This window comes from Mycetocola sp. Y791 (assembly GCF_059445325.1).
Genome location: NZ_JCAIUC010000002.1, coordinates 226539 through 453921, shown reverse-complemented (window position 1 = coordinate 453921; position 227383 = coordinate 226539). Strand labels below are relative to the sequence as shown.

The window sequence follows — 227383 nt, the reverse complement described above, 5'->3', positions numbered from 1 at the left end:
GGGCAAATTCATCTACGGAACCCCGTCGATCTCCGTCGAGTTCGACGATCGGGTGCTCGCGCACCTCAAGGTCGTCATTCTGTCGAAGGTGCGACGCGGTGAGAGCTTCACGTTCTCCTGGGACTACACAGTTGCCTCGGGCAGCGGACACAGCTCGATCTGGATCCACCCCACCATCCCGCTCCAGTTCGACTTCGTGGGGAGCCGGGAGCCTCAGCTCAATCGGGCCTGGGTGGAAGAACTCGTCAGGCTGGCTAACTCTCCGGCGGGCCTGCGGGTAGTCCCGGAGCCCGACGCACCCGCGACGGCAAAGCGGTAACCCGAGGCGCGCCCCAGGTCGACTCCGACGTGGCGGTTCGGCCGGTCAGAGCAGGTCGGCGATGTCCCAGGTGGAGTGATCCTCGAACGTCGCCCCGTGATCCGTGTCTGAATCGTCGTCAGGAACGTCGAGCGTGGCGAGCGTGACCGCGACGCCCGGGCTGATCAGGACGCTCACGCCAGCGTCTCCCACCATCGTCAGATCGACGAAGCGGCCGCCGGAGACCACCGCGCGTTCGACCTCGGCCTTCACCGCAGCCGCGTCGGTTCCCTGCGCAAGCACGTAGGAGTTCCCCTCGACCGTGAGGATCGTGCGGCGCATCGGAACCCCTTCCGGTTCGGGCATCGGCAGACGGCCCACGCTACCGCTGAAACCCCGAAACAGTAAGACGTTCCCCGTCATACAGACGAGTCGTACAGGCGCGCCGCCGGTCGCACCCGCGAGCGGGCCTTGCTCGGACGAAAACGGTCGCTCACGCCCAGCGGGCGTCGTGCGCGGACATAAACGGCTGCTGGTCTCGAGAAAGTCCAGCTCTTTGTGTCCGAGCAATGACCGAATAGCCATTTTAGGCCGAGCAGCGGATGCCGTCACGCGGCACCGTCGGGAAATTCGGCAGCAGCAGACCGCTCAGCGGGGAGCGTCGAGCGAGACGAGGTACTCGGCGTTCCCTCGAAGCGCGGCCTGGTACCTGTCGAGTTCCTCAGCGTGGACGTGCTCCGCAAGCAGGGTGAAGAGACTCCCGAGCGCCGTGTTCGCTTTCCCGGCCGCGTGCAGGGTCAGCGCCTCGAACGCGCCGAGCGAGACCGAGTCGGGGAACTCGCGGCGAGCGCGCGCAAAGAGTTCGATTGACTCGTCGAGTCGCCCGAGGTTCCTCAGCGTGCTGCCCTGCTGCAGGTAACACCGCCTGCGCACGTCGCCCTCGAGCCCCTCGGCCATCGCCCGCTCATAGAAACCCAGTGCCGTCGCTTCATCACCCGCGGTGTCGTACGCGCCGCCGACCTCATAGAGAACTCGTGGATCGTGCGGATGCTGTTCGTAGATCGGGAGCAACGCCGCAATCGTCGGCCCCATGTTGTCGCGATCGCGGGCGGCAAAAATACGCTCGAGTTCTGCTTCTGTCTTGCTATCCACGGTGCCGACTCCTCCACAACGACGTGCGCCGAAGATCGAAGCGCGCTCCTACGCTAGCGCTCCGGTACCCAGGGGCGGGCTACTCAGGCTCGGCCGGTGACGTGGAATCGCACCAGCACCGCTTCAGTGGCATCCGACACCGTGAACTCCGGGTCGCGCATCCACTCTCGGAATTCAGCGCCGTGCCAGAACTTCTCGTGGCCGGCACGCCAGTCGGCGACGGTCTCGAAGCCCTCGCCCTCGTCGATGGCGTGGGCGAGGTCGACCTCGCCCAGTGGCACGACGCGGACACCGGTGACCTCGGTGACGCAGACGGGATTCTCGGAGGAGTCGACGACAACGCGACGCTCGCCGATCACGGGCAGCTGCTCCTCCGACAGGTCGTAGTCGGCGACCAGCGACGTCGTGCTGGTCTTGCGTCCGTCGAGGATCGCGCCGACGAGAGCGTCCCGGAGCGGCCCGGGGAATGCGTACTCGTCGATGGGCAGAGTCGACAGGTCCTCACGAGAGATCATGCTGAAAGCCTATTACGGCCCTGCAACCGCATTGAGAACCATGACGAGAACACGGCGGCAGATGCTGCGTGCGGCTGATGCGGGCGGATGACTCGGGCACGGTGGCGACACCGTGACGGCACGCCCTACTGTCGGGCAGCCGCCAGCTCGTTGGCCGTCAGCGACCGATCCGCGAAAACGAGCCGCACCGCCAACGGGTCGGGGTTTCCCGCATCAGGTCCCCTGTCGACGAGTCGCAAGCCGAGTTTCTCAGCCACCGCTGACGAAGCGGCGTTCTCTTCGAGCAGATAGGCGATCACGGGGCGGTTGCCCTTGAGGCATGCGGCTCGCTCGAGCGCCCGGCGTCCAAGTTCGGTCGCCAGCCCTCGGCCCTGCGCCGCCGGGGCGAACCGATAACCCAGATTCCAGGCGACACCACCGAGCGAGGACGGGCCACCATATCCGACGATCGCGTCAGACCCATGTTCGCGGGCGATCCAGGTCCCGATGCCGTCGGCATCCCAGCCCCGCAGCCACCGCTCGAGGGTGGCCTTCGTCTGGGTGATGGCTGTGTTGCGAAGCGATGGGTAGTGCGCCCACACGCGCGGATCACTAAGAATCGCGTAGAGCCCAGGTGCGTCATCCGTCAGCGGGCGGCACAGACGGAGGCGATCCGTTGAGTCCTCGGGGATGCTGTGCATGGCCACGGGGTTACGCTAGCGCGTCGACGGTACCGTGCGACACCGCCCCACGCGACATTGCGCCTCGGGCGGCCGTTAGAGTCGCAGGATGCTTCCCGCTCCCACCGCCCGCTTGCGGTTCCGCCCCATGACCGACGCCGATCTCGACGCCATGGCCGCGCTGCTCGGTGACCCCGCCGTGATGCGCTTTTACCCGGCACCGAAGTCACGCTCCGAGGCCGCCGCCTGGATCGACTGGAACCAGCGGAACTACGCCGATCACGGTTACGGGCTCTGGATCATCGAGACCATCGACGGTGAGTTTGTGGGCGATTGCGGACTGACCTGGCAGGACGTGAACGGAGTGCCGAAACTCGAGGTCGGCTACCACGTGCGCTCCGCCCTTCACGGGCAGGGACTCGCGACTGAAGCCGCAGCGGCGTGCCGCGATTTCGCTCGCGAACACACCGACGCCGAGGAGCTGGTGGCGATCGTACACCCCGACAATTACGCGTCGAGTCATGTGGCCGAGAAAATCGGGATGCACCGGGTCGCTGACGACCACGGTGGGAACCTCGCGGTCCGCCACGTCCTCAGCATGCGCCTCTGACACAACCGAAGAGGGCCGACTCAGAACAGGTCGGCGATGTCCCAGTGAAGACTGTCGTCGAAAGGCTCGGCGAGCTCGCCGGTGTCGCGTTCGTCTTCCGCGACCTCACGGGTCGTGAAGTGAATAGCAACGCCAGGGCTGACCAGTACGCTGACCGCGACGTTGCCCACAACAGTGAGGTCGATGAACCTTCCCCCCGCGCGCACCGCTTCTTCAGCCGCCGCTTTGAGCGCCCCCAACTGCGCTCCCTGCGCGAGCACGTGCGAATGACCATCGATTGTGAGCGTTGTGCGTTGCATCAGCGTCCCTTCGGGTTTGGGCCTTTGCGATCCGCTCACCCTACCTCCGGAAACCCGAGATCGGTTAGGAAATTGACATGGCCGTAACGTAACGAAGGGTTTGCTAAACGACCGCCGGCGTCACGGTCGTGCGGATGCGGTACAGGCTCGTCGAGGCCGTGATGTAGAGCTCGGAGCCGTCCGGTCCACCAAAACACAGGTTCGATGCGACCTCGGGTACGGCGATATTCAACTCCAGTTCACCGTCCGACGAGAACACTTGAACGGCATCCGACGACGAAGTCCACACCCGACCACCGGCATCCACGCGGAATCCGTCAGGGGTCCCCGACGGATTCACGAAGACGCGCCCCTCTCCCGTCGCCACGTCATACACACGGATGTGCCGCACCGATTCTCCTCCGGTGTCGGCCACGTAAAGCCGCTTCTCGTCGGGCGAGAATGCGAGGCCATTCGGGTGCACCATGTCGGTGATCACCGGCGTCGCGACGCCCGTGGCGGGATCGAAGCGGAACACGAAGCATCCGCCGTACTCCTCGACACCCGGGTGCCCTTCGCGCCCGCTCTCCTGAATCCCGTAGGGCGGATCGGTGAACCAGATCGTTCCATCGGATGCCACCACAACGTCGTTCGGGGAGTTGAAGCGTCCACCTGCCCAGCGATCGACGAGCACCTCGACCTCGCCGTCGACCTCGCGCTCAACAGCACGACGGCCGTGGCTGCACTGAACGACGCGGCCCTCGCGGTCGAGGGTGCGGCCGTTGGTGTACTCGACGTCGTCGCGGTGCACGCGCGTTTCACCGGTGGCACGGTCGAACTCGAGGATGCGGTTGTTCGGGATGTCGCTGAACCGCACCGACTCGCTGCCCGGCAACCACAGCGGGCCCTCGAGCCATTCGCCGCCGGTCCAGAGCTTCTCGAGCTCACCCGCTATCAGGCCGGTCTCATCGGTTGGGGAGTTCTGTGGCGTCGTTGGCATGGCCCCAAGCTAGCAAGCTGGCGCTCGCGGTGCATCCGTTCTCTTGCGACGACACAAACGGCCGCTCGGCGGCATCCGCTCTCTTGCGACGACACAAACGGTCGCTCGGCGGCATCCGCTCTCTTGCGACGACAGAAACGGTCGCTTTTTCCGAGAATCAGCGACCATTTGTGGCCGAGCAACGCGCCATCGACCCTTTCTGGCCGAGCAACGCTCGCACGCGATCTGCGCGCTCGCCCGCGATAAGCCCGGTCATGGCGCCACGGTCTTTGCGAGCCGGTCACCCGCTGTGCTCATGTGCACGGCCATGGCGGATGCCGCGGCATCCGGATCGCGCGTCGCTATCGCCGCGTACACAGCGGCGTGCTCATCGATGGCGACCCGCGCCTGCTCGGGCTGCTGCACCGCGCGATCAACCCACACGCGCAACAGCGAGCGGATGCTCTGCAACAGGTCGAGCAGCACCATGTTGTCGATGCTCCGCGCGAGCTCGAGATGGAACTGCAGGTCCGCCTCGACAAAGCCACCGAGGTTGTCGACGTTCTTGCGCATGTCTTCCAGATGATCGGCGAGCCGACCGAGCGCTTCGTCTGAGATTCGGGATGCCGCCAGTCGCGCCGCGTAAATCTCCAACGCCCCGCGCACCTCGATGAGCTCCCTGGTCCGGGGCTCGTCGAGCATGAGGCCCCAGCTCAGGGTTTGCGGGAGCATCTCACTGGCCGTTCCGCGCAGATAGGTGCCAGATCCGGGGCGCACGTCGACGATCCCGAGCAGCTCGAGCGCGGCGAGGGCCTCGCGAACCGCGGAGCGACCGACACCGAGGCTGGTCGACAGCTGGCGCTCGGGCGGCAGGCGGGTGCCGGGCTCGATGTCGCCCCGAGTGAAGATCTCGAGCAGCCGCTTGGCGACCGCAGACACCGGCGTTCCCCCGCTCAGTGTGCCCATAGATGCCGCGATCTCAGCGGAGGAGTCATTCGGATAGGCCGGCATGGGTCAAAGCTAGCAAAACTGCCTCCACAATGGATCACCGGTTGACCGGTATTGGTCAACCGGTTGACAGAAAGCTCATTTCGCAGAATACTCATGGGAGCGAATGATGCGGCCCTGCCGCCGTCGCGCTCCCCCTTCCTCACCAAGGAGTCAACGTGGACACCACCACACGCAAACCCACGCCGCAAAGCGCCGTGGAAAAATCCGCCATTAAGAAGGTCGCCGTTCGGCTCGTCCCGTTCGTGGCGTTGATGTTCTTCATCAACTACCTCGACCGTACGGCCATCGGCTTCGCCGCCCCGAACGGCATGAACGAAGACCTCGGGCTCTCTGCAGCCCAGTTCGGTTTCGCCTCCGGCGTCTTCTTCATCGGCTACATCCTGCTCGAAGTTCCGTCGAACCTCGCCCTGCACCGCTTCGGCGCCCGCAAGTGGCTCGCACGCATCATGGTGAGCTGGGGAATCGTCGCCCTCCTCTTCACCTGGGTCGGCAGCTTTGAGCACCTCGCCATTCTGCGCTTCGCCCTCGGTGTCGCCGAAGCGGGATTCTTCCCCGGTGCCATCCTGTTCCTGAGCCTCTGGGTCCCGGCGGCCCACCGCTCCAAGATCCTCGCCCTCTTCTACCTGGCACAGCCGCTCACCACGGTCATCGGTGCTCCCCTCGCCGCGATCCTCATCGAGCAGGACGGCATCTTCGGCCTCGAAGGCTGGCGGTTCATGTTCGCGGGCGTCGCTATCCCCGCGATCATCATTGGATTCGTCGCCTGGTTCTACCTCAAGGACCGCCCGGCTGATGCGAAGTGGCTGACCAAGGAAGAGCAGGTCTGGCTCACCAACGCCCTCGAGTCCGAGCGCGCACACACCCAGAAGACTGGTGGACACGGACGCATCCGCGACGCGTTCAAGAGCGGCCGCGTCTGGGCGCTCTCGTTCATCTACTTCGGCTTCATCTACGGCCTCTACGCGCTCGGTTTCTTCCTGCCGACGATCATCGAGGGCTTCCAGGCACAGTTCGGCACCGAGTTCGATACGTTCCAGAAGGGGCTCATCACGGCAGTCCCGTATATCCCGGCAGCCATCGCACTGCATTTCTGGGCTCGGGATGCCACGAAGCGCGGCTTGAAGACGTGGCACATCGCGATTCCCGCGTTCGTCGGAGCACTGAGCATTCCGTTCGCGCTGTTTGCGGGATCTCCGTTCGCCACGATCGCCATCATCGCGATCACTGCCATGGCGATCTTCTCCGCCCTGCCCAACTTCTGGACCCTGCCGACGCAGTTCCTGACCGGTGCAGCAGCGGCAGCGGGCATCGCCCTGATCAACACCGTCGGAAACCTCGCGGGCTTCTCGGCGCCGTACATCACCGGTGCGGTCGCCGACCTGACCGGCAACTACGAGGTTCCCATGTTCATCGTCGGTGGCTTCATGGCCCTCTCCGGCGTGATCATGCTTCTGCTCTCGAGAGCACGCCGCACCACGCGTCCCGTCGTCGACGAGACCGACGCACAGGCGCTGGCGCAGTAACCAGGGCGGGGCGGTCGACTCCCCGACCGCCCTGCATCCCCTCCCCCACCCTCGAGCACTTCGGAGCACATTCCCCATGACTCGCCTCTTCAACGATCCTGCCGCGTTCGCCGACGAGATGATCGACGGTTTCGTCGCCGCGAACGCCGAGCAGGTGCGGCGCGTGCCCGGTGGCGTCATCCGGAGCACCGTGTCTGAGCCGGGCTCGGTCGCCGTCGTCACCGGCGGTGGCTCCGGCCACTACCCGGCGTTCGGCGGGCTCGTCGGCCAGGGCCTCGCCCACGGCGCCGCGCTCGGCAACCTCTTCGCCTCGCCGTCAGCCCAGCAGGTTCACTCGGTGGCCTCGGCCGCCGACCTCGGCGGAGGCATCCTGCTCAGCTACGGCAATTACGCGGGCGACGTGCTCCACTTCAGCCAGGCCCAGGAACGCCTGCGCGCGGCGGGAATCGACTGCCGCACCGTCGTCGTCACCGATGACATCGCGAGCGCGCCGGTGGGCGAGAAGCACAAACGCCGTGGCATCGCCGGCGACCTGACGGTGCTCAAGACCGCCGCTGCGGCATCCGAGGCCGGTTACTCACTCGATGACGTCGAGCGCATCACCGCCCACGCCAACGAACGAACCCGCTCCTTCGGCGTCGCGTTCACCGGCTGCACACTGCCAGGCGCGACGGCCCCGCTCTTCACCGTGCCCGAGGGCCGGATGGGCGTGGGAATCGGCATCCACGGCGAACCGGGGATCGGTGAAACCGACATCCCCACCGCCGCAGGCCTCGCCGAGCTCTTCGTATCCACACTGCTCACCGAGCTGCCCGACGGCATCGATTCAGCCGACGGCCAGCGCGTCGGCGTGATTCTCAACGGCCTCGGCTCGGTCAAATACGAGGAGCTCTTCGTGGTCTACCGCCGGGTCGCCGAGCTGCTTAGCGATGCGGGCATCACCGTCGTCGACCCTGAGGTCGGCGAACTCGTCACGAGCTTCGACATGGCCGGCGCGTCGCTCACCCTGTTCTGGCTCGACGACGAACTCGAAACATTCTGGCGCGCACCGGCGAATACCCCGGCCTACCGCAAGGGCACCGTCGCGGTGACCGAGCAGTCCGTTCTCGTCGACATCATCACTGAAATCGACGAGATTCCGGATGCTTCGCCCGCGTCGCGCGCGTCGGCCCGGTTCGCTGCCGCCGCATTGCAGGCCCTCGCCGACGTCATCGATGAGAACGTCGACGAACTCGGTCGCATCGATGCGGTCGCCGGCGACGGTGATCACGGCATCGGCATGCAGCGCGGGGCTCGCGCTGCGGCAGCGGCCGCGGCCGACCTGCGGGACGCGGGTGCCGGCATCCGCACCCTGCTCGAACGCTCCGGCGACGCGTGGGCCGATCGAGCCGGCGGAACCTCGGGGGCGCTGTGGGGTTTGTCGCTCCGTGCCATCGCCGGGCAGCTCGGTGACGATGCGGGCGCGACCGGCGCATCGATCGCCGCTGGCGTCGATGCCGCGAGCCGCGGCATCCGTGAATTCGGAAAAGCGGAGCTCGGTGACAAGACGATGGTCGACGCGATCGTGCCGTTCAGCGACACCCTCACACTCGAACTCGCCAACGGCGCCCCGTTCACCGCAGCCGTGTCGAGGGCTGCGGATGCCGCCACCGCCGCTGCCGCCGCCACCGCCGACCTGCTGCCCCGCATGGGCCGCGCTCGCCCGCACGCCGAGAAGAGCCTCGGCACACCGGATGCCGGCGCACACTCGTTCGCGCTCATCGCGCAGCGGCTGTCGCGCCTCATCGACACCCAACAGCACTAGGAAGAGGAACATAATGGACAAACTGCGAATCGTGATCGGCTCGGACGACGCCGGATACGACTACAAGGAACTGCTCAAGAAGGACCTGCTCGCCAGCGACCTGGTCGAGAGCGTCACCGATGTCGGCGTCGACGCCGACGGTCACACGCCGTACCCGCGCGTGGGAGTCGCGGTCGGTGAAGCCATTGCCGCGGGTGACGCCGACCGGGGCCTGCTCGTCTGCGGAACCGGCATGGGCGTCGCGATGGCGGCGGGCAAGGTCAAGGGCATCCGTGCGTCTGTGGCGCACGACAGCTTCTCGGTCGAGCGGCTCGTGCTCTCGAACAACGCACAGGTGCTTGCCCTCGGGCAGCGCGTGATCGGCGCAGAGCTGGCCCGCCGTCTCGTGCGCGAGTGGCTGACCTACCGGTTCGACGAGACCTCGGCGAGCGCTGAGAAGGTTGCCGTCCTCGACACCTACGAGACCACCGGCAGCTGCTGATGGCTCCCGTCGTCGTTGGGGTGAGCCTGAAGATGTACTTCGGGCACGCCCGCGCGCGCGAGTGGTTCGCTGATGTCGCTGAGCTGAGTCGCGACAACGAGTCGCTGAAGGACGGGGACGTCGAACTCTTCGTCATCCCGAGTTTCGTCTCGATCCCCGCCGCGATCGAGACCCTCGGCGAAACCGACGTTGTCGTCGGCGCCCAGGACCTGTTCTGGGAGGACAACGGCGCCTACACCGGCGAGGTCAGCGGCACCGAGCTCGCCGAGATCGGTGCCGGCGTTGTCGAGGTCGGGCATGCAGAACGACGACGGCTGTTCGGCGAGACCGAGGAGATCGTGGCCGCCAAAACCGCGGCGGCCCTCCGCAACGGCCTCGCTCCCGTTCTCTGTATCGGCGAGACCGTTCAGGGAGAAGCGGATGCCGCGGCGAGCGAGGCAGTTCGCCAGTTGCGTTCCGCTCTCACCGACGCTCCAGCGGGCCGGGTCATCGTCGCCTACGAACCCGTCTGGGCGATCGGCGCAGCAGAACCTGCCAGCGCTGAGCACATCCGTACCGTGTGCGCCGAGCTGCGCAGTGCGATCAATTCGATGGACGGTCGCGACGGCAGCGCGGTGATCTACGGCGGAAGCGCCGGCCCCGGCCTGTTGACCGCCCTCGGTTCCGACGTCGATGGGTTGTTCCTCGGCCGTTTCGCGCACGACCCCGCAGCGCTGGCATCCGTTCTCGACGAAGCAGCGACACTCGCACGATCGGCGGCACGGGCGTGATCGGACTCGGCACCTACGCGTTCCTCTGGCAGCATTCGTCACGGGTGCCAGAGCCGCTCAGTCTGGTCGGGGCGTTCGAGCGCACGCGCGAACTCGGTGTCGACCTGTTCCAGATCTGCGACTACGCGCCGCTCCTGTCGATGTCCCACGCCGAACTCACGGCAGCGGCCGCGGAATCCCGGAACCTCGGGCTCACGATCGAGCTGGGGACCAAGGGCATTGAGCCCGGTCACCTGACGTCGTTCCTGCGCCTGGCGGAGATTTTCGACGCGAAGCTCGTTCGCAGCATGCTCTACGGGCCGGACCACCGCCCGAGCCTTGATGACGCGGAGCAGATCCTCACCGACATACTGCCGTCGTTCGACGCGGCCGGTGTGACGCTCGCGCTCGAGACCTACGAGCAGGTGTCAACGACAGACCTCGTCGGGCTGGTCGAGCGGGTCGGCAGCGACCGGCTTGGCATTTGCCTTGACCCCGCCAACGTCGTTGCCGGACTGGAACTGCCGAAGGATGCCGTCGAGCGGTGCGCCGCCCTCACCCGCAACGTGCACGTGAAGGACTTCGCCTTCGCCCGGCAGGACGGCTGGGTCGGTTTCACCTACAGCGGTGCGCCGATGGGTGAAGGGCTGCACGACTACCGGCACCTGCTCGACACCGTCGAGCCCGAAGCCCGTGGCATCAACGAGATCGTCGAACACTGGTTGCCCTGGCAGGGCGACCCCGAAACCACCGTCCAGGCGGAGATTGCCTGGACAGCCACCACACTGGATTACCTGAGGAGAAACCGATGAGCACCACCGACTTCAACCCCACCATCGCCGTGATCGGTGCCGGAGGAAAGATGGGGACCCGCGTCTCCGACAACCTGTCGAAGACCGACCACAAGGTCTTCTACAGCGAGAACTCCCCCGTCGGGCAGGACCGCGTCCGCGCGGCAGGTCGCGAACTCACCGAGACCGCGGATGCCATCGCTGACGCTGACATCGTCGTTCTGGCTGTTCCTGACCTTGCGCTTGGCCCGGTCACGGCCGAGATCGTTCCGCAGCTCAAGTCGGGTGCCATCGTGCTCACGCTTGACCCCGCCGCCGCGTACGCCGGCCTGCTGACAACCCGCGACGACGTCATTCAGGCCGTCGCGCACCCGTGCCACCCGTCGATCTTCCTCCAGCGCACCACACCGGAGGAGTACGCGGACACCTTCGGCGGAATCGCTGCGCCCCAGGATGCCATTGCGGCGATCGAATCGGACGACCCCGAGAAGAAGGCCATCGTTGAGGCCACCGTCCGGGCGATCTACGCGCCCGTCATCGACGTGCACTGGGTCACCATCAAGCAGCTCGCGCAGCTCGAGCCGACCCTCGTCGAGACCATCGCGTGCATGATCGGCGCCCTGCTCAAGGAAGCGCTGGACGAGGCCGTCAACACCATGGGCGTGCCGGAGCCGGCCGCTCGGTCAATCCTCCTCGGCCACACCCAGGTCGCACTCGCCAACGGACTCCGTGGTGACAACCCGTTCAGCGACGCCTGCCTGATCGCCATGGACTACGGCCGGTCGAACATCATCAAGGACGACTGGAAGAAGGTCTTCCGCGACGACGAGCTCGACAAGAACCTCGCCGCGATGCTGCACCTCGACAAGATCGAGAGGTAGGCCGCGCGGGGCTCGCGCCCCGCGGCATCCGCTCGCTTGCTCCGATGGAAACGGTTGCTGTTTCCGAAAATCAGCGACCGTTTTCGTCCGAGCAGCGCGGATGCCCTCCCGTCACCTTTCGATGAGAGCGGCGGTCGAACCGCGGATGATGAGTTCCGGCTCGAGCACGAAGTGGTTCGCGTGCTCGCCTGACCGGATCTGCTGGTGCAGCATCCGGAACGTGGCAACGCCGAGCGCCCGAAAATCGAGCCGCATGGTTGTGAGTGGTGGAGAGAAGTACGCGGCCGTCGGCATGTCATCGACGCCGACGATCGAGAAGTCCTCGGGTGCCCGGAGGCCCCGGTTCTGCAGTGAACTCATGAAGCCCAGGGCAATCTCGTCGTTGCTCGCAACCACCGCCGTGAAACCGGACACACCCGCCGACTCCCCCGCCATGAATCCCGACGCCGCCGACCAGTCGGTAGCCCCACCGATCACGCGGGACGGGAGATGCTCGTTCGCCATGGCCTCGCGGTATCCGCGCACGCGTTCGGCAGCCTCGTTCCGTGTAGCAGGGCCGGCAACGTGGACGATGTCGCGGTGACCAAGGCCAATGAGGTACCTCGTGGCCTCGAATGCGGCCGAATACGAGTGCGCACCCGCTGAGGCCTCCTGCGACCGCGGGAGCTCGGAAACTGTGAAGACGGGGATCTCCTTGCCCACCCGGGCGAGAAGCCGGTCTGCGTCCGCGATGGGCGTCGACAGGATGATGCCTTCGACCTGCACGGCAACGAAATGATCCAACGCTCGTCGAGCTTCGGACTCCCAGTTTTTTGCCTCGAGGTCGAGATCGAGCTGGGCGATGATCAGCGTCACATCGGCCTCGCGTGCGGCGAGCCCCAGGCCGGTGAGTATGCCCGCACTGCCGAAGTTCAACGCACCCATCGACAGCACGCCGATGGTATTCGTCCTCCTCGCGCGAAGATTCCGCGCGGCCTGATTGGGGATATAACCGAGCTCTCGAATGGCATCCGCGATGCGTTTCCGTGTCTCGGCCCGAACGTACCCGGTACCGGTGAAGTACCGGGAAACAGTCTGCGTGGATACCCGAGCGACCCGCGCAACGTCGGCCATGCTGGGCCGCGTTGATGCGTTCGAATTCGCCAACCGGTACTCCTCTGTGCTCTGTCTTCCGAAGATAACGAAAAGGTAACGAGGTGATCGACTCTATAGGTTATCGATCACCCAGATAATAAGTTATCGATAACCCAATCGGTCAACCGGTTACGCAATTCGCACACAGTGCCCAACGAAGGACACCACCATGACGTCGATCCCGGACCCTGAAGCTCCGATGCCAACCGCGGCCAACCGCTGGGCATTGGGTACAACCCCGTGGCAGGCCATACCGCCGCTGGCACCAGCGCGAGCCAGGGTCATCATTGACAACGACTTCTCCGGCGACCCCGACGACCTGTTCCAACTGGTTCACCACCTCCTCTCGCCGAACGTCGACATCCGTGCCGTCATCGGCTCGCACCTTCGCGAGGGTGACCCGTTCGATCCCGGCCCCCAGTCCGCAGAGAATGCCGTCGCGGTAGCCAGGGACGTGTTCGCCCGCATGGGGCTGGAATCCACGGACGCCATCGTCACCGGATCGAATATGGGCCTGCGCGACCGCCACACGGCGCAACCGTCGGCGGCCGTTGACGCCATCATCGCTGAAGCGATGCGGACTGACGATTCACCGCTGTTCTTCCTCGCTGGCGGCGGACTCACGGACCTGGCTTCCGCATACTTGCAGGAGCCCCGGATCGCAGAACGGATGACCGTGGTCTGGATCGGCGGCAATGAGCATGAGGGACTCGCCGTTCCCCCACCGGGCGCGATGCCCATTGAGTACAACCTGCTCATTGACGTTCTCGCCGCGCAGGTGGTTTTCAATGACTCCGAACTGCAGCTCTGGCAGATCCCCCGCGACGTTTACCGCCAATGCTTGATGTCCGACGCGGAATTGCGCCTGAGGGTCGCAACCGAAGGTGCGCTGGGTGAGTACCTCTACGCCGAGGTCGCCAAGGAGATCATTCGCGCCACCGAACATGGGCGCGGGCCGTCGGAGACGTACGCGATGGGCGACTCGCCTCTCGTTCTACTGACTGCCTTGCAGTCCCTGTTCGAGGCGGACCCGTCGTCGAGCGACTACGTCGCAATGCCCACGCCGACTCTTATGGACGACGGACGGTATGAAGCGGCACCCGATTCCCGCCCGATGCGCGTTTACACGCGCGTCGACACGCGGCTTATGTTCGAGGACTTCTACCTCAAGCTTCGGGAATTCAGCCGCTGGCAGCACGCGGAATAGAGACACGGCGACTCGTCCCCTCACGAATCGCCACATTAACCCAACCGATACGACAACGAAATGGAAGCAATGATGCACATTAATCGCTCGTGGCGCGCAGTCGCCCTCGGTGCCGCAGCAGTCACGGTCCTGGCCGGCTGCTCCGGCGGTAACGGCGGGGACTCCGCCGACGCAGACGCCCTGTCCGTATGGATCATCACCCAGGAGGGACCACAGGGCACCAATCTTGATACCCTCATCGACACCTATGAAAAAGACAATCCCGGTGTGACGATCAGCCTGGAGGAGCGGTCCACAGACGAGCACAAGAATGCTCTTCGCCAGATCGCCGGAACTGACGCGGGACCCGACATCTACTGGTACTGGGAAGGCTCGGGACTCGGCGGAGAACTGGTCGACGTCGGCATGAGCGCTGACCTGTCGGATTACTACGATGAATACGGCTGGGATGACCGCTTTACAGCGGCGTCTTTGGGCGGAATCACACAGTATGGGGGCTACCACGGTGTTCCCTGGACCCAGCAGGGCGAGGGCATTTACTACAACAAGACGCTGTTTGCGGAGGCTGGCATCGCCGAGCCGCCCACGGACTACGACGGTCTGGTGGAAGCCGCTGAGAAGCTGAAGACCGCGGGCATCACACCGATCGAATTCGGCGGCACCGTGAACTGGGACGTGATGCGCCTTCTGGACTCTCTGATCGAAACCAAGTGCGGCGCAGACGTCGCTGATGAGCTCAACACCGGTGACGGCGACTGGGGTTCCGAACAGTGCGTCACCGATGCGTTCACCGAACTCAAGACCTGGGGCGACAACTACTTCAACGAGGGATACCTCGGGGTCAGTAACGACGACGCAGCCCAACTGTTCTTCGCCGGTGACGTTGCCATGTCTCTGGAAGGCAGCTGGTACAACGCTCAGGTCGTCGATAACGGAATGAACCCCGAGGACATTGGGATCTTCACGTTCCCGACGGGCACCGGCCGCCTCTACGGGTTCGGCGAAGCGTTCTACATTAACTCCGCAAGCGAGAAGGCGGATGAGGCCGCGAAGTTCCTCGATTTCATCACCTCGGACGACGGTCAGGAGATTGCGGGCGACGCCTGGAGCCCTCTCTCGGTGAACAAGAACATGCCCGTCAACGCCGAGAACCCGCTCAACCCCGTGTGGGTGGAACTCTTCGAGGCAGCGGACGGCGTTTACACAAACAACGACCAGAACTTCTCAACGGCGGAGACCACCGAGTTCTGGCGCGTGCAGAACTCGGTTCTTACCGGCTCACTTGACCCCGCGGACGCGGGTGCCGAGTTCCAGAAGTTCCGCGACTCCCAGTAGCCGTCCGGGGACACGGGGGCTGAACCTCGTCCTCGTGTCCCCTCGGAACCCTCCCTTCCCTCACCCTGCCGGACGCTGTCCGACCCTCCGAAAAGAGGACTGTCCATGACCGCCGCAACATCTGTCGCCAGGGGTCGAGTTAAGACACGTACCCCGAAGCACCACCGGTTTGTGTTGGCGCTGCCGTACCTCATCCCGGCTCTCGTCCTGTACGGCTGGTTTCTGCTCTACCCGATGGCCGACGCGGTGCGCCTGTCGTTCTTCCAGTGGTCCGGTTTCCGTACCGAGGAGCCGGTTTTCGTCGGGATCGACAACTACGTCAGGCTCTCCACCCAGGACGCCGTGTTCTGGACCGCACTTCGCAACTCAGTAATCTGGGTGGTCCTGTCGCTGCTCGTTCCGACCGGCATCGCGCTTCTCCTCGCTCTCGGCCTTAACCGGAAGATGAGGGGCCGCAATCTCATGCGAGCGGTCTTCTACATTCCGGCAGTGTTCGCATCCATCACCGTCGCTGCGATGTGGCGGTGGATCTACAACCCGACCCTCGGATTCGTCAACCAGCTCCTCGAGACGGTCGGCCTCGGCGCATGGGGACAGTCGTGGCTCGGCGATCCACAGTTCGCGCTCGGGTCGATCTTCGTCGCGAGCGTCTGGCAGGGCGTCGGATTCAGCATGGTTCTGTTTCTCGCTGGCCTTCAGACTGTCCCAGGCGAACTGGTCGAAGCAGCGAAGCTCGACGGCGCCAACGCGTGGCAGCGCTTCCTCGCGGTGACGGTTCCTGCCCTCAGGCCCACGACGGTCGTGGTCGTCATTCTGGCGATCATCAACGCACTGAAGGTCTTCGACCTCGTCGTCGGAATGACCGGCGGTGGTCCGGCACAGTCCACCCAGGTACTGGCCCTCTGGTCGTACACACAATCATTCACCAACCACAACTTCGGAATGGGTGGCGCCGTAGCCACCGTGCTCCTCGTTGTGACACTTGCCCTCGTCATTCCGTATATGGCCTGGTCGATGAAGGGAGAAGACCGATGAGCAGCGCACTCGCTACCCCGGCCATCGCGCAGGAGATACTGACGGACGAACCGCGCCGACGCGCTCCGCGGGACTATGTCGGCATCGGCCTCTGGGCCGCGCTCGGTGTCACCGCCGTGCTGTGGTTCCTTCCGCTCTACCTGATGTTCACCACCTCGGTGAAGAGCAAGCCGGACCTCAACAGCCTGCCGATGTGGTCGTTGCCGTCCACCTGGGAATGGGGCAACTACACCGCAGCTATGGAGACCGGCGACCTGTGGGTGACGGCGGGCAACAGCCTCCTCGTCGCGGCAATCAAGGTCCCGCTGGGGCTCGCGATCGCGGCCGCTGCAGCATACGCACTGGCCCGCATCCGGTTCCGGGGAGGCCGTGCACTGATGATGGTCATCGCCATCGGCTCCATGGTGCCGGTGCAGATCGGGCTCGGTCCGCTGTTCAGCACCATGCTGGAACTCGACATCCTGGACTCGCTCTTCGGCCTGATCCTGCCGTATCTCGCCTTCGGCATCCCGTACCAAATCTTTGTGCTGTACGGGTTCTTCCGCGGGATACCGGATGAGCTTGAGGAATCGGCCCGACTCGACGGCGCCTCCTCCTTCCGGATTTTCTGGCAGATCGTCCTGCCGCTCGCGAAACCCGCTCTTGCCGCACTCTTTGTGCTGGACTTCGTGGCGACGTGGAACGAATACGCGATGGCGACGACGCTGCTGCGCTCCCAGGGCAACTGGACGATCCCGCTGGCGGTCCAGAGCTTCTCGACACAGCACGGCACGGACTACGGGCCGATGAACGCCTTCATCTTCATGTCGGCGATCCCGGTTCTTATCGTCTACCTGCTGTTTCAGCGATACTTCATTCAGGGCGCACTCGCCGGAGCCGTGAAGGGTTAGGGGTGCGCAGGCGAGGAGCGACCCCATGACCGAAACCGACGCTCAGCGACTGGACCGTTTGTGGTCTGCCGAGCCGACACCGATCCCTGTCGAACGGGGACCCTGGCGGTTCGAACTGCGTGGCGACGAGATCGCCGATCTCAGCTTCGACGGCAGTCCGGTGGCGCGCAGCGTGCGCGCCGTCGCACGGGACCGGGACTGGAACACGGTGCCGACGACGGTCACCGCCGTCGAGTCCATCAACGGCGGGACCCGGCTCCGACTCGACCTGCAGGGGTTCGGCGCTGACATCAGTGCGACGGTCGACGTTGTCGCTGATGCCCAGTCGCTCACTGTCGTGCTGGTCGCGACATCCCACTCCGAATTCCTCACGAACAGGCTCGGCCTCGTCGTCCTGCATCCCCCGACTCTGGCGGGCGAACACCTGACGGTCGGAACGGAAACGGGCGAGGTACGCACCACCTTCCCGGTGGCTGTTTCACCACACCAGCCGGCCGTCGACATCCGTTCGCTGACCTGGACGCATGAGGGTGTCACGACGCACGCCGAGTTCTCGGGCGACACGTTCGAGATGGAAGACCAGCGCAACTGGACCGACGCGAGCTACAAGACGTACAGCCGACCGCTGAGCCTGCCCTTCCCCTACCCGATCGAACCGGGTGAGACGGTCGAGCAGTCGGTGTCGTTCACTGCCACGCGCGTGCAGCCGCGAGCGCACGCTGATCGAACGGATGCCGTCGAGCTGGTCAGGACCGGCCGTCCGGTTCCCGAGGTCACGGTTGGCGCGTCGACGATCCCGGATGCCTCGATGCCCGGGAGCCCGGCGGACCTGCCGCCCGGAGTCGCCGCGCTGCTCGTCGAACTGGACACGAGAACACCGAGTTGGCGGCACGCGCTGGCCCGTGCGGCCTCGGAGGCGGGCGACCGTCCCCTCGACGTTCGCATCGTCGCCGATGGGCCGGATGGGGTGCGGCAGGCGGTCGAGCAGCTCGTTGAGAGCGGTACGAGGGCCCTGCGACTCGGGGTCTTCTCGGCAACCAGTCACGTCACCGAAGCGGAACTCTGGGATGCGCTCACCAGCGCTGCCAGAGACCTGCCGGACGTTACCCTCGTCGGTGGCGCGCGCTCACATTTCACGGAGCTGAACCGCGAGCATCAGCGCCTGCCGGACGGCATCCCGGAACTGACCTTTTCCCTCACGCCGCAGATGCACGCCACGGAACGGGCGCAGATCATCGAGTCCATTCCGATGCAAGCGGTCGTCGTGGCAAGCGCGGGCGCAATCGCCCACGGGCGGCCGTTGCACGTCGGTCCGATCACGCTCCGGCCTCGGTTCAACGCCGTCGCAACCAGCGACGCGACCGGCCAGGCGCCCTCGGACCTCGGTCAGGGTTACGGCGCAGAACTGACCGAAGGCGCCACCGATGAGCGGCAACGGTCGGAGGGCCTCGAGGCGTGGACCATCGCCAGTTTTGCAGCGATTGCCTCTGCCTCCGACAATGCCCGGGTTGCGAGCGTGAGCTACTTCGAGGCATCCGGCCCCCGAGGTCTTGGCGACCAGCACGGTTCGTACCCCGTCGAACGCGCCATTTCTGCACTGGCGAGCCTCGCCGGTGGGGAGCTTCTGGTCCCCACCGGCCCGACCGTGCCCGGCCTGTGGTGTGTTGGCTCGCGACAAGCCGATGGGTCGTGGCAGGTGGCGCTGACGAACATCGGCACGGCGACGATCGCAACTGAGGTTCGGATTGAGGGCTCGCACCATCTCATTTCGCTCGACCCGTACACCGTGCTTCGCCTCTCGAACGTGACGGATGCCGTCAGCCATAAATTCACCGACCCACGCTCAACCACCGAACGGAACGGAACTCCATGACCTCTCGCCTGCAGGAAAAAGCCATCGTCGTGACCGGTGCCGGCTCGGGAATCGGTCGGGCCATCGCCCAGCGCTTTGCCCGCGAGGGGGCCCGCGTCGTGTTCACCGATATCAACGTTGAAGCGGCGACGGATGCTGCGGGGCAGGTTGAGAACGCACTCGCGGTGCAGATGGACGTGTCCGACGAGTCCAGCGTGACAGCGGCGTTCGAGCGAATGGCCGCCGAGGGCGTCGCACCGGACGTCGTTGTGGCGAGCGCCGGGGTGCAGCTGTTTGGCCAGGATGCTCCCGTCGCCGATCTCGATCTCGACGTGTGGAAGCGCACTCTCGAGATCAACCTCACCGGGGCCTTCCTGACAGTCAAGCACGGTGTCCGCTCCATGCTCGGTCGCGGCGGTTCGATCATTCTCATCGGCAGCCCGACGGCGCTCAACGGTGAGGGCCAGGATTTCACCGCATACAGCTCGTCAAAGGCCGGCATGCACGGGCTGGGGCGTGCGGTCGCGGCGGCCTACGCCGGCGACGGCATCCGGGTGAACACGATTGTGCCCGGCTACACCGAGACACCACTCGTTGCAGCTATTGCGAACGACCCGGAGGATCGGGCGGCCATCGTGTCGCGCATTCCGCTCGGGAGGGCCGGGCAGGCGTCGGATGTCGAGGGCATCGCGGTGTTCCTGGCCAGTGATGAGTCGAGCTTCGCTACGGGCGCGACCTTCCGTGTCGACGGCGGGATGACGACGCTCTAGAGGCTCGCCCGGCCGAGCAGGAAGCCGCCAGACCCCTCGCGCGCCCGGCCCGCCCGTTCTACAGTCGAGCCATGAACGGGAGATGGGTCAACCCGGTCCTGATTGGCGCGGTCGGCGGGCTGGCGTGGGCGGCGAGCCTGCGCGCATTCATGGTCGAACTCGCCGGAGTGGAGTCACAGTTCGCGTGGCTCGAAACGTTCGTCGGCATTCTGCTGCCCGGCGTTCTCGCGGGCGGGCTGCTGGGGTGGGCCGAAGTGCGGCGCCGGGCCGGGCGCCCGATTCGCGTCCTGATTCTGGCGCCGCTCCTGTTCCCGCTGGCAACGCTGTCGCTGCCGGGCCAGCTGTGGACGCTGCTCACAACCGGCCTGGGCAGCGGTGCGCTCGCAACGCCGCTGCTCGGAATGGCCGGCGGATACGCCCTGGCGGGATCTCGGCGCTGGGCACGAATCGTCTGCGGCGTCCTCTCGCTGTCGCTCCTGCCGTTGTCGGTCGTCGCGGTGGTGGCCCTTGGCATCCCGGTGACCGCGCGCTTCGCATGGGTGCTTGTGTTGTTCTTCTCCCTCCTCGCCGTGCAGGCCTGGGCGTGCGCGATCCCCCTCCGCCCGGCGCCGGTCGAACCAGCGGAGGCGGAACGGGCACCCCACACGACCAATGCCCGGTAACCATCCGGGCGTGCGCGCTCCGCGGCATCCGCTCGCCTGCGACGACAGAAACGGTTGCTTCTGCGGCATCCGCTCGCTTGCAACGACAAAAACGGTCGCTGATTCTGAGAATCAGCGACCGTTTGTGGCCGAGCAGTGCGGATGCCGCCGCGGGGCGAGTTACGCGGCGGGCGCCGGGATCGTCGCGGTGTCGATCACGAACCGGTAGCGCACGTCGCTCTTGATGACGCGCTCGTAGGCCTCGTCGACCTCGTCAGCGCCGATGAGCTCGATGTCGGCGCCCAGGCCGTGCTCGGCACAGAAGTCGAGCATCTCCTGGGTTTCGCGGATGCCACCGATGTTCGATCCGGCGAGGCTGCGGCGCCCGCCGGTCAGCGAGAAGACGCGGAACGACTGCGGGTTCTCGGGCAGCCCGACAAACACCATCGCGCCGTCGAGGGTCAGCATCGACAGGTAGTCGTCGACCGGCAGGTCGGCGGACACCGTGTTGATGATGAGGTCGAAGCGCTTGCGGTTCTTCTTGAACGTCTCCGGGTCGGAGGTCGCGAAGTAGTCCGTCGCGCCGAGACGCAGCCCGTCCTCCTTCTTCGACAGCGTCTGGCTGAGCACGGTCACTTCGGCACCGAGCGCCGCAGCGATCTTGACGCCCATGTGCCCGAGTCCGCCCATGCCGACGATCGCTACTTTCTTGCCGGGGCCTGCGCCCCAGTGCTTGAGCGGCGAGTAGGTGGTGATGCCCGCGCAGAGCAGCGGGGCCGCGACGTCGAGGTCGATTCCCTCGGGGATGCTCAGCACGTAGTTCTCGTCGGCGACGATCGAGGTGCTGTATCCGCCGTAGGTGGGCTCGCCGGTGTATTCGCGGCCGTTGTAGGTGCCGACGTTGCCCTTGAGGCAGAACTGCTCTTCGCCGGCGAGGCAGTTCTCACACTCGCGGCAGGAGTCAACGAAGCAGCCGATGCCGACGCGGTCGCCGACCTTGTGCTTCGTCACGTCATCGCCGACCGCCGTGACGATCCCGGCGATCTCGTGACCCGGCACCATCGGGAAGATGCCTGCACCCCACTCGGCGCGCGCCTGGTGGATGTCCGAGTGGCAGATCCCCGCGAAGGCGATGTCGATCTCGACATCGTGAGGGCCGACATCCCTGCGTTCGATCGTGGAACGCTCGAAGGATGCTCCAGCGGATGCTGTGACGAGGGCGGGCACGGTGGTGGGCATAGAGACCTCCGGGGTGTAGGTGTGAACCGCGGCTGCGCGGCCGACCTTAACGCTACAGCGCGGGCCTGATCTGGTCCGGAGCCTTGACAGGTCCGCCGCGGTGCTCCGCATCGAATGCGTACCGGAACGGATGCCTCACACGTTCAGGTCGTAGACCAGGACCTCGGCCGCCCACTTGCCGATCAGGTCCTTCACCGGTTCATGATCCGGATGCGGCAGGTACTCGTCGCGCGCCCTCTCGCTCGCGAAGGTGATCGCGAGCGCCCACTCGAATCCGCGTTCCATTCCCTCGGGGCTGGAACTCGGCCCCGAGTTGATGCTCAGGATGCCCGGGATCCGCTCGGGCAACACGCCAACCGCGCGGGTCAACTGATCGAGCTCGTCCTGCTCCAGCGGCGAGCTCCAGCGGACGAGCACCATGTGCAAAACCTTCTGAGATGTCATGAAGCAATCATGCCGCGAGAACCGCCCAGACCCCCCGCTATCGCGTGCCTGGTGATGCCGGCCCTTGTCCCGAGCGCGAAGGAGCGTCGGCTAACGGATGCCAGCGGTCACGCCCGCGAGCGCGGCAAACCCATGCTCGCGCTGCAGAAGCATCTGCAGCGCGGGCATGGAAGTGGAGCGGTCGGCGAAAGCGCCGCGGGCGACGGATGCCGCCGCCCCGCAACGGGTGCCCAGCGACTGCGCTCTATGCCCGGTGAGGTCGGATATATTGACCAGAGCGCCACAAGGACGGAGTCATCGATGAGGTCGACCATTCGCGATGTGGCGCGGGTCGCGGGAGTTTCTGCGAAGACGGTCTCGAATGTCATCAACGACCATCCGCACGTGCGCACCGAGGTGCGCGATCGGGTGCGCAGCGCGATCGTCGAGGTGGGGTACCGGCCGAATCTCTCCGCGCGGGGCCTCCGCTCAGGCCGGACGGGTGTCATCGGACTTGCCGTGCCCGCCCTCCGCGAGAACTACTTCGCTGAGCTCGCGGATGCCGTGATCCGCGCTGCGGAGAAACGGCAGCTTAGCGTCCTGGTTGGGCAGACCAACGGCGATCGGCTCAAGGAACTGGACGTGGTCAAGGGCACGCTGCTGCAGGGCACCGACGGGGTGCTGCTGAGTCCGGTGCGGCTCGGCCAGGGCGACGTCGACGAACTCAATGTCCCGCTGCCGCTCGTGCTGCTCGGAGAACGCATCTTCGGCGGCCCCACCGACCACGTCACCATGCACAACGTGTCGTCGGCCCGCGCTGCGGTCGAACACCTCATCGCGCGGGGCCGCACCCGTATCGCTCTCATCGGCGTCCCGCAGCAGTCCGACTCAAGGCAGGGCGGGCATGAACCGAGCTCGGCGAGCTTGCGTCTTCACGGGTACCGGCAGGCGCTCGAGGCCGCTGGCATCCCCGAGGCTCCAGAACTCATTTGCGCGGCCCGCCCGTGGGGTCGGGAGGCGGGGGCAGCCGCCGTGCGCCGCCTGATCGCCGAGCGGGTCCCCTTCGACGCTGTTTTCGCCCTCAACGACACTCTCGGTCTCGGCGCCCTCCGCGCCCTCGGCGAAGCCGGCACTCGAGTCCCCGACGAGGTCGCGGTGATCGGGTTCGACAACATCGACGAGACCCGCTTCTCTGTGCCGTCACTCTCGAGCGTCGATCCCGGCCGCGAGTCCATCGCCGAGATGGCTGTGGAGATGCTCGTCGAACGCATCCGCGAAACCGGCGAGCGTCGGCCGCCCCGGCTCGCCAAACCGGACTTCCACATCGTCACGCGCGAGTCATCCGGCTCCGTCCCGGCGTAATTCAGCCGAGCGACACCGCCGTCCACGACACCGCAGGCAGAGTCACCGTGAGGATGCCGTCATCCACCGCCGCAGTCGTGTTCGGTATCAGTGACACCCGCTCCGAATCCTCCCTCGTGTTCGTGGCATAGACGTCGAGATCGGCAATCATCTGGGTCTCCAGGACCGACAGGTCTCCGAGCGCGGCAAGGCTCACCGACACCGTGACTTCATCGGTGAGCGACCGGTTGACGAGGAAGACTGCGGCACGGCCGGACTCCGCGTCGTACGTGGCGCCGGCATCCACAACGGGTACCGCACCGAGTTCCTCAGACTCGTAGTGCGCACTCTCGACCCGGACGTCGAGGGACACACCGGCGGCGAGGCGGGAGGTAACCGCGAACGGAAAGTACGTCGTCTGCCGCCAGGCGGGCCCACCGGGTTCGGTGGTGATCGGAGCGATCACGTTCACCAGCATCGACATCGACGCTGAGGTGACCCGGTCGGCGTGCCGCAGCAACGAGATGAGCAGCCCGCCGACGACGACGGCGTCCGCCACCGAGTAGACGTCTTCGGCCAGGCGAGGCGCTTCGGGCCAGTCGTCTCCCTCGATCTCGTCGGTGCGGTAGAAACGGTCCTTCTGCCGAGGGAAGCTCCGGAGATTCTCGCCGAGATACCAGACGTTCCATTCGTCGAACGAGATGTTGAGCGTTTTGTCGCTGCGCTTGAGCGCTTTGACGTGGTCCGCTGTCGCGATCACCGTATCGAGGTAACGGTCCATCTTGACCGGCGCGGCGAGGAAGGACCCGAGGTCACCGTCCTTCTCCTGGTAGTAGCCGTGGCAGGAGATGTAGTCGACATCGTCGTAGGTGTGCTCGAGCACCACGCGGTCCCACTGCGGGAAGGTCGGCATGGTCGGATGCGATGATCCGGATGCCACGAGCTCCACTTTCGGGTCAAGCTGACGCAGCGCTTTGGCCGTCTGTGATGCCTTTTTTCCGTAGTCATCCGCCGGTGAGTGGCCGAGCTGCCAGGGGCCGTCCATCTCGTTGCCGAGGTACCACATCGAGATTCCGAACGGCTCACTGCGGCCGTTCGTGATGCGCTCCTCGGCCAGCGCTGTCCCGCGGGCGATGTTCGAGTACTCCACCACATCGAGCGCGTCCATCGTGTCTGCCGTGCCGAGGTTGACCGCGTACATGAGCTCACCGCCGACCTTCTCGACCCAGGACGCAAACTCGTGAAGACCGACCTCGTTCGTTTCGGTGGATCGCCACGCCAGACTGAGCCGGCGCGGGCGTTCCTCACGCGGCCCGATGCTGTCCCGCCAGCGAAACCCGGAGACGAAGTTCCCGCCCGGGTACCGGATCGCCGACACCCCCATCTCCCGAACGAGCTCGATGACGTCCTGCCGGAAGCCCTCATCGTCGGCGCTCGGGTGGCCCGGTTCGTAGATTCCCGTGTACACGGCACGACCCATGTGCTCGATGAACGAGCCGAAGAGCCGCCGGTTGACCGGGCCGACGACGAAACGCGGATCGACGACCACGCTGGCACTGAACATACTTCTCCTTAAGTCGTGCCGACGGCATCCGTTCGGCTCTGCATGTTCGGCTCTGCACAACACGAGAGCCGAACGGGCCGCTGTTACTTGATGCTTCCCATCGAAAGCCCGCCCTGCCAGTACTTCTGCAGCAGCAGGAACGCGATGATGAGCGGAATGACGGAGACGAGCGAACCGCTGGTCACCAGGTTCCAGACGAGACCTCCAGCCGTGGCGGAGTTCGACTGCACCTGCCACGTGTTGAGGCCGACAGTGACCGGCAGCAGCGTCTGGTCAGACAGCATGGCCAGCGGCAGGAAGTAGTTGTTCCAGCCACCGACGACGGACAGCAGCAGCACCGTCACAATCGCCGGCCGCATCAACGGCAGTGCGATCGTGGCGAAGGTCCGGAACTCACCGGAGCCGTCGACACGCGCGGCGTCGAGCAGTTCGTCGGGAATAGCATCCTGAATGTAAACGCGCATCAGGTACACCCCGAACGGGCTGAGCAGCGACGGCAGGATCACGGCCCACACGGTGTTGGTGAGGCCGAGGTTGTTGAACAGCACGTACGTCGGGATGACGAGGGCCGTTGCGGGGACCATAACGGATGCCAGCAGCACCATAAAGCTGACCGAACGTCCCCGGAACCGGTACTTCGCGAACGCGTAACCGGCGAGCACGGCCAGGACCGTCGCGCCGACGCCGCCAGCGAAGGCGTAGAGGAACGAGTTGCCCAGCCAGCGCACGTAGATGCCGCTGTTGTACGTCGCCAGCTGCGCGATGTTGTCGAACAGCGCGAAGTTCTGGTCGAACCACAGCGGCCCGCCGGTGCCGTTGAACAGGCCCTGGGTGCTCTTGGTGCCCGCGACGACCAGCCACCAGATCGGGAGCAGGAAGTAGAGGGCGGCGATGGTGAGGAGGATGTGCATGCCGACCTGTTTGCGCTCCCCCGGCAGCACGTCTGGCCGCTTTTTGCGCGGGCCGGACTCGGTGATCGCATCGTCGATGAGTGGCAGAGGTGAGGTAGTCATCAGCGGAGTCCGCTCTTCTTGCGTGTGGCGATGAGGAAAATGATCGAGGCGAGGAAGACCATCAGTCCGAGCGCGAAGGAGATCGCCGACGCGTAGTTGAACTGCTGGTACGAGAACGCCAGGTTGTAGGCGTACAGGTTCGGCGTGTACGCCGCATCGATGGCGTTACCGGCCAGCGGGGCGAGGACCTGCGGTTCGGTGAAGAACTGCAGTGTGCCGATCAGGGAGAACACGACGGTCAGCACGAGTGACGACGCAACGATCGGTACCTTGATATGCAGTGCCGTCTGGAGCTTCGTCGCCCCATCGATGCGCGCGGCCTCGTAGATGGCCGGGTCGATCGACTGCAGTGAGGCGTAGATGATGATCATGTAGTAGCCCGTCCACTGCCACGTGACGATGTTGGTCAGGGACCAGAAGATCGAATCGCGGTTGAGCAGGTCGGGCGCCTGGGTGTTCAGGAACTCGAAGACCGTCACGAGCGGGCCGAACGACGGGCTGTACAGGAATCCCCACATCAGTGCGCCGATCACACCGGGGATCGCGTACGGCACGAAGATGAGCAGCCGTGTGAACCGGGACAGCCTCGTGCGGATGTCGTCGAGGATGAGCGCAAAGACCAGGGCCAGCCCGATCTGGAGGGGGACGAACACAACGGCGAACGCGGCGACCCGCACCATTCCCGACAGGAAGCGCTCGTCGGTGAACGCTTTGACGTAGTTGGCGAGGCCAGCGAACTGTTCGCCACCGGCGAGGGTGTTGGTGTGCAGGCTCATCCAGAAGGCATAGACCAGTGGGAGGACGAGGAAAACGAGAAACACGATGGCGAACGGAGCGAGAAACACCCAGCCGAATCGCGCGTGCTTCCGCTCAAGACTGGCGCCGCGCTTCACCGTTGGTGGGCGGACGGGATGCTGAAGCTGAGGGGTGGTAGACATGGGTCACTTCCTTGGGACGCATTGTGAAGAACTCCTGTGCGGGCGGGGCGCTGCCCCGCCCGCACAGGACCGAACTCAGTTCAGGGTGAAACCCTGTTCGGTGGCGTAGGTCTCCAGCGATTTCTGCAACTCGTCCGCCGCTTCGGCCGCGGTCATGTTGCCCTCGATCGCCTCGGACAGAAGGCGCTGCGACTCGTCGTAGTAGTACTGCGAGAACGGCGAGAACATCACACCCTCGTAGTCGAGCGCTGCCTGGGCGAAGAACTCTCCGTTGAACTTCTGACCGCCGAAGAACTCGTACTCGAGGTCCTTGAAGTAGTCAGACTCGATCATGTCCGGCATGGCCAGGAAGAGGCCACCCTTCTCAACGCCGAGCTTCTGTCGCTCCTCCGTGTTGTACAGCTCAGCGGCAACCTTCGTTGCGAGTGCTGCATCGCTGGCCTGCGTCGTGACGGCGAGCGTGCTGCCGCCCCAGTTCACCTGCACCGGGTTGGCGGCATCCCACTGCGGGATCGGAGCCGCACGCCAGACGGCGCCCGCTTCCGGGTCCTCGAAGTCGGGGATGTGCGCGTTGTACCAGACCGGGTACACGGCGGTCGCGTACTTGCCGCTGGCCAACGCAGTGCTGAACTCGGGCGTCCACGCCTGGTCGGTGCCGACGAGTCCGCGGTCGACCAGGTCGAGCCAGTATTCGTAGACCGTCTTGGTCGCGTCATCGTTGTGGTTGATGGTGATTTCGGTGGGGTTGCCGTTGTCGAACTCGAACGGAACGGCGCCGGCCTGGTCGAGGAAGGCGTAGTGCTGTCCGGCACCGTTGGGGGCGAAGTTGCCGATCTTGACCGCTCCGCCGGTCGCGGTGTTCAGCTGCTCGGCCGCTGCCGCGTATTCATCCCACGTGGTGGGGATGGCGATGCCGTTCTCTTCGAAGATGTCGGCCCGGTACCACATGCCCACAGGTCCCAGGTCGACCGGCACCGCATAAACGCCGTCGCCGCTCGAGACATCGCGCCAGGCACCTTCGGTGAAGTTGTCCTTGTAATCCTCGATGCCGTGCTCGGTCATGTCGACGAGTCCGCCCTGGATCAGGAAGCTGTTCAGCCAGTCGTACTCGATCTGGACGATGTCGGGCGCGCCTGACTTCGACTCGAGCGAGGTGGAGAGCTTGGTGTACTCGTCACCGCCCTGGCCGGCGTTCGACCAGCAAATCTGAACGTCGTCGTTCGATTCGTTGAAGTTGTCGACGGTCTCGGCGGTGTCTGGGAGCCATCCCCAGTACGTGACGACCGGAACATCCTTCACCTTGATGTCATTGGTGCAGTTGGATTTGCTGGCACCGGAGCCACCACCGCCTCCGCTGCCCCCGTTGTTATTGGTGCATCCGACGAGCGCTGCTGCGAGCGCCGTCGTCATGCCTGCTGCGAGCAGGGCTTTTCTCTTGATCATGGGATTGCTGGTCCTTTCGCGGTGCAAAGACACCGTTGTCGGGCACCGGAGTGCCACTGTTGCTGCGAGAGAAAATGCACCCATTTCACGCCGCTGGATCGCCGGAATCGGGCCCACTACAACAGCCTGACGCCGGAAAAACGCGCGGTCTTCCGCCGTTTACATCGTTGAAAGCTTTTCGCGAAGTGAATGCAGCATCAGGCTAGGACGAAAGGTCTGGTTTGTCCATGGAAATTGTTTTTGCGGATGCCAGCGGTCACGGCGGCGAGCGCTACAGATCCATGCCCGCGCTGCAGAAGTATCTGCAGCGCGGGCATGGAAGTGGAGCGGTCGGCGAAAGGCCACAGCCGCAACCACCGCCCCAGCCGCACCCGCAGCATCCGCAGCATCCGCAGCATCGACAAATCGAGGAATCACGCCAGCCTGGAGAAGCGGATGCCAGCGGTCACGGCGGCGTGCGCTACACACCCATGTCCGCGCTGCAGAAGTATCTGTAGCTCGGGCATGGAAGTGGAGCGCTCGGCGGCGGCCGACGCTGCAGCGGAGTTACTACGCGTCACCCTTGGGCGTGAGGTGGGATGAGGCCCACTGCCCCAGCTGCTCAAGCAGCGGCAAGAGCTCCACTCCACTCGCCGTGAGCGAGTAGGCAACCGACACAGGCGGGCCGGGGTCGACGGTGCGCGTCACAAGCGCGGCGTCGGCAAGCTCGGAGAGCCGGTCGGAGAGAACGGCATCGCTGATTCCTGTGACGCTTCGGCGCAGTTCCACGAAGGACAACTCGCCTTCACCAATTGTCGCAATGATCAGGCCATTCCATCGTTTGCCCAGGACAGTGAATGCAAGGATGACCGCCGCGTCGCACACGCTGTGCTGGATCGGCTGTGGAGTCATACCCAGATTCTACGCTGCTAATCTAGAACTAGTCGCTCTGAAAAACAGAGCGACTCTTATTGAATGGAGATTCTGTGACGCTGTTTCGACTTGATGCAAGCATCCTTCCCGCTATGTCTGCCAGCCGCGCGCTCGGCGACCTCGTCGAGAAGGAGTGGGCCGCGGTTCACCCCGACTCGACAGTGATCCGCCGGGACCTTGCAGCAGACCCGATTCCACCGGCGGCATGGCAGAACGCGGTCACGGCCGGATTTACTCCGGAGCCCGACCGCACCGACGCGCAGCGCGAAGCTGTAGCGCTGGCGACCGCGTTGAGCGACGAGCTCGTCAGTGCGGATGCCATGGTGTTCACGGTTCCGCTCTACAACTTCGGAGTGTCCCAGCACTTCAAGACCTGGTTCGACCTCGTGCTGACCGACCCGCGCCTCGGGCCCGGAAGCACGACGCTGGCCGGCAAACCCGCGACCCTGGTCACTGTGCTGGGCGGAAACTACAACGTCGGCACGCCGAAGGAAGGCTGGGATCACTCAACGCCGTGGCTGCGCCGCGTACTCGAAGACGTGTGGGGCCTCGACCTTCGCGTGGTCGAGCGCCAGTTCACGCTCGTCGGCGTGAACCCTGCCCTCGATGCCTTCACCGACATGGCCCAGGAAATCAAGACGGAGGCCGAGACCGTCGCTCGCCAGTCCGGGCGTGAGCTCGCTGAGCTCCGCGGAGCCCGCCCCGCGGCATAGTCACCACCGAACCGTCGAAGACCCCGGCCGCGCACGACGCTGCCGGGGTCTTGGCGTTTCGACAATGGGAAGTTCCACACCGAAGGGGTGCAGCCCAGCAGCCCGATCCCGCCGCGGACCGCCAGCGATGGTTACACCGACGGGCCCTGGACCACTGACGCTGCCCTTATTCCGCGAGCGCGGCAGATCCATGTCTGCGCTGCAGAAGTATCTGCAGCGCGGGCATGGAAGTGGAGCGGTCGGCGAAAGGCCACAGCCGCAACCGCCGCCCCAACCGCACCCGCAGCATCCGCAGCATCCGCTTCGACAAATCGTGGATTACGCCGACCTGACCACCGGATGTCCGCCGTCACGCTGGCGAGCGCGGCACATCCATGCCCGCGCTGCAGAAGTATCTGTAGCTCGGGCATGGAAGTGGAGCGGTCGCCGAAGGGCCGTCGGCTAACGGATGCCGTCACGCGCGCGAAAGCGCCTCGGGCGACGGATGCCGCCACCTGCGCGACGCGTCAGCGAGCGACGTCCTCAAGCACCGGCGGCGTCGGTTCGGAAGCACTACTCCCCCGGTGCGGCACGAACAACCCGCCGACAAAGACACCAGCGAGAACCAGCCCCCACACGAGAGCCGCGACAGTGCCGCCGACGAGGAACGGGAAGTTCCACAGCGAGATGGCGAGCACTCCCAGCAAGCCCAGTCCACCGAGGACCGACGCGGTGACCACCCACGGTGACGGCGCCTCACCGGGTGTGCCGCGCCGCTTCGCCCCGAAGGCGAGCACGGCGAAGCTCGTGAGCGCCATCATCCAGATGACACCGACCGCGCCGGCTCCCGAGTACCAGGTGTAGATCTGCACCACCGGGTCGAGCTGGGCGAGAGCCGACACCACAATGACGACGGATGTGATCGCACTGACCCACAGGGACGCCCGCGACGGTGCGCGGTGCTTCGAGTGCACCGCGGCGAGCGTGCGGGGAAGCACGCCGCGCTGTCCGAGGGTGAAGAGGTAGCGCGTGACGATGTTGTGGAAGGCCAGCATGCACGCGAACATGCTCGTCACGACGAGCACCTGCACGAGGTCGGCGAAGATCGGCGCGACGACCTCGCCCGCCAGGCCGACGATGACACTGTCGGGGTTCGCCTCGGAGGCGGCAATGGCATCCGTCCCGCCGAGTCCGGAAATCACCAGCCAGGAGGAGACGAAGTAGAGCACGCCAACGGCGACCACCGCGATGTACGTTGCCCGCGGCACGGTCCGTTCGGGGTCGCGGGCTTCGTTGCGGAACACGGCGGTGGCCTCGAAGCCGAAGAACCCGAGGAACACGAAGAGCAATCCGAGGCCGGGTGCGCCCGAGAGCGCTTCGGCCGGGCTGAACGGGGTGGTGGTCAGCTCCCGCCCCGAGAACAGCACGCCGAGGTCGATGGCGATCACCGCCACGACTTCAAGCACGAGCACGATGCCGAGCACCTTCGCCGACAGGTCGATGCTGCGGTAGCCGAGCAGCCCGACGATCACCAGCATCACCGCCGAGATGAGCCACCACGGCAGCTGCAGTCCCGTCCAGAGTTCGATCAGGTTGCCGGCCTGCACGCCGAGGTACGCCGTCATCGACACGGTCAGCAGAACGTACGACAGGAGCGCGATCGCCGCGGTTCCGAGGCCAGCCCGCCGCCCCAGCCCGCGATCCACATAGGAGTAGAACGCGCCGGCATCCGGCACCCGCGGGGTCATCCATGCGTATCCGACCGAGAACAGCAGCAGGATGACCGTCGCCACGAGCACCATCAACGGCGCGCCGATCGACCCGGACACGGTGAGAACGAGCGGGAAGTTCGCCGCCACCACGGTGATCGGCGCGGCCGCCGCGATCACCATGAAGACGATGCCGGGCACGCCCAGTCTGCGGGTCAGAGTCGTTTCCAAAACAGTTCCTTAGGGATGGGGCGTGGGCAGGGCGCGATACACGGATGCCGCTGGCCGGCATCCGCAAAATCGCAAGACTAGATTGCGGCGATACTCCACGACGCGAAGGTGACGCCGCCGGGCTGAAGCACGAGCAGGTCCTCGCCGGAGTTGAACGCGTCAGGCGGGCAGGTCATCGGCTCGACCGCGAGGCCGAGGCGGCTGGGTTCCGGTGCGGGCCGGTCGGCGGTGTGCACCTGGACCCACTTGCACGACGAGTCCCAGCGCATCTTCACGCCGGTGCCCGACGGTGCGGTGACGCGGACTTCGGCTGTGCGGTTTTCGTCGCGGACGATCGACGTGAACGCGTGGTCGATGAAGGTGTCGCCGATGACGCGGGGTTCGCGGAAATCGAAGATCCCGCCTGACTCGGTGGCGACATCCGCTTTGCCGATCGGGATGAGTCGGTCGTCGGTGACGGTGAGCACCTGCTCGGCGGGGAGGAGGAGGGTCCAGTCGTCGACCGTGCCCTCGCCGGCGACGAGGTACGGGTGCGGGCCGGTGCCGAACGGGGCGGGAGCGTTGCCGGTATTGCGGGCGGCGACGGTGGTGTGGAGGCCGTCGTCGTCGAGCGTGAATTCGACGCGTACCTGGATGCGGAACGGGTAACCGGTCTGCGCTTCGATGGTGGTGGCGAGCATGACGCGGTCGTCGGCCTCGTCGAGGGCGATGAAGTCGTGCCAGGCGACGAGTCCGTGCAGGGCGTGGTGACGCTCCGGTTCACTGAGCGCGAGGATGTAGTCGGTGCCCTCGAAGCTGTAGGTGCCGTCGACGACGCGGTTCGGCCACGGCGCGAGGGTGGCGCCGCGGTAGGCCGGGCGCACCTGGTCGGCGTCATAGGGAACGACGAGGTCGCGGCCGTTGTGCTTCAGCTCGCGCAGCGAGGCGCCGACGCTGGCGATGGTCGCGGTGTATGGGCCGCTGGTGAGCTCGAACTGCGTTCCGGAAAGAGGAAGGGTCATGGGTCAATTCTGCCGGGTGTTGGGGTTGCTCCGTGCCGCGCCGTTCGCTTGTGGTTCGCCGAGCGCTGCAGCTCCATGCTCGCGCTGCAGAAGTATGTGCAGCGCAAGCATGGAAGTGCAGCGGCGGATGCTGCGCAATGCGTCGGTCGGTTGAGCTGGGTGTTGGGCGTCGCTCCGTGCCGCGCCGTCCGGGCGTGGTTCGTCGCGCGCTGCAGATCCATGCCCGCGCTGCAGAAGTATGTGTAGCGCGAGCATGGAAGTGCAGCGGCGGATGCTGCGCGATGCGTCGGTCGGTCGGGCCGGGTCGGGTGATTACTGGGCGGCGGTCGCTGATCGCAACCACGCCTGCGCGCGCTCGATCAGTTCCCGCGCCACAGTTGTGTCGTTCGCCCAGTTCTCAAAGCCGTGCACGCCGCCCGGCACAACATCGGTGGTCACTGGCACGCCCGCAGCCCGAAGCGCGTCGGCGTATACGCTGTCCTCGTCGGCGAACAGCTCCAGGTCTGTCCAGGTCAGGTACGCGGGCGGCAAACCCGTCAGGTCGAGGCGCCGCGCAGGAACTGAATATGGCGGGACGTCGGCCGAACCGACCGGAGCACCGAGGTAGCCCGACCACCCCTCCCGATTCTTCCGGTTATTCCACACGAAATGCTCCTGAGCGTCGAGGTCACGACGGGCTGCCGTGCGGTCATCAAGCATGGGAGCGAACAGCCATTGCGCACACGGCTGGGTGCCCCCGTCGTCGTGGATCCGTTGCACGAGTCCCGCCGCGAGGCCGGCACCAGCGCTCTCCCCACCGACGGCGATTCGGGCGGACTCCACTCGAAGCGCTGCCGCATGCTGCAGGAACCAGCGCCATGCGGTCAGCACATCCTGGTGCGCGGCCGGGAACGGATGCTCCGGCGCGAAACGGTAATTCGCTGACACGATGACGACGCCCAACCGTTCCGCAGTGGACAGGCAGAGCGTTTCATCCTGCCTCGCATCGCCGAACAGCAGTCCGCCGCCGTGAATCCACAGCAATCCCGCGCCGCTCCGTGCGCCAACCGGCTCGTAGATTCGCAGTCGAACAGAGCCCGCCTTCGCGACACGCACTCGCACGGCTGATGACTTCGGGACTGGCATCATCGTGACGAGGGGCCGGACAAGCCAGCGTGGGAGCGACACTTGCGCGCGCTTCATCGGTTTGCGCAGTTCGGGAAGGACGTGTTCGATCTCCATGGTGTGGGTCCTCCGCGACGCGCGCTGCTCGATATACCTGACTGCACCCTATCCGGGACAGTCACGGAGGCCAGTCGGCAGCATCCATTCCGCGGGTCGCACGTGCGCTCCACGCGGGCGTCGAGACGACAAGCCCGCGTCGTGCAGCTCAGGCCAGTCGGCGAGCGCTGCAACTCCATGTCCGCGCTGCAGAAGTATGTGCAGCGCGAGCATGGAAGTGCAGCGGTGGGCAGCGCGGATGGGCCGGGTGACGCGGAAAGTGTGGCGGAGCTTCAGATCGCGAGCGCGCCCGCCATCAGCGCGACGGATGCCGCCATGCTCGCGGCCTCGAAGCATCCGAGCCAACCGCGGCCGCCGTGTTCGGCGAGCGCTGCAGATCCATGCCCGCGCTGCAGAAGCACCTGTAGCGCGGGCATGGAAGTACAGCGGCGGCCGATGCGGATGGGATGGAGCGCGTGCAGCGCATGGGTTGGCGCAGCCTCAGACGGCGAGCGCGCCCGCCATCAGCGCAACGGATGCCGCCATGCTCGCGGCCTCGAGGCATCCGATCAGGTCCCGCAGGAGCGGTTCGTCGGCGAGCGCTACAGATCCATGCCCGCGCTGCAGAATTATGTGTAGCGCGGGCATGGAAGTGCAGCGGTCGGCGAGATTGGGAGGGCTCCACGCGCAGGGAGTGCAGCGCTGGGCGAAACGAAAGGTGTGGCAGGGCCTCACACAGCTAGCGCGCCCGCCATCAGCGCAACGGATGCCGCCATGCTCGCTGCCTCGAGGCATCCGAGAACGTCGCGCCTCGGCAGACGGTACAGCGCTGCCGCACGCCAGGTCGAGTAGCCGACATAGACCGCTGATCCGGTGAGCACGAGGGTGGGGAGCAGTCCCCCCGTGGAGTGGTGCGATGCGACGGATGCCGCGTGGCCTGCCGCCATCACGGCGAGCAGCCCGGCCATCACGATTAGACCGAGACTCGAGTGCAACAACGGCGGGTGGCCACGGTCCCGGTCGCGCATGTCCGACGACTCGGTGGTCGCGCGCCCGCCCGAACCAGGTACCGTCGCAAGCGACACCCGCCCCAGCGGCAACCCGACCAGGGCGAGCGCGACCAGGGCGACCACCCACAGGATCGGGGCGACGAGACCGAGGCCGAGCGCGACATCCGCCATCGCCACCAACATCGCAACGGCGGCAAAGCCCTCGAACCCGGACAGCACCCGGCTCCCCCGCCGACCCCCGACGGTGCAACACGCACCGAAGGCGGCCGGCAGGAGAGCCGAGAGGTGGAGCAACTCCGTCATGGCGAAGAGCTAGTGCCCGCAGGTGCAGTTGTCGCCGCACCCGCCCGATGAAGCAGCGGCAGCAGAACCAGCAGCCGACGAAGCCGACAGCCCGAGATCCGCCGACGCCACCCCATCGCCATCAGCAACACCGAGCTCGTCCGAGGCCGCCGCATCGGGCGACGCGATCCCCGACGAACAGTGCGCCACCGCCGCCGGCACATTCAGCGCCGGGTTCTTGCCGAAGAACCCATACGGCTTGAGCGTGAACTTCGCGTAGTCGACGGGCATCACTGGCCAATCCTCCGGCCGCGGAAAGTGCGTCGGCCCGAACGTGTGCCACAGCACAATGTCCTCACCGTCGACCGACGCGTCATCCGCGATATACCGAGAGACGCCGTCACGACCCGGGTTCTGATGCACGAAGTCGCCAGCCGCATACTTCTCGGCGGGGTCGTACTGAGTGACGAACAGGTGCTTGGTCGCAAACTCCGCGCGCGCAGCGATCGAGGAGGAGGCATCCGCCAGCAGCGTCGGGGCATCCTGCGGGTAGAGCGTGTATCCGGTCGGCCGCCCCATCCGGTTGGTCTTCTCCGTGTTCACGACGTTCCAGGAGCGGGCAACGGATGCGTCGGCGACGCGACCCGAGACCGCTTCCGTTGAGATGCGGGTCGTCTTCTTGGTGAACGCGTTGCCGTGCTCGTTGCCCGGTCCGACCGGCACCCGCCCGACTTCAACCTCATCGACGGCGTTGGACAGCCCGTCGACCATCATGTCGAGCCGCGCCGAGAAGAGGTGCTGGTGGTACGGGCCGCCGAGTCCGGGCGCGACCTCCGACGCATACGGGTAATCGTCACCGGAGGCGGAGAGCCCCGGGTACGCCGAGGTAAACAGGATGCCGGTCAGCTTCGCCTCACACTCGATGGTGCCGTCGAGGTAGAGGTACCAGTAGAAGCCGTAGTCGTAGTTGCCGACGGTGGTGAAGAACGAGATGACGAGCCGGCGAGAGCGGCGCACCTCGTTCGAGCCGGTGTAGAGGTCGGAGTGCTTCCACAGCGTGCCGAAGTCTTCCTCGTGCATGCAGATGCCGTTCGAAATGGTGAACGGGTTGCCGGTCTCGTCGGCCATCACCGCGTCGAAGTACTTGATCTCGCCGACACAGTCGCAGCCGAGCGCGAGCGAGTTGGTGAACCGGCCGAAGAGGTACTCGCCGGTGTCGAAGTAGTTCTGCCAGAACCGCACCGGCGACGGGTCCGCGTAGGGAACGAGCATTTCATTGATCGAGGCACGGTAGATGACCGAACGCTCCTCGCCGGCATCCGTGAAGGACAGCTGACGCAACACCAGACCCTCGCGCACGTCGAAACCGACCTGGAACTTCCAGTTCGCCCAGCTGACCACATCGCCGTCCACCGTGAAGCTCGGCCCCTCGGGCTGAGTGATGACGATCGGCTTGAGCGTCGTGAGCGGTTCGCCCTGCACCGCCGGGTCGTCGAAGTTGCCGCTCTCGGCGGGAATCGCCAGGTCAGCCGAGTCAATCAGCCGCGTGATCGTGCGGGATGCCGTGTCGACGTACGCGCTGAGACCGTCAACCGGGTGCGCCCAGACGTGGTCGCCCGGGTAGTCCTGCCGGAAGGCGAGCACACGCAGCATCCGTCGCCCTTCCTCCTCGGGGAAGTCGTAGTACCCGGCAGACAGCGGCACAACCTTGACGTCCTCGACGGTGGTGCCGCGGCGGGTCAGCGCCTCGACCCAGCGCGGATCCTCGGCGACGATGTCGGCCACCGCGTCGAATTCCTCGACCAGGATCGGCAACTGACCCGCCGAGCCGTCGAGCACCGAGGTGGAGAGCACTTCACCGGCGTCGAGCGACACGATGTTGTCCGTCGAGCGCCCGGTCGCCATGTCGAGCAGCATCACCCGCGCCCGGCGTTCAGGCAGTGCGCCCTGCCCCGCCTGCCAGGCGAGCACCTCGCGCTTGTGCGGTTCGTCGAGCCCGACGTAGGCGAAGCGGGTGGTCCCGGTGAAGTCGTCCGATGCGGTGACGATGTCGCGGATGGTCACGAATTCTTCGGCGGTGAGATTGGCGAGCGGATGCTGCGTGCCCGCTTCGTTCTCGCCCGAGGTTGCGGTGGGGGTGTCGACGAGGGTCATGAGGGTGGTCTCCTTGCTGGTGGTGCGGGGTGGGAAATAAGAGGAATAGAGAGGGTCAGCCGCTGATCGCGTCGGTGAGCGTCTCGTAGACGGCGGGATGGGTCTTCTTGATGACGAGCGCCTGCACCCAGCCGATGAGCGGGAACAGCACGATCAGTCCGAGGAGCACGGCGCTCACCGCGCCAAAGCTCGGCGTCCCTGTCGCGTCGACGTCGCCGACGAGCATCGGGAAGTTGGCGATGATGACCACGGCGGCACCGACCAGTCCGACGAAGCCGAGCCCGGGAGCGATGACCGTGTTCCAGAGCCGTCCGTCCTTCTTGGTGCGGGCGAAGTAGACGATGATCGCTGCGCTCGTGATCGCCATCAGGATCGCAATGGCGAGGGTCGCGACGCCGGCGAACCAGGTGAACACCTGCAGCACCGGGTCAAGCCCGAGCACCGCGAAGATCGCGACGCACACGGCGGCGGTGATGCTCTGGGTGAGCGACGACAGGTGCGGCGAGACGTGCTTCGCGTGCACCGAACCGATGCGGGCCGGCAGCACGCCAGCGTTCGACATCGAGTGCTGGTAGCGGGTGATGACGTTGTGGAACGAGAGCACGCAGGCGAACATGCTCGTGATCAGCAGCACGTTGATGATGATCTCTCCGACAACACCGAGGTACTGCGCTGTCGTGACGAGGATCATCGCGCCGGGATCTTCGGCGGCGACACCGAGCACGTTGTCGGGGCCCCAGGCCATGACCAGCCCCCACGACGCGAGGGTGTAGAACAGGCCGATGCCGATCACTGCGACGTAGGTGGCGCGCGGGATGGTGCGATTCGGGTCCTTGGCCTCGTCACGGAAGATTGCCGTTGCTTCGAAACCGATGAACGCGGCGATCGCGAACATCAGACCGATACCCGGTGACCCACTCATCACGTGAGACGGCTCGAACGGCGCCAGCGAAAGGCCATCCGCCCCGCCGGCGAACACAACAGCGGCGACCAACGCCAGCACGATACCGACCTCACCGATCAGCAGCACGCCGAGCACCTTGGACGACAGGTCGATGTGCCGGTAACCGAGGATGCCGACCAGCGCGATCGACGCCAGCGAATACAGCGGCCAGGCAATGTCGGGTCCGCCGAGGCCGGTCACCGTCACGTTGAGCAGGTAACCGATATAGCCGTAGACCGACACCTGGATGGTCGTATAGGTGAGCAGCGCGAGGAACGCGCTCGCGAGCCCCGCCTTCTTGCCGAGCCCGTAGCCGACGAAGGTGAAGAACGCGCCCGGCTTCGGCACGTGCTTGGTCATCGCGGCGAGGCCAACCGAGAACAGCAGCAGCACGACCGCCGAGATGGCATACATGCTCGGAAAGCCGACCCCGTTGCCGAGGAGGATGCCGAGCGGAGCGGCACCGCCGATCACGGTGAGCGGTGCCGCCGCGGCGACAACCATGAAGACGATCGCCGTGACGCCGAGCGAGCCGGAGAGCGCTCGTCCGGTCGGCGCGGCACCGGCGTCTGCGGCCGGTTTGGTGGTGACGGTCATGAGAGTTCTCCAAGCTGAGCGAACGATGCAGGTGAAGAGGAGCGGATACCGGCAAGCTTCACCCGCCGCTGTTGCGCCGAGATTCCTGCCGCGTAAAACACCGAGCATGGTGAATGAGACGAGAGCCGCCCCGCCGTCTCATTTAGACGTCACCTGCCCGAAACACGCGCGTCGCGGCGGCGCAACGAGGGCCACCTAACGTGAGGTCATGTCGGAGATCGTCGAATGACCGCCCTCGACCGGGCGATTTCACACCCTGACCCTGTTGAGGGGCTGGGGAGCCGCTCCCCCATGCACGGTCTCGACCGGCGCAGTGTCGGCTTCGCCGAAGTGCTCGCCCAGTCGGTATCGGCGGTGGCGCCGTCGGCCGCCGCGACGACCATGCCGCTGTTCATCGCCGTGGTTGCGGGCGGCGCCTCGTTCTGGTCGCTCGCGCTCGCCATGGGGCTGGCACTGCTGATCGCCACGACGGTGAACTCATTCGCGAAGCGGATCGCCGCCACCGGCTCCCTTTATACCTTCGTCGCGAAGACCTTCGGCGCCGGGGCCGGTGTCGTCACCGGTGTGGGGATGCTCATCGGCTACGGCTTCATCGCGATGTTCGCGCTCGCCGGTGCCAGCTACTACCTCGTCATCCTGCTCGGCCGGGTCTCCCCGTACCTGACCTCGAGTTCGGCGGTGGCCGCTCTGATCGTGGGGATTCTGGCAGCTGTGGTGTTGCTGGTGCTCGCGCGGGGCATCCGTTTATCGACACGGGTGACGCTGCTGGTGGAGCTCGTCTCGGTGACCATCATTTTGATTCTCGTCGGCACCCTGCTCGCGCAGGTCGGGCCGACGATCGACTGGTCGGCGTTATCGCTGGCCGGGGGCACCCCGACGACGCTGTCGGTAGGGGCGGTTGTCGCGTTGACGGCGTTTGTGGGCTTCGAGAGTTCGGCCACCTTGGGGGTGGAGGCCCGCAAGCCGTACGCGGCGATTCCGCGCGCGATTGTCTGGACGGTGCTGGTGTCGGGCGGGCTGTACCTGCTGGCGTCGTTCAGTCAGCTCGTCGGGTTTGCGTCGCTGGGGCAGGACATCCGGGCGAGTGAGTCGCCGGTGAATGACCTGTCGGCGGGGTTCGGGCTGGAGTGGATGGGGGTGCTGCTCGATGTGAGCATTGCGGCGTCGTTCCTGGCCTGTGCGATCGCGTCGACGACGGCGCTCGCGCGGGTGTTGTTCACGATGGGGCGGGAGGGGCTGCTGCCCGAGGCGTTCGGGCGGGCGCACGCCCGGTATCGCACGCCGTTCACCGCGGTGATGGTGGCGGTGCCGGTGATCGCCGTTGTGCCGATCGTCGCGGTCTTCGTTGGTGACGGGTTGTGGCCGGCGATGCAGGTGCTACTCGTGGTGGCGGCGGCCGGCTACATCACGTCGTACATCCTGGTCTGTGCGGCGGCGCCGGTGTTCTTGAAGCGGATCGGCGAGTTCACGGTCTGGGCCGGGGTTCGCGGCGTCGCAACGGCGGTGCTGTTGACCGGTGTGCTCGTGGTGTATCTCGGAGCCGAGGTGCTGTCGTCGCGGGCGGCCGGGGTGTGGATGTTCGGAGTCGTGATGCTCGTCGGGGTGACGGCATACCGGCTGCGGGTGCGGCGGCGGCCGTGGCTGCGCGAAACCATCGGGGCGTGGGATGAGCCCAGCGCCGGTGATGTGCTTGGAGGGGCCGTGTCGGATGTCCGCCGTGACTGAGCCGCGGGCGGTGCGGCCGCCTCCAGCTGCGTCGGCCCCACCGGCTGCGGTCGGGGAGGTGCGGGCGCGCCAGCCGAAGGCGATCCACAGTGCGCTGACCGTGCTCGAGGAGGTCGCCCGGCTCGGTGCCGGTGTCACCGCGCAGGAGATCTCCCAGAGCCTGGGCCTGCCCCGTGCGACCACCTACCGCCTGATCAACCTGCTGGTCCAAGACGAATACCTGGTGCGGATGCCGGACCTCACCGGTTTTGCGCTCGGCCGCAAAGTGGTCGAGCTCGCGCACCTCGTCGCACCGACGCCACCGCCCCAGGCAGTGCGGGACGTAATCGCTGACTTGCGCTCCCGCATCCGCGGCGGCATCCACCTCGTGCGCTACGAGGGCGACCGAATCCTCATCGTGGATGCTGACCCGGACTTTCCCCCCAGCGACGAGTCGCGAATCTCGCGCGACCTGACCGCCTCGGCGATGGGCCGCCTGCTGCTCGCGGAGCGAGACGGTGGGGCGTCAACGTCGGGTTATGCGTCACAGACCGGTGAGCTGACGCCGGGATACGGATGCCTCGCACTGCCGATCCGGGCGGCCGACGGTCGGCTCGTGGGCGCGCTTTGCCTGTCAGCACCGGCCGTGCGGATTGCGCAGCCGGGCGAGTTGCTCCCCAGCCTCGAAGAGAGCGCGCGTCACTTAGCGCCACTTTTGGCGTAACAGCCACCCGACACGGTTTCGGTGTAATCAATGCAAGCCCCCGACAGCCACGGTCATAAAGCGGGAGCTGATGCATCCAAGTCAGACATTGCACCATCAGCTTCTACGGTCATCGTGCGGTTCCCGGGTTCCGGACGAACCGGAAACCCAGACCAGAAAGACAAAAACTTAGATTCGAAGCCTTCGCGGAACCTGAGCATCTCGTTCGGTTCAGCAAAGACAGCGCCTTGCATTAGATACAGAGGTTTCGCAGTTGATGGGAGCCCCAATAGGTCGTACCCGGACGGTGATGAGAACCGGATCTCATCGCCATGAGATCGCAGCACAGTCACAACGCGACCCCACGAATCGGTCTCAAGCCGTGAAACTTCGAACGTCGACCGTACGCATCCGATCTCCTCGAGCTGATCCAGAGCCTTACGGGCGCGAGCGAGCGCATCATTGACCTCCACGATTGACGGAGTTCGCTGCTGAGTCTTGGCATGCAATAGGCCATTGCGCGCAGTCATAATGCCCGAATCATTCAATCCACGCCCCACAGCTCCGAGGATTTCCGCCACATGAACTTGCGATGAAGCGGTGAGATCCAGGAAGGGCACTGAGTGTTTGAATGGGAAACGCTGCAGCGACGTTTTCTTGACGAATTTCGGTATCTCGGCGGGGGGTCGGACGAAACGCGCCTCTTCTTCACGTAAGCGATCTAGCTTCTTCGAGAGCCGAATGAAGCCCTGGACGATCGCGCTCAAGTCGGGCTCCTCGCTGAGCTCATTGTGTTTCGCGCCTTCGACAGAGGCGGAGGCGTTCAGCGTGTCAATGGCGAAGGCGCGAGCCATCGACTGATGAAAATGAAACGGACGCTCAGACGTGAAATGGTCGTTTAGAAGAGACCAAGTTGCAAAAACGAGTGAGTCGAAGAGGAATCGCTCCAGCGCCACAAAGTAGTTCGACGCAAGCCCGCGCAACTTGTCCTCATCTAGGCCAAGGTTCACTCCAGCAGTTCTGGACAGGCTCTCTAATACATCGTGCCGCGTCCAATACTCGTCGCGTATGTCTTCGCGCCGCTGCGGTGAGAATCCGAGCTTCCACAGAAGAACATCAATGAATGCATCATCGGGCTGTATTTCCTTTATCCCTAGAAGTGAGGCCACCCTGGCTGCATTTTCTCTGCGCGCAAGGACGAGCCGGCGCAGCACTTCGGCCGGCTCGGACTTCCTCAAAAAGGCCTCGAGTTTTTCAGTCGGAGTGTCGCCTTTGATCTCCCGCAGAGTCCACGACAAGTCGTCCATATCTTGCGCTGAATCTGCGTCGAATAAGGATCGCGCCATCGACGATAGTCGGAGCAAAGCGACAGATCTGCGGCTGGCGACAGCACGATAACCTAGTGAGCTAACTTCTGATCGAAGACGCCAAGCGCCCGACCGGACCCGGTGATTCACCATCGGCCGGCGAATCTCCCCGGGCGGCAGGACGATGTGCTGTTCCCTCACGCACTCATCAATCACTCTGACCAAATCACGATCCGATTCAGTGAGAAGTAGTTGTAGAAGACGCGATCGATCCAGTCCGACCGACCATTTCGTGGGGGAACCGATAAGCCCAAAGGACTTCGCAACGCCATCCAAACGTCCCGCGCTGGTTCGATGTGCCTCTGCGAGTAACACTCGCAGTTCCTCGTCGTCGAATGCGTCACCGAGCAAGTAAGGAAGGGTGGACTGGTCATTCTCTTCATAGGGGTTGAGTAGGTCCTCCATGACATCCGATAGGAATCCATTCCAGTCGGAAGGGTCCTTCGATACCTGGTCAAGGACTTTATACAGAGCCGACCGATTGCGATTTACTCCGGGTTCATAGCTTGTCGTCAATCGAATATCGTGCACCACAGGGCACGACAGATCGGCACAGTGTTGGAGTGGGATCGACAGGGTTGGGGAAAGGTCTCGACGGTGCGCTAACCGGATCACACCATATGGACCCAACAGAAAATGTCCGGCCTGAAACACGCCCTGTGGTTCGTCGCCCAGTAGCTTCAGCGAATCTTCGTGCCGCAGGTGGGTGCGTTCGTCTTTGAAGAATTCAGCCGTGCGATCGTAGAGAAGACGTCCAAATATCATCGGAAACCTCATGCGCTTCGACACGACGCTGCGGGATATGGCGTCCACCAAGCGGCCCACGTCTATGGCCGCAATGTCGATGAGAGGTTCAACGTGAACGAGACCCAATAGACAGAGCAGATTGGCGTCCTTGGCGTCCACGTCCTCCTTGGTAATCAATTGATCACGAACTCTTTTGCCCGCATCGGTGAGCACGATTGCCCGGTTCAATTCATCCGAGACTTTATATTTCGAGTCGATGATGCAACTACTAAGAATTTCAACCAAGGACAGCAGGTCCAGAAATTTTCCTCGCCATGTCGTATCGGAATATCTCGATGCGAGCTCAATACGGGACAGTGGTTGAGTGATTGGCATTTCCTGACCTGCCTCTATTCTCGGTGAGCGATTGCCCCAGTTTTCTCATTGCTCGTAGGTTTTGACCATCTCGCGGATCGCCGAAGCGTGGTTGTAGATCTCATCGAGCGATTCAATCGGGTGGCGCGTCTCGTTCTTGTCAGCGTCGAAAAGGCCCAGGTACTTCTGCTTCTTTCCGTTGAAATGCAGGCGCGCAATCGGCTTCCGGTTGTTGTCGTCAAGCAGGACTGCGAAGTAGGACTTGGCGTCGCGGTGCACGACCCGGTGCGGGCGGACCTCGCTGCAGGCGATCGCTTTAACGATCTGGTAGCCCTCGAGCTCCTCGAGAGTCGTCTCCAGTTCGGTGTCGCGGTCCAGATCGTCTTCGGCAACTGGCCGACTGGTGACGGCTTCCGCAGCGGCAGCGCTCTCAACCACCGGAAAACTTGAAGCGCCGAGGGCGGTCTTCAGCCGGTCGTTGACCTGGTCATTCAAGTACTGCTTTGTTGCCTTGGTGACCAGCGTGGTGAACTGTTCGCGGACCTTCTGAGTGAAGGCACCGTCGTAGACACGGGTCGCGAAGAACCGAATCCAGTCGTCCTCCGGGTCTTTGAACTGTGCGGCGATCGTCCGCTTGATCTGGCCGATGTACTTCAGTTCACCCGCAGCGGAGATGATCGAGTCGAGGTCGAACACATCCTTGGTGAGCTTGATCAGCTCGGGAATCAGCGTTTCATCAATGTCGAGGAGATCGAGGACGAGGAACGGCTTCTCGTCCATTCGGTTCGGCGCATCCAGGTCCGTGTAGAACTGGTAGGTCTCACCGTTGGTGAGCACTGCAATACGTGCATTGGTGACAGCGAAGTACCGGAACAGCTGTGATGCGTGCTCGATCTTAAGCGGCTCAGTCGACTTCTTGCACTCGATGAGCATCTGGACTTCCCCGTCGCGCATGATCGCGTAGTCGATCTTTTCACCGCGCTTGATACCCACGTCGGCTGTGAATTCCGGCACAACCTCTAGGGGGTTGAAGACGTCGTAGCCGAGGATCGTTGAGATGAAGGGCATGATGAACGCATTCTTCGTTGCCTCCTCCGTCTGAATCGCGTCCCGCTGATTGCGGACCTTCGTTGCGAGTGCGGTCAGCAGTTCTGCGAATTCCATGTCACTCCAGGTCGGTGCTTACGGCGGCGACCGTTGCCGCTGCCGTGTGCGGGGAATGGTCGCGCAGGTCACGCGCGCGAGTTGCGCACATTGCGTCATTTCCCCTCCCCGATGCTTCCATTCATCGGCATACCTTTTCCCACCCAGAGCGGGGTACACCTGGCGAGCGACAGGGTCAGCCAAACGGATGGTGAGCTGACGCCGGGCTACGGATGCCCCGTACTGCCGATCCGCGCTGCCGACGGTCGCCTCGTGGGTTCCCTCTGGTATGTCAGCGTCCGCTCAGCGAATTGCGGCGACGGTGGGCAGCGCCCTCAGCTACAGGGCGCTGCACTCGGCCTAGCGCCGCTACTACATCCGTCGGAGACCGCCGCGGAACAGGACGAGTGGGTTAGCTGGTCCTTCAGCGGGACACAACGAAGGCGCTGATATCTTCGGTTGTTCCGCGCTGGTCGGGGACCGTTTCATTGATGACTCCGAAAGGCACGTGCACGCTGGGGATTTCATCGGCCGAGTCTTGGAGGTGTCGAAGCTGATCATCAAAAAAGAGATGGGGTTTCAGGACGCGCAACACCTTTGCCTTCTCAATCCCGCCTAGGAAAAAAGCATCGTTCACACGGACACCCCACGATTTAAGAGTCTTGACGACTCGTTCGTGCGATGGCGCGTTTCGCGCAGTGACGATGGCGACATGCACGCGCCGATTGTAGCCGGGCTCGGCAGCAACACGCGCTTCCTCAATATCTTGGATTCGATTGATACCCCGCAAGAAATCCGACAGCCTTCCCTCGGCAAGCGGCACTTCAGTGTGCTCTGTCTCATGAGCATGAAAGGCGGGCAGACCCCCCGCCTGCATGACGCGCTCCGATGAGTCATCGGCCAGCACACCATCGAAGTCAAACGCGATTCGCAAGTCGGTACCGTTCGGGTCCGCGGCTGGCAGCCCGATGACCTGCCCCGCAGAAAATCCCATCTTCAACGCGACCCTGACATCCTCTTCGTTTTGCGACAGGAACAACGACATGTTCAGCGCTCCCATGTACTCGTATGGCGAGCGCCCTTGCATGAAGATCGCACGGGAAATTGGGAGATTGTGATTCTCGATTGAGCGCATTACACGGAGTCCGGTCTCCGGATCATTGCGCGAAAGCACGATCACCTCCACGAGCGGCGTACCATCCGGCGACAGGTCGTTGAGGGAGAGGAGACGCTTGATGAAAGGGAACGCGACGCCCGGCTGCAGCGCCTCCTCCAGATGTTTTTCCTGGTACTCGCGATACCCGGATTCGCCTTGGTCCCTGAAGACAGAATCGGCGGCGGATAAGTCAAAGAGAGCGCTCGAGGCAACACCGACGACGAGCATTTTCTCCAGATCGTATGCCACGGAGCTCCTTATCCCACGCACAGTGGACCAAAGCAGGCCTCCCGCGCGCACAGCGAATCCTTAGATGCTGGCACAGCCGGACTAAGGCTTTCCCACCCAATCTGGGGTACATGCGCCTGTGCACCTCAGCTCCCCTGATGTTCTCCCGACGTCGGGGCCCGACGCGCTGCTAGGTTGACTGGATGATGGAAAAGTCAGTCGGCGACGAGATCGCAACGTTCATGGCCGAGCGCGACTGGGCGCAATTCCACAGTCCCGAGAACCTCGCCAAGAGCATCGCCATCGAGGCCGGCGAGTTGCTCGAGTGCTTCCAATGGAATGCCGACGCCGACCCGGCCCGTGTTCGAGAAGAACTGGCCGACGTCCTCACCTACTGCATGCTCCTCGCCGATCGCATCGGGGCTGACCCCAACCAGATCGTCCTCGACAAGCTCGCCATCACCCGCGAGAAGTACCCCGTCGATAAAGCGCGCGGTCGAAGCACGAAATATGACGCTCTCTAGAATCGACCGTCTCGATTTCACTCGACAGGCAGTGTCGGCGTGGGGTCCGACTCACTCCCAAAACTCGAACTGGCCGGTCGTCTACGTCCTCGATGACGACGGTGTGACCAGTACCACACGGCGAAAACCACTACTGAGCGATATCTACGTCGGTGAGTCTCGGAGCGCAGTCTCGCGAATGCGACAGCATTTCGATTCACCTGACAAGCAGCATCTCAAGACAATCCGTGTCGTCATCGATGAGAGGTACAACAAGTCCGCGTGCCTCGACCTGGAATCGTTTCTCATTCGGTTGCTCGCTGGCGACGGTGCCTACCGTGTTCTCAACCGGAACGACGGAATCACGGACAGCGATTACTACGACCGAGACCTCTACCGGGAATCGTTCCGCGACGTCTTCGAACAGCTCCGTCGCGACGGAGTCTTCACCCGCAGCATCCCGGAAATTGAGAACAGTGATCTGTTTAAGCTCTCACAGTTCAAGGCACTAACCCCGGATCAAGCTGTCGCTGTAGAAGGCATCGTGGAGGGTTTCCTAGAGGATCTGCAGTCGGGAGCCAACAGCACTCTCGTCATCCAAGGCGAGCCAGGCACGGGTAAGACGGTTGTTGCCATCTACCTCTTGAAACTGCTGGTCGACATCGCAGCGTCAGCGCCTGCCGAAGATTTCGACACCGACACCATGTTCTCCGAGTTCTTCATGGCGGACTATCGAGAGCTTCTTGGGGGCATCCGAGTGGGTCTGGTCATACCGCAGCAGTCTCTTCGCGAGTCGGTGAAGAAGGTCTTCCGCAAGACGCCCGGATTGCATCCATCGATGGTTATGACGGCGTTCGACGTTGGCAGCGCGAGCGAGCCCTTCGACCTTCTGATAGTCGATGAAGCTCACCGGCTCAATCAGCGAGCGAACCAACCATCGGGCGTGCAGAACAAGAAGTTTGCTGAGATCACGCACACACTGTTCGACACCGACGACACGAGCAAGACCCAACTCGACTGGGTTACGGCACAGAGCAAGCATCAAATCTTCCTCGTCGACGCGGCGCAGAGCGTGCGACCGGCTGACGTTCCTTTTGAGGTGCTCCGAGAACTCGTCGAAGAGGCAAAGACTCACCGTCGCCACTACCCACTTGCTACCCAGATGCGGGTTCAAGCGGGAGCCGACTACGTCGGATATGTACGCCGTATTCTCGGTTCACCCGACGAACTCGGCGCCTCTGTCGCGCCTCGACCTGAAACATTTGAGGGCTACGACTTCCGGATGTTTGACAACATCGCCAATATGCGAGATGAGGTTTTCCGAAAGGAGAAAGAGAGCGGGCTGGCCCGCCTCCTCGCCGGGTTTGCCTGGCCATGGAATTCGAAGAACGACAAGGCCGCCTACGACATCGAAGTGGAGGGGCACCTATTCCGATGGAACAGTACACAGACGGACTGGATCGCGTCACCGAAATCGCTCGACGAGGTCGGTTCGATTCATACCGTGCAGGGATATGACCTCAACTATGCCGGCGTGATCATCGGCCCAGACCTTCGCTACGACCTGCAGGCAGGTCGCCCATTTGTGGACCGGGCTTCCTACTTCGACAAAAAGGGGAAGGAGAACAACGCCGTTCTCGGCAAGACCTATACGGATGACGATCTGCTCCGGTTTGTGCGCAATATTTATGCGGTGCTCTTGACCCGCGGCATCCGCGGCACGTTCGTTTATGTCTGCGATCCGGGCTTGCGCGAGTACTTGCGGCGGTTCATTCCCGCGGATGTTTCGAGCGCCGGGCGTGCTGGATAACGACAGGAAGGCAACCAAAGCCGCACTCCGCGACGCGAGCGAGGAACGAGTTGACACCCGTCATCAGAGTTGCGCGGGAAACCGAGACGCAGTCGTCCCTCGCGCGACCAGCTCCACGGGTTTCACAACTCGCTCCGTGACTTCACGCAGCCCCTCGATCCGGTCGAGCAACATGGTCGCGGCTGCTCGCGACATCTCGGCGTGGGGCTGACGGATCGTCGTCAGATCGAAGGCCTTCCACGCTGTCATGTACATGTCGCCGACGCCCATCACATGGAGCTCTCCGGGCACGTTGATGCCCAGTTCTGCTGCCGCCTGGAGTACCCCGAGCGCAACAAAGTCGGTGGTGCTGAAGATGGCATCTGGCATCGCCCCGTCGCGGGCCATTGCGGCGAGGGCCAGTTCGCCATCGTGCGGCTCGACCGCCCCGTGGTGAACCGTGATGTCGGTCTCAGGGATGCCCAGTTCACTCAACCGCGCGGTGAACGCCGCCTCGCGGGCACTCGAGGTCGGGTTGTTCGCCGGGCCTCCGACGACGGCGAGGACTCGATTGCCTTGAGCCACGAGATGCTCGGCCGCGAGCCGGCCGGCGGCAGTGTCGTCCGCCACGACCCGGTCAACATCGACCGCCTGCGGGCTGTCGCGACCGAGGACGACCAACCGGTGGCCCGTCTCGACGAGCCGATTGACGAGATCGGAATCCAAGCGCGACTGCATGAAAATGGTGCCGTCGACCAGGCCGCCCTGAAGCACGTCGATTCCGGCGTCGCGCGTGCCTTCCGTGCGGTCGGTGAGGAGCACCATCCGGTAGTTGCGCTCGGCCAGCACCTCCTGGATCGACTCGACGAACTGGGCATACATGGGGTTCAGCAGGTCAGGAACCAGAACGCCGACGGCGCGAGCCGAGCCAGTGATCAGGCTCCGCGCGGTGAGGTTCGGGATATACCCCAGCTCGACCGCCACCGCACGGACCTTGACTCGCGTCGCCTCGGAAATGCGCGGGTCGTCACGCAAGGCGCGGGAGACAGTGGACTGCCCCACACCTGCGCGGCGGGCGATGTCATAGCTCGTCGGTCTGTTTGTCATTTCGGGTCAATGCTAGGGCCCGCCCGCACCACGCGACGAAGCCAGGCTGGAACCGCAATCGTGTTCCAGCCTGACTCCGCGTGCACCTCGTTCCTATCGCGTCGCCGTTTCCTCCAGCGGCATCGGGCTGGGTGACGGGTCCTTCCCGGCTTCGTCGATGGACGCGCCGCTGGTCTCCACCGGTACCAGGATCAGGGTGATGATCATGGCGATCAGCACGGCCACCACCAGACCTACCGGCCCGGCAACGCCGAACGCACCGAATAGTGCCGCGATGACGTACGGGGTGCCGATCGACGCCCCGCGGGCAGCGACCGAGGAGACACTGTTGCCGCGCAGCCGCAACGCCGTGGGGAAGAGCTCGGGAATGTAGGCATAGAGCGTGACGGCGGTCATCGTGTAAACGCACGACACGAGCATGAAGCCGCAGATCGCGATAGCCCAGAACTCCGTCAGGTTCGGGTAGATGAGCCCGACGACGATCGCGGTCGGAGCGAAGATGAACAGCGTCGTCCGGCGCTTGATCCGGTCGGTCACCGCGTAGCCAATCAGTGCACCGACGGGGGCGCCGACTGCCATGAACGTTGTGAAGCCCAGCGACTTCACCACCGTGTACCCCTGCTCAACAAAGAACGTCGGGATCCAGGACACGAAACCGTAGACACACACGTTGATCGCGACCGCGCAAACGACAGCGAGAATGACGCGGCGTCGCATGCGGCCCTTGAACAGGTCGCTGAACGGTGCCCGCGCGGCGGGTGGCGCGGGAAGTGTGGTGGCTGGGGCATCGAGCGGGCCGTGCTTCGCTTCGATGCGGCGTTCGAAACCGTTGACGATGGCATCCGCTTCGTCATAACGACCTACGGATGCCAGCCAGCGCGGTGATTCCGGAACCGCACGACGCACGAACCAGACGATGAACGCGCCGACACCGGCGATCAGGAACATCGGCTGCCATCCGATGGCCGGAATGACGATGAGGCCGACGCCGGTCGCCAGCAGCAGACCGGAGTTGATCATGAAGCCGAGGATGGTCATCCAGCGGCCGCGGATCTTCGGCGGCAGGAACTCGGAGAGCATCCCGCCGGCGATCACGAGTTCGGCACCGAGGCCGATTCCCATGATGAGGCGGCACAGGATGAGCACCTCGATGTTAGGTGCGAACGCCGCAGCGATCGACGCCGCGCCGAAGAGGAGGAGGTTCCAGGTGTAGGCGGTCTTGCGGCCGAAGCGGTCCCCGCTCCAACCGGCGAGCGCCGCACCGATGAGCATGCCGAGGAAGGTCATGGACATGAACGTGGCGATGCTGCCGACGTCGGCGAACCCTTCGGCCCGCATCGCAGCGGTGACGCCACCGGCCAGGTAGACGTCGAAGGAGTCGAGCATGGCTCCGGCACCGATATAGAGAAGGAGTCGACGATGGATGCCGGACACGGGGAGACGGTCGAGGCGCGCACCGATGTCATTGATGACAGGAGTAGTCATAGCGGTAGTCCTTTGAATAGGAGTGGTGAGAAACAGGTGAGGGTCAGTGGCGTGGGCCGACCTGGACGGTGCGCTTCCAGCTGTCGCTCGTCTGCACGCGATGAGCCAGCGCAAGCAGCTCAGATTCTGCGTGCGGCCGACCGACCAGCTGAACGCCGGTGGGCATCCCTCCGGCGAATCCACTGGGGATGTTCACCACCGGGAGCCCCAGATAGTTGATGGCGCGGGTCCAGTAGGAGAACTCGCCGAAGCGAACCTCGGCTTCCTGGGGGTCACCGGCGCGGGTCTCCGCGATCGTGGGCACCGGGAACGCGAGGGTCGGGAGGACCAGGGCGTCGGCATCCGCCAGGTAGGTGTTGAGAAACTCCGCCAGGAGTGCCGGCCGAATGCGAAGCGCACGGACGTAAGCGTGTGCCGGGTACGCGGCCCCGCGCTCCACGCGCCGACGCACCTGATCGCCGATCGCACCCGGTGTCACCTCGAGGTAGTCGCGGAAGCTCTCGAAGGCCTCCACCCCGGTGATGATGGTCGCGACTTGGTTGAGGAGGTCGAAGTTCGGCAGCCCAGCCGGCTTCACTGAGGCTTCACCGTCGGCCAGAGCCTCGGATGCCGCCACGAAATTCGCGGCGATCTCGTCGGTCACGTGTCTGGAGCCGGTGACGTCCGGGATGGCGATTGTGTACGGGCGGTCGCTGGCTGGTCGGCCGCCATCCGGGGTCAGGGCTTCGAAGACGACGGCGCAGTCCGCGGCGGTTGGCGCCAGGATGCCCGGGCAGTCGAGGGAGGGCGCGAGCGGCATGGCATGTTTGGTCGACAACCCGCCCTGCGTCGGCTTCAACGCGGTGACACCGCAGACGCCAGCGGGAATCCTGACCGATCCACCGGTATCGGACCCGAGGGCCGCGAACACGAGCCCGTGGGCGACGGCCATGCCGCTGCCGCTGGACGAGCCGCCCGAGACATAGTCCGGGTTCCAGGGGTTCCGGCCGTCGCCGATGTGGTCGTTCCTGCCCATCGGGCTCATCGCGAGTTCGGCCATGTGCAGGCGTCCGACGTCGACGGCACCGGCCGCGTCGAGGCGTTCGATCAGCGGCGACGTCTGGGAGGGGATGTACCCGTCTACGAGCGCGCTGCCGAACCCGGAGACCTCGCCAGCACGGAAGAACATGTCTTTGTGGGCCAGCGGGATGCCGTCGAGAATGCCCAGGCTCTTGCCCTGCTCGCGACGGCGGTCACTCACCCGGGCCTGCTCGAGCGCCTGCTCGGCCGTTACCCGAATGAAGCCCGAGTGCTCGGTGGCCGCGATCGCGTCGAGTCGAGCTGTCGCAAGGGCCTCGGCGGTGACGGTCCCGCTGGCGAGGCTCAGTGCCGTCTCGGCGATGCCCGGCCAGGTGATGTCGCACGCGGCGGGAATGGTCTGTGCTGTGACGTCGGTCATACGGTCGCAACCTCCTGCGGCGCCAGAGCGTCGAGCGTGACGGAGAACGGTTCCGTGTCCCACCCGAACTCCAGTGGGTTCGGTGTCGCTGCGGCCAGCGCCGCGAGGTGTCGTGCGACGGTGCCCGTCGCTGCTGTCTCGTCGAGTGTCATGGAGCCCCCAGTTATGTCGATGAAAGAAGTTGTGCATTCGAATGTACGGATGCATTATTTCGGCGGCGTGACTCCCTGTTGCCTCCGAACGACAGCTGTGTAAAAGGCATGTTTCGGGCGCCCGGTAACGAAGAGGAGAATCATCGCTCGCGCCTCGGCGTTGCCGCGCACCCGACCCCCGACATCCGCTTGCTGGTTTCCGCAATGCGGACACACCCTGACCGCATCCCCTCCTACCGTCGAACCACACGGAAGAGGAAGGAGCAGCAATGAACATCCGCCCATTCACCATTGAGGTACCGCAACAGGAACTCGACGACCTCCGCGACCGGCTCGACCGCACCCGCTGGCCCAACGAAACCCCGCCGACCGGCTGGCTCCGCGGCACCGAACTGACCTACCTGCAGGAGCTCACCGAGCGCTGGCGCACCGGCTACGACTGGACCGCCGCCCAGACGCAGCTCAACCGATTCGACCACTACCTCGCCGAGGTTCAGGGCCTCGACATCCACTTCATTCACCAGCGATCCGGGCGACCAGACGCCGTGCCGTTCGTGCTGCTGCACGGCTGGGCCGACTCCTTCTACCGCTACATCCACCTGATCGACCGGCTCACCACCGGCGCCGGGCCCGCGTTCGACGTGATCGTGCCGTCGCTGCCGGGGTTCGACTTCTCCGACCAGCGCCCCGCCGGAACCGGCGAGCAGGACTCCGTCTTCGCCGCCGAGGTCGTCGCCGATCTGCTCGACGGTCTCGGCTACGACCGCTACCTCGTGCACGGCGGAGACTGGGGTGCCGCCATTGGCCAGGAGATTGCCCGCGCCCACCCCGACCGCGTAATCGGCCTGCACCTCACCGAAGTGCCGTTCGCCAACATGTACCTCCTCGACCCGACCGAGACCACCGACGCCGAGAAAGCATTCGTCGCCGCAGTCGAGGCCTGGGGCGAGAGCTTCGCCGGCTACGTCGTCATCCAGTCGACCCGCCCGCTCACCCTCGCCTACGGGCTGAGCGACTCCCCCGTCGGCCTGGCAGCCTGGCTGATCGACCACTTCGAGCGCTTCTCCTCCACCCGCCTCCCACCCGACGACCTGCTCACCAACGTGGTGCTGTACTGGCTGCGCAACAGCATCCGTTCATCGATCCGCTACTACAACGAGGGCATGGGCGACTGTCAGCGGAACAATCGTGGGGCGACGAAACCGCCGACGATCAGGCGACGGATGCTGCACCCAGCGACCCTGAATGGTCAACGGATGCCGGTGGCTGGTCGATGAAGATCGAGGTTCCGACTGCGATCGCAGTGTTCCCGGACGACATCGCCGACCCGCCGAAGGAGTACGCGGAGCGGTTCTTCGACGTCCGCCGGCTCACGAAGATGCCGACCGGAGGACACTTCGCGGCGCTCGAGGTGCCGGACCTGGTCGCGGAGGATATTCGGGAGTTTGTGTCGGAGCTGGCCGTGGCGGAGCATCCGTCATCCTAAAGAGACCCGGGTGACGTGCCGCCCCAAACTGGTGCTGCCGCTCCTGCATGCCGCGCTGACAGTCTGAGTGGCGTGAGTAACCCGAACCAGTACCCCCATGCCCAGCAGCAGGTCATCTACCAGTCCGTGATCAGGCAGCCGGGAAACGGAATGGCGGTTACGGCGCTCGTTCTCGGCATCGTGGCGATCGTCTTCGGGATCTGGATTCCGATCCCGATGATCGGCCTGGGCATGATGTTCGTTGCCTTCCTGCCCGCGCTCCTCGCGATCGTCTTCGGCCATGTTGGCCTCCGCACTGCGACCCGCAATGGTGTTGGACGCGGCGGGTCGATCACCGGGCTCGTCCTTGGCTATCTCGTTATCGTCCTGTCGGTCGGCACCACGGTGATGTGGATCATCGCCGCCGCGGCATCGTCGAGCACAACGACCGTGGTCGGCTCCTAGCCGCGCCCCGAGCACACGACCATGCCCAAGCCCTCCCGCGACCGCGTCGCCGTCTACATCGATTTCGACAACATCGTCATCTCCCGCTACAACCAGTTGCACGGCGACGGCCAGTTCGCCAAAGACAAAGTGCGGTCGTTTCCTCCCACCTACGGCAAGCCCGACCCGGCGATCGCTGCCCGCATTCGTGAAGCGACCGTCGACGTTGCCGCGATCCTCGACTACGCCTCGTCATTCGGGGCGATCGTGGTTAGCCGCGCCTACTCCGACTGGTCCGCTCCCGCCAACGCGGTCTATCAGAAGCAGCTCATCGGCCGCGCCGTCGACCTGACCCAGTTGTTTCCGACGACCCAGGCGCTCAAGAACGGCGCCGATATTCGCCTCGCCGTCGATGTGATGGAGGACGTTTTTCGCCTCAAGGGACTCACCCACGTGGTGATCGTCGCCGGCGACTCGGATTACATCCCCCTGGCACAGCGCTGCAAACGCCTCGACCGCTACGTCATCGGTATCGGAGTGTCCGGATCAACGAGCCAGTCACTCGCGGCCGCGTGCGACGAGTTCGCCGACTACGACACTCTCCCGGGAGTTCAACCGCTCGCGCCGAAGGACCTCGCGCCAACCGCAGCGGCGCCACCCGCCGCAGCGCGCAAAACCACCGCACCTCCGGCAAGCGCCTCGACCACGGGCACCACCTCGGTTCCGGCCGATTCACCCGGCGGCGCACGAAATGTCCAGAAGGCAGCTACCGCCGCACTCCGACGAGCAATGGAGCTGCTCGAGAAGAACGACCTCGAGTGGCAGCACGCGTCCGCGGTCAAAACACAGATGAAGCGAATCGATCCCTCGTTCCAGGAGAAGCAGCTCGGCCACAACCAGTTCTCCGACTTTCTCCGGTCACGGTCGACCATCGTCGAAATCGACAAGAGCAGCGCAACGCCGGTGCGCTTGAGGCTCCGGCCGGAATTCGCCACCTCCATAACGGAGGCCGACTAGCGGCACGACGCGAGGCGTTCACGAACGCCCTGCATGGCATCCGCCCGACGATGTGCCGGCGTAAGACGCCGGCACATCGATTGGGGGCCGCGAATCGCAACCTCAGTCCCGAGCGGCGACGCTCTCCCGTTCGGCCTCGCCATTCGCACCGAGAGCGGGAGCATCCCCGAAGTCACGCACCGGCAGCCGCTCCCCGCCCAGCAGAGCTGACTGGTGCGCAACGATCCCCGGCAGGGTGAAGCGCGCCGCAACCCAGGCGTTGACCGGCGGACGGGTGCCTTCCGTCGCCGCGGTGACGAAGTCATCGACGAGGAAGTGGTGGCTCCCCTCGTGGCCGTTGTGCGCGCCGTGGAACTCCTTGGGCAACCGTCCGATGTCGTGCACGGAGGAGTGGCCGGAGACAAACGCATCCTTCAGCGCGGGCGCCACATTCGCCAGTGCCGGGTCGTTGGCATCCGCCGTCGCCTCCGTGGCCAGAAGAGCCGAGACATCCGTGACCCCTTCCTTGTCCTGCCATACCGACACCGTCGCGAGCTGCTCGAAGCTGCCCTCGGTGCCGAAGTACCTGAACCGGCTCTCCCTCAGGTGTGAGGGATACCCCACCCGACGCATTTCATTGATGCGCATCGACCCGCCACCCGCGAGCTCAAACAGCGCGGTGGCATTCGAGAAGTCGTTGCCGAACATGCTCACCTCGGTGTCGAACACTCCGTCGCCGCGGTCATCACGAACACCGATGCAGCTCACACTGGTGGCGTAGGTGGGAATCGCGCCGAGCACTCCCCCGATGGAGTGAGTCGGGTAGAGCATCGGCGGGTACGACGCGGTCCGCTTCCATTCCGCTCCACCGCTGTACTGGTACGCCTCGTAGAACCCGAGGTCCATGTCGTGGACGTAGTCCCCCTCGGCATAGAACACGCGCCCGAACTTTCCCGCCGCAACCTGGTTGCGGGCGTAGATCGTGGCCGGGTTGTAGTAGCTCGTCTCCCCCATCATGTAGGTGAGTCCGGTGCTTTGCACCGCGTCGATGATCGCTTCGATGTCGGTCTCGGTTGTCGCCATCGGCACCGCCGAGTACACGTGCTTGCCCGCGGCGAGCGCCTGCAGTACGAGCGGCCCGTGTGTCCAGCGCTGGGTGAAGATGGCCACCGCGTCAACCGTCGGGTCAGCGAGCATCGCCTCGAAGCTCTCCCGGGTGCCATCGAGGCCGAGCCGCTCGTTGAGGTCGGCCGACCGTTCCGGGAGCACGTCGGTGATGACCACACGGTCAACCCGTGGGTGCAGCTTGAACAGGGTCGCGAACTGGCCGGCGAACTGACCGGCTCCAACCATTCCGAGGGTGAATGTCATTATTTATTGCCTTTCGTGGTGCGATTGCTGAGATGTCATGCGATGTTGAGAAATCACAGGGCGGATGCCGTAACGAACCGGCGATGGACGGGTCATTCCTGCAGGATCTTGTTGATCCTCTCGTTGACCTGTGTGAGTTCGGAGACGTCCGAGCTGCCGATATAGATGCCCTCCATCACGGGGAGCATGATCGACAGGATCTCGGCACCATTCGTGGTGACCGGGAACAGGACCGTGTAGTTGTCGTCGACGAGCTCAGTAAACGCAGAGACATCGAAACCGCGCTCCGCGAACGCGTCGACCGCGGCTTCGGTTCCAGCCGGACGCGCCGGGAAGACGACGCCCTCGTTGCCGACGATGACCTGACACGTGTCAGAGCCCAGGAAGGCCACGAACTTCGCAGCCTCTTCCGGATGGTCGGTCTGTGCGCTGATGGAGTCGCCGAGGCCGTTGTACATCGAAACAGGGTGGCCGATCGGGCCTGCCGGGAGTTTGGCAATTCCCAAGTCGATGCCCTCGAGGCGCCCGTAGGCGCTGATGTTCCACGACCCGTTCGGCGAGAGCGCTGCCTTACCTGATCCCAACTGCTCCACCGGGTCCGGTGCACTCCCGACGGTCTGGAACGAGGGCATGAACCCCTTGTCGACGAGGCCGAAGAGCCATGCGAGTGATGCCTGGAAACGCGGGTCGTCGTAGTGGTATTCGTCGCCCCAGACATCCGCGTTGGTGTACTCCCAACCGGTCGCTGCGGCGAGCCACGCCCACTGGGTCTGCCCGCTGACGTCACCGGCCCCTCCCGACGCGAGGCCGTACACCTCGACGTTCTTGGGATCGAAACCCTCTTCATCTCCGCGAACGCCGTTCTCATCGACGGTCAGTCGAGCGATGACGTCTTCGAAGGTTCCGCCATCCTCCGGGTTCCACTGCAGGTCTTCGAGGTCGGCAGCCGACAATCCCGCGTCGGCGAGCATGGCGTTGTCGTAGAAGAGTGCAACAGTGTCGAAGTCCTTCGGAACGCCGTACTGTTTTCCGTCCTGGCCGACCCAGAGATCGGCGAGGCCTTCCTGGAATTCGGCACCATCGAAGTCGCTCGTCGCCTCGAGATCGTCGAGCGGCAGCAGCACGCCACGGGTCACAAACTCGGGGTATTTGCTGAGGTGGTCGGTGAAGACGTCCGGACCTGCCCCGGCCACGAGACCTGCCGTCAGTTTCTGCCAGTAGTCACCCCAGCCGTACTGGGTGATCCGCACCTGGATATCCGGATTCTCCTCTTCGAACGCGGCCGCGCACTTCTGGTAGGCCGGCAGCTGGAGTGCGTCCCACAACCAATAGTCGATGGCGACACCGGTCGACACGCCCGGAGCGGCGCAACCGGCGGTGCCGAGAAGCCCGACAGAGAGCGTCGAGGCGGCAATGGTGCGCCACAACGTGCGTCGTCCGCTGGTACGGCGGGATTTCGTCTTGAGCCTGGTCATGATTCGCACCCTCACTTAATTCCGCTGAAGCCGATGGAGTTGACGATCTTCTTGGCGAAGCACGCGAAGAGGATGATCATCGGGAGAGCCGCGACGAGCGTCGCTGCCATCAGTCCTGCCCAGTCGGGTCCGCCCGACGGGCTCTGCGCCCTGAAGGCTCCAAGCGCGACAGTCAGCACCCTCGATTCGTCACTGTACGAAACCATCAGCGGCCAGAAGTAGTCGTTCCACGCGTTGATGTAGGTGAGGATCGAAATCGTTGCGATCGGGGCAACCGACATTGGCAAGACAACACCGAAGAACACCCGGATTTTGCTTGCACCGTCGACCAGTGCCGCTTCTTCCACCTCGAGGGGCACGTTGAGGAAGAACTGCCTCAGGAAGAAGATCGCGAACGGTGCGAGCAACAGCGATGGCAGCATGATGCCGAAGAGCGTATCGATGAGCCCGAGCTGCTTGATGAGAAGGAAGTTGGGCAGCAGCGTGAAGATCACCGGAACCATCAGTGACAGCAGAAAGACGCTGAAGACGAGGTTGCGGCCCCTCCACTTGAGCCGGGAGAAGGCGTAAGCGGCCATGGCCGAGAAGAACACCTGGCAGACAGTGACCACCGTCGCGACAATGACCGAGTTGAGGAGGTAGCGCCAGAAGTCCATCTGCGCGCCAGAACCGCCGTCGGCGATCGCTTCGTCGATGGGTTGCAGACCGAACACGCGCCGGAACCCGTTCCAGCTGAACTCGGCGGGCAACAGCGATGATGCGTTTGCCGCGAGCGCGCCGTTCGTCGAGAGCGCGGTTCGGAGCATCCAGTAGAACGGGAAGATCGTGATGAGCAGGAGGATCACCATCACGACCCAGGCGAAGACCCGTCCGATGCTCATGCGGCGTCGCTTGCGTGCCTGCGGCGGTGTGGGCTCTGCGGATTCCGGCACGGCGGCCACCGCCAGGGCTGAGGGGAGTTGCGTCATTGTCTTTCTCCCTAGTTGAGGTCGGTCTGGCCGGCCCGCGTGACGCGGTACTGGACGAAGGTGACGATCATCAGGATCGCGAGCATCGCGACACTGAGAGCGGATGCGTATCCAAAGTCGAACTGCGCGAACGCGTTCTCGTAGATATAGACCTGAAGCACCCGGGTGGCGTTGACCGGGCCTCCACCGGTGGTCACCGAGATGGTGTCGAACACCTGGAATGATCCGATTACCGAGATGATGAGCACCAGCCCGAGGATCGGCCGCAGCAACGGCATCGTGATCGAGCGGAACATCCGTACTTCTGACGCCCCGTCGACACGGGCCGCCTCGTAGTAGTTGTTTGGAATGGCCTGGAGTCCCGCAAAAATCAGCAGCGCGGTGTAGCCCATGTGGCGCCAGACATTCACGAGTGCAACCGTGAAGATGGCCCAGGATTCTGAGGTGAAGAAGCCGATGCGGTCGAGCCCGATCCACTCGAGGATCTGGTTGCCGATTCCGAGCTGGAAGTCGAGGATCCACAAGAACAACAGGGCCGCAACGACGTTCGACACGAGGAAGGGAGTGAGGATCAACGATCGGAGCAGAACCGACTGGGTAAGCCTCTGCATCAGCAATGCGAGGACGAGCGCGACGATCGTCTGAATACCGATGTTGAGAACCACGTAGGTGAGCGTCACCTGGATGGCGTTCCAGAAAACCGGATCAGCGAACATCCGCACGTAGTTGGCGACGCCGATGAACTCCGCCGCCGACAACAGGTCCCAGGAGGTGAAGCTCAGCCAAATTCCGCGCACCAACGGCCAGAAGTAGAAGGCGACCAGACCGATCGCCGCGGGCAGGATAAACAGGAGCGCTAGCCGCGTGTCATCCTTCCGCCGTTTTGTCCGTCTCCCCCGGACCGCGCCCGGTGGTACCCCCACCGGTGTGGTTCTCGTGCTGGTTGCAGCTGTTGTCACCGTGACTCCCTTGTCAGTTGTTTATTCGATGGTGCGCAGTGCGGTCAGAACGTGAGGCGCTGCGACGCACCTCACCCCCTTAACGGGCCGTGAGTGCCGGGGGCAGCAAGGCGTCGTGGGCGTCGAAGAGTTCTTCGGTCATTGAACGGATGTCGTCAAGCGTGAGGATTGCACTGGTGAGCGGGTCGACGGCGACCGCGTGAAAGACGTATTCCCTGTTGCCGGTGAGCGCGGCCAGAACGGCGAGCGTCTGCAGGTTGATGTTGGTGCGGTTGAGCGCCGCCAGCTGGGGCGGGAGCGCGCCGATCGTGACCGGTTGCACGCCGTTTTTGTCGACGAGGCAGGGCACCTCGACGCAGGCATCAGCCGGGAGATTGGAGATGAGGCCGTCGTTGGGAACGTTGCCGTAGATCACGCTCGGCACGCCGGTGATGATCGAGTTGATGATGCTCGCGCCGTATTCGACCGACGGTTCGAGGTTGCTCTTGAGCTTCTCGAGCTGCTGCTCGATATCACCGGACAGGTCGTGGGCGACACAGATCTCGTAGTAATCCCACCGCTCAGGAATGTACTCGAGCACCGTCGCAGGATCCTTCCGGAAGTACGGCAGGTACTCGGATGCGTGGTGGCTCGATTCGGTCTGGAAGTAACCGAACGTGTTCATGATGGCCGTGCGGACCTGCTCGTTTCCACCCTCGTAGTTGCTCGCTGCCACGGCCGCTTCACTGTGGTCACCGTCGTCATCGACGAGCTCCGCCGCACCGCGCCCGCGCTGGTGGAGTGCGGTCATCGTCTCGCGCAATCGCGGGTAGAGGTCATCGCAGCCGTGCTCGAAACGGAGGATCCAGGCCTGATGGTTGATGCCGGCGCACACGTAATTGACCTCGTCGTACGGAACACCGAGCGTTCGCGCCAGCATCCGTGTTGTGCCCTGCACACTGTGGCAGAGGCCGACCGTCCGGAGCCCCTTGGCGTTGAGGAACGCGGTGGCCATGGCCATCGGGTTCGCGTAGTTGATGAACTGCGCGTCTGGACAGAGTTCGAGCGCGTCGGCAGCGATGACCTCGTATGCCGGAACCGAGCGGAGGAAGCGAAACACCCCGCCAGGTCCGACCGTGTCGCCGACCGTCTGGTCCACGCCGTACTTGCGCGGAATTTCAACGTCGTGGCGGTAGGAGTCGATTCCGCCAACCTGGAAGGTGATGATGACGAAGTCGGCGTCGCGGAGCGCCTCGCGACGATCGGTCGTCTCGATGATCGTGGTGCCGAGGCCGTGGTGGGCGACCAACTCGCGCGCCGCCGTTGCCGTACGGGCGACCCGCTCGGCATCGAGATCCATCAGGCAGAGCGTGCTCGACTGCAGCGCTGGAAAGCTGATGAGGTCGCCGATGAGGCGAAACGGGAAGACAAAGCCTCCCGCGCCGATGATGGCGATCTTGGGAGGTCGCGTTGGCGAGTGCATGCCCCAACGCTAGAAGGGCCGAGTGGTCCGGCGCCTCCGCCGTGGGGTCGACTTTGTCCAGAATCCTCAGGTCGTGTCCTAGCCTGTAGGCATGTCCATTGTTGTGCATGCCCCGTCCGTTCGTTCCTCCGCCGTCGATGTCGTCAACCCAGCGATTTGGAGTCGCCGCGGGGAAGTACTGCCGATGAACCGCTCCCATCAGCACGACGATCTGGAACTCAACTTCGTACTCAGCGGGCAGCTCGACTACCTCTTCGGAGGTGAGCGCATCAGCATTCCCGCCGGGCATGTGGCGCTGTTCTGGGGTGCCGTTCCGCACCAAACAATCCAGACTCCCGAGGACGATCCGGTCGACAGCTGCTGGCTGCACATTCCGTTGAGCACCGTGCTCCACTGGGGGCTCGCGGCCCGCGATCTCCATAATGTGCTCCAGGGCAGGCCGGTGATCGTCCCCATTGCAGCAGCCGGTCACGACGTCGAGTCGATGTTCATGTGCTGGCTGCGGGAGCTGGACGAGGAGGAGGGCGCGGCGACCGCGCTCATCGAGGCACACGCACTGGTGCGACGCCTGCTCGGCTATCACCGGCGATCCACTGAACAGGATGCAACGATGGCCCTCGCAAGACCGGGAGCCTCAGAATCGATGCAGCGGGTGATCGCGATGACGCAGTTCATCATGGCGCACTTTCGAGAGCCGATCAGCACAAATGACGTCGCAGAAGCTGCGCACCTCAACACCCATTACGCGATGTCCTTGTTTCGGCGATCGGTCGGAACAACGCTCGGCGAATACCTGACCCGCTGCCGGGTCTCGGAGGCGCAACGCCTGCTGGTCACCACAACGCTGAGCGCGAGCGAGATCGCGCACGCGGCGGGCTTCGGATCGCAGAGCAGCTTCTACGCTCACTTCGTGAAGTTGTGCGAGGTTTCGCCGGGTGAGTACCGTGCCCGCAACTGCTGAGGGGCGACATCCGGCGTAAGACGGCGACACATCGATTGCGGGCTGCCGATCATCTCCGTACCGTGGCTGACTACCGCGGCGTACCCAAGTGGTCAAAGGGAACGGTCTCATAGCCCGTCAATTCGCAAGTTCGAATCTTGCCGTCGCGTCTGAGAAGAAACTCGCGCCGAGCGCGCGCCACAGCACGTGTGATCAGCGCATCGGTGGGCCCCTCGGAGCCCCACTACGATGACTTGGGCAACCACGTTCGATGATCCACCCGAGAGAATTTTGATGCCCCACACGATTCGCCTCGTCGCCGCTGCATTCACCACCCTCGCCATGGGCGTCCTCGTCGGATGCGCGGCCGAACCGGCCCCCGCAAGAACACCATCGGCAACGGCAACCCCCGCCCCCACGACGCCGTCAGCAGACGACGAGTTCGTCGAACTTGAGCAGAAGTTCGACGCCCGCCTCGGCGTCTACGCGCTCGATACCGGAACCGGCCTGGCATTGGAGTACCGAAGCGACGAGCGGTTCGCCTACGCCTCCACCATCAAGGTGTTCGCGTCAGCTGTGCTGCTCGACCAGACCAGCGATGACGAACTCGACACTCTCGTGACCTACGACGAGTCTGACCTGCTCGACTACGCACCCATCACCGAGCAGCACGTCGACACCGGAATGACGCTCCGCGAACTGGGCGACGCCGCCATTCGATACAGCGACAACACGGCAGCGAACCTCATCTTCGAGCAGATCGGCGGACCCGCCGGACTCGCAACCGCGATCACCGCTATGGGCGACGACGTCACCCAGGTGGATCGCACCGAACCGGAGCTCAACGAAGCCACCCCCGGCGACCCGCGCGACACGACCACGCCTGAAGCGTTCGCGACCACCCTCGAGGCTCTCGTCCTCGGTGACGCGCTCGAAGCATCCGATCGAGAGCTCCTGACCGAATGGCTCGTGGGCAACACCACCGGCGACAAGCTGATCCGGGCGGGCGTGCCGGCGGAGTGGACGGTCGGCGACAAGACGGGTTCGGCAGGCTACGGAACCCGAAACGACGTCGCGGTGATCTGGCCCACGGAGGGCGATCCGATCGTGCTCACCGTTCTGTCGAGCCGCTCAGAAGCCGACGCCGACTACGACGACGCGCTGATCGCCGAGGCGACCGCGGTTGCGATCGAGGCGCTGCAGCGCTGATGGTTCGTTGCTCGAATCGGTTCGCTCTGCGAGAGATGCTCCGTCGAACAGCCGAGGCACTCCGTCGCAACACACACCCGAGCCCGCGGTGGGGCAGACTCTCGGTATGACGAATCCGCCGGCGAGTCCCTATCGTCCCGCGGATTCCGCGCCGCAGAACCCACCGATCTACGCCCCTGCACCGGATGCCGGGCAGCAGCAAAGCCCGTACGGGTACCCCGCCGCCTTCACAGCACCCGGAACGCCAGCACCGAATCGGGGCAAACCAGGGCTCGCCGCCCTGGTGATCGGAATCGCCTCGGTGGTGACCGCGTTCATCCCGGTCGTCAACTTCCTGTCGTTCCTGCTCGGCATCGTCGGCATCATTTGCGGAATCGTCGGACTCCGGCGCGCCAAACCCGAACGGCGCCAGGCCGTGTGGGGGACGGTGCTCTCGGCCGTGTCGATCGCCCTCGCGGTTCTCATGATCGTTGTGTACGCGTTCGGGTTCATCTCGTATGTCGGCAGCGAACTGGACAAGTCGTACAACAACGATTCGAGCTCGAGCGAGGTGGCAACACCGCCGCCGGTCGATTCACTCGCGCTCGGCACCCCGATCACACTCATCGACCTCGCGGGTCAGCCGGCCTACGAGGTGACGCTGTCGGCATCCGTTCTCAACGCGAACGACCAGGTGCTCGCGGTCGCGAGCAACACCGAACCGCCCGCGGGGATGAAATGGGCGATGGTGACCGTCGATGTGACAGCGCTGTCGAGCGTGCACGTCTCCCCCGCGATGGATATCGCTGTCGGGTACGTCACGTCGAACGGTTACGAATTCAGCCCGCTTGACCTGTATGCGCTCGCCCCCGAGCCGAGGATCGAGCTGCTCACTGACCTCGCCGAGGGCGAGAGCGGAACCGGGAACGTCGTGATCGCCGTCCCGGACGACAATTCTCTGGGCGGATACTGGACGCTGTCGTACACCTACGACGACGCCGTCACCGACCCGTTCTACTTCGCGGTCGAGTAGCCCGCCCGGGCGTTCGCCTGCACGGTGCGCCGGTTACAGCCCTCCGAATAAAACGATGGCGGATGCCGTCACCCCCTGCCTATGATCGACCGGATGAATAATCCTCAAGCGCCATCGGCCACTCCGGTGACCGAACAGGACATCGGCAACCTCGCCCCGCAGCTCGCCAACTACCGCTCGTACTGGCTCGGCTGGGGCACCGAAAGCACGCGCGACGACTCCGTCACCTGGACGCGCAGCGGCGTCGCTCACCCGCGACTCAACGCCGTGCTTCGGGTTCAGGACAGCGACCCCGAGTCCACACTCGCCGCCGCCGCGGAACACTTTGCCGGCGTGCCCTGGCTCTGGGAGATCGGCGACGATACCGACCCGGCGATCGAGCAGCACCTGCAGGAGCGTGGCGCCCGACAGGTTGGTACGACCCCGGTGATGGCCCTCAACCTCGAACGCTTCGCTATGCGCGACATCCCCGCCGACCTCACGATCGAACCGTTCAGCCCGAACGCCGACCTGGCCCCATGGGTCGACGGGTACGCCGCTTCCATGGGTGTCACCGCCGCCGCACGCGAGGGCGCGATTCGGGCGGAGGCGCTGAGACCGTCCGACGGTTCGCTTGAACGCTTCGTCGGCATCATCGACGGACGCATCGTTGGCACCGCCGAACTTCTGGTCAGCGACGGCGTCGCCGGTATCTACCTCGTGGCAACGGATGCCGCCTTCCGCGGCCGCGGAATCGCCACGGCCCTTACCGGATGGGCACTGCGATCCGCTCAAGAGCGGGGCCTCCGCGTTGCCACCCTGCAGGCGAGCACCCTCGGGCAGCCGGTCTACGAACGCATGGGCTTCACGGTGATCAGCCACCTGCGCTCGTTCAGGGTGTGACCGAGAATGGTTCTCTTCGCCCTGGCACTCGGGTCGGTGCTGCTGCTCATCGGCACGATGATCCAGATGGTCAACTCGCTTCAGAACGGCATCCGCTCGCTTGAGAACTCCCAGTCGGACCTCAGCCGGGTCGCCCCGGATGGCCGCAGCCGCACGTATTACGCGGTTCCGCGCTGGCGAATCCGTAAGCGCCGAACGCTCCTGAAGCAGTTGACCCGCGAATCGGGTGACCCGCTCTCTCCGGTCGAGCAGTGGACCTTGCAGTCATTCGACCGCCAGGCGCTGGGCTGGGCATTCCTCGTCGTTGGCTCGCTCGTCGTGTTCATCGCCTCCGCCGTGGAGTGGGCACAGACCCTCGGCGTCGGCGGTGATTTACACCGCGAAGTTCAGCGCCGGAACCTTTCGGGCCGGCGCCGTCAGCGATCAACCGTCGCGCGGCGCTTCTCCAGCGCACCGGCGAACAGGATCGCGACGATACCGGCAGCCGGCGCAACGAGCAGCCCGGCGCGAAGGCTTTCGTTCTCGGCGATGAAACCGACGAACGGCGGCGACAGCAGGAAGCCGACGCGCAGCAGCCACGACACGATCGTGAGAGCCATGCCCGCGCGGATGCCGGGGAGTTCGTCGGCGGCGTGCATCGCAGCGGGGATCAACGTGGCGGTGCCGAATCCGGCGGCGGCGAAGCCGAGGATGGTGCCGGGCACACTCGGAAACGCGAGAGCCAGGCCCATGCCGACCGCGGTGATGAGTCCGCCGACACGGGCGACGGCCCGCTGACCGAACCTGTCCACCATCCCGTCGCCGATGATCCGCCCGATGAACTGCGCACCGACGAGTGCAATGAAGCCGAGCGGAGCAACCGCAGCGGCGGCACCGAGCGAGTCAGCGAGGTACAGGGTCGCCCAGGTGTTGCCCGCGTCTTCGGCGACGGCCCCGGCCATGGCGACCAGGGTCAGCATGGCGAGCACGGCGACGGTGCGGCCGGAGACGCCTTGGCGGCCCCCGGCGGTCGGCGCTCCCGACCATTCGGCGGCCCCTGACTCGTCGAGCTCGTCGAGTTCGTCGTCACGACCGGGGAGGCAGAATCGGCGTGCGGTGAGCGCGACCGCCGCGAAGAGTGCCGTGGAGACGGTGAGGTGAATGCCCACCGGAATGCCGAGCGCGATGGCGACCGCGGCCATCACGCCACCGAGCACCGCGCCGATCGACCAGATCGCGTGGAACGCATTGATGATCGAGCGGCCGTACCGACGCTGGACGCGGAGTCCGTGAGCGTTCTGCGCGACGTCGGTGATGGCATCCGATGCTCCACCGACGAACAGCGCAAGGCCAAACAGAATGACCGTCGGCGACAGGCCGGCAAAAAGCAGACTGATGCCGGTGAGAACCGTGCCCGCCACAGCGACCCGGGCGGAGCCGAGTCGGCGGATGAGCACCGCCGCTGCCAGCCCGGCGACGATCGCTCCGGCGGGGTACGCCGCAACCGCGAGACCGTAGGCGGCGTTATCGAGCCCCAGCTCTGCCTTAATTTCGGGATACCGCGGCAAGATGTTGGCGAAGAGCGCGCCATTGGTGAGGAAGAGCGCCGAGACGGCCCAGCGCGCACGGCGTGCAGCGATGCCCGGGTCGAAGCGAGCGTCGGTCGTTGATGTCATCGGCACGGTCGCGTCCCCCCGCGGCTCGGGGCGGACCCGTTCAGCCAACAGTCGCGTCGAGGGTGACGGGGATGTTGCCGCGGGTCGCGTTGGAGTAGGGGCAGATGGCGTGCGCGGCCTCGACGAGGGAGTCTGCTGTGGCCTGGTCGACACCGCCGAGTTCGATGTGAAGCGCGGCCGAGAGGCTGAATCCGCCGCCATCCGTGGGCTGTAGTCCCACTTCGGCAATAACGGCCGAGTCGGTGAACGTGATCTTCCGGCTCGCCGCCGCGGACTTCAGCGCGGAGTGGAAGCACGACGCCCAGCCGGCAGCGAAGAGTTGCTCGGGGTTCGTTGCTCCGCCGGGTCCACCCATTTCGGTCGGGATGGCCAGGGTCACGTCGAGGAGCCCCTCGCTCGAGACGGTGTGCCCGCCGGCGCGGCCGTCTCCGGTCGAGGTAGCGACGGCGGTGTAGATGGGGTCTGCCATAGAGATGTTCTCCTTCTGGTGGTTGAAGAGTCTGACCAGTATTCCGTATCCACCCTCACGACTGATGCGCTGAGGCGGTTGGCAGGGACGATCCGCGCCGCTGCGGTCACAGAGCTGCGGCCATCGATAGGATCTTCAGCGTCTGCACCTGCTCGGTGACCTTATTTCCGAGCAGCCCCACTGCCTTACTGCCCCGAAGGACAACGATGACCACCTCCACGTTCCAGTACGCGCCCCGCTTTTTCGTCAAGCAGCGCCTCACCATGATGGTGAACCGCTACGAGATCGTCGAGGCCAACCCCGACGGGTCCGAGGGCCGGATCTTCGCGATCGCGCAGCAGAAGCGGATGGCAATGAAGGAGCAGGTCACGTTCTACGCCGATGAGGCGAAGACGATGCCGCTGTTCGGCTTCAAGGCACGCCAGGCGATCGACGTTGCCGCGTCGTACGACGTCACCGCCGCTGACGGCACCATCATCGGATCGTTCCAGAAGGACTTCGCCCAGAGCCTCTTGCGGACGTCGTTCCACCTGCGCGGAGCGGGCCTGGAAGCATACGGCCAGGAACGCAACCAGACCCTCGCGATCCTCCGCCGGTTCATCAACCTTCCGCTGGCGCTGCACTTCGACTTCATCGACCGCGCCACCGGCGCACCGGTCATGACGAGTGAGCGCCAGTTCAGCATGCGCGACAAGTACACGGTCACCGTTCCCGACCAGCGGGTCGACTTCCGTCTGGCCGCGGCGATGGCTGTTGGTCTTGACGCTCTGATGCAGCGCTAGCTTTCGTGCCGCTCTGCCGCGGCATCCGTTTTCTCCACAGAATCCGGATGATGCGGCAGACTCGACGCATGACGAGCCTCCCGCCGAGTTCTTCCGGTCCAGCGGACTCCGGTCCGCCCAGCACGCAACCGCAGTACCCGGCACCGCAGCCGCCGTACGACGCGGTGCAGTATTACCCGCAGGAGCAGCTGCCGTACGGTTACACCGCGGTCGGCCCGGCGGCACCGAAGAGCGGCAACGGGCCAGGACTCGCGGCGCTGATCATCGGCATCGCCTCGGGCGTCGCGGCGTTCATTCCGCTCGTCAACGTCTTTTCCTTCCTGCTCGGACCCGCGGGGCTCGTCGTCGGCATCGTTGGGCTGGTGCTCGTTGACCGGCCGCGCGGCCAGGCGATCTGGGGCACCGTGCTCTCCGTGGTCTCGATGGGTATCGCGTTTGTGACGTTCTTCCTCTACACGTTCGGCTTCATCGCCGCGATGTTCGGCGTGATCGACGAGACCACGCGGAGCGCGCCGTACACGATCGAATCATCCGCTGCACCGGGCGCACTTCTCCCCGTCAATGCGGTGTCGCTCAGCACGGGTGGGTAAATTTCTCCTCGCCCTGACGACGCCACATAGGGCATACTCGGCGCATGACGAACCCAACGCCGAGCCCTGACGGACCCGCCGCTTCCGGTCCGCCCAGCCCCTATCGCGCCGCAGATTCTGCTCCGGTGGACCCATCCGTGCCCGAGGAGTCAGCCGAGGAGTCGGCCGGTTACCAGCCGTACTCGCCAGCGGCTCCAAGCCAGTCCGCACAGCTGCCCCCGTACTCCCAGCCGCAAGCCCCGTACAACCAGGCACCGCCGTCACCCGCATATCGCCCGTCCCCGCAACAGCCGCCGTACCCTCAGGCAGTCCAGCCACAGCATCCGCAGTTCAGCCAGTACCCGCAGCCGCAGCCGCAGCCGTACAACCAGGCGCACTACAACTATCCCCAGCAGCACCCGAATCCGTACGGCCCGGCCCAGACCGCGCCGTTCAACAGCAACGGACCCGGCCTCACATCCTTCATCATCGGCATCGCCGCGATGCTCATCGCGATCCTGCCCGGGTCGAACTTCGGCGCGTCCCTGCCCGGCATCATCGGCGTCGTCTTCGGAATCATCGGGCTGGTGTTGCCGGGGCGCCCGCGGCGGCAGGCGTTGTGGGGCCTTGTGCTCTCGGGAGCGTCGATCGTCCTCGGCATGATCATGGCCTTCGTGTACACGTTCGGTTCCGTTCTCACGTTCTCCGGCTCCTCCTTCTAGGTCGCGCCGTCCGTGTGACCTTCAGATACGAACGGACGCCTCGAGTGAGGTATTTACCAAGCCGTTAGGCTGGCCGCATGGCAGTCACGGATGAGGCGATCTCGACGATCAAAGCAATGATCGTGTCAGGTGAACTCAAACCCGGCCAGCGCCTTCCACCGGAAAAGGAACTGAGCGAGCGACTGGGGCTGTCTCGGAATTCGCTCCGTGAGGCAGTGAAGTCACTGGAAGTGATTCGGGTACTCGATGTGCGTCGCGGCGACGGGACATACGTCACCAGCCTCGAGCCGCACCTCCTGCTCGAGGCGATGGCATTCGTCGTTGACCTCCATCAGGATGCCTCGGTGATCGAGATATTCGAAGTGCGGCGCGTCCTCGAAGCTCACGCCGCCGGCCTGGCCGCGGTGCGCATAAGTGACGCGCAGCTCGATGATCTCTCGCAGCTTCTGTCCTCCGTCGATGAGTCGACGAGTCTCGACGATCTCGTCAGCCACGACATCGAATTCCACCGGCAGATCACTGCTGCGAGTGGAAACGCCTATCTGTCGGGCCTGCTCGAAAGCCTCTCGAGTTCGACCATCCGCGCCCGCGTCTGGCGAGGCATCACCGAGGACGCGTCAACAGCCCGCACGCTCTCCGAGCATGGCGCCATCCTCGCCGCCCTCAGCAGCCGGGACCCGGACCTGGCACGGGCAGCCCTGACCCTGCATGTCGGCGGGATCGAAGCTTGGCTTAAAGGCGCCCTCTAGACGCTCCATGAGGACCGGAGCGTCCCATGTCGACGGCTTTGGAAAATTGATCCGATCATTACGCTGCCGGCACCGCAGCCATGAATCCCGTCGCATGGTGGACTTGCGGCGTGCTAGCGTACTCTCGGGCCGATCAGCTGGCTGTCGAATTGTTTTCAAGGAGGAAAATTTTGAGCAATACATCCGACCTTCTCGCTTCTCGCGAGCGTCGATCGGCCAAGATCGCGGTCATGGCGTTTCCGGTAATCATCGTCATTGCCGGCATCTTCGGCACTCTGGCACCGGATGTGGCGCTCCCTTTGAACCCCCTGGTTCCAACGCTGCTCGGCATCGTCATGTTCACCATGGGTCTGACCCTCACGATTCCCGACCTCAGGATCGTTGCCAAAATGCCCCATGCGGTGTTGATCGGATGCGTCGCCCAATTCCTGATCATGCCGCTCACCGGCTTCGGTATCGCGGTGCTGCTTCAGCTTGACCCGCTGCTCATCGTCGGAATGGTGCTTCTCGGGTCCGCACCCGGTGGAGCATCGTCCAACATCGTTGCCTATCTCGCCAAGGGAAACGTCGCGTTGTCCATCTCGATGACCACCATCTCGACCTTGCTGGCGCCGGTACTGACTCCATTGCTCGTGCTCTGGCTGGCCGGCAGCTACCTGCCCATCGACTTCTGGTCCATGGCGCTGCAGATCCTCCAGATGGTCATCATCCCCGTTGCGCTGGGTCTCGTTGTGCGGCTCCTGGCCAAGAAGCTGGTCGCACAAATTGCGCCGGCCGTTCCGTGGATCTCGGTGGCGGTCCTCTCACTGGTGATCGCGGGCATCATGGCCGGAAGCGCCGAGGTTGTCATGGGTTCTGCGCTCATCGTCATTCTTGCCGTCGTGCTCCACAACGCAGCGGGCTTCGGGCTCGGTTACCTCGCTGCGAAGGCCGGTCGCCTCGGCGCCCGCGAACGTCGCGCCGTCGCCATCGAGGTCGGAATGCAGAACGCCGGACTGGCTGCCGCCCTCGCCAACGCGAACTTCTCCCCGCTCGCCGCCCTGCCGGCTGCTGTCGCGACGATCTGGCACAACGTTGCCGGTGCCGTCCTCGCCGCCCTCTTCAATCTGGCAGACACCCGCGCAGAGAAGCGCCGTGTCGCCGAAACTGGGACGACCAGCGCCGAGACGACACCTGTCGCCTCGGCGACAGGCCGGTGACCGGCACAGCTTGTTGACACTGCACCCCCGATTCTGAGAAGGATATGACATGAAATTCGCGCGAATTGGCCCCCTGGGAGCAGAGGTCCCCTGCGTCGTCGAGGACGGGACCTACTACTCCCTCGCCTCCATCACGACCGACATCGACGCCGCCTTCTGGGGGGCCGACGGGCCGGCACAGGCAGCGAAGGCACTTGCCGCCTCTGCGCTTCCAGAACTGCCGTCGTCCGGCGTCCGGGTTGGCTCAGCCATCGCTCGGCCGTCCTCCGTGTTCTGCATTGGGATGAACTACGCCGCGCACGCGGTAGAGTCGGGTTCAGAGCCGCCGACTGTTCCGATTCTCTTTCACAAGGCACCCAACACCGTCGTCGGCCCGAACGACGCGGTCGCGATTCCGCGCGGGTCGACCAAGACGGACTGGGAGGTCGAACTCGGCGTCGTGATCGGCAAGCGCACCTCATACCTGGATTCACCGGAACAGGCGCGTGACTCGATCGCGGGCTTCGTCACCGTCAACGACCTCTCGGAACGGTCGTTCCAGCTGGAGGTATCGGGCGGTCAGTGGTCGAAAGGTAAGAGCTGCGCCGGGTTCTGCCCGACCGGACCCGTCGTCGTCACGCCCGACGAGTTCGACCCGAGCGATGCCAGGCTGCGCAGCTGGGTGAACGGCGAGCCACGGCAGGATTCGTCGACAGCCGACCTGATCTTTAGCGTCAACGAGATCATCTTCAACCTCAGCCAGTACCTCGTGCTCGAGCCCGGTGACCTCATCTGCACCGGGACGCCGGAAGGGGTCGCGCTCTCGGGACGCTTCCCCTACCTCTCCGCCGGAGACGTCGTCGAAATCGAGATCGACGGCCTCGGCCGCCAACGCCAGCAATTCACACCGGCACATCAGTAAGGACGAACCATGGAATTTGACGGACTGACAGCCATCGTTACAGGTGGGGCTTCCGGGATCGGTGCCGCCACTGCGGCATTGCTTGTCGAGCGTGGCGCACGAGTGGCCGTGCTGGATCTGACGCCCGAGGCGGCGGGCCCCGGCGTCGTCGCGCTCAGGTGCGACGTGTCCGATGACGAGTCCGTACGATCGGCCGTCGCCGAAGCCGCCGAGAGACTCGGCGGCATCGATATCGTCATCAACAACGCCGGCATCGGGGCGCAAGGCACGATCGAGTCGAACGACGATGACGAATGGCACCGAGTGTTTGATGTCAACGTCGTTGGGTTGGTGCGAGTTTCCCGCGCCGCACTGCCACACCTGCGGCGCTCCAACCATGCCGCCATCGTGAACACCTGTTCCATTGCGGCCACTGCGGGACTGCCCGCCCGCGCACTCTACGGTGCCACCAAGGGCGCCGTGCTCTCTCTCACCTTGAGTATGGCTGCGGACCACCTGGCCGAGGGCATCCGCGTCAACTGTGTGAACCCGGGCACTGCGGACACACCATGGATCGGACGGCTCCTCGCATCGGCTGCCGATCCCGACGCAGCGCGCTCTGCGCTCGAGGCGCGCCAGCCCCACGGTCGCCTCGTCGCTCCGGAAGAAATCGCAGCCGCAATCGCTTACCTTGCGAGCCCTCTCGCAGGTTCGACGACCGGGGTCTCCCTCGCCGTGGACGGTGGGATGCAGGGGCTACGACTCCCCCGCTAGAGCTTCCGCAAACTGGGGACGGGACAGTTCTCGGGCTCCTCCTCAAGCGGCGTCCGAAGCGGTGTAGGTCTTAGTACCCTCACCGCGCCGGGCCGCGAGGGTCACACTCGCGGTATGACAAATCCACCGGCGAGTCCGTACGGTTCCGCGGGCGAAGGAAACAACCAGCAACCGCCGCACCCCGCGCAGCAACCGCCGTACAACGCGTCGCAGTTCTACCCGCAGGAGCAGCCCCACTATGGGTATGCCCCAGTGGGTCAGGGTCCACAGAAACAGGGAAACGGCCCGGGGCTCGCCTCGCTGATCATCGGCATCGTGTCGATCGGAGTGGCGTTCATCCCGTTCGCGAACTTCCTGTCGTTCCTGCTCGGTGTGACCGGGATCGTGCTTGGCATCATTGGCCTGGTGCTCGCCGACCGGCCACGCGGGCAGGCGATCTGGGGAACGGTGCTCTCTTTCGTGTCGCTGGTCCTCGCTGCGGTGATGATCGTCGCGTACACCTTCGGCTTCATCTTTGCCATCGGCGAGGCCGTCGACGAAACCCCGCGCGCCCGCCCCGGGATCACCGCAACACCCGAACCGCGTGCCACCCTGGAGTCGCTCACCCTCGGCTCCCCCGTCGAACTCGTGGACACCGACGGCGAGACCGTGTATCTGGCGACCGTCACGGCATACGACCTCGACGCCACCGATCTCGTGCTCGCCGTCGAAGGCAACCCGGCACCGCCAGAGGGCATGAACTGGGCCATGGTTTCCGTCGCTGCGGCACCGCGCGCCCAGGCTGGTGCCGACCCCGGCACGGAGATCACCGTCGAGTACGTTACAGGCAACGGCAACGAGGTCTACAGCGCCACGGATGAACTCAGCGCCGCACCCGATCCCGACTTTTCGGGCTTCACCGACGTGGACCTCAATGAGACCGTCGTCGGCAACATCGTGATTCCGATTCCCAGCGACGACCCCGGCGAGGGGCTGATCGCACTCAGTTATTCCGGCGCGGAGGGCACCGACGGGCCGTACTACTTCGAGGTCGACTGACTGCGGCTGACGCAGTGCGCTTCCGGAGGAAGAACCGTGGCTTCATGCGCAATAGCGCGACAGACGTCACGATTTACCGCCGGAAATAACGGCGTCGGCGACGGCGCGTGGGCGTGGGCGACTCGAGGGCCGGTCACCATGACGAGCCGGCCTCGGCGGCGATCACCGTCCGCGGCGGGTCAGCGCCACTCCGACGAGACACAGGATGCCGCCGACGATCGCGAGCGGCACCGGGAGTTCGCCGAGGAAGACGACCCCCATCAGAATCGCGAGCGGCGGCACGATGTACGTCGAGATCGTGAGCTGGCCAGCCGGCACCCGCGACAGCGCGTACGCCCAGGTGCTGAACGCGATGGCGGTGGGCACGGTGCCGAGGTAGACAACACCGAGGATCGAGCTGGTCGGCGCCTGCTGCAGGTCGGCGAGAAGCTGGCCGCTGAACGGCAGACATGCGATGGTGCCGATGGCGCAGCCGAGCCAGGTCACCTGGCCGGCGGGCAGTCGCTTGAGTGCCGGCTTCTGGAACAGCACACCCGCCGCGTAGGTGACGGCGGCGAGAAGCGCCCAGAGCACCGCGATGCCGTCGATTCCGCCGTTGGCGTTGCCCGCGCCGACCCCGATCAGGATCACACCGATGAAGGCAACGCCCGCGCCGATGGCGAGCCACTTCTGCAACCCTTCGCGGAGAAAAAGCCCGGCGCCCAGGGCGACAAGGATCGGCGCGAGATTGACGATCATCGCCGTCGTGCCGGCGTCGAGCGTCTCCTCGGCCGTGTTGAGCGCGATGTTGTACGCGCCGAACCAGGCGACGCCGAAGCCGAGGATGAGCAGCCACTCCCGGCGGGTGGGCGCCACCCAGCGACGTCCGATCAGCAGGAAGCCGAGCAGAACTGTGCCGACCACCAGTCGCAGCAGCGACATCCCGCCCGGGGTGAAGTCCGGTCCGACGCCGCGGATGACGATGAACGCGCTCGCCCATGCAACAAGCGTCACCGAAATGGCGACGAGCACGAGTGGGCTCAATCGCGTCGGACGGATGACTGTGGGAGGCGTGGTCACGCACCCAGCGTAGGTGCGGGGTGCGGGCCGCGCAGCCGCCACTGATGGATTTGGCAGAGACCCGCCGGAGGTTGTCCGAGACGGGCCGCGCGATGCGACACGTGCAACGGGAACGACACGACGGGCACCGTCGCTTCGGGCGGAAAAACCGCCGGTCCGCCGCCCATACGTCGACGCACCCCGCGATCTACCTCCCGAAACGACGCTGCATGCACGCGGGCGACTCCCGGCACCGTCACTTCGGGCGGAAAAACCGCGCGTCCGCCGCCCATACATCGACAAACCCGGCGATTTGCCTCCCGAAACGACGGCGCGGCGCACGGACGACTCCCGATGGCCGGAGTGGCCCACCCGTTCACGCACACGACGCGCCTACCGCGGTACTGATGGACGGGCTGATACCGACGCGCCGGAACCGGTCGGTACCGCCCGGCACCGTAACTTCGGGCAGAATAACCGCGGTCCCGCCGCCCATACGTCGACGCACCCGGCGATTCACCTCCCGAAACGACGGCGCACCCGGCACGCGTGGTCAGCCGCGGTCAGCGCACGAGCAACTCGCGCAACGCCGCGATAATCTCGGCCGGCGCCTCCTCGGGCATGAAGTGGCCAGCCGACAGGGTGCGGTGCTCGAGATCCGGCGCCCATGCCTGCCAGAGTCCGGCGGCGTCATAGCCCAAGGCAGTGCCCCAGTCCTGTTGGATGGCGGTCACCGGCATGGCGAGGGTGCGCCCGGATGCCCGGTCCGCTTGATCGTGCAGCACGTCGATGCCGGCGGATGCCCGGTAGTCGGCAACGATCGACGACACGGCCTCGCGGGAGGCGCGAAGGTATTCGGCGCGGTACTCGGTCGGAATTGCCTCGGGTGTGGAGACCCAGTCGTCGATGAACGACGCGAAGAACGTGTCGGCAACCGCCGAGATCATCGGTTCGGCCACACCCACCGGTTGCGCCATCAGGTAGAGGTGCCAGGCCACCTTTGCGTCGGCGCCGTGCAGGATGTCCCACATATCGAGGGTCGGCAGCACGTCGAGGGTCATGAGGTGGGTCACGACCCCGGGGTGGTCGAGACCCGCGCGGATCGCCACGAGTGCTCCCCGGTCGTGCCCGGCAAGAGCGAACGTCGGGTGCCCGAGAACGCGCGCGACCTCGACGACATCCGCTGCCATCGTGCGCTTGGAGTAGGTGTCTTCGTCGGCTTCGGCCGGCTTGTCGCTTGCGCCGTAGCCCCGCAGGTCAGGGCAGATCACCGTGTGGTCCTTCGCGAGGTCAGCGGCGACGTGTCGCCACATCACGTGCGTCTGCGGAAAACCGTGCAGGAGCACAACAGCGGGGCCCGAACCGGCCACCGCGACGTTCAGCGCGACGCCGTCCGCGGTCGGGATCCGGTGGTAGCCAAAGCCGGGGAGTGAGAGTGTCATGGCACGTCCTTCTGATTGGTGACGGTTCTACGATGAGCCGTCCCGATCAGCGCTCGATCAGCCGCCGTCAGGGATGGCATAGAGTGACCGGGTGAGTGAGCCGCGCATCAGTGTCTTCGGACCGGTGGCGGCCGAAATCGACGGCACCCCGCTCCGACTGTCCAAGTCGCGGCACCGCGAGATTCTCGGCATCCTCATCACCGCACACGGTCACGCCGTGTCGACCGCCGCGATCATCGACGACCTGTGGGATGAACCCGGCCCTAACGCGGTGGGCGCCGTCCGAACCTTCATCGGGGAGCTGCGCCAGTTGCTCGAACCTCAGCGTCAGCCGCGAACCGCACCGCGCGTGCTCGTAACCGTCGGCGATGGCTACGCGCTCCGGTTGAACCCCGAATCCGTCGACGTCTGGCGGGCCGAACGCGCGGTCGCCGAAGCGGCAACCGCCGGACCCGACCGGGCCGACGCGATGCTGACGCGCGCGCTGCAGGAATGGCACGACGAAGCCTTCGCCCCGTTCGCGTCCCGACCGTGGGCCCAGGCCGAACGGACACGACTTGCCGCCCTCCGCGCTGACGCGGTTGAGCGCCTGGCCGACGCCCGCCTCGCTCTCGGTCGCGCTGAGGAGGTGATCCCCCTCCTCGATCCGCACGTCGTCGCCTACCCCTGGCGCGAGGCTGGCTGGCGGATGCTTGCACTCGCGCTCTATCGGACGGAACGCCAGGCAGAAGCACTTGCGACACTTCGGCGAGCGCGCGAGCACCTGGCCGATAACCTCGGTCTCGATCCCGGAACGTCGCTCGCCACCCTCGAGCGGGAGATCCTGCGCAACGATCCGGCCCTGGACCTGCCCGACCACAACCGATCCTTGCTGTTGCGCACGGCATCCGCCCACTCACGAACCGGCAGCCGCGCCCAGCTCGAAAGCGCGAGCACGCTGCTGCCAGGACTCGCGGTTTCGGGCGGGCTCGATGTCGCCGCTCAGGAGCGTATCGCCGCCATTGCGGCGGCACAGCAACTCGGCGACTCCGACCTGACCGCCCGCATCGTCGGAGGCTACGACGTCCCGGGCAGCTGGACCCGGTCCGATGACCCTGCACAATCGGCGGTAATCGTCGAGGCGGCATTACGGATGCTGTCTCAGCTGCCGGAAAGCGCGTCAGGTCGGTCGCGTGCGCGGCTGCTGGCAACCGTGGCGATGGAGTCGCGCGGAACCGCCGACCGGGGTGCCGAGGCCCGCGACGCCGAACGAATCGCCCGGCGAATCGGCGACCCCTCACTGGTGTGCTTCGCCCTCGCCGCCCGCTACATGCAGAGCTTCGAGACGGCCGGTCTCGCGGGTGTGCGCGAGCGCATCGGCGCGGAGATCATCGAGATCGCGCGCGAGGCCGAGCTGGCGACGTTCGAGATCCACGGACGCATCATCCGCATGCAGGCGCTGTGCGCGCTCAACGACCTGGAGGTCGCGTCGTCGGAGGCTCGGGCGATCGACACACTCGCCGCCCGTCATGAGCGCCCGCTGGCGAGCGTCTTTCCGGCGTGGTTCCGGTGGACCTTCGCCGCGACATCCGAGTTGCCGCCCTCCGGCGAGGAGATGCCCGGTTTCTCCCGCGGGCTCCCGGCGCTCGCCGCTTTGACCGCGGTGTTGCGGCGCGATCGGTCTGCCAGAGAGCTTCCCGACGGGGATTTCGGTCCGTACGAACCGTGGGTTCGACCCCTCCTGCTCGCGAGGGCTGGCCAGCAAGCTGAGGCCGCAACCGCTCTCGACGCCGTGCCCGACCCGCCACTCGATCTGATGCTCGAGGTGTCGTGGACACTGGTGGGGCTGGCCGCGATCGAGGTCGGGCATGCCCCGGCCGCCGAGCGCACCCACAGCGCGCTGCTGCCGGCGGTGAACGAGCACGCCGCCGGTAGCGGGGTCGTCAGTCTCGGATCAGTCGCGGGCATCCTCGCTGATCTCTCAGCGATGCTCCGCGCCACCTGATGGCGCGGCCCGCCAACGACGCGCGGTCATCACGAGATGTCAGATTCGGCAGGCTGGCGGAGCACGGTGAGCGGTCCGTCCGCTGACACGGATGCCGCCCAGAGCGCCTCGGCAACGGCGTCCGGTTCGTGGGCGGCGCCGGGGCCGACGGCTCCAACGATGGCCAGATGAGCGACGCGGATGCCGCGCGGAGTGAGGGCTCGATGCAGTAGATCGACATAGGCAGTCTCTGCTGCCGTCGTCACGACACTCGCGGCCCGCTCCGGGGACGGGTTGAGCGCCGCGCTGCCCGTTGTAAACAGCAGAGTCCCGTGCCCCCGCTCGATCATGCCCGGCGTGACTTCGGCGACCGCCGCCGCAGCGCCAGCCACGTTCAGACTGAACGACTCGATGAACTCCCGTGGCGCGGTCTCGAGAACCGGGCGGATGAGCGCGAGCGAGGGCAACGGGCTGAAGCAGAGAGTCTCGATCGGTCCGAGCTGCTGGGTAAGCAACCGGATGCCGCGGGCAAGGTCGTCGGCATCCGTCGCGTCGGCGGCCTGCCACGCTGTCCGGATGCCCTCGGCCCCGAGAGCATCCGAGAGTTGCGTCAGGCGCTCCACTGACCTGGCAATGAGGCCGACCGACCGGCCGCCACGGGAGAATCGGCGGGCCACGGCCAGGCCGATACCCGGTCCGGCCCCGACAATCAGGACACCGCCCTCGGTTGATTTGTTCGATGTGTTCATGGCTCGATTCTTCGCCGTCGGCGGTGCGTGCGGAAGGCCCGCGTACACCCCCAGCTCGCCGGTTTCAGCGATTAAGACGCGTTGCCTATTGCGCTTAGCTTAGAAGCTAAGTAGATTAGCCACATGACACATCAACTCACAACGCGCTTCCTCCAGCGCGGCACTCAGGGGAGGATTGCCTACGACGTTCGAGGCAACGGGCCGCGGATCGTACTCGTGCCCGGCATGGGCGAGCTTCGATCCACCTACCGGTTCCTTGCTCCAGCACTCGCCGAAGCGGACTACACGGTTGTCACCACAGACCTGCGTGGTCACGGCGACAGCGATGCGTCCTTCTCGAGTTACGGTGACGTCGACACGGCCGGTGACATCGCCGCCCTTCTTCGCGAACTCGGTCCGGCGATCGTTGTCGGCAGCTCGATGGCGGCGGGTGGCGCGGTCATCGTGGCGGCCGAGCATCCTGAGCTCGTCAACGGCCTCGTCCTGATTGGCCCGTTCGTGCGGCGACCCGCCGCCAACCCGCTGCAGACTCTCCTCTTCCGGGTCCTGATGGCCCGCCCGTGGGCAGCAGCGGCATGGAAGGCATACATGCCAACCCTCTACGCCGGTGCCAAGCCGTCGGACTTCGCCGAGTACCAGCGCACGGCAATCGCAAGTATCAAGCGGCCCGGCTACGCGCGCGCGTTCAGCCTCACCACCCGCACCGACCACGTGCGCGCTGGCGAGAGCCTCTCGGCGGTCTCGACGCCGACCCTGGTCATCATGGGCGAGAAGGACCCGGACTTTAAGGATCCACGGGTTGAAGCGGAGTGGATCGCGCACACGCTGAAGGGAACATCCGTCATGGTTCCCGAAGCCGGTCACTACCCGCACTCGCAGCAGCCCGACCTGGTTTCGGCCAGCATCCTGGACTTCCTCCGGACGGTGACCACGCGTGCCTAGGGCTGGACTCGACGAGGCCACGGTCATCGAGCGCGCCGCCCAGATCCTCGATGACCCCGCAGCCGATGGCTTGAATCTCGCCGTCCTGGCCGAGGGCCTCGGCGTGCGGGCTCCCTCCCTCTACAAACACGTCGACGGCATGCCCGGTCTCTACCGGGGCATCACGTTGCGCGCGAAGACGGATCTCGCGCGCGCTCTCGGGCAGGCGGCCATCGGACGTTCCCGGGACGACGCCATCCGTGCGCTCTCCCTCGCCTACCGGAAATGGGCGGTTGAGCATCCTGGCCAGTACCCGCTGACCGTGCGGGCGGCGGCATCCGAAGATCCGGAAGACTCGCGCGTGTCGTCTGTTCTCGTTGAGGTGATTTACGACGTTCTCGCCGGCTACGACCTGCGGGGCGATGACGCGGTGGATGCCACCCGGTTCCTTCGGTCGGCGCTCCACGGTTTCGTCGATCTGGAAACCCGAGGCGGGTTCCAGCTTCCTGTAGACAGGGAGCGGAGTTTTGCCCGGCTCATTGAGAGCGTCGCGACGGCGCTGGGAGCCTGGTCGGACTCGTAACTGCGCGCGCGGTGCTGGAACCGGTGGGCGCCGCCCGGCACCGCAACTTCGGGCGGGAAAACCGCAGGTCCGCCGCCCATACGTCGCCGCACCCCGCGATTTACCTCCCGAAACAACGGAGCTGCGCACGGGCGACACCCCATGACCCGAGTGACACCATCCATCCGCCCACACGGCGTGCCCGCCGACCGCGGCGCTCGAGCCGCCCGACACCGCAACTTCGGGCGGACAAACCGCAGGTCCGCCGCCCATACGTCGACGCACCCCGCGATTTACCTCCCGAAGCGACGGTGCTGCACCGCCCGGCTCCGCGCGCACCCCAACCGACGGCATCCGCTCGTCACATCGTGAGCAGGATTTTGCCCGTGTGCTGGCCCGAGTCGAAGTGTTCGTGGGCCTCCGCGACCCGGTCGAGCGGGTAGCGCGCCTCGACGGCGGTGCGCACGGTGCCCGCCTCGACGAGCGGCCAGACATGCGCGGCGACCTCGGCGACGACCCGCGCCTTCTCCGCGATCGGCCGGGAACGGAGGGTCGTGCCAGCGACGCTCGCGCGCCGGGACATCAGCAGGCCGAGGTCGAGTTCGGCCTTCGCGCCACCCTGCAGCCCGATCACGACCAGGCGCCCGCCGAGCGCGAGCGCACGCACGTTGCGGTCGAGGTATTTCGCGCCAACGACGTCGAGGATGACGTCGGCTCCGTGCCCGCCGGAGATGTCCAGCATCCGCTCGACGAAGTCCTCATCGCGGTAGTTGATGCCCGCTTCGGCGCCGAAGGTCCGGCAATAGGCGAGCTTTTCGACGCTGCCGGCGGTGACCACCGGGTGGGCGCCGAACGCGGCGACGAGCTGGGTCGCCATCGTTCCGATGCCGCCGGCGCCGCCGTGGATCAGCACCCAGTCGCCCGCCGTGACATGCGCGGTCATGAAGAGGTTCGACCAGACGGTGCACGCCACCTCGGGCAGTGCGGCGGCATCGACGAGCGGTATCGCGGCGGGCACCGGCAGCACCTGCCCGGCGGGCACCGCCACATACTCCGCGTAACCGCCCCCGGCGAGCAGTGCACAGACCTCGGCGCCGACCTCAAACGCGTCAACGCCATCACCGAGTTCGACGATCGTCCCGCTGACCTCGAGGCCCGGGATGTCGGATGCCCCGGGCGGCGGCGGATAGACGCCGCGTCGTTGCTGCACGTCGGCGCGGTTGAGCCCTGCGGCGGCGACGTGGATGAGAACCTCGCCCGGGCCAGCAACCGGGCGCGGGCGTTCGACCACCCGAATTGCTTCGGGTCCGCCTGCGCCGTGGTACTCGACGGCCCTCATCGTGCTCACCATTCGTGCTCCATTTCACTTCGATACGCAACGGATCAAACGCGACGTTCTCCATGGTTGCATGCTCCCTGATGAGCAGCGCCGGGCACCATTCTGGACCGGCCTACTTCTTCCCTCCGACGTACGCGATGGCCTCCACTTCGACGGCGAATCCGCCGGCCAGGGCAATTCCGAATGTGCTCCGCGCTGGCTTGTGCTCACCGAAGAACGCCGCGTACTCCTCATTGAAGACAGCGAACTGGTCAATGTCGGTGAGCAGGCACATCGTGCGCACCACATCGGTGATGTCTGCTCCGCCCTCGGCGAGCACTGCTTGCAGGTTTCGCAGAGACTGCCGTACCTGTTCGCGGAAATCTGTGGGAGTTTCCCCAGTCTTGGGGTCCAGTCCGACCTGGCCAGCGGTGAAGAGGTAATCGCCCGCGACGGCCGCTTGTGAGTAGTGGCCGCCCGGTGTTGGCGCGCTCGTGGTGTGCAAAAGTTCCATTGGGTGCTCCTTGTTTTTCGAATTCAACGGCAGAAATCTGCCGCGATGCGTGCGTACATTCGTGCAGCCTCGAGGATGCTCTCGATACTGACGAATTCATTGGGGCCGTGCGCGCAGGTGAGTACGCCAGGACCGAACGACGGCAGGGTGGGGATACCGAGCTGCGAATACCAGGGCGCGTCCGTGCCCCCGGGAAAGACGCCGAGAGGCGGTGCTTCACCGAGCACATCCGCAGCCGCCTGCTGTGTAGCGGCGACAAGAGGGTGCTCCGCTTCGAGCTCGCTCCACGGGATCCAGTCGAGTCCGGGCTCGAACGCGTACTCGACCTCAAGCTCCGGATCGGCTGCCCTGCACGCAGCGAGCCAGGTTTCAATTCCCTCGGCGACCTCTTCGCGGGTCTGGCCAGGGACTGTTCGGAGGTCGCAGGCGAATTCAGCATGTCCGGGCACTACGCCAAAAAAAGTACCGCCGCTGATCATCACCCCGGTATTGAGGGTCGGACCGACCTGACCGAGTGGATGCGGGGTGAAGGGAAGATCGAGCTCCGCACCGATGCGTGTCATCAGGTCCGCGAGCTTGAGCGACGCGTTGACCGACGGCATTCTGTCGGAAAGACTCGAGTGCATTTGGGTTCCCGTGACGACGATCCGGAACCCACAGACGCCCCGCGATACCAGGTGAATGCCCTGCCAATCGTGGTCCCAGCCGCTCGGCTCACCGATGAGGATGGCGTCCACGCCCGTGATGTGGGGTGCCACGAACTTCGCACCGAGTTGAGCGCCAGCTTCTTCATCCGCGATCATGCCGATCAGGAGATCACCGCGGAGCCGAACACCGGTTTCCTTCAACGCGAATGCGGCGTAAATCATCGCCGCGACAGCCGCCTTCATATCCGTTGTGCCGAGGCCGACCAAAGCGCCATCGACCACGGTTGCCGTCAGGGGATCCGTCTTCCACTGGCTTCGGGCCTCGCCGATCGGTTTGGTATCTGTGTGCCCGTTGAACATCAAGTTCTTGCCGCCGCCAGTGCCCGCGATGCGCGCGATGAGGCTTGGCCGTTCCGGTGACGGACCAATCACCGTGAGGTCCTCGTCGAGCCCCATCCGGGCGAGCGTGTTCGTGAGAAAGGCGACAATCTCGCGTTCGTCACCGTGCGGCGGTATCTGGCTGTTGATAGCCACGAGGTCACGAACAAGGGTCAGGAGGTCATCCGAGCGCTCCGCGAGGAACGCATCGATTGCTTCGCTAACCACTTCGGTAGTTTCGTTGATCACGTCAAACCCTTTCCATCGGCATTTCGGCGAGCACTGCGCTCACCCCTGCAAACAATCGGCCGACGTCGTTCCGGGAGTTCAAGACGTGGAATGACGCGCGCACCCTTCCGTCACCACCCCAGACGAGTACGCCATGATCGGCGAGACGACGAGCGAAGGCCTCACCCTCCGGGTGCAAAAAGGCCACGTTCCCGGCATGTCGAGCCCGGTCGGACGGCGTGATGACCTCGAGTCCCAGGTCGGTAAGACCGGAAATAGCGGCGTCGACGAGGGCAAGCGAGTGCGCCTCGACATTGGCGATGCCCAGCTCAAGAATGGTATCGATGCCCGCACCAAGGCCGGCGATATCTGCCAGCGCTGGCGCCCCCATCTGGAATCGGGTTCCGTCGCGATTCCAGTTGATCTCGTCGAAGCGCTTATCGGTGAACATGTTCTCCAGCGATCGCCAGCCTACGGCGCCTGGCTCGAAGTCGGGCAGCCGGTCCTGGTTCCAGATCACCGCTCCGACGCCGTACGGGCCGAGCGTCCATTTGTACGACGCCGTCACGGTGAGGGCGGCTGCCGACAGGTCAACGTCGACAACGCCGAGCGAGTGTGACACGTCGACGAGCAGGGGAACGCCGACGCGATCGGCCACACGACCGAGTTCAGCGAGGTCGTGACGTAGTCCCGTCACATAACCGACATGACTCACCGCAATCGCCGTCGTGCGTTCGTCGCAGTACGCCTCAATCGAGGAGGCGGGCATTTCCCAGTCCTCGTTTCTCGGGACCACGCGGACCTCCAGCCCATATTGGCGAAGCCGAAGGAACGGCGCGAACACCGCGGGATGCTCATACTCGTTGATGACGATATTGTCGCCGGGAGACCATTTCCACCCGTTCGCAATCGCGCTCCACGCTGTCGACGCGTCGCCGAGCATTCCGACCTCGGTCGCGCGTCGCCCGGTTAGTCGAGCGATGCTTTCCCTGGTGTGGCTTTCAGCCGCGTAGAGAAAGTCACGCCCGCCCTCCCCCAAACTCTTGGCCCGGTATGAGGCAACGATTGCGTCCTCCACCCGCCGCAGCGCGGGCGAGTGTGCTCCCCAATAGAGATAGGCGGCTGACGTGAGATTGAGAAAGTTGCTCGAATCGAGCAGGGGATAGTCCCCGGTTGTCACCATGTGTGTGTACTCCGCTGATCGTTTCTGTTCGGCTGGGCTGGCTGCAGCGCCACGGTTGGGTCTCTGGGGTCTCAGGTCATCCGCCAAATCTCTTCACTGAATCTGAGCCGACCGTCACCATCGAGCGGGTCAGACATCAGCGCGCGGATGTGCGCGCTCCACCGACGGTTCGCTGGGTCAGCATCGAGAAGTCGGAACGTCTCGTCAACGGGCCCGGTACACTCACCCCAGGCGATGACCGAGTGATCCCGACGGAAAAGCGAGTAGTCGGTGATGCACGCACGCGTCATGGCGTCGACCACGCCGGGCCAGATCTCCGCGTGCTCGCGTTCATAGCGATCGATCATGCCGGGCAGCAACTCGAACGTGTAGCAGAATCGGGGCATCGTCAGACCGCCTTCAGAATGCGTCGCAGGGTCCGACCCTCAACGTCTTCGAGCTCACTGGCGCTCAGATGTGTGGCGACCCATTCCGGGATCGCGAAGAGTTCTTCGGTGCTCACGACGTCGAGTCCTGGCGCGAAGTCCGAACCCCACACCAACCGTCCCGCCCCAAACGCATCGAGGGCGGCCAGCAGGTCTGATTCCGCCCCAGCATGCGGAAACGCCGGGTCGATGGCATAGAGACCGGAGAGCTTCACGGATACCTGCGGGTACCGCTTCAGTTCGGTGAGGGCCGAGATCCGACGAGACCGCACCGGCGCCGGAGAAATGCCTTCGTCTGCGGAGGCAGACGACGTGCCGGGGAGTCCGAGGTGGCTGATCAATACCGTCGCACTGGGGATGCGGTCGAGGATGGGTGCGAAACTCTCCAGGGCAACCGGCGTTGCGTTGACGCTGAGCAGCGAACCGTGTCGCTCGATGGCATCCCACACGCTGGGATGCACGCGGTGTGCGGCGGTGGAATCCACACCGAGATAGAGGCTGAATCCAGCGGCACCGGCGTCGACGCACTCGTCGACGAAACGCGACCGAGCAGTGACGATATCAAGATAGGCCAGTGGAACGACCCAGTCGTGGGCAGTGGCGAGGCCGAGAATGTAGTCGGTGTTGCCCGCGAAGACCGGATCGGCCTCGAAGCCGACCACGAGGGCACGGTCGATCCCATACTGGCGACGAAGCGCGTCATAATCGGCAAGCTCTTCGCCGGGTGCCCGTTCGCCCGCCCACCCGTTTTCGAAGATGTGAATGTGCGAATCGATACGCCGCCTCACGGGCTGACCTCGATCCGGTTCGCTTCAGCGGCAGCGATGATCTGCTCGGCAAGATCGATACCGGCGAGGGCCTCCTCGAGCGTGACCGCGGTTGGCGTTCTACCAAACCGAACGGCATCAACGAACGCGCGGACTTCCTCCCGCAGGGCACCGTGTCCCACGTGTGGCGTCAGGCAGTCGTCGACGGGCCTCGGTTCGGAGCCGAAGTCGGTGACTCGAGGGCCAAGGCTCAGCGACAGGGCTCCCTCGGTTCCGATGACCTCGAGTGCGTCGGGAAGGGAGCCGTTCGCGAGCCCCCAGGACACCTGAAATGAAAGCGCAGAGCCGTTCGTCATTTCCACCTCTGCCCACACGGCAAGCGGTTGTGAGCGAGACGACGCGACGATCTGGCGTGCGGTCACCCGCCGGGGGCGCGCGCCAGTAAGCCAGAGTGCAAGATCGATGTCGTGAATCATTGTCATCAGCACGGGATGGAGGCGTGCGAAGAACCTGTCGTGATCGGACGTACGATGCCTCCGGAACGACAGTGCACGGGGCGAACCAACCGCTCCCTCCTCGACACGAGCGCGAAGCTCCTGGTATGGCGCCGCAAACCGGAGAATGTGGGCCGGCATAACGAAACCTGATGCCGAGGCGGCAGCGTCCCGGAGAACTCGCCCCTCCTCGCTGGAGAGCACTACAGGTTTTTCAAGCAGCACGCTGGCGCCCATCTGAAGCGCTTCAAGCGTGGGCTCGAGATGGAAATCGCCGGATGTCACGACGGAAACCGCGTCGATCGCTGTCGAGGCGCGCAACTCTTGCAGCGAGCTGGCGGCATCCGGCGCGGAATAGCGCTGTGCGAACGCAGCTGCACGGTTGCGGTCGCGGCTGACCACGCCGACCAGTTCGCAGTCGGGATTCTCGAGGAAGGCCTGAGCGTGCAGCTCAGCGAATGGCCCAGAGCCGACAACGGCCACTCGCACCCTCGATAGGGGGACCGAGTGTCGCGCGTGACCGTTGTCGGGGCTCATGGGGGCGTTCCTTTGGGTTGGGAGTGACGTGCGTGCGGGTTAGCAGGTCGGGTTGTAGATGTATCGCTTGGTTTCATCGCTGTCGACGTTGGACTTGTCGATGATGTAAGCGGTGACATACTCCTGGTATTCGAGGTCAGCCGGGTCGAGGTCACCATCGATGATCTGGGCGATGCGCTCTACGGAGTCATACCCGAGGCCGTATGGGTCCTGTGCCACGAGAGCTTCGTAAACCCCGTTCTTGAGGTCTTCGACCTGCGACGGGTCTGCGTCGTAGGCCACCAGTTTGACCTCTCCGGTTCTGTTTGCCGCTTGGATAGCGGCTGCAGCTCCGGACGATGCCGGGGCGAGGGTGGTGTAAATGCCTTTGAGGTCCGGATCGGTAATAGCTGCGGCTGCGATCTGTGAGGCCGTCGCCTGGTCGGCTTCCGAGTACTCGGTCGGCAGAACCGTGATGTCGGGGTAAGCCTCAGCCATGCGCTCGGCAAATCCATCAACGCGTTCGGCGTTCGCCGCGACGCCGGGGAACGATGCGATGACGAGCACTGTTCCCTTCTCGCCGATCGACTTCGCGAGCGCGTCAGCCGCCAGTGCGCCGGCGCTGATGTTGTCCGTGCGGATGTTCTGTGCTTCGACGGGTTCGTCGAGGCTGCCGTCGACGGTGATCACCGGGGTGCCGTCGGAGGCAATGTTCTCAACGGTCTCGATCAAACCGGCCGGATCGGTTGGGACAAGAACCATTCCGCCCGGTTTCGATTGCACTGCCGCATTGATCAGCGGCGTCTGCGTGGCGAGGTCCCAGTTGGCGTCGCCCTGCCAGTCGAGGTCGACGCCGTACTTGTCTGCGGCCTCTTGGGCGCCGCACTGCATGACCTGGAAATATGTTGCGGTCATTTGTGCCGCGACGAATGAAACGGTGCGGCTCTCTGAACCGGACCCGCCTGATCCGTCCGCAGGTGCCGAAGCGCTGCTGCACGAACTGAGGGCGAGTGCGAGGACGGAAGCAGCGCCGATGACGCTTCCGCGCTTCAGCACGTGTGATCGAGTTGACACAGTGTTCTCCTTTAGGGGTGAGAGTGGATCTGGTGCAGTGGGATGAAATCTCGAGAGGCGTGTTCGAAAGAGATCAACTGGGCTGAGCGCGGCGGCGCTGATCGATACCGACCGCGATCAGGAGGATCAGTCCGGTCACGACCAGCTGATAGAAGGAGCCAACCCGCATAATCACGAGTCCGTTGATAAGGATCGCGGGAATGATCGCTGCGATCATCGATCCGAGAACCGACGCTCTTCCTCCGAAGAGGCTGGTCCCACCGATCACGACCGCGGCGATCGCCGCGAGGGCATCGCCTTGGTGCCCCTGGATGTTTGTTGTCAGGAAGCGAGAAATGTCGATGAATCCGACGAGACCAGCGATGAACCCCATGATCGCGAAAAGTTTGACCCGCTGCAGTTTCACGTTGATGCCCGCCCGTTGGGCCGCGCGGATTGACGATCCCATGCCGAGGGTGTGGGTTCCGAATCGGAGCTTCGTCATGACGAACCACCCCACAATTCCGAACGCAACGGCAATGAGCGCGGGAACCGGGATGACACCGAAGAGGTCTGCCGAGCCGAAGTTCTTCTGAAGATCTCTCGGCAGCGCACTGACGTTAACGCCACCGGTAACGATGTAGGCAACGCCACTGCCGACACTCATCATTGCCAGCGTCACGATGAACGAGTTCACGCGCAGCAGATTGACGAGGGTCGCGTTCACAACCCCGAATAGCGTGCCGGTCGCGACAGCCGCCAGAAGCCCAAGGAGCACGGCTACCGCGACGTTGCTGTAGTTTCCCGCGAGAACCTCTTCGGGAGTACCTCCCATGACGGTGATCACTTTGGCCGCCACAACCGAGGAGAGGATTACGTTGGCACCAATCGACAGGTCCAGCTCTCCCGCACCGACGAGGAACGTCATCCCGACCGCGAGCAAAATCAGTTGGGCCGAGTCGAGGGCGAGGTTGCGGAAGTTCGCGGGCCCGAGAAATACGCCGTTTGGCGAAAGAACACCAAAGAGAAGAATGAGCGCGAGAACAACAACGGCGATCATGAAGGCCGTCGACGTGACAATTCGCTTGACCGCGTGCGGTTCCGTGCTGGAGAACGTCGGTGCGGATGCCTCTGGGGACGTTTTCGTGGCGGTCATGCGGCATCCTTCTGGGCGGTGAGCATCGTGGTGAGAACGTCGACGAGTTCAAGGCCGGACGTTGGCATCTGGGCGACGACTGAACCGTGTCGCATGATGGCCATGCGGTCGGCGAACTCGATCATTTTCGGGATGTCATGGCTCACGAGAATGACCGCGAGACCCCGGTCGGCCGCAGCGCGGACAGCGTCGTAGACCATGGCGGTCTGTTTGGCACCGAGCGCTGCCGTGGGCTCGTCCATGATGATCGCCGCTTTCGCCCACATCACTGCGCGCGCAACGGCGATGGCCTGCCGCTGCCCGCCGGACAGCGCGCTAACCGGAACGGTCAACGACGGCACCTGCGCGCCGAGAAGACTCATCGCCTCCTTCGTCCGCTTCCGCATCGCTGGTTCATCCACTTTCCCGATGAACCGGCCTGGCCCTTTGACGAGAAGCTCGCGGCCAAAGAAGAAGTTCTGCGAGACCGTCAGGTCGGGGGCCTGTGCCAGGTCCTGATACACGATCTCGATGCCGAGTTCGCGCGCCTGACGCACTGATGCGACCTCTACCCGGTTGCCCCTGAGCAACAGTTCGCCTCCGTCGCTGGAGTGGACGCCGGCGATCACATTGGCGAGCGTGGACTTCCCGGCACCGTTATCACCAATCAAGGCGAGCACCTCGCCCGGGTATGCGCGAAGCGAAGCGCCGCGCAGCGCCTGGACGTGACCGAAGCTCTTGGTGATACCGCGAGTTTCGATGACCGGCTGGTCAGACGGGTCGAGTCCCGTGAGGTCGGTTTCCATGAAAAATCTCCGTTGACGTAAACATAAAGGGCGTTCGCCCTAATGGGATATCGTTCGCTCTACCGAACGAGCTTAGTCAACCAAAGCTTTGTTACGGAATCAATACCCGTGGTTCTCGAATTGTTACGTTTCGGTAAACCGGATCAGCTTGATGTCGGGTATTGCTGAACCACGAGCAACCGGCCACCTTCGGACCGTGACCGGTAGATATGCGGCTGGTCTGCGCGGAACGTGATCATGTCCCCCGGCTCGAGGAGGGTCATAGCGTCGTCCGGCCCAACTTCGATGAGCCCGCTCATACAAACCGCGCGCTCAACGACTCCCGGTGCGTTACCGCGAGAATGACGCTTCGCATTCGGAGCGAGGGTGACGACGGAGACCTCAACTTCTCCCGAGTTTCGCCAAGATGCCATCAGCTGGGCAACAAATTTCTCGCCATCGTGGGCGATGACCGGAGCGTCGATGATGCGTTTCAGCTCTGCCTCTCCGCGACCGGTTTGCCCCATGAAGAGTGCGCCAAGCGACACGTGGAGCGTTTTGGCAAGCGCCCACAGGGTGTCGAGCGAAGGATTCCCGTTACCCCGTTCGAGTTCGGAAACTGTCGACTTTGAGATACCGGCGTCGCGCGCCAGGGCGGAGGCACTCATGCCCCTGCGCTCGCGCCACATACGGAGGTTGCTGGCGAGCGGTGAGAGAGGCTGGCTTTGATCCATGGTGTGGGCTATGTTACATAACCACCTGTCGTTCGCTCTACCGATCGCTTCCAGTTCAGATTTCTTCAGGAGACGATCGATGTCACAGGGTTCACACGTTCATATTTCCGGTCGCGTCGCCATTCTTGGCGCTGATGCCCATCCGCACGCTGCTCGCCGTTTGAGAGAGTCCTGGCACGATCTCACCTGGCTCGCCGCTCAAACACAATCAGAGCTGCCCGACTCACTTCCGACAGTGCGATTGCGGGAGTCACCGGCGTTGCCCGAAGGCGCCTTCCGGATTGATGTTGACTCGGCAGCCGCTCCCGTTATCACCCTCACGGGCGGGCCGTTCTCCGGTGTCATCTATGGAGTGGAGGAATTGGTGCAGCGCCTCTCAGAGGCCACGCCAACAGGCATTCGCGTCATGGACCGTGTCGTAGAGCGCACCCCGAAGCTCGCGTACCGCACGTTCTGGACGTGGGACCACTCGACCAACTGGGAGCTTAACCAGGTGGGCCACCAGGAAATCGGTGTATTCAACTCTTACGGAAAACCGCCAAGCGGCTTCCTCGCCGACTATCGGCGCATGGTCGATTTCTGCAGCATGAATCAAATCGCTGCGATCGTCATTTACGGGTTCTTTCGAGACAGCCACGGGGGCGTCCCAGCGGCGCAGGAACTGTGTCGTTACGCCAATGAACGTGGAGTTCGAATTCTCCCTGGTATCGCCATCGGGGCATACGGCGGGGTGTATTGGGAGGGCAATCACCCTTACAACCTCGCCACCTGGCTCGACAAGAATCCGACGTACGAGGCAGAGATGGAGCGCGGGGTCGGCTTCCAGTTGCAGGATCTCTCGTTCCCGCTGAACTTTCCCAAGAGTGACTACACGCGTACAGCGTGCCCATCAGAACCCGCGAACATCGAGTGGATGCGCGATGCAATCTCGTGGCTCGTCGAGACGGTCGACGTCGGCGGGGTGAACATTGAGGCAGGAGACTACGGGGTCTGTGGCTGCGCGCGTTGCAACGCCAGACGAGGTGAACGAGAGACGGCGACCCGACGTGACAATGATGCCGAGTTCTGGTCGCACGCCGACATGGCGGACAATTTCCCAGTGCTCTTCGATGCCGCAAAGTCTGGGCGAGATGACCTGTGGCTGTACTGCGAGCTGCAATGGGACAACTTGCTCGACCCCGCGGCGCACGATCCGCTACACACCCTTCCCGACGGCGGAATCTATCAACACACGTTCAACCGGTCCTACTGGAACAAAGCTCGAACGGATCTGACAGCGGCAGATATCGCATCACTTCCCACGCGGACAAACGTGATCCGCAGCCAGTTCGCGTGCCAGTGGAATGGTGATGAACGAACGGAACGTTACAAATTCAATGCCCCGGACTTCGCGGAACTAGCCAAGAAATCAGCGGCGCTCAATATGCAGGGGCTCACTGTCTGGGGAGAACCATCACCGCACCACGTCTCAAGCGAACTGAGCTATCTGGCGTTCGGCCGATTCAGTTACGATCCCGAACTCACGTGGGATGACTTTATGGCACAGGACGTCGCTACTCGGCTCGGCGGGCGGGCTGAAGCGGATGCCTTCGTCAGCGTCATGGAGGAGCTGGACGGCAGTCCCCGGATCGACCCCGTCCGGCTGCGGACGCTGCGCGACGATGCGCTCGACGGCGCCAAGAGCACGACGGGCGACGCCGTCGGCCGGTGGCTCTGGCTTGCCGAGAGGGCGAACCAGCGAATCTCCATGGGTTACTAAGGGCCGCCTGCCCCTGTGCCGACCCTCATGGTGGGCCGGCACAGGGGCAACGGACTCTGTCGCCCGACACTGGCTCAACGCAGAGTTGGCGGGCCAGCTTCAGCCGAAGCGGGCATCCGCTATGTGAAAGCTGCCCATGAGCTCATCGACATACGCTTGGCCACCAGCGGCGCATGCCCAGGAGTCGGACGCCGTCCTGGCGCAGCTCGGATCCACGCCGAACGGACTATCGACCACAGAGGCCGCCGCGCGACTGAACCAGTACGGCCCCAACCGTCTGGCCGAGGGCAAACCGCGACCAGCACTTCTTCGGCTGCTCGGGCACTTCCGCAACATCCTCATCTACATCCTCCTCGGCGCGGCCGTCATCAAGGCGGTGTACCGGGACTGGCTCGACTTCTGGGTCATCGCCACGGTGGCGGTCGTCACAGCCCTGATCGGATTCATCCAGGAGGGGCAGGCGGAACGCGCGCTCGCCGGCATCCGGAACCTGCTCTCGCTCTCGGCACACGTCCGCCGCGACGGGAGTTGGATCGAGGTCAGCGCCGACACTCTGGTGCCCGGTGACATCGTGCGGATTCGTGCGGGCGACAAGATCCCCGCCGACCTCCGCCTGATCTCTGCGAACCAGCTCGAGGTCGACGAATCCGCGCTGACGGGCGAATCCGTCGCCGCGGCGAAGTCGACGGATGCCTCTCCTCACGACGCCGGAGTCGGCGATCGTGAAGGCATGGCGTTCTCCGGCACGGCTGTCACGGGCGGTGCGGGGGTCGGGGTGGTCACGGCGACAGGTCCGAACACCGAGATCGGTCACATCCAGAGTCTGATCTCCGAGGCGCAACCGCTCGCGACACCACTGACGCTGCAACTGGATGCGCTGAGCAAGCGGATGGCGCTGCTTATTCTCGTGGCCGCGTCCGTGATGACGGTGGCTGGGCGGCTCCTGCACGACGACTCGGCGCGTGACCTGCTGACGTCTGCTATCACCTTCGCCGTCGCCGCTGTGCCCGAGGGCCTCCCAGCGATTGTGACCATCACCCTCGCGCTCGGGGTGCAGCAGATGGCGAAAGAGCAGGCGATCACCCGCAAGCTCACCGCGGTCGAGACGCTCGGCTCCGTCACCACGATCTGCTCGGACAAGACTGGCACTCTGACGCTCAATGAGATGACGGTTCGCGAGATCGTCACACCGGCTGAGCGTTTCGCCGTGACGGGTGAGGGTTACCGGCCGGCGGGTGAGGTTCATCGCGCATCGGACGGGTCGGTCGCAGCGCTGTCGGACTTCAGCCTCGCCGCGCTGGTTGCGACCGTGGCCCGGTGCAACGACGCCGCGCTGGCGCAGGATGGCGACGACTGGTCGATCGTCGGAGCGCCGACCGAGGGCAGCCTGGTCGTGCTCGCCCGGAAGCTGGGCTTCGATCCCGCCGGGCACACGCGCCTCGCTGAGCTGCCGTTCGATTCGGTGACGAAGTTCATGGCGGTGCTCGACCGTGATCCGGCGGATGTCATCCGTTTGATGGCGAAGGGCGCGCCCGACCGCCTCCTTGAGCGGTGCACCACCCAACTCGCCCCCGACGGGTCGACGCAACCGCTCGATAGCGCGCGCTGGCACGCCGCCGTCCACGAACTCGGTGCGACCGGGCTCCGCGTCCTCGCGGCGGCCTGGACCCGGAGGGACAGACTCACGGATGTCGACACCGACACGGTGCGCGACCTCACCTTCCTGGGACTCGTCGGTATCGCTGACCCACCCCGCCCCGAGGCCATCGAGGCGGTCCGGCTGTGCCATAGCGCCGGCATCCGGGTCGCGATGATCACCGGCGATCATGCCGCCACGGCGGCCGCGATCAGTTCAGAGCTGGGCCTCGCCGACGACGACGCCACCCGGGTAGTGACCGGCGCCGAGCTGCAGCGGATGTCGGACGGCGAGCTGTCGGCCATCGCGCCGGAGGTTACGGTGTTCGCGCGCACGAGCCCCGAGCACAAGATCCGGATCGTGCGGGCGCTTCAGTCGCGTGGGCAGGTCGTCGCGATGACCGGCGACGGCGTCAACGATGCACCGGCGCTCCGGCGGGCCGACATCGGCATCGCCATGGGCATCAACGGCACTGAGGTGACGAAGGAAGCTGCCGACATTGTGCTCGCCGATGACCACTTCGCCACCATTGAACGAGCTGTCGCTGAGGGACGGCGGATCTTCGACAACATCCAGAAATCACTGATGTTCCTCCTGCCGACGACGTTTGCACAGGCGCTCGTCGTGCTGACGGCCGTGCTCGGCGGGTTCGTGCCACCGCTGCAGCCGACGCAGGTGCTGTGGGTCAACCTCGTGACCGGCGTCACGCTGTCGATTGCCCTCTCCTACGAGCGAGAGGAGCCGGGCGTAATGAATCGGCCGCCGCGAGACAGGAGTGCGCCGGTCATCGACCGAATCCTGCTGCCCCGCATCATCCTCGTGTCGATACTGATTACCGCCGCAACGATCGGCATCTTCTTCTTCGTGCTGAACACCGGGAGCAGCTTCGCCGTTGCACAGACGAGCGCGGTCACCATGCTCGTTCTGGGCCAGGCCACCTATCTGTTCAACTGTCGCTTCCTCCGGAGCACCAGCGTGACGCCGCACGTGCTGGTCGGAAACCCCGTGGTCTGGTACTCGGTCGTGATTCTCTTCACGATTCAGCTGATCTTCACGTACGCGCCGTTCATGCAGGCCTGGTTCGACACCGTTCCGCTCGGGTTCAGGGAGTGGGGCATCGCGCTCGGGTTCGGGCTCGCCATTTTCCTCATCGTCGAGGTCGAGAAGGCGATCGTCGGGGCCGTGGAACGGCGGCGGAGCGCGTGACGGATGCCGTGGGTATCCGTTGGCGGTGTCGGTGTCGGTGTACATGACGGATGCCGCGGCATCCGTTGGCGGCGTGGGTGACGGATGCCGCGGCATCCGTTTAATCGTGAGCGCCGAGCTTCTGCCTCAGCACCGCTGGTGAGTTCGCCGCTTTCTTCAGACGTGAGCTTCCGTATTTCGCGCCTCCGAGCATCCGTGCACCGACAGCGAGCCAGGCGCAGACCGCCCGTTCGACCAGCCAGGCCGGTGCCCACAACGCGCTCGTCGGCGGAAAGACGCGCGTGCCGCTGTGTCGGCGTCGCCCGAATTCCGCGAGTGCAATCGCAGCCGCGGAGGTGGCGGCGAGGCGCAACGGGCGACGGATGCTCCACACCAGCAGCGGGAGAAGGCCCAGTTCGAGCACAAGCCTGGCCGGCTGCGCGAAACTGTCGTACGCCTGGCGTAGCCGCTGTCCGGCGAAGTGAGCGGAACTCGGAGGGACGCGTCCGACGAAGAGATCACCGACGCGGCGCTCCCGCCCGCCGCCCGCCGTGATCGTGCGGATGAGTTCGAGGTTCTCGAACAGCACATCGCCGTCGTACCCACCGAGCTCGAGGAGGAGGTCGCGGTTCACGCCGAGCGTGCCCGGGTAATCGGATGCCACGGCGCGGTTGATCAGGGTGCGGGCCGTGTCCCAGCGCGCGTGCCATGGCAGTGCCGTGAAGTAGTTCTGCGGGCGAACGATGTCTGCGCTCTCCAGCTCAGCGACCATCCGTTCGAGGCTGCTGCGCTCGTATCGGACGTCGTCGTCGGCGATGATCACCGCGCGGTGGCGCGCAAGGCGGATGCCGGTGAGCACGCCAGCAACCTTCCCATTGCCGGTGGTCGGACCGTCGGGCGCGATGTGACGAACAGTGCCTCCCCACAGCGCGTGGTGCGCGGCGAAGACGGCGGCGGGCGACCCGTCGACGACAGTGATGTCGAGGTGTCCGCTCAGGGTGCGGAGGTATTCGGCGAGTTCGCTGGCGTCGGCGGCGCGGGAGTCGGGCCAGCGGAGCGGCAGCACGTATTCGGCGGCGAGGCGGGTCGGCTGCGGGGCGGCAGTCGAGGTTGTGGCGGCGCTCGAACTCATCCGCCCACTCTCGGCCGGGGGCTCCGCCGGGGTCAACCCCTTGTCAGTACGGATGTCGGTGGCGCGCGTGACACTGTGCGCATGGAGAAGCCGCTTCCCACCATGGATGACGTTCTGCTTGCGTACTTCGGCACGGAGTACGACAACAGCACAGGAGTGCAGCGCAAACGGATCGTTCGCGTCGACAAGCTCCTTCGCCGGTATCTCGAGTCTGAACCGGAGACCTTCCTCGGCCCGTACGGCCGGGCCATTCTCGACGCCGAGCGCGAGTTCGCGCCCAAAGGTGCGGTGTGCCGGATCATGCGGGCCGACACTCTGCTGTTTGCGTTGCAGCGGTTCATCGAGCCGCCGCACCTCGACCCGGATCCCCTCGTTCAGCGGGTGCAGTTGCGCTGCGTCGAGCGGCTCATCGCGCGACTGGTGAGGATCGAGCTCGCTGAGTACGACACGACCTGTGTGCAGTGGGACCTCAACGGTGCGCTCCGCCGCGCGAAGTGGGAGCTCAATCGCGATCGCCGTGAGGCAGCCCGCGCCCGCAGACGGGCGCAGCGCGACGCCGAGCTGCGCGCGAGTGACGAACAGTATCCGGGAGTGCTTGGAGTGGGCCGTCCCCCCTGGGGGCAGCCACCATCGCCATGACCCCGAGACCCCATCTGCACCGGATGCCGGCGCCCACCTTGCTCGGACGAATACGGTCGCATATTTCGCGAAAGTGGAGCCGAATCCGGCCGAGCAGCGGCTCCATAAAGCCATTTCTGGCTAAGCGCCCCGCAGTAGCAACACATCCACCGCGACGAAGAACAGCGCGGCGACGCCGAGAACCCAGTTCGGCAGGACCGACACAAAGCGGCTCCACCCTGTCGCCACAACCGGTGCTTCCCTCGGCGCGCGCACCGGATCGGACTCACCACGGCCAGGTATCCGAGCCCTGCCCGACACGATGGCCGACGACCCAGGGCATACGACCTATCTAGAGCGGCCGACCGTAGGGATAGTCGACCCAGAGTCCGGCACCCTCCTCCGGACAGGCGCTACGGGCACTTTCCAACGTGGACCGATAGTCCGCGGGGTAACGCGCGCCCTGAAGAATGGCATCCAGATCCACGTCGTGCTCCTCGCGACCGCCAGCAAATCGTGCGTCGTACTGGATACTGCGGTATCGAGTCTTCAACCAGCGACGGGTCTTCCACGTTCTCGTGGCGCGGATCGCGACCGGCATCTCCGAACTCATGGGTTCATCCTCGCCTATCGCGCCTCAGACAGCAGCAATCCGCGCGACCGCTGGCCACCGCCTCCCCGCAGGAATACGATTCACCGGGGCACAGTTGGCTCTCATCGATGCGTACGCATCGTCTCTCACCGAACCTCGGACGGATATCTCCATGGCACAGCACCTCGAACTCGGCCTCGACACATTCGGGGACGTGACCGTCGACAGCACCGGCGAGCGCGAAAGCGACGCGCAGGTAATCCGCAACGTGATTGCCCAGGCCGTTCTCGCGGACTCCGTCGGCATCGACTTCATCGGCATCGGCGAGCACCACCGCGACGACTTTTCGATCTCCGCACCCGATATGGTGCTCGCGGCGATCGCCGGCCAGACCGAGCGCATCCGCCTCGGCACCGCCGTCACCGTGCTCTCGAGCGACGACCCCATTCGTGTGTTCGAGCGGTTCTCCACACTGGATGCCGCCAGCAACGGACGCGCGGAGGTCATCCTCGGTCGCGGCTCATTTACCGAATCCTTCCCGCTGTTCGGCTTCGACCTGGCCGACTACGAGACCCTCTTCAGCGAGAAACTCGACCTCTTCGTGCAGCTGCTCAAGGAGAAGCCCGTCACCTGGTCGGGCAGCTACCGCGCGCCGCTCGTCGATGCCGATGTGCACCCGAAGACCGAGTCAGGACGCCTCACGGCCTGGATCGGGGTTGGCGGATCACCGGAGTCCGTCGTGCGCTCCGTGCGCAGCGGCATCCCGATGATGCTCGCGATCATTGGCGGCGACCCCGGCCGGTTCCTGCCGTATGTCGAGCTGTACGGGCGGGCGTCCGACCAGCTCGGCCTGCCGCGGATGCCGCTTGGCGCGCACTCCCCCGGCCACATCGCCGAGACGGATGAGCTCGCGCGCGAGCAGCTCTGGCCGCACTTCCGCGTGAACCGCAACCGCATCGGTGCTGAGCGCGGGTGGCCACCCGTGACCGAGGCCGAGTACGTACAGGAAATCGAGCACGGTTCGCTCTACGCCGGATCACCCGAGACGGTTGCGCAGCGGATTGCGACGACGGCTCGCACCCTGGGGCTCAACCGGTTCGACCTCAAGTACGCGAACGGCACGATGCCGCACGACCAGCTCATGCGGAGCATCGAGCTCTATGGCACGCAGGTGATCCCGCGCGTGCGCGAGTTGCTCGCGTAGGGAGCGCTTCGGGCGGCGGATGCCGTGGGCGCCCGCCGTTCGTTCACGATGACCCGGCGGATGCCTGCGCCCGCCCGCGTCCCACCTCGCCCGCCGCTACACATCCATGCTTGAGCTACAGATACTTCTGCAGCGCGGGCTTGGGAGTGCAGCGCTCGACGTCAGCGCGACCGCGGAAGCACACCGAAGAGCAGGGAGAGCCGTGCTTGGCCTCAGCCCGACCGCGGAAAGCACGCGCTACTCTCCTGCCCACCACGGACGCCTACGCCCGCGTCCGCGGCACCCTCCGCTACACATCCACGCCCGAGCTACAGATACTTCTGCCGCGCGGGCATGGAACTGCAGCGCTCGATGGTGAGCAGCGGCGGGGTGGGGTCGCGCGCCGGGCGGCATTCGACGGTTGAGTGGGGGTACCTAGGGCTCACGGCGGTTGCGGCGGCGCGAGAACAGCCTCGGGTCCGCGACCCAACTGAAAACGGTCACACCCACCTCGATCAGCAACGCCCACATACCGGGAGTCTGCAGGAACTCAGTGTTCCCCACAAGGGTCAGGTCGGGGCCCGCACGGATTGCCCGCGGGCCGGGCCCACGTCCACGATGAACCAGCGGATGCCGGCATCCGCCCCCCCCTCATCCGTCCGCCGTTACATCGACCGCTACACATCCATGCTGGAGCTACAGATACTTCTGCAGCGCGGGCACGGGACTGCAGCGCTCGACGAGGGCGGGCGTGCCGCCGCAGGTCAGCGGTCGGAGTCTGGCTTGGGCCCGCCGACAGGTGGCGTGCCGCCCGGCATCCCATCGTCGGGCGTTGCATCGCCTGGGTCCTGCGGCTTCGGTTTCTTGTCCTTGCCCGCCGCGTCGAGCGCGACCCCGATGGCGACGCCGAAAGCGAGGCCCATCCCCAGGAAAGCCCAGTTGTCCTGCGCGACGCTGAGGGCCACCCCGAACAGAAGCCCGAAAGAGATTCCGAGCGACAGGTAGTAACCCTGCCCGTGCTCATCGTCGCCCGCTGGGTTGGAACTCTCCGTAGCCATGCCGCAACGTTACGTGCCGACGCAAGCGACGGCATCCGCCCCTCGGGGGATCTTGGGCGGAATTTCCAGCCGACTTTCACTATGCAGAGATATACTGTCCCAAAGACAGTAAATAGGGAGCGGCGATGGCAGAGCAGAACGACCCACATCCGTACTCATCGGATTTTCTCGCCTCACTCACCGGGATCATCGCCCAGTGGACCGCGCCGAGCTTCCTCGTCGCGGTCACCGCTCGCGAGGGGATCGACCTCGATTCGACGTCGATCACGGCCATCAGTATCCTCGGCCGACGGGGCCCGATGCGCCCCTCAGCTCTCGCTGAGCACCTCGCAACCGGTGCTTCAAACGTGAGCAAGGTGCTTGGCCGCCTCGAGGCATCCGGACTCGTCGAACGTCGCAAGGATGACGCGGATGCCCGCGCCTCGCTGGTCCAGCTCACCCCAGCGGGCGAAGACGTGGCAGCGGCCTTCGTGCGCGCCGGCGACGGCATGCTCGAGGAACTCCTCGACGGCTGGACCGAAAAAGAGCGCCACCTGCTCACCCAACTGACCCAGCGACTCGACGCGTCCACCCGGGCGTTTGCGGCTCGCATCAACACCACCCCACCAGGCCTACAAGGCCCAGAAGAAAGAACGGTCTCAGAATGACCCGCACCTACGTCGTCACCGGTTCCGCCTCAGGCATCGGCGAAGCCACAGCCAACCTCCTCCGCGAGCAGGGGCACCGCGTGATCGGCGTCGACCTCCGCAACGCCGATGTCGAGGCCGACCTCTCGACCACGCTCGGACGCGACTCTGCGATCGCCGGCGTGCTTGAGGCATCCGACGGCAAGATCGACGGCATCATCGCGGCCGCCGGCATCTCCGCACCGAAGGCACTCACCGTCGCCGTCAACTTCTTCGGCGTCACCGCCCTCCTCGACGGCCTCGCCGAGACGCTCGCGAAGAGTGACGCACCGCGCATCGCCGTCGTGAGCTCGATGGCATCGCTGCAGCAGAACTCGCCCGAACTCGTCGACGCACTCCTCGCCGGCGACGAGGCTCGCGCGCTGGAAATCGGCGGCGCACTCGAGGCTGAGGGGCCGCGCGTCGGCTACCTCAACTACCCGTCGAGCAAGCGTGCGCTGTCGCGCTGGGTTCGCCGCGAGAGCATCGCACCGCGCTACGCCGGTGCGGGCATCCCCGTGAATGCGGTGGCCCCCGGAACCGTTGTGACCAACATGACCCGCGACCTCCTCGCCACCGAAGAAGGCCGCGCGCTGGCCGACGGCTCCGTGCCGATGCCGCTCAACGGTCACTCCGACGCGATCGTCATCGCCGAGCTGCTCGCCTGGCTGACGAGCGAACAGAACACGCACGTCACTGGCCAGACCATCTACATCGATGGTGGAGCGGATGCCACGCTCCGCGGCGACAACATCTGGAGCTAACGCTTCCCCAGACCCGGTCGGTGTTGGCTGGCCCTAGCCCCGGCACCGACCGAGCTCACTCGTGGATCGCGCCCGCCCCGACCGCGGTCCATTCGCCAAAAATGGCTCCCTGTTCGACCCGAATCCGGTCGCAGGGAGCCATTTTCGGTAAACGGGCGGCAGCACCCGTGCCCGCCCGGCCCTACGAGTCGGCCGAGCCCGACCGATAGCTCGTCGGTGTGAAGCCGAGCACGCTCTTGAAGTCGGTACTCAGGTGCGCATGGTCGGCGTAACCGAGGTCGGCCGCCACCCGCGCGATCGTCAGCGAGGGGTCGTCGCGCAGCATCCGCGCCGCCTCCTGCAGCCGATAGCGGCGGATGATCGCGAGCGGCGGCAACCCCACATACCGGTGGGCGTACCGCTGCACCTGCCGCGTCGACAGGCTGAGTCGGCTCGCAACCTGGTCCACCCGCACGATCGTCGGGTCCGTAGCGATGAGGTCCTCCATCGCGTTGGCGAGCAAACCGGTCTCATCCGGCGGGGCCAGGTGCGCGCGTGCCCACGCGCTGAAGGCACGACGCGCGCCGTCAAGATCTGCCGGGGCACCGGCATCCGTCATCGTCGCAGCGACGGTCCGATGCAGATCGGGAGCATCGAAAGGAACTTCCGAATTGCGGATGCTCGCGGGCTCGGCACACAGCGACGCCAGCCCGGCGGGGCGAAGGAGCGCGCCGACCGCCCAGCCGCTCCCCCGCAGGTCGCGGTGCGAGGCGCCCGTGGTCGGCCCGGAGAGCGCAACGCCGGTCGGCTCGGCCACGAGGTTGGACGCGGGGAACGGCAGGATACTCTGCCGCGAGGTGCGGCCGGGGGCGAGCTGCCACTGCGGGATCCAGAACCAGCGGATGCGATCGGCGAGGTCCTCAGGGGCGGGGTGGCGGTCAAACGTTGGAAGCCGCGCGGGGTAGAGAATTCCCCGCCCGTCGGCTAGTTCGGCCACGTTGCCCTCCTCCCGTTCGAGGCTGTCGCGAATCTTCAAGCCAGCCCGGATGACGGCGACATACGGTCTCATCATGAACGAATCAACCACGAAAATCGATGCATCCCGGCCCGGAGTTTCGGGCGACCACACCACCAACGGCATCCCGCACGGCATGACGAGCCTCACGCCCTTCATCGCGGTGAAGAGCGCGGCTGACGCCATCGAGTTCTATCGAACCGTGTTTGGCGCCCGCGTGGTCGACGTCACGGAAATGGGCGGAGTCGTTGCTCACGCCGATCTCGATTTCGGTAACGGCCACCTGCAGCTCGGCGAGCCCAGCGACGATTTCGGGCTCATCGCCCCGCCGTCCGGCGACGCAGACTGCTACTCGATCGGGCTCTATTGCGCGGATGTCGACGCGACGGTCGAGCGGGCGGTTCAGGCGGGCGCGACGGTCCGCGAGGCGACGACCGATTTCGTCTCGGGCGACCGGTTCGCGTCGATCCGCGACCCGTTCGGCGTACGGTGGTCGGTCATGTCCCGGGTCGAGGACCTGTCCGAGGAGGAGAGTGCGCGCCGGGTCGCGGAGTGGGCGGCTGCGCAGTCGGGTGCGTAGGTCGCGTGCGCTCGCCCGTTTGCCCGCCCGCGACCGCCCCGCGTCAGGCGTTCGCTTCGGAGAGGAACTGCTCCAGCTCGTCCGCCGTGATGCCCAACATGCCGGCCCGACCAACGGGGAACGAGGCCATCATCATCTGAGTATCTTCGTCAGCGGATTCCGCGAGGCCTCCGCTCGAACGCTGCACCACCCGCTTGAGGGCAGCCGCAGCAGCCGGGTGGGCAAGGACCTCGCCGATCGTACTGTTGCGCGTGATCGGCAGCCCAAGCTCGTCACCGTCGACCGATACGTCGACAGAGACGCGGATGTCGCGGCTGGAGGAGGCGACGTCGATTCGGTAAACGCCCGGTTCCACTATCCACTTCTCGACACGGCTGTCCCAGTAAGCCAGGTCGGCACGGCGCACGCGCAACGCGACTTCCTGAGTCTCACCGGGTTCGAGCACCACTCCCGCGAACGCCTTCAGCTCACGAGGTGCCCGCTCGACGATCGACGGGGCAAGGCCGGTGTAGACCTGCACGACTTCACGGCCCGCGCGCCCACCGGAGTTCGTGACGGCGACGCGGATGTCGAGGTCGCCGTCCGGCGTCACTGTGGCGACAGCATCCCCGTACGAGAAGGTCGTGTACGACAAGCCGTGACCGAAGGGGAACGCCACCGGCAGCTCACGGGCGTCGTACCAGCGGTAGCCGACAAGCACGCCCTCGCCGTAGCGGACGTGCCCGAACTCGCCCGGGAAATTGCCGAAGGTGGGGTTGTCCTGAAGACGGAGGGGAATGGTTTCCGTGAGCTTGGCCGAGGGGTTGACCACTCCGAAGAGCACGTCGGCGGTCGCGCCGCCGCCCGCTTGCCCCAGAAGCGATCCATCGAGAATCGCGGCAGCACGGTCGGCGAACGGCAGCGCCACGACGCCGCCATGGGAGAGCACGACGACGGTGCGGGGATTGGCGGCGACGACGGCGTCGAACAGAGCGAGCTGCTCGGCGGGGAGGTCGATACCGGTGCGGTCGAAGCCCTCCGACTCCAGCCGCGCGGGCAGGCCGAGGAAGAGCACAGCCACGTCGGCGGCGGATGCTGCGCCAACGGCCTCTGCGCGAAGGTTCGCCTGAACGTCGACAGAGGCGTCAGCGTCGAGGCTGAAGCCCTTGGCATAAGAGACATCGCCGGTCGACAGGTCCCGGATCTCGTCGAGGGCGGTGTCGAGCCGCGTCGGGTTGATCAGCGACGAGCCAGCGCCCTGGAAGCGCGGGTTCGAGGCGAAGTCACCGATGATCGCCAACCGGGCGGTCCGCTCGAGAGGCAGTACCCCATCGTTGGTGAGCAACACGATCGAGCGACCGGCGGCCTCTCGCGCGAGCGCGTGGTGGGCATCGACATCGAGCGGACCAGCCGTGCGCTCGGCCTCGGTCGCACGGTGGGCGAGCGACGCCACACGGGCAGCAGACGCATCGAGAACACTCTCATCGAGGCGCCCGTCACCCACAGCGGCAACGATCTCGGCGTCGGTGCGCCCGCCGCTCGAGGGCATTTCGAGGTCGAGCCCGGCGATGAGCGCGGACACCCTGTCATTGACGGCACCCCAGTCCGACATCACCAGACCCTCGAAACCCCACTCCTCACGGAGAACCGTCGTCAGCAGCCACGGGTCCTCGGAGGCGTACCTGCCGTTGATGCGGTTGTACGAGCACATCACCGTCCACGGCTGGGCGTCTTCGACCACGCGCTGGAAAGCCCGCAGGTAGATCTCGCGAAGCGGCCGGATGTCGACATCGCTGGAACTGCGCAGCCGATCGGTTTCCTGGTTGTTCGCGGCGAAGTGTTTGAGCGATGTGCCGACGCCCTTCGACTGCACGCCCCTCACCCAGGCCGCGCCGATCTCGCCGGCCACGATGGGGTCTTCAGAGAAATACTCGAAGTTACGACCGCACAGCGGTGAGCGCTTGATGTTCACCCCGGGGCCGAGGAGGACGGCTACGTTCTGGATCGACGACTCCACCCCGAGAGCAGCCCCGACGCGTTCGGCGAGTTCCGTGTCGAAGGAAGCACCGAGCCCGACGGCGGGCGGGAAGCACGTGGCCGGGATGCTGTCGACGAGTCCCAGATGATCCGAACCGGCGCGCTGCTTGCGCACGCCGTGGGGGCCATCGGTCACGAGGACGGATGGCACATCGCCGACACCTTCCGTGCGCCAGAAGTCGAGCCCGCTGGTGAGCGCGGCCTTCTCTTCCACCGAAAGGCCGGCCAGAACCTCGGGGGTCGTGCGATCACTGGTCATTGCGGGGTCCTTTCCGGGGGTCACGCGGTCATGCTCGCTTCTGCGGCTCCAACGAACTCATGCGCTCCACCTGTGACGGCGAACCGACTCCCGTCGGGCAGGATGACCTCGGCCGGCACGTCGTCGGGCAGCGCGATCTCCACCCGCAACTCACCGTCGGTGACCCGCCATGCACAGGACACCGGACCATTCGAGGTGCGGTACGTCGTTTCGGCCCAGTCAATTCCCGGTCCGGGCTGCGGCTGAATGCGCACGGACGCGTAGCCAGGGGACGCGGGGCGGATGCCGCCAACCACCTGGTACACCCAGTCGACAACAGCTCCAAGCGCGTAGTGGTTGAAGCTCGTCATCTCACCGCTGTTGATCGTGCCGTCCGGCAGCATCGAATCCCACCGCTCCCAGATGGTGGTAGCACCCATCGTCACCGGGTACATCCACGACGGGCTCTCCCGCTCGAGCAGCAGGCGGTAAGCGTCCTGCAGGTGACCCGTCTCCGACAGCGCCCACGTCACGTACGGAGTGCCGGCGAAACCTGTCGTCACCCGATAGCCCGACTCACGGACAAGGTCGGCGAGCCGGTTGCCCGCGAGTTCACGGAGTTCCCCCTCGAGCACGCCGAACGCGATCGCAAGGGCGTAAACCGTCGCGCAATCCGAACGCACGACTCCGCGGCTGTCGACGTAGTGCTCGACGAAAGCCTTCCGCGTGCGAGATGCCACCGCCCGCCAGCGTTCCGCATCCTCCCGCTTTCCCAGCACATCCGCCGCTTCCGCCGCGAAGGAGGCGGAGCGGTAGAGGCACGCGGTCGCGACCACGGAAGCGTCCGCCTTCGCGGCCGCCGGATCCTCCGGCGGCGCGTCAGGATCCAGCCAGTCCCCCAGCTGGTTGCCGCCGTCCCAGAGTCCGGTATCCGAAACATCAGGCTCGATCGAATCAAGGTGCATGACGATAGCCGGATAGTAATCCGCCAGCCGGGTCGCATCCCCATACGACCACCAGAGCGCCTGTGGCACCCAGACAGCCGCGTCGCCCCAGACCGCGGTGGCGCGGTGCCACGGCAGGGAGAACCCGTCCGGGAAGTGCGCGTACTTCAGCACCTCCGGGACGATCAGCGGAACGACCTGATCTTCGGTGTGACGGGTCTCCTCAAGCAGGTCCCTGAGCCAGCCGTCCAGGAAGTCCGAGGTATCGAACTGGAAATTCGCGGATGCCGCGTACGCTGCCAGGTCGCCCGTCCAGCCCAGGCGCTCGTCGCGTTGCGGGCAATCGGTCGGGACGCTCAGGAAGTTTCCTTTCTGGCCCCAGACCGAGTTGTGCACGAGCTGGTTGACGAGCGGCTCGGAGCAGGTGAAATACCCGGTGCGTTCCATCTCGGAGTGCACGACAACCGCCTCGAGGCTGTTCGGCCCGAGCTCACCGGGCCACCCGTCAACGTCGATGTACCGGAAGCCGTGGAAGGTGAACGTCGGCTCGAAGCTGTCGAGCTCACCCGAGAGAACGAACTCGTCGGTGGCCTCCGCACCGCGCAGCGGGCGCATGCCGAGTTCGCCGTCCTCGAGGACCTCGGCATGGCGAATGCGGATAGTGTCGCCCCGCCCGCCGCGGACGGAGAATCGCACCCAGCCCACCAGGTTCTGGCCGAAATCAACGATGGTGCGCCCAGAGGGCGAGGTGGAAATCTCCACAGGGGACAGAACTTCGTTGCGCACGATCGGCGGCGACGTCTGCGGGAGCAGGGTCGCACGGTCGATGTCGACAGCGCGCACCTCAAGGGGCGCTCCGCCGCCGCGAAGATTCGCATCGATGGTCTGTCCGTTGTACAAGGAGTTGCGCGTGATGTCCGACTCCTCGGCCGTCCATGCGTTCGATGTCACGATTCGCTGGCTCGACCCGTCGCGATACGTGATCTCGAGGGCCGCCGCGACACTGATCTCATCACCGTAGTTCGCGTTCGCACCCGCGAAGCCCAGACGGCCGCGATACCAGCCGTTGCCGAGCAGGAGTTCGATACTGAGAGGGCCGACAGCCCGCGAGACGACATCCGTCACGTCGTATTCCTGGTACGCGAGACGCCACTCGTATGACGTCCATCCGGGGTTCAGGACCGACTCGGTGACCGCTACGCCATCGATTTTTGCCTCGTACACCCCGTGTGCGGTTGCGACGAGCGCGGCAGTGGTCACCTCGTCGCGGGGTTTGTCGAGAGCAGCCTCAAAGCGGAAGCGGGGGGCGATCCCCTCCGGGGCGGTCGCCGTGAGGAACGCCGCATCGCGGAGAGGGCTGAGTGCTGTCGTCATGATTCGTCCTTCTGCTTTCACTTCGCCTGTCGGATGTTGCTGGCTGCGGCGATCACGCCGCGCGTTCTGCCTCGATCGCGCACGTGCGCGCCAGCCGCGCAAGCGCGACCGAACGGTGATCCGCTCCGCCAGGGTGCTGACGCGGCCACGGGATGTACCCGAACGAGATTTCGGTCGCGGGGTCTGCGAATGCCAGCGCGCCGGCGGCACCATCGTGCCCAAAGGCGCCGAGGCTGGCGTACGGCATACGCGGCTGCGGGAGCAGGAAGACCGCCCCGAAGCTGTTCGTCACGTCCAGGACACGATCATGGCCCCAGGACCGCTGGATCGCCATGGCGCGAAAGACCTCGGGCGAGGCGATGGGGCGGGCAGCACCGGGAAGCGCATCCGCATACAGCCGCGCCAGGCCGCGCGCAGAGCCGACGCCACCGATCGCTGCCGGTCCCGCCCGGCGCACGCGAGGATTGTTCGAACTGATGCCGCGGTCGGTCAGGTCGTCCGGCGCATCGACGTTGGAGAAGACAGTCTCGGCCAGCGCATCCTGCGGGGAACGCCCCGCGACCTCACGCTCTTGCTCAGCGGTGAGAACCGGGGGTGCGAGCGGCACGTAACGGCCATCGAGGTCTTCCGGCATCCCGAGATAGAAGTCCGCGTCGCGAGGCCCGCGGATGGTCTCTTCGTACTCCTCCTGCAGCGTGCGACCCGTCGTGCGCCGGACCAGCTCCTCCATGAGGATGCCGATCGTCAGCGCGTGGTAGCCGAAGGCCGATCCCGGCGCCCAGAGCGGAGCCTGGGAGGCGAGTCGTGCAGCACCGAGCTCGGAGCGTTCGAGGAACTCCTCAAACGCAAAGGTCCCGGGCGAGAGCGCGGCCAAGCCGGCGCGGTGGGACAGGAGGTCGCCGACAGTGACGTCATCTTTGCCGAGGGCGGCGAACTCCGGCCAGTAGGTGGCGACGCGACGGTCGAGATCGAGCGCACCCCGGTCCAAAAGTGACGCGATGACCAGCGCGGCGGCACCCTTGCTCACCGAATACACGCCCGTCAGGGATTCAGTGTCGAGCGCGGGGCCGCCAGCGAGGTCGACGACGGCTTCGCCATGGTGGAACACGGCGAGTTGAGCGCTGTATGCCGGCTCCGCCTCGAGGTAGTCCGCGAAGAGTCGGCGTACCGGAGCGAACACATCTTTGACGTCGGGAGCGGCTCTGGTCATGGGATCTCCAGCGACTCTGTCGCGGACGGATCGCACGTCTGTAACCGGCGGCTTGACATCACAACGGGCACTCGTCCTCCATTGGCTCGGGCAGCAGCGGTGCTGCCGGGTGCAATGAAACTAGAATGGCGGTCATTGACTGGTTTTGCAAGTGCCTTGGTTCATCGCGAGTTCTTGAGGGCGTTCCACAGGCTCCGGATACGCCCCGGCATGTCCACACCATCCGGATTCAGCAGCCACTGGATTTGCAGACCATCGGCCGCCGCGACGAGAAGCGACGCGGCATCCTCAGCGTTGACATCCGGGTCGATGTCACCAGTAGCCTGATGTGCGCGCACGTCCGCAGCGATCTGATCCAGCAACCACTCGTAGCGCTCCGCGAAGAAGGCGCGCGCCTCGCTGGCATCCGCTGCGGTCTCTGCCGACATCGCAACGAAGAGGCGCACGAGACCAGGCTCACCAGCATTGCGGTCGACGGCGCCGATCAGACGATCAACGGAGTGCGTGTGCACAGGCTCAGCCTCATCGGTCGAGCGATCATCCCGACGACGGAGCACCTCGAGGAAGAGTTCTTCCTTGGTGCTGAAGTGGTGCAGCAGGCCGGCCTGGCTCAAACCCGCCTGTCGCGCGACCTCTCGGACGCTCGTCCTGTCGTACCCCCTCTGCGCGAAAAGCTCGAGAGCCGCGTCGAGGATCTCGTCACGTTTGATGAGCCCCTTGGCATATGGTCCGCGCGTTGACATGTCGTCATGCTATGCCACACGGGCCGCCGTCCGAAAATAGTTCGTCGAATGGTTTTGCGTTATGCGTGGGCGGCACTGAGGCGTGCGAGCTCGCCCGGCGACAGCCTCAGCTCCCGTGCTCGCAGACCGTCTGCGACGGTGGCCGGACGAGTGGCCCCCAGGATCGGCACGATCTCCGGTGACACCGCCCGGAGCCACGCCAGCTGCACCTGTGCGTGAGAGACGCCTCGCTCGCGCGCGATCTCCACAGCCGTCGAGGGCGGTTCGGCGCCCGCCCCGCCCAGCGGCGAGTAAGCCAGGAACAGGATTCCGCGCCGGACACACTCCTCCGCTAGCGGCAAATCCCTGGGCCAGTTCAGTGACAGCCGGTTTTGCACTGCGGAGATCTCCGTGACACGCGACGCGCGATCGAGCTCGTCACGGGTCACGTTCGAGATCCCGACGTGTCGCAAGAGACCGTCACGTCGCAGATCGTCGAGAGCCTCCACACTCTCCTCGATGGGCACGACGGGATCGACGTGGTGGAGAAAGTAGAGATCGATCTGCGGCACGCCGAGCGCGCGCAGGCTCGCCTCGCAGTGCGCTCGCAGCGTCGAGGCGCGGCCGTCGACAGGGAACGTCTCTCCATCACGCCAATGCCCGCCCTTCGTAGCGACGAGAACATCGGCTCCCTCGATCTGCGCCAGCGCCCGACCGACGATGACCTCCGCCGTCGATTCCTCGCCGGGCCGGGCATAGGCGCGCGCGGTATCGACGAGCCGCACGCCGCCCTGCACAGCTCCCCTGATGGTGTCGACCGCGTCCTCGAGCGAACTCCCGCCAAAAGCGAACCCCGCTGTCCCCAGCGCCAGAGAGGACTGCGGCAGTTCGCCCCGCAGGGTCATGTGCCGCGGCTCACGCCGGACGGTCGTCGGGGGACTCGAGAGCCGTCTTGGCCGGGTCCCGCTCGATGACATCGCCGAGAGCCTCATCAATGCGACGCAGCACCTCGTCGTCGAGCACGACACCGGACGCCGCCACGTTCTCCCTCACCTGCTCGGGGCGGGAGGCACCGATGATCGCTGCGGAGACGTTCGGGTTTTGCAGCACCCAGGCGACGGCCAGTTGCGCCATGCTGAGCGAGAGCTCGTCCGCGATCGGACGCAGGCGTTGCACCCGTTCGAGGACATCGTCGCGCATGAAGCGGCCGATCATCTCGGAACCACCCTTGTCATCGGTCGCACGGCTGCCCGTCGGAGCGGCAGCCCCTGGGGTGTACTTGCCCGTCAGCACGCCCTGCGCGACCGGCGACCATACGATCTGCGAAACGCCGACTTCAACGGATGCCGGGATCACCTCCGGCTCAATGATCCGCCAGAGCGCTGAATACTGCGGCTGGTTGGACACAAAGGGAATCCGCAGTTCCTTTGCCATAGCGGCACCAGCCCGGATTTGGTCGGCAGTCCACTCACTGACCCCGATGTAGAGGGCCTTGCCGGAGCGCACGATATCGGCGAAGGCCACCATCGTTTCCTCGAGCGGCGTCGCCGGATCCCAGCGGTGCGCCTGGTACAAATCGACGTAGTCCGTGCCGAGTCGGCTGAGCGAGCCGTTGATCGACTCCATGATGTGCTTGCGTGACAGCCCGACGTCGTTAGGACCCATCGGGCCCGTCGGGAAGTAGACCTTGGTGAAGATCTCGAGCGACTCGCGCCGCTGGCCTTGCAACGCTTCGGCCAGGACGCTCTCAGCACGGGTATTGGCGTAGACGTCAGCCGTGTCGAAAGTCGTGATTCCAGCATCCAGCGCCGCATGTACGCACGCGATCGCCGCGTCGTTCTCCACCTGAGAGCCGTGGGTGAGCCAGTTGCCGTAGGTGATCTCCGAGATTTTCAGTCCGGATGCCCCGAGGTGGCGGAATTTCATTTGTGAGGTCCTTTCGGGTGGAGCGCGATCATCCCTTGATCGCCCCCGCAGTCATGCCTTCGACGATCTGCCGGTTGAAGAAGATGTACATGAGAAGTGGCGGAATCGTGATGAGCAGAATGTCCGTAAAGAGGAGGTTCCAGGAGGTTGCGTACTGGCTCTGGAAGTTGAACAGGGTTAGCTGAACCGTCGCGTTCTCCGCGCCAGGAAGGAAGTACAGCGGGTTCGCGAAGTCGTTGAAGACCGCGACGGCCTGGACGACGATCGCCGTCACGATGACGCTCTTGAGCAGGGGGAAGGCGACTTTGAAAAAGAGCCGGATCGGCCCGGCGCCGTCGATAATCGCGGCCTCGTCCAGTTCCTTCGGGATCGTCGAGACAAACGAGCGAAACAGCAGGACACAGAACGCCATGCCGTACGCGACCTCGATCAGCACGAGACCGGGCAGAGTCTTGAACAGCCCGATACTCTGCAGCACCCAGATCGTGGGGACAACGGCGGGCGGGACGATGAGCCCAGCGAGGATCAGGAAGCTGAACACCCCGTTCCAGCGCGACTGACGCCGAGCGAGGATCCACCCCACCATCGCCGACAGGATGACCATGATCGCCACCGAGGCGACCGTCAGGATGCTGCTGTTGATGAACGCCGTCACCAGCATGAAGTCATTCGTCGCGAAAACCGCCGCCACGTTCTCGAAGAATACGAAATCGATCGGCAACGAGAAGTCCAGCAAGGAGGCCTGCTGCTGTGTTTTGAAGGAGGTGATCAGGATGAACGCGAACGGGATCAGGAAGACAACCGCCGAGACGATGATCGCGATGATCCCGACGAGGTGGCGTCTGCGGTTCTGAGTTCTCATAGGTCGGTCTGCTTCCGGTTAAACCAAAGGAACAGCGGCAACACGATCGCGGTCACCACGAGGAACAGGATGACGTTCCCGGCGGTCGACAGCCCGTAGAAGCCGGCCTGGTATTGCTTGAGGATCACCGACGCGATGACGTCGCTCGAGAACCCGGGTCCCCCTCGGGTCATCGACCAGATGAGGTCGAAGGATCGAAGCCCGCCGATGAGGGACAGAATGATCACGGTGGTGGTGGCAGGTGCCACCAATGGCACGGTGATGCTCCAGAAGTTCTTCCACCCACCTGCCCCATCCATGGTGGCCGCCTCGTAGTACTCGCGCGGAATGGAGACGATGCCCGCCATGAAGATCAGGGCGGCGAGTCCGACACCCTTCCAGATGTCGACGCCGATGATCGAATACAGCGCGAGGTTCGGGTCCGTCAACCAGCCGGGGCCCTGAATGCCAACCGCGGCGAGCGCTCGATTGATGAGGCCCTCCTCCGGGTCCATCAGGGCGCGGAACGTGATGCCAACGCCGATCGTGGAGACAAGCACCGGGAAGAAGATAACTGCTCGGAGATACCCCCTGGCCACGATGGGCGACGTCAGCAGGACCGCCAGCGCCAGCCCCAGGATCACCTTGAGGCCTGACGTCAGGACGCCATAGATCAGAGTGTTCTGGAACCCCTTGGTCAGCTGAGGGTCGCGGAAGAAGAGGGAGAAATTGTCCCAGCCGATGAATTCGATTTCGTAAAGGTTCCACCGCGTGAACGCAAAGAAAAACGATGCGAACGTCGGGGCGAGGAACAGTACCGCGTAGATGACGCCCGCGGGCAGCAGGAACCAGTACGGATAAGTACTGTGGGAAAGGCGACCCGCGGTCCGGCGCTTCGGAGGCTTTCCTGCCTCACGGAGCGGCGGCGCGGAGGGTGCCAGCGTGCTCATGGGATCTCCATCCAGTCATGGGTGCCGGTGGGGACGGCTTTCGCCGCCCCCACCGAGCGTTCGGTCATCGGAAGAAGGTCACCAGCCGTCGAGTCCGAGCTGCTGCGCCTGCTTCTCAACGTCCTGGTCATACAGCGCCGCGGCATCCTCTGCGCTACGGATACCGGAGCCGACCTCCACAAGAAGTTGCTCGAGCGCCGGGCCCTTGATGGGCGACAGGAACTCCAGGGCCGGAGCCACGCGCTCCTCGTCGAAGTACGGGTACATGTCCGTCACCATCCGGGGTGCGTCTTCGGGCAACTCGCATCCGTCGACCAGCATGGGGCCGGTGACACCGGACGCCTCGATAACGGCGTCGCAGCCCGCCGGGCTCGCGACGAACGCCATGAACTTCTTGACTTCCTCGGGGTGCTCAGTGTCCTTCGGCGCGTACACGGCTGCGGGGTACCACACGGTGCCGCCGTTGTCGGCCGCATCGTCACCGGGAACCGAGAAGTAGCCGATGTCGTCGAGGTTGTCTGGTGCGAGCGTCTTCAGTGATGAGTACAGCGCGGTGAACATGGGGTAGTGACCGGCTTCGCCCGAAGCCACTGCCACGAGCCCCTCGTCGAGGGTCGCCGAGGCGAAGTCCGCATTGAAGTAACCGCCGTCAGCCAGCTCCTGCAGCTTCGTGAAGCCCCCGATAGCCACCTCGTCCGTAGCAAACTTGGCCTCATTCGCCGTGTACTTGTCAGCCCATTCCGGATCGGACTTGTATACGTTGTAGAAGTCCGAAAGCGTGAGGATCTGCGCCGTCCAGGTGTCGGCGAAGGTCATTTGGACGGCCGTCTTGCCTGCCGCCTTGATCGCGTCGGAGTTGGACACGAACTCATCCCAGGTGGTCGGCACTTCCAGGCCGAGCTCCTCGTATACAGGGATGTTGTACAGGATTCCACCCGTGCCTGCGGAACCCGCAGGAGCACCGAAGACCGCGCCGTCCGACCCGGAGACGACCGAGCGGAATGTTTCGTCGAGGTCCCCGACCCATGGCTCGTCCGCCACGTTCAGCAGCGTCTGGTCGGGGTTCAAGCCCTGCAGCTGTGACCCGCTGTTGTACCAGAACATGTCGCCCACCTCGCCGGTCGCGAGACGGGTCTTGAGCAGGTTGTCGTATTCCGAGCCGGATCCGCCGCTCGAATCAACCTTGATCTTGATATCCGGGTTCTCCGCCTCGAAGGCGTCGACCAGTGACTGGGCGATGTCGATGTTCGTCTGCACGCCGCTGCCCTGCAGCCAGGTCAGCTCGACAGTTCCATCTTCGCCGCCTCCGCCGCCGGCGCCGGAACAGCCGGTCAGCGCGATGGCTGCGGCCGCCATGAGGCCAACCGCTCTCACCGACTTGCGGGATCTCGATACTTGGGACATCCTTACCTCCTCGTAAAGCCGTCGCCAGCGACGGTGCCGTGTGATCCGCCTCAGGTGCTATCGAAAACTATTCGATGACGGGGTTTCATTATCGTATGGCCTCGCTGCCCGGACGTCAATGAAACGTTGCATTTCGGTGGCCGCACGGGCGGCGAGTGCTCTCTCAGGCCACGGTCAGCGCCGCGGGGGGGCGATAGAGAGTCACCCCTTCAGCGCGGCCTATCCGTCCCCGCCCCAACCCGCCCAGCCCGGCCCAGCCACCCGCGGCCATCCGCCCCTGTCCCCTTCGACCGCGGTCCATTCGCCAAAAATGGCTCCCTGTTCGACCTGTTATCGGTCGCAGAGAGCCATTTTTGGTAAGGGGGCGCGGGCCGGCGGCGCTCGGGCGCAGCCACCCGTCCCGCGCGTTACTGCACCGGGGCGTCCACCCGGGCGGCCCGGTACGCGAGCACCGCGTCGCGCGTGTCTTCCGCAACGAGGTCGACGTTGAGCGACACGACCGCACGCAAGCCCTCGTCAGCGCTGGTCACCACCTGCCCGGCCAGGTCGGCGACGTTTCCCGCCGCCCATACGCCGGGGACCGATGTGGCGCCCATGGCATCCGTTTCGATCTGCATTCCCATGCCCATGGGGTGCGGCACGAGTCGAACGCCCAGCTGCGCCGGGAGGTCGGTGCGCGCCGTGAACACCGGCGCGACCACGAGGGCGTCGACCTGGTGGGTCGCCCCGTCCTCGAGCCTCACCACGGTGAGCTGGTCGCCCGGGCCGTCGAGCGACTCCACCCGCCCATCGACGAGAGTGATCCCGCGGGCGAGCAGCTGCTCGGTCTCCTCCTCGCTCGGCCGCGGCGCGGTGTGCAGGAACAGGGTGATGTTCTCGCTCCACTGGCGGAACATCAGCGCCTGGTGCACTGCTTTGGGGCTCGTCGCGAGCACTCCGATTGCACGGTCGCGCACTTCCCAGCCGTGGCAATACGGGCAGTGCAGCACGCTCTTCCCCCAGCGCTCCCGCAGGCCGGGCACATCGGGCAGTTCGTCGACCAGTCCGGTGGCGATGAGGAGGCGACGCCCGGTGAAGGTATCGCCGGCGGCCGTCGTCACCGTAAACCCGTTCTCACCCTTCGCGGCCGACACCGCAACACTGTCCCGGAGCCGGGCGCCATACCTCTCCGCCTCAGCCCGGCCGAGCCTGAGCATCTCACTCGGTCGGATCCCGTCCTGGCTCAGGTAGTTATGCACACCGGATGCCGGTGCGTTGCGTGGTTCACCACCATCGAGCACGACGACGGAACGGCGAGCGCGCCCGAGGGCGACGGCGGCACTGAGCCCGGCGGCACCGCCACCGATGATGACAACGTCGAAACGCAAAGGTGAGGAAATAGTCATGAAGCAATGCTGAGTGAGGAGCACGCTCGGATCAAGAGCGGTGTCAAATTAGCGACGGAAGTTCCACCGGACGACACTCAAGCTCTTACTGCCGCGCTCCCCGCGACTTTTGCGCCGGCTAGAGCTCAGCCTCGGCAATCACCTCGGGGCGGAGTAGCGTCGATGCGTTCAGGAATTCGAACCCGAGGAGCCTGCCGTTCGCGTCGAAGTCGGCATTGATCGTGCCGGCCTGGCTGGGCGTTTCGATCTCGACGGTGCGGGCGACCTCGCCCGGCCGGATCGGGCTGCCAAGCGTCAGGTAGGCGGCATCCACCTCGGGGTCATAGGTCAGCATGGATCGAGGATAGACCGTCCGCGGCGGCGGCCCGTTGGCCGGGCTGCCGGGCTGCCGGGCTGCCGGGCTGCCGGGCTGCCGGGCTGCCGGGCTGCCGGGCTGCCGGGCTGCCGGGCTGCCGGGCTGCCGGGCTGCCGGGCTGCCGGGCGAACTTTGCCAGATCCAGAGCGAACGGATGCACGCACGCGCGCACCTCACGCCCCTCACCAAACCTCTGACGGGGCGGCTACAACTCGAGCAGCTCCAGGTGCACAGTGACGGGGTCGCCCTCGTCGATCCCCTCGGCAACGCGCACTGACTTCTTCATCGGCAAGACGTAGACACCCTCCGCAGCGCCGGGAAACACCGAGGTGTCCCAGGTCGAGTTGCCTACCGTGGCCCGGACTTTGACCGCACCGAAACCTGACGGCATCCGCGGGATTTCGCGGATGTCGGCGCTCTCCTCTTCGGGAACCGAGACGAAGTACCACGAGGCCCTCGCGCTCCATTCCCAGAGCGGGGCGGTGAAGGTGAAGTGCATGCTCGATGCTAACCCGGGTCGGGTCCGCGCCCGGCGTTGCGTGCCGCTCGCCGTGCGCCCACCGCCGCCGCCGCCACGCCCACGCCCACGCCGCGTCCACCTCCCCGCCCGAGCACCCCGCCCTTCGCGCCTGCAGGTCGTCCACCGCGGCACATCCATGCCCGCGCTGCACATACTTCTGTAGCGCGAGCATGGATCTGTAGCGCTCGAACGCAGAGCCAAGCCGGGCCCGCCCTGCGCTTACCTGCTCCTGTTCCCGCCCGAGCGCGGAGCCGACCGCCCGAGCCTCTGCCGGTACCCAACCCCGACCCCTACCGCTGCCACCACTCACTTCGCTCGCCTCACCTCACCAGCCACCCACTCACTTCGCCCCTCCGCCCGCGACGATCGCTCACCTCCGCCGCCCACCCACCGCGGCACTTCCATGCCCGCGCTGCACATACATCTGTAGCGCGGGCATGCATCTGCAGCGCTCGAGTGCCGAGCTGAGCCGCCCTGCCCCGCCGAGCGCCGCGCCCGCCCCACCGGCACACCCGGCCCCCGCGATCTAGACTCGGTAAGTGCCACTCCGTATCCTCCTGGTCAGCCTCCACACGTCCCCCGACGACGATCCGGGCACCGGCGACGTCGGCGGCATGAACGTCGCCGTCCGGGCAACGGCCCTCGAGCTCGGCGCGCTCGGCCACACTGTCGACATCGTGACGCGACGCACCTCGCCGGATATGGCATCCGCTCACCCCATCGCACCCAACGTGATGCTGCACCACGTCGCCGCGGGCCCGCCCGAGCGGCGGGTAAAGGGCGACAACGAGGGCTACATCGACGAGTTTGCGCGGGCGCTCGACGGGTTCGGCGAGGTCGACATCATCCACTCGCACCACTGGTTCTCGGGCATGGCCGCCCTCGACGTCGCGGGCCGCCGCGGCATCCCGCATGTGCAGAGCTTCCACAGCATCGCCGCCGACCCGGCGACCCCGCTCTCGGAGGGCGAGCGCCCGGAATCGCCCGGTCGCATGCGGGGCGAGGAACGCCTTGCCCGTGAATCGGATGCCGTCATCGCCATCAGCGCCGCCGAGCGCGACACCGTCGTGAACCGGCTGGGCGCGCCCGAGTCGCGCGTGGTGGTCGTGGCACCCGGCGTCGACAGTGAACTTTTCGCGCCGCTCGCGAAGCCGTCGAGCGAGCGCCCCGGCTACGTCGTCGTCGCCGCACGGATCGAACCCCTCAAGGGGCTCGACCTCGCGATGAAAACCCTCGCCGCCCTGCCAGCGACCGGGCGACCCGACCTGGTCGTCGCGGGCGGACCGACCACCGGACACGAGGCATACGCCGCCGAACTCCGGACGCTGGGTGATGAGATGGGCATCTCGGTGCGCTTCGTCGGCCCGCAGCCACGCCCGAAGCTGGCAGCGCTGCTCCGCGGGGCGCGCATGCTGCTCGTGCCGTCACACTCCGAGACCTTCGGCCTCGTGGCGCTCGAGGCCGCGGCGAGCGGCATCCCGGTCGTCGCGATGCGATCGGGCGGTCTCGTCGAGGCGGTCGAGCACGGTGTCACCGGGTTGCTCGTGGACTCCCGCGATCCTGAGGCGTGGACGGATGCCGTCGGCCACCTCCTCGCGGACGACGCGTTGGCGCACCAGCTCGGCAACGCCGGACGCGAACGGGCCCTCACCTTCACCTGGCGGCGCAGTGCGGTCGAGACCGCCGACGTGTACGCCCGATTGATCGCAGCGTCGAGCGGAGCGAGGGCATGACCGGAGCATTTGGCACGGAAGATTCCTCGCCCGGCATCAACCCGGGCGAGGGTATAACGGCACCGGCATACAGAACGGACGCCAGCGACCGAGGGGCAACAAGGGCGACCGAGCCGGAGCCCGCCGACGCAACCGCGAGCATCCTCACCGGGATCCACTCAGTGCTGTTCGCACACGCCCACCCCGACGACGAGACCCTCGCCACCGGCGCCCTCATCGCCGAACTCGTCGCTCGCGGCATTCGGGTCACTCTGCTGACCGCCACCCGCGGCGAACAGGGTGAAGTCGTGGCCGGGCCACTGTCGCCGCTCGCCGGCACCCCCGAACTCACGGTCGAACGCGAACGCGAACTCGCCGGCGCTATCGCCGTGCTCGGCATCACCGACCACTACTGGCTCGGCACGCCACCCGCGCGAGCTGCCGGGCTGCCTCAACACACCTACCGCGACTCGGGCATGGCCTGGATCAGCGAGGGCGTCGCCGGTCCTGCCGACGACGCGCCCACCGATGCACTCGCCCTCGCCGACCTCGCCGATGTCACCACCGATGTCGCCGCCCTGATCGCGACGGTGCAACCCGACCTCGTGATCAGCTATGACGCTCACGGCGGCTACGGGCACCCCGACCACGTGCGCATCCGCGATGCCGCGCTGCAGGCATCCGTCGCCCTCAACATTCCGTTCGCGGAGATTCGCGAGCAGCCAGCGCCGGGTGTGGAGTGGTTCGAGCTCGAACACCGTCGCACCACGATGACGGATGCCCTGCGTCACCATGCGAGCCAGCTCACCGTGTTCGGCGATGAGGTCGTGCACTCGGGCGGGCAGAGGGAGCCGATCCACCCGAGTGTGGGCCTCCGGATCGTCGCCCCGCCCGCTTCGAACTAGAGCCGAGGACGCCCGGCGCCGCTGCCGCCCGCGGTGCCCAAGCTTTCGGGCGGAGAATCGTGGGCCGCGGCGACGCATTGCCCACAGACCCTACGATTTACCTCCCGAAACACACCAATAACCGACCCGTATATAACGGGTAGCGGCCGTGCCGCATCGGTCCATCGTGAGCGGCTCCCGCAGCGCCGCACTCCCGTTCAGCCCGCCATTCTCGGAAACGGACGGGAGCCGGAGCAGCGCTGCGCACATGCCTGACGTTTCGGGCGGAGAATCGTGGGGCGCAGCGACGTATCGCCGCCAGACCCGACGATTTACCTCCCGAAGCACACCTGACCGCCGGGGCGTTCGCGGGAAGAAAGCCCGGTGCCCGAGCTTTCGGGCGGAGAATCGTGAGGCGCAGCGACGTATCGCCGCCACGCACCGCGATTTACCTCCCGAAACGAACCTGACCGCCACGGGCCCCGCGCCCGCGCCCCAAGGCGGGCCGCGGGTCCGCTCCCACTCAGCCCATTTTCCATAAAGGGTTGGCCGCACGGCCCCACCCCCCCCTCGCAGCCGACCGTTTTCGGCAAATGGGCGGGGGCGAACCGGACCGGCGCCGAGCGCCCCAGCCGGCGGGCCCGACACGTGCGGGAAGCCCCGCGCATCATCTGCGATGATTTCCCCATGCGCCACACGCCCTCATACGTCGTAACCGATCCCGAAGAAGTAAAGCGGCTCATCCGCGGAAACGCGTGGGCGACCATCGTCTCCAACACCGCGAAAGGCCTCGTCGCCTCGCACTACCCCGTAATCCTCGAGGAGGATCGCGAGGGCATCAGCATCGTCAGCCACGTCGGACGCCCCGACGACCGCGCACTCGAACTCGGCCAGCACGAGGTGATGGTCATCATCCAGGGCCCGCACGGCTACGTATCGCCGAGCTGGTACGGCGACCAGCCCGCCGTGCCCACCTGGAACCACGTCACCGCGCACCTCTACGGCGTACCCGAAATCCTCAGCGACGAGGAGAACTGGCGCGTTCTCAGTGAGCTGGTGAGCCACTTCGAGCACAAACTGCCCGAGCCCAAGCTGCTCGAAGACAACGAGGAATACGGGCGGCGCATCGTCTCGGGTACCGTCGGGTTCCGGATGCTGGTGACACGGTTCGAAGCACGCTCGAAGCTCAGCCAAGACAAGCCAGCGGATGTCGTCGACAACGTCATGACCGAACTCGAGCACGGCGCAAACTACGCCCATCCCGACCTCGCTGCGGAGATGCACCGGGTCCACGACGGCGCGGCCCTCGGCAACGACAACAGCGGCGACGGCCGGCAGGCCAGCAACGCCCAAACCGAGACGACCGACACGGCCGACGCCGCGGACACCGCGCCCGACTCCAGCCGCCCCGCCGCCACCCACACCAGCAACGACACCCCCCGAATCCCCGAGTCGTGAGCGCAGAACCCGACAGCCTCGTCCTCCGCGAGGCCCGCATCGGCGAGCGCGTCACCGACGTTCTGATCACCGACGGCCGTATCGCGAAGATTGCCGACGGCATCCGCTCGAGCGCTGAAGAGGTGGCTCTCGACGGCCGCTGGCTGATCCCGGGGCTGTGGGACGAGCACGTGCACTTCAACCAGTGGGCGCTCAAGACGCGGCGACTCGACGTGTCGACCGCCGCAAGCGCACGTGAGGCCGCCCGGATGACCCACGACGCCCTCGTCGCTGCTGGGCCCCAGCCCGTCGACGCCACGGGCCGCCCGCTCACCTTCGTCGCGAATGGATTCCGCGACGGCGTCTGGCCCGACGCCCCCAACCTCGCCGACCTCGACGCCGCTGGGAACGGCGTTCCGATCGTGCTCATCAGCTTCGATCTGCACTCGGTCTGGCTCAACACCGTCGCCCTCGAGATCTTCGGCCACGCCGGGCACCCGACGGGTCTGCTCCGGGAGACGCCCGCGTTCGAGATCGAGAACCTCGTCAACGCGGTTCCGGACTCGATCCTCGATCCGATGGTGAACGATGCAGCAACGGATGCCGCCTCCCGCGGCATCGTCGGAATCGTCGATCTCGAGATGGCCTGGAACCTCGAAAGCTGGGACCGCCGCATGGCCGCCGGCGCCAACTCACTCCGCGTCGAGTTCGGGATCTACACCCAGCACATCGACCGCGCGATCGCCGAGGGCCTGTACACCGGGCAGCGGATCAACGAACTGCTGACGGTGGGCAGGCACAAGATCATCACCGACGGGTCGCTCGGCACCCGCACGGCGTTCTGCTTCGACGAGTATCCCGGCATGGCCGGGCAACCGGACGCGCACGGCATCCTCGTGGTCCCTCCCACCGAGCTCGCCGAACTCCTAGCCCGCTCGGCAGAAGCCCGGCTGCACGCGACGGTGCACGCGATCGGCGACCGCGCCAACTCCCACGTGCTCGACGCCTTCGAGGCGCTCGGCGTCACCCACGGCAGGATCGAGCACGCCCAGCTCGTCACCGACGCGGACGTCGCGCGGTTCGCCGCCCTCGGCGTCGACGCCAGCGTGCAGCCCGAACACGCCATGGACGACCGCGACATCGCCGACCGGTTCTGGCCTGACCGCACCGCCAATGCCTTCATGCTGCGCTCGTTCGCCGACGCCGGCGTTCGGCTCGTGATGGGCTCGGACGCCCCCGTCGCTCCCCTCGACCCGTGGATCACGATCGCGGCAGCCGTCGGCCGCGCGCGTGACGGTCGTGATCCGTGGCACGTCGAGCAGGCGCTGACGGCTGTGCAGGCACTGGCGGCGAGCGTGCGAACGGATGTCGCGGTGGGCGCGATCGCGGACCTCGCGATCGTCGAGGCCGATCCGTTCACGTCGCCGCCCGAGCAGCTGCGCAACCAGACGGTCGCCGGCACCCTCCTCGGCGGACGCTGGACCCACAACGCCCTGTAGCCGCACACGCTCGCCCCGAGCCGTCGATTACGCCAATGTTTCAGTCTCATAAAACTTTCAATAGATTCTGAAACTTCATTGTGTCGACGCGTGAAGTCACCATACACTCGGGTCACCGCACTCTGCACCAGCCCGCCCACCGTGACACACCCAGCCATGTCGGGCACTTCCACGCACGTTCCCGACCACTGCCGGCCGGCCCCTCGGCCTGAGGAGTAGACATGAGTTTTTCGAAGAAAGCCGGGGTTGGTGCTGCGGCGCTCGTCCTCGCTCTGACCGGTTGTTCGACCGCGGCGACGGATGCCGGAACCGACGATGGCGACACCATCGTCGTCGCCATCGCCGAGCCCGACCACCTGACCCCCGGAAACCACTACTCGTCTTACGAGGTTCTGGTGACGGTCTTCAGCCCGCTCATGTCGATCGAGGACGACGGCACGCTAGAGCCGCTCCAGGCTGAATCTGTCGAATCGGACGACGCCGTCACCTGGACGGTGACCCTTCGCGACGGCTGGACCTTCCACAACGGCGAGCCTGTCACGGCCCAGTCGTACGTCGACGCCTGGAACTACGCGGCGTACGAGCCGAACGCCTGGGTCAACGCCGGCCAGCTCCGTAACATCGTCGGCTACACCGAGCTGAGCCCCGGCGACGGCAGCGAGCCCACCGCCACCGAGCTCAGCGGGCTGAAGGTCGTCGACGAGACGACCTTCACCATCGAGCTCAAGACGGCTGACCGTCAGTTCCCCGCCCAGCTCACCGCCGGCCAGACCGGTCTCTACCCGATGCCGGAGGAGGCCTTCGAGGACCTCGAGGCGTATGACCGCCACCCGATTGGCAATGGTCCGTTCCAGCTCACCGGCGCGTGGGAATCCAACAAGGACATCGTCGTCGAGGCATTCGAGGAGTACGAAGGCCCCGAGCCCACCCTCGACGGCGTCACCTTCCGGCCGTACCTCGACACGGCGGTGGCATACACCGACGCCCTCGCGGGTGAGGTCGACATCGCCGCCGTCCCGGCAAACAAGGTCGCGGTCGCCGAGAACGACTTCGGTGACAGGTTCCACGCCCTCGATGCACCTGGCGTCGATTTCCTCGCCTTCCCCGGCACCGACCCTCGCTTCGATGACGTCCGCGTGCGCCAGGCCATCTCGATGGCCATCGACCGCGACGCGGTCAACGAGGCCATCTACGGTGGCACCCAGATCCCGTCAACGTCACTGACCTCACCGACCATGCCGGGAGACCCCGAGGGGATCTGTGGCGAGTTCTGCGAGTTCGACCCGGATGCCGCGAAGGCACTCCTCGCTGAGGCTGGCGGTTTCGAGGGAACCATGGAGATCGCCTTCGTCGGCGGCTGGGGACAGGAAGACCTCTTCGAGGCCTACGCCAACCAGATCCGCCAGAACCTCGGCATTGAGGACGTCGTCGCAGCACCGTCGACCGACTTCGCCGAGTTCACCGCCCGCGTCGAGTCCGGCGACATCAAGGGAATGGCCCGCGGACGCTGGGGTGCTCTCTACCCCAGCCAGCAGGACACCCTGCACGCGGTCTACACAGCCGCCGGCGACGGCAACTTCGCCACAGGCGGTTACTCCAACCCCGAGGTTGACGCACTGCTCGCCGCAGCGGATTCTGCTGAGACGCTCGAGGAATCGTATGCAGGTTACGAGCAAGCACAGGCCCGTATCCTTGAGGACTTCCCGGTCATTCCGACCTTCGGAAACCGCTACATGTACGCGACGAGCGAGAAGATTGCCGACCTGCACTCCGTCGCAGGCAGCGTTCTGATGAGCCGCGTCGAACTCGCGGAATAGATTCACGACCCACCACCTGCACCGAAATCAAGGGAACACCAAACCAGTGGAAACATCTGCGACCCTCGGTCGCGAGAACCAGGTCGGCTCGCCGGAGAACATCCTCCGGCGGGCCGGCTCGGTCCCCGAGTACACCACCTTTCCTCCCATGGATGAGCTCACCGCTCGGTTCGAGAAGCTCCGCGGCGAACACCCGCAGCTGATCTCTGTGCAACGAATCGGTACCAGCCGGCTCGGCGACGCCCTCGAGATGTACTCGATCGGCGATGGGCCCCTGTCGCACCTCGTCGTTGGCGGTGTGCATCCGAACGAACCGGTCGGGGCGTGGACCGCTCTTCACCTGCTCGAGCAGCTCGCCACCGACGACGACCTCCGCATCGGACTCGGCGCGCGCTGGAACATCGTCCCGTGCATCGACCCCGACGGCGCCCGTCTCAACGAGGGCTGGTTCACCAACCCCGGCGACCGCGGCAGTTACGCACGGGCGTTCTACCGTCCAGCCCCGAACGAGCAGGTCGAATGGACCTTCCCGTTCAGCTACAAGAAGGCGTACTTCGACGCCATGCTGCCCGAGACCCAGGCTCTCGCCCGGGCAATCGACCTCACCAAACCCGACCTCTATGTCGCCCTGCACAACGCGGAAATGGGCGGCGTCTACTACTACCTCACGCGCGACGTTCCCGAGCTCTACGAACTACTCGCCGCCGTGCCCGAGAGCCTCGGCCTCCCGCTCGACAAGGGTGAGCCCGAGGGCGGCCACCTCAAAGAACTGGCCCCCGCGGTCTTCATCACCGGCAGCCTCGAGGAGGTTTACGACTGGGTCGAATCCCTCGGCGGCGATCCCTTCCCGCCCGGCTCCGGCGGCAACGCGTCGAGCGACTACGCCCTCAGGTACGGCACCCTGTCGTTGATCGCCGAGCTTCCGTACTGGAAACACCCGGATGCCGACAACACTGAGCCCACCGACGAGACCTACTCGGCCCTGCTCGCCCGCACCGGAGAACAGTTCGTCGATTTCGGTACCGCGCTCATCGAGCTGCTCGCGGAGGCCGAGCCCCTGCTCACGATCGACACGCCCTTCCTCCGTGGCTCGCGCGCCTTCGTGCCGATGATGAAGGCCACCGGCGAGTCCAACATCGCGAGATCGCGACAGCCGGAGGCCCAGCGACCGGCGACGGTGGCCGAGCGGTTCGGCTGCGAAGACCTCGTCCACATGTTCCGGCTGCGTTTCGGCGGGATGCTGCTGCGCGCGTTCGAAGCGGAGGTGAACGCCGGCACCGCACCGGCGGAACTCCGCCGAATCACCGAACGGATGCTGTCGCTCTATACCGGATGGCAGCGTGAGGCCGCAGATGCAGACAACGCGGAGGTCATCCCGATCTCCTCGCTCGTCGGTGTCCAGTACGGGGCTATTCTCGCCGGGGCGGCCCACTTCGCAGGCACCCTGACATGAGATTCGGGCTCTCGGCGCTGCAGAGGATCGGTGGTCTCGCCATCGTCTTCTTCGGGGTGACGTTCATCATCTATTACTCGGTGTTCGCCCTGCCGGGAGACCCCATCCGTGCACTCGCCGGCGACAAAGCGCTCTCCGACGGCATCATCCAGACGCTGCGCGACAAGTACAACCTGGACGCACCGCTGTGGGAGCAGTACACGAGTTACATCGGCGGCCTGCTTCGCGGCGACTTCGGCATCGACTTCCGTGGCCGCCCGGTCGGCGACCAGATGGCGGCACGCTGGCCGGTCACCATCACCCTCGCACTCACCGCCTGGGCGCTCGAGGTTTTCATCGGACTCGGGATCGGCGTCGTTGCCGCTCTCAAAAAGGGCACCTGGATCGACAAGGGGCTGCTCGCCGGAACCGTCATCGCGAGCTGCATCCCGGTCTTCGTCCTCGGCGCCCTCGCCCAGCTCATCTTCGGTGTCCGGCTCGACCTCCTGCCCGTCGCCGGCGTCTCCGCGGGCTGGCCGGTCTCGTACATCCTGCCGGCCGCCGTCATCGCGATCTTCGGGCTCTCCGCCGTCTCGCGGCTCATGCGCGGTTCAATGCTCGAGAACCTCGGCGCAGACTACGTGCGCACCGCCCGCGCCAAGGGCCTCGGCGAGGGCCGGATCGTCGGCGTGCACGTCATGCGCAACTCCCTCATCCCCGCGTCGACCTACCTCGCCACTGACCTCGGCTACCTGCTCGGCGGCACGGTCATCATCGAGGGCATCTTCAACCTCCCCGGCGTCGGAAACCTGCTGTTCTCGGCGATCCGCATCCACGAGGGCCCGACGATCGTCGGCATCTCAACGGCGCTCATCCTGATTTTCCTCGTCACGTCGCTTCTCGTCGACGCGCTCCACGCCGTCCTGGATCCGAGGGTTCGCTATGGCCGATAATCTCCTTTCCCGCCCGGCAGCAGCCCCGGCGTCGGCCCGATCGGCGGGCAGGCGGGTGCTCAGGCAGCCCGGATTCTTCATCCCGGCTGCCGTGCTTCTCCTGCTCCTCGCGATGTCGCTGTTTCCCGCTCTCTTCGCCGGACTCTTCGGCAACGGGGATCCCCGGGCGTGTGACCTCAGTAACAGTGCGCAGCCGCCCAGCGCCGGGCATCCGTTCGGCCTCGACCTTCAGGGCTGTGACATCTGGGCCAACGTGATCTACGGCACCCAGACCTCGATCTCGGTCGGCGTGCTCTCCACCGTGGTGTCTGTACTCATCGCCATCACCCTCGGCACGATCGCCGGCCTCTACGGCGGCTGGGCCGACTGGCTGATCTCGCGCCTCACCGAGGTCTTCCTCGGCTTCCCGTTCCTGCTCGCCGCGATCATCGTGCTCGCCGGGGTCGGCGAACGCACCGTCCTCACCGTGAGCATGGTGCTCGCGATCTTCGGCTGGCCGACCATGGCGAGGCTCGTGCGCTCGAGCGTGAAATCGATCCGATCGAGTGAGTATGTGCTCGCCGCACGCACCATGGGACTCAGCCAGGCCCGCATCATCCTGCGCTACATCCTGCCGAACGCGCTGTCGCCGGTGCTCATCCTCGCCACCATCGCGATCGGCGCCGTCATCGTCGCCGAGAGCTCGCTGACCTACCTCGGCATCGGCCTCGAACCGCCGGTGATCTCGTGGGGCCTGCAGATCGCGGCGGGCTCCCGCGCCTTCCAGACGGCGACGCACATTCTCATCTTCCCGTCCGTCTTCCTCGCAGTCACCGTGCTCAGCGTTATCGTTCTCGGTGACACCCTGCGTTCCGCGTTCGATCCCAAGCGGCAGCAGTGACACCGGCGTCGACGAAAGGACACCCTGTGAGCGACACAACGGATGCAGCGGATGCCGCAACGGCGTCGGGCGCTGACGCTGACGAACGTGAGATGGCGCGTCGGCAGTTCGCCGAAGACCTCAGCATCATCTGGGAGGGGGCAGGCACCAACCGCATGGACGGCCGCGTTCTCGGGTACCTGATGATCATGGACCGTCCGTTCATCTCGTCGGCGGAGCTCGCCGCCGCACTGCACGCCAGCGCCGGTGCCGTGTCGATGGCGACCCGGCGGCTGCTCGACACGAACTTCATCAGGCGCCACTCGGTGCCCGGCGATCGCAGCCACTACTTCCGCGCCGAGGAAGACCCGTGGGGCAGCTTCCTCGCCACCGAGAAGAACCACTTCGACCGCGAGATCGAGGTGATCGAAGACGCTCTCGAGCTGCTCGGCCCCGATGAATCAGCCGCACGCATCCGACTCACCAACGGCCGCGACTACCTCCACTGGATCCACGGCTACCACCACAAAATGCTCGCCGACTGGCAGGCACACAAACACGAGCGTGACGCCCGCGCCTCGGCAAAGGAGTAACAGTGGCAGCTGACGCCGGAGCATCCATCGAGACACCCACGCGCGCACCGCTGCTCGCGGTTCGCGACCTCACCGTGACGTTCGACGTCGATGGCGAGACGGGTGTCGGAGTGGACTCAGCGAGCTTCGACGTCGGCCGTGGCGAGGTCGTCGCCATCGTCGGAGAGTCCGGCTCGGGCAAGAGCGTCACCGCGATGAGCGTGCTCGGGCTGCTTCCCGGCAACGCAACAGTCACCGGGTCGATCCGGTTTGACGGCCGTGAACTCCTCGGACTCAGCAACACCGCGTTGCGCAGCGTGCGCGGCGCCCAGATCGCGATGATCTTCCAGGACCCCCTCGCCGCGCTCAACCCGGTCTTCACCGTCGGGTTCCAGCTCAGCGAAGCCGTACGCGCCCACGACAGGAAGCTGTCAGCGGCCGACGCGCGTGCCCGGGTGATCGAGCTGCTCACCCTCGTCGAGATCCCCGACCCCGAGTCGCGCCTCAAGTACTACCCGCACCAGTTCTCCGGCGGACAGTGCCAGCGCATCGTCATCGCGATGGCCCTCGCCCGAGACGCCCAGCTGCTCATCGCCGACGAGCCGACGACAGCGCTCGACGTCACGGTGCAGGCCGAAATTCTCGACGTTCTCCGGCGGATGCGCGAACGACTCGACAGCAGCATCCTGATCATCACCCACGACATGGGCGTCGTGGCCGACCTCGCCGACCGCGTCGTGGTGATGAAGAGCGGTTCTGTGGTCGAGTCGAATACCGCACGCGGGTTGTTTCAGTCGCCGAAGGCGGCGTACACAAGAGACCTTCTTGCGGCGGTACCCCGGTTCGGCGAGCGCGGTGACACCGCGATAACGGATGAGGCCTCGAGCGCCGTTCTCGACATCCGGAACCTGATTGTTCAGTATGGGAACCGGCTCTCCGGGTACTCCCGCGCCGTCGATGACATCACGCTCTGTGTCCGCAAGGGCGAGATCTTCGGGCTCGTCGGGGAATCCGGCAGCGGCAAGACCACGATCGGCCGGGCATCGATCGGGATGGCGCCGATCGCCAGCGGCACCATCGAGGTCGGCGGCATCCGCGTGGACACACGGAACCGGGCCGACCGACTGCGGATGCGCCGCGGCGTCGGAGTAGTGTTCCAGAACCCGGCGACGTCGCTCAACCCGCGGTACTCGGTCGCGGAAACAGTGGCTGAACCGCTGCGCGTGCACCGCCGCATGGCCGGGAGCGAGCTGCGCGACCGCACCGACGCACTGCTCGAGTCGGTCGGGCTCGACGGTCGCTGGCGCGACCGGTATCCACACGAGCTGTCGGGCGGGCAGCGGCAGCGGGTCGCCATCGCGCGGGCCGTATCGCTCGGGCCTGACCTCCTCATCGCCGACGAACCGACGAGCGCGCTCGACGTGTCAGTGCAGGCACAGGTGCTCGACGTGTTCCGAGAACTGCAGGAGCGACTCGGCTTCGCCTGCCTGTTCATCAGCCACGATCTCGCGGTCGTCGACACACTCTGCGACCGCGTCGCCGTGATGAGCCGCGGCACGATCATCGAGCAGGGTGGCTGCGACGAGGTGCTGAGCTTCCCGCAACACGACTACACACGCACGCTCATCGCATCCGCTCCCGTCCCCGATCCGGACGAGCAGCAGCGGCGGCGCCTGGCGCGACTCGCGGGCTGAAACCGCCCTACTTCCGCGTGATTCCGCGGTCCCCCAGGCAGGGGACCGGACGAGAGGGATGCTCAGCTCACTCTTCCCCTGCCCCCGTTCAGGGGTCTAGTCTCTGGAACACTGTGCCGGGGTCACGAGTCCCGGTGTAACTGTCACTCTCCAATGAAGGGGCAATACATGTATCAGAAACGCAAGGTGGGATCCGTGTTCACGGCGGCCCTCGCGACCGGCGCATTAGTCGCCGTCAGCTTCGCAGGGCCCGCATACGCCGGCGGGGGCAAGGGGCCCGGGCACGGCAACGGGGGTGGCGGCCACGGTCACGGCCACGGCAACCCGGCGGCCAAGTCGGCCTCCGAAATACTGAGGAAGGCTGTTACAGCCGACGGCATCACGAAGCACCTCCAGGCGCTGCAGGACATCGCCGATGCCAACGGCGGCAACCGCGCCGCGGGCACACCCGGCCACGTCGCCTCGGCGGACTACATGGAGGCCAAGCTCAAGAAGGCCGGCTACACCACCTGGCGGCAACCGTTCAGCTACGTCAAGAGCGTGGTGGACACCGCCGCGCTCGAGCAGGTCTCACCCAACCCCCTGACCTACGGCTACCAGGTCGACTTCCTCGAGGCGAGCAACGCATCTGAGGGCGATGTCACCGCTCCGGTGCAGGCTGTCGACGTGAACCTCACCGGGAACCGGGCATCAACAAGCGGTTGCGAGGCTACCGATTTCGCCGGATTCACCGCGGGCAACATCGCCCTCGTGCAGCGCGGAACCTGCGAGTTCCGGGTCAAGGCCGACAACGCCCTCGCGGCGGGAGCGGTCGGAGTGATCATCTTTAATCAGGGCACCGTCACGGGGAGTGACGACCGTACCGGTCTCTTCGCGGGAACGCTGGGCGACACGATCTTCTCACTGCCGGTCGCGACGACCACGTTCGCGCTCGGTGAGCAGCTCGCGACGACCGCTGGCGCCGAAGTGCGACTCGCGTTTGACGCGCACGAGGAGACCATCAACACGTTCAACCTCCTCGCCGACAGCAGGGGTAACGCCAACGAGACCGTCGTCGTCGGCGGACACCTCGACAGCGTTCTCGAAGGCCCGGGCATCAATGACAACGGGTCGGGAACCGCGGCGATCCTCGAGACAGCGCTGCAGATGTCGAAGAAGAACCTCACACCGAAGAACAAGGTGCGTTTCGCGTTCTGGAGCGGGGAGGAAGACGGACTGCTCGGCTCAGAGCACTACGTCGCGCAGCTGACCGATGCTGAGATCCAGCAGCACGCACTCAACCTCAACTTCGACATGCTCGGATCGACCAATGCGGTGCGCTTCGTCTACGACGGCGATGGGGACACGTTCGCGGTCAACCCCAGCCCTCCTCCTGGCTCTGACGTCATCGAGGACACGTTCAACGAGTACTTTGCCTCCCAGGGACTCGCGACGGCGCCTACCGCGTTCGACGGGCGCAGCGACTACGGCCCGTTCATCGCGAACAACATTCCTGCCGGCGGACTGTTCACCGGGGCCGAGAACATCAAGACTGCTGAGCAGGCGGCCATCTTCGGCGGCACCGCCGGTGAGCCGTACGACCCGTGCTACCACGCGGCGTGCGACGACATCAACAACATCGATCCCGTTGTGCTGGAGCAAATGGCGGACGCTCTCGCGCACGCCACGGCGACCTTCGCTGAGACCAAGACCAAGAAGCACGGCGGTAAGGGTCACGGCAAGGGACACCACTACACCGACCGTTGGGACTACAAGGGTCCGCGCGGAAACCGCTAGCTGCACCTCTCGCTGAGCCGGGGCCCGTCGCATTAGTGCGGCGGGCCCCGGTTTTGTGTGGGTGGATTTGGGCGGGGCGGATGCCGCATGCGTGTCGTGGCCCGCGGCATCCGTTCATCCGACCCAAATGCCGACAGACCCACTGCAAACCCGACATCCGCGACGGATGACGCCCGGCCGACCCCCACTCCATCCGTTCATCCGTTCATCCGACCCATATGCCGACAGACCCACTGCAAACCTGACATCCACGACGGATGACGCCCGGCCGACCCTCGCTCCATCCGTTCATCCGACCCAAATGCCGACAAACCCACCGCAAACCCGACACGCACGACGGATGACGCCCTGCCGACCCCCGCTCCATCCGTTCATCAGACCCAAACGCCGACAGACCCACCGCAAACCCGACATTCGCGACGGATGACGCCCGGCCGACCCCCACTCCATCCGTTCATCCGACCCAAATGCCGACAGACCCACTGCAAACCTGACATCCACGACGGATGACGCCCTGCCGACCCCCGCCCCATCCGTTCACCCGAACCAAATGCCGACAAACCCAACTCACATCCGACATTCGCGACGGATGAATGGCGCTCGCTGCTTCGCGGGCTACATCCCCGCTTCCGAGGACGGCGCGAGCCGGCTCGGCGGTTCCTCCCCCTCGAACCAGCCCAGCCAGCCGCCCTCGACGGGCATGATCTCGTACTCGTCACACACGGTGACCACGGCGGGACGTTCCGCAGCGGCCGTCCACGTCGCGGTCAGGACGGGAGCGCCCTCCCGTGCCCGCTCGACGCAGTCCCCCTCGGGCGGGCTCGACGTCGTGACGCGGATCACCGACAGTCGCCCATCTTTTGTTTCGAGCGAACGGATGTCAGTGGCATCCGTCGGAATCCACCCGGGCATATCGCCGGAGGTCCAGTGCTCGACCGCGGCGTCATAGGTCGCGAAGAGCGCCTCGCGGGAGTTACTGAGCACGTCCTTCACGGAACACCCACTGAGCGTGAGGGCGACGAGGGTGGCGGCCGCGACGGCGGGGAGAGAGCGGTGTGTGAGCATGACTCCAGTCCAGCGGCCGCGCGCGCACCGCGAATCGGTCCCGGGGTTGATCCGGGGTCCACCGGGAGGATGAACCTGAGGTGAGCACCCCGGCGCGACGCTGCCCACGGAACCCGGGGTGAGCGCGCCGGCGACACCGCCCCAGTCCCAGCCCCATCCCCACCACGTCCCCACCCGGCATCCGACCCCTCCCCGACCGGCCCCACGCGGCATCCGCCCCATCCCCACTCATCCACTCCGCCCACGCGGCATCCGACCCGCCGAATACGACATCCGCCCCAGCCGCCACGGCACATCCGCACCGCCCAAACGCGGCATCCGCGCGCTTCCCATAGCAGACGCGGCGGCATCCGTCCCTTCTCGACCGGGGGACTTGCGCAACCGGGTCCGAACCAGTCACGGTGAGATCGTGAGCACAGAAAGCGCAGGCAGCGCAGACACTTCAGACACCTCAGGGCAGCAATTCGCCGCTGTCGTCTACAACCCGATCAAGGTCGACATCGACGCGATCAAGGAGGCCGCGGCCCGCGAGGCGGCGGAGGCGGGGTGGGCCGAGACCCGCTACTACGAGACTTCCGTCGAGGATCCGGGTGGCGAGGTCACGACGCAGGCCCTCAACGACGGCGCTGGCATGATCATCGCGGCTGGCGGCGACGGAACTGTGCGCGCGGTCGCTGAAGCCATGTCCGGCGCGAAGGTGCCGATCGCATTGCTGCCGTCAGGCACGGGCAACCTGCTCGCGCGCAACCTGAACCTCACGCTCGACGACCTCGATCACTCGCTGCACTCGGCGTTCAGCGGCAAGAACCGCCCGATCGACCTCGCGAAGATCGACATCGAACGCTCCGGCGGCGCCATCGACCACCACGCCTACCTCGTCATGGCGGGTCTCGGCCTCGACGCGAAGATGCTCGCGAACACCGACGAGGAGCTCAAGGCCAAGGTGGGCTGGCTCGCGTACGTCGGTGCGATCGGCAAGGCCCTCACCGACAAGAACTACCTGCGGATGCGGTACCAGGTGGGCAGGGAGAAGCCACGGGCCGTGCGCGCGCACACCATCATCATCGGTAACTGCGGCTCCCTCATGGCCAACGTTGTGCTGCTTCCGGATGCCGCCGTCGATGACGGTGAGCTCGACATCATCGTGCTGCGGCCAGAGGGTTTCGTCGGCTGGGTGCAGATTTTCGTCAAGGTGATCTGGGAGAACGGCGTGCTCCGTCGCACCAAGCTCGGTGAGAAGCTCGTGTCGCCCGACGTCAAGGCGCTCAACTACTTCCGCGGCGAGAAGCTCACCGTGAGACTGAGCCGGGCGGAGCCGATCGAGCTCGACGGCGACGAATTCGGCGAGGCAACAGCGCTGAAAACCTGGGTCGAGCCGGGCGGACTGCTGGTGCGGGTTCCCGCCGACTCCTGACCGCTGGCCACGCGGCATCCGCTTTACGGAGCTCGCCCACCGAGCGCTACAGCTCCATGTTCAAGCTGCAGAAGTAACTGCAGCGCAAGCATGGACGTGCCGCGCTCGACGGCGCGCGGCATCCGCTTTACGGGACTCGCTCACCGAGCGCTACATATCCCTGTTCAAGCTGCAGAAGTAACTGCAGCGCAAGCATGGAAGTGCAGCGTTCGACGGCGCGGCTGCCCCGCCCACCCCTCGCACGGAGGCCGGTGCGCGCCACCCCTCGCACCTGCCAGACCGACGCGACTCGCACAGAGGCCAGCGCGCTCTACCGACCCGCGGCATCCGCTCGACGGAGCGTGCCACCACGCGCTACAGATCCATGCTCAAGCTGCAGAAGTAACTGCAGCCCGGGCATGCAAGTGCAGCGCTCGACGATGGGGCCGCCCCGCAACACCTTGAGGGCACCAGCTCCGCCGACACCCGCGAGCGGATTGGTGACCTCCGCCCCCGTGACATACCGTGGAGGAATGACCCGCCCGAGCCGCTTCCGCACCGCGGCGGCGCTCGTCGTCGGAGTCGTCGCTCTTACCGCGTGCACGCCGTCGGGGGCGTCCGAAAAGGCGGGGACCGCGACGGTAACGACGAGTCCGGATGCCGCGCTCACGGTGCTCGCGGACACCGACGAAAGTGCGGCGTCGATTGCCACCAGCCGCGCCCTGTTCGAGACCGCACCACTCGTAGTCGTCGCGTCGGCCGGAGCCGCTGAGGCACAGAACGTTGCCGCTCGGGCAGCGGTCGCGCTCGGGGTGCCACTCCTCATCGACGCCCCGGCGGCCGTGCCGGTAGCTGGCGATGACGAAACCGAAACGACGCCCTCGGCCGGCTCCCCGGCAACACCTACGACTGAGCCCCCGGCCGGCTCCCCGGCCACACCTACGACTGAGCCCCCGGCCGGCTCCCCGGCAACACCCCCCGCCGACACCCCGGCCGAGTCCCCCACCGACTCCCCTGCCGCCCCAAGCCCGCTCGACGACGAGCTCACCCGGCTCGACACGACCACCGCGGTCGTGGTCGGCGACGCGGCCGGGGCATCCCTCGACGAGTCGCTCACCGTCGTCCAGGTCGAGGCGACCATCAAGGCCGCGAGCGCAACCATCGGCCACACGCTCGCCGAACCCGCCTCCGCAGACCCCGCGACGTTCGCCGCCGAGATCGCGGCCCTCGAAGCAACCACGGCGACCGACACGACCAACACAGGCGGCACCAGCACTCCGAGCGCCGACATCCCCAACCTTGAGCGCCCCGCCCCCATCGACGACACGGCGGCCATCGCCATCGACGGCGCCGCCCAGCTCGCGTCCATCGCGACCGCCCGCTCCGCCGGCATCCCGGTGCACCTGCTCACCGGGGGTTCCGCGAATCCGCAGGCGAACGCATCCGTCATCGACGCCCTTCACGCCTCGAAGACCGAGAAAACCCTCGCGATCGGTGCCGCATTCGGCGCAGAACCCGCGCTCGACTGGAAGGTGCGCACCGCACGCAGCGGCACCCAGCTTCCCGGTGGAGGCCAGCTCCTCTTCGAGAACCACCAGTTCGTCGCCATCTACGGAACACCGACCACCTCGGTCCTCGGCGTTCTGGGTGAGCAGGATGCCGCTGGCTCGGTCGAGCGCGCCAGGCAGGTTGCGGCGCCATTCCAGGCGCTCACGCCGAAGACTGTTGTGCCCATGTTCGAGATCATCGCGTCGGTTGCCGCCGGAGGCCCCGGTGATGACGGCAACTTCTCCAACGAGCTCTCGCCGGAGTCGCTGAGGCCGTGGATCGACGCCGCCGCCAACGCGGGCATCTACGTCGTGATCGACCTGCAGCCGGGCAGGACGGACTTCCTCACCCAGGCGAAGCAGTACCAGTCACTGCTCGAACTGCCCAACGTCGGGCTCGCGCTCGACCCTGAGTGGCGCCTCGCCCCCGACCAGCGTCACCTCCACGACATCGGCTCGGTGTCAGCGGCAGAGGTGAACTCCGTCACGCACTGGCTCGCCGCCCTCACCAACGAGAAGGGCCTGCCCCAGAAGATGCTCGTGGTGCACCAGTTCCGCCCGAGCATGCTGACCGACCGGGAGACGCTCGACCTGAGCCGGCCCGAGATCGGGATGCTCCTCCACGTCGACGGCCAGGGCGGCCAGCCCGACAAGCAGGCGACCTGGGCGAACCTGCAGAAGGATGCCCCGGCTGGCGTCGCGTGGGGATGGAAGAACTTCTACGACGAAGACGCTCCCATGCTCACTCCCGAGCAGACCATGTCGCAGGTGCACCCGACCCCGGAGCTCGTCACCTACCAGTAGGTACCTGTGATCGGCCGGCAACCGGCGCCGCAATCCGCAACACCGCGCCGCACACTGCCGCCCTCGACCCGACCCGCTGCCATACGCTCGAGGCATGACGACAACGACGACGCCACGTATCGGAGTGCGGTTCGAACCGGACTGGGCGCCGGAGCGCCTGCCCGAGTTCGCACGGTGGGCAGAGGATGCCGGGTTCGACGAACTCTGGTTCAGCGAGGACCTGCCCTGGGCCGGCGGGATCACCATGGCCGCGACGGCCCTCGCGGTCACCTCACGCATCTCGGTCGGCATCGGGCTGCTCCCCGCCGTCACCCGCAACGTCGCGACCGCTGCCATGGAGATCGGCGCGCTCGCGCGTCTCGCACCCGGTCGGGTGATCATCGCGCTTGGCCACGGCATCCCGTCCTGGATGGACGAGATCGGTGCGAGCGTGCCCAAGCCGCTCGCGGCGCTCGAGGAGACAACTCTGGCGCTGCGCCGACTCCTCGCCGGTGAGACCGTCACCGTTGACGGGACCCACGTCCACCTCGAGAACGTCACACTGGGCTTCCCGCCCGCCGAACCACCGAAGGTCTTCCTCGGCACGACGGGCCCGATCGGGCTCCGGGTCACCGCGCGCAGTTCCGACGGGCTCCTGCTCCCTGAACTTGCCGCGCCGGATGCCGTCCGCTGGGCACGCGAACAGATGGCGTCAGCAGGCGGTCACGGAGAAACCCTCCTCCTCGCGATGACGAGCATCGGCGACGATCGCGACCAGGCCATCGCTGAGGTACGTTCGCGGGTACAGCGGCTCATCGACTTCGGCGTGTTCGGCCGCCTGACCGAGATCGCGGGTCTCGGCGCCGAAGGCAGTGGCGAGCTCACCGACGACATCCTGCAGTCGCTCGCCATCGGTGGCACGCCGGCCGACGCGGAGCGCACTGTCGCCGCCTGGGTTGAGGCCGGTGCCGACCGCATCATCCTCGTCGCGGGCGCCGACGATCCGATCGCCAGCTACCGCCGCTTCGCCGACGACGTGTTCCCGCTGATCGGGCGGTGAGGTCCAGGCATCCGCTCCCGCGCTGTTCCAGTCGCGCGATTACGTCGAATGGGCCCGCATTCGACGTAATCGAGCGACTGGAATGGAAACTCGCCCTCACGCGGGCCGTTCGCGCGCAGCAAATGCGCGGAATAGCATCCGCGAATCGCGGCTTTTGGCGCATCCGAACGCAAACCCAAGCGATGGGCCGCTACGAGAACGACATGAGCCGCAGTACCGCACCGGTCGGGTCAGTGACCGAGGCGATGCGGCCGTACGGGGTGTCCGTCGCGGCATCCTTCGGGGTGGCACCGAGCTCGAGCGCCTTCGCCACCGTGGCGTCGACGTCGTCGGCGCCGAAGTACACCGCCCATGAGGCCGGCTCTCCCTCGGCGAGGTCGCCCTTCGCGTCGTAGATCCCCGCGAACGCCTGGCCGTCACGCTCGAAGGTCTTGTAGCGGAAGTCGTCACTTTCGCCCTCGTCCCTGAGGGTCCAGCCGAACGCCTTCTCGTAGAACGTGACGGCCTTCTCGAAGTCCGACGCGAGCAACTCGCACCACACGGGCGCTCCGTGCTCCCGCTCGACCTGGAACCCCGTGTGCTCACCGGGTTTCCAGTAACCGACCGTCGCGCCGGTGGCATCCGTCGCGAACCCCATCACGCCCATGTGCGGAACGTCCATCGGCTCGAACATATTCTCCCCGCCGGCCTCGGCGACGGCCGCGGCTGTTGCCGAGGCATCCGTTGTCAGGAGGTACACCGACCAGGAATCCGGGTAGTGGGCGTCCTCCTGCTTTTTCATGGCGCCGGCGACGCGCCTGCCGCTCAAGTTGAAACTCACGTACCCGCCGTAGAGCACGTCATCGCCGATCTCGGCGTCCCAGCCGAAGAGTTCACCGTAGAACTCCTGCGAGCGGGTGGGGTCCGAGGTGGTGAGTTCGAGCCAGCAGGGCGCCCCCGGCGTGTTCACCGTGATGTCAGGCATGCGAAGTCCCTTCGTCCGTGTGTTGTCGGTCAGGGTACTCCGGCAGATTCGGTGCGGCTAGGGCGGATCGGCGGTGCTCACACGCCCGGTCCCGATGTTTCGGGCGGTCAATCCGGGTGCCCATCCACCTATGGACGACGGACCCCTCGGTTCTCCTCCCGAAAAACGGGCATCGGCCCAAACGGCACGTGGCAAGCTGGAGGAATGCTTCCCTTGAGCCCCACATCCGCATGCTGAACGACGAGGCGGTCGAGTTCCTCCGCGGCACCACGGAGGGCACCCGGGTGGTCATCCGTTATTCACTCGATGACGGTCAGGCGACGGATGCCCTCGGCTGGTTCATGCGAGGAGACGACACCGCCTGCGTCATCGCGGGCAAGCGCGGCATGGAGACCGTCCGGTTCGACCGGGTCATCGCGGCGAAGGAAGTGCCGCCACCGCCAGCGCCTCGCTCACCCCGGCGGAGAGACGGCTACTGAAGCGAGGCAGTCGGAGGCGCTGGCGAGCGGCATTCCTTACGCGGAGACCGGCGTCGCGAGCAACTCATCGAGCTGCTCGTAGCCCTCATTGACGCCCTTCTCCATGCCGGACTGCACCATGCCGTCACGGTTCTCCAGACTCGGGTACACGCTGTGCCCGGTTACGCGGGTGCGACCGTTGCCCAGGTCCTCGAGGCTGAGGAACTCGAGGCTGATCGCGCCGGGAAACCCCTCAAACTCGAAGGTCTGCACGATGCCCTTCTCCGGTGACGCGGAGTGCACGACACCGTTGAACCAGTACTCCTCGCCGTCGACGCGGTGTGCATAGCGGTAGCCGCCACCGGTCGTGATGTCCCAGCGCTCGATGTCCATGACATAGCCACGGGGGCCGAGCCACTGCAGGACGAGCTCGGGTTCGGTGTGTGCCCGGTAGACGGCCTCGAGGGGCGCATCGAATTCGCGGACGATCTCGATGAACGGCACTTCGTCCGGGACGGTGATCGTGGTTGGATTCGTCATCTCTCTTCCTCTCCTTCTTCCTCTTTCTCTTTCTGTGGGTGGGTGACGTGTGTGCCGGCAAGGACCTCGTCGAGCCGGCGGAAGCGTGATTCGGCGGTAAGCCGGTAGGCGTCGATCCAGGCGGTGAGTTCTTCGAGCGCCTCGGGGACCAGCGCGGCGGGTCGGCGTTGCGCGTCGCGCGAGCGACTGACCAGTCCGGCCTGCTCGAGGACAGCGATGTGCTTCGATACCGCCTGCTTGGTGATCGCGAATGGCTCGGCGAGTTCGTTGACGGATGCCGGTCCCCGGCTTAATCGCGCGATGATCGCCCGGCGCACCGGGTCGGCGAGCGCCATGAAGGCCCGGTCGAGCCGCGCGTCAGCGTCGACGGCGGCGTCCGGATCAACGGCGGGGACTGAAAGCATTGTCAACCTTTTTCTTTATCAACCGGATGGTTGTTAACAAGGTAAGACTGCCCTCTCCGCCCGTCAAGAGTCACGCCCGGAATCCTCCGCAGGAACTCTCACTGTGGTACCTCTGGATTATGTTCGAATCCGGTGACCGTGCAGCATCCGCTTACCTCAACGAGGCCGTCGCACTCGCCGTCGAGAACGTGACGGCGGGTGGTGGGCCGTTCGGTGCGGTCGTCGTGACGGCGGACGGCGGCGTGTACACCGGCACGAACCAGGTGACGGCCCTGAACGATCCAACTGCCCACGCCGAGGTGATGGCCATCAGGCGTGCGTGCGCGGATCTCGGCACCTTCGACCTCACCGGGGCGACGCTCTACGCGAGCTGCGAACCGTGCCCGCTCTGCGTCGCGGCATCTCTCTGGGCCCACGTGGACGCTGTGATCTTTGCCGCCGATCGGTTCGACGCCGAACGGGCGGGCTTCGCCGACAAGCGGTTCGACGACCACTTCGACAAGGTAGCGCCCGCGATCGCCGTCATGCCCGGCGTCGCCGAGCGGCCACTCGCACCGTTCGAAGCCTGGGCGACCAAGGCCAACAGAACGGAATACTGACCGCCACGACAAGGGGGTTGTGCCACGCCGACGCTGTCGCGTTTGCTTGATGAGCCGTGCTGCGCGGCCGACAGACCGCAACGAACCGGGGATGATGCCCCGCGGGAAGGAGCCGAGATGGCTGTGAAACTCAACGACAAAGCATTTCGTCACGCGAAGAGCCTCGTCACGAAGGGCACAGTGGTCCGCGATGAGCGAGACGACTGGAGCGAGCATGCGCCGACACCCGACGAGGAGAACAAGTTCATCGAGAAGGAGAGCTGGGCGGAGTACTCGAAGTGGCACCTCGGCGTCGACGACGAACACCCCGACGACACCAAGGGGCACTACAAGTTCCCGATCGGCGACTTTAAGAAGGTCCACCGCTGTGCGGTGATCTCGGGCGAGAGCCGCGCCGGCCAGTATGACTATGACGACATCCGGGATGCCCTCGGCACGCTCCTGAAGAAAGTCGACGAGGACTGATCGCGCGCCATGACATCCGCCACGACTCCCGCTCTCACTCCGGCCGAGGCGCTCGACGAGATCGCGTTCCTCCTCGAGCGCGACCTCGCGTCGCCGTACAAGACGAAGGCTTTCCGCACGGCCCTCGCGACGATCGAACCGCTCGGTGACGACAAAGTTGCGGCCGGGGTGGCCGACGGAAGCCTCAAGCGCCGCAAGGGCATCGGTTCGACCACCTGGACCGTGATCGAGCAGGCGGTTTCGGGCCAGGTCCCCGACTACCTGGCCGACCTTCGCGAGCGGATCGGCGGCCCGGTGACCGAGGACGGCACCGAATTGCGCGCTCAGCTCAAGGGCGACCTGCACAGCCACACCCTGTGGTCCGATGGCACAACCGACCTGGCATCCATGGCGCGCACCGCCCAGCGGCTCGGTCACGATTACCTCGTGGCGTCAGACCACTCGCCGTCGCTGCGCGTGGCCAACGGGCTGAGCACCGAGCGACTCGAGGAACAACTGACCGAGCTCGAAGCGCTCAATGAGGGCTTCGAGGACTTCCGGATGCTGTCCGGCATCGAAGTAGACATCCTCGAAGACGGAACCATCGACCAGTCAGACGAAGTGCTCGACCGGCTGGACGTCGTCGTGGCGAGCGTGCATTCCAAACTGCGGATGCCGTCGGGCGAGATGACGAAGCGGATGCTCGCCGCCATCCGTCACCCGCACGTCAACGTGCTCGGGCATTGCACCGGCAGGCTTGTGCAGGGCGGGAGGGGGACGCGCCCACAGTCGACGTTCGACGCCGCGGCTGTCTTCGCTGCGTGCGCCGAGAACGACGTCGCCATAGAGATCAACTCGCGCCCCGAGCGACAGGATCCGCCGGATGACCTGATCCAGCTCGCGCTGGACGCCGGGTGCCTGTTCAGCATCGACAGTGACGCTCACGCTCCCGGCCAGCTCGGGCTGCTCGATCTCGGAGCGGCTCGCGCCGACGCGCTGGGTGTCCCGGCTGAGCGGATCGTCACGACCTGGCCGCTCGACCGGCTGCTCGAGTGGAGTGGCGCCTAAACCAACGGACCGCGGAGCTTTTAACCCACCGACGATGTTTTGGCCACCCGTTGACCGCAAAGCGCCGGAAGCGCACCGTTGAGCCAGCACAAGTCGAACCAGTCCGGTGCCGGATGTGAAGGAGAACGCAGATGTCGTCAAAGACCGTAGTCGTGATCACAGGCGCGTCGAGCGGAATCGGCCGGGCGACAGCCCTGCGCTTCGCCGCCTGGGGTGCAACAGTCGTGCTCGCGAGCCGCAGCGCGGAGGCACTTGCCGCCCTGGCTGGCGAGTGCAGGGACGCCGGAGGTGAGGCACTCGCGGTGCCCACGGATGTCACGGATGCCGGACAGGTCGAGCTTCTGGCCCGAACCGCGGTCGCCCGGTTCGGCGGGATCGACGTGTGGGTCAATAACGCGGGGGTTTCGGCCTTCGCACCGTTCCTTGAAATGCCGCTCGACGACTTCCGTCGCGTGCTCGACGTGGACATCCTGGGCTGCGTCTACGGCGCCAGGGCAGCCCTGGCCGTGATGGCGAAGCAGGGAAGCGGCTCCCTGATCAACGTGGCGTCGATCGTGGGCGAAGTCCCGCAGCCGTACACAGCGCCATACGGCATGTCGAAGGCTGCGGTGCGGGCCCTCGGGGTGAGCCTCAGGTCCGAGCTCGCACTATCGAAGCACAAAGGTATTTCAGTGTCGACGATCATGCCCGCGACCATGGATACCCCGTTCTTCCGCCACGCCGCGAACTACACGGGCCGTGAAGTGGTGGCCATGCCCCCTGTGTACAGCCCCGACCTCGTGGCCAGGGCGATCGTCAAGGTGTCGAAGAAACCGCGTCGCGAACTCGTCGTCGGTGGCGCGATCGCCAAGGCGATGGTCGCTCAACACCGCAAGACGCCCGCGGCTGTCGAGACGCAGATGGCCCTGCAGACGGACAAGACGCACCTGTCCCGCACCAAAGATGCCCGGCCGACGCGGGGAACCCTCTACTCACCGCCACCGGCAACGGATGCCGCAATCACCGGCGGTTGGGGCGGGAGCGAGCGCGAAGACCGGCGGAAGACGATCGGCACTCTGCTCGCAGCGGCCCTCGGCGTGTGGCTCGCTCGTCGCTTCGTCGAGAGCCGGGCGGAGGAACGCGGCGACTGAGCCGCGCTATACCGCGCGAACGCGCGGCGCGAGCTCAGGCACCGCGCGAACCAGCGATCGACGGGTCAGACCGCGATCGGCATCGGACGGAACTTCCGGTACCCGTGCAGGAAGTGGTAGAGCACGCCCGCGAGCAGCACCATGACGGCGAGAAGGCCGTACATGCCGTGGAAGCCCGTCAACGGGAGCAGTGAGCCCAGCACGAGCGGACCGAAACCGATACCGGCGTCGGTCATGAGGAAGAAGGTCGAGGTCGTCACACCGATGCGGTGCCGCGGAGACATCGTCACCGCAATCGCCTGCGCGCACGGCATGAGGGCGCCGAACCCGAAACCGATGAACACCGCCGAGAACGCGAGGACGACGCCGTTGGGCGAGTAGGCCAGCAGGGCGAGTCCGATCGCGAACGAGAGCAGGGTCGGATAGACGACGGCGTTGTCTCCGAAGCGGTCCTGGATCCGGCCCATGAAGAGCCGCGAAATCAGAACGACGACCGCGTAAACCAGGAAGAAGGCGCTGGCGGCGGCGACCATGTCCTCTGCCCGTGCGAAGGAGTTGAGGAACGAGATGATGCCGGAGTAGCCGACGGCAGCCACGAACATGACAGCACCGATCGACATCGCGGCAGGCTCGAAGAGGTCGCGCGGGCGCATGCTCCACCGCGTTGCGGCGTGTTCGGGTGTCGGCGGGTGCTCCGGCAGCTTGAGGAACAGGGCAAGAACGAGTCCGACGGCCGCGCACGCGGCACAGACGGCGAACAGAGCCTCGTAGGTGGCGTATTCCACGAGAACAACGGCGAGAAACGGGCCAATCGCGGTCGCGAGCGTCATCGAAATGCCGAAGTATCCGGTGCCCTCACTCCGTCGGTGGGCGGGGATCAAGCTCATGACGGACGCCGAGATCGCGGTGCTCGCCGCACCGAAAGCCATACCGTGGATGGTCCTGATAATCAGCAGCAACACCAGGCTGTCAGCGGGGATGTACAGGATGCCGGCGATCACATAGACAATAAGCGCGATAACCAGCATCCGTCGCCGACCGACGAAGTCGAGGAATTTGCCGGCGAAGATCCGGGCGATGAGTGCACCGATGATGAAGGTGCTCGATGCGAGCCCCGACGCGGTGTCTGATGCGGAGAAGCGCTCGACGGCGTACAGCGCCATCGTCGTCATCAACAGGTAGAACACCATCGAGACGAAGAAGTTCACGAGCACCGCGAGAAGGAATCGGGGCGTCCACAGTTTTGAGTTGGTGTCGATCACAGGTAAATCACTTTCATGTCCAGGGACTACGCACCACTGGAGATGACGAGCCGAAGGACGATTTTAGCGCTCAATCCTGAGGACGCTGCTCAGGGAACGCCGGGATACCGCGGCCAGGGCGGCTGCCGCGGCGCTGCGGAGCGCCGAAACTGGCAGGTCGCTGAGTAGGAGGAATCCACAAGCACTACCGCGTGTTGTTTGAGGTAGCGCACAAAGTCCGCCTCATTCTGCGGGCAAGGGCGCCGAAGGAGATCATGAGCAAAGTATTTGAAGAGATTGAGTCCCGAGAGGGCGAAATCGCGAAGTACCGTCGCCACAGCAACGGTCGCGGGTTCGTCGCATCAACGGCCAAAGTAGACCCGACCACATTCCTTGATGCAACCGCGTACGTCGAGCCCGGTGCCCAAATCGCCGGTCGCTGCTGGATCGGTGCGGGCAGCTGGATCGACCGTGACGCGGTACTGTCACCCGGTGTCTTTGTTGGCGCCAACGTGCACGTCGGCGCTGGTGCCATGATCGGAGTGGGCGCCGAGGTCGGCAGCCACTGCCGCATCGGAGCCAACGCGAAGATCGGCGCCGGGGCCCACATCACCCGAGACAGCACAATTGCAGCAAACGCTGTCGTCCCCAGCGGTCGTGGCGCAACGCGTGTGCCCGACCACATCACGCGCGCCGCGTAGGCCGCACCCCCAGACCCCCAACACCCCATTCCCGAAACGGATGCCGCGAGCCGGCATCCGTTTTTTCGTGCCATCAGGAGAAAGTCACGCACCTCCGAAAGGTTGATTCGCTCCGGATCCTTCGTTGTTAGGGTCGGAAATGCGCTCGACGCACGCGGGCGCCGCAACCGGGGGAAGAGCCATGAAGCACAATGACCGACTTCGACAGATCATCGTTCTCGTCAGCGCGATCATTGCGCTGATCGGGGGCTTCATCGGATCGGGAGCCGCTGGCGGCACGCCTATCGCCGAAGCGTCTGGCGGCGCACTGTCGGCGGATGCGACACCGGTCGCACCCGACGGACCGGCCTTCGGCATCTGGTCGGTGATCTACGCCGGGCTCCTGGCGTACGCGATCTGGCAACTGCTCCCCGCGCAGAAAACCGCGGAACGTCATCGCCGCCTCGGTTATCCGATCGCGTTGTCGCTCATTCTCAACGCGGCGTGGATCCTCAGCGTGCAGTTCGACGTGCTCTGGGCGAGCGTTCCGGTGATTGTGCTGCTGCTGATCGTGCTGATTGTGGCGTTCCGTATCACCCTCGCGAGTCGGCCAGCCAATATCGTCGACGCCATTGTGACCGACGGCACGGTCGGGCTCTACCTCGGCTGGGTGGCCATCGCGACGGTCGCCAACACGGCGGCGGTGCTCGCCGCCGTCGGATTCGACGGGTTCGGCCTCTCCCCCGATGTGTGGGGGGTCATTCTCATTGTCATCGCCGGGATCATCGGTAGTGCGCTTGCCCTGTACAGCAAGGGCCGCCTCGCGCCGACCGCAGCGCTCGGCTGGGGAATCGCCTGGGTGGCCGTCGGGCGCCTCGCTGGCGACTTCATCTCGCAGCCGACGGGCATCGCCGCGATTGTTGTCGTTGTGGTGCTCGTTGTGGTCACCGTCGTCGCGCGGGTGCGTGCGCCGCGGCCGCTGCCGCTGCCGCTGCCCGAGCGAACTCGCTGAGAGCTGCCACCCGCGGTTTCGGGCGGTAATTCGGGCGGCCCGCCACCAATATGACCGCGGACCCCACGATTCTCCTCCCGAAACTGCGCCGCCGCCCGGACAACCCATCCGCTCACCCAGCTACCCGGTCAGACACGGTTCGTCGGCCCCGTTCCGTTCCGTCCGTCACCAGCGGCTCAACGGCCCGCTCCGTCCGTCACCACGGTTTCGGGCGGTAACTCGCGAGGCGCATCCGCAATACAACCGCGGACCCCACGATTCTCCTCCCGAAACTCCGCCGCCGGCCCGGCGCACCGGACGAGCCACCCCGCCAGCCCCGCGGCGCACGGCTACGCGGGCAGCGCGACAGCCCGAGCTACCCGGATCGCCGCGACCACCCTGTGCCTCAGCGCGTTCGAGCGGTCGGCGAACGCGCGCTGCTGGCGCACGTACTCGGCCTTGCCCTCCGGCGTCTCGATCGCGACCGGATCACCGGCCCACGGCGACACGTCGTACGGTGACGCCCGCATGTCGAGCCAGCGGATGTCGCGGGCCAGGTCGAACGCGTCGAGCAGCACGTCGCCGGGCACGAGCGGGCCGAGTTTGGCCGCCCACTTGTAGACATCCATGCCGGCGTGCAGGCAGCCGGGCTGTTCGAGCTCCGGCTGATTGTCGCGGGTCGCGTCGAAGTGCGAACACCCGATGCGATGCGATTCGACGACCTCGTCGGTGCCGTTCTGCCCGAGCCGCAGCGGCACGTCGTGCCTGTGCGCCCCCTGCCGGTAGACCATCGCCCACTCGTGCAGTCCGAAGCAGCCGAACTGGCTCACCCTGGCCGCGGTCCGGGAGAGAAGCCGTTCGATGAAGTCGACAGTGGCGGACTTCGCCGCAAGAAAAGCCGCCGCGTCGACGTCGACCGCGCCGGCGGCATCCGTTCGATACCAGCGCCAGCCGGCTCGCTCGAACTCCCCCGCATCGGCGAGCGCCACGCCAACGCCCGGGTGCCACCGCCGCAGGTGGGCGGGTTTCACCGGGTAGTAGGTGAAGAGGAAGTCGTCGATCGGATGCTTCTCGCCACGTTGCACCCGTGCTCGCCAGTCGGCGGTGAGGGCATCAGCACGCTCGACGTGCGCCAGCTCGCGCGCCTGCCACTCGGCGCGTCCGAGGAGCGCGGCAGGGGCGGTGAGAGTATCGGGCACCCTTCGAGGGTAACTCGCCCGACCCCTCACCACGCCGCTGCCGGAGCAGGAACCTAGTTACCCGTGCTGAACGCGGCGTCGAAGGCCGCATCCGGAGCGGGGAAGGCGAACTTCCGGACGAACTCGAGCGCCTCGGGTGCCCCGACCAGGCGGTCCATGCCCGCGTCTTCCCACTCAACCGAGAGCGGGCCGTCGTAGCCGATCGCGTTCATCATGCGGAAGGCGTCTTCCCAGGGAACATCGCCGTGTCCGACCGAGATGAAGTCCCAGCCACGGCGCGGATCCGCCCACGGGAGGTGCGACGAGAGCCGCCCGTTGCGACCGTTGCCGAGGCGCTTCTTCGTGTCTTTGCAGTGCACGTGGTAGATCCGGTCCTGGAAGTCCCAGAGGAACGCCACGGGGTCAATGTCCTGCCAGACCATGTGCGACGGGTCCCAGTTGAGGCCGAACGCTTCACGGTGACCGATGGCATCCAGTGCCCGCACTGTCGTCCAGTAGTCGTACGCGATCTCCGACGGGTGCACCTCGTGCGCGAACCGCACGCCGACCTCGTCGAACACGTCGAGAATCGGGTTCCAGCGGTCGGCGAAGTCCTTATACCCGGCCTCGATCATCTCCTCGGACGCCGGCGGGAACATCGCGACGTACTTCCAGATCGCCGAGCCCGTGAACCCCGTGACCGTCTTCACGCCGAGCTTCGCCGCGAGCCTCGCGGTGTTCTTGAGCTCCTCGGCAGCGCGCTGCCGCACGCCCTCGGGGTCGCCGTCGCCCCAGACGGCATCCGACACGATGTCGCGGTGCCGCTGGTCGATCGGGTCGTCGCACACGACCTGCCCCTTGAGGTGGTTCGAGATCGTCCAGACCTTGAGGTTGTGCTTCTCCAGCAGCGCGAGCTTGCCCGCGACATACTCCTCGTCATCCCAGCGCGACGGGTCGAGGTGGTCGCCCCAACAGGCGATCTCGAGCCCGTCATAACCCCACTCTGAGGCGAGGCGCACGACCTCTTCAAACGGCAGGTCGGCCCACTGGCCGGTGAACAACGTGACAGGACGGGTCATGAATTTACTCCTTGGTCAATGCGATCGAGAGAACGGATGCTCGGGGCTCAGTCGTTGCCGGAGGTCGCGACCCACGAGCTTCCGGACTCGGCGCTCTGCTCGACGGCCTCGAGCACCTGCTGCACCTGCAGCCCGTCGGCGAACGACGGTGTCGGCTGGCTGCCCTCGACGACGCTCACCATGAAGTCGCGGGCCTGGTGGCTGAACCCGTGCTCATAACCGAGCATGTGGCCAGTGGGCCACCACGCTTCCATGTACGGGTGCTGCGGTTCCGTGACGAGAATCCGAGTGAAGCCCTGGCGGTCGGCGGGCGCTGTTGCGTCATAGAAACCGAGTTCGTTGAGGCTCTCGAGGTCGAACGAGATTGCACCCTTCGATCCGGAGACCTCGATCCGAAAGGCGTTCTTCCGCCCGGTCGACATGCGCGTCGCCTCGAACGAGCCGACGGCTCCCCCATCGAACTTGCCGGTGAACAGCGCGAGGTCGTCCACGGTGACATCACCGAGTTCGTCGGATGCCGTTCCGGACAACCCGGACGCCTCGGCGAGAATGGGCCGCTGCTTGACGAACGTCTCGAGCATGCCGCTCACGCTTGTGAGCTTTTGCCCGGTGATGAACTGAGCCAGGTCGATGGCGTGAGCGCCGATGTCGCCGAGGGCGCCGGAACCGGCGAGGTGCTTCTGCAGGCGCCACGCGAGCGGAACCTCGGGGTCAACCAGCCAGTCCTGCAGGTAGTTCGCGCGAACCTGACGGACGTCACCGATCGCACCGGATGCCACGAGGTCACGGGCGAACGTGGCTGCGGGAACGCGGCGGTAGGTGAAGCCCACCATGGCGTAGACACCCTTGCTTGCCGCCTTCTCAGCGGCGTCGGCCATGGCCCTGGCCTCCTCGACGGTGTTCGCGAGGGGCTTCTCGCAGAGGACGTGCTTGCCCGCCTCGAGCGCCGCGATCGCAATGTCGACGTGCGAGTCGCCGGGGGTGACGATGTCGATCACGTCGATATCGTCGCGCGCGACAGCATCCCGCCAGTCCGTCGCCGTTTCGGCCCAGCCGAACTTCTCCGCGGCGGCCTTCGTCGCTTCCGCGTTGCGACCAACGAGTAACGTCATCTCCGGCTCGGCCGGCAGGTCGAAGAACCGCGGTGCGACCCTCCAGCCCTGTGAGTGGGCGGCTCCCATGAAGCCGTATCCGATCATGGCGATTCGAAGTGGTCGCTTGGCAGTGGTCACAGTGTCTCCGTCTGAGTATTCCGATCGAGGATCGACGGGGCTGTGCTGGCCGGGGCGGTCCTCGTCGACGCTGCCACGATAACAGAATCCACCGACGTGAAACGGGTTTCGTTGCGCTGCACGACATATCCCCAGTCCTCGCGGACGCGAGTTCTGGTCCGGAAGCCCGGGGCCGGGGCGACCTGCGCGACGTCCCAATCAAGATCGCGGAGGCCGAAAGCATCCGTTGCGGTCGAAAACATCCGTTGTGCCGGGTGCTCTCGACCGGAACTGATGCTCTCGCGGGTCACGCGGGCTTCGTCGCCTTGCCATCGAGCCACAGCGTGTCGGACTCGTCGCTGTGGGCACCCGCTGTCCCGACAAATTTCGCGTCGATCTGCGGGCCCTTTTTAATCACGTGCACGAGTGCCATTCCATGCCCGCGACCGAGGCCGTAGTCGTTCTTCAGCCACTCGAGCACCTCGCCTGCCTTCGCGGACTCGCCGTCGAACCCTCTCTCCCGCGCGATCTCGACGAGCTGACGCGGCGTGAGCCCGGTCTTGTCCTCGATCGCATCGAGGTACGCCTGAAATGACATCCGGTTCCCTTCGGTGACGCGACAACTCGACCCTGTTCCCGCGCCGACTCGACCGATACGGTTGCCTCAGCAAAAAGTGCGGGAGTGCGGGGTTCGCCGCTGATGACAGGGATCCTAGCCACACCGCCCCGCGCTGCATAGGCCCACTGTGACTGTCGGAAGGTCCTGAATGACCCATCACCGCCCGGACCCGAGGAGCCAATCATGACGCCATCGAGCCGACTGGATCGATACGCGGAGATCGCCAAGGTGTTGAGCCGAAACGGCTTCGGCGCCCTTGCCGGTGGGCTCGGACTCGGGCGGTGGATCAGCCCTGCGGATTCGGCGAGGGCCGAGAAGCGCAACCCGAGCGCCGAGCGCCTGCGCATGGCTCTCGAGGAACTCGGGCCGACCTTCATCAAGGTGGGCCAGCTGCTGTCGACCCGCGCCGACCTCCTGCCGCCGGACTACATCGCCGAGCTGTCCAAGCTGCAGTCGAGCGCGCCACCCGTGGCGAGTGCCGTCGTGATGAACGTGATCGAGTCCGAGCTCGGTGCCCCGACCTCGGAACTGTTCGCGGAGTTCACCGAAGAACCCCTGGCCAGCGCGTCTATCGGCCAGGCTCACGCCGCAGTGCTGAAAGACGGCACACGCGTCGTCGTCAAAGTGCGGCGCCCTGGAGCCGTGGCCCAGGTTCACGAGGACCTCGAGATTTTGACCAACCTGGCCAGCCAGGCCGAGGCGCGCTGGGAACTCGCCGCCGATTACGACCTGGTCGGACTCATTGACCAGTTCTCCGTGACGATCCGTGCCGAACTCGACTATCTGACCGAGGCCAGGAACGCCGAACGGTTCGCCGAGAATTTCCGGGACAGCAGGATTCACATCCCCCGGGTCTTCTGGGAGACCACGACATCGAGGGTGCTGACGCTCGAGCGGATCACCGGAGTTCGGGTCGACGACCTGCCCGCGCTCGACGCGGCCGGCGTTGACCGCTCCGAGGTGATTACCCTCGCCGTCGACGCCGTCTGCCAGATGGTGTTCGTCGACGGTTTCTTCCACGCGGATCCCCACCCGGGAAACCTCTTCATCGAGACGGACGGCCGGATCGGGCTGATCGACTTCGGCATGGTCGGCTCCATCGACGAGAAGATGCGCGACCACCTCGTCTCCCTGTTCTCAGCGCTCCTCCAGGGCGATCCCGACCACATCGCCTCGGCGGTCCTCACCGTCACGTCGACATCGGCCCACGTGAACCGCCCGCACCTGCGCCGTGACTTCGCCCACTTCATGACCCTCTACTCGGGCAAGCAACTCGCCGAGCTCGAAATCGGTGCCATGGTCGCCGAACTCCTGGGCGTGCTGCGCCGCCACCGGCTGCAACTCGACCCCCAGCTCGTTCTGCTGCTGCGGATGCTCTCGATGATCGAGGGCATCGGAGTGCGCCTCGACCCCACCTTCCGGCTCAGCGTCGCCCTGCAGCCCTATGCGACGCGCTTTGCCGCCGAGCGGTTCTCGCCACGAGCGCTGGTGAGTCGAGCCTCGGAGATCGGCCGTCAGCTCGCGGCGCTCGGCGTGGAACTGCCGGAGAAGCTCCGGATGCTGTCGGATTCGATCGGGCCGGACGGCATCGAGATCCAGGTGCGCGCTGAGGGACTCGACCCGATCATGGGCCGGGTCGAGAAGATCGGCAACCGGCTCGTCGTTGCGATGATCGCCTCAGCGCTGATTCGGGGCATCGGCGAGTTCACCGTCTCGGGCGACTCCCGCTGGCGCGCCTGGAGCGAACCGCTCATGCGCGTCGGGATCGGCTCCCTCGGCGCGCTCAGCGCCTACCTGGCCGTGTCGGCACGGCACCGCCGCAAACTGCGCTAGTGGCCATCCGCTCCCCCGGCGCACCGCCGCAGTGCCCCGATCACGCACAAAGATGCAGTAACTGCACGATTCGCAGCCAACCCCAAGCATCCGGGCATACTCTCTGGCCATGAGCATCCGCGATATCCCCCTGACCACGATCTCCGGCGGCACCACCACCCTGGCTGAGCACAAGGACAAGGTCGTTGTTGTCGTCAACGTTGCGTCGAAATGTGGCCTCGCGCCGCAGTACGACGTTCTCGAGGCCATGTACGAGAAGTATCGCGATCGCGGCTTCGTCGTTCTCGGCTTTCCGAGCAACCAGTTCTTCCAGGAGCCGGGCGAGGGCGAGGCCATCGAGGAGGCCTGCCGCATCAACCACGGCGTGACCTTCCCGATCATGCAGAAAATCAGGGTCAACGGCAAGGACGCTGCTCCCCTGTACAAAGAGCTGACCAAGACGCCGGATGCCAGCGGCAAGGCTGGCAAGGTCAAGTGGAACTTCGAGAAGTTCGTCATCACACCCGATGACACGGTGTACCGGTTCCGGCCGACGACGGCGCCCGACTCCCCCGAGATCGTCTCGGTCATCGAGGGCGCACTCGCCCCAGCCGCCTGATACGAAAACGGATGCCGTCCCGCACTAGTGCGGGACGGCATCTTTTTTGTCTACGCAGCGTCATTCAGTTTCGTTTACCCAGCGTCATCCAGAGTTTACATAGGGTGGTTTCATAACCTGCTATGTTAATTCGACCGCCCCCACTCACGGACGGCGACGGGCACGCATTGGAGACGACAGCATGACCTCACTGAGTCCAGCTGACATCAGGCACGTCAACGCTTTGAGCTGTGTCCACGTGTTGCGGAGCGCACCGGGGGCACTGAGCATTTCCGACGTCGCCGCCCGCACGGGTCTCTCCCGCCCGACCGTCGAGGCTGTCGTCGTCGATCTGGAATCTCGCGGGCTCTTGACCGAGGAACCCGCGACTCCCACCCCGTCGATCGGCGGGCGGCCGGCTCGCCATTACCGCTTCGACGCCGACAGCTCGATCGTCGCCGGAATCGATGCGGGGCCCAACAACATCCGCGTGATCCTCGCGAACCTTCGAGGCACGCTCGTCGGACGGTACGATCGCCAGATCTCGGGCCCGCTTAGCGGAGCCGAGCGCGTAGACGCCGTGATCTCTGCGGTTCACGAGGCCCTCACCCGCTCGGAGCTGACTCAGGACAAGCTGCAGGCCGCCTGCGTGGGAGTATCCGGCATCGTCAGCGACGATGGTGCTATCTCACAGAGCTTCGTGGTTCCCGAATGGAACGGTGTCGGCGTTGCCAGCCAGATCAGCGAGAAATTTGGAGCACACGTCTTTCTCGAGAACGACATCAAGCTCGCCGGATTCGCCGAACACCACCTCGGTGCCGCCGAGCTTGCCGAGAACATCATCTATCTGCAGATCGGCAACCGGATCTCGATGTCGCTCATGATCGGCGGCAATATCCACCAGGGCGCCCACCGCAGTTCGGGCGAGATCGGCAGCCAGCGGGGGATGCGCTGGACGAGCACAGCGGTGCACGGGCAGCTCATGTGGTCGTCAGCGCCAACGGCGGAACAGGTCTTCGCGAATGCACGGCAGGGCGACGACGACGCAATCGCAGAAATCCAGAGATTTGTCGCGGAAATCGCGCCGCACGTCACCATGGTCGCTCTCGCGTTAGATCCCGACCTCATCGTCGTCGGCGGTGGCCTTTCGCGCTCGAGCGACTACTTCGTCGACCTGCTGCGCACCGAAATCCACCGTCTGGTCATGCTCGAGGGAAAGCCGTCGATCGCGGGATCCACCCTCGGCTCGGACGGCACCCTGTTCGGCGCACTGGCACTCGCTTTTCAGAACTCGTCACAGGCTCTCTTCGGCATCGAAGGCGTTCCTGTGCCTGATCTCGCCTATCCGGGCAGCGACGGGGGTATCGCATGAGCGAGCTCCGGGCTGCTGAATCACTTCGCAACGGTTCAGCACCAAAGCGGACTGATCCGCTCCCCACCGACCTGCGTCTCAATTTCGAGAACGGCCGGGAACGGTCAAAGCACTGAAGAAGTAACACTGCCCTAATCAATGAAGAAGGAGTACGAATGCGGTTATCTCGAGCGGTCGTGGCTGTTGCAGCCTCAGCGATGCTGTTGTCAGGATGTTCAGCAGGTTCAGGAGGCGGCGAGGCCACGGGAGAGATCTCCCTGCCGTCAGACCCCACCAAGGTGAAGGGCGATATCACCTACGCAATCTGGGACATCAACCAGCAGCCGGCGATGGAGGAATTGATCGCCGATTTCAACACGACATACCCCAACGTGGAGGTGTCGGTCGAGCTCACCGCGTTCGAGCAGTACTTCACCAAGCTGCAGACGCAGGGCTCGTCAGATTCGCTGCCTGACGTCTTCTGGATGAACGGTCCGAACCTTCAGTTGTTCGCCAGCAATGGCCTGCTTGCGCCGATCAAGCCATTCGTCGACGCCGACCTGATCGACCCGGCGAATTACCCGGATGCCATGAATGAGATCTACAGCCTCGACGGTGAGCAGTACGGCGTGCCGAAGGACTTCGACACCATCGGGCTGCTCTACAACAAGGCCATCCTCGAGCGTGCCGGCGTTGAAGCGCCAACGGACGACTGGACCTGGGACGATTACCACGCCGCGGCGAAGACCGTCTCCGACACCCTCGGTGGCGAAGGCATCGTCGGCTCAGCTGACACCACCCGCAACCAGGAGAACATTTACCCCGCCGTCATGAGCAATGGCGGAACGATCATCACCGAGGACGGCGAATCGGGTTACAACAGTCCCGAGGCCATCGAGGCCGTGCAGTTCTGGGCCGACATGGCGGCTGACGGTTCAAGCATCACCCCGGCCGAGAACGCTGACACGAACGGGTTCGTGCGGCTCCAGAACGGCAAGGCAGCGATGATGTGGGGCGGCAACTGGCGCATTTCCGGCATGCTCGACTCCGCCGTGAAGGATGACCTCAGCGTCGCCAAAATCCCGCTCGCCCCCACCGGCGAGCGCAAAACCGTCATCCACGGAGTTGGCAACGTGATGAGCGCAAAGTCGGAGAACCCCGAAGCAGCCCAAGCGTTCCTGAGCTACCTCGCCTCCGAGGATGCTGCGCTGATCCAGGCGGCGGCCGGCGCGGCCAACCCCGCATTCACCGGTACGCAGCAGGACTTCGTCGACTCGGCTCCGACCTACAACCTCGAGGTCTTCGGAGACGCCGCTGAGGACTACTCGGTCGCGTACCCCGTGTCGAAGAACACCGGCGCGTGGCTCAAGATCGAGTCCGATCTGCTCCCGGCTGCGGTCTCGGGCGATCGTCCCGTCGCCGAGGTCCTTGAAGAGCTCGCCGAGAAGATGAACGAGTCGCTGGCGAAAGAGAAGTAGGCGATCGAATCGCTCGTGGGTGCTGTCGCAGACGCGGCAGCACCCACTCCCCCCGGCCGCCAGGCGTCAAGGAGACCTGCCCATGAAACGAAATACCCTCACCCGTGACGGCTGGTGGCCGGTGCTCTTCGTCGCGCCGCTGTTTGCCGGCGTCACCCTCTTCTACCTCTGGCCACTCGCCCAGTCCCTCTATTACAGCTTCACCGAGTGGGGTGTGTTTGGCGGTTCGACGTGGACCGGCCTTGAGAACTACATTCGGCTCGTCTCAGACGCGGATGTCTACCGGGCGATCCTCAACACCTTTGTGTACACCGGCATCCTGCTTCTGGGAATTCCGATTGCCGTGGTATTCGCCGCCCTGCTCAACCGTCCGAGCCTCAAGTTCGCGATGGTCTACCGAACGTGCTTCTTCCTGCCCTACATCGCGATGCCGACGGCGATCTCGATGGTCTGGAGGATCATCTACAACAATGACTACGGCGTCATCAACGCGGCACTTGCGGTCGTCGGCATCGACGGGCCGGCGTGGATCTCGACCGAGTGGTTCTCCCTCATCGCCGTGGCGATCATGGGCCTCTGGATGTCGCTCGGGTTCAACATGATCATCCTCTCGGCCGGGCTCAAGGGAATCCCGCCCGAACTCTACGAGGCAACCTCCATCGATGGGGCCAATCACTGGCGGCAGTTCCGGTCCATCACCGTTCCCCTGCTGAGCCCGTCCATCTTCTTCCTCTCGGTGATGACGCTCATCTCGGGTTTCCAGTTGTTCGACATGCTCTACGCGCTCCTTGGCCCTGGCAACCCCGTCATGCCGAAGACGCAATCGCTCGTCTTCCTCTTCTATGACGCAGCGTTCAGCGCCAATGAGAAGGGTTACGCGTCAGCGATCGGTGTGCTGATTCTCTTGATCATCGGTCTCTTCACGTTCATGCAGTTCCGCCTCCAGCGCAGATGGGTCCACTATGTCGACTGACACTGAAGTACGCCTGGCCGCGACCGAACGTCCCGCAGCGAGCGAGGCCCGCCAGCGAAACACACGGACGACGCCCAGGGAGGGTCGCAACTGGGGTGCGCACATCGTGCTCATCGCCGCCTCGATCCTGATGATCTTCCCCTTCATCTGGCAGATCAAGATGTCGGTGTCGACCCAGGCCGACATCACCGCGGTTCCGCCGGTCCTGATCCCCTCGAGCTTCGAGTGGGGCAACTTCGCCGAGGTCTTCACCCGGTTACCGTTCCTTGACCAGTTCTGGGTGTCGCTCGCGGTGACCGTGCTGCGCACCATTGCGCAGGTCATCCTTTGTTCGATGGCCGGCTATGCCTTCGCCCGCATGCACTTCCGCTTCAAGGGTGTGCTGCTCGCGCTCCTGCTGTCGATCCTGATGGTGCCCGGCCAGGTCTACCTGATCCCGCAGTACCAGATCATTCAGGGCGCAGGCCTCCTCGACACCATCCTCGGCATCGCCGCCCCCGGCCTGTTCAGCGCATTCGGCACGTTCCTGATGATGCAGTTCTTCAAGGGGATGCCTGCGGAACTCGAACAGGCGGCCCGACTTGACGGGTGCAACAGCTGGCAAATCTTCTGGCGAGTCATGCTTCCGCTCGCCAAACCGGGCCTGGTTTCGCTCACCATCATCACGGTGCTGGCGTCGTGGAACGACCTCCTCTGGCCGCTCGTCGTCGCGAGCACTCCCGACAAGATGCCGCTCTCGGTCGGACTCGCCACCCTGCAGGGCTACCAGGGCAGCGTCGACACCGGAGTGCTCATGGCCGCCTCGCTCATGGCGATGGCACCCATCCTGATCACCTTCATCATCCTTCAACGCCGCGTCGTTGAAGGCATCGCCCACGCGGGTCTGAAATGAAAGAAAACGCAATGCACAACTCTTCATACACCGACGCAGGTGAGCAGCGTCTCATCGTCGCACTGATCGGCGCAGGCGCCATCTCGCGGGTGCACGCATCCGCCTGGAAGAAGCTCGGAGCCGAGGTTCTCGTTTTCTCCGAGGCCGGCGCCGCCGAACTCGCCGAGAAGTTCGGGTTCGAGGTTGTCGACACGCTCGACGAGGCGCTCCGCCGCGCGGACTGTGTGGACATCGTCACCCCGACGAGCACCCACCGTGCCTTCGCCCTCGCGGCGATCGATGCCGGGAAAGACATCGTCTGCGAAAAGCCGCTCACCCTGACGGCGAGAGATTCCCGCGAGGTATACGACGCTGCTTCAGCGGCAGGCGTCCACATCTACCCTGCGCACGTCGTTCGGTTCACCGGGCCGTATGTCGCTGCACACAAAGCCGTGGAAGCTGGCAAGGTCGGGAAGGTCGCCGTCGCCCGGTTCTTCCGCGGCGGCTCGAGCCCGGCCGTGGGAACCTGGTTTCAGGACGAAGCGGCATCCGGTGGCATCATCATGGACCTGATGATTCACGACCTCGACCAGGCCCGCTGGACCTGCGGGGAGGTCCAGACGATCTACGCCGTTCAAAGTCCAGCGACCGTCGACAATGTCGTGCCGCCGTTCGTCTCCGCACACGTCACGCTCACCCACGTCGGTGGCGCGATCTCACACATTCGTGCCACTTGGGGAGCGATCGGGACGCCGTTCACCACGGGCTTCAGCATCGCCGGCGATGCCGGTGTCATCCGCTATGACTCGAGCCAGAACACCGGGCTAACGACGTCGTTGCACGATGCCGAACCGGACGGTCTCGTCATCCCCACCTCCGAACTGAGGGAGAGCCCGTACCTCACCGAGATCCGTGAGTTCGCCGAGGCGTTCGCGGGTGGAGCGCAGCCACGGGTCAGCGCCGAAGACGGCGCTGTCGCGGTGTACCTGGCTCAGGCCGCATACGAGTCAATTCGCACCGGAAGGGTCGTCAACATGGAAGAGTTCGGAAACGCACAGGGAGCAGCAGCATGACATCCCCACTCAAGGTCGCGATCGCATCCTTCGCCCACACGCACGCGGCGAGCTATGTCTCGGCGCTGTTGCGGATGCCCGACATTGAGGTGCTGGTCGCCGATCCCGACGGCGCCGCTGCACCGGACGCAGCTCTGCGTGGCGCAGAACTCGCGGCGAAGCTCGGCGTGAACTACGTCGACAGCTACGACGAACTGTTCGCGTGGAAGCCCGATGCCGTCGTCGTCGCCACCGAGAACTCCGGCCACCGCGCCGTCGTCGAACGAGCCGCCGGCGAGGGCGTCCACGTTCTGTGCGAAAAGCCGCTCGCGACGACCGTTGCCGACGGTGAAGCGATGGTCGCTGCCTGTGAGGCCGCGGGCGTCATCCTGATGGTGGCGTTCCCGGTACGGTTCGCCCCCGGGTTCACGGTGATGCGCGAGCACCTCGATGCCGGCCGACTCGGTGAGATGTTCGCCATCGACGGCACTAACAACGGCAAGCTGCCACTCGAGCATCGCGAGTGGTTCGTTGACCCTGAACTCTCAGGCGGCGGGGCCATCGTCGACCACGTCGTGCACTGCGCCGACCTCATCGACGCCCTCACCGGCGGCCTCCGCGCAGAATCGGTGAATGCGGCAGCCAACCGGATCCTGCACGCCGACGCAGAAATTGACGTCGAAACCGGCGGGCTCGTCACCGTGCGCTACGCCGGCGGCCTCATCGCCACCATCGATTGCTCATGGAGCCAGCCGCTCACGGCACCGACGTGGGGCGGCCTCACCCTGAAGATCACCGGAACGAAGGGCTCTGTCGAGATCGACCCGTTCGCCGAGCACGTGTCTGGCCTCGGCGTGGATGGCGGCATCCACCTGGGCTACGGCACCGACCTCGACGCACTGCTCCTGACCGAGTTCCTCGACGCCGTCCGGGTATCCGGTCCCCCGGTTGCCGGGCAGACGCCGCGCCGGGTTCCGCAGCCGGACGGCCGCGTCGGCCTCCGCACGCTCGAAATTATGGAAGCGGCGTTGCGTTCAGCCCACGCGGGTCAGCCGGTCACGGTGCCCAGCTAGATGTACTGAGTCAGGACATTGGTGACGCTCGGCTGATCGGGGTTGCTCCGATGCCGGTGTGGATGCGTTCAGTGTTGTAATACTCCAGCCAGGGGTCAAGGGCGGCGGTTCGTTCGTCGTTGTTGTTGTTGTTGATCTCCCGGAATGCCTGGTTTCTGAACAACTCCACTACGCCCCGGAGGTTCTCCTCAGATCAAGCCCCGAAATGTCACCAACGTCATGGCCGGGTACACCTAGACGCTCAGGTTGGGCAGCATCGCCCTCCATATGATGAAGGAAACGTTCGTCTTGGAGGACATCATGAAGTGCCCAACTGACTCAACAACCCTCGTCATGAGCGAGCGAAGCGGCGTCGAGATCGACTACTGCCCCGAGTGCCGCGGCGTGTGGCTCGACCGGGGCGAGCTCGACAAGATCATCGATCGCGCCGAAGCCGAGATGACGAAGAGCGCGCCGGCGCCGGCCGCAGCGCCCCGCCCGCAGTACCAGGAGCAGCGCCAGCAGGTGCCGTTCTTCGGTGAGCGCGACAACGATCGTGACCGTGACCGCCGCTACGACGACGACCGCAACGGCTACCGGAAGTCCAGGAAGGAAAGCTGGATCGCCGACCTGTTCGGCTAGAAAAACTCGCGGTTGTCACGCCACTTGACGTGACCGCCTGACAACGGATGCCGCCCTCACGACCTGAGGACGGCATCCGTTTGCGTAATGAGTGCTGGTCAGCGTTTTCCGCGCGCGATCTCGGTGCCCAGGGCGTCGAGGTGCTGGGTCCAGAACCCGCGGAAATGCGCGAGCCACTCGTCGACGGCCTGGAGCGGCTCGGCGTCGACAGCGTAAATGCGCCGCCGACCGTCGGCTCGCACGGTGGTGAAGCCGTTCTCCCGCAACACCTTGAGGTGTTGCGACACGGCGGGCTGGCTGATGCCGAACTCGGCGCTGATGATGTCGACGAGTTCGCCCGCCGGGCGTTCACCCTCGGCGAGAAGCTCGAGCAGCCGCCGCCTCACCGGGTCGCCGAGGATGTCGAAGGCGTGCACTACCCGGTGACGTCCCCCGCGACGCCCTCCGCGGGATCCGGACCGACCCCGGTGTAGGCAGCGAGGCAGCGTGCCGCCGCGGCATCGGCATCCGCTTTCTTCTCGCCCGCAGCGATGTTCGCCTCGCGCCAGGCGTCATTGCTTCGCGTCATAAAGCGGATGCCATCGGGCGATTCCATCCACGCCATTGCCTCGGCGGGGTCCATGCTCGCGCCACTCGTGAGGTGGAGGGCAAGACCGAGGAGCATCGAGTCCCAGCCAATGCCGACGGCGCCCGGGCCGAACTGCTTCCAGTCGGCGTCGTCGACGAGGGCGGTGTGCTCGACCTCGAGGGTCGCGGAGGTCTCGTCGCCGGTCAACCGGGCGGTGACCCAGCTCACGTCGCCGCCGTACTCCCAGGTCACTTCGAGGGTGTGCGGCTCGGCGCACTCGAGAATCTCGCCGCCCGCATTGCCCTCGAGCTGGTAGTGGCCGCCGACTTTCAGGTCCCCCGTGATCGGCATGAGCCAGCGGTTGATGCGGTCGCCCGTCGTGACGGCGTTCCACAGGTCGGCCAGGCTCGTCGGGTAGGTCTGTGAGATGGTCACGACCCGTCCACTCTCCCCGTCGACTTCGCGGCGGCTCAAGCGTCGTGTGACGGCGCCGATCTGGGCGGCCGTCGTCTCTGTGAGTTCCGAAGAGTTGATGTCCATGGCGCCCAACATATCAAGCGCGACTTATATGTGCAAGGGCGAGCCATCCCGCCGAGGGTGCGCCGCAACTTCGGGCGGAAATACACAGGCTCCGGCCGCCTACACGCGACAGACACCACGATTCTCCTCCCGAAACAACGGGGCCGGGCCGGGCGCCGGGGCGGAGACAGCCGACGAGCGGTGCCACCCCGCCGAGGGTGCGCCGCGACTTCGGGCGGAAATACACAGGCCCCGGCCGCCTACACGCGACGGACCCCACGATTCTCCTCCCGAAACACCGGAGCCGGGCGCCGGGGCGGAGACAGCCGACGAGCGGTGCCACCTCGCGGGGGGTATGCCGCAACTTCGGGCGGAAATGTGCAGGCCCCGGCCGCCCATTCGCGACAGACCCCACGATTCTCCTCCCGAAACACCGGGGCCGGGCACCCGCAACGCCCTGCGGCACACCGGCGCACGACACCGGCGCGGGCGTGGAGCCGCCCTACGCCCCCGCGAAGAACGCGCCAGCGGCGGCCGACAGCCCGAAGAGGTCGTCCACATGGGCGAGTTCGCGGGCCGAGTGCATCGACAGCAGCGGCACGCCAACGTCCACGACCCGAATCCCGAGCCGGGTCGCCGTCAGCGGCCCGATCGTCGATCCGCACGGCACAGTGTTGTTCGACACGAACTCCTGGTGCGGCACCCGGGCTGCGGCACACGCGCGCGTCCACAGCGCCGCACCGGCGGCATCCGTCGCGTATCGCTGGTTGGCGTTGATCTTGAGCAGCGGCCCCGAGCCCGCGACCGGGTGGTTGACCGGGTCGTGCTTCTCGGCGTAGTTCGGGTGCACCGAGTGGCCGGCGTCGGCAGAGAGGCACCATGACTCCGCGTAGGCACGCAGCCTGTCAGAAACGGATGCCCCGAGGCCCGCCCCGATCCGCGATAGAACGTCGTCGAGAAACGGTCCAGCCGCCCCGGACCGCGTCTCGGAACCGAGCTCCTCGTGGTCGAACGCCGCGAGAACGCTGATGTGCTCCGCCTCCGCAGGGGCACCGAGCAGCGCGACGAGTCCGGCGTACACCGACGAGAGGTTGTCCATGCGACCGGACGCGAACAGCGAATCGTTGAGGCCGAACCGGCGTGGCTCCTGCGTGTCGGCGGTGAGGATGTCGTAACCGGCGACATCCCAGCTCTCCACTCCCACGATGTGCGCGAGGTAACCGATGACATCCGCTGTGCTGACGTCGCCGACGCCGAAGACGGGGGTGGTGTGCCGCTGGCGGTCGAGGGTGAGCCCGGAGTTGGCGTCGCGGTCGAGGTGGATGGCGAGCTGCGGGATCCGCAGGAACGGCCCGGTTCGCACCAGGTATTCACGGCCCTCGCGGGTGACGATGCGCCCGGCAAGCTCAAGCTCGCGATCGAGCCACGAGTTGAGCAGCGGCCCGCCGTAGATCTCGACGCCGGCCTGAAGCCAGCCGTGTGCGCCGATCGTTGGCTTCGGTTTGAGCTTGAACCCGGGAGAGTCGGTGTGCGCCCCGAGAATCCGGAAGGGTGTCGTTGAAACGGATGCCGCCGGCTGGCGCCACGCGATCACAGCACCATCGCGGATGACGTACCGTTTTCCCGCTCCGGTCGGCCATTCTTCCGATTCGTTCAGTCGCGAGAAACCCGCGACCTCGAGCCGCCGGGCCGTCTCGGCGGCCGCGTGGTACGACGACGGGCTCGCGGCGATGAACCGACCGAAGTCCTCGATGTAGGTGGCGACGGAATCGGTATGGGCGTGCGCGTCAGTCATGGTCCCATCCAATCACGGGGTGTACGGGGCGGGCCGCCACTGGCGGCCCTACTGCGCGGTGAATCCACCATCGACCACGTACTGGGATCCCGTGACGAACGAGGCGTCATCGGAGAGCAGGAAGAGGGTGACGGCGGCGACTTCCGCGGCGAGACCCAGTCGCCCGAGCGGATGCCTGGCCACGAGGGCTGTGCGCACGGCCGGCGTCATTCCCTCCAGGAGAGGAGTGTCGATATAGCCGGGATGGATCGAGTTGATGCGGATGCCCTGGGCGGCACAGCCCAGCGCCGCCGCCCTGGTCATTCCGACGACACCGAGTTTCGCCGCGGCATCCGGGATCGCGTGGGGATCGCCCACCAGTCCGAGGATCGACGACGTATTGACGATGGCTCCCCCGCCGGCCGCGATCATCGCCGGCACCTGGAAGTGCATGCCGTAAAAGACGGAGTCGAGGTTGATCCGCATCAGGCTGCGGTATGCCGCTATGTCGATCTCGGCGACTGGCTCGGTCGGCCCCCAGATGCCGGCGTTGTTGACGGCCAGGTGAAGGGCGCCGTAGGTATCGACGGCTTTTTCCACCGCGGCTCTGACGTCGTCGGGGTGCGACACGTCACCGGCGATGGCCACCGCTGTTCCGCCCGCGTGGGTGATTTCCTCAACGACCGACTGGGCGACCTCGTGACGGAGATCGTTGACAACCACGCTCGCTCCCTCATCGGCGAGTGCCATCGCGATCGCCCTTCCGATTCCGGATCCGCCACCGGTGATGACGGCAATTTTGCCTGTGAATTTCTCGGCCACGATGTTTCTCCACCCCGCTGGGCACCCGAACGGCGAGCCCGTTCTATGGAGGGTTCAGACCACCACACGACCCCGGATTTGTCACCGGTCATTGGTCCCGGCCCGAGCCGGGCGGCGAGCCGGGTGGAGCCGGGGTGGAGCCGGGGTGGAGCCGGGGTGGGGCCGGGGTGGATGGGGCCGGGGTGAATGGTGATGCGGGTGTGCGGCGCTGCGGGGTCAGGACTTCCGCAATGCCACGAAATCCGGATGCCGCCTGAGGGCAGCTTCGCCGGCACTCCCCCACACGGCGAGCACGGCGATCGATTCGGCCTGCTCACAGATCACGAGCATCGGCGGGCGGTCCGCCAGGCGCAGCAGGACCGCACCCTGAACGAGGTGAACCGCGGTGATGCTCGCGTACTGCACATCGCCGAGACCGGTCGAGTCCCGGAGCAGGAACCGCCTGTCCGTTGCCGCAACGCTCACCTCCCGGGGAGTCTCCCACGCCCGGAGCGCGGCCCTCTCCCCCGGAACACCGTCGGAATCTCGGGAGAGCACCAGCGCCCTCGCTGTCGTCAGGAGCGTCCGCGTCGCCGGTGTGAGCTGGCGGTGGCTGGCGATGACTGCCGGCCTGGCGATGAAAACCGGCTCGGTGGCATCCGTCTGTATATCTGCAGCCTTTGTGGTTTGCGGCAGCAGTCCTTTCGAGAGCGACCACAGCAGGTCACCGGCCTGTTGGGCGCCGGTCGCCGGCGGGCGCGCCGCTTCGCGCGCCTCGAGGCGCCGACCATGGATGGCGCGGATGACGAAGAACAGGCACACGGCCGGCACCAGAATCGCGAGGGCGAGCGACGACTCAGAGATGAACCAGCGAACCGTTGAGGCTGGGGCGTCGGATGACTCGGTGGCGATCCAGATCCAGCCGAAGCCGACGAGCGCGGCGAGGCCAATCACCAGGGGCACAAGTGGGCCATGTCGCCGTGTCACAGTCCTAATCTACGGCCTGCACCACCGCTCGGACACCAAGGGTTGAGGCACCGGTGCCGAAACCGCAACCCCTTGCATCAGGACTTGGCTAAGGCCTTGACTTGACGGACAGGCCAGGAGAGGAACAGCACAATGAGCACTCCAGAAGACAGGGACAGAACGGCGCGAGCCGCGGCGCATAACGACAACAGCTCGTCAGAGCCGCTCGCCGCTGTACCCGCTGAGTCACAGAAGTCGTACCGCGAAGACGTCGTCGCTCGCGAGAAGGAACGCTTCGGCGGAATGAAATTCGGCTCGGCATTCTTCGGTTGGCTGACCGCGACCGGACTCACCGTGATCCTGACGGCGCTGGTCGCAGCGATCGCCCTTGCCATTGCAGGCGGGGTCGACGACGTCGCGGACGACGCCATGAGCGCACAACTCGGGGGCGTTCTCGTCTCCGCGATAATCGCGCTCGTCATCCTGTTCATCGCGTACTACTGCGGCGGCTACGTTGCTGGCCGGATGGCACGGTTCGAGGGCGCGAAGCAGGGAATCGCCGTATGGCTCTGGGCGCTCATCATCGCGATTGTCGTCGCCATTCTTGGCGTCGTTGCCGGGAACGAGTTCAACATTCTCGCCAACCTCGACGCATTCCCGCGGATCCCGACCAGCCCGGAAGAACTGACCGCCAGCGGAATCATCACGGCGCTTCTCGCGCTCGCTGTTTCCCTCGCCGGTGCTGTCCTCGGCGGACTTGCCGGTATGCGTTTCCACCGTCGCGTCGACCGGGCCGGACTCGGCCGCTAACCCTAGGGAGATCACATGCTTGATTCACGAGACGTCGGTGGCATCCAGGGCGCTCCCCTGTTCGGTGCCGACAACGAAAAGATCGGCAACATCGCACAGGTCTTCGTCGACCCGGAAACGGGCAGCCCCAACTGGGTCACGATCAAGACCGGCTTTCTCGGCCGTCACGAGTCATTCGTGCCGCTGGCAAACGCCACCTGGGATGGCGAAATACTCAGGACGGAACTCGACAAGGAGACCGTGCTCGAAGCACCTCGCCTGAACGCCGATGAGGGGTTGAGCCCGCACAACGAGGAAGCGCTCAATCGATACTTCGGGCTCAGCGATGTCGACAGCGACGGTGGAACCGCACGACCGCCGGAAGAATACCCCGAACGAACCGAGCTGATGGAGCAGGCCGCCCAGCGCAAGCGGGAGGAAGAAGCCGTCGGAGCTGAGCGACGTGACGATACCGGCGCGAGCCACGACTCGTCACACGGCACAGCACATGAACCCGTGCGGGAAACTACGTACGAACCGGTTCGAGACCACGACCCGGTGCAGAACCACGACCCGGTTCGAGACCACGACCCGGTGCAGAACCGCGAGCCGGTGCAGGACCGAGAGCGGGTTCAGGACAGGGATCAGGGCCGCGAGCCGGTTCAGAACAGCGAGCCTGTCCAGAACCAGGCTCCCGTGCAGAACCACGAGTCGCAGAACCAGGAACCGGTGCAGCATCAGTCCCCGCTGCAGGGCACGACGCCGGTTCGGGCCGACCTTCGGGCGGATGCCGTCGGTTCAGACACCGGTCAGGCGCGCGACACCGGAGTACCCGGAGCAGACGCCGCCGCAGACGGGGACACTCGCCGGAGCGGGCCACGACACGCGGCTCAGCGCGATAGCTCCCGGTAGATATAACGGAAACGGAATCTTATGAATCAAGAAGAATATGACGACTCTACCCTTGACCAGAACTCCGACCAGAAGCACTCTGAGGGTGTCACAGAACCCGCAACGACGGATGTCGAGGCGCTCGCGCGTGATCGCAAGCGCGCCCTCGACGAGGAAGCCGTAGAAGCAGAGCACCTGGACTACTTCATGGCCCATGTTTCGGCCCAGGGCTGACGCGAGCAACCGCTGAACGCGCTAGCCGAACACGCCAGCTGAACGACAACCGCCTGAACGGCAAACTCACTGAAGGGCCGCGCTGATTCCCACGGGATCGGTGGCGGCCCTGTGGCGTGCCCGGCTTTGGTTCACCCGGTATCAAGGCAGAAGCGGCGAAGATGGCAGAATCGGCCTATGCCCACAAACCTCCTGTTCCTCGCGGACACCCACGTCCCCGCGAGAGCGAAGGAGCTTCCCGCTCAGGTCTGGGCCGCGGTCGACAATGCGGATGTTGTGTTCCACGCCGGCGATTGGATCACCGAACCACTCCTCGACCAGCTTGAGGAACGCGCGAACCGTTTGGTCGGGGTGTACGGCAACAACGACGGTGCGGGCCTTCGACGGCGGCTCCCCCTCGTCGCACGGACGGAAATCGACGGCATCCGTTTTGCCATGATTCACGAGACCGGGCAGGCCATCGGCCGGGAAAAGCGGGCTGATCTGGAGTTTCCTGATGTCGACGTGCTGGTGTTCGGACACAGCCACATCCCGTGGGACACCACGAGTCCAAACGGACTCCGACTGATCAACCCGGGTTCACCCACCGACAGGCGTCGCCAGCCGGTCTGCACCTACCTCACTGCCGTCGCCGATGGCGGAGTTCTCAGAAACGTGGAGCTCGTTCCCGTCGCGCGGGACGCCCAGCCAGGCCAGGGGTAAGTCGGGCGCAATTCGCAACCCCTTGAGTCGCTCCTGACAAGCGACCTAGCGTGGAAGGTCCCGACGACCGATTGGAGAATCATGAGCGACGCAACCCAGGGCACCAATGGCCATGGCGACGAGGACACCGAGATCAGTGGCGGGAGCCAGGCAACCGAGGGCGTGACCTCGGAAGGTGGCGTGTGGGGAGTTGGCGACCCCAAAGATGAAGAAGCACTCGCCAAGCAGACGGTAACCAACGACGCGGTCGCCGGAGAGCCGGTCGAGCAGGACGCAGCGTTCCTCGACGTTGACGAAGCAGACGTCGAGACCTCGACCTCTGACGTCGCGGGCGGCGAGGATGACTCCGAAAACGACCAGCACCTGTTCAGCAACACCCACGGTGAGGTCGAACCGGGCACGGACAACGAAGACACCACGGTTTCCCAGGTCACCGACGCTCTCGACAGCGACGCGTTGGCATCGAGCGAATCGCCGGCCGCCGATGAGACCGGATCTGAGCGCTAGAGACTCACTCACGCACTACTCGTTCGACCCGCTCCCGCACCGGGGGCGGGTCGAACTGCGTCAGGCCGGCCGCGTCGTCAGGCCCCGCGCCGTCGGGCCCCGCGTCGTCAGGCCCCTGTAGGCGGCCCGGCGTCCTCACGGATGCCGCACCTACAATGAATCGGGAAGGCTGGAGGGCCATTGGACGTCATTTCATTCGGCTCGATAGCGCTCGACGTCGTGCTCGTCATTGTTCTCCTCGGAGCATTGATCCAGGGTTACAGCCGCGGATTTTTCCGCATCCTCGGCGGAATCGCCGGCATGGTTGCCGGGGGAGTCGCGGCGTTTTTCCTCCTCCCACTCATCGCCACCTGGCTCCCTGAGTGGCGTGTTCTCGCATCCGTCTTCGCGGCGGTCCTGCTCATCAGCCTCGGATACACGGTGGGGATCGCGCTCGGAAACGTCATCGGCCAGCCCCTGCACAAAACGCCACTCCGCCTCATCGAGAAGCTCGCCGGCGCACTGGCGAACACCTCGGTGGCGCTCATCGTCATCTCGCTGCTTGCGTTCAGCGCGCAGACGCTCGGCGCCCCGATCCTCAGCCAGTCGCTGGCATCGTCGACAGTGCTGAGGACGCTCGATTCGCTCATGCCGAAACCGGTCGAGTCCTTCCTGGCTCAGCTGCGCACCACGGTCATGAACGACGGCCTTCCGCGCGTGCTCGAGGCCGTCGGTGTGCCGTCAACCGCACCAGACCTGCCGGCGGTCACACTGGACTCTCCTGCGTTGACGACCGCGGCGGCATCCGTCGTTCGAATCACCGGAAACGCGCCCTCGTGCGGCACCGGGCGGGTCGGCAGCGGCTTTGTCGTCGCCGACGATCGGGTCGTGACCAACGCGCACGTTCTCGCTGGCGTGACGGAACTCGTCGTTGAGGCACCCAACGAACTGCCCCGATCGGGTCGCATCGTCTACTTCGACCCGGTCGATGACCTCGCGGTGATCGACGTCTCGGGCCTCGACGCGCCTCCGCTGGCGATGTCGCCGACGCTCCCGGCCGGCGCAGAGGCTGCGGTGATGGGGTATCCGTTCGGCGGACCGTTCACCGCCGGATCCGCCAGCGTTCTCGCGCAGGGCACCACCCTGGTCCCCGATATTTATGGGTCAAACCCCACACCGCGGCAGGTGTACACGCTCGCGGCCAACGTTCAGCAGGGCAATTCGGGCGGCCCATTGCTGTCGACTGACGGCTCTGTGGCCGGGGTCATTTTTGCAAAGTCGGACGCCACGGCGAACGTCGGTTATGCCCTCACGATGGAAGAGGTACTTCCCGTGGTCGCGCAGGCACCGTCACTCACGACCGCGGTCGGTTCCGGGGCCTGCACGCGCTAGCGCACCGCAGCCGTTATCGGGCACCTACCGGTGATCGCCCAGGCCGAAGCGCTGGACACCCGGAATGTACGAGGGGGCACGCACCCCCGCGCCGGTGAGGTTGTCGCACTTGACGAACTGAGTGCCTATTCTCTCGAGCGGGCACGCAGCCGGGAGCGACACAGAAACCACTGGCGACGATGGGAGCGGCCCCGGCTGCGCAGCGGCTCCCACGGACAGGGCCGCAGAGCCGATCCCGACGAGGAGCCCTCCAGCGGCCGCTGCGCCGGCGAGCGCAGAAAAACGCCGACGTGTGAAACTTCCGTATGCCGAACGACTTTGTCTGGACATCAGTTCTCCTCGCGATGGTTCAACCACCTGATCTGAGTCGAGCATCCTCGGTGGCGGATCGAGACGCATCGGAGGAGAACCCTCAGAAGACGGCCATAACCCCTGAGATCCCGGCTCTCCCCCCGACGCGTGCAACTCGACGGGTTCGGGCGAGAAATGTCAGAGCCGCACTCGGTTACCGCCCGGATCGGTGCGAAAATGAGGCGATGGAGCCTCGAGAGGGCGTGCCACACTCGGTTCTCGTCGGTCGCGACGCGGAACTGACCCTCCTCGGCGCGCTTTTCGCCGACGCAGCGGCTGGTCACGCGGCGACGCTCCTGATCTCGAGTGATCCCGGTGTCGGCAAGACGGCGCTCGTGCGATCGGTGACAGGGCTCGGGGGAGCGGCCACCGAGCTCTACGGCACCTGCCTGCCGCTCACATCCCTCAGCGTCCCGTTCCTCGCCCTGCGCTCCGCCGTGCGCGATCTGGATCCCGGAGCCGGGCCCCCGCCGCCGCGATTGAGCGAAGCCACACCGAACGTACCGGAACTTGTCGACGCGTGGCTCAGCGAGCTGTGTGCGATCCGTCCCGTCGTCCTCACCGTCGACGATCTGCAGTGGGCGGATCAGAGCACTCTCGACGTCCTCATGTACCTCATCGCCGGAAGCCCCGAGCGGCAACTCCTCATCCTCGGCACCGTTCGTGATGGCGACTCGAACTTCAGGCTCCAGCGCTGGCTGGCTGACGTACGGCGGCTGCCCCGGATCACCGAACTCAGGCTTCGGCCCCTCGACCGCGTCTCGACGGGGGAGCAGGTAGCGGAGCTCCTGGGCGCGACGCCCCACCAGTCGCTGGTGGAGGAGGTCTTCGAACACACGCGAGGCAACGCCTACCTCACCCGTCTCGTCGTTGCGGGGCTGCCCGTCGATGCCCGTCACATCAGTGCCGACTTTCCGGACGATCTCCGCTCGGCCGTGCTGCAGTCCTGGCGTCGTCTCTCCGCCGATGCGCGCGGCCTGGCGCAGGTACTCGCCGTTCACGGGGGTCCGATCACCGCGGACGCGCTTCAAGCCGTCTCCGGGGTCGCTGAAGTGCAGCGCCTCCTCGCAGAGGCCGTGGACACACACACCATCGACGCGGCGCCGAACGGCACCTACTGGTTTCATCACCCACTCATCGCGGAGGTCCTGGAGCGCTCCCTGACCCCCGATTCCCGCCACCGATGGCACGCCCTCTTCGCCGACTACTACGAGCGTCAGCTCGCGAACGGCCCGCGCCCGATCGAAACCCTCGTCGCGGTTGCCGATCATCACGACCGTGCAGGGCACCTCGCTGAGGCCTTCGACTGGATGCTCAGTGCGGCGACCGAGGCTGGCGGGGCTGGTGGCCGCCCGGAGATGATGCGGCTGCTGAAGCGGGCGGTAGCTTTACGTCCGCTGGTTCCGGATGCCCCTGGCACCGCCCGTGACCTCCTCGAGCGTCTCCGAGGTGCGGCCGAAGCTGCCGGGGCACATGAAGCGGAACTCGCGTCCATCGAGCAACTGCTCGATGAACCGGGACTCGCTCCACTGGACATCGCTGAGCTGATGGTCCGCCGTATGCACCTGCGGTTCTCCACCGGGCGCGGCTTCCTGCCGGTCACTGAAGCGCAAGTCGCCGTCGATCTGGCGAGCGTCGACAGGTCGAGTTGGCAGTACGCCCTCACTCTCGCCGAACTCGCGCACGCCGAACTGTGGGCCGGAGTCGCCGGCGCTGGCGCGAAGGCCGCAAAGGCGCTGCAGCGAGCGTTACAGGTCGGGCATCCTCGCGCCATGTCGTATGCACGGACAGCGATGTCCATGGCAGCCCTGGTCGACCAGCGCAACGACGACGCTTACGTTCACGCGACGCGGGGACTCGAGGCAGCCATCGACGCGGGAGACTGGTGGGCGTACGTTCACGCCGCCCTCTGGGAGGCGAACGCCGTCGAGATCTGGACGGCGCCCCGGTTCGCGGATCAGGTGGGCTCCCGACGGGAACAACTCGCGCGGCTGGGCGCGCCACACACCTACGTTGCGTTCCTCGCTGCGGCAGAATCCTCATCCAGGCTTGCGTTCGGTGACTGGGCGGCGAGCCTCGACCGGCTGCGGCACGTCCTGGGTTCTGATCCAGGACCGGTCACGGATGCCAGCGCGCGGCTGACGGCCGCCCGCCTGGCCGCATGGCAGGGAAGCACCGCGGAAGCAGTGTCGCATCTGAGCCGCGCAGACGAACTGTTTCTCCAGACGCACCGGTTTCTGTCGTTTGCGTTCGACGCGGTCAGGGCAGAGGTTGCCCTTGCCAACGGCGACAATCTCGCTGCATTTACGGTCGCCATCGCGGGAGCGCGGTCGATCGGGCTCCCGCCGACAATGTGTGAGTGGTTGATTCCGCTCGCGGCGCGAGGCCTCGCCAATGAAATCGACGGGCGAAGGGACGCGGCTCAAGGAACCGACGAACTACTCGATCAGGTCGACGCGCTCGTCGAGGAATTCCCAGGGATCATCCGCGACGTCGGCGGACCGACACCCCTCTATGACCTGCAGTGCACGGCACTCGGCGCACTATATGCCGTAGAAATCGCGAGGGCGCGAGCACATTCCGATATTGGCATTCAATGGCTCGCTGTCGCCGATCAGTTCCGGGATGCCCTTTTGCCGTGGGAGGAGACCTACTGTTTATGGCGTGCCGGTGAGGCGTTGCTGACGCGGGGAGTCCACCATCGCGAGCGAGCAGCATCCGTTATTCGACGGGGGCTTCAGCTCAGTCAACAGCTCGGCGCGCGGCCACTGCACTCGCTGCTGCAGTCGCTGGCGGACACAGCGCGGATTCCGACGGCCGCCGTCGAGGAGTCGTCGGCGGTCGCGGATGCGGGATCACCGCTCTCCGGCCTGACCAGGCGGGAGAGGGAGATTCTCGATCACGTCGTCGCTGGCCGAACCTACGCCGAGATCGCGAGAGCGCTCATCATCAGCGAGAAAACGGTGAGCTCACACATCTCGAACCTGCTGCGCAAGACCGGGACCGTCAACCGCATCGACCTGGCGCGGCTCGCTACCCGCACCAGGGAGTGATCCGCCCCGGTGCGGGTAGCGAGCTTTGCGGGTCGCGAGGCTTAGCTGCCTGGAGGCCTAGAGGGCGCCTGCCGACTCGAACCACGGCGGGTGCGCAGCGACCTTGGCCTTATAGTCGGTGGACTCGAGCATGCCCTTGACGGCTTCGCGCACGGACACCGTGGCGACACCGATAACGGAAATGGCATCGAACGGAACACTGGTTTCGACGAGGACTTCTGCCTCGAGGATCGCGCCGGACTCTTCCTCGGTCCGAAGCTTGCGCAGCATCCGTTCGGCGCTGTCCTTGGTCGATTCCAGGCGGGTGACGGCACCGGAGGCGTCACCGTCAGTGACGACGATGTTGGAGTATCCGGGTTCGCTGACGTCGCGGACCTTCTTGATCGAGCTCACGAGGACGACGAAGTCGTTGACGGCGGAACCACGGGCTTCGCTCGAAAGCCGCGGGTCGCCGGCATCCGATCGGAGGCTTTCCCAGAGGCTGGCGTTCGGGCTCAGGAAGAACGGAACGTAATCGGCGACGGTCGCGGTGCCGCCCCGCGACACCAGGGTCGCACGGCGCTTCTCGCGGTTCTCGGCCGACGAGATATCGACGCGGGGATCTGCCGACACTGAGTCGGCGAGCAGGACGCCGGCGGCAAGCATCTTCTCGAGGTTGGAGATGTGCGTCACGTGATAGATGCGCAGCTCTTCGATGTCGATCGCGGAGACCGCTGCGGCCTTGGAGCCGGCCGTTGGGGCGGTACGCAGGCTGGTGGTGCGTGGTCGTGGTGCGCGCTTGGGTGGGGCGACGACCTTTGGTGCTGGTGGAGCTTTGGGGAAGCAGGTGGCACATGCTCCGTTTTCGAAGCCGTGCTTACATTCGTTGCTCAAGGCAAACCTTTCAGGAAAACGTGGCCTGCGCAGAGCGCCAGAGCGGGGGACTCGGTGCCACCTCTCTACGTTACGGGGTTTAGCTGGGCAATCGAACCCGACGCCGAACTCGCGGGTGGGTCGGGCGGTGGTCGGGGGCACGATCGGGCGGGATCGCGCGGATACCGCCACCACGCGAAAACACCCGTTCCGGTCGAGATCACCCGGTACAACGGATGTTTTCGACCGGAACGGGTGTTCTCGGCGAGGAGGGAGCGGCGCAGCTCAGCTGCCACTCAGCCAGCGCTCAGGCTCGGCGCACTGCCCGGTTGGCGGGCTGCACCCTCGGCCCCTGGCGGGACTCAAGCGCCCGCGAGTGCCGATTCCTGTGCGTCTTCGCCCTGAGCGTCGCCGAGGCGCGGGTAGTCGGTGTACCCGAGAGCGCCCTCGCCGTAGAACGTGCCCGGGTTGGGCTGGTTCTCCGGGTGCTCTCCCTGCCAGCGGGCAACGAGGTCCGGGTTCGCGATGGCCATGCGGCCGATGGCGACGGCATCCGCGTGTGACGAATCGATGAGCGCAATCGCCTCATCGCGTGTCGTCACCGTGCCGAAGCCGCTGTTTGCGATGAGCTTGCCGCCGAACCGGGTGCGAAGGCCCTGCACGAGCTCGCCCGTCGGTTCGTTGTGCAGCACGCTGAGGTACGCGAGCCCGAGTGGCTTGAGGCCGTCCATGAGCGCGCCGTAGGTCGCGGTGACATCGGCCTGGTCGGTCTCGAGTGCGTCCTGGATGTTGTGCGACGGAGAAATACGGATGCCTACGCGGCCTGCGCCGACGGCATCCGCTACGGCTGTGGTCACGTCGAGAACGAAGGCGGCGCGGTTCTCGGGCGATCCGCCGAATGCGTCGTCGCGCTGGTTCGAGGCGGGGGAGAGGAACTCGTGGAGGAGGTATCCGTTGGCGGAGTGCACCTCGACGCCGTCGAATCCGGCCTCGATCGCGCGAACTGCAGCGGCGACGAACTCGTCGCGGACGGCGGTGAGCTCGTCGGCGGTCAGCGCGTGGGGGACAGGGAACGGGAGCTTGCCCTGTGGGGTGCGCACATCGCCGTTGATCGCGATAGCGCTTGGGGCGACGATGCGGTCGGTGCGGGTGATCGCGGTGTGGCTGACGCGTCCGCCGTGCATGAGCTGCATGACCATGCGTCCGCCCTCGGCGTGGACAGCGTCGGTCACCGTGCGCCAGGCGGCGACCTGGGCGTCGGTGACGATGCCCGGCTGGCCCCAGAATGCGCGTGACTCTTCGCTCGTGTAAACGCCCTCGGAGATGATGAGGCCGAGGGTGGCTCTCTGCGCGTAGTGTTCGACGACCAGGTCACCAGGGACACCGTCTTCGCCGGATCGAACCCGGGTCAGTGGTGCCATCACAATGCGGTTGGCGAGGTGGAGATCTCCGAGCGAAACGGGCGAGAACAAGTCCATAGAGTGAGAGCCTTTCGTTGTGGCCTGCTGGTGCGAGGCCTCCTAGGGCCAACGGGGTCCCGGCGGCGCGTATTCCTCCGGTGGGGGAGTCGGGCGTGTCGGCGCCGGGGCACGCGGCATCCGCTCCCCTGACGCAAAAGCACCCCTTAACGGCCCAAACCGTGCATTGGAGACCGCTGAGCCGCGGATGCCGCACGCTCGGGCCCACAGCACCCGTTCAACTGACGCAAAAGCAACACTCAACCGCAGAAACCATGCATTCGCGGCCACCGAAGCGGCGGATGCCGCGGGGCGGGACCCACAGCATCCGTTCAACTGACGCAAATGCACCGATCAACGGCGGAAACCATGCATTTGCGACGGCTGAAGCCCCGGCGGCGGCGGAAGCGGAAGCCGGGCCCACAGCACCCGTTCGACTGACGCAAATGCACCCCTCAACGGCGGAAACCGTGCATTTGCGACCGCCGAACCACGGATGCCACACGCTCGGGCCCACGGCATCCGTTCAACTGACGCAAATGAACCGTTCTGCGGCGGAAACCATGCATTTGCGACCACTGAAGCCCCGGCGGCGGAAGCGGCGGGCCGGGCGCACAGCACCCGTTCAACTGACGCAAATGCACCGATCAACTGTGAAAACCGCGCATTTGCGACCACTGAACCTGCGGATGCCGCATGGCCGCGACCACCGAACCCGCGGCATCCGGCCCGGAGCAACCGCCGCGCTACAGCCCGCGGCCGGACTCCCACAGGTTGTCGGAAGTGCCACTGATGAGCGTGGCAACCGAGATCGCCTGGGCGTCGGTGAGCGACGCGACGTAGTCGATGACCGCACGCGCCTGGCCGAGTCTGGCGACTTCCGCCACTCCCGTCAGTACGCCTGCCGAGGTGAAGAACTCGGGTGAGGCATCCCGTAACTGGCGGTACTCCTCGGTTGCCGCTTCGACCGAGTCGAGCAGCCTGCGCGGGGCCCTGGCGGCGTCGGCCGGGTCGTTGAGCCAGCCGTGGAAGCCGTCGACGAGGGCCTCGATCACGCGGGACTGGCCGCGCTGGAACACGGCGAGGTCGGGCCGGTCGAGCACGAACCGGGTGTGGACGAACTTGAGAACTACGACGTCGTGCCAGGCCTGACGGCTCAATCGCACGTGACCACTGCGGATGTTCGGCTCACGCTCAACCCGAATCGAGCTCTTGAGCCTGTCGATCCAGCGCCGGGTGAATGCGGAAACCGCGCGATCAGCCTCGAGTCCGCCATCGTATGGAATCGTGAGGAGCCCCTCGACGAGATCGCTCGTGACGCGATCGACCGCGTTGCGGAAGGCATCCGCATCGGCGATCCAGGCATCCTTCGCCTGCACCTGTCGCCACGCAGCTTCGAGCGAGTGACCGGGGATGCGGCGAACCGCAAGCTCCGAGGCATCCAGCGCCGCAAGTGCCGACTGGGAGGCAAGCCAGCCACTGAGCTCGGCCGACACCGAGGTGTACTGCAGCACTCCTGCGCGATAGAAGTCGTCGAGGTCGTGCACCGAGTACGCGATGTCGTCTGCGACATCCATGACCGAGCATTCGAGGGTCTGCTGGTGCTGGGCAATGGCGGGGAAGACGTCGAGAACCTCGGCCATTTCGCGGGCGTCGACCGAGTAGGCGGAGAACTTGAGGGCGCCGTTGGCCATGTCCGAGCCGACGCCACGGGGAAGATCTTCGGCAGGGCGGGGGCGGATGCTGCGCCATTCGTTGCGTGTCCACGGATACTTCAGCACGGCAGCGCGCACCGCTTTGGTGAGGTTGAGGCCGCGGGGGGTGGCGTCGCAGCTGTCGAGAGCGGTGAGGATGCGGAAGGTCTGAGCGTTGCCCTCGAACCCGTCGGGCAGGCCGAGTTTCTTGCGGGCAATGCGGTCGAGGACCTGTTCACCGAGGTGCCCGAACGGCGGGTGCCCGAGGTCATGCGCTGCGGCGGCGGCCTGGACGACGACAGGGTCACAACCGCCGAGATCCTCAATGGTGTCGCGAACGTGGTCCGGCGCCTCACGGAATCCCACGGCGATCGATCGCGCAACGGCCGACACCTTGAGCGAGTGGGTGAGCCGGTTGTGCACGACGGTGCCCGAACCGGCCTGAGGAATCACCTGGGTCACTGCCGAGAGGCGTGAGAAGTACGGAGAGAACCTGATGCGTTCGACGTCGACGCGGAATTCGTCTTCGATGTCGGTGTGCGGCTCGGGGATCGTGCGGTCGCGGCCGCCTCCGGTGTGGGACTTTGGGTAGCTCAGCATGGTGTCGCCAGCCTAGCCGCGCGGCGCTGGGCCGGTAGGCCGGTTGGTCCTGCGCCGTCGTGAGGTGTATGCATCCGTTTCGTTCCGGTATGGAAGAACGGATGCCGTCTCCTCCGGCATCATTGGAGCGGGCAGCCCCAGCGACTGGGGCTGAGTTCGACGTTGCGGAACACCCTTACAAGGCAGGCAGACGTCCGCCATCCCTGCACAAAAGTTATTTTCGAGAAACTGTCCACAACCAGCCGTTTTACGGGGTTTTTTGACCCTCCAGTGTCGGTGGTTGGTCGGAGAATTTACTTATGGAAGACCTGCTGGAACCATCCGACGAGGCCTATGACGACGGTGATTTTGCCGAGCGGCCATATGCGGCGGTTCTCGCGGATGCCTGCAGTGCGATGGTCGACGAGGTCGCCGTAATGGAGCGCACCGCGGCGCGCCAGAAGGCGTGGCAGGTCGAGGTCATCGACGATGCGCGTCGGCTGGCCGAGGTCACCGAGCACGGTTTGCTCACCGTGGGGTCGACGCTATCGGCCGTCCAGCGTTATGAAATGGTGCGGCGCAATCTCGTCGCGGAGCTTGCCTGCGCATTGCGGATGCCTGAGGTCACCGTCGACCGGATGCTCACGACAAGTCAGGCCCTCATGCAGCGGTTGCCGGCCACAATGGCTGCGCTGCGAGCGGGCGATATTTCCTACCGTCATGCGGAGGTGCTTGTCGATCAGGCCAGCACCCTCTCCGATGACGCAGCGCTCCTGCTGGAAAGTGGGGCGCTGCCGATCGCGAAGACGGTTACCGTTTCGAAGCTCAGGGTAAAGGCGAAGGCGCTGCGAGAACGGCTTGACCCCGACTCCATTGCTGAGCGGGTTGTCCGGTCGGCGCAGGATCGTCGGGTCGAGTTCATCCCCGCCGACGACGGAATGGCCTGGCTCAACCTCTACACGACGGCGCCCGAGGCGACGTCGATCTTCACGGCGGTCCGCGACCATGCTTTGGCGCTGCACAACCCGGATGATCCGCGCACGCTGGCGCAGCTCTCGGCCGATGTCTGTGCCGATGCGCTGTCTGCGGCACTGGCTGGCGAGCTCGGTGGGTTTAGCGGGGAAGAACACGGAAAGTCCGGCAAATCGGGAAAGTCGGGCAAGTTCGGAAAGTTCGCCGACCAGGGCGAGTTCGGCGTTCAGGGAGAGTTCGGGTCCTCCGGCACGAGAGGCGCTACCGGCTCAACGACTGCATTCCGGCGGATTCGCCCGAGCGTGACGGTGACGGTACCGGCACTGACGCTGCTTGGAGCCAGCGATGAGCCGGGCCACCTCGAGGGATACGGACCGATCGATGCGGAGACCGCCCGCGCCCTCGCGGGGCAATCGAACACCTGGTACCGGCTGCTCACCGACCCGACAACAGGAACCCCGCTCAGCCTCGACAGCACGACCTATCGACCGAGCGGCGCGATGAAGCGGTTCCTCCGCTATCGCGATGGAACCTGCCGGTTTCCCGGCTGCAATCGCGCGGCGAAGCACTGCGACATCGATCACACGAAAGCTGCGGAGTTCGGCGGCCCCACGGAGTGCGACAACCTCTCGCACCTCTGCCGGAAACACCACCGGCTGAAGCATCAGACCACGTGGAAGGTAAAGCAGACCGGCTCCGGCATTCTCGAGTGGACCTCTCCCGGGAATCGCACCTACGCCACCGAGCCGGCTGTACTGTTCCCGCCCGGTGCTCCACCACCCGTTGGAGACGGCTCCGCTCCGCCGCCCCCGCCGCTAACAACACCAGCACCCCCACCACCAGCACCGGATGCCGCGTCGCCGGGGCACGTTTCCTCGCCACTGGGTGACTTCTCCGCACCGGCAGCTGATGCCGATGCCGATGCCGATGCCGATGCCGATGCACCACCGTTCTGACCTCCGGGCGATGGTCCAGTGATCGTTGGCAGAGGGCGGTGAAGGCGATAGGGCACCGCAATCCAGGCATCCGTAACCCGGCACGAGCGCTGGGCATACCTACCGGCATCCGTAACCGGTGCTGCGTGCTCGGCATACGTAACGGCATCCGAGCCCCGAGCGCAGGTCACCGGTCACAGGTCACCGGTCACCGGTCACCGCCATACTGAGGAGCATGCCCCAGCACGATGAATCCGCACCGCCGAGTCTGGTTCCTGAGCTCTTGATTACGGACCTCACGACCAGCCTCCGCTTCTGGGTCGACATCTGCGGGTTCAAGGTTCTCTACGACAGGCCGGAAGAAGGGTTCGCCTATCTCCACCTGGGTTCGGCGCACGTCATGCTCGACCAGATCGGGCTGGGTCGGGACTGGGTCACAGATAGCCTCGAGCGTCCGCTGGGTCGCGGCGTTAACTTCGAGATCGCTGTGCCATCAATCGACAGCGTTGCGGATCGCTGTGCCGACGCCAGTTGGCCACTGTTCCTCGAGCCTGAAACGCGGTGGTACCGCACCTCTGACGGCGAGATTGGCGTGCGCCAGTTTCTCGTCCAGGATCCGGATGGCTACCTGCTCCGCTTCACCTCCCGGCTCACCGCGCCCTTCCCCGAACGCGTGGCACCCTAAGTCGGGGTGACCGAAACCGCTGCTCAGCCGATAAATGCGAGACGCGGCGGGCACAATCGAGTAATGCCTGATTCACAGCAACCACCCGCCCAACAGCCAGCTTTTCCTGACTCGCCGCATGGCGCTCAGACCCAGCCGAACACCGGGATGCAGTACCCGCCAGCCGCTCCGTCAGCCAAGCCGGGAAACGGCGTGGGCATTGCCGCACTGGTCGTTGGAATCGTCGCCCTTGTTGGCGCTTTCATCCCCTTCATCAACTACGTCTCCGGATTTCTCGCGGCGGTTGGCATCGTGCTCGGCATCATTGCCGTTGTCCGCAAGAACAAGCCAAAAAAGGCGGGCCTTGCCGGTCTGATCGTTTCCGTCATCGCGCTGATCCTGTCGATCGTTCTCGCCATTTCCTACACCGCTGGTTTCATCGGCGCAGTCGATGAGGCTATGCCGCAGTCCAGCCTCCAGGAGTCAGAAGACGAAGCCGCTGCTCCTGCTGACGAGGCGGAGACGGACGCGTCAGCCGAGGTCGGTACTCGCGAGAACCCCGCACCGATCGGCACCACCGTCGAATTGACGAGTGGTGGAGCCCCGAACTATGAGGTCACACTGGGAGCTCCTACCCTGGATGCGACGGCCATCGTCGCGGCAGCGAACCAGTTCAACGAAGCCGCACCCGCCGGATTCCAGTACGCGGTCGTTCCTGTCACCGTCACCTATGTCGGCACGGAGACCGGAACGCCGTGGATCGACCTGAACATCGCATTCGTCTCTGCCGCTGGCACCACTCACGATGAGGCAGACACACTGGCGGTCGGACCCGCACCGACCTTCACGGAGATCAACGAGCTGTACCCGGGCGCGAGCGGCACGGGAAACATCGTGATCGCAATTCCCACCGCGGACGCGGCCAGCGGAGCCTGGACTGTCGAGCCCCTCTTCCTGGGCGACGCCTTCTTCTTCGCCGCCCAGTAATAAACAGCACGAAAAAAGGGTCGAGCATCGCGCTCGACCCTTTTGCGCTTCACGGAACCTCACAGCGCCGCCGCCTTCGCGAGCAACACGTCCCGCTGACGCGAATTCGCCGTCAGCGCCGCCGCCGTCGCAAACTCTGACCGCGCCTCCTGCACCCGACCCAGCTGAGCAAGCAACTCTCCGCGCACACTCGGCAACAGATACGAGCCACGAAGCGCGCCCTCGTCGGCCAACTGATCAACGATGATCAAAGCGGATGCCGGACCGGTCGCCATCGAGACAGCGGCAGCCCGGTTCAGCTCGACGACCGGATTGGGAGCAATTCGCCCCAGAGCTTCGTAGAGCAGCACGATCCGCTCCCAATTCGTGTCGGCGACGCTGACTGCCGTCGCATGGCACTCGGCGATCGCGGCCTGAAGTGCATAGGGTCCACGCCCACGACCGGCCGCATCGGCACGGTCCAGCGCGGCGCTGCCACGGGCGATCTGGGCTCGATCCCACCGGCGTCGATCCTGGTCGGCCAGGAGGATTGGCGCTCCCTCCCGATCGACCCGCGCCGCAAACCGCGACGCCTGGAACTCCATCAACGCAACGAGCCCATGCACTTCGGGCTCCTTCGGCACCAGGCCGGCCAGGATCCGTCCCAGCCGCAACGCCTCGTTCGCCAGGTCTGCTCGCAACCACCGGTCACCCGAGGTCGCCGCATACCCCTCGGTGAAGATCAGATAGAGAACACCAAGTACGGCAGACAGTCGCTCCCGCCACTCACTCGGGTCGGGTACCTCGAACGGCACGTTCGCCGCCGAGAGCGTTTTCTTCGCCCTAACAATCCTCTGCTGGATCGTCGCAACCAGCACGAGGAACATTCGCGCGATCTCCTCAGTGGTGAGACCACCCACGATGCGCAGCGTCAAGGCGATCTGCCCCTCACGGCTGAGTACGGGATGGCACGCGGTGAAAATCAGACGCAAGACGTCGTCATCGATCGGCTCCCAGGCATCCGCTGCCATTCCCTCACCATCGGAGAGTTCCTCAAGGGTGTGGGCCATCGCTCGGTAGCGCTCATCGAGACGTTCACGCCGACGCCAGCCGTCGATGGCCTTCCGTTTCGCGACGGCGGTCAGCCACGCCGCCCCGTTCCGCGGTACACCGGATTCGGGCCACGAGGCGAGCGCGTCAACGATCGCCTCCTGCGCGAGATCCTCGGCCAGACCGAGGTCGCCCGTGACCCTGGCCAGCGTTGCGACGATCTTCGCACCCTCGATGCGCCAGAGTGCATCGAGGGTGCGCTTCACGTCTGTCATGTCACACCCGCTCAGGCCAGCTGCTCGCCATGTTCAGCCCGCCACACCGCTTCCTGTTTCATGGCGGGAGTGTCTGCGTACTCGGCGAAGTCGCTCATCTCGGTAACCCGACGAACCTCGATCTTCGATCCCGGCCCGAGCGGAACCCGACTCGCCCACTCGGCGGCCTCCTCCTTCGAAGCCACCTGGATGATCCAGAACCCGTTGAAGAGTTCATGGGTTTCACCGTAGGGGCCGTCAGTGACGACGGGGGTGTCGGTCGAGAAGTCGACGACGAAGTTATCGGTCATGTCGTCGGCGAGCCCATCGCCGCCAAGCAGAACCCCGGCCTTGATGAGTGACTCGTTGTATGCGCCCATCTCCTCGAGGATTTCCTCGAACGGCCGTGACTGATAAGCCTTCTTCGCCTCGTCGGTCGACCGCATGATCAGCATGTACTTCATCAGATTCTCCCTTCGCTTGTCGGCGCCGGTTGCGCCTTCTACTCAAGACGTCGAATGAGTTGCGAGCGGATCGACACGGTCAGGAAAATTGGCCCGGCGAAGAAAGACGGATGCCGTCGAAGAGCAACGGATGCCGCCGGTCGCCATTTCGAATCCCCGCATCATCCGATCATCGCGCGTGAGGCGAGCGTGCAAAAGGCCCCGCCGACCGGGGCACACAACCCGTCATGGCCGCCGCCCTCACACACGCCCAACGGAGCTCCGGCCCCGCACGTCGTTGCAGCATCCGCCCGCATCGAACATAGTTGGGGGCATGCACAGCGTCGCGCAGCCCACCGTGATCACCCTCGGCGAAACCATGGTGCTCGTGACACCTGTCGAGTCGGAGCCGCTCGAAACCGCACCCGTCTTCCACCTCGACGTCGGCGGTGCTGAGTCAAACGTCGCGTCGCATCTCGCAGCGCTCGGACACCACGCGGCGTGGGTCGGCCAGTTCGGCAACGATGCTCTGGGGCGACGCGCTGCACGCCAGATCGGTGACCACAACGTCGACACGCGCTGGGTGACCGTCGACGACTCGGCTCCGACCGGCGTCTACTTCAAAGACCCGGGCAACGGCGTCCTCTACTTTCGTCGCGGATCCGCGGCATCCCGGATGGGGCCCGACACCGTGGCCCACGTCCCCCTGGAAGACGCGGCCCTCGTGCACCTCTCGGGCATCACCCCGGCACTCTCGGACAGTTGCGCGGCCCTCGTCGACGCGGTTCTGGAACGGATGAGGGATGCCGCTGGCCAGGTCAGCTTCGACGTCAACTTTCGTTCGGGCCTGTGGGATGTTGCCGCCGCCGCACCCCTGCTGCTCGACATCGCACGCCGAGCCGACCTCGTCTTTGTCGGTCTCGACGAAGCCCACACCCTGTGGGGTGCGACCACTCCCGACGACGTGCGGGCACTGATTCCGGCGCCGATGCTGGTCGTGAAGGATGGTGACGTCGGCGCCACCGAGTACGACCGGGACGGGTCGGTCTTTGTCGAGGCGATCCCGAGCATGGTCGTCGAGGCCGTCGGCGCTGGCGATGCCTTCGCCGCGGGCTACCTCGGCGCGCTTCTCACCGGTGCGTCCTCCTCCGAGCGTCTCCGCGCCGGGCACGAACGTGCGGTACTCGTCCTCCAGTCCACCCTCGATGTTCCGCTCGCCGCCGAGCGCTCCCACTCCTGAAAGGACCGGCATGCCAGAAAAGTCGATCGAATCGCTCACTCAACTCTTTGAGGGGCAGCGCCTGATGGCCATCCTGCGCGGATTCGGCGTCGAACGCAGTGTCGCGCTCGCAACCAGGGCCTGGGACCTCGGCATCGACTGCGTCGAGGTCCCCATCCAGTCCCAGACGGATCTCGATGCCCTGCGAGCTGTCGTCGCTGCGGGCGCCGAGCGCGGCAAGGTTGTGGGAGCCGGCACCGTTCTGTCGACCGTGCATGTTCAGCAGGCAGCGGATGCCGGTGCGGCGTTCACGGTCAGCCCCGGTTTCGATATCAACGTGGTGACGGCATCCATTGCGGCAGGAATGCCGACGCTTCCCGGCGTCGCGACCCCGACGGAGGTGCAGACCGCTGTCGCTGCGGGACTGACCTGGGTGAAGGCGTTTCCGGCGTCGGAACTCGGACCCGGCTGGTTTTCGGCGATGAAGGGGCCATTTCCCGCAGTGAAGTTCGTCGCGACCGGTGGCATGGACGCGACCAACGCCCAGCAATTCCTCGATGCTGGGGCGAGCATCGTTGCCGTTGGCTCGGCTCTCGACGACCCGACGCAGCTGGACCAGCTCGGCGCGATCGTTCGCGGCTGACGGGTTGGCGGGCCAGCTGGCGGCGCTTGGCTCGCGGCTACTCGCCCAGCGCGGTGCGGAGCCGACCGCCCGCGTCGGACAACCGCTGCTCGGCAGCGGGGCGATCGACTCCGAGCCGCAGCATCACCGCAGCGATCTTGACGTTGAAGCCGACGGATTCGAGGGTCGCCGCCGCGACAGGCCGGTCCACCCCGGCGATCGCCGAGACCATGCCGGTCGCGCGTTCCCGCAGCTTGTGGTTGCTCGGGTTGAGGTCGACCATGAGGTTGCCGTAGGTCTTGCCCTGCTGCACCATCACGATGGTCGAAAACATGTTGAGGACGAGTTTCTGCGCGGTGCCCGCCTTGAGCCGGGTGGATCCCGCGAGCACCTCAGGACCGACGGCAACCTCGATCGCGTGCGCCGCAACGGCACTGAGCGGGGTGTCGAGGTTGCAGGACAACCCCACGGTGAGCGCGCCGAGCTCGCCAGCGCGGCGAATGGCAGCGATGACGTAGGGAGTCCGGCCGCTCGACGCGATGCCGATGACGGTGTCATTCGGGGTGATGCCAGCCTCGTCCATCGCGGCCGAACCGGCGGTCTCATCGTCCTCAGCCCCCTCAGCGGGGTGAACGATCGCGGACGGGCCACCGGCAATGATTCCCACCACGAGTGAGGGCGGGGTGCCAAATGTGGGTGGGCATTCAGAGGCGTCGAGGATGCCGATGCGTCCTGGAGTGCCGGCGCCAACGTAGAGTAGGCGGCCGCCACGCGACATCCGCTCGCTTGCCGCTTCGATAGCGGGTGCGATTTGGGGGAGTGCGCGGGCAACGGCGGCGGGGACCTCGGCATCTGCGGCGTTCATCATGGCGGCCAATTCGGCCACGGACATCCGGTCGATGTCGCTGTACCGGGAGTCGACGGATTCGGTCGCGAGGCTGGCCAGGTGTTCGTTTAGTGTGCTCATCGTCGGGCAGCGTCTCCATGCGTAGGATGCTGTGAGCGATGCGGCAGCTGGCCGCACGCGGCAGCATCGCCGGTCTCGTGATAGCCAAAGTGTACGGGGCAGACGGCCCGGCTAATCATCGTGCTCACGCCGGCCGGACCGGCTGCCGCAGGATCGTCTTGAGCTTCGCGGATGCCGTCCGGCGAGGATCGCTGAGGTAGATCTCGTGGTGATCACCGTTGAAGGTGAGGCCGTTGGCCGACATGAATTCGTCGTGCAGCTTCGCGAGCGTGGGGGCTTCGTCGTCATACGAACCGATGTGCAGAATCTGCACGGACGCACCCTCGGTGAGCTCGAGCAGACGAAGCTGATCGACCGCGGGGATGCCTTTCTTCGTCTTCGTTGCCGCGATGGCGGCATCCGTTATTTCAGTCGTGATCCAGTCGGGCTGGCTGATCATCATGGTCCAGTCCCAGGCATCCTTCTGCCGCTGGGTGAAGACCGCCGGGTCGTCGGCGCGCCACAGCCCCTCCAGCGGTGCAACGACGAAGTCGCGGCCGAGCGCCTTCTTGCTCGCGAACTTCACCGCGTAAGCGACGGGGTAGAGCGCTTCGATCGCCGCGGCGTACTCCGGTGAGGTGTTTGGGTCTCCGTGTCCGTCGATCGCGAGGTACTGCATCCGTGGCACGTCGACGATCGAGAAGTCCTTTGACGAGGGCGAATACAGCTCTTTGAGGGCCACCTTGACGTCGTATTTGTCCACGTTCATTCCGTTCGCGATTCGACTCAGCTGAAGCTGACCCACGGGCCGAGTCTGACAGCGCGTTGCGCGTGACGGAACCCACGCTTGTCCCTTTTTTAGACGCACAGGGCGGCCTAGGCTTCCGGTCATGACCGTGACCGACTGGCTGCTCGAATCCGACCCCGCGATCCGCTGGCAGGTGATGAACGACCTGCTCGAGGAGCCGGCCGAGGCGGTGGCCGCCGAGCGGTCCCGCGTCGCGACTGAGGGGTGGGGTGCGCGGCTTCTCGCGTTGCAGTCTCCGGACGGGCAGTGGGATGGCGGCACCTACGACCTAGCCGAGGAGACCGATCCGGAGGCGCCGGGCCAGCCCTGGACCGCCACCCACCACACCCTCGTTCTGCTCCGTGAGCTGGGCCTCGACCCGGCGAGCGCCGAAGCCCGCATCGCGATTGAGCGCGTGCGGGAACACAGCAGGTGGGAGCACGACGACGAGAAATACTTCGACGGCGAGGTCGAGCCGTGCGTCAACGGCCTGGTGGTCGCGATTGGTGACTACTTCGGTGAAGGCGTGCAGCCTCTCGTCGATCGGCTCCTCGGCGAGCAGCTCGACGACGGCGGTTGGAACTGCGACGCCGAGCGCGGCTCCACCCGGTCGTCATTTCACACGACGATCTGCGTGCTCGAGGGCTTGTTGCAGCACGAGCGGTCGCGGGGCGCATCCACCGAAGTGTCTGCGGCACGTCGACGAGGGGAGGAGTACCTCCTCGAACGACGGATGCTCCGGCGCCTATCGACGGGAGAGGTCGCCGACCTCGATTTCACCCGCTTTTCATTCCCGACCCGCTGGTTCTATGACGTGCTGAGGGGTCTCGACTACTTCCGGAGCACCGGCGGAACACCGGACCCGAGACTGGACGAGGCACTCGACCTGGTCGAGAGCAAGCGCGGTGCCGACGGGCGCTGGTCATTCGAGAACCCGCATCCGGGCAAAGTGCACTTCGAGCTGGAATCGGGGGGCGAGCCCAGCCGGTGGGTGACGCTGCGTGCGTTGCGCGTACTCGAGTGGGCCGGTAGCGGAAAGCGCTAACCAGTTCCGTTACCACTCACATTCACGGCCACCGCAGTCGAACCTCGTAGGAGGCGCGCCCCGCATTGGGGCATGCCCCGTTCATCGCCTCCACTCTAGATTTGGGTGTCGCTGCCGGACGAGGGGGTCATATGAGTCGGGAGACCCACTACGACGTGCTCGGCGCACCGCGCACCTCAACTCCCACCGAGCTGAAACTGGCTTACCGGCGAGCGCTCCGCACCAGTCATCCCGATGTCGGGGGATCGGCCGAGGGCTTCCGCCTGGTGCAGGCCGCATGGGATGTGCTGAGCAACTCAGAACGCCGTGCTGAGTACGACCGTCTGCACATGCCGCAGGCTTCTGCACCACCCCGAGCTCCGACATCCGCTCCACCTCAAGGCTCGACTCGTCGAGAGCGCAGCTCGTCACGGCGTGCCGGTGGACGGGCATCCGCACCCCACCCAAACGAGAACGCGACGCCGACATTTGCAACTACACATGGGCATCCGGGTGGGAGTTCGCGGGCAAGATACCTCGACCTCGCTCGCGACTGGATGCTCTCACCGCGACCGCCAAGCGCGCCCGCAAAGCCACCGCGGATCCGACACGCGCAGGACCGGTTCCTGCACATGTGGGGTGTCGTTTGCCTGCAGCTCTTCTTGCCGTTCGCGGCAATCGCGGCCGTTTTCGCTGCTGTCGCGGCGGCCACGGGTAATCTGCCCATAATCCCGGCATATGCGCTGTTCCCGGTACTGCGACAAGTCGCGCTCAACATACTTTCTGTGGCCTTTGTCTGTGGAGGCATTGTTGCGACGATGAGGCTGTTCACGAGCGAGAAACGTGCTGAAGTTCGACGGGTCCGGTTGAGCAATCGAAACATCTATTCGGTCGCCAAGAATCAATTCGCCGCTGATCTGGCGAATCGTCCGGCCGACCCGGGGATGTTCCTTCACTCGCCATTCGCCGCGGACTCGGTGAGAATCGCGCCGAGTCACGCGCGGGTTCACCTCGAGCGGGCGCTGGCGCAGGAGGCAATAGCAACCGCGTTGAAATCCCTCAGTGCTGAATTCACGGTGTGGCACGACATTCAACTCGGGGAGGCGCAGGTGTATGCGTCGCACCTTGTCGTCGGCCCGCAGGGTCTTTTCCTCGTGGAACCGCTGACAGAGCGGCAGCGAATCGATGCCGATCACATCGGGCGGATTGCAGCAGCCATTGGAGTGGCGGAAGCCTCCGGGGTCCTATTCGTTGACGTAGCTCCGGGGGCCGTCAATGCGCCGCCGGCAAAGCTCGGTGAATGGCCAGCGCACGCGTGGCGTGTCGGTACCACCCGACTCGCACCGTTACTCGGTGCTGGAATCTTTGGTGTCGAGAGCGGCGAGCCCTGGGAGTTGCGGCAGCTCGTCGAACGTGTGAGCCGACGGGCAGAATCGGCCTAACCCTCCAAGCCACATGGCGCTCAGACGAGAAGCACACCATGGAGAGCATCCCATGGAGAGAATAAATCTCATGCTCGGACTCTTCAACAAACCACGGGTGCGAGCCGAGCATCGCGATAGCGATGTCAGCGGGTCCACCGACAATCAGTTGTAGCCAGATCTCCTCGCGGCGACACGAACAGTCGGGGTCGTCACTCATCCCGCTTCGGAGTGGTGGACCTGGTAACCTGGCTGAGGCAATTCCAAACGAAGTAAGTGAGCACGAGTGATTCCAGTCATTGACCTTTTCGCTGGTCCAGGTGGTTTGAATGAGGGGTTCTCCCGGCTGGGCGAGGACCAAGGATCGCCCGTATTCGAAACTATTGGCTCATTTGAGATGGAATCAACCGCTTGCAGCACATTGCGGCTCCGCAGTGTTTTCCGTCACTTAAGACGTGACCCGGCGGGTGTCCCGGACGATTACTATCGCTACATTCGCGGAGAGATCACCCGAGACGCGTTTGAAACAAATTCGCGCGTCGCCCGCGCCGTGGAACTCGCGAACAGTGAGGTCCACCAAATCGAACTAGGTGTCGATAGAGAAGAGTCTGACCTCCTTATCGACGACGCCTTGCGAGCGAACGAGCTCTCCGATGGAACCAAGCCCTGGGTGCTGATCGGTGGGCCACCCTGTCAGGCGTATTCTCTCGCCGGCCGTTCCAGACGAGCAAACGACGCTGAGTTTGAGAACGACAAGAAGCACTTCCTCTACCGCGAGTACCTACACATCATCGCGAAGTTCGCTCCGCCAGTTTTCGTCATGGAGAACGTCAAGGGACTTCTTTCCTCCACCAACTCTGGGGAGGGGATGTTCGACATGATCAAGCGCGACCTTGAGCACCCACCGGGTGAGTTCGAATACGAAATTCATTCGCTCACCGTCGACGCCAGCCTCGACAGCCTCAAACCCCGCGACTACATCATTCGTGCAGAAGATTACGGTGTCCCGCAAAAACGGCACAGAGTGATCCTTTTGGGCATCCGAAAGGGCTTCTTCAACTCAGATCTCAAGGTTGGCAAGCTCAAGAAGCGCGAAACCGTCCGGCTTCGGGACGCAATTGGCGGATTGCCCGCTCTGCGTTCCGGGATCAGTCCCGCACGTCTTGATTCAACGTCAGATTGGGCAGCGATTCGATCAGCGATGTCCCTGCTCTATGGGGTCGAGGGACAGGAGAACTTATCGTCAAATGACTTGGACCGCGGTTCTGTTTCCGTCGCAAAGACCGTCAAAGCATCCGACGACTACGTCTACAACGAGTGGATCACTGACTCTCGCGTCAAGGCAGTCATTCAGCACGAGTCACGGTCGCACATGGTCGAGGATCTCAAGCGGTATTGGTTCGCCGCGAGCCGCGCAGCAGCAGATTTCGTGTCACCAAAGCTCCGCCACTTCCCGCCAGCTCTACAACCGAATCACAGGAACGCTTCGTCGGAATCTCGACCTTTTGAGGATCGTTTCCGCGTTCAGGTGTGGGAACAACCATCGACAACAGTCGTGTCCCACATCGCCAAGGATGGCCACTATTACATCCACCCCGACGCCAACCAGATGCGGAGCCTGACCGTCCGAGAGGCTGCTCGGCTCCAGACATTCCCCGACAATTATTTCTTCATGGGAAACCGCACTCAGCAATACCACCAAGTGGGCAACGCGGTTCCACCGCTACTCGCAAACCAAATCGCGGCAGTGGTCGCGCGACTCTTCACCAAAGAGAGCTAGTCGCTTAGTTACCCACGAAGCCCTCTGATTCGAGTCTGCGACTTAACTGCATAAGGAGCTTGGCTTGCGCCTCGCTTGGCTGCCGTCCAGATTCCCCAGTGCCGTAGTTGAGAACGGAGACTTCTTTGGGCGTTATGGACTTTGTAGTTCGCCCGAAGTGCCGAAGGTTCACCCAATAACGGGGCCCCCGCTTCATAACTTCTATCTGCGCTTCAATTCCATTGTCGAGCCGCTGCTCTTGTTTGGCATCGCGCTTGCTCTCAGCGCTCGCTTCGGAGCCGATGATGTACTCACGAAGGGTGGGCGTGACCGGCATCGTCTCCGATTTGACCTGCTCCCAACACTTCTCACGTTTCGCCCACTCAGTCACGTTCACGACCGGGCGGTCCTCGTCAGTAAGAACTTTGAAAACCTGCAAGGCGATGGGTTCTATTTCATGTAACAGGTCTTCAGGGACTCCTTGTTCGGCCCATATTCGACCGAAGTCCAAGTCGCCTCGGCCGCTCGGTCCGTGGGCCATGAAAGACAGCTTGGCCAGGGTGTAGGTGACAATGTTCGCGAGATATCCGCTCGAGTACCAGTCGCTCCGCTGCACCAAAGCCCTTACCGCGTTGAAGAGAATTCCCTTAGCTACAAGATTCTTATAAAACTCGTCGCCAAAACGCGTATCGTCCTTCGACCAGCTTTCGGAAACGTCCTTCGCGAACGCAAGAAAGTTCTTCTGGGCGCCTGAGCTAACCACATGTGGCAATTGGTTCCAGGAGACAAGGTACTTTGCCGCATCCGTTTTTGTCACCAACTGGGTCCGTGGATTTTCAGCTTCAAACCGCTTCGCCTGAGCTGGAGTAACCTTCGCCTTCTCGTTGAGATACTGCCCACGAGTGCGCTCGTAGTACCACTTCGTCTGGAAGTGGGTCCCTGCCTTCGCGGGCGTGAGAATACGGCGAGATTTGTCTTCCATTCGCACGTGGAAGGGGTGGTTAGAGAAGAAGTCCGCTTCGCTCACCCGGTTTTGCGTATTCGCATATCGGCTGACCTTCGGTACAACTTCGGCGGCGGCATCGGGGTCAATGACGATCAACTTCATCTGAACAAAAACGTTCGTCAAGTCGGCTTGCTTCTCATCTTTATCAACGTAGAAAAGTGAAGCAGTTGTTTGCCCACCGTTGACAATCTGTAGGTCCTTCAGGCTTTGAAGGGAACGGACACCATCACGTTGAGTGGTCCGGACGGCCGTAGCAGTTGCAGAGATTCCGTTGTTATAGGCCAGAAACATTTCCGGTTGCTGAAGGATGGTGCCGCGGATCCCCTTGTTCACGTTCCCTCGGACACTCAGGAATGACCGCACGTTGGCTTCCAGAACTCGTCCACCGTACTTTCGATAAATCCCCGCGAGCAGAGCGCCCGGCAGCACTGCCAGGTAGGTCTCTACAGCTGCCGACTCACTGCTCGCTCGCAAACAGGGAACCCCGTCCGGAACCCATTCAGTAAGGTCGATGTCGATTTCCTCGCGCCCGAGGCTCGACGCCTCCACTTTGTGAAATCGTTCGACATCCCACAGGTGATATTCCACTGAGATGCCATGAACTTGCGTGCTTTCAATAGTCTTCGCTGAGGCGCTCAGTTTCGCGTTAGTGAGAAGATAGAGCCGGTATTTGAAGGTCGAAGCTTCTCTCTGACGCAGCTCAATAGCGACTTGATACGCGTCGGAGCTCTCCTCGAGATAACCTTCGAGAACCCCGTCTAGCGCGGCCTCAAGGAAGCCCTCGAGCATGCCGAACTTCTTTTTAGCGGCCGATCCGGTTAGCGTCTGGATTTCGTCCGTCGCATGGTAATCAGTCAGTGCGAGTACAACGTGGCCGTCCTCATCCCCGAAGTCATATGCGTCTAGACCCAGTTTCTTGCTTGTCTTAGGCGCCGTGCCATCAAAATGGCCAGATGTAAGGGCATCAACTTCCTCTGCGTCTGCCAAACGCCTTGAAGCTTCGTCGACGAATGCGCTTGCCGTGTATGTCAGATCAGTACTGGCTGCCGTACGAACTGTGTTTTGAAGGTCTGCGTAAAATGCTTCTAATTCTGTAGCCATTTCCGTCACTTCCTCGCCAGCCCGAATTTATCGAGGCTCACTTCCAGGTGGGAGATCCCCGCAATACGGACGCGGTACTTGATCTGTTCGACAGCTATCGGCGTATTGTCACGGAGCAGACGGGGAAATTCCGTGTTCACGTCGAACAGCCGCAAGCCGGAGACACCGAAATAGTGGATCGAGTAAAACTCATCAGCGGCGTCAAATCCCAATGCGCTTAACCTATGGTCAAGTCCCTCCAGCGCCTGAGGATCGTCAGCCACCGCATCCCTAAACGATTGGATGAGCGTCAGCACCGTGAACGCGTCCGGGGTAATGCGAGTGGCGTCATCAAGAAGCACCGCCGCCACAGCGAGGGACCCGTCAATTGACGGGTCAAGTTGTTCAACGGGCGATACGTCGAATGCACGAGCACCCGCGTGGAGCGCCTTGACTTCAAACATCGTGCCATCTGACATGCGAAAGTCCTGCGGCGCGCCGTATGGCCCCTGCCACGCCGCCAGTACCTCCGAAGCGGTGTTCGTCTCCGGCAAGATTTCAGTCCCGAACCAAACCTCGGCAACTAAACCTCGCAGCTGCTCGATCGACAGCCTCTGCGGCGGTTTATGACTTAGCAAGGATCGCCACTGATTGAGCGTGGAAAAGAACTCCTCGAGCGCTAGTGCTTCATCGGTCAGGGCTGCGGAGCGCCGCACCATTTCGACGCACATCCCCATGAACGCTGACGTAAGTTCTTTATCCTTCAACGTCAGAACAACGGTCCAAGTTCCGTCTTTCCGCTCGCCTCGGTCCACACTCACCATGGCCGACATTCGTGGGATTTGCGGCTTTGAGCCGGTGATGAGAAAGAAAACCGGTCGCGATACTGCATCAGCGCCGAAATAGAGCCGGAGGGGGTGCCCGTCAATCAGCCTTTGTCCCTGCCAGCCGCTTGAAACCATTTCCTCCCAGACGTCAGTGACGCTCTCAAACATCGCTGCTCTCCAGCAGCTCGGGAAACCAAAGACGCTGTGCAATCCGATTGAGGATATAGGTCACTTGATCATCTTTTTTTGAACCTGAGGTGTCACCGGGTGCGCCAGGGATCGAAATGTTCACCGCGATTACGGGATCGCCGGAAACACCGTCCTTGGGTTGCATCGGATAAATCAGAAGCAAGGGCCTCTGGAGCTGCGCCACGTATGCCGTGTCTGGAACCGACTTTTTCTTTTCGGCCATGCTCGCCCGGTATTCCTCCGCAATCTCCTTCGCTCGCTCGCGCCCCAGGGTCGTCGCAACGTCGCCCGCTCCGGCGACTCGCTGGTTGCGCCCAGAGACCAGCAAAGAGGCGTCTTCCTTAGGGTGGAGCGCGCGGATCGGCTTTGAGAAGGATGCGTTTCCGGTAGTGGTTGGGTCGCCTGAGCCACCGATGACCACGACGTCCCAAGTTTGCAGATCGTCTGCGGACGCGTTCTTAACGAAGCGAGAAAGAGCCCCTTCCTGGAAAAGCTGAGACGATCCATGGGCTCGGAACAACTGCATGAAGTCGGCTACCTGCTTCTTATCCACCTCGAGCCACATAGGCCGGTTAGGTCGAGAATGCTTGTCCGGTTCGCCGAGCCCCTTGATGAGATTCTCAAACGCCGTGTAGTTCCGTTTCAAATCAAGCACGTCGCTCGACAGCTTGTAGGACTCGATCGAATGACCCCGAAGGGAGATGCTCTTTTTGCCTTCCTTCGCGCTCCTCATCTTGTTCCGAGCGGTGATCAGCAACGCATCCGGATGGTTCTTGACCGCTAGACCGTATTGTTCTGGTGTCAGCTTCTGGTTGCGCATCCTCACGAGCTCGGTGCGCAGTTCCTCGAGTGTCTGAGCTGCATATCCATAGGCAGACTGCATCTCTTCATTCATCCAGATTCGACAGAGGTCACGGTATCCGTCCCGATATCCGAACCACCGACCCATCTGCATGAGTGTGTCTGACGCAGCCGTTCGTCGATAGAAATAGCTGACCATCAGCCCGTCCAAGGTGAGTCCTCGACTGAGCATGTCGCCACCAACCGCCACTAAACGAGGGGGAGCTTGGCTGCTGAGTTCGTCCTGTTCAAGCTGCTTCTCCGTCTTGGAATTCATGAGCAGCGATTGGATACCGGCAACGGCCGCCGGCAACGATTCCAGAATTTGGTCCCACGAGAACTGTGAATCGCTGAACTCGTCCGAGAATGTCGAACGGAGTTCACTCAGAGCTTTGTTTGGGCTTCCATTTGCAAAAACTCTCGAATGAAGCAGGATCGCATTCTTATATCCAGCGAGGAGCTCGGCGATCAACTCGTGCACCTGCGCCTGGACGAGGTTGAACCGCGACACATTGATGAGCATTGATCTGGGTTCGCTCACCTCACCTCGCAAGTCACGAATCGTGTTGGCGATTATGAATGTGCGGACCGCTTCAATGAGTGAGTCCGGCAGGTCTGGGACCGAGTGCCCGCTCTTGTGGCCAACGGGGAATGACTCCTCACCGTCATCGATAGACCGGATCGGGTTATCCTCGGCCTCCGGCTCCAGATTGAATATCTGCCCGGGCCCTACGTAGTTGGATGGCGTTTCAAGCCCGAAGATGAAGTCGCGCGGGAAAAGATCATCTTCACTCTCGTCATTGATGAAGATATTTGCGAACGGCGTCGCCGTAAATCCGACGTAAGAGCTTCGGTCGAAGACCCCAAGCAAGCGACGGATTGCTGCGTTGATTGCTGTTGGGTTCTCGTCCTCATCGGTCGTGTCGACCGATGCGTAGTCTGCCTCGTCGTCAATAAGTAGCAACGGCTGGTTGACTCGCTTGTCGGCGTTACCCTGCTGCTCGAGCCAGTCAGCGATTCGCTTGAGGATAGCTTTGTTCTTCTTCGTGACGAACACGACGATGTTGTCCGGCCCTGGATTGAAGTCGATAGCTTCGGTGCTCGTCTTTCGAAAATCCATAGTCATCGTTGTGAGACTCATCGCGGACGAAGTGGACTCAAGGTAGCGGCCGACTCCAACGTGGCGCGGCTTGTTCTCCTGCCCGGCACCAACTCGCATCAGCGATAGAGAGTCTCGTCCAATGACCCCCTGATCCACCCTGGACTGCGTCTGCTGCCGAAGCGATTCTGTGTTCCCCGTCAGAAGGATGAAGTACCGGTAACCTGCGTCTGCTGCCTTGTCTATCAGCCCGATATAGGTTCCTGTTTTTCCCGATTGAACGTCACCTATCACGAGGCCACGGCGCGCCCATGGGCTCTTGTCGCTAGGGTCACCCATGTGATCCAGGATGGTGTCGAGCGTCTGATCCAGCACGTCGATCACTCGCGGGGAGCGGCCACTATTTGTCATCCACCTGCGGTACGCGTCCCAAAGTCGCCAGTCGATGCTGGACTTCCGGTCTGCCAGCCAAGGCTTTCGATCACCAGCTTCGATCATCACACCCAGGTCCATGATCACGTTCGACACCTTCGAGACTTCGTCGAAAACGGAGTCGAAGTGCTCGTCAGTGAGATCAGGGCCGAGACCTCTCAACTCGCTAATTAGTGTGCGCAATTCATATTCAGACGGCACGTCAATCGCTGCAGCGGCCAGCAGCATGTTTTTCAGTTTCGAGTACTGTTTCAACTGCACATCGTTCATCGGACCTGCACACCTTCTTCGGTTCGTTCGTACAACGCCGTGACAATGGAGTTTCGTTCGCTGCGCAGCATGTCAAACGGCTCATGTAAAAGCATTCGATCCACGAAATCGTCGGCCGTTTCACGTCGGGATCCGACGGATCCCCAGAGGCGTGAAAGCACTTGCCTTAACTCAGTTGAGTCTTCAGTCGCCTGCGTGGACACCTGATCACCAGACATCCGATTGTGGAGGTCCTGAACAGGGAAGGTTCCCTCCAACATCTTGAGGACTGTGTCCAGCTCTCCTAAGGTCGCTGGATCAAGGCGGTCTGCGAATGCAGACAGAATAGGATGCTCGCGGTTGATCCCGTATCTGAATGTGTCCCGGTCTGTTACTAGCTCCCACGGCCGCACAAGGCCGTCCTCTTCAGAGGGTTTACGACCCCGGAAAGAGATCGCCTTCCTTCCCGGCTCCGCCATGGCGGTCGCGAGTTCACGCAACCGCGCCCTCACCACTGCGGGCGGAACCGCCGAGGACTTTTTGATGTCCAAACTCCACAGGTGGTCCAAGGTGTTCGGGATATCGACCCGTACCCGGGTGAGCTTCCCGGTCTCGCTTTTTGGCATCAGTCGGAACCAGGTGCCCCATATGACGAGGCGCCCACCACGATAAATGTAGAAGCCCTGCGAATCCCGCAATGCACCCGCTACCAAGGCGAGCCCACGTTCCTTGTCGGTCATTTTATTGATGAAGGGCAAGGTGAATGCTCGGACTTCAATTGCAGCGCCTTGATAGGCGATGTCCTCTCTTCGCGATGCCTGCGTGCGTCGTGACTTCGTTAGAAAGGGATCAACCGGTTCGATCGGAACGTAATTAATTGCGATTGAGACTCGCGGAGCGTCATCGCCCGCAAGGAATCGATGAAAGACCAGAGCGAGGTGGTCTCGAGCATCCACCAACGCCGCATCGAGCTGTGGCTCCGTATCTCCGCCCGCGTCCAGTAGCCTGTCGAGGTTTCTCCAGATGACAAGGGTGCCAGAAGCCAGATCCTCGAGCTGCCCGACGCCCGGTAAGCGCTGGATTTCGCCCTCTTCCAGTACGTTCAGGCTCCACTCGTTTGTTGCTGCAATGTGATCCAGATCCCACTCAAGCCCAACGACCGTGGAGCCCTGCTTGGTAATCACTGTCAGTTGACGGCATTGTGAGAGGGAAGCAGTTTTTAGCCCAAGGCCGAATCTGCCCAGATCTGTCGCGTCGCGGTCTGACAGCGAGCTCTTTCCCGCGAGCTGCATGGCCTGACGTGCCTCGTCAGGATCCATACCGTCACCATCATCGAGAATCGCAATGTGCGGATGATCGCCTGCTAAAAAGTGAATGTTGACGTTTCGCGCGTTTGCCGCGAGCGAATTGTCCACGATGTCGGCCAATGCGGTGCGGAGGGAGTACCCAACCGCGCGCATTGAGTCCATGAGCTGCGCTCCGGGCACCCAAACTTCATGCTTCATCGCATCCCCCACCTTGTAGCCAAGCTTCTTTTGACCCTATATGCGAAGGCGTAGACACGAGACATCGCCCACGACCCCAATTCGCGGGCATCAGAAATGCGGGTGGGCACCGAATCTTCCGAATCCGTACCCAACTTTCGTATGGTGAGTCCATGAATGACGTACTCACGCCGACCCAGCGGCGGAAGAATATGTCTGGGATCCGCTCGACTGACACCAAACCGGAAATGGCCGTTAGGAGCCGACTGCACGCGCTCGGTTACCGCTATCGGCTGCACGTTCGGGGCCTCCCCGGGAAACCGGATCTGGTGTTCCCAGCCAAAAGAAAAGTCATTTTCGTGAATGGCTGTTTCTGGCATTCGCATGACTGCAAATACGGCAACGTGACTCCAACAACAAATGCTGAATTCTGGTCGGCCAAGCGGGATGCCACGGTTGCTCGAGATGCCCGAAACATTGATGCATTAGAGGCTCTCGGGTGGCAAACGTTTACTGTCTGGGAGTGCGAGGCCCGCGACATGGACGCTCTGCAAGCCAAGCTGATTCGATATTTGTCCGGCCTAGGGACGTGAACTTCGCCCCCTGTTGCGTCCTTGGGCTGCGTGCGCTTCGGGTGCGGGACTGGGCCGGAAATACGCGTCGGGCGCGCCCCAACGTGATGCGTCTGATTGCAGAGCCCGCGCCCCCTACCGCCGCCCCATCCACCACTCCGGCGCCGCCGCCAGGGTCGCCGCCGCAGCGGCATCCAGGTCGCTGAGGTCGCCCTCGTTCAGCCAGGCCTGCACCGCACCGAAGGTGCCCGACGCGGCAAAGGCCACAAACATCCGCTTCTCTGCATCTGTGGCCGGTCGCCCATCGACGAGCGGCGCAATCTCCGGATGCCGCTCCAGGTGCGCCGTCAACGCCCGCGCACTCGACCGGATCAGCATGTCCCGAACCGGACTGCTGACCTGCGACGACAGGGCATTGCGGTAGATATCCGCATGTGAGGCGACATGCTCAAACATTGAGACCTCGGGGCCGGCAAAGACACTCTCACCGGTCTCGGACACCGCCGGTAGCTGCGAGGTGTGCTGCACCAGCTCCTCAACCTCTGCCTCGAGGGCCTGCACCAGGAGGGCAACAGCACTACCCGCGTGCCGGTACACGGTGTCGCGCTTCACCCCCGCGGCGCGAGCAATATCGGACATCGTGATGTCGTCCAGCGGCGTCGACGCCGCGAGCTCATGAATGACCTCGTGCAACCGGGCACGGGTACGACGCTGGCGTGGGTCAACAGCGTCATCGGTCACGCAGCGAGTCTACGTCCCACGCCCTATGGGGCATCTGCCCTATTGTGAGGATGGCGACCAAAGACGGCCGCCAGTACAGAAGAGAAAGAGCAATATGCGCGCTTTGCAAATCGTGTCAGCCGGCGTACTCGAAGTACGGGACGTTCCAGTTCCCGAAATCGAAGCCGACGAAGTCCTCGTCAAGGTCGCCGGAGCCGGCCTCTGCCACTCCGACGTCCACGTCCTCCACTCACCCGAGTGGCCCCTTCCGCCCATGACCCTCGGCCACGAGACGGCCGGCCATGTCGCCAAGCTCGGCGCCAACGTCACCGGCCTCGTCGACGGCGAAGCCGTACTCGTCTGCCTCGTCTGGGCTTGTGGCGCCTGCCGCCCCTGTATCGAAGGTCGCGACAACGTCTGCGTCAACGCCGCTGGCCGCCTCGGCACCCCGCCCTGCCCTGGCCTCGGCCCAGACGGCGGAATGGCCGAATACATCAAGGTCAAGGCTCGTTACCTCGAACCGCTCGGTGACCTCGACCCCACCGTCGCCGGCCCCCTCGCCGACGCCGGGGTCACCCCAATGCACGCCATCAACGGCGCACGCCACCGCCTCACCCCGGGCTCCACAGTCGCCGTCATCGGCGTCGGCGGACTCGGCCACATGGGCCTGCAGATCCTCAAGGCCACCACCGGCGCCCGCATCATCGCGATCGACTCCAGTGAACAGAAGCTTGAGATTGCCCGCGAGCACGGTGCAGACGAGACCTTCCTGAGCGACGGCGACACCGCAGCCAAGGTGCTCGCACTCACCAACGGATACGGCGCAGACGCCGTCTTTGACTTTGTCGGGGTTCAGCCGACGGTCGACCTGGCCACGAAGATCATCGCCCCCGACGGCGCACTCCGTCTCGTCGGACTCGGCGGCGGCTCCTTCACCTACGCCGCAGACGGCTTCACGAGTACCCTCCCGTGGGGCGTCGACGTGCGCCGCTCCTACGGCGGCACCCGCTCCGACCAGCGCCAGGTGATTGAACTCGCCAAGCTCGGCAAGATCTCCGTCGAAACCAAGCAGTACTCGCTCGAAGACGGCATCCAGGCCTTCACCGACCTTGAGGCCGGCATTGTTCCCGGCCGGGCCATCCTGGTTCCGTAACCCGGCGGTCAGCGACAGGCCTGTGGGGCAGGCCTGCCGACGACACTGACGAAAACGGATGCTGCGGCGTGCTCTTATAAGAACGCCCCCGCAGTCATTCAACGCCACAGTGCCGGTCAGAGTTCCCCTCTGACCGGCACTTTTGCACCTGGATGATGCTCCTGCTGTTGACTCGACCTGCCGCCATTGCCAAGCTGGACACTCGTCAACGAGAGGACAACCGTGGGTCCGCAGTTCGATTTCTTCCCGATCATCTTCGGCATTGTGGCCGCCATCATCGTGATTGCCGCGATCCTCATCGTCGTGATGAGCGTCAAGAATGCACGCAAGGTGAAGGATGCCGGTCACGACCCGTTGACGCTGCACGCTGACCTCGTCAACCGCGCCCTGGACAGCGAGGCCATGCGCCCGGCCGAGTCCACCGAACAACGGCTGGCGAAGCTCGATGAGCTGCACGCCCGAAACGTCATCAGCGCTGATGAGCACGCGTCCGCACGCGCGGAGATCATCCGCGGAAACTAGATGTACTGGGCCTGAGGTCAGGCGAGCATGCGGGTGACCGCTTCGACCGCAGCCGCTCGCCTCGTGTCGCTGCTGGCCCTCGCGTCGGCTGCCAGGAGGCCGATCGGCGCGAGCTGCCAGGCCTGGGCCACGGCGTAGATGATGACGAGGAGATCGACGGCGCTGAAGGCTGGTGACGCGTGCTGCTGCACCGATTCCACTTTGGCCAGATAAGTCTCGAGCGGCTCGGAGGCCGCCTCCGGCCGTTCGAGCTGAGCCCAGAGGGAGATACGCAGCACCTCGGGCCGACGCTGATGGAAATCGAACAGCTCGCCGACCCACGTCGGCAAATCTGAAGGCCGAGGGGGCACCTCTTCCGCCATCCGCACAATCGCGTCCGCCAGCGCCGCATCGAACAGGCCACTCTTGTTGCCGAAGTAGGCGTAGATCATGCGCACATTGCTCTCGGCATCCTTCGCGATGCGGTCGACCCTGCCGCCTGAGTAGCCGTGCGCCGCAAACTCCGTCACCGCTGCCGAGAGAATCCGTGCCCTGGTCGCCTCCGCGTCTCGCTGCGCCATGCTCACTCCGCTCTCTCAGTGTCGTCCTTGACAGGATCTTCATCCCGCGTCTAGTTTATAAGTAAATGACTACTTACTTTGGAGCATGATGGACGCGAGAATCGAACGGGCCCTGGCTATCACCCCTGCGTCACCCGCTCGGGAGCGCACGATCGACATCACCACCACGGGCAGGCGCACCGGCAGGCCGCGGCGCATCGAGGTCTGGTTCTACCGGGTCGACGGGCAAATCTATCTCTCGACTACGCCGGCGACACGCAGCTGGTACGTGAATATCGTGGCGAACCCCGAGTTCACTTTCCATCTCAAGCACGGAGTGCGGGCCGATCTGCGGGCCGTGGGCACACCGGTGCTCGATCGCGCACAGCGGGAAGCCGTGTTCTCGTCGATCATTGCCGACCTCAATCAGCCGTGGAACCCGGCCAGCATCCCGCAACCGGTCGCGCCCCTCGACGAATGGATGGAGGGAAGTCCGCTCATCAGCGTGGAGTTCCCGGAAGGAGATGCCGAATGACCGAGAACACCCCTCGAATCGCCGTCGTCACCGGGGCCAATCGGGGTCTGGGCCGAGCGACCGCCCTCGCCCTCGCCCAACGGGACTTCGCCGTTGTGCTCACCTATCGCGGTGACGCCGCCGAGGCATCCCGCGTCGTGGAGGAGATCCGCGCCGCAGGCGGAGATGCCATCGCCACGCGACTCGACCTGGCGGATGTCGCCTCGTTCGTCGACTTCACGGACTCGTTGCGTCGCGACATCGAGGAGCGGTGGGGGCGCTCCGCCATCGACGTGCTGGTGAACAATGCCGGGATCGGGCTGTTCGGCCTGCTCGAAGACGCCACGGTCGACCAGTTCGACGCCGTCATCGGAACGAACCTGCGCGGCACGTTCTTCCTCATTCAGGCGCTGGCACCCCACATCGCCGACGGCGGTCGCATCATCAACGTATCCACCTCACTCACCCGCCACGTCAGCCCGGGAACCTCGCTCTACGCCGCCTCGAAGACGGCGGTGGAGGCGATTACCCGCAGCCTCGCGGTGGAACTCGGGCCACGCGGCATCCGCGTCAACAGCATCGCCCCCGGCCCAACCGCCACCGACTTCAACGGCGGCGCCATGCGCGACGACCACGACCTGCGCAACCACCTGGCCGACAACACCGCGCTCGGCCGCGTCGGGCAGCCCGATGAGATCGCGGATGCCATCACAGCCCTCGCGTCGAGCCAAATGCGCTGGATGACGGCCGAACGCATCGAGGTTTCCGGCGGCAGCCTTCTCTAGAACGGTGCGGGCAGACAGCCAGAACACCGGGGTCCGTGCGAGCAAAGTCAGGCGCCGCGCATCCGGCGCTCACAGGACCAAAGATAATTGACATCGCCCGGCAGCTTCCTACGCTGAGGGCGTGACCCCTCAACCTTCGGTGCAGCACTCCTCCCGGGCACCCGCTCAGGATGCCTGATGCGCGTCGAGCTGCGGGACGTGTCCAAGGGTCGCAAGGGAAGGGCGCTGCCGGAAACCTCACTCTCCTTCGAAACCGGAGAGGCGGTGCTCGCCGCCGCCGAAACGGAGCAGCGTCCAACGGTGCTCGGCCTTCTGGCGTCGGGACGAATGCGACCGGATGCCGGAACAATCACGATCGACGGTGAAGCGAACCGCGCGCTCATGCGGCGACGCATCGCGCTCGTCGACGCACCCGACGTCTCCGACCCCGACTCCAACGTGTTGTTCGTCGGCGTCGTCGCGGAGCAACTGATGTTCGCGGGTCACCACTCGAACCCCATCGCGGCAAGGCGCTGGCTCGCCAGTTACGGCATGAAAGACCTCGCCACCACCCCGATCTCCGACATCCCACCGGAGGCACGGCTGCGCGCCCTGTGCGAACTGGCCGTGCTGCGGTCCGGGGTCACCGGCCTCGTCGTGGTGTCACCGGACCGTCACGGCGGCCATCCGCTCGTGTGGTGGCGCCTCGCGCAGGACTTCGCCTCGCGCGACTTCGCCGTCCTGATGATCGCTGGCCGGGCATCAGAGTGGACGATCCGCCACGAGCACGACATCAGAGAGATCGGGAAATCGGAGAGGGATCTCGGCGCCCTGGGAATGCTCGAGGAACGCGCCGGCGCCTGGGCGCAGAGCGGCGGTGCGCCATTGCCGGAGGTGGAAGGGCACGACCGGCGATCACGAAAAGCGATTGAGGGGCAGTCATGAAGATCCCGCAGATGATTCTCGCCGAACTGCGGCGACTGGTCTCGACCCCGATGCAAGCGCTCGCACTGATGGCCCTGCTGATCGTGCCGATCCTCTATGGCGGCCTCTACCTGTGGGCCAACCAGGACCCGTACGGCCGACTCTCGGAGATCCCGGTCGCGCTCGTGGTCGAAGACACCGGTGCCGAGATCAATGGCACCGAACGCAACCTCGGCACGGAGGTCGCCGACGCGCTCGTGAAGGAGAAGACCTTCGACCTCTCGCAGGTCGAAGCGGATGCCGCCACGTCCGGCCTCGAGAACGGCGACTATGACTTCGTCATCGAAATCCCGGCTGGGTTCTCCGAAGCTGTCGCCTCCATTAACTCGAGCGACCCGAAGAAGGCGGAGCTGATCCTGCGGACCGACGATGCCAACAACTACCTCGCCACCACCATCGGCAACCAGGCGATCGAGAAGATCCAGACCGAGGTGACGGCGAAAGTCGTCGCCGAAGCCGGACTGACGCTGCTCAACGCGCTGAGCACCATCCGCAGTCAGTTGACCGAGGCAGCATCCGGCTCCGGAGAGCTCGTCTCGGGACTCGCCACCGCGCAAACCGGGGCGGGAGAACTCGTCTCCGGATCGAGTGAACTCACGACGGGTCTCGAGACGCTCCGCAGCGGGTCGGCCAGCCTCGCGACCGGTGCGCGAGAGGTCGCCAATGGCACCCAGGAAATCGATGACGTCGCTCGACTTGTCGGCACCGCGGCGAATGACGTGATCGCTGCGCTGCCAACGGTCCGCTCCGATATCGCCCAGATCCTCGCCGCTGAGGGTCTCGACCAGGCGACGATCGACGCCGTGCTCGCGCGCCTCCAGCCGATCGGAACCGGTCTCACCACAATCGACCGGCGGGTGCAGAACACCGTGTCCGAGATCAACCAGCTGAACGCGGGCGCGCAGGAAGTGGCATCTGGCAGTGCCGAACTCGCCTCGGGCGCCGCTACGGCGGCCGCCGGGGCGGTCCGGTTGCGCGACGGCACAGCCACGCTCAACAGCGGCCTCGGTGAGCTGCTCACGGGCGCCAACGAACTGAAGACCGGCCTCGACAACGGCGTGGCGCAACTGCCAGACGATAACGAGAACACCCGTCAGGCTCAGGCCACCACCCTCGGCACTCCGGTGTCGATCGACACTAAGGCAATCGCTCCCGCGCAGAACTACGGCGCCGGACTGGCCCCCTTCTTCGCCGCACTCGCCGCGTGGATCGGCATCTACGCGCTGTTCCTCATCGTCAAGCCGATCTCACGTCGCGCCGTCACCGCACTCCATTCACCGTTCCGGGTGACCCTCGCCGGCTGGGCGACCCCGGCCATGCTCGGCGCCGTGCAGATGCTCGGCCTGTTCGGTGTGCTGTCGCTCGCGCTTCGCTTCCAGTTCGCGAACCCGCTCGCCACCTTCGGAATCCTGGTGGCGGCATCCCTCACCTACACCGCCATCATCCTCGCGCTCAACGTCTGGCTGAGCGCTGTCGGCCAGTTCATCGGCCTGGTGATGATGGTGCTACAGCTGGTGACCGCGGGTGGCACGTTCCCGTGGCAGACCCTGCCTGCACCGCTCGCGTTTATTCACCATATATTCCCGATGAGTTATGTAGTCGACGCGTTGCGACAGCTGATGTACGGCGGTGACGTCGGTCGTGTCGGCGCGGACCTGTCCATGCTCGTGCTGTGGTTCTCGATCGGGATCGTGGCCACGGTGATCGGGGTCACGCGGCAGACGCACCACCGCACGCTGACCGACCTGCAGCCGAGCATCCTGCAGTGAGCGCGTGCTGCGTTCTGAGTTGCGGCGTTCGGGGTCGCGGCATTCGGGGTCGCGGCATTCGGGGTCGCGCCGACAGAAGGACAACGGGCCGAGATAAGGACCGGATGCCGGCTTCCGTCCTTGTGTGGGCGCTATTTCCTTATCTCGGGGCGGTGAGCGGATCAGCGGCACGCACAGCCGCCGCGTTCAGTCGCCGCGGTACGCGGCCTGCAACTCGGCGATGTCGAGTTTCGACATGCCGAGCATGGACTGCATCACCCGTCGGGCTTTCTCCAGGTCGGGATCCTCGAGCATTTCATTGAGCACGGGCGGCACAATCTGCCAGGAGAGCCCGTACTTGTCTTTGAGCCAGCCACACTGGCTGGGCTCACCGCCGTCGGCGATGAGGGTGTTCCAGAGCCGGTCGATTTCGGCCTGGTCGTCGGCGTTCACGTAGAACGAGACGGCCTCGCTGAAGGTGAACGCCGGTCCACCGTTGAGTGCCTGGAAGTCGACACCGTCGAGCCGGAACAGGACGACGAGCACCGTGCCGACGGGCATCGGAGCGCCCTCGCCGTAGCGAGACACGTGCACGATCTCGGAGTTCGGGAAGACCGATACATAGAACTCGGCCGCTTCTTCGGCCTGGCTGTCGAACCACAGGCACGGTGTGATGCGTTGCATGGGGTACTCCTTTGTACGAGTGCCGCGTTGACTGTACGGATGCCGCGCTGACGTGGCGGCGGGATGCGGCGCCCATGCTACTCAGACCCGCCCTCGGCGTACACCCGCTTTGGGCGCGAAGGCGTGCCGACGGCATCCGTCACCAAACTCGTCGACGGCTCGTCAGGAGATCGCACGATTATCAGGACGGGATCGCCAGAAGTCACCTGTTAATCGCACTATTACCTGAAAAACGGATGCCGGTGAGCCGCGTTCGCGACCACCCCGGGGCGTCGCCCGCAGCGAGACAAGGAGAACGGGCCGGCACAAGGACGCAATCGCGACTCGAGTCCTTGTGCGGGCGTTGTTTCCTTGCCTCAGCGTCACGCACCCGCCCGAGCCGCCCCGACCGTCGGCTAAACCGTGACGACGACCTTGCCGAGCGGCCGACCCGCGTGCAGGTACTCGATCGCGTCGCCGGCCTGCTCGAGCGGGAACACCCGGTCGACGGCGGGCACAACCGTGCCAGCCCCGAGCATGTCGCGCAGTGCCTCGAGGGTGGGCAGGTCCTCACTCGACATGAGTCCCTTGAACTTCTGGTCCGAGAAGAGCGACCGAAGCGGCGCAAACATCGAGCGACCGAACCCACCGAGCAGCGGCCCACCGCCCTCGCCGCCGACAATGACGAGGGTGCCTCGTTTCGTCAGCACCCGACGCAGCCTGCCCAGCGGCGTGCGTCCCGCGGTGTCGATGATGAGGTCGAACCGTTCGGCACCCGCAGTCACATCCTCGACGGTTCGGTCGATCACGCGGGCTGCCCCGAGCGACGCCACGAAGTCGACCTTGCCCGTGCCGCACACCCCGGTCACGGTCGCACCCGTCGCTACGGCGATCTGCACGGCGAAGGAGCCGACCCCGCCACCGGCGCCGAGCACGAGCACCTTCTGCCCGGGCATCAGTCCGCCGGCGTCGTGCACCGCGTGCAGCGCCGTGCACCCCGACACGGGCGCCGCTGCGGCCTGCTCGAAGCTCACGTTCGCGGGCTTGAGCACGAGACGCTCCTCGGCGGCACGGGTGAACTCGGCGAAGCTGCCATCGAGCGTCGTGCCGAATACCTCGTCACCCACCGTGAACCGGGTGACCGCAGAGCCGACCTCTGAAACCACGCCAGCGACATCCCGACCGGGAATCGGCTGCTTCGGGCCCCGAAAACCAAACCCGAACAGTCTCAGCAGATAGGGCTTCCCGGCCGTGGTGTGCCAGACCCCGGCGTCAACGCCAGCGGCCCGAACCGCCACGAGCACATCGGTATCGCGCACCGTAGGTGGATCGACGTCATCGACCCGCAGTACATCCGGTGTTCCATATCGGTCTTGAACGACAACCTTCATGATCACTCCTCGGTGACGGAGGGCGCCGAATAAGAGAACACATCGTCGAGCGGCACCCCAAAGACACCGGCGATTTCGAATGCCATCTCGAGCGACGGCGAATACCGCCCCTGCTCGATGGCGATGATGGTCTGGCGCGTGACGCCGATGCGGTCGGCCAGTTCGGCCTGGGTCATCTCGCCGTTCAGGAACCTCAGCCGGCGGATGTCATTGGTGACGCGCGTGGCCGCCTTCGTCCTCACCATGTCGGCAGGCCCCGGCGGTAGGCGATGACGCGGGCAATGGAGCCGAGGAAGGCCGACAACACGAACGCGAGGTAGATCGCGTTGGCGATCCAGAAGTACGGCGCCTCAAGCATCGCCAGAATCAGCGCTGTAACGGCACCGATGATGACGAACGACTGGCCAACCGAGTCACCGAAGTGGGTGATGTCGCGGTCCCGCTGGTCTTTTCTCCCAGCGTCCTTCGGCGAGAAGATGCCGAACAGAATGTTGAGCAGGATTCCAGCGACGATCCCGCCGCCGATGGTCCAGAGCATCGTCGTCACCCATGCGGTATCCATCAGTGAAACGGATGCCGCCTGCACGGCCAGGATCACCAGGTACGTCGCGTAGCCCGCGAGCGACACGACCAGCATGACCCACGCGCTTTTCTCTTCGGACGACATCCGCTGCTCCCTGCATGTCAAGAAAACCTTACATCGATCAATGTAAAGAAAACCTGACTTGGTGTCAAGGAAAAGTTACTCGACAGTGGCGCCGGAGGTCGCGCGTTCGGCGCGCGGGCGCACCGCCGGCAGCCCGACCACCAGGACCGCAACGACGATCACCGCAACGAGCACCCCAGCCGACACCGCGAGGCCGGGGTACCCGACAAGCGCGAGAGCAGGACCCGCTGAGGCAGCGCCCGCCGCACCCGCCAGGTTCATGACGAGGTCGCTCCGGCCCTGAATGACGGGCCGGGCCGCGCCGGTCACGAGGTCGCCGAGCAGAGCGGATGCCGCGACCGTCGACGCGCTCCAGCCCAGGCCGAGGAAGATGAGGCCGACGGTGACCCGGGTCGTGGATTCGTCACCGAACGCAACGGTTGCGAGCGCAATCACGAACAGTGCCTGCCCGGTCAGGATGATCGGGAACCGGCCGACCCGGTCGCTGAGCCAGCCAAACACCGGTGACAGGGCGAACATGCCGCCGATGTGCAGGCTCAGCGTGAGGCCGACGCCGGCCAGCGAGGTTCCGTGATGCACGAGGTGAACCGGCGTCATCGACATCACCGAGACCATGATCGCGTGGCTGAGGCCGAGGATGCCGATCGTCATGAACACGAGGGAGCGGTTGCGGGCGATACCGCCCGGGGTGGTTTCCGCTTCTGCGGAGTCCTGTGTGGGCTGGGCCGCCGCGAGTTCCTGGCTGACGAGATACGGGTCTGGCCGAAGCGCGAAAGCGTAGACACACACGGCGGCGAACTGGGCGACGACCGCGATGACGAAGGATCCGGTGAGTGGTGGCATCCCGAACCACTCGGCAATCGCCTCGCCGGGGCCGAACAGGTTCGGTCCGATGACGGAGCCGATCGTGGCCGACCACACCACGATCGAGAGGTCGCGACCACGGTGACGCGGATCGGCGACGTCGGTAGCCGCGAACCGCGACTGCAACCCGACAGCAGCGCCGGCGCCGAGCATGGCGAAGCCGAGCAGCATGAGCGGGAAGAAGTCCATCGCGGCGGAGAGCACGGTGACCACCGCACCGAACAGGGCGGTCAGGGTGCCGAGCGAGAGCGAGATTCGCCTGCCATAGCGACGGGTGAGCCGGCCGAGGGGGATCGCCGCCGCGGCCGCTCCGAGCGTGCTCAACGTCGCGGCAGTGCCGGCCCAGGCCTCTGACCCGCCCACCTCCGTCGCGAGCACCGACCCGATGGAGAGGGTCGCACCGATGCCGAGACCACCGAGGATCTGGCCGGCGACGAGCACCCACACCGTACGTTTTTGCAGGGCGATGAGGTCGACGGTGGCTGTGGTCACGGCATCCATTCTCCCCACTTCATGACCCGAATGCACCGTGTCAAACCGCCGCGAATGGGAACAATTCGGACAGCTGCCGCGTAAGACTCAGGGACGGGCAACAACCGCCCGTGCACGACAGGAAGCAGGACGCATGCCTCGATTTCTTCAGTACACCGAGTTCGGCGGGCCAGAGGTCCTGAAACTCATCACGGTCGACAAGCCGATCGCGGGGCCGGGCGAGATCGTCGTTCGGGTGAAGGCCGTCGGTCTCAACCCTGTCGACTTCAAGATTTTCCGTGGTCCGGCTGCCGAGACCTACGGGGCAACGCTGCCCTCCGGCGTCGCCAACGACTACTCGGGCGTCGTCGAGCAGATCGGCGAGGGCGTCACCCGCTTCGCCGTCGGCGACGAGGTGTTCGGCGGTGCCCGCAACTACGCGATGGCCGACTTCCTGGTCACCACCGAAGACGCCACCATTGTGCACAAGCCAGCTGACCTGAGCTTCGAGCAGGCCGCCGGGCTCACCGTTGTCGGGCGCACCGCGTGGGCCACCGTCGAGGCGTTCGGACTGACGGATGCCGACACCGTGCTCATCAGCGCCGCCGCGGGTGGTGTCGGTGTGCTTGCCGTTCAGCTCGCGAAGCGCAAGGGCGCGACGGTCGTCGGTACAGCGAGCGAGTCGAACCACGAGTTCGTGCGTTCACTCGGCGCGATCCCCGTTGCCTACGGCGGCGGGTTCGTGGAGCGGCTGCGTGAGGCAGCACAGCAGGGCTACACAGCGGCGCTCGACAACCACGGACCTGACACCATCGACGCGGCACTCGAACTCGGCATCCCGATCGAGCGCATCAACACGATCGCCGTCTACGGCCCGGCCGACCGCGGCGCATCCCACATTGGCGGCGCCCAGGCCAGCACCGAGGACCTCGCCCGCGTGGCCGAGCTCGTCGCGAACGGTGAACTCGAGTTCCCGGTGAGCGGCATCTACCCGCTCGAGCGTGCGGCCGAAGCCTACGAGGAGCTCGAGCGCGGCCACGTGCGCGGCAAGCTCATCGTCGTCACCGACTAGGGGGCGCCGAGTGGCGGTCGCGCGCCCGCACGTTTAACAGGAGATCGCACGCTTATCAGGACCAAAGTCGCGAAAGCATCCTGATAACCATGCGATCTCCTGCGCTGCGGACGCGGCCGACGGCATCCGCTGCCTTCCCACACGACTTGGCCGACGGCATCCGCTCGGCGCAGCACCATCAACGAACGGATGCCGTCGGCCCGGGATAAGGAACCGGGCCGGGATAAGGAAACAGTGCCCAGATAAGGACCAAACCGGCGGTTCTGTCCTTATCTGGCGCCGTTGTCCTTATCTCGGCACCGAGAACTCGGCACCCAGAGCGGGACACCGAGAGCTCGGCACCGAGAGCGCGGCACTGAGAGTGGAGCCCCGAGAGCGGAGCCCGAGAGTGGAGCCCCGAGAACGGGCCGGCGCCCGACTACAGCACGTGGGCGAGTGACGCGCGAAGCTCCTCCGCCGACCGGTGCAGAAGGTCGACCTCGACCTCGTCGATCGGCACATCAAGCGTGCGAATCACGCCCTGCGAACCCACGATCGACGGCACGCTGAGCGCGACGCCGCTGATGCCGCGGTAGTCGGTCAAGAGGCTCGACACCGGGAGGATCGCCCGCTCGTTCTGCAGCACGGCCTCAACGATGCGCGCACCCGAGAGGCCGATGGCGTAGTTGGTCGCACCTTTGCCCTCGATGATCTTGTAGGCGGCGTGCACCACATCCGAGGTGAGCGACTCGAGCCGTTCGCGCGGGAACAGCCGCGTGCCGCTCTCGTCGGTCCAGTCGCGCAGCGGGGTCTGTCCGATCGTGGCATCCGACCAGATCGGGAACTCGCTGTCACCGTGCTCGCCCATGATGAGGGCGTGGACGCTCTGCGGCGCCACATCGGCGGCCTCGGCCAGCAGCCAGCGCAGCCGCGCGGAGTCGAGCACGGTGCCGGAGGAGAAGATGCGGCCGGCGGGCAGGTCGACCGCGCGCTCGGCGACGACGGTGAGCACGTCACACGGGTTCGTCACGAGCACGAACACGGCGTTCGGCGCGAGCTCGACGAGCCGGGGCATGAGGTCCTCGAGAATTCGGGCGTTGGTCGCCGCGAGATCGAGCCGCGTCTGGCCGGGCTTCTGCTTGGCCCCTGCGGTGATCACCACGACGTCGGAATCCGCGACGAGTTCGATGTCCGCGCCACCGGTGATGCGGCTCGACCCGATGAACTGCCTGCCGTGTGCGAGGTCGAGCACCTCAGCGTCTACCCTCGACGCGTTGAGGTCGTAGAGCACGACCTCCCTCGCCGAGCCGCGAATGAGTGCGGCAAAGGCGAGAGACGATCCCACACTCCCCGCACCGATGATCGAGAGTTTGGTGTTTCGCACTGGGCTCATAGCCCCATTATGGCGAGATAGCCGCCGATAGATAGAGAACAGCGGGCGGATGCCGTCGGCCGGTTGACAGCATCCGCACGGTGTCCAGGCCCAACGTCGCGAAAGCCGTCGTCCGATGGAAACAAGCACAGCGACCGACCGCTAGCGTGTAACCGTGAGCCTGACGTCCCCTCAATCTTCCCTCGATTTTGACCCGACCCCGCTGATCGAACCGGTCGACCCGCAACGAGTTCTGGAGTACCACAAAGCGAAGGAAGCGAGCCGCAAACCCACCACTGTCGGCGGGTTCGTGTGGATCGTGATCGTGTGGGCCGTTGTCGCCTTCGCTGCTGTGTGCTGCCTCATTACGGTCGTGCCTCTGTTCATCGACCTTGCCCTCCTCCCCGCAGGGCCGATCCTCGTCCCACTCGTGCTCGCGGCCATCGTGGCGGCCATTGTGCTCATGGTTCGGCGAGCCGTTGCGGCGGGGCGCCGCGAACAGGAGACTCGTTACCGGCTTGACCGATTCGCGGCCGCGAACGGCATGACGTACCAGCCCCGTGTCACCGACCCCAAGCATCCCGGAATGATCTTCTGGGTCGGCAGCGGGCGCGTCTCCACCGACGTCCTTCGCACCGTTGGGTCACCGCACGTCGAATACGGCCACCATGATTACGTGGTGCGCCGCGGCAAAAGGTCGACGACATACCGCTGGGGCTACATCGCGATCGAACTCGGCACTGCGCTTCCACACATCGTGCTCGACGCCGCCGCGAATAACTCCATTCTTGGCACGAACCTGCCGACCTCGTTTGGGGTCCAACAGCGACTTTCGCTCGAGGGCGATTTCGATCGTTACTTCGAGCTGTACTGCCCCGAGGGGTACGAACGCGACGCGCTCTACCTCTTCTCACCAGACATCATGGCGCGGTTCGTCGACAACGCCGCCCTCTTTGACATCGAAATCGTCGACAACACCCTCTTTCTCTACACCGGTCCCGGAATCTCGACGCTGAACCCTGAGATGTGGGCCTGGCTCTTCGGCACGGTATCGGCGCTGCAGACCAAGATCGATCAGTGGACGCACTGGCGCGACGAGCGGTTGCTCGAACCCGCTGCCGTTCCAGCTCCGGCTCCAGCTGGCATCCCTGCGGATGCGCCCACGGCTGCGGCCGTGAGTGCACCCCCACCGTCGCGGCCGCCCGGTGTCGCCGTCGATGGCCGTCGGTTGCGTCGGGGTGGAGGCAATCTCTGGATTGGTCTCGGCATCATCGTCGTTGGCTTCGTGGTGCCCTGGCTCCTCGCGGACTGAACCACCTGCATCCGGCAGAGCGGATGCCACGGCTCACACCACGCGGATGCCGCGGCGGCGCAAGGAAAAAGGCCCCGGATAAGGACAAAAGTACTGATTCTGTCCTTATCCGGGGCCGATTTCCTTATCTCGGTGCGAGTGCGCCCCGCGTTGTTACTCGGCGGAGGCGGAAACCGGGGCAGCGTCCGGGGCTGCAGCGGCGTCGGCAGGGGCAGCAGCGTGAGCCGGCGCAGGCGCCTCGGCCGTCACACCTTTCTTGGGTGCGGCAGCGGCCGACGCCGAGCGACCGCCGACGTAACCATTGAGCAGGCTCGCGAGGTCGATGCCGGTCGAGTCCTTGAGCAGCTGGGTGACCTCGGTGACGTTGCCGACGACCTGCTTCGAGAGGTGCGAAGCGCCGTCCGTCGAGATGACCGTGAGGTTGTCGATCGCGCCATACGGAGCGGCGAGCTGCTTTGCGATCTCGGGCAGGATCTCGATGGCGCGCTGCTGCAGAAGCGCCTCGGACTCGTCGCGGAGCGCGGCAACCCGCAGCTCGGTGGCTCGCGCTTCGGCCTCACCCTTGGCGAAGATGGCGGCTGCTTCAGCCTCACCCTCGGCACGGGTTGCTTCTGCCTCGGCGATACGGCGGTCGCGGTCTGCCTTCGCCTCCGCGACGACCTGGGCTGCGTGAGCTTCGGCGATCTGGCGGATGCGGTACGACTCGGCATCCGCTGTCTTACGCACGTCGGCGTTGAGCTGCTGCTCCCGCAGTGCGGTCTCGCGCTGCGCGGTGATCTCGCGCTGCTGCAGGATGCCCTGCTGCGCGAACGCCTCGGCGAGCGGCTTCGCTGCTTCTGCCTCCGCGAGCGCCTTATCGGTCTCGCTCTTGATCGACGCGTTCTTCAGCGACAGCTCGCGGTTGGCGTCGGCGATGGCCTCTGCTGCCTCGATGCGGGCCTGCTCGGATGCCCGCGCGGACACGGACTCGGCGATCTCTGCGGCCTGGCGAACACGAGCCTGCTCCGGACGACCGAGGTCGGTGATGTAGCCCTTGTCGTCGGCGATTTCCTTGATCTGGAAGGTGTCGACGTCGAGACCCTGGTTGAGGAGCGACGTACGCGCCGCCTCAATGACCTGCTCGGCGAGGCCGGCTCGGTCCCGAATGATCTCCTCGACGGTGAGGTTACCGATCGACGAGCGCAGCGAACCCGACAGCACTTCCTGGGTGAACGGTTCGATGTGCTGGTCCTGGCCGAGGAAACGCTGGGCAGCGGAACGGATCGCCCCGTCGCTGTCGCCGACCTTGACGACCGCGACAGCCTCGATGCGAATGGTCACACCGTTGCGGGTCTGCGCGACCACCTGGATGCCGATGGCACGCGAGCGCAGCGACATCGAGAACTGCTTCTGCAGGAAGGGAATGACGAAGACACCGCCACCCTGCACCACCTTCTGGCCGGTGAGGTCGGTGATGGTGCGGCCGTCGGCACCCACCGATTTGCGGGCACGACGCCCGGTGACGATGATCGCTTCGTCGGGCTGCGCGATCTTGTAGCGGCCCTGGATGAACATGATGATGACGATCAGCAGGATGACACCCACCACGACCGCCACGATGATCGGGCTCAGAACAATTCCTAGCAATTCCATGACTCTCCTCGGCGCCGGCGGTCGGGCGGCGCCCCCAGCCTAGCGGGGCGCTATTTCGCGGCGATAGACACCAGTCAGGGGCTCCGCAACGACCCGGGCTGCCCGACGCCGAACGGTCAGGGATTCAGACAGTGATCGTCATGTCGCTGATGAGGTCTTCCGCGACAGTGAAGCTCAAATGCACTCGCGCCGTGGCGCCACCACGGCCCACCGTTGCGGTTACCGTGGCGTGCTCACGCGTGGTGATCTCGGCGGTGACGTCGACGGCCACCCCGGCTCCGCGGAGATTGGACTCCGCCCAGGTACGAATCGCGTCGCGCCCGGTGATGACCCTGCCGCGATCGTTGACCGTTGCGTCGGCGGCGAACGTCTCGATAAACGCCTCGGAATCCCCGGCGTTCGCGGCGGCAATCAGTCGCGCGACCGGTTCCGGCAGTGAGCTCGTCATGATCGGTCCTTTCGCTTTCAGCAACCGTAGTGCCGTCGCCCCACGGCCCGAAAGAGCCGTTTGGCCCGCCCGTCGTACAGTTTGCGGGCGTTGCTCATCCCGGTTATGTTGAAACCGGACCGCGCAACGGGGAATGTGCAGACTGCGTCCTCCGGCAGTGTCGGATCCGGTCTCTTTCGGGGGAAAGAGAAGGCGGAGCGTTCACGCCCGCCGTGCTGGACGAGTGGGCACCTGCAGGGGGTAGGTGCCCCTCTAGCAGCTGTCAGGCATCGCGATCGCGGCGCTTCTCGCTGACTATTCGACGAAGCGGATGCCGTTCTGCAGCCTCGTTCGCACGTCAAACAGTTCGTTTCCGCCGGCGCGATCCATACCGGGCAGGCCATTGCGCAGCAGCCCGGGCAGGTACGACGAACGCACAGCGAGGGTCACCGCGCCGCGGCTCGAGCCGAGTTCGACGACGGACTCCTCGATCGCGTCATCCGGGAGCACTATCACCAGCGCTGTGAAACGCGCCCGAAGCGACCGGGACAGGACCTTGGCGCGGGCGGCCAGGTCGTGCATGGGACGTTCGCCGGCAACGGCCTCACCGATGAGTTCGCCGCGCTTGACCTTCACCGGGCCACCGAAGTCCTCCGACAGCAGAGCGAAGAGCCCCGTCGGACCGAGCACTATGTGGTCGATTTTCTCGTCGGGAGCGCCGGTTGCGACGTCGTGCCAGACGGTGAAGCCGAGGCCAAGGTCGGCCAGGCTGCGTGCCGTGGCTTCCTCGGCGAGCGCATCGGCGAGGAGATGCCTGAGCTCGCGCGGAGCGGTGCGCACAAGAGCCGGGTCGTACGGGTCCGCCTCGACGCCACGACCGGTCCACTCCCGCATGAGCCGGAGGTAGCGTTCCCTGCGCCAGCCGCCGGGGTGCCCGTACGAACGCGCCCGAGGGCGCGAGTCTGGCTGGGGCTTCGCGGCCGATGCCGACCAGGTGGGATGGGTCTCCCCGTTCGAGGATCCGCTGCCGCGTCCCCGGTCATAGGCCGCACGGCCCTCTGTCGTCCCGATCCGCTCCCAAGCAACCTGCACCGCCGTGAACCGGGCAGCACTGCCACCGGTGTCGGGGTGGGTCTCCCGCATAAGCCTGCGGTACGCGCGCCGAAGTTCATCCTGGTCGGCGGTCGGACTCACGCCGAGCACCTCGTATGGCGTCGCCGAGATCGGGCTGTCTGGCATCCGCTCGCTTTCAATCGGGAAATCTGCTGACTCACGATACCGAGAAAATCTGTGAGCGAGGCGACCGTGTTCACGCCCTGAGCGAAAAGGTCGGGAGTGCCCGGCGGTCCGGTGTGCTTCGGGAGGAAAACCGGCCCCCAAAGGCCCATACCTCGACGGGCCCAGCCTTAATCCTCCCCAAAACCCACCGCCCCCGGCGAAGCGGCCCCAGCCCGGTCGCCGCGCGCGCTAGGCGCCATTACCGCCGGGTCACCGCGCCTGGTGCCACCACCGCCGGGTCGCTGCGGGTTTTCGGGAGGAAGAACCGGCCACCCACGCCCCCTACGTCGACGGACCCCACCTTTTCCCTCCCCAAACCAGCCGCCCCAACCGCTCCGCCCCGTGAAGGGCCTCGGCCCGAGTTCGCCGCCCCCGCCCCGGGCTGACTCTCTACGGCCTGGTGCCGAGCCGAAGCCAGTACCCCTTCCGCGGTGTTTCGGGAGGAAGAACCGGCCACCCAAGGCCCACACGTCGACGGACCCAGACTTCTACCTCCCGAAGCCACGGGCCTGCCCGGCACACTCGGCTTCGGCGGCAGCTTCAGCGCCGCTTCAGCCGTGCTCCGGCAGAATGGCCGGGGAGGTGATCGGCATGCGGATACTCGTGGTCGAAGACGAAAAGCGGCTCGCGGACGGGCTCCGGCGTGGGCTTGAGGCCGAGGGCTTCGCGGTCGATGTCGCCGAAACCGGCACCGACGGGCTCTGGCTGGCGCGGGAAAACCAGTACTCGGTGATCCTCCTCGACATCATGCTGCCGGGCATGAGCGGCTACCGCGTCTGCGAGACCCTGCGCGCCGACAAGAACTGGACGCCCATCCTCATGCTCACCGCCAAGGACGGCGAATGGGACCAGGTCGAGGCACTCGATACCGGTGCAGACGACTACCTCACCAAGCCGTTCTCCTTCGCGATCCTGCTCGCCCGCGTGCGCGCGCTGATGCGCCGCGGTGCCGCAGAGCGCCCCGTCGTGCTCGAGGCGGGCGACATCCGGGTGGATCCGGCCGCCCGTCGGGTCTGGCGCGGTGACGCTCCGATCGACCTGACCAGCCGTGAATTCGCCGTGCTCGAGTACCTCATCCGCAATCTCGGCACCGTGGTGTCGAAGCGCGAGGTACTCGACAACGTGTGGGACTTCGACTTCGAGGGCGACCCGAACATCGTCGAGGTCTACGTACGGCACCTCCGCAACAAACTCGACCGTCCGTTTGGCCGCGAGGCCATCGAAACCCTGCGCGGTGCGGGCTACCGGCTGGCGGCGAACGGTGGCTGACTCGCCCGCGCGCCGACGGCTCTCGCTCCGCAGCCGCATCGTCCTCGCCGCGACCGCCATTGTCGCCGTCGCGCTCCTGGTCGGCGCCGCCGGGTTCATCGCCTTGTTGCAGGGGTCACTCCGCGAGGGTGTGCAGGGGAGGGCCGAGCAAACCCTCAGCGACCTCGTCAACCGGGTGGAGGCATCCGGCCTTGAATCGCTGACAACGGATGCCACCACACCGGATGCCCCGTCACCTGACGATTCCGACGACGACGATGACGACTCCGACAGCAGCGACGACCCGGTGACCCAGACGACCGAAGACTTCCTCGCCGGCTTCGACGACGATGAGGCTTTCTTCCAGGTGATCGCCACGTCGGGCCGCGTTCTGGCGGCAAGCGAGAACGCCGCCGACATTGGTGCCGTGGCGGTTCCGCCGCGCGGCGAGGCCGAAACAGTGACCCTGCCCGGAGATTCTGAGCGGTTCATCGCCGTCGCAACTGAGGTGGACGACCTCACGATTGTGACCGGTCGAAGCGTCGGCGACGTCGGCGAAACCACGGAAACGGTCATCCAGCTGCTGGCGATCGCCCTGCCCGTGCTTCTGGCATTTGTCGCGCTGACCACGTGGTTCGTCGTCGGACGTGCCTTGCAGCCGGTCGAACGGATGCGCCGCGAGGTCGACGACGTGACGAGCGCCCACCTCGACCGGCGGATCGCCGACCCGGGGTCACGCGACGAGATCGGGCGCCTCGCGGCAACGATGAACCGGATGCTCGACCGGCTCGACGCGTCGCAGAAGACCCAGCGACGGTTCATCTCGGATGCCTCGCACGAGTTGCGATCACCGCTCGCGTCGATGCGCCAGTATGCCGAGGTGGCCCGTGCGCATCCCGACCGGGTGAGCGGGACCGAGCTGTCTGACGTTGTCCTCGACGAGGGCGCGAGGCTCGAGCGGCTCGTGCAGGGGATGCTCGTGCTCGCGAAGGCGGATGAGCGCACGCTGATCCCGAACCGCACGCCCGTCGACCTCGACGACCTCGTGCTCGGTGAGGTCCGCCGGCTCAAAGACACCACGTCGCTGCGGATCGACGCCAGCGCCGTCGGGCCTGCTCGGGTGCTCGGCGATGTGGGCCTACTCGGTCAGGCTGTGCGAAACCTCGCCGATAACGCCGCGCGTCACGCGGCGAGAACCGTGCGGTTCGAGCTGAGCGAGGCGGCCGGGCAGGTACTGCTCGCGGTCTCCGACGACGGCGCAGGCGTGCCGGAGGCCGACCGTGAGCGGATCTTTGAGCGCTTCGTCCGGCTCGACGACGCTCGCGCCCGCGACTCGGGCGGCAGCGGTCTCGGCCTGTCAATCGTGCGCGAGATCGCCGTTGCACACGGCGGGTCTGTCGCTGTCACCGCAAGCGAACTGGGTGGTGCGCGATTCGAACTGCGGATGCCGGCGGCATCCGTTTCGCCCGAATAAAACGCACACTCCAGGCAACGCCGAGAACGGGGCTGTAATGGGTTTCCCCACTACAGCCCCGTTGTCATGGCTAGCCGGACTAGCCCGCTGACCCTCTAACTGTTCCGGCGGGCGGATTCACGTCGCCGGACCGCCGCGCCGCGGATCAGAATCATCGCCAGCCCGCCCGCGATCACCCCGCCCGCAATCAGCAGGGACATGCCCGGGTTGGAACCCGTCATCGGGAGGTAGCTTGAGCCACCGCCGCCGCCACTGGGGGTTTCTTCCCTGGTCACGGTGTTGGTGATCGTTGCGTCGACGAAAGCACCGGTCGCGATGGTGACGGTCACATCATCCGTCGCTGCTACCTGGATTCCTGCGGTCCCGCCATTCGTTGACTCCGTGACGGTGCACTCGGTTCCTGCCGGGATGCCCTGGAAGATCTGGATGTAGGAATCCGCCGTCGAGCCAGCCGGTATCGAGAAGGTGTCCGTCAATGCCTCACCGCAATCGATGTCGAGAACAATCTCGCCCTGGAGCCCGGAGGCTCCTCCGGTGATCACCTTTGTCACTCGCAGGCCACCCGGCTGGTAGCTGACGGTGTTCGTGATGGTTGCGTCGACCGTAGCTCCCGGCGCAACGGTCACGGTTACGTCATCAGTCGGTTCGACCACGACAGTTTCGGTCGCACCGGTCTCGGTTTCCGTCACCGTGCACTCCGTGTTCGCCGGAATGTTGTCGAAGGTCTCAGCGTAGGAATCGGCCGTCGCACCCGCGGGGATCGTCACGGTGTCGGTGAGCGCCTCGCCGCAGTCGATCTCGAGAACGATCTCGCCCTGTAGTCCTGCCGCGTCTCCTGTGATCACTTTGGTCACGCTCAGGCTGCCCGGCTGGAACGTCACCGTGTTGGTGATGATCGCTTCGGCGGTTGCTCCCGGCTCGATCGTGACGGTCACGTCTTCGGTGGGATCAACCACAACGGCGGATGATTCACCAGTTTCAGTTTCAGTGACGGTGCACTCCGTTCCCGCGGGCAGATCCGTAAACGTCTGCACGTAGGAACCCGCGGTTGACCCTGCAGGAATCGTGACGGTTTCGGTCAGAGCCTCACCACAGTCGATGTCGAGAACGATGTCCTCCTGGGATCCGGCACCTTCACCGGTGAGAACCTTCCTCACCTGGAGAGCACCCGGCTGGAACGTCACCGTGTTCGTGATTGTCGCTTCAGCAGTCGCACCAGGTTCGATCGTGACGGTCACATCCTCGGTCGGGTCGACTACAACCGTGGACGACTCCCCGGTTTCCGTTTCCGTTACCGTGCACTCTGTTCCCGCAGGCAGATCCGTGTATGACTGCACGTACGAATCCGCAGTGGATCCGGCAGGGATCGTGAAGGTCTCGCTCAGAGCCTCACCACAATCGATGGTGAGGACGATGTCCTCCTGCGAACCCGCAGCCTCACCCGTGATCACCTTCGTCACGTTCAAGCCACCTGGCTGGAACGTCACCGAGTTCGTGATCGTCGCGTCCGCGGTCGCACCTGGCTCGATCGTCACGGTCACATCCTCCGTGGGGTCGACCAGGACCGTGGACGACTCACCCGTTTCCGTCTCCGTCACCGTGCACTCGGTACCCGCTGGCAGATCCGCGTAGGACTGCACGTACGAATCCGCAGTGGAACCGGCAGGGATGGTGAAGGTCTCTAACAGAGCCTCACCACAATCAATGGTCAGGACAATGTCCTCCTGCGAACCCGCAGCCTCACCCGTGATCACCTTCGTCACGTTCAGAACACCTGGCCGGAACGTCACAGTGTTCGTGATCGTCGCCTCGGCCCCTTCACCGGGCGGGATCGTGACGGTCACGTCCTCCGTGGGATCGACCACAACCGTGGACGACTCACCCGTTTCGGTCTCCGTGATCGTGCACTCGGTACCCGACGGCAGGTCCTCGTAGGACTGGGCGTAGGAATCCGCGGTTGACCCTGCAGGGATCGTAAAGGTCTCGCTCAGAGCCTCACCGCAATCAATGCTCAGGACGATGTCCTCCTGCGACCCGGCAGCATCACCCGTGATCACCTTCGTCACGTTCAGCACACCTGGCCGGAACGTCACCGTGTTGGTGATCGTCGCTTCGGCGGTTGCACCCGGTTCGATCGTGACGGTCACGTCCTCGGTCGGGTCAACCACGACCGTGGACGACTCACCGGTTTCGGTCTCCGTAATCGTGCATTCGGTACCCGCTGGCAGATCCGCGTAGGACTGAACGTAAGAATCGGCGGCAGACCCGGCAGGGATCGTGAAGGTCTCACTCAGAGCCTCACCACAATCGATGCTCAGGACGATGTCCTCCTGCGAACCCGCCGCCTCGCCCGTGATCACCTTCGTGACATTCAAGTTGCCCGGCTGGTTGGTCACCGTGTTGGTGATCGTCGCGTCGACGATCGTCCCCGGCGTCACGGTGACGGTCACGTTCTCCGTCGGCACCACCAGAGCAGTTTGCGTTGTCCCAGTCTCGGTCTCGGTGACCGTGCACTCGGTGTTCGCCGGAATATTGTTGAAAGTCTGAACATACGAATCGGCCGTCGCACCCGCCGGAATTGTGACGGTCTCGCTCAGCGCTTCCCCGCAACTCACCTGGAGGACAATCTCACCCTGCAGACCAGCAGCCTCACCCGTGACAACCTTCGTCACCCGAAGACCGCCTGGCTGGAAGGTGGCTGTGTTCGTGATTGTCGCATCGGACGTGGCTCCCGGTGCGATGGTGACCGTCACAGCCTCGGTTGGATCGACCACAACCGTGGAGGATTCACCGGTTGAGGTCTCTGTGACGGTGCACGAAGTTCCTGCGGGAAGGTCCGTGTAGGACTGAACGTAGGAGCCCGCAGCAGAGCCGGCAGGGATTGTGAAGGTTTCCGCAAGAGCGGCACCGCAGTCAATGCTGAGGACGATGTCCTCCTGCGAGCCCGCTGCCTCACCCGTAACGACCTTCGTCACGTTCAGCACACCCGGCCGGGTGGTGACCGTGTTCGCGATGGTGATTGTCTCGCCGTCCGCATCGACGGTCGCGCTCTGGGGTGCGTCGGTCGTCACTTCAACGGTCGTTGTCGACCCTGTCGTCGGCTCGGTGACCGTACAGGTATTTCCTTCTGGAATTCCCGGGTAGGTGAACGTCTGTGTTGCTGTTGCGTTGGCAGGGATATCCGCCGTGTAGGTGTAATCCTCACCGCAGTCGATGAGGAGTTGAATCGGACCCTGTTGACCAACAGCATCGCCCGCGAAGGTCTTATTGACCGTGAGGTTTCCGACAGCAAAGAAAGTGTGTGTCGCCTGCGCCACTGCCTCGAGCTCTGTGGTCTGCGCCAGAATCAGGTGCTGGGCCTCGGTCAGGTCGGGGTCGTTGCCGTCATAGATGTACACCTGCCCCCGCTGCACGGTCACAGCGGCCCGGGCGCTCAGCGTCGTGTCGTTGGCCGTCGTTGCGGTACTCGTGACCCAGAGGGAGGTGCCGGATGGCACCGTACTGTTGTTGGCCACAGGGATGGTCGCCGCCTCATCGGCGAAAAGCGCGTACCCGTCGGGCACCGCAACAGTTAACTCGGCGGCATTCTCTGCCTCGACGACGAAGGGACCACCCGTTCCACCGACGGGTGCCTCGGCTGTCGTCGGAGTGATCGTGACGTTGGGAGCGGGCGGTTCCACGACGGGCCCGTTGGTCTGCGCCTCCTGGACAATCGCCGCTACTGCGTTCCGCAAAGGTCCCGGCGCGGTAGCCACCACGTAGCCATCAGTGAAGTACCAGATCGCGGCCTGGACCGCGGCGGCCTTCTGGGTGTTTGTCAGGCCGGTCGGTCGGTCCGTGGTCGGGTAGTAGTTGTTGAGGATGTAGGTCACGTAACCGATGTTGGGAATGGTTGATTCTTCCCAGGTGCCGCTTTCGTATCCGACCCCGTTCTGCGTCTGGACCCGGATGTTGATGCAGTACATCTCCGCCGTCAGGGTCGGGTCGGAGAGCGATGCCGTCCGGATGGTTCCCGCCCACGAGTTTTCTGGTGAATAGCCGGTGGTCGGATTAGTGGTGGGGTACGCCGCCGTGGGGTCCTGGGTGGTCGGTGTTGTCGGTAGGAACCCCTGGACTGTCTGGCCGGTACCGCGGCCGAGGACTTGAATCTCTGTGTTTGACGCTCGCGGCGAGTTGCCACCGGGCTGGGGATCAGGTTCGGCGGCCCCGGCTGCGTTGCCGAAGGGCATGAGGAGCATCGCGAGCATCGCGACAACGGCTGCGATCGAGAACACGAGTCGATATGGCGCAAACCGCCCGATCGAGCGAGGGCCGAAAATGGGTGCGGCGTTCATTGGTTTCCTCAACTTCATAAGGTGAACGGGTCACATCTGGTTCGTTACGTGAACGGGTCACATCTGGCAGAACGGCCTCATCACAACCGCCGATCATGTCCGGGACCAGCCGAGCCAGCGAGCCGCCGAACACTAACGGTGATCATCCCCGTCGCTACGGCAGCGAATAGAGGCGAATGTCCCGTGCGGGCCCGGGTCCCGTGCTCTCGTGCTCTCGATTCAACTGCGGATGCCGGCGGCATCCGTTTGTTGAGAGAGAACCAACGAGAGGGCGCGCCGGAATCATCCGCCGCAGCCTCTCCGCTAGCATTTCTCGCTGCCCACAATCCTCGGGCGGCGCCGTGACGCCGCTGCTGCAAGCAGCACCATGAGCGTTCCAGCTGCGAGTACTCCTCCCGCCAGGAGCAGGGGCGCCGTCGGGTTCGCGCCCGTCGGGGGCAAGTACCCGGACTGGCCGCCGGTTTCCGGCGTCGACGGGGTCACCGGGGTTGCCGGTGTTTCTTCCTCTGTGACCGTGTTCGTGATGGTTGCGTCAACCACCAGACCAGGGACAATGACGACCGTGACGTCATCCGTCGCGTCGACCAGCACGGCCCCGCTGGCACCGGTACTGGTCTCCGAGATCGTGCACTCGGTGCCGGCGGCAAGGCCGAAGTATGCCTGAACATAGGAGCCAGCGACGGTGCCGGCGGGAATCGTCACGGTCTCGGCGAGCGCCGTGCCGCAATCGATGTCGAGCACGATCTCGCCCTGGAGCCCGGCGGCGTCTCCGGTCACGACTTTGGTGACGGTGAGATCGCCTGGCCGAAGCGTGACCGTGTTATCGACGGTGACCGTTTCACCATCAGCGTCGATCGTCGCCTCCTGTGGCGTGTTGCTCGTCACCTCGACCGCGGTTGTCGACCCTGTCGTCGGCTCGGTAACGGTGCAGGTATTTCCAACCGGGATCCCGGGGTACGTGAAGGTTTGCGGCTCTGTCGCATTGGCGGGGATGACACTCGTGAAGCTGAAACCTTCGCCGCAGTCCACCAGGAGCTGGATCGGGCCCTGCTGTCCAACCCCATCGCCAGCAAAGGTCTTGGTCACGGTCAAGCTTCCGGCTGCGAAGAAGCCGGGTGTCGCCTGCGCCACGGCCTCAAGTTCGGTGGTCCGCGCGAGAATCACACTCTGCGCGTCCGGCAGGTTGGGATCGTTGCCGTCATAGACATAGATCTGCCCGCCCTGCGCGGTCACCGCGGCGCGCGCGCTCAACGTCGTTTCATTCGGTGTCGTCGTTTCACTGGTCACCCAGATGGAGGTGCCCGAGGCAACAGTGCTGGGGTTCGCCAGCGGGGTTGTCGCTGCCGCATCGGCGAACATCGAGTATCCGGTCGGCACCGATACCGTCAACTCGGCGGCACCCTCAGCGGCGACAACAAACGGCCCGGCAGCTGAACCCACAGGAGCTTCGGCTGTCGGCGGAGTAATCGTCACATCGGGAGCGGCTGGCTGAGCCGTCGGCCCCGCGGCCTGCGCTGCTTCGACGATGGCCACCGTTGCCGCCCTCACGACCTGCTCAGACGTGTTCACGATGTAGCCATCGGTAAACCACCAAATCGCGGCCTGGACGGCGGCGGCCCTCTGGTTATCTGTCAGCCCACTGGGCTCGGTGGTGGACGGGTAGTAGTTATTGACGATGTAGGCCACGTATCCGATGTTGGCCACGTTGGCCTCGTCCCAGGTTGCACTCTCGTAGCCGACACCAACCTGTGTCTCCACCCCGAGCTCGATGCAGTACACCTCAGCCGTCAGGGCCGGGTTGTCGACCGAACTCGTGATGATCGTTCCCGCGTACCTGCCCACCGCTTGATACCCGGTCGGATTGGCGGTTGGATACGGCTCAGCCGGATCGGGCGGTGACGATGTTGGCGGCGCGAACGCCGCGACTCTCTGGGCAGCACCCAGGGCGGTGGCTCGGATTTCCGTGTTCGCACCCGGCTCGGCATCGGAGATGGGAAATGGGTCAGGCACTGACGCCCTCGCTGCACCGCCCAATGGCGTCAGGACCATCGCGAACAGGGCGATGGCCGCTGCGAACAAGAACAGGACTCGATACGCACCGAACCGTCCCATCGAGCGACGACTAAAAATGGGTGCAGCGTTCATTGGTTTCCCCAACATCCTGTGAACTGGTCGCATCTGACCGACCGGGACCCCCTCACTACAGCCCCCGCCGTGTGCCTGCGTGCCGCCGGAGTCGGAGAGCCGCAAACACTACCCGCGATCATCCCTTCGGGTGCGGCAGCGAATAGAGCCAAACGTCCTGTCCCGGCCCGGCGTCAGGGCGCATCGTCCCTACCCGAGGATGTCGGCGGCATCCGTTTCGCCTTCCTGAAATTGGCTTCAGGAGGCTTCAGGCCTGCTTCAGCGAGAGACGGGCACAGTGGAACAAACGCCACAGCAAACGCCACAAGGAGGCTCTCGTGAAGAAGAAGACAGTGTTGATCGGATCCGCACTCGCAGCAGTGCTCGTGCTCGGAGGAACCGGCGTCGCCGTCGCGGTGACCGAGCCGTTCGACAACGATGAGCAGCTCACCGGCTCGTCGCTCGAGAAGGCGTCGAAGGCAGCCCTCGACGAGGTCGGCGAGGGAAAGGTGACCGACTCAGAGGCTGACGGTTCGGGTTACGAGGTTGAGGTCACCCGCGACGACGGAACCGAAGTGGAGGTCGTTCTGGACGAGTCTTTCGCCGTTGTTCGGGTTGATGAGGGTGACGAGGATTCAGAGACGGATGCCACCGAGAACGGTGATGCCGGGACGAATGCCGCTGAAACGGACGCCACTGAAACTCCGCTGACCGCCGACGAGCGCGCACAGGCTGAGGCTGCGGCGCTTGCCGAGGTTCCGGGCACCGTCACCGACGTCGAGCGCAGCGACGACGCCGACCACGCGTTCGAGGTCGAGATCACCCGCGAGGACGGCACGCAGGCGGACGTCGAACTCGATGACGCATTCGTGGTTGTACGGGTCCTCGAGGACGCAGCGGACACCACGGATGATGGCACCGCCAGCACCAACTAATCGATTTCCCGAGGAGGGGTTCGGGCGCCTGGCGCTCGGCCCCTCCTTTTGTGCGTGCCGGGAAGTGTGCCGGGAAATTTGCGCGGTGAGGTTACGCGCCCGCGGTGGCCGAAAGCATCCGTTCCGGTCGAAAGCAACCGTTGCGCCGGATGTTCTCGACCGGAACTGATGCTCTCGCGCGCGTCGACCTGAGCGGAAGCAGCCCCGGAGCGCAAGGGGGTTCTGGGTATCGGCCCGCCCCCGT

At 65.1% G+C, this 227383-nt stretch carries 212 protein-coding genes, 1 tRNA gene and 1 pseudogene (1 of these 214 running past the window's edge); 106 read left to right on the top strand and 108 right to left on the bottom strand.

What is annotated here, in order from left to right:
* Window positions 1–319 carry the 3' portion of a DUF7882 family protein gene (locus AC1C2N_RS07020; RefSeq protein ID WP_495433429.1) on the top strand. The gene continues 2 nt to the left of window position 1, outside the view, so 319 of the gene's 321 nt are visible here — the last part of the coding sequence; only part of the start codon is in view: it crosses the left edge, with 1 base visible at window position 1; the stop codon is at window positions 317–319.
* A gap of 45 nt (window positions 320–364) precedes the next feature.
* Here the strand turns inward: AC1C2N_RS07020 and AC1C2N_RS07015 are convergent, their stop codons facing one another.
* The 4 genes from AC1C2N_RS07015 to AC1C2N_RS07000 all read right to left on the bottom strand — a co-directional run bounded on the left by AC1C2N_RS07015 (window position 365) and on the right by AC1C2N_RS07000 (window position 2645).
* Complete coding sequence (locus tag AC1C2N_RS07015) at window positions 365–640, bottom strand: hypothetical protein (protein WP_495433428.1); 276 nt, start codon at window positions 638–640, stop codon at window positions 365–367.
* Window positions 641–946: 306 nt separating this feature from the next.
* The gene (locus AC1C2N_RS07010; RefSeq protein WP_483406294.1) at window positions 947–1450 is read right to left on the bottom strand and encodes a tetratricopeptide repeat protein; all 504 of its coding nucleotides are present in this window, start codon (window positions 1448–1450) and stop codon (window positions 947–949) included.
* A gap of 83 nt (window positions 1451–1533) precedes the next feature.
* Window positions 1534–1965, bottom strand: a complete 432-nt coding sequence (locus AC1C2N_RS07005; RefSeq protein WP_483406295.1) for an ASCH domain-containing protein — start codon at window positions 1963–1965, stop codon at window positions 1534–1536.
* Between the two features lie 125 nt (window positions 1966–2090).
* Window positions 2091–2645, bottom strand: coding sequence for a GNAT family N-acetyltransferase (locus AC1C2N_RS07000; RefSeq protein ID WP_495433737.1), 555 nt, complete (start codon window positions 2643–2645; stop codon window positions 2091–2093).
* Window positions 2646–2733: 88 nt separating this feature from the next.
* Here AC1C2N_RS07000 and AC1C2N_RS06995 point away from each other — a divergent pair, with 88 nt between their 5' ends.
* Entirely contained in the window at window positions 2734–3234 is a 501-nt protein-coding gene (locus AC1C2N_RS06995) for a GNAT family N-acetyltransferase (protein ID WP_495433427.1), read from the top strand.
* A 20-nt stretch (window positions 3235–3254) separates the two neighbouring features.
* Here the strand turns inward: AC1C2N_RS06995 and AC1C2N_RS06990 are convergent, their stop codons facing one another.
* The 3 genes from AC1C2N_RS06990 to AC1C2N_RS06980 form a co-directional block, all read right to left on the bottom strand.
* On the bottom strand, window positions 3255–3533 hold the full coding sequence (locus tag AC1C2N_RS06990) for a hypothetical protein (RefSeq protein WP_495433426.1): 279 nt from the start codon (window positions 3531–3533) through the stop codon (window positions 3255–3257).
* A 103-nt stretch (window positions 3534–3636) separates the two neighbouring features.
* Window positions 3637–4512 carry an SMP-30/gluconolactonase/LRE family protein gene (locus tag AC1C2N_RS06985; protein ID WP_495433425.1) on the bottom strand — a complete coding sequence of 292 codons (876 nt, stop codon included), beginning with the start codon at window positions 4510–4512 and terminating at the stop codon, window positions 3637–3639.
* A 252-nt stretch (window positions 4513–4764) separates the two neighbouring features.
* A complete protein-coding gene (locus tag AC1C2N_RS06980) occupies window positions 4765–5502 on the bottom strand; it encodes a FadR/GntR family transcriptional regulator (protein ID WP_483406299.1) in 738 nt (245 codons plus the stop codon).
* Between the two features lie 155 nt (window positions 5503–5657).
* On the opposite strand from AC1C2N_RS06980, the gene AC1C2N_RS06975 reads away from it, so the two are divergent.
* From AC1C2N_RS06975 to AC1C2N_RS06950, 6 genes are all read left to right on the top strand, one after another.
* Window positions 5658–7025: an MFS transporter gene (locus tag AC1C2N_RS06975; RefSeq protein WP_495433424.1), complete on the top strand. Its 1368-nt coding sequence runs from the start codon at window positions 5658–5660 to the stop codon at window positions 7023–7025.
* A 76-nt stretch (window positions 7026–7101) separates the two neighbouring features.
* Window positions 7102–8829 (top strand): dihydroxyacetone kinase family protein, encoded by a 1728-nt coding sequence (locus tag AC1C2N_RS06970; RefSeq protein WP_495433423.1) that lies wholly within the window; start codon window positions 7102–7104, stop codon window positions 8827–8829.
* Window positions 8830–8839: 10 nt separating this feature from the next.
* Entirely contained in the window at window positions 8840–9310 is a 471-nt protein-coding gene (locus tag AC1C2N_RS06965; protein WP_483406714.1) for a ribose-5-phosphate isomerase, read from the top strand.
* On the top strand, window positions 9310–10080 hold the full coding sequence (locus AC1C2N_RS06960) for a triose-phosphate isomerase family protein (protein ID WP_495433422.1): 771 nt from the start codon (window positions 9310–9312) through the stop codon (window positions 10078–10080). The genes AC1C2N_RS06965 and AC1C2N_RS06960 overlap by 1 nt, the downstream gene beginning before the upstream one ends.
* Window positions 10077–10871, top strand: a complete 795-nt coding sequence (locus AC1C2N_RS06955; RefSeq protein ID WP_495433421.1) for a sugar phosphate isomerase/epimerase family protein — start codon at window positions 10077–10079, stop codon at window positions 10869–10871. The genes AC1C2N_RS06960 and AC1C2N_RS06955 overlap by 4 nt, the downstream gene beginning before the upstream one ends.
* Window positions 10868–11731, top strand: a complete 864-nt coding sequence (locus tag AC1C2N_RS06950; protein WP_483406304.1) for a phosphogluconate dehydrogenase C-terminal domain-containing protein — start codon at window positions 10868–10870, stop codon at window positions 11729–11731. The genes AC1C2N_RS06955 and AC1C2N_RS06950 overlap by 4 nt, the downstream gene beginning before the upstream one ends.
* Window positions 11732–11842: 111 nt before the next feature.
* Here the strand turns inward: AC1C2N_RS06950 and AC1C2N_RS06945 are convergent, their stop codons facing one another.
* Window positions 11843–12877, bottom strand: coding sequence for a LacI family DNA-binding transcriptional regulator (locus tag AC1C2N_RS06945; RefSeq protein WP_495433419.1), 1035 nt, complete (start codon window positions 12875–12877; stop codon window positions 11843–11845).
* A gap of 157 nt (window positions 12878–13034) precedes the next feature.
* Here AC1C2N_RS06945 and AC1C2N_RS06940 point away from each other — a divergent pair, with 157 nt between their 5' ends.
* The 7 genes from AC1C2N_RS06940 (at window position 13035) to AC1C2N_RS06910 (ending at window position 20616) form a co-directional block, all read left to right on the top strand.
* Complete coding sequence (locus tag AC1C2N_RS06940; RefSeq protein ID WP_495433417.1) at window positions 13035–14072, top strand: nucleoside hydrolase; 1038 nt, start codon at window positions 13035–13037, stop codon at window positions 14070–14072.
* A gap of 69 nt (window positions 14073–14141) precedes the next feature.
* Window positions 14142–15407, top strand: coding sequence for an ABC transporter substrate-binding protein (locus tag AC1C2N_RS06935; protein WP_495433415.1), 1266 nt, complete (start codon window positions 14142–14144; stop codon window positions 15405–15407).
* 105 nt (window positions 15408–15512) lie between these two features.
* Entirely contained in the window at window positions 15513–16442 is a 930-nt protein-coding gene (locus AC1C2N_RS06930; RefSeq protein WP_495433414.1) for a carbohydrate ABC transporter permease, read from the top strand.
* On the top strand, window positions 16439–17332 hold the full coding sequence (locus tag AC1C2N_RS06925; RefSeq protein ID WP_495433412.1) for a carbohydrate ABC transporter permease: 894 nt from the start codon (window positions 16439–16441) through the stop codon (window positions 17330–17332). The genes AC1C2N_RS06930 and AC1C2N_RS06925 overlap by 4 nt, the downstream gene beginning before the upstream one ends.
* A 25-nt stretch (window positions 17333–17357) precedes the next feature.
* Window positions 17358–19205 carry a D-apionate lactonase family protein gene (locus AC1C2N_RS06920; protein WP_495433411.1) on the top strand — a complete coding sequence of 616 codons (1848 nt, stop codon included), beginning with the start codon at window positions 17358–17360 and terminating at the stop codon, window positions 19203–19205.
* Entirely contained in the window at window positions 19202–19954 is a 753-nt protein-coding gene (locus AC1C2N_RS06915) for an SDR family NAD(P)-dependent oxidoreductase (RefSeq protein ID WP_495433410.1), read from the top strand. The genes AC1C2N_RS06920 and AC1C2N_RS06915 overlap by 4 nt, the downstream gene beginning before the upstream one ends.
* Before the next feature lie 71 nt (window positions 19955–20025).
* Window positions 20026–20616 (top strand): hypothetical protein, encoded by a 591-nt coding sequence (locus AC1C2N_RS06910; protein WP_495433409.1) that lies wholly within the window; start codon window positions 20026–20028, stop codon window positions 20614–20616.
* A gap of 159 nt (window positions 20617–20775) precedes the next feature.
* On the opposite strand, the gene AC1C2N_RS06905 is transcribed toward AC1C2N_RS06910, so the two are convergent.
* Together AC1C2N_RS06905 and AC1C2N_RS06900 are read right to left on the bottom strand one after the other, a co-directional pair.
* Window positions 20776–21834 (bottom strand): NAD(P)-dependent alcohol dehydrogenase, encoded by a 1059-nt coding sequence (locus AC1C2N_RS06905; RefSeq protein ID WP_495433408.1) that lies wholly within the window; start codon window positions 21832–21834, stop codon window positions 20776–20778.
* Between the two features lie 135 nt (window positions 21835–21969).
* Complete coding sequence (locus tag AC1C2N_RS06900; protein WP_495433406.1) at window positions 21970–22278, bottom strand: Dabb family protein; 309 nt, start codon at window positions 22276–22278, stop codon at window positions 21970–21972.
* A 300-nt stretch (window positions 22279–22578) separates the two neighbouring features.
* On the opposite strand from AC1C2N_RS06900, the gene AC1C2N_RS06895 reads away from it, so the two are divergent.
* Window positions 22579–23619, top strand: a complete 1041-nt coding sequence (locus AC1C2N_RS06895) for a LacI family DNA-binding transcriptional regulator (protein WP_483406319.1) — start codon at window positions 22579–22581, stop codon at window positions 23617–23619.
* Window position 23620: 1 nt separating this feature from the next.
* Here AC1C2N_RS06895 and arfA read toward each other — a convergent pair whose 3' ends face one another.
* The 4 genes from arfA to AC1C2N_RS06875 form a co-directional block, all read right to left on the bottom strand.
* Window positions 23621–25162 carry an arabinosylfuranosidase ArfA gene (gene arfA, locus AC1C2N_RS06890; RefSeq protein WP_495433405.1) on the bottom strand — a complete coding sequence of 514 codons (1542 nt, stop codon included), beginning with the start codon at window positions 25160–25162 and terminating at the stop codon, window positions 23621–23623.
* A gap of 83 nt (window positions 25163–25245) precedes the next feature.
* Entirely contained in the window at window positions 25246–26175 is a 930-nt protein-coding gene (locus AC1C2N_RS06885) for a carbohydrate ABC transporter permease (RefSeq protein WP_483406321.1), read from the bottom strand.
* Window positions 26175–27113: a carbohydrate ABC transporter permease gene (locus tag AC1C2N_RS06880; RefSeq protein WP_483406322.1), complete on the bottom strand. Its 939-nt coding sequence runs from the start codon at window positions 27111–27113 to the stop codon at window positions 26175–26177. Before AC1C2N_RS06880 ends, AC1C2N_RS06885 begins: the two co-directional genes overlap by 1 nt.
* 75 nt (window positions 27114–27188) lie before the next feature.
* A complete protein-coding gene (locus tag AC1C2N_RS06875; protein WP_495433404.1) occupies window positions 27189–28556 on the bottom strand; it encodes an ABC transporter substrate-binding protein in 1368 nt (455 codons plus the stop codon).
* Window positions 28557–28783: 227 nt separating this feature from the next.
* Here AC1C2N_RS06875 and AC1C2N_RS06870 point away from each other — a divergent pair, with 227 nt between their 5' ends.
* Window positions 28784–29053, top strand: a complete 270-nt coding sequence (locus AC1C2N_RS06870) for a hypothetical protein (protein ID WP_495433403.1) — start codon at window positions 28784–28786, stop codon at window positions 29051–29053.
* Between the two features lie 52 nt (window positions 29054–29105).
* On the opposite strand, the gene AC1C2N_RS06865 is transcribed toward AC1C2N_RS06870, so the two are convergent.
* Entirely contained in the window at window positions 29106–29447 is a 342-nt protein-coding gene (locus AC1C2N_RS06865; RefSeq protein WP_495433402.1) for a winged helix-turn-helix transcriptional regulator, read from the bottom strand.
* Window positions 29448–29521: 74 nt separating this feature from the next.
* Here AC1C2N_RS06865 and AC1C2N_RS06860 point away from each other — a divergent pair, with 74 nt between their 5' ends.
* Window positions 29522–30181 (top strand): FMN-dependent NADH-azoreductase, encoded by a 660-nt coding sequence (locus tag AC1C2N_RS06860; RefSeq protein ID WP_495433400.1) that lies wholly within the window; start codon window positions 29522–29524, stop codon window positions 30179–30181.
* Window positions 30182–30687: 506 nt separating this feature from the next.
* On the opposite strand, the gene AC1C2N_RS06855 is transcribed toward AC1C2N_RS06860, so the two are convergent.
* The 8 genes from AC1C2N_RS06855 to AC1C2N_RS06820 form a co-directional block, all read right to left on the bottom strand.
* Window positions 30688–32100 carry an APC family permease gene (locus AC1C2N_RS06855; RefSeq protein WP_495433399.1) on the bottom strand — a complete coding sequence of 471 codons (1413 nt, stop codon included), beginning with the start codon at window positions 32098–32100 and terminating at the stop codon, window positions 30688–30690.
* A 77-nt stretch (window positions 32101–32177) separates the two neighbouring features.
* Window positions 32178–33101, bottom strand: coding sequence for an aldose 1-epimerase family protein (locus AC1C2N_RS06850; RefSeq protein ID WP_495433398.1), 924 nt, complete (start codon window positions 33099–33101; stop codon window positions 32178–32180).
* Between the two features lie 312 nt (window positions 33102–33413).
* The gene (locus tag AC1C2N_RS06845; RefSeq protein ID WP_495433397.1) at window positions 33414–34322 is read right to left on the bottom strand and encodes an alpha/beta hydrolase; all 909 of its coding nucleotides are present in this window, start codon (window positions 34320–34322) and stop codon (window positions 33414–33416) included.
* A 272-nt stretch (window positions 34323–34594) separates the two neighbouring features.
* Complete coding sequence (locus tag AC1C2N_RS06840; RefSeq protein ID WP_495433396.1) at window positions 34595–34738, bottom strand: hypothetical protein; 144 nt, start codon at window positions 34736–34738, stop codon at window positions 34595–34597.
* A gap of 64 nt (window positions 34739–34802) precedes the next feature.
* Window positions 34803–34949 (bottom strand): hypothetical protein, encoded by a 147-nt coding sequence (locus AC1C2N_RS06835; protein ID WP_495433395.1) that lies wholly within the window; start codon window positions 34947–34949, stop codon window positions 34803–34805.
* A gap of 83 nt (window positions 34950–35032) precedes the next feature.
* A complete protein-coding gene (locus AC1C2N_RS06830; protein ID WP_495433394.1) occupies window positions 35033–35614 on the bottom strand; it encodes a hypothetical protein in 582 nt (193 codons plus the stop codon).
* A 9-nt stretch (window positions 35615–35623) separates the two neighbouring features.
* On the bottom strand, window positions 35624–37747 hold the full coding sequence (locus AC1C2N_RS06825) for a primary-amine oxidase (RefSeq protein ID WP_495433393.1): 2124 nt from the start codon (window positions 37745–37747) through the stop codon (window positions 35624–35626).
* Between the two features lie 55 nt (window positions 37748–37802).
* The gene (locus AC1C2N_RS06820) at window positions 37803–39287 is read right to left on the bottom strand and encodes an APC family permease (RefSeq protein ID WP_495433392.1); all 1485 of its coding nucleotides are present in this window, start codon (window positions 39285–39287) and stop codon (window positions 37803–37805) included.
* 225 nt (window positions 39288–39512) lie between these two features.
* On the opposite strand from AC1C2N_RS06820, the gene AC1C2N_RS06815 reads away from it, so the two are divergent.
* Window positions 39513–41012, top strand: a complete 1500-nt coding sequence (locus AC1C2N_RS06815) for an APC family permease (RefSeq protein WP_495433391.1) — start codon at window positions 39513–39515, stop codon at window positions 41010–41012.
* The gene (locus tag AC1C2N_RS06810; protein ID WP_495433390.1) at window positions 40996–41715 is read left to right on the top strand and encodes an IclR family transcriptional regulator; all 720 of its coding nucleotides are present in this window, start codon (window positions 40996–40998) and stop codon (window positions 41713–41715) included. The genes AC1C2N_RS06815 and AC1C2N_RS06810 overlap by 17 nt, the downstream gene beginning before the upstream one ends.
* 53 nt (window positions 41716–41768) lie before the next feature.
* Here AC1C2N_RS06810 and AC1C2N_RS06805 read toward each other — a convergent pair whose 3' ends face one another.
* The 3 genes from AC1C2N_RS06805 to AC1C2N_RS06795 form a co-directional block, all read right to left on the bottom strand.
* Window positions 41769–44183 carry a hypothetical protein gene (locus AC1C2N_RS06805; RefSeq protein WP_495433389.1) on the bottom strand — a complete coding sequence of 805 codons (2415 nt, stop codon included), beginning with the start codon at window positions 44181–44183 and terminating at the stop codon, window positions 41769–41771.
* Window positions 44184–44228: 45 nt separating this feature from the next.
* Window positions 44229–45326 carry a type I restriction endonuclease gene (locus AC1C2N_RS06800; RefSeq protein WP_495433388.1) on the bottom strand — a complete coding sequence of 366 codons (1098 nt, stop codon included), beginning with the start codon at window positions 45324–45326 and terminating at the stop codon, window positions 44229–44231.
* 403 nt (window positions 45327–45729) lie between these two features.
* Window positions 45730–46710 (bottom strand): 5'-nucleotidase, encoded by a 981-nt coding sequence (locus AC1C2N_RS06795; RefSeq protein WP_495433387.1) that lies wholly within the window; start codon window positions 46708–46710, stop codon window positions 45730–45732.
* Window positions 46711–46892: 182 nt separating this feature from the next.
* Between AC1C2N_RS06795 and AC1C2N_RS06790 the strand changes: the two genes are divergently transcribed.
* Both AC1C2N_RS06790 and AC1C2N_RS06785 read left to right on the top strand, forming a co-directional pair.
* A complete protein-coding gene (locus AC1C2N_RS06790; protein WP_495433386.1) occupies window positions 46893–47213 on the top strand; it encodes a nucleotide pyrophosphohydrolase in 321 nt (106 codons plus the stop codon).
* A 292-nt stretch (window positions 47214–47505) separates the two neighbouring features.
* Complete coding sequence (locus AC1C2N_RS06785; protein ID WP_495433385.1) at window positions 47506–49002, top strand: DNA/RNA helicase domain-containing protein; 1497 nt, start codon at window positions 47506–47508, stop codon at window positions 49000–49002.
* A gap of 63 nt (window positions 49003–49065) precedes the next feature.
* On the opposite strand, the gene AC1C2N_RS06780 is transcribed toward AC1C2N_RS06785, so the two are convergent.
* The 4 genes from AC1C2N_RS06780 to AC1C2N_RS06765 all read right to left on the bottom strand — a co-directional run bounded on the left by AC1C2N_RS06780 (window position 49066) and on the right by AC1C2N_RS06765 (window position 53163).
* Entirely contained in the window at window positions 49066–50088 is a 1023-nt protein-coding gene (locus AC1C2N_RS06780; protein WP_495433384.1) for a LacI family DNA-binding transcriptional regulator, read from the bottom strand.
* A gap of 93 nt (window positions 50089–50181) precedes the next feature.
* The gene (locus AC1C2N_RS06775; protein WP_495433383.1) at window positions 50182–51573 is read right to left on the bottom strand and encodes an MFS transporter; all 1392 of its coding nucleotides are present in this window, start codon (window positions 51571–51573) and stop codon (window positions 50182–50184) included.
* 43 nt (window positions 51574–51616) lie between these two features.
* Window positions 51617–53011 carry an amidase gene (locus tag AC1C2N_RS06770; RefSeq protein ID WP_495433382.1) on the bottom strand — a complete coding sequence of 465 codons (1395 nt, stop codon included), beginning with the start codon at window positions 53009–53011 and terminating at the stop codon, window positions 51617–51619.
* Window positions 53008–53163, bottom strand: a complete 156-nt coding sequence (locus AC1C2N_RS06765) for a hypothetical protein (RefSeq protein ID WP_495433381.1) — start codon at window positions 53161–53163, stop codon at window positions 53008–53010. Before AC1C2N_RS06765 ends, AC1C2N_RS06770 begins: the two co-directional genes overlap by 4 nt.
* A gap of 269 nt (window positions 53164–53432) precedes the next feature.
* Here AC1C2N_RS06765 and AC1C2N_RS06760 point away from each other — a divergent pair, with 269 nt between their 5' ends.
* The 4 genes from AC1C2N_RS06760 to AC1C2N_RS06745 all read left to right on the top strand — a co-directional run bounded on the left by AC1C2N_RS06760 (window position 53433) and on the right by AC1C2N_RS06745 (window position 56089).
* Window positions 53433–54440 (top strand): epoxide hydrolase family protein, encoded by a 1008-nt coding sequence (locus AC1C2N_RS06760; RefSeq protein ID WP_495433380.1) that lies wholly within the window; start codon window positions 53433–53435, stop codon window positions 54438–54440.
* Window positions 54437–54649 (top strand): alpha/beta fold hydrolase, encoded by a 213-nt coding sequence (locus AC1C2N_RS06755; RefSeq protein WP_495433379.1) that lies wholly within the window; start codon window positions 54437–54439, stop codon window positions 54647–54649. Before AC1C2N_RS06760 ends, AC1C2N_RS06755 begins: the two co-directional genes overlap by 4 nt.
* A 72-nt stretch (window positions 54650–54721) precedes the next feature.
* A complete protein-coding gene (locus AC1C2N_RS06750; protein WP_495433378.1) occupies window positions 54722–55093 on the top strand; it encodes a DUF4190 domain-containing protein in 372 nt (123 codons plus the stop codon).
* 21 nt (window positions 55094–55114) lie between these two features.
* Window positions 55115–56089, top strand: a complete 975-nt coding sequence (locus AC1C2N_RS06745; protein WP_495433377.1) for an NYN domain-containing protein — start codon at window positions 55115–55117, stop codon at window positions 56087–56089.
* A gap of 102 nt (window positions 56090–56191) precedes the next feature.
* On the opposite strand, the gene AC1C2N_RS06740 is transcribed toward AC1C2N_RS06745, so the two are convergent.
* The 5 genes from AC1C2N_RS06740 to melA all read right to left on the bottom strand — a co-directional run bounded on the left by AC1C2N_RS06740 (window position 56192) and on the right by melA (window position 62303).
* Window positions 56192–57439 (bottom strand): Gfo/Idh/MocA family protein, encoded by a 1248-nt coding sequence (locus AC1C2N_RS06740; protein WP_495433376.1) that lies wholly within the window; start codon window positions 57437–57439, stop codon window positions 56192–56194.
* 92 nt (window positions 57440–57531) lie between these two features.
* Window positions 57532–58914 carry an ABC transporter substrate-binding protein gene (locus tag AC1C2N_RS06735; RefSeq protein WP_495433375.1) on the bottom strand — a complete coding sequence of 461 codons (1383 nt, stop codon included), beginning with the start codon at window positions 58912–58914 and terminating at the stop codon, window positions 57532–57534.
* 11 nt (window positions 58915–58925) lie between these two features.
* Entirely contained in the window at window positions 58926–59882 is a 957-nt protein-coding gene (locus tag AC1C2N_RS06730; protein WP_483406352.1) for a carbohydrate ABC transporter permease, read from the bottom strand.
* Window positions 59883–59893: 11 nt separating this feature from the next.
* A complete protein-coding gene (locus AC1C2N_RS06725; protein ID WP_495433374.1) occupies window positions 59894–60841 on the bottom strand; it encodes a carbohydrate ABC transporter permease in 948 nt (315 codons plus the stop codon).
* Window positions 60842–60920: 79 nt separating this feature from the next.
* On the bottom strand, window positions 60921–62303 hold the full coding sequence (melA, locus tag AC1C2N_RS06720) for an alpha-galactosidase (RefSeq protein WP_495433372.1): 1383 nt from the start codon (window positions 62301–62303) through the stop codon (window positions 60921–60923).
* A gap of 91 nt (window positions 62304–62394) precedes the next feature.
* On the opposite strand from melA, the gene AC1C2N_RS06715 reads away from it, so the two are divergent.
* The 5 genes from AC1C2N_RS06715 (at window position 62395) to AC1C2N_RS06695 (ending at window position 66346) form a co-directional block, all read left to right on the top strand.
* Window positions 62395–63264: a helix-turn-helix domain-containing protein gene (locus AC1C2N_RS06715; RefSeq protein ID WP_495433371.1), complete on the top strand. Its 870-nt coding sequence runs from the start codon at window positions 62395–62397 to the stop codon at window positions 63262–63264.
* A gap of 74 nt (window positions 63265–63338) precedes the next feature.
* A tRNA-Met gene (locus AC1C2N_RS06710) sits at window positions 63339–63413 on the top strand.
* A gap of 124 nt (window positions 63414–63537) precedes the next feature.
* Window positions 63538–64452, top strand: coding sequence for a class A beta-lactamase (gene bla / locus AC1C2N_RS06705; protein ID WP_495433370.1), 915 nt, complete (start codon window positions 63538–63540; stop codon window positions 64450–64452).
* 106 nt (window positions 64453–64558) lie between these two features.
* Window positions 64559–65464, top strand: coding sequence for a DUF4190 domain-containing protein (locus AC1C2N_RS06700; protein ID WP_495433369.1), 906 nt, complete (start codon window positions 64559–64561; stop codon window positions 65462–65464).
* A gap of 93 nt (window positions 65465–65557) precedes the next feature.
* Entirely contained in the window at window positions 65558–66346 is a 789-nt protein-coding gene (locus tag AC1C2N_RS06695) for a GNAT family N-acetyltransferase (protein ID WP_495433368.1), read from the top strand.
* Between the two features lie 416 nt (window positions 66347–66762).
* On the opposite strand, the gene AC1C2N_RS06690 is transcribed toward AC1C2N_RS06695, so the two are convergent.
* A complete protein-coding gene (locus tag AC1C2N_RS06690) occupies window positions 66763–68001 on the bottom strand; it encodes an MFS transporter (protein WP_495433366.1) in 1239 nt (412 codons plus the stop codon).
* A gap of 40 nt (window positions 68002–68041) precedes the next feature.
* On the bottom strand, window positions 68042–68470 hold the full coding sequence (locus AC1C2N_RS06685; protein WP_495433365.1) for an organic hydroperoxide resistance protein: 429 nt from the start codon (window positions 68468–68470) through the stop codon (window positions 68042–68044).
* A gap of 206 nt (window positions 68471–68676) precedes the next feature.
* On the opposite strand from AC1C2N_RS06685, the gene AC1C2N_RS06680 reads away from it, so the two are divergent.
* From AC1C2N_RS06680 to AC1C2N_RS06645, 8 genes are all read left to right on the top strand, one after another.
* The gene (locus tag AC1C2N_RS06680; RefSeq protein ID WP_495433364.1) at window positions 68677–69252 is read left to right on the top strand and encodes an LURP-one-related family protein; all 576 of its coding nucleotides are present in this window, start codon (window positions 68677–68679) and stop codon (window positions 69250–69252) included.
* A 68-nt stretch (window positions 69253–69320) separates the two neighbouring features.
* Complete coding sequence (locus AC1C2N_RS06675) at window positions 69321–69842, top strand: hypothetical protein (protein WP_495433363.1); 522 nt, start codon at window positions 69321–69323, stop codon at window positions 69840–69842.
* Between the two features lie 44 nt (window positions 69843–69886).
* Window positions 69887–70543 carry a DUF4190 domain-containing protein gene (locus tag AC1C2N_RS06670; protein WP_495433362.1) on the top strand — a complete coding sequence of 219 codons (657 nt, stop codon included), beginning with the start codon at window positions 69887–69889 and terminating at the stop codon, window positions 70541–70543.
* 77 nt (window positions 70544–70620) lie between these two features.
* A complete protein-coding gene (locus AC1C2N_RS06665) occupies window positions 70621–71292 on the top strand; it encodes a FadR/GntR family transcriptional regulator (RefSeq protein ID WP_495433361.1) in 672 nt (223 codons plus the stop codon).
* A gap of 170 nt (window positions 71293–71462) precedes the next feature.
* Window positions 71463–72491 carry a bile acid:sodium symporter family protein gene (locus AC1C2N_RS06660; RefSeq protein ID WP_495433360.1) on the top strand — a complete coding sequence of 343 codons (1029 nt, stop codon included), beginning with the start codon at window positions 71463–71465 and terminating at the stop codon, window positions 72489–72491.
* A gap of 49 nt (window positions 72492–72540) precedes the next feature.
* Complete coding sequence (locus AC1C2N_RS06655) at window positions 72541–73392, top strand: fumarylacetoacetate hydrolase family protein (RefSeq protein WP_495433359.1); 852 nt, start codon at window positions 72541–72543, stop codon at window positions 73390–73392.
* A 9-nt stretch (window positions 73393–73401) separates the two neighbouring features.
* Window positions 73402–74145, top strand: coding sequence for an SDR family NAD(P)-dependent oxidoreductase (locus AC1C2N_RS06650; protein ID WP_495433358.1), 744 nt, complete (start codon window positions 73402–73404; stop codon window positions 74143–74145).
* 114 nt (window positions 74146–74259) lie between these two features.
* Window positions 74260–75183, top strand: coding sequence for a DUF308 domain-containing protein (locus tag AC1C2N_RS06645; RefSeq protein WP_495433357.1), 924 nt, complete (start codon window positions 74260–74262; stop codon window positions 75181–75183).
* Between the two features lie 162 nt (window positions 75184–75345).
* On the opposite strand, the gene AC1C2N_RS06640 is transcribed toward AC1C2N_RS06645, so the two are convergent.
* On the bottom strand, window positions 75346–76242 hold the full coding sequence (locus tag AC1C2N_RS06640; protein ID WP_495433356.1) for a DMT family transporter: 897 nt from the start codon (window positions 76240–76242) through the stop codon (window positions 75346–75348).
* 542 nt (window positions 76243–76784) lie between these two features.
* Window positions 76785–77663 carry an alpha/beta fold hydrolase gene (locus AC1C2N_RS06635; protein ID WP_495433355.1) on the bottom strand — a complete coding sequence of 293 codons (879 nt, stop codon included), beginning with the start codon at window positions 77661–77663 and terminating at the stop codon, window positions 76785–76787.
* A 91-nt stretch (window positions 77664–77754) separates the two neighbouring features.
* Between AC1C2N_RS06635 and AC1C2N_RS06630 the strand changes: the two genes are divergently transcribed.
* Window positions 77755–79647 carry an AfsR/SARP family transcriptional regulator gene (locus AC1C2N_RS06630; RefSeq protein ID WP_495433354.1) on the top strand — a complete coding sequence of 631 codons (1893 nt, stop codon included), beginning with the start codon at window positions 77755–77757 and terminating at the stop codon, window positions 79645–79647.
* A gap of 29 nt (window positions 79648–79676) precedes the next feature.
* Here AC1C2N_RS06630 and AC1C2N_RS06625 read toward each other — a convergent pair whose 3' ends face one another.
* A complete protein-coding gene (locus AC1C2N_RS06625) occupies window positions 79677–80375 on the bottom strand; it encodes an SDR family NAD(P)-dependent oxidoreductase (RefSeq protein ID WP_495433353.1) in 699 nt (232 codons plus the stop codon).
* 123 nt (window positions 80376–80498) lie between these two features.
* Between AC1C2N_RS06625 and AC1C2N_RS06620 the strand changes: the two genes are divergently transcribed.
* Both AC1C2N_RS06620 and AC1C2N_RS06615 read left to right on the top strand, forming a co-directional pair.
* Window positions 80499–81317: an alpha/beta fold hydrolase gene (locus AC1C2N_RS06620; RefSeq protein ID WP_495433352.1), complete on the top strand. Its 819-nt coding sequence runs from the start codon at window positions 80499–80501 to the stop codon at window positions 81315–81317.
* Complete coding sequence (locus AC1C2N_RS06615) at window positions 81310–81879, top strand: TetR/AcrR family transcriptional regulator (RefSeq protein WP_495433351.1); 570 nt, start codon at window positions 81310–81312, stop codon at window positions 81877–81879. Before AC1C2N_RS06620 ends, AC1C2N_RS06615 begins: the two co-directional genes overlap by 8 nt.
* A gap of 340 nt (window positions 81880–82219) precedes the next feature.
* Here the strand turns inward: AC1C2N_RS06615 and AC1C2N_RS06610 are convergent, their stop codons facing one another.
* The 11 genes from AC1C2N_RS06610 to AC1C2N_RS06560 all read right to left on the bottom strand — a co-directional run bounded on the left by AC1C2N_RS06610 (window position 82220) and on the right by AC1C2N_RS06560 (window position 92035).
* Window positions 82220–83197: an NAD(P)H-quinone oxidoreductase gene (locus AC1C2N_RS06610; protein ID WP_495433736.1), complete on the bottom strand. Its 978-nt coding sequence runs from the start codon at window positions 83195–83197 to the stop codon at window positions 82220–82222.
* A 112-nt stretch (window positions 83198–83309) separates the two neighbouring features.
* Window positions 83310–83690 (bottom strand): RidA family protein, encoded by a 381-nt coding sequence (locus AC1C2N_RS06605; protein WP_495433350.1) that lies wholly within the window; start codon window positions 83688–83690, stop codon window positions 83310–83312.
* 23 nt (window positions 83691–83713) lie between these two features.
* Window positions 83714–84964 carry a M20 family metallopeptidase gene (locus AC1C2N_RS06600; protein ID WP_495433349.1) on the bottom strand — a complete coding sequence of 417 codons (1251 nt, stop codon included), beginning with the start codon at window positions 84962–84964 and terminating at the stop codon, window positions 83714–83716.
* Window position 84965: 1 nt separating this feature from the next.
* Window positions 84966–86126 carry an aminotransferase class V-fold PLP-dependent enzyme gene (locus AC1C2N_RS06595; protein ID WP_495433348.1) on the bottom strand — a complete coding sequence of 387 codons (1161 nt, stop codon included), beginning with the start codon at window positions 86124–86126 and terminating at the stop codon, window positions 84966–84968.
* A gap of 71 nt (window positions 86127–86197) precedes the next feature.
* Complete coding sequence (locus AC1C2N_RS06590) at window positions 86198–86512, bottom strand: L-rhamnose mutarotase (protein ID WP_495433347.1); 315 nt, start codon at window positions 86510–86512, stop codon at window positions 86198–86200.
* 2 nt (window positions 86513–86514) lie between these two features.
* Window positions 86515–87339, bottom strand: coding sequence for an amidohydrolase family protein (locus AC1C2N_RS06585; protein WP_495433346.1), 825 nt, complete (start codon window positions 87337–87339; stop codon window positions 86515–86517).
* Window positions 87336–88349 carry a Gfo/Idh/MocA family protein gene (locus AC1C2N_RS06580; RefSeq protein ID WP_495433344.1) on the bottom strand — a complete coding sequence of 338 codons (1014 nt, stop codon included), beginning with the start codon at window positions 88347–88349 and terminating at the stop codon, window positions 87336–87338. The genes AC1C2N_RS06585 and AC1C2N_RS06580 overlap by 4 nt, the downstream gene beginning before the upstream one ends.
* Before the next feature lie 39 nt (window positions 88350–88388).
* A complete protein-coding gene (locus tag AC1C2N_RS06575) occupies window positions 88389–89402 on the bottom strand; it encodes an ABC transporter substrate-binding protein (protein ID WP_495433343.1) in 1014 nt (337 codons plus the stop codon).
* 73 nt (window positions 89403–89475) lie between these two features.
* Window positions 89476–90537, bottom strand: coding sequence for an ABC transporter permease (locus AC1C2N_RS06570; protein ID WP_495433342.1), 1062 nt, complete (start codon window positions 90535–90537; stop codon window positions 89476–89478).
* Window positions 90534–91322: an ATP-binding cassette domain-containing protein gene (locus AC1C2N_RS06565; protein ID WP_495433341.1), complete on the bottom strand. Its 789-nt coding sequence runs from the start codon at window positions 91320–91322 to the stop codon at window positions 90534–90536. Before AC1C2N_RS06565 ends, AC1C2N_RS06570 begins: the two co-directional genes overlap by 4 nt.
* Before the next feature lie 143 nt (window positions 91323–91465).
* On the bottom strand, window positions 91466–92035 hold the full coding sequence (locus AC1C2N_RS06560) for a helix-turn-helix domain-containing protein (RefSeq protein WP_495433340.1): 570 nt from the start codon (window positions 92033–92035) through the stop codon (window positions 91466–91468).
* Here AC1C2N_RS06560 and AC1C2N_RS06555 point away from each other — a divergent pair.
* Window positions 92034–93794, top strand: coding sequence for a beta-N-acetylhexosaminidase family protein (locus AC1C2N_RS06555; protein ID WP_495433339.1), 1761 nt, complete (start codon window positions 92034–92036; stop codon window positions 93792–93794). The genes AC1C2N_RS06560 and AC1C2N_RS06555 overlap by 2 nt on opposite strands.
* Window positions 93795–93930: 136 nt before the next feature.
* Window positions 93931–96636, top strand: a complete 2706-nt coding sequence (locus tag AC1C2N_RS06550; protein ID WP_495433338.1) for a cation-translocating P-type ATPase — start codon at window positions 93931–93933, stop codon at window positions 96634–96636.
* 100 nt (window positions 96637–96736) lie between these two features.
* Here AC1C2N_RS06550 and AC1C2N_RS06545 read toward each other — a convergent pair whose 3' ends face one another.
* Window positions 96737–97747, bottom strand: a complete 1011-nt coding sequence (locus tag AC1C2N_RS06545; protein WP_495433337.1) for a glycosyltransferase family 2 protein — start codon at window positions 97745–97747, stop codon at window positions 96737–96739.
* Between the two features lie 81 nt (window positions 97748–97828).
* Between AC1C2N_RS06545 and AC1C2N_RS06540 the strand changes: the two genes are divergently transcribed.
* Window positions 97829–98386, top strand: coding sequence for a hypothetical protein (locus tag AC1C2N_RS06540; protein WP_495433336.1), 558 nt, complete (start codon window positions 97829–97831; stop codon window positions 98384–98386).
* A 331-nt stretch (window positions 98387–98717) separates the two neighbouring features.
* Here AC1C2N_RS06540 and AC1C2N_RS06535 read toward each other — a convergent pair whose 3' ends face one another.
* Entirely contained in the window at window positions 98718–98978 is a 261-nt protein-coding gene (locus AC1C2N_RS06535; protein WP_495433335.1) for a hypothetical protein, read from the bottom strand.
* A 151-nt stretch (window positions 98979–99129) separates the two neighbouring features.
* On the opposite strand from AC1C2N_RS06535, the gene AC1C2N_RS06530 reads away from it, so the two are divergent.
* Complete coding sequence (locus AC1C2N_RS06530) at window positions 99130–100161, top strand: LLM class flavin-dependent oxidoreductase (RefSeq protein ID WP_495433334.1); 1032 nt, start codon at window positions 99130–99132, stop codon at window positions 100159–100161.
* A gap of 743 nt (window positions 100162–100904) precedes the next feature.
* Here AC1C2N_RS06530 and AC1C2N_RS06525 read toward each other — a convergent pair.
* A complete protein-coding gene (locus AC1C2N_RS06525; protein WP_495433333.1) occupies window positions 100905–101198 on the bottom strand; it encodes a hypothetical protein in 294 nt (97 codons plus the stop codon).
* 125 nt (window positions 101199–101323) lie between these two features.
* On the opposite strand from AC1C2N_RS06525, the gene AC1C2N_RS06520 reads away from it, so the two are divergent.
* On the top strand, window positions 101324–101845 hold the full coding sequence (locus AC1C2N_RS06520) for a MarR family winged helix-turn-helix transcriptional regulator (RefSeq protein ID WP_495433332.1): 522 nt from the start codon (window positions 101324–101326) through the stop codon (window positions 101843–101845).
* Complete coding sequence (locus tag AC1C2N_RS06515; protein WP_483406390.1) at window positions 101842–102627, top strand: SDR family oxidoreductase; 786 nt, start codon at window positions 101842–101844, stop codon at window positions 102625–102627. Before AC1C2N_RS06520 ends, AC1C2N_RS06515 begins: the two co-directional genes overlap by 4 nt.
* 181 nt (window positions 102628–102808) lie before the next feature.
* Here the strand turns inward: AC1C2N_RS06515 and AC1C2N_RS06510 are convergent, their stop codons facing one another.
* Window positions 102809–103678 carry an AraC family transcriptional regulator gene (locus AC1C2N_RS06510; protein WP_495433331.1) on the bottom strand — a complete coding sequence of 290 codons (870 nt, stop codon included), beginning with the start codon at window positions 103676–103678 and terminating at the stop codon, window positions 102809–102811.
* Here AC1C2N_RS06510 and AC1C2N_RS06505 point away from each other — a divergent pair.
* Window positions 103677–104201: a VOC family protein gene (locus AC1C2N_RS06505; RefSeq protein ID WP_495433330.1), complete on the top strand. Its 525-nt coding sequence runs from the start codon at window positions 103677–103679 to the stop codon at window positions 104199–104201. The two genes, AC1C2N_RS06510 and AC1C2N_RS06505, sit on opposite strands and share 2 nt — an antisense overlap.
* Window positions 104202–104244: 43 nt before the next feature.
* Here the strand turns inward: AC1C2N_RS06505 and AC1C2N_RS06500 are convergent, their stop codons facing one another.
* The 12 genes from AC1C2N_RS06500 to AC1C2N_RS06445 form a co-directional block, all read right to left on the bottom strand.
* Window positions 104245–106476 (bottom strand): glycoside hydrolase family 3 C-terminal domain-containing protein, encoded by a 2232-nt coding sequence (locus AC1C2N_RS06500; RefSeq protein WP_495433329.1) that lies wholly within the window; start codon window positions 106474–106476, stop codon window positions 104245–104247.
* Window positions 106477–106496: 20 nt separating this feature from the next.
* On the bottom strand, window positions 106497–108773 hold the full coding sequence (locus tag AC1C2N_RS06495) for an alpha-L-rhamnosidase (protein ID WP_495433328.1): 2277 nt from the start codon (window positions 108771–108773) through the stop codon (window positions 106497–106499).
* A 52-nt stretch (window positions 108774–108825) separates the two neighbouring features.
* Window positions 108826–109983, bottom strand: coding sequence for a serine hydrolase domain-containing protein (locus tag AC1C2N_RS06490; protein WP_495433327.1), 1158 nt, complete (start codon window positions 109981–109983; stop codon window positions 108826–108828).
* A gap of 161 nt (window positions 109984–110144) precedes the next feature.
* Complete coding sequence (locus AC1C2N_RS06485; protein WP_483406396.1) at window positions 110145–110726, bottom strand: TetR family transcriptional regulator; 582 nt, start codon at window positions 110724–110726, stop codon at window positions 110145–110147.
* A 59-nt stretch (window positions 110727–110785) separates the two neighbouring features.
* Window positions 110786–111610, bottom strand: a complete 825-nt coding sequence (locus AC1C2N_RS06480) for an aldo/keto reductase (protein WP_495433326.1) — start codon at window positions 111608–111610, stop codon at window positions 110786–110788.
* A gap of 10 nt (window positions 111611–111620) precedes the next feature.
* Window positions 111621–112631 (bottom strand): aldo/keto reductase family protein, encoded by a 1011-nt coding sequence (locus AC1C2N_RS06475; protein WP_483406398.1) that lies wholly within the window; start codon window positions 112629–112631, stop codon window positions 111621–111623.
* A gap of 28 nt (window positions 112632–112659) precedes the next feature.
* The gene (locus AC1C2N_RS06470) at window positions 112660–113493 is read right to left on the bottom strand and encodes a carbohydrate ABC transporter permease (RefSeq protein WP_108963458.1); all 834 of its coding nucleotides are present in this window, start codon (window positions 113491–113493) and stop codon (window positions 112660–112662) included.
* On the bottom strand, window positions 113490–114422 hold the full coding sequence (locus AC1C2N_RS06465) for a carbohydrate ABC transporter permease (protein ID WP_483406399.1): 933 nt from the start codon (window positions 114420–114422) through the stop codon (window positions 113490–113492). Before AC1C2N_RS06465 ends, AC1C2N_RS06470 begins: the two co-directional genes overlap by 4 nt.
* A gap of 78 nt (window positions 114423–114500) precedes the next feature.
* The gene (locus AC1C2N_RS06460; RefSeq protein WP_495433325.1) at window positions 114501–115826 is read right to left on the bottom strand and encodes an ABC transporter substrate-binding protein; all 1326 of its coding nucleotides are present in this window, start codon (window positions 115824–115826) and stop codon (window positions 114501–114503) included.
* Between the two features lie 407 nt (window positions 115827–116233).
* Window positions 116234–117211, bottom strand: coding sequence for an NAD(P)/FAD-dependent oxidoreductase (locus tag AC1C2N_RS06455; RefSeq protein WP_495433324.1), 978 nt, complete (start codon window positions 117209–117211; stop codon window positions 116234–116236).
* 118 nt (window positions 117212–117329) lie between these two features.
* A complete protein-coding gene (locus AC1C2N_RS06450) occupies window positions 117330–117545 on the bottom strand; it encodes a DUF2283 domain-containing protein (protein ID WP_483406402.1) in 216 nt (71 codons plus the stop codon).
* 226 nt (window positions 117546–117771) lie between these two features.
* On the bottom strand, window positions 117772–118065 hold the full coding sequence (locus tag AC1C2N_RS06445; RefSeq protein WP_483406403.1) for a DUF1905 domain-containing protein: 294 nt from the start codon (window positions 118063–118065) through the stop codon (window positions 117772–117774).
* Window positions 118066–118625: 560 nt separating this feature from the next.
* Here AC1C2N_RS06445 and AC1C2N_RS06440 point away from each other — a divergent pair.
* The 11 genes from AC1C2N_RS06440 to AC1C2N_RS06390 all read left to right on the top strand — a co-directional run bounded on the left by AC1C2N_RS06440 (window position 118626) and on the right by AC1C2N_RS06390 (window position 132721).
* Entirely contained in the window at window positions 118626–119819 is a 1194-nt protein-coding gene (locus AC1C2N_RS06440) for a glycosyltransferase (RefSeq protein ID WP_495433323.1), read from the top strand.
* Window positions 119816–120703, top strand: coding sequence for a PIG-L deacetylase family protein (locus AC1C2N_RS06435; RefSeq protein ID WP_495433322.1), 888 nt, complete (start codon window positions 119816–119818; stop codon window positions 120701–120703). The genes AC1C2N_RS06440 and AC1C2N_RS06435 overlap by 4 nt, the downstream gene beginning before the upstream one ends.
* A gap of 666 nt (window positions 120704–121369) precedes the next feature.
* Complete coding sequence (locus AC1C2N_RS06430) at window positions 121370–122140, top strand: FMN-binding negative transcriptional regulator (protein WP_483406406.1); 771 nt, start codon at window positions 121370–121372, stop codon at window positions 122138–122140.
* The gene (locus AC1C2N_RS06425) at window positions 122137–123618 is read left to right on the top strand and encodes an amidohydrolase (protein WP_495433321.1); all 1482 of its coding nucleotides are present in this window, start codon (window positions 122137–122139) and stop codon (window positions 123616–123618) included. The genes AC1C2N_RS06430 and AC1C2N_RS06425 overlap by 4 nt, the downstream gene beginning before the upstream one ends.
* A 221-nt stretch (window positions 123619–123839) precedes the next feature.
* Window positions 123840–125435: a peptide ABC transporter substrate-binding protein gene (locus tag AC1C2N_RS06420; RefSeq protein ID WP_495433320.1), complete on the top strand. Its 1596-nt coding sequence runs from the start codon at window positions 123840–123842 to the stop codon at window positions 125433–125435.
* 46 nt (window positions 125436–125481) lie between these two features.
* On the top strand, window positions 125482–126888 hold the full coding sequence (locus AC1C2N_RS06415; protein ID WP_495433319.1) for a M14 family zinc carboxypeptidase: 1407 nt from the start codon (window positions 125482–125484) through the stop codon (window positions 126886–126888).
* Entirely contained in the window at window positions 126885–127820 is a 936-nt protein-coding gene (locus tag AC1C2N_RS06410) for an ABC transporter permease (RefSeq protein ID WP_495433318.1), read from the top strand. Before AC1C2N_RS06415 ends, AC1C2N_RS06410 begins: the two co-directional genes overlap by 4 nt.
* Entirely contained in the window at window positions 127810–128700 is an 891-nt protein-coding gene (locus tag AC1C2N_RS06405) for an ABC transporter permease (protein ID WP_495433317.1), read from the top strand. The genes AC1C2N_RS06410 and AC1C2N_RS06405 overlap by 11 nt, the downstream gene beginning before the upstream one ends.
* A gap of 26 nt (window positions 128701–128726) precedes the next feature.
* On the top strand, window positions 128727–129272 hold the full coding sequence (locus tag AC1C2N_RS06400) for a GbsR/MarR family transcriptional regulator (protein WP_495433316.1): 546 nt from the start codon (window positions 128727–128729) through the stop codon (window positions 129270–129272).
* Between the two features lie 2 nt (window positions 129273–129274).
* The gene (locus AC1C2N_RS06395) at window positions 129275–130945 is read left to right on the top strand and encodes an ABC transporter ATP-binding protein (protein ID WP_495433315.1); all 1671 of its coding nucleotides are present in this window, start codon (window positions 129275–129277) and stop codon (window positions 130943–130945) included.
* Between the two features lie 168 nt (window positions 130946–131113).
* Window positions 131114–132721: a M20/M25/M40 family metallo-hydrolase gene (locus tag AC1C2N_RS06390; RefSeq protein ID WP_495433314.1), complete on the top strand. Its 1608-nt coding sequence runs from the start codon at window positions 131114–131116 to the stop codon at window positions 132719–132721.
* A 615-nt stretch (window positions 132722–133336) separates the two neighbouring features.
* Here AC1C2N_RS06390 and AC1C2N_RS06385 read toward each other — a convergent pair.
* The gene (locus tag AC1C2N_RS06385; RefSeq protein ID WP_483406415.1) at window positions 133337–133786 is read right to left on the bottom strand and encodes a hypothetical protein; all 450 of its coding nucleotides are present in this window, start codon (window positions 133784–133786) and stop codon (window positions 133337–133339) included.
* Between the two features lie 409 nt (window positions 133787–134195).
* On the opposite strand from AC1C2N_RS06385, the gene AC1C2N_RS06380 reads away from it, so the two are divergent.
* The 3 genes from AC1C2N_RS06380 (at window position 134196) to AC1C2N_RS06370 (ending at window position 138569) form a co-directional block, all read left to right on the top strand.
* Window positions 134196–135200, top strand: coding sequence for a diacylglycerol/lipid kinase family protein (locus AC1C2N_RS06380; RefSeq protein ID WP_495433313.1), 1005 nt, complete (start codon window positions 134196–134198; stop codon window positions 135198–135200).
* Between the two features lie 512 nt (window positions 135201–135712).
* Window positions 135713–137530 (top strand): hypothetical protein, encoded by a 1818-nt coding sequence (locus AC1C2N_RS06375; RefSeq protein WP_495433312.1) that lies wholly within the window; start codon window positions 135713–135715, stop codon window positions 137528–137530.
* A 94-nt stretch (window positions 137531–137624) separates the two neighbouring features.
* Window positions 137625–138569 (top strand): LLM class flavin-dependent oxidoreductase, encoded by a 945-nt coding sequence (locus AC1C2N_RS06370; RefSeq protein WP_495433311.1) that lies wholly within the window; start codon window positions 137625–137627, stop codon window positions 138567–138569.
* 190 nt (window positions 138570–138759) lie between these two features.
* Here the strand turns inward: AC1C2N_RS06370 and AC1C2N_RS06365 are convergent, their stop codons facing one another.
* Window positions 138760–139533, bottom strand: a complete 774-nt coding sequence (locus AC1C2N_RS06365) for a VOC family protein (protein ID WP_495433310.1) — start codon at window positions 139531–139533, stop codon at window positions 138760–138762.
* 230 nt (window positions 139534–139763) lie between these two features.
* Between AC1C2N_RS06365 and AC1C2N_RS06360 the strand changes: the two genes are divergently transcribed.
* On the top strand, window positions 139764–140012 hold the full coding sequence (locus tag AC1C2N_RS06360; RefSeq protein ID WP_108963473.1) for a hypothetical protein: 249 nt from the start codon (window positions 139764–139766) through the stop codon (window positions 140010–140012).
* A 36-nt stretch (window positions 140013–140048) separates the two neighbouring features.
* Here the strand turns inward: AC1C2N_RS06360 and AC1C2N_RS06355 are convergent, their stop codons facing one another.
* Together AC1C2N_RS06355 and AC1C2N_RS06350 are read right to left on the bottom strand one after the other, a co-directional pair.
* On the bottom strand, window positions 140049–140531 hold the full coding sequence (locus AC1C2N_RS06355) for an SRPBCC family protein (protein ID WP_495433309.1): 483 nt from the start codon (window positions 140529–140531) through the stop codon (window positions 140049–140051).
* Window positions 140528–140935 (bottom strand): ArsR/SmtB family transcription factor, encoded by a 408-nt coding sequence (locus AC1C2N_RS06350; RefSeq protein WP_495433308.1) that lies wholly within the window; start codon window positions 140933–140935, stop codon window positions 140528–140530. The genes AC1C2N_RS06355 and AC1C2N_RS06350 overlap by 4 nt, the downstream gene beginning before the upstream one ends.
* A gap of 119 nt (window positions 140936–141054) precedes the next feature.
* Between AC1C2N_RS06350 and AC1C2N_RS06345 the strand changes: the two genes are divergently transcribed.
* The 4 genes from AC1C2N_RS06345 (at window position 141055) to AC1C2N_RS06330 (ending at window position 144176) form a co-directional block, all read left to right on the top strand.
* The gene (locus AC1C2N_RS06345; protein WP_495433307.1) at window positions 141055–141534 is read left to right on the top strand and encodes a nucleoside deaminase; all 480 of its coding nucleotides are present in this window, start codon (window positions 141055–141057) and stop codon (window positions 141532–141534) included.
* 117 nt (window positions 141535–141651) lie between these two features.
* Window positions 141652–141999, top strand: a complete 348-nt coding sequence (locus AC1C2N_RS06340) for a hypothetical protein (protein WP_495433306.1) — start codon at window positions 141652–141654, stop codon at window positions 141997–141999.
* Between the two features lie 9 nt (window positions 142000–142008).
* Window positions 142009–143046, top strand: a complete 1038-nt coding sequence (locus AC1C2N_RS06335) for a PHP domain-containing protein (RefSeq protein WP_495433305.1) — start codon at window positions 142009–142011, stop codon at window positions 143044–143046.
* A 131-nt stretch (window positions 143047–143177) separates the two neighbouring features.
* Window positions 143178–144176, top strand: a complete 999-nt coding sequence (locus tag AC1C2N_RS06330; protein ID WP_495433304.1) for an SDR family oxidoreductase — start codon at window positions 143178–143180, stop codon at window positions 144174–144176.
* A 65-nt stretch (window positions 144177–144241) separates the two neighbouring features.
* Here the strand turns inward: AC1C2N_RS06330 and AC1C2N_RS06325 are convergent, their stop codons facing one another.
* Window positions 144242–145438 (bottom strand): MFS transporter, encoded by a 1197-nt coding sequence (locus AC1C2N_RS06325; protein WP_495433303.1) that lies wholly within the window; start codon window positions 145436–145438, stop codon window positions 144242–144244.
* Window positions 145439–145692: 254 nt separating this feature from the next.
* Here AC1C2N_RS06325 and AC1C2N_RS06320 point away from each other — a divergent pair, with 254 nt between their 5' ends.
* Window positions 145693–146118 carry a DapH/DapD/GlmU-related protein gene (locus AC1C2N_RS06320; RefSeq protein WP_483406427.1) on the top strand — a complete coding sequence of 142 codons (426 nt, stop codon included), beginning with the start codon at window positions 145693–145695 and terminating at the stop codon, window positions 146116–146118.
* Between the two features lie 181 nt (window positions 146119–146299).
* The gene (locus tag AC1C2N_RS06315) at window positions 146300–147109 is read left to right on the top strand and encodes a TspO-related membrane protein (protein ID WP_495433301.1); all 810 of its coding nucleotides are present in this window, start codon (window positions 146300–146302) and stop codon (window positions 147107–147109) included.
* 329 nt (window positions 147110–147438) lie between these two features.
* Here AC1C2N_RS06315 and AC1C2N_RS06310 read toward each other — a convergent pair whose 3' ends face one another.
* Genes AC1C2N_RS06310 through AC1C2N_RS06290 form a run of 5 tightly spaced genes read right to left on the bottom strand, consistent with a single transcriptional unit; the run spans window position 147439 to window position 151154 of the window.
* Window positions 147439–148287, bottom strand: coding sequence for a 3-methyladenine DNA glycosylase (locus AC1C2N_RS06310; protein ID WP_495433299.1), 849 nt, complete (start codon window positions 148285–148287; stop codon window positions 147439–147441).
* 53 nt (window positions 148288–148340) lie between these two features.
* On the bottom strand, window positions 148341–149345 hold the full coding sequence (locus AC1C2N_RS06305) for a sugar phosphate isomerase/epimerase family protein (protein WP_483406430.1): 1005 nt from the start codon (window positions 149343–149345) through the stop codon (window positions 148341–148343).
* 47 nt (window positions 149346–149392) lie between these two features.
* On the bottom strand, window positions 149393–150544 hold the full coding sequence (locus tag AC1C2N_RS06300; RefSeq protein WP_495433735.1) for a Gfo/Idh/MocA family protein: 1152 nt from the start codon (window positions 150542–150544) through the stop codon (window positions 149393–149395).
* 29 nt (window positions 150545–150573) lie between these two features.
* A complete protein-coding gene (locus AC1C2N_RS06295) occupies window positions 150574–150867 on the bottom strand; it encodes a hypothetical protein (RefSeq protein WP_495433298.1) in 294 nt (97 codons plus the stop codon).
* Window positions 150864–151154, bottom strand: a complete 291-nt coding sequence (locus tag AC1C2N_RS06290; protein ID WP_495433297.1) for a DUF4287 domain-containing protein — start codon at window positions 151152–151154, stop codon at window positions 150864–150866. The genes AC1C2N_RS06295 and AC1C2N_RS06290 overlap by 4 nt, the downstream gene beginning before the upstream one ends.
* Before the next feature lie 204 nt (window positions 151155–151358).
* Here AC1C2N_RS06290 and AC1C2N_RS06285 point away from each other — a divergent pair, with 204 nt between their 5' ends.
* The 8 genes from AC1C2N_RS06285 to AC1C2N_RS06250 all read left to right on the top strand — a co-directional run bounded on the left by AC1C2N_RS06285 (window position 151359) and on the right by AC1C2N_RS06250 (window position 160383).
* Window positions 151359–153008 (top strand): ABC1 kinase family protein, encoded by a 1650-nt coding sequence (locus AC1C2N_RS06285; RefSeq protein WP_495433296.1) that lies wholly within the window; start codon window positions 151359–151361, stop codon window positions 153006–153008.
* A gap of 109 nt (window positions 153009–153117) precedes the next feature.
* Complete coding sequence (locus tag AC1C2N_RS06280) at window positions 153118–153606, top strand: glutathione peroxidase (RefSeq protein WP_483406433.1); 489 nt, start codon at window positions 153118–153120, stop codon at window positions 153604–153606.
* Between the two features lie 181 nt (window positions 153607–153787).
* Complete coding sequence (locus AC1C2N_RS06275; protein WP_483406434.1) at window positions 153788–154957, top strand: ROK family transcriptional regulator; 1170 nt, start codon at window positions 153788–153790, stop codon at window positions 154955–154957.
* Between the two features lie 155 nt (window positions 154958–155112).
* The gene (locus AC1C2N_RS06270; RefSeq protein ID WP_483406435.1) at window positions 155113–156414 is read left to right on the top strand and encodes an ABC transporter substrate-binding protein; all 1302 of its coding nucleotides are present in this window, start codon (window positions 155113–155115) and stop codon (window positions 156412–156414) included.
* Window positions 156415–156496: 82 nt separating this feature from the next.
* Window positions 156497–157387 (top strand): carbohydrate ABC transporter permease, encoded by an 891-nt coding sequence (locus AC1C2N_RS06265; RefSeq protein ID WP_495433295.1) that lies wholly within the window; start codon window positions 156497–156499, stop codon window positions 157385–157387.
* On the top strand, window positions 157377–158279 hold the full coding sequence (locus tag AC1C2N_RS06260) for a carbohydrate ABC transporter permease (protein WP_483406437.1): 903 nt from the start codon (window positions 157377–157379) through the stop codon (window positions 158277–158279). The genes AC1C2N_RS06265 and AC1C2N_RS06260 overlap by 11 nt, the downstream gene beginning before the upstream one ends.
* An 11-nt stretch (window positions 158280–158290) precedes the next feature.
* Complete coding sequence (locus AC1C2N_RS06255; RefSeq protein WP_483406438.1) at window positions 158291–159331, top strand: Gfo/Idh/MocA family protein; 1041 nt, start codon at window positions 158291–158293, stop codon at window positions 159329–159331.
* The gene (locus tag AC1C2N_RS06250; RefSeq protein WP_483406439.1) at window positions 159328–160383 is read left to right on the top strand and encodes a Gfo/Idh/MocA family protein; all 1056 of its coding nucleotides are present in this window, start codon (window positions 159328–159330) and stop codon (window positions 160381–160383) included. The genes AC1C2N_RS06255 and AC1C2N_RS06250 overlap by 4 nt, the downstream gene beginning before the upstream one ends.
* A gap of 10 nt (window positions 160384–160393) precedes the next feature.
* On the opposite strand, the gene AC1C2N_RS06245 is transcribed toward AC1C2N_RS06250, so the two are convergent.
* Window positions 160394–160552 carry a hypothetical protein gene (locus tag AC1C2N_RS06245; RefSeq protein ID WP_495433294.1) on the bottom strand — a complete coding sequence of 53 codons (159 nt, stop codon included), beginning with the start codon at window positions 160550–160552 and terminating at the stop codon, window positions 160394–160396.
* Window positions 160553–160683: 131 nt separating this feature from the next.
* Here AC1C2N_RS06245 and AC1C2N_RS06240 point away from each other — a divergent pair, with 131 nt between their 5' ends.
* A complete protein-coding gene (locus tag AC1C2N_RS06240) occupies window positions 160684–161004 on the top strand; it encodes a TFIIB-type zinc ribbon-containing protein (protein WP_495433293.1) in 321 nt (106 codons plus the stop codon).
* Window positions 161005–161102: 98 nt separating this feature from the next.
* On the opposite strand, the gene AC1C2N_RS06235 is transcribed toward AC1C2N_RS06240, so the two are convergent.
* The 5 genes from AC1C2N_RS06235 to AC1C2N_RS06215 all read right to left on the bottom strand — a co-directional run bounded on the left by AC1C2N_RS06235 (window position 161103) and on the right by AC1C2N_RS06215 (window position 165653).
* Entirely contained in the window at window positions 161103–161420 is a 318-nt protein-coding gene (locus AC1C2N_RS06235; RefSeq protein ID WP_108392674.1) for an ArsR/SmtB family transcription factor, read from the bottom strand.
* Window positions 161420–162112 carry an SRPBCC family protein gene (locus AC1C2N_RS06230; protein ID WP_495433292.1) on the bottom strand — a complete coding sequence of 231 codons (693 nt, stop codon included), beginning with the start codon at window positions 162110–162112 and terminating at the stop codon, window positions 161420–161422. The genes AC1C2N_RS06235 and AC1C2N_RS06230 overlap by 1 nt, the downstream gene beginning before the upstream one ends.
* 481 nt (window positions 162113–162593) lie before the next feature.
* Window positions 162594–163886: a M18 family aminopeptidase gene (locus tag AC1C2N_RS06225; protein ID WP_495433291.1), complete on the bottom strand. Its 1293-nt coding sequence runs from the start codon at window positions 163884–163886 to the stop codon at window positions 162594–162596.
* A gap of 48 nt (window positions 163887–163934) precedes the next feature.
* Window positions 163935–164690 carry an SDR family NAD(P)-dependent oxidoreductase gene (locus tag AC1C2N_RS06220; protein WP_483406717.1) on the bottom strand — a complete coding sequence of 252 codons (756 nt, stop codon included), beginning with the start codon at window positions 164688–164690 and terminating at the stop codon, window positions 163935–163937.
* 213 nt (window positions 164691–164903) lie between these two features.
* Window positions 164904–165653: a hypothetical protein gene (locus AC1C2N_RS06215; RefSeq protein WP_495433290.1), complete on the bottom strand. Its 750-nt coding sequence runs from the start codon at window positions 165651–165653 to the stop codon at window positions 164904–164906.
* Window positions 165654–165785: 132 nt separating this feature from the next.
* Here AC1C2N_RS06215 and AC1C2N_RS06210 point away from each other — a divergent pair, with 132 nt between their 5' ends.
* The 7 genes from AC1C2N_RS06210 to AC1C2N_RS06180 all read left to right on the top strand — a co-directional run bounded on the left by AC1C2N_RS06210 (window position 165786) and on the right by AC1C2N_RS06180 (window position 173530).
* Entirely contained in the window at window positions 165786–166442 is a 657-nt protein-coding gene (locus tag AC1C2N_RS06210; protein WP_495433289.1) for a hypothetical protein, read from the top strand.
* 15 nt (window positions 166443–166457) lie between these two features.
* On the top strand, window positions 166458–167333 hold the full coding sequence (locus tag AC1C2N_RS06205; protein WP_495433288.1) for a PRC-barrel domain-containing protein: 876 nt from the start codon (window positions 166458–166460) through the stop codon (window positions 167331–167333).
* 21 nt (window positions 167334–167354) lie between these two features.
* Window positions 167355–167546, top strand: a complete 192-nt coding sequence (locus tag AC1C2N_RS06200; RefSeq protein ID WP_495433287.1) for a hypothetical protein — start codon at window positions 167355–167357, stop codon at window positions 167544–167546.
* Between the two features lie 177 nt (window positions 167547–167723).
* Window positions 167724–168248, top strand: a complete 525-nt coding sequence (locus AC1C2N_RS06195) for a metallophosphoesterase family protein (RefSeq protein ID WP_495433286.1) — start codon at window positions 167724–167726, stop codon at window positions 168246–168248.
* A gap of 81 nt (window positions 168249–168329) precedes the next feature.
* The gene (locus AC1C2N_RS06190) at window positions 168330–168755 is read left to right on the top strand and encodes a hypothetical protein (protein ID WP_483406449.1); all 426 of its coding nucleotides are present in this window, start codon (window positions 168330–168332) and stop codon (window positions 168753–168755) included.
* 180 nt (window positions 168756–168935) lie between these two features.
* Complete coding sequence (locus AC1C2N_RS06185) at window positions 168936–170126, top strand: MarP family serine protease (RefSeq protein WP_495433285.1); 1191 nt, start codon at window positions 168936–168938, stop codon at window positions 170124–170126.
* A 536-nt stretch (window positions 170127–170662) separates the two neighbouring features.
* Window positions 170663–173530 carry a helix-turn-helix transcriptional regulator gene (locus tag AC1C2N_RS06180; protein ID WP_495433284.1) on the top strand — a complete coding sequence of 956 codons (2868 nt, stop codon included), beginning with the start codon at window positions 170663–170665 and terminating at the stop codon, window positions 173528–173530.
* A 57-nt stretch (window positions 173531–173587) separates the two neighbouring features.
* Here the strand turns inward: AC1C2N_RS06180 and AC1C2N_RS06175 are convergent, their stop codons facing one another.
* The 3 genes from AC1C2N_RS06175 to AC1C2N_RS06165 form a co-directional block, all read right to left on the bottom strand.
* Window positions 173588–174403 carry a DarT ssDNA thymidine ADP-ribosyltransferase family protein gene (locus tag AC1C2N_RS06175; RefSeq protein WP_495433283.1) on the bottom strand — a complete coding sequence of 272 codons (816 nt, stop codon included), beginning with the start codon at window positions 174401–174403 and terminating at the stop codon, window positions 173588–173590.
* A gap of 341 nt (window positions 174404–174744) precedes the next feature.
* On the bottom strand, window positions 174745–175860 hold the full coding sequence (locus AC1C2N_RS06170) for an alkene reductase (RefSeq protein WP_495433282.1): 1116 nt from the start codon (window positions 175858–175860) through the stop codon (window positions 174745–174747).
* Window positions 175861–176585: 725 nt separating this feature from the next.
* Window positions 176586–178133 carry a deoxyguanosinetriphosphate triphosphohydrolase family protein gene (locus tag AC1C2N_RS06165; RefSeq protein ID WP_495433281.1) on the bottom strand — a complete coding sequence of 516 codons (1548 nt, stop codon included), beginning with the start codon at window positions 178131–178133 and terminating at the stop codon, window positions 176586–176588.
* A gap of 299 nt (window positions 178134–178432) precedes the next feature.
* Here AC1C2N_RS06165 and AC1C2N_RS06160 point away from each other — a divergent pair, with 299 nt between their 5' ends.
* The 3 genes from AC1C2N_RS06160 (at window position 178433) to AC1C2N_RS06150 (ending at window position 181670) form a co-directional block, all read left to right on the top strand.
* On the top strand, window positions 178433–180040 hold the full coding sequence (locus AC1C2N_RS06160) for an HNH endonuclease signature motif containing protein (protein WP_495433280.1): 1608 nt from the start codon (window positions 178433–178435) through the stop codon (window positions 180038–180040).
* Between the two features lie 214 nt (window positions 180041–180254).
* Window positions 180255–180704 carry a bleomycin resistance protein gene (locus tag AC1C2N_RS06155; protein WP_495433279.1) on the top strand — a complete coding sequence of 150 codons (450 nt, stop codon included), beginning with the start codon at window positions 180255–180257 and terminating at the stop codon, window positions 180702–180704.
* Window positions 180705–180767: 63 nt separating this feature from the next.
* Window positions 180768–181670: a DUF4190 domain-containing protein gene (locus tag AC1C2N_RS06150; RefSeq protein ID WP_495433278.1), complete on the top strand. Its 903-nt coding sequence runs from the start codon at window positions 180768–180770 to the stop codon at window positions 181668–181670.
* 59 nt (window positions 181671–181729) lie between these two features.
* Here the strand turns inward: AC1C2N_RS06150 and AC1C2N_RS06145 are convergent, their stop codons facing one another.
* Window positions 181730–182974 carry an RNA polymerase sigma factor gene (locus AC1C2N_RS06145; protein WP_495433277.1) on the bottom strand — a complete coding sequence of 415 codons (1245 nt, stop codon included), beginning with the start codon at window positions 182972–182974 and terminating at the stop codon, window positions 181730–181732.
* Between the two features lie 11 nt (window positions 182975–182985).
* Window positions 182986–183417 carry a YciI family protein gene (locus tag AC1C2N_RS06140; RefSeq protein WP_495433276.1) on the bottom strand — a complete coding sequence of 144 codons (432 nt, stop codon included), beginning with the start codon at window positions 183415–183417 and terminating at the stop codon, window positions 182986–182988.
* Window positions 183418–183730: 313 nt separating this feature from the next.
* On the opposite strand from AC1C2N_RS06140, the gene AC1C2N_RS06135 reads away from it, so the two are divergent.
* Window positions 183731–184636: a sugar kinase gene (locus tag AC1C2N_RS06135; RefSeq protein ID WP_495433275.1), complete on the top strand. Its 906-nt coding sequence runs from the start codon at window positions 183731–183733 to the stop codon at window positions 184634–184636.
* A gap of 10 nt (window positions 184637–184646) precedes the next feature.
* Window positions 184647–185258 (top strand): bifunctional 4-hydroxy-2-oxoglutarate aldolase/2-dehydro-3-deoxy-phosphogluconate aldolase, encoded by a 612-nt coding sequence (locus AC1C2N_RS06130; protein ID WP_495433274.1) that lies wholly within the window; start codon window positions 184647–184649, stop codon window positions 185256–185258.
* 37 nt (window positions 185259–185295) lie between these two features.
* Here AC1C2N_RS06130 and murQ read toward each other — a convergent pair whose 3' ends face one another.
* Window positions 185296–186204 carry an N-acetylmuramic acid 6-phosphate etherase gene (murQ, locus tag AC1C2N_RS06125; RefSeq protein ID WP_495433273.1) on the bottom strand — a complete coding sequence of 303 codons (909 nt, stop codon included), beginning with the start codon at window positions 186202–186204 and terminating at the stop codon, window positions 185296–185298.
* 124 nt (window positions 186205–186328) lie between these two features.
* Window positions 186329–186988, bottom strand: a complete 660-nt coding sequence (locus tag AC1C2N_RS06120) for a GyrI-like domain-containing protein (RefSeq protein WP_495433272.1) — start codon at window positions 186986–186988, stop codon at window positions 186329–186331.
* A gap of 85 nt (window positions 186989–187073) precedes the next feature.
* Here AC1C2N_RS06120 and AC1C2N_RS06115 point away from each other — a divergent pair, with 85 nt between their 5' ends.
* Both AC1C2N_RS06115 and AC1C2N_RS06110 read left to right on the top strand, forming a co-directional pair.
* Window positions 187074–188015 (top strand): hypothetical protein, encoded by a 942-nt coding sequence (locus AC1C2N_RS06115; protein WP_495433271.1) that lies wholly within the window; start codon window positions 187074–187076, stop codon window positions 188013–188015.
* Between the two features lie 131 nt (window positions 188016–188146).
* Window positions 188147–188323: pseudogene (locus tag AC1C2N_RS06110) on the top strand (J domain-containing protein); the annotation flags it as partial.
* A gap of 234 nt (window positions 188324–188557) precedes the next feature.
* Here the strand turns inward: AC1C2N_RS06110 and AC1C2N_RS06105 are convergent.
* A complete protein-coding gene (locus tag AC1C2N_RS06105; RefSeq protein WP_495433746.1) occupies window positions 188558–189190 on the bottom strand; it encodes a hypothetical protein in 633 nt (210 codons plus the stop codon).
* Between the two features lie 511 nt (window positions 189191–189701).
* Here AC1C2N_RS06105 and AC1C2N_RS06100 point away from each other — a divergent pair.
* The gene (locus AC1C2N_RS06100) at window positions 189702–191195 is read left to right on the top strand and encodes a DNA cytosine methyltransferase (RefSeq protein ID WP_495433270.1); all 1494 of its coding nucleotides are present in this window, start codon (window positions 189702–189704) and stop codon (window positions 191193–191195) included.
* A 4-nt stretch (window positions 191196–191199) separates the two neighbouring features.
* Here the strand turns inward: AC1C2N_RS06100 and AC1C2N_RS06095 are convergent, their stop codons facing one another.
* From AC1C2N_RS06095 to AC1C2N_RS06080, 4 genes are read right to left on the bottom strand one after another with little or no spacing between them, the layout of a single operon-like run.
* Window positions 191200–193281, bottom strand: a complete 2082-nt coding sequence (locus AC1C2N_RS06095) for an AIPR family protein (RefSeq protein WP_495433269.1) — start codon at window positions 193279–193281, stop codon at window positions 191200–191202.
* 5 nt (window positions 193282–193286) lie between these two features.
* Window positions 193287–194255, bottom strand: coding sequence for a PD-(D/E)XK motif protein (locus AC1C2N_RS06090; protein ID WP_495433268.1), 969 nt, complete (start codon window positions 194253–194255; stop codon window positions 193287–193289).
* Entirely contained in the window at window positions 194248–196917 is a 2670-nt protein-coding gene (locus AC1C2N_RS06085) for a Z1 domain-containing protein (RefSeq protein WP_495433267.1), read from the bottom strand. The genes AC1C2N_RS06090 and AC1C2N_RS06085 overlap by 8 nt, the downstream gene beginning before the upstream one ends.
* Complete coding sequence (locus tag AC1C2N_RS06080) at window positions 196914–198401, bottom strand: ATP-binding protein (RefSeq protein ID WP_495433266.1); 1488 nt, start codon at window positions 198399–198401, stop codon at window positions 196914–196916. Before AC1C2N_RS06080 ends, AC1C2N_RS06085 begins: the two co-directional genes overlap by 4 nt.
* Before the next feature lie 152 nt (window positions 198402–198553).
* Here AC1C2N_RS06080 and AC1C2N_RS06075 point away from each other — a divergent pair, with 152 nt between their 5' ends.
* On the top strand, window positions 198554–198973 hold the full coding sequence (locus tag AC1C2N_RS06075; protein WP_495433265.1) for a very short patch repair endonuclease: 420 nt from the start codon (window positions 198554–198556) through the stop codon (window positions 198971–198973).
* A 114-nt stretch (window positions 198974–199087) separates the two neighbouring features.
* On the opposite strand, the gene AC1C2N_RS06070 is transcribed toward AC1C2N_RS06075, so the two are convergent.
* Window positions 199088–199693: a TetR/AcrR family transcriptional regulator gene (locus AC1C2N_RS06070; RefSeq protein ID WP_495433264.1), complete on the bottom strand. Its 606-nt coding sequence runs from the start codon at window positions 199691–199693 to the stop codon at window positions 199088–199090.
* Window positions 199694–199787: 94 nt separating this feature from the next.
* On the opposite strand from AC1C2N_RS06070, the gene AC1C2N_RS06065 reads away from it, so the two are divergent.
* Both AC1C2N_RS06065 and AC1C2N_RS06060 read left to right on the top strand, forming a co-directional pair.
* Window positions 199788–200825 carry an NAD(P)-dependent alcohol dehydrogenase gene (locus tag AC1C2N_RS06065; protein WP_495433263.1) on the top strand — a complete coding sequence of 346 codons (1038 nt, stop codon included), beginning with the start codon at window positions 199788–199790 and terminating at the stop codon, window positions 200823–200825.
* Window positions 200826–201047: 222 nt separating this feature from the next.
* Window positions 201048–201347: a hypothetical protein gene (locus AC1C2N_RS06060; RefSeq protein ID WP_495433262.1), complete on the top strand. Its 300-nt coding sequence runs from the start codon at window positions 201048–201050 to the stop codon at window positions 201345–201347.
* Between the two features lie 17 nt (window positions 201348–201364).
* On the opposite strand, the gene AC1C2N_RS06055 is transcribed toward AC1C2N_RS06060, so the two are convergent.
* Window positions 201365–201907 (bottom strand): TetR/AcrR family transcriptional regulator, encoded by a 543-nt coding sequence (locus AC1C2N_RS06055; RefSeq protein ID WP_495433261.1) that lies wholly within the window; start codon window positions 201905–201907, stop codon window positions 201365–201367.
* An 85-nt stretch (window positions 201908–201992) separates the two neighbouring features.
* On the opposite strand from AC1C2N_RS06055, the gene AC1C2N_RS06050 reads away from it, so the two are divergent.
* The 4 genes from AC1C2N_RS06050 to AC1C2N_RS06035 all read left to right on the top strand — a co-directional run bounded on the left by AC1C2N_RS06050 (window position 201993) and on the right by AC1C2N_RS06035 (window position 205917).
* The gene (locus AC1C2N_RS06050; RefSeq protein ID WP_495433260.1) at window positions 201993–202421 is read left to right on the top strand and encodes a nitroreductase/quinone reductase family protein; all 429 of its coding nucleotides are present in this window, start codon (window positions 201993–201995) and stop codon (window positions 202419–202421) included.
* Window positions 202418–203185: an SDR family NAD(P)-dependent oxidoreductase gene (locus AC1C2N_RS06045; RefSeq protein WP_495433259.1), complete on the top strand. Its 768-nt coding sequence runs from the start codon at window positions 202418–202420 to the stop codon at window positions 203183–203185. Before AC1C2N_RS06050 ends, AC1C2N_RS06045 begins: the two co-directional genes overlap by 4 nt.
* A 177-nt stretch (window positions 203186–203362) precedes the next feature.
* Entirely contained in the window at window positions 203363–204109 is a 747-nt protein-coding gene (locus AC1C2N_RS06040; protein ID WP_495433258.1) for a P-loop NTPase family protein, read from the top strand.
* The gene (locus tag AC1C2N_RS06035) at window positions 204106–205917 is read left to right on the top strand and encodes a YhgE/Pip family protein (RefSeq protein ID WP_495433257.1); all 1812 of its coding nucleotides are present in this window, start codon (window positions 204106–204108) and stop codon (window positions 205915–205917) included. The genes AC1C2N_RS06040 and AC1C2N_RS06035 overlap by 4 nt, the downstream gene beginning before the upstream one ends.
* 186 nt (window positions 205918–206103) lie before the next feature.
* On the opposite strand, the gene AC1C2N_RS06030 is transcribed toward AC1C2N_RS06035, so the two are convergent.
* From AC1C2N_RS06030 to AC1C2N_RS06010, 5 genes are all read right to left on the bottom strand, one after another.
* Window positions 206104–206580, bottom strand: a complete 477-nt coding sequence (locus AC1C2N_RS06030; RefSeq protein ID WP_495433256.1) for a VOC family protein — start codon at window positions 206578–206580, stop codon at window positions 206104–206106.
* 395 nt (window positions 206581–206975) lie between these two features.
* Window positions 206976–207950 (bottom strand): NAD(P)-dependent alcohol dehydrogenase, encoded by a 975-nt coding sequence (locus AC1C2N_RS06025; RefSeq protein ID WP_495433255.1) that lies wholly within the window; start codon window positions 207948–207950, stop codon window positions 206976–206978.
* A gap of 2 nt (window positions 207951–207952) precedes the next feature.
* Window positions 207953–208195, bottom strand: a complete 243-nt coding sequence (locus AC1C2N_RS06020) for a helix-turn-helix transcriptional regulator (protein WP_483406479.1) — start codon at window positions 208193–208195, stop codon at window positions 207953–207955.
* On the bottom strand, window positions 208189–208617 hold the full coding sequence (locus tag AC1C2N_RS06015; RefSeq protein ID WP_495433254.1) for a hypothetical protein: 429 nt from the start codon (window positions 208615–208617) through the stop codon (window positions 208189–208191). Before AC1C2N_RS06015 ends, AC1C2N_RS06020 begins: the two co-directional genes overlap by 7 nt.
* Window positions 208618–208692: 75 nt before the next feature.
* A complete protein-coding gene (locus AC1C2N_RS06010) occupies window positions 208693–209982 on the bottom strand; it encodes an MFS transporter (protein WP_495433253.1) in 1290 nt (429 codons plus the stop codon).
* Window positions 209983–210106: 124 nt separating this feature from the next.
* Between AC1C2N_RS06010 and AC1C2N_RS06005 the strand changes: the two genes are divergently transcribed.
* Window positions 210107–211024 (top strand): NADP-dependent oxidoreductase, encoded by a 918-nt coding sequence (locus AC1C2N_RS06005; RefSeq protein WP_495433252.1) that lies wholly within the window; start codon window positions 210107–210109, stop codon window positions 211022–211024.
* A 418-nt stretch (window positions 211025–211442) separates the two neighbouring features.
* Here the strand turns inward: AC1C2N_RS06005 and AC1C2N_RS06000 are convergent, their stop codons facing one another.
* Entirely contained in the window at window positions 211443–212396 is a 954-nt protein-coding gene (locus AC1C2N_RS06000; protein ID WP_483406483.1) for an L-lactate dehydrogenase, read from the bottom strand.
* 154 nt (window positions 212397–212550) lie between these two features.
* Here AC1C2N_RS06000 and AC1C2N_RS05995 point away from each other — a divergent pair, with 154 nt between their 5' ends.
* On the top strand, window positions 212551–213687 hold the full coding sequence (locus tag AC1C2N_RS05995; protein ID WP_483406484.1) for a hypothetical protein: 1137 nt from the start codon (window positions 212551–212553) through the stop codon (window positions 213685–213687).
* A 153-nt stretch (window positions 213688–213840) separates the two neighbouring features.
* On the opposite strand, the gene AC1C2N_RS05990 is transcribed toward AC1C2N_RS05995, so the two are convergent.
* The 3 genes from AC1C2N_RS05990 to AC1C2N_RS05980 all read right to left on the bottom strand — a co-directional run bounded on the left by AC1C2N_RS05990 (window position 213841) and on the right by AC1C2N_RS05980 (window position 216985).
* A complete protein-coding gene (locus tag AC1C2N_RS05990) occupies window positions 213841–215319 on the bottom strand; it encodes a flotillin family protein (RefSeq protein ID WP_495433251.1) in 1479 nt (492 codons plus the stop codon).
* Window positions 215320–215443: 124 nt separating this feature from the next.
* Complete coding sequence (locus tag AC1C2N_RS05985; RefSeq protein WP_495433250.1) at window positions 215444–215767, bottom strand: nuclear transport factor 2 family protein; 324 nt, start codon at window positions 215765–215767, stop codon at window positions 215444–215446.
* Between the two features lie 294 nt (window positions 215768–216061).
* Entirely contained in the window at window positions 216062–216985 is a 924-nt protein-coding gene (locus tag AC1C2N_RS05980) for a J domain-containing protein (RefSeq protein ID WP_495433249.1), read from the bottom strand.
* Window positions 216986–217615: 630 nt separating this feature from the next.
* Here AC1C2N_RS05980 and AC1C2N_RS05975 point away from each other — a divergent pair.
* Together AC1C2N_RS05975 and AC1C2N_RS05970 are read left to right on the top strand one after the other, a co-directional pair.
* Window positions 217616–218293, top strand: a complete 678-nt coding sequence (locus tag AC1C2N_RS05975; protein ID WP_483406488.1) for a response regulator transcription factor — start codon at window positions 217616–217618, stop codon at window positions 218291–218293.
* A complete protein-coding gene (locus AC1C2N_RS05970; RefSeq protein ID WP_495433248.1) occupies window positions 218286–219746 on the top strand; it encodes a sensor histidine kinase in 1461 nt (486 codons plus the stop codon). The genes AC1C2N_RS05975 and AC1C2N_RS05970 overlap by 8 nt, the downstream gene beginning before the upstream one ends.
* Window positions 219747–219841: 95 nt before the next feature.
* Here the strand turns inward: AC1C2N_RS05970 and AC1C2N_RS05965 are convergent, their stop codons facing one another.
* Both AC1C2N_RS05965 and AC1C2N_RS05960 read right to left on the bottom strand, forming a co-directional pair.
* Window positions 219842–224080 carry a DUF5979 domain-containing protein gene (locus AC1C2N_RS05965; protein WP_495433247.1) on the bottom strand — a complete coding sequence of 1413 codons (4239 nt, stop codon included), beginning with the start codon at window positions 224078–224080 and terminating at the stop codon, window positions 219842–219844.
* Window positions 224081–224383: 303 nt separating this feature from the next.
* Window positions 224384–226225: a thioester domain-containing protein gene (locus AC1C2N_RS05960; protein WP_483406491.1), complete on the bottom strand. Its 1842-nt coding sequence runs from the start codon at window positions 226223–226225 to the stop codon at window positions 224384–224386.
* 317 nt (window positions 226226–226542) lie between these two features.
* On the opposite strand from AC1C2N_RS05960, the gene AC1C2N_RS05955 reads away from it, so the two are divergent.
* A complete protein-coding gene (locus AC1C2N_RS05955) occupies window positions 226543–227139 on the top strand; it encodes a PepSY domain-containing protein (RefSeq protein WP_483406492.1) in 597 nt (198 codons plus the stop codon).
* Window positions 227140–227383 lie beyond the last annotated feature (244 nt).

Bases quoted from the DNA above. Each gene is read 5' to 3' on its own strand.
- AC1C2N_RS07015 (WP_495433428.1), bottom strand. From the start codon at position 640: ATGCGCCGCACGATCCTCACGGTCGAGGGGAACTCCTACGTGCTTGCG.
- AC1C2N_RS07005 (WP_483406295.1), bottom strand. From the start codon at position 1,965: ATGATCTCTCGTGAGGACCTGTCGACTCTGCCCATCGACGAGTACGCA.
- AC1C2N_RS07000 (WP_495433737.1), bottom strand. From the start codon at position 2,645: ATGCACAGCATCCCCGAGGACTCAACGGATCGCCTCCGTCTGTGCCGC.
- AC1C2N_RS06995 (WP_495433427.1), top strand. From the start codon at position 2,734: ATGCTTCCCGCTCCCACCGCCCGCTTGCGGTTCCGCCCCATGACCGAC.
- AC1C2N_RS06990 (WP_495433426.1), bottom strand. From the start codon at position 3,533: ATGCAACGCACAACGCTCACAATCGATGGTCATTCGCACGTGCTCGCG.
- AC1C2N_RS06985 (WP_495433425.1), bottom strand. From the start codon at position 4,512: ATGCCAACGACGCCACAGAACTCCCCAACCGATGAGACCGGCCTGATA.
- AC1C2N_RS06980 (WP_483406299.1), bottom strand. From the start codon at position 5,502: ATGCCGGCCTATCCGAATGACTCCTCCGCTGAGATCGCGGCATCTATG.
- AC1C2N_RS06970 (WP_495433423.1), top strand. From the start codon at position 7,102: ATGACTCGCCTCTTCAACGATCCTGCCGCGTTCGCCGACGAGATGATC.
- AC1C2N_RS06960 (WP_495433422.1), top strand. From the start codon at position 9,310: ATGGCTCCCGTCGTCGTTGGGGTGAGCCTGAAGATGTACTTCGGGCAC.
- AC1C2N_RS06950 (WP_483406304.1), top strand. From the start codon at position 10,868: ATGAGCACCACCGACTTCAACCCCACCATCGCCGTGATCGGTGCCGGA.
- AC1C2N_RS06940 (WP_495433417.1), top strand. From the start codon at position 13,035: ATGACGTCGATCCCGGACCCTGAAGCTCCGATGCCAACCGCGGCCAAC.
- AC1C2N_RS06935 (WP_495433415.1), top strand. From the start codon at position 14,142: ATGATGCACATTAATCGCTCGTGGCGCGCAGTCGCCCTCGGTGCCGCA.
- AC1C2N_RS06930 (WP_495433414.1), top strand. From the start codon at position 15,513: ATGACCGCCGCAACATCTGTCGCCAGGGGTCGAGTTAAGACACGTACC.
- AC1C2N_RS06925 (WP_495433412.1), top strand. From the start codon at position 16,439: ATGAGCAGCGCACTCGCTACCCCGGCCATCGCGCAGGAGATACTGACG.
- AC1C2N_RS06920 (WP_495433411.1), top strand. From the start codon at position 17,358: ATGACCGAAACCGACGCTCAGCGACTGGACCGTTTGTGGTCTGCCGAG.
- AC1C2N_RS06915 (WP_495433410.1), top strand. From the start codon at position 19,202: ATGACCTCTCGCCTGCAGGAAAAAGCCATCGTCGTGACCGGTGCCGGC.
- AC1C2N_RS06910 (WP_495433409.1), top strand. From the start codon at position 20,026: ATGAACGGGAGATGGGTCAACCCGGTCCTGATTGGCGCGGTCGGCGGG.
- AC1C2N_RS06905 (WP_495433408.1), bottom strand. From the start codon at position 21,834: ATGCCCACCACCGTGCCCGCCCTCGTCACAGCATCCGCTGGAGCATCC.
- AC1C2N_RS06900 (WP_495433406.1), bottom strand. From the start codon at position 22,278: ATGACATCTCAGAAGGTTTTGCACATGGTGCTCGTCCGCTGGAGCTCG.
- AC1C2N_RS06895 (WP_483406319.1), top strand. From the start codon at position 22,579: ATGAGGTCGACCATTCGCGATGTGGCGCGGGTCGCGGGAGTTTCTGCG.
- arfA (WP_495433405.1), bottom strand. From the start codon at position 25,162: ATGTTCAGTGCCAGCGTGGTCGTCGATCCGCGTTTCGTCGTCGGCCCG.
- AC1C2N_RS06885 (WP_483406321.1), bottom strand. From the start codon at position 26,175: ATGACTACCTCACCTCTGCCACTCATCGACGATGCGATCACCGAGTCC.
- AC1C2N_RS06880 (WP_483406322.1), bottom strand. From the start codon at position 27,113: ATGTCTACCACCCCTCAGCTTCAGCATCCCGTCCGCCCACCAACGGTG.
- AC1C2N_RS06875 (WP_495433404.1), bottom strand. From the start codon at position 28,556: ATGATCAAGAGAAAAGCCCTGCTCGCAGCAGGCATGACGACGGCGCTC.
- AC1C2N_RS06870 (WP_495433403.1), top strand. From the start codon at position 28,784: ATGGAAATTGTTTTTGCGGATGCCAGCGGTCACGGCGGCGAGCGCTAC.
- AC1C2N_RS06865 (WP_495433402.1), bottom strand. From the start codon at position 29,447: ATGACTCCACAGCCGATCCAGCACAGCGTGTGCGACGCGGCGGTCATC.
- AC1C2N_RS06850 (WP_495433398.1), bottom strand. From the start codon at position 33,101: ATGACCCTTCCTCTTTCCGGAACGCAGTTCGAGCTCACCAGCGGCCCA.
- AC1C2N_RS06845 (WP_495433397.1), bottom strand. From the start codon at position 34,322: ATGGAGATCGAACACGTCCTTCCCGAACTGCGCAAACCGATGAAGCGC.
- AC1C2N_RS06840 (WP_495433396.1), bottom strand. From the start codon at position 34,738: ATGCCCGCGCTACAGGTGCTTCTGCAGCGCGGGCATGGATCTGCAGCG.
- AC1C2N_RS06835 (WP_495433395.1), bottom strand. From the start codon at position 34,949: ATGCCCGCGCTACACATAATTCTGCAGCGCGGGCATGGATCTGTAGCG.
- AC1C2N_RS06830 (WP_495433394.1), bottom strand. From the start codon at position 35,614: ATGACGGAGTTGCTCCACCTCTCGGCTCTCCTGCCGGCCGCCTTCGGT.
- AC1C2N_RS06825 (WP_495433393.1), bottom strand. From the start codon at position 37,747: ATGACCCTCGTCGACACCCCCACCGCAACCTCGGGCGAGAACGAAGCG.
- AC1C2N_RS06820 (WP_495433392.1), bottom strand. From the start codon at position 39,287: ATGACCGTCACCACCAAACCGGCCGCAGACGCCGGTGCCGCGCCGACC.
- AC1C2N_RS06815 (WP_495433391.1), top strand. From the start codon at position 39,513: ATGACCGCCCTCGACCGGGCGATTTCACACCCTGACCCTGTTGAGGGG.
- AC1C2N_RS06810 (WP_495433390.1), top strand. From the start codon at position 40,996: ATGTCCGCCGTGACTGAGCCGCGGGCGGTGCGGCCGCCTCCAGCTGCG.
- AC1C2N_RS06805 (WP_495433389.1), bottom strand. From the start codon at position 44,183: ATGCCAATCACTCAACCACTGTCCCGTATTGAGCTCGCATCGAGATAT.
- AC1C2N_RS06800 (WP_495433388.1), bottom strand. From the start codon at position 45,326: ATGGAATTCGCAGAACTGCTGACCGCACTCGCAACGAAGGTCCGCAAT.
- AC1C2N_RS06790 (WP_495433386.1), top strand. From the start codon at position 46,893: ATGATGGAAAAGTCAGTCGGCGACGAGATCGCAACGTTCATGGCCGAG.
- AC1C2N_RS06780 (WP_495433384.1), bottom strand. From the start codon at position 50,088: ATGACAAACAGACCGACGAGCTATGACATCGCCCGCCGCGCAGGTGTG.
- AC1C2N_RS06775 (WP_495433383.1), bottom strand. From the start codon at position 51,573: ATGACTACTCCTGTCATCAATGACATCGGTGCGCGCCTCGACCGTCTC.
- AC1C2N_RS06770 (WP_495433382.1), bottom strand. From the start codon at position 53,011: ATGACCGACGTCACAGCACAGACCATTCCCGCCGCGTGCGACATCACC.
- AC1C2N_RS06765 (WP_495433381.1), bottom strand. From the start codon at position 53,163: ATGACACTCGACGAGACAGCAGCGACGGGCACCGTCGCACGACACCTC.
- AC1C2N_RS06760 (WP_495433380.1), top strand. From the start codon at position 53,433: ATGAACATCCGCCCATTCACCATTGAGGTACCGCAACAGGAACTCGAC.
- AC1C2N_RS06755 (WP_495433379.1), top strand. From the start codon at position 54,437: ATGAAGATCGAGGTTCCGACTGCGATCGCAGTGTTCCCGGACGACATC.
- AC1C2N_RS06745 (WP_495433377.1), top strand. From the start codon at position 55,115: ATGCCCAAGCCCTCCCGCGACCGCGTCGCCGTCTACATCGATTTCGAC.
- AC1C2N_RS06740 (WP_495433376.1), bottom strand. From the start codon at position 57,439: ATGACATTCACCCTCGGAATGGTTGGAGCCGGTCAGTTCGCCGGCCAG.
- AC1C2N_RS06735 (WP_495433375.1), bottom strand. From the start codon at position 58,914: ATGACCAGGCTCAAGACGAAATCCCGCCGTACCAGCGGACGACGCACG.
- AC1C2N_RS06730 (WP_483406352.1), bottom strand. From the start codon at position 59,882: ATGACGCAACTCCCCTCAGCCCTGGCGGTGGCCGCCGTGCCGGAATCC.
- melA (WP_495433372.1), bottom strand. From the start codon at position 62,303: ATGCACTCGCCAACGCGACCTCCCAAGATCGCCATCATCGGCGCGGGA.
- AC1C2N_RS06715 (WP_495433371.1), top strand. From the start codon at position 62,395: ATGTCCATTGTTGTGCATGCCCCGTCCGTTCGTTCCTCCGCCGTCGAT.
- bla (WP_495433370.1), top strand. From the start codon at position 63,538: ATGCCCCACACGATTCGCCTCGTCGCCGCTGCATTCACCACCCTCGCC.
- AC1C2N_RS06700 (WP_495433369.1), top strand. From the start codon at position 64,559: ATGACGAATCCGCCGGCGAGTCCCTATCGTCCCGCGGATTCCGCGCCG.
- AC1C2N_RS06695 (WP_495433368.1), top strand. From the start codon at position 65,558: ATGAATAATCCTCAAGCGCCATCGGCCACTCCGGTGACCGAACAGGAC.
- AC1C2N_RS06690 (WP_495433366.1), bottom strand. From the start codon at position 68,001: ATGACATCAACGACCGACGCTCGCTTCGACCCGGGCATCGCTGCACGC.
- AC1C2N_RS06685 (WP_495433365.1), bottom strand. From the start codon at position 68,470: ATGGCAGACCCCATCTACACCGCCGTCGCTACCTCGACCGGAGACGGC.
- AC1C2N_RS06680 (WP_495433364.1), top strand. From the start codon at position 68,677: ATGACCACCTCCACGTTCCAGTACGCGCCCCGCTTTTTCGTCAAGCAG.
- AC1C2N_RS06675 (WP_495433363.1), top strand. From the start codon at position 69,321: ATGACGAGCCTCCCGCCGAGTTCTTCCGGTCCAGCGGACTCCGGTCCG.
- AC1C2N_RS06670 (WP_495433362.1), top strand. From the start codon at position 69,887: ATGACGAACCCAACGCCGAGCCCTGACGGACCCGCCGCTTCCGGTCCG.
- AC1C2N_RS06665 (WP_495433361.1), top strand. From the start codon at position 70,621: ATGGCAGTCACGGATGAGGCGATCTCGACGATCAAAGCAATGATCGTG.
- AC1C2N_RS06655 (WP_495433359.1), top strand. From the start codon at position 72,541: ATGAAATTCGCGCGAATTGGCCCCCTGGGAGCAGAGGTCCCCTGCGTC.
- AC1C2N_RS06650 (WP_495433358.1), top strand. From the start codon at position 73,402: ATGGAATTTGACGGACTGACAGCCATCGTTACAGGTGGGGCTTCCGGG.
- AC1C2N_RS06645 (WP_495433357.1), top strand. From the start codon at position 74,260: ATGACAAATCCACCGGCGAGTCCGTACGGTTCCGCGGGCGAAGGAAAC.
- AC1C2N_RS06635 (WP_495433355.1), bottom strand. From the start codon at position 77,663: ATGACACTCTCACTCCCCGGCTTTGGCTACCACCGGATCCCGACCGCG.
- AC1C2N_RS06625 (WP_495433353.1), bottom strand. From the start codon at position 80,375: ATGAACACATCGAACAAATCAACCGAGGGCGGTGTCCTGATTGTCGGG.
- AC1C2N_RS06620 (WP_495433352.1), top strand. From the start codon at position 80,499: ATGACACATCAACTCACAACGCGCTTCCTCCAGCGCGGCACTCAGGGG.
- AC1C2N_RS06610 (WP_495433736.1), bottom strand. From the start codon at position 83,197: ATGAGGGCCGTCGAGTACCACGGCGCAGGCGGACCCGAAGCAATTCGG.
- AC1C2N_RS06605 (WP_495433350.1), bottom strand. From the start codon at position 83,690: ATGGAACTTTTGCACACCACGAGCGCGCCAACACCGGGCGGCCACTAC.
- AC1C2N_RS06595 (WP_495433348.1), bottom strand. From the start codon at position 86,126: ATGGTGACAACCGGGGACTATCCCCTGCTCGATTCGAGCAACTTTCTC.
- AC1C2N_RS06590 (WP_495433347.1), bottom strand. From the start codon at position 86,512: ATGCCCCGATTCTGCTACACGTTCGAGTTGCTGCCCGGCATGATCGAT.
- AC1C2N_RS06580 (WP_495433344.1), bottom strand. From the start codon at position 88,349: ATGAGCCCCGACAACGGTCACGCGCGACACTCGGTCCCCCTATCGAGG.
- AC1C2N_RS06570 (WP_495433342.1), bottom strand. From the start codon at position 90,537: ATGACCGCCACGAAAACGTCCCCAGAGGCATCCGCACCGACGTTCTCC.
- AC1C2N_RS06565 (WP_495433341.1), bottom strand. From the start codon at position 91,322: ATGGAAACCGACCTCACGGGACTCGACCCGTCTGACCAGCCGGTCATC.
- AC1C2N_RS06555 (WP_495433339.1), top strand. From the start codon at position 92,034: ATGGTGTGGGCTATGTTACATAACCACCTGTCGTTCGCTCTACCGATC.
- AC1C2N_RS06560 (WP_495433340.1), bottom strand. From the start codon at position 92,035: ATGGATCAAAGCCAGCCTCTCTCACCGCTCGCCAGCAACCTCCGTATG.
- AC1C2N_RS06550 (WP_495433338.1), top strand. From the start codon at position 93,931: ATGAGCTCATCGACATACGCTTGGCCACCAGCGGCGCATGCCCAGGAG.
- AC1C2N_RS06545 (WP_495433337.1), bottom strand. From the start codon at position 97,747: ATGAGTTCGAGCGCCGCCACAACCTCGACTGCCGCCCCGCAGCCGACC.
- AC1C2N_RS06540 (WP_495433336.1), top strand. From the start codon at position 97,829: ATGGAGAAGCCGCTTCCCACCATGGATGACGTTCTGCTTGCGTACTTC.
- AC1C2N_RS06535 (WP_495433335.1), bottom strand. From the start codon at position 98,978: ATGAGTTCGGAGATGCCGGTCGCGATCCGCGCCACGAGAACGTGGAAG.
- AC1C2N_RS06530 (WP_495433334.1), top strand. From the start codon at position 99,130: ATGGCACAGCACCTCGAACTCGGCCTCGACACATTCGGGGACGTGACC.
- AC1C2N_RS06525 (WP_495433333.1), bottom strand. From the start codon at position 101,198: ATGGCTACGGAGAGTTCCAACCCAGCGGGCGACGATGAGCACGGGCAG.
- AC1C2N_RS06520 (WP_495433332.1), top strand. From the start codon at position 101,324: ATGGCAGAGCAGAACGACCCACATCCGTACTCATCGGATTTTCTCGCC.
- AC1C2N_RS06515 (WP_483406390.1), top strand. From the start codon at position 101,842: ATGACCCGCACCTACGTCGTCACCGGTTCCGCCTCAGGCATCGGCGAA.
- AC1C2N_RS06505 (WP_495433330.1), top strand. From the start codon at position 103,677: ATGAACGAATCAACCACGAAAATCGATGCATCCCGGCCCGGAGTTTCG.
- AC1C2N_RS06510 (WP_495433331.1), bottom strand. From the start codon at position 103,678: ATGATGAGACCGTATGTCGCCGTCATCCGGGCTGGCTTGAAGATTCGC.
- AC1C2N_RS06500 (WP_495433329.1), bottom strand. From the start codon at position 106,476: ATGACCAGTGATCGCACGACCCCCGAGGTTCTGGCCGGCCTTTCGGTG.
- AC1C2N_RS06495 (WP_495433328.1), bottom strand. From the start codon at position 108,773: ATGACGACAGCACTCAGCCCTCTCCGCGATGCGGCGTTCCTCACGGCG.
- AC1C2N_RS06490 (WP_495433327.1), bottom strand. From the start codon at position 109,983: ATGACCAGAGCCGCTCCCGACGTCAAAGATGTGTTCGCTCCGGTACGC.
- AC1C2N_RS06485 (WP_483406396.1), bottom strand. From the start codon at position 110,726: ATGTCAACGCGCGGACCATATGCCAAGGGGCTCATCAAACGTGACGAG.
- AC1C2N_RS06480 (WP_495433326.1), bottom strand. From the start codon at position 111,610: ATGACCCTGCGGGGCGAACTGCCGCAGTCCTCTCTGGCGCTGGGGACA.
- AC1C2N_RS06475 (WP_483406398.1), bottom strand. From the start codon at position 112,631: ATGAAATTCCGCCACCTCGGGGCATCCGGACTGAAAATCTCGGAGATC.
- AC1C2N_RS06470 (WP_108963458.1), bottom strand. From the start codon at position 113,493: ATGAGAACTCAGAACCGCAGACGCCACCTCGTCGGGATCATCGCGATC.
- AC1C2N_RS06465 (WP_483406399.1), bottom strand. From the start codon at position 114,422: ATGAGCACGCTGGCACCCTCCGCGCCGCCGCTCCGTGAGGCAGGAAAG.
- AC1C2N_RS06460 (WP_495433325.1), bottom strand. From the start codon at position 115,826: ATGTCCCAAGTATCGAGATCCCGCAAGTCGGTGAGAGCGGTTGGCCTC.
- AC1C2N_RS06455 (WP_495433324.1), bottom strand. From the start codon at position 117,211: ATGACTATTTCCTCACCTTTGCGTTTCGACGTTGTCATCATCGGTGGC.
- AC1C2N_RS06450 (WP_483406402.1), bottom strand. From the start codon at position 117,545: ATGCTGACCTATGACCCCGAGGTGGATGCCGCCTACCTGACGCTTGGC.
- AC1C2N_RS06445 (WP_483406403.1), bottom strand. From the start codon at position 118,065: ATGCACTTCACCTTCACCGCCCCGCTCTGGGAATGGAGCGCGAGGGCC.
- AC1C2N_RS06435 (WP_495433322.1), top strand. From the start codon at position 119,816: ATGACCGGAGCATTTGGCACGGAAGATTCCTCGCCCGGCATCAACCCG.
- AC1C2N_RS06430 (WP_483406406.1), top strand. From the start codon at position 121,370: ATGCGCCACACGCCCTCATACGTCGTAACCGATCCCGAAGAAGTAAAG.
- AC1C2N_RS06420 (WP_495433320.1), top strand. From the start codon at position 123,840: ATGAGTTTTTCGAAGAAAGCCGGGGTTGGTGCTGCGGCGCTCGTCCTC.
- AC1C2N_RS06410 (WP_495433318.1), top strand. From the start codon at position 126,885: ATGAGATTCGGGCTCTCGGCGCTGCAGAGGATCGGTGGTCTCGCCATC.
- AC1C2N_RS06405 (WP_495433317.1), top strand. From the start codon at position 127,810: ATGGCCGATAATCTCCTTTCCCGCCCGGCAGCAGCCCCGGCGTCGGCC.
- AC1C2N_RS06390 (WP_495433314.1), top strand. From the start codon at position 131,114: ATGTATCAGAAACGCAAGGTGGGATCCGTGTTCACGGCGGCCCTCGCG.
- AC1C2N_RS06385 (WP_483406415.1), bottom strand. From the start codon at position 133,786: ATGCTCACACACCGCTCTCTCCCCGCCGTCGCGGCCGCCACCCTCGTC.
- AC1C2N_RS06375 (WP_495433312.1), top strand. From the start codon at position 135,713: ATGACCCGCCCGAGCCGCTTCCGCACCGCGGCGGCGCTCGTCGTCGGA.
- AC1C2N_RS06370 (WP_495433311.1), top strand. From the start codon at position 137,625: ATGACGACAACGACGACGCCACGTATCGGAGTGCGGTTCGAACCGGAC.
- AC1C2N_RS06365 (WP_495433310.1), bottom strand. From the start codon at position 139,533: ATGCCTGACATCACGGTGAACACGCCGGGGGCGCCCTGCTGGCTCGAA.
- AC1C2N_RS06360 (WP_108963473.1), top strand. From the start codon at position 139,764: ATGCTGAACGACGAGGCGGTCGAGTTCCTCCGCGGCACCACGGAGGGC.
- AC1C2N_RS06355 (WP_495433309.1), bottom strand. From the start codon at position 140,531: ATGACGAATCCAACCACGATCACCGTCCCGGACGAAGTGCCGTTCATC.
- AC1C2N_RS06350 (WP_495433308.1), bottom strand. From the start codon at position 140,935: ATGCTTTCAGTCCCCGCCGTTGATCCGGACGCCGCCGTCGACGCTGAC.
- AC1C2N_RS06345 (WP_495433307.1), top strand. From the start codon at position 141,055: ATGTTCGAATCCGGTGACCGTGCAGCATCCGCTTACCTCAACGAGGCC.
- AC1C2N_RS06340 (WP_495433306.1), top strand. From the start codon at position 141,652: ATGGCTGTGAAACTCAACGACAAAGCATTTCGTCACGCGAAGAGCCTC.
- AC1C2N_RS06335 (WP_495433305.1), top strand. From the start codon at position 142,009: ATGACATCCGCCACGACTCCCGCTCTCACTCCGGCCGAGGCGCTCGAC.
- AC1C2N_RS06330 (WP_495433304.1), top strand. From the start codon at position 143,178: ATGTCGTCAAAGACCGTAGTCGTGATCACAGGCGCGTCGAGCGGAATC.
- AC1C2N_RS06320 (WP_483406427.1), top strand. From the start codon at position 145,693: ATGAGCAAAGTATTTGAAGAGATTGAGTCCCGAGAGGGCGAAATCGCG.
- AC1C2N_RS06315 (WP_495433301.1), top strand. From the start codon at position 146,300: ATGAAGCACAATGACCGACTTCGACAGATCATCGTTCTCGTCAGCGCG.
- AC1C2N_RS06305 (WP_483406430.1), bottom strand. From the start codon at position 149,345: ATGACCCGTCCTGTCACGTTGTTCACCGGCCAGTGGGCCGACCTGCCG.
- AC1C2N_RS06300 (WP_495433735.1), bottom strand. From the start codon at position 150,544: ATGATCGGATACGGCTTCATGGGAGCCGCCCACTCACAGGGCTGGAGG.
- AC1C2N_RS06290 (WP_495433297.1), bottom strand. From the start codon at position 151,154: ATGTCATTTCAGGCGTACCTCGATGCGATCGAGGACAAGACCGGGCTC.
- AC1C2N_RS06285 (WP_495433296.1), top strand. From the start codon at position 151,359: ATGACGCCATCGAGCCGACTGGATCGATACGCGGAGATCGCCAAGGTG.
- AC1C2N_RS06280 (WP_483406433.1), top strand. From the start codon at position 153,118: ATGAGCATCCGCGATATCCCCCTGACCACGATCTCCGGCGGCACCACC.
- AC1C2N_RS06275 (WP_483406434.1), top strand. From the start codon at position 153,788: ATGACCTCACTGAGTCCAGCTGACATCAGGCACGTCAACGCTTTGAGC.
- AC1C2N_RS06270 (WP_483406435.1), top strand. From the start codon at position 155,113: ATGCGGTTATCTCGAGCGGTCGTGGCTGTTGCAGCCTCAGCGATGCTG.
- AC1C2N_RS06265 (WP_495433295.1), top strand. From the start codon at position 156,497: ATGAAACGAAATACCCTCACCCGTGACGGCTGGTGGCCGGTGCTCTTC.
- AC1C2N_RS06260 (WP_483406437.1), top strand. From the start codon at position 157,377: ATGTCGACTGACACTGAAGTACGCCTGGCCGCGACCGAACGTCCCGCA.
- AC1C2N_RS06255 (WP_483406438.1), top strand. From the start codon at position 158,291: ATGCACAACTCTTCATACACCGACGCAGGTGAGCAGCGTCTCATCGTC.
- AC1C2N_RS06250 (WP_483406439.1), top strand. From the start codon at position 159,328: ATGACATCCCCACTCAAGGTCGCGATCGCATCCTTCGCCCACACGCAC.
- AC1C2N_RS06240 (WP_495433293.1), top strand. From the start codon at position 160,684: ATGAAGTGCCCAACTGACTCAACAACCCTCGTCATGAGCGAGCGAAGC.
- AC1C2N_RS06230 (WP_495433292.1), bottom strand. From the start codon at position 162,112: ATGGACATCAACTCTTCGGAACTCACAGAGACGACGGCCGCCCAGATC.
- AC1C2N_RS06225 (WP_495433291.1), bottom strand. From the start codon at position 163,886: ATGACTGACGCGCACGCCCATACCGATTCCGTCGCCACCTACATCGAG.
- AC1C2N_RS06210 (WP_495433289.1), top strand. From the start codon at position 165,786: ATGAGCACTCCAGAAGACAGGGACAGAACGGCGCGAGCCGCGGCGCAT.
- AC1C2N_RS06205 (WP_495433288.1), top strand. From the start codon at position 166,458: ATGCTTGATTCACGAGACGTCGGTGGCATCCAGGGCGCTCCCCTGTTC.
- AC1C2N_RS06200 (WP_495433287.1), top strand. From the start codon at position 167,355: ATGAATCAAGAAGAATATGACGACTCTACCCTTGACCAGAACTCCGAC.
- AC1C2N_RS06195 (WP_495433286.1), top strand. From the start codon at position 167,724: ATGCCCACAAACCTCCTGTTCCTCGCGGACACCCACGTCCCCGCGAGA.
- AC1C2N_RS06190 (WP_483406449.1), top strand. From the start codon at position 168,330: ATGAGCGACGCAACCCAGGGCACCAATGGCCATGGCGACGAGGACACC.
- AC1C2N_RS06180 (WP_495433284.1), top strand. From the start codon at position 170,663: ATGGAGCCTCGAGAGGGCGTGCCACACTCGGTTCTCGTCGGTCGCGAC.
- AC1C2N_RS06170 (WP_495433282.1), bottom strand. From the start codon at position 175,860: ATGGACTTGTTCTCGCCCGTTTCGCTCGGAGATCTCCACCTCGCCAAC.
- AC1C2N_RS06165 (WP_495433281.1), bottom strand. From the start codon at position 178,133: ATGCTGAGCTACCCAAAGTCCCACACCGGAGGCGGCCGCGACCGCACG.
- AC1C2N_RS06160 (WP_495433280.1), top strand. From the start codon at position 178,433: ATGGAAGACCTGCTGGAACCATCCGACGAGGCCTATGACGACGGTGAT.
- AC1C2N_RS06155 (WP_495433279.1), top strand. From the start codon at position 180,255: ATGCCCCAGCACGATGAATCCGCACCGCCGAGTCTGGTTCCTGAGCTC.
- AC1C2N_RS06150 (WP_495433278.1), top strand. From the start codon at position 180,768: ATGCCTGATTCACAGCAACCACCCGCCCAACAGCCAGCTTTTCCTGAC.
- AC1C2N_RS06145 (WP_495433277.1), bottom strand. From the start codon at position 182,974: ATGACAGACGTGAAGCGCACCCTCGATGCACTCTGGCGCATCGAGGGT.
- AC1C2N_RS06140 (WP_495433276.1), bottom strand. From the start codon at position 183,417: ATGAAGTACATGCTGATCATGCGGTCGACCGACGAGGCGAAGAAGGCT.
- AC1C2N_RS06135 (WP_495433275.1), top strand. From the start codon at position 183,731: ATGCACAGCGTCGCGCAGCCCACCGTGATCACCCTCGGCGAAACCATG.
- AC1C2N_RS06130 (WP_495433274.1), top strand. From the start codon at position 184,647: ATGCCAGAAAAGTCGATCGAATCGCTCACTCAACTCTTTGAGGGGCAG.
- murQ (WP_495433273.1), bottom strand. From the start codon at position 186,204: ATGAGCACACTAAACGAACACCTGGCCAGCCTCGCGACCGAATCCGTC.
- AC1C2N_RS06115 (WP_495433271.1), top strand. From the start codon at position 187,074: ATGACCGTGACCGACTGGCTGCTCGAATCCGACCCCGCGATCCGCTGG.
- AC1C2N_RS06095 (WP_495433269.1), bottom strand. From the start codon at position 193,281: ATGGCTACAGAATTAGAAGCATTTTACGCAGACCTTCAAAACACAGTT.
- AC1C2N_RS06090 (WP_495433268.1), bottom strand. From the start codon at position 194,255: ATGTTTGAGAGCGTCACTGACGTCTGGGAGGAAATGGTTTCAAGCGGC.
- AC1C2N_RS06085 (WP_495433267.1), bottom strand. From the start codon at position 196,917: ATGAACGATGTGCAGTTGAAACAGTACTCGAAACTGAAAAACATGCTG.
- AC1C2N_RS06080 (WP_495433266.1), bottom strand. From the start codon at position 198,401: ATGAAGCATGAAGTTTGGGTGCCCGGAGCGCAGCTCATGGACTCAATG.
- AC1C2N_RS06075 (WP_495433265.1), top strand. From the start codon at position 198,554: ATGAATGACGTACTCACGCCGACCCAGCGGCGGAAGAATATGTCTGGG.
- AC1C2N_RS06065 (WP_495433263.1), top strand. From the start codon at position 199,788: ATGCGCGCTTTGCAAATCGTGTCAGCCGGCGTACTCGAAGTACGGGAC.
- AC1C2N_RS06055 (WP_495433261.1), bottom strand. From the start codon at position 201,907: ATGGCGCAGCGAGACGCGGAGGCGACCAGGGCACGGATTCTCTCGGCA.
- AC1C2N_RS06050 (WP_495433260.1), top strand. From the start codon at position 201,993: ATGATGGACGCGAGAATCGAACGGGCCCTGGCTATCACCCCTGCGTCA.
- AC1C2N_RS06045 (WP_495433259.1), top strand. From the start codon at position 202,418: ATGACCGAGAACACCCCTCGAATCGCCGTCGTCACCGGGGCCAATCGG.
- AC1C2N_RS06040 (WP_495433258.1), top strand. From the start codon at position 203,363: ATGCGCGTCGAGCTGCGGGACGTGTCCAAGGGTCGCAAGGGAAGGGCG.
- AC1C2N_RS06035 (WP_495433257.1), top strand. From the start codon at position 204,106: ATGAAGATCCCGCAGATGATTCTCGCCGAACTGCGGCGACTGGTCTCG.
- AC1C2N_RS06030 (WP_495433256.1), bottom strand. From the start codon at position 206,580: ATGCAACGCATCACACCGTGCCTGTGGTTCGACAGCCAGGCCGAAGAA.
- AC1C2N_RS06025 (WP_495433255.1), bottom strand. From the start codon at position 207,950: ATGAAGGTTGTCGTTCAAGACCGATATGGAACACCGGATGTACTGCGG.
- AC1C2N_RS06020 (WP_483406479.1), bottom strand. From the start codon at position 208,195: ATGGTGAGGACGAAGGCGGCCACGCGCGTCACCAATGACATCCGCCGG.
- AC1C2N_RS06015 (WP_495433254.1), bottom strand. From the start codon at position 208,617: ATGTCGTCCGAAGAGAAAAGCGCGTGGGTCATGCTGGTCGTGTCGCTC.
- AC1C2N_RS06010 (WP_495433253.1), bottom strand. From the start codon at position 209,982: ATGGATGCCGTGACCACAGCCACCGTCGACCTCATCGCCCTGCAAAAA.
- AC1C2N_RS06005 (WP_495433252.1), top strand. From the start codon at position 210,107: ATGCCTCGATTTCTTCAGTACACCGAGTTCGGCGGGCCAGAGGTCCTG.
- AC1C2N_RS06000 (WP_483406483.1), bottom strand. From the start codon at position 212,396: ATGAGCCCAGTGCGAAACACCAAACTCTCGATCATCGGTGCGGGGAGT.
- AC1C2N_RS05990 (WP_495433251.1), bottom strand. From the start codon at position 215,319: ATGGAATTGCTAGGAATTGTTCTGAGCCCGATCATCGTGGCGGTCGTG.
- AC1C2N_RS05985 (WP_495433250.1), bottom strand. From the start codon at position 215,767: ATGACGAGCTCACTGCCGGAACCGGTCGCGCGACTGATTGCCGCCGCG.
- AC1C2N_RS05980 (WP_495433249.1), bottom strand. From the start codon at position 216,985: ATGCCAGACAGCCCGATCTCGGCGACGCCATACGAGGTGCTCGGCGTG.
- AC1C2N_RS05975 (WP_483406488.1), top strand. From the start codon at position 217,616: ATGCGGATACTCGTGGTCGAAGACGAAAAGCGGCTCGCGGACGGGCTC.
- AC1C2N_RS05965 (WP_495433247.1), bottom strand. From the start codon at position 224,080: ATGAACGCCGCACCCATTTTCGGCCCTCGCTCGATCGGGCGGTTTGCG.
- AC1C2N_RS05960 (WP_483406491.1), bottom strand. From the start codon at position 226,225: ATGAACGCTGCACCCATTTTTAGTCGTCGCTCGATGGGACGGTTCGGT.